The organism is Roseomonas gilardii subsp. gilardii (assembly GCF_023078375.1).
Taxonomy (GTDB): domain Bacteria; phylum Pseudomonadota; class Alphaproteobacteria; order Acetobacterales; family Acetobacteraceae; genus Roseomonas; species Roseomonas gilardii.
On the sequence record NZ_CP095554.1, the window covers coordinates 2,499,433 to 2,685,000 of the forward strand.

Sequence of the window (185,568 nt, forward strand, 5' to 3'; positions counted from 1 at the left end):
TGCTCCACGAGGCGGCGGGCATGGACCGGCAGGGCCTCCAGCCGCCGGACGCAGAGCACCAGCCGGCGCAGCGCCCAGGGATCGGCCAGGGGCACGACCGCCAGCATCATCTCCCGCTGGCATCGCCGTGCCGCGATCTCCGGCAGCACGGCGATGCCCACCCCGGCCTCCACCATGCGCCCCAGGGCGGTGACGCCACGCAGCCGGACCCGGAAGCGCGGCACCCGCCCCAGGCGGGCCGCCTGCTGCGACAGATGCGCCGACAGGGCGCTGCCGGCGGGCAGACCGACGAAATCCTCCTCCAGCACCTCGGCGAAGCGGAGCGTGGACCGGCCCGCCAGCGCATGGCCGGGCGGCAGCAGCAGCACCAGCCGGTCGAGGCGGAAGGGATGGGTCTCCAGCCCGCCGGTCCCCGCCTCCCCGGACAGGATTCCCGCCTCCGCCTGGCCCTGGGCGATGGCGGCGGCGATCTCCTGGCTGGGGCGCTCCTCCAGGCCGAGGTCGATGCCGGGATTGGCCGCCAGCCAGTCCGCCAGGGCGGCGGGCAGGTGCTCCTCGAGGGCGGCGGTGTTGGACAGCAGGCGCACATGGCCACGCAGCCCGCCCCTCGCATGGTCGCGCAGCCCGCCGCGCAGGCGCTCCATCTCCTCCAGCACCCGGCGCGCGTGATGCAGGAGGGTCTGCCCCGCCGGCGTGGGCCGCACCCCGCGCCGGCCGCGTTCCAGCAGGGCCGTGCCGAGCGCCGCCTCCATGCCCCGGACCCTCGTGCTGGCCGAGGCCAGGGCGAGGTTCACCCGTTCCGCGCCGGCGGTGATGCTGCCCGCCTCGGCGGCCGCGACGAAGAGGCGCAGGTCGGTCAGGTCGAAATGCATGGCATCCTGCCTACGCCCTGGACGAAGCCTGACTCAAGAACTCCCGCATTGTGGGGCGGCCACGCAAGGACCAGCCTGCCGCCATGGACCTTTCCTTCTCCATCCCCCTTCTGGCCGGCGTGATGTCGGTCTTCCTTCTGGCCGGCTTCACCAAGGGCGTGACCGGGCTGGGCCTGCCCACGGTCGGGGTGGGGCTGCTCAGCCTGTTCATGGCGCCGGCCCAGGCCGCCGCGCTGGTGATCCTGCCTTCGCTGCTGACAGATCTGTGGCAGATGACAGGCGCGGCCCTGCCGGGGCTGCTGCGGCGCCTCTGGCCGATGCTCGGCGCGATCGTGCTGGGCTGCTGGGCGGGGCGGGGGCTGCTGACGGGCGATTCCGCCTGGATCGGGCAGGAGGCGCTCGGGCTCGTGCTGGTCGCCTATGCGCTGTTCGGCCTGTCGCCGCTGCGGTTGCCCGCTGTCCCGCCCCGGCGGGAGGCATGGCTCGGCCCTCTGGCCGGCCTCTGCACCGGCCTGCTCACCGCCGCCACCGGCGTCTTCGTTCTGCCGGCTGTCCCCTACCTCCAGGCCCTGTCGCTCGAACGCCCGGCCCTGATGCAGGCGCTTGGCCTGTCCTTCACCACCTCCACCCTGGCGCTGGCGGCGGTGCTGGCCGATGGCGGCGCGCTGGACGGTACGGGGGCGATGGGCTCGGCCCTGGCACTGCTGCCGGCTCTGCTGGGGATGCTGCTGGGCCAGTGGCTGCAACAGCGGCTGCGGCCCGCGGTCTTCCGGCGGATCTTCTTCGGCGGCCTGCTGCTGCTCGGCGCCCACCTCCTCCTGCGCGGCCTGCTCGGCTGAGCAGGCCGCGCAGGAGGGATGCGTCAGGCGTCCACCGCCTCGGCATCCAGCTTCGCGGCATTCTCCTGGATGAAGCGGAAGCGGAGTTCCGGCTTGCGCCCCATCAGCGCCTCCAGCAGCTCCGCCGTCTGGGCGCGTTCCTCGGGCGGCAGGACCACCTTGAGCAGGGTCCGCTTGCGCGGGTCCATGGTGGTCTCCTTCAGCGACATGGGCGGCATCTCGCCCAGGCCCTTGAAGCGGCTGACCTCGACCTTCTGGCTCGGCTTGAAGCTCTTCTTCCGCACCCGCTCCAGATCCGCGTCGTCGCGGGCATAGACGGAGACGGCGCCGGATTGCAGGCGATAGAGCGGCGGCTGTGCCAGGAAGACGCGGCCCTGGCGCACCAGCTCCGGCAGCTCCTTGTAGAAGAAGGTCATCAGCAGCGCGGCGATATGGGCACCGTCCACATCGGCATCCGTCATGATGACGACGCGGCCATAGCGCAGGCGATTCATGTCGAACCGCTCCCCCGCACCACAGCCCAGCGCCTCGATCAGGTCCTTCAGCTCCTGGTTGCCGCGCAGCTTGTCGGCGGAGGCCGAGGCGACGTTCAGGATCTTCCCGCGCAGCGGCAGCACGGCCTGGGTCTGGCGGTCGCGCGCCTGCTTGGCGGAACCGCCGGCCGAATCGCCCTCCACCAGGAACAGCTCGGTTGCCGCCGCGTTCTCCAGCGTGCAGTCGGCCAGCTTGCCGGGCAGGCGCAGCCGGCGCGTCGCCGACTTGCGCGGCGTGTCCTTCTGCTCCCGCCGGCGCTGGCGTTCCTCGGCGCGCTCGATCGCCCAGGCGAGGAGGTTGTCCGCATTGCGCGTGTCGCCGGTCAGCCAGTGGTCGAAATGGTCTCGCAGCCCCGCCTCGACCAGCTTCGCGGCCTCCGGCGAGGTCAGCTTGTCCTTGGTCTGCCCCTGGAACTGCGGGTCGCGGACGAAGACCGAGAGCATGCCCGCCAGCCCGCCGAACAGGTCCTCGGCGGTGACGCTGGCGGCGCGCTTCTCCTTCTTCAGCTCGCCATAGGCGCGCAGGCCCTTCACCAGCGCGTTGCGCAGCCCGGCCTCATGCGTGCCGCCCAGCGGCGTGGGAATGGTGTTGGCATAGGCGTTGAGGAAGCCATCCCCCTGCTCCAGCCAGGTCACGGCCCATTCGGCGCGGCCTTGGCCCTCGGGGAAGGAGACCTCGCCCGACCAGGGCGCCGGGACGACCGTGGCGCGGTTCTCCACGGCGGCGGCCAGGAAGTCGGAAAGGCCGCCCGGGAAATGCAGCGTGGCGGTGGCGGGGGTCTCGTCCTTGACCAGTTCCGGATCGCAGGACCAGCGGATCTCCACGCCCTTGTAGAGATAGGCCTTGGAGCGGCAGAGCCGGTACAGGCGGGCGGGGGAGAAAAGCTGCCTGCCGAAGATCTCCACATCCGGCGTGAAGCGGATCGTGGTGCCCCGCCGGTTGTGCACCGGGCCGGCGTTCTTCAGCTTCGTGACCGGCTTGCCGCGCTCATAGGCCTGGGTGAACAAGGTGCGGTCGCGGGCGACCTCCACCTCCATGCGCTCGCTCAGCGCATTCACCACCGAGGAGCCGACGCCATGCAGGCCGCCGGAGGTGTCGTAGGCCTTGCCCGAGAACTTGCCACCCGAATGCAGGGTGGTGAGGATCACCTCCAGCGCCGAGAGCTTCGGGAATTTCGGATGCGGATCGACCGGGATGCCGCGCCCGTTGTCGCGGACGGTCAGGCGGTTGCCCGCCTCCAGCGTGACCTCGATGCGGTCGGCATGGCCGGCCACCGCCTCGTCCATGGAATTGTCGAGAATCTCCGCCGCGAGGTGGTGCAGCGCGTTCTCGTCGGTGCCGCCGATATACATGCCGGGGCGCCGGCGGACGGGCTCCAGCCCTTCCAGCACCTCGATATCCGCCGCGGAATAGCTCTGGTTTGCGGGCCCCTTCTGAGGGCGGCCGCCGAACAAATCGTTCATGTTGTGTTCCGGTCCCCCGCCGGGAAAATAGGCCGTGCGGACTGGAACCGCAAGTTTCGCGGGCACGGGCCGGGCGGAATTCCGCCTGTTGCGGGAAGGGACGCGAAAAACCCCTCGGCCCCGGCCAGGAGCCGGAGCGAGGGGTTCAGGACGAAGGGGCCGGGCGCCGCCGGGAAGCCAGGCCCCCCGGCGGCGGTCCGGTCAGGCGCCGGTCAGTTGCCGTGGCCGTGGAGATGGGCTTCCAGCATCCACAGGTTCTTGTCGATGGCGCGGGACAGCTCCGTCAGCAGGTCCGCCGTGTCGGCATCGCCCGCATCGTCCGTCTCGTCGATGCCGTCGCGCAGCGCCTTGCCGACCTGGGCATAGCGGTCCGCCAGCTCCTTCACATGGCCGATGCTGTCCAGCAGGTCAGCCGGATAGGGCGGCAGGCGGGTGGAACCGGCGATGTTCTGCGACGTGCCATCAGCCACGCCGCCGAGGAGCACCATGCGCTCGGCGAGCATGTCGGTCTGCTCGTTCAGGGCTTCGTAGAACTTCTCCAGCATCTCGTGCAGGCCGATGAAGTTCGTGCCCTTCAGGTTCCAGTGTGCCTGACGGGTGGCGTTGTAGAGGTCGATGGAGTCCGTCAGCAGCGCCTGGAGCGTGGTGAGCGAGACGTTCTTGGCGTTCTCGCCGACGCTGTTCCGGGTCGGCCAGCGGGTGCCCGAATAACCCGTGTCACCCTTGCCGTGAGCCTTGGCCATGGAATCGACTCCTTAGGTGGTCCGATGAAACCTTATCCGAAACGCCCCGGCGTTCCGCTACCGCGCCAGCGCGTGACGAGGATGAAGGTTTCAGGGCTCCAGGCTGAGGAAGCGCCGCGCCAGGGCGGGCTCGCTGCCGCGGTGCAGCGCGGCGGCGCGGGCCAGGATCGCGGCATCCGCATCGGTCATGCGGCCGGCCTCCCGCAGATGCTCCGTCCACGACTCCATGGTCCAGAGCTCCACGAAGCGCTCCGGATGCGCGACATCCTCATAGAGCCGCCAGTTCACCGCCCCGGCCCGCATCCGCACGCCCCGGACCTCGCGCATGGCAGCCAGGAACTCGGCGCGGTCCACCTCCGGCACGAGGTAGCGGACCGACTCCATGACCGGCAGCGCATCGCGTGCCAGGACGGAGGCCAGGCCGGGATCGGGGTTCTCGGGGGCGGGGTGCAGGATATCCGCGCCGGGCGGCGGCGGGGGCGGCGGGTTCTCCATCGGCAGGCGCTGCAGCGCCCAGGCCCCGATGGCGCCGCCGATGCCGAATCCGGCCAGGGTGGCGGGGATGCCGAAAGCCTCCCCCGCCGCGCCGGACAGCACGGAGCCCAACGCCATCGCCCCGAAGGTGGCCACCTGATACAGCCCCATCGCCCGCGCCCGCACCCAGGACGGCGCGGACAGCTGTGCCGAGGCGCCGAAGGTGCTGGCCGCCGAGATCCAGCAGGCGCCATAGACCAGCATGGCCAGGATGGCCGGCAGCCAGTGCCGCGACAGGCCCAGGACCACCAGCGCCGCGCCCATGGCGGCGGTGCCCAGCACCACCAGGGTGGAGAAGCTGATCCGGCTGCGCAGGGACGGGAGCAGGAAGCCGGCGCCCACCGCGCCCGTGCCCATGGCCGCCAGCATCAGCCCATAGGCTTCCGGCCCCATGCCGAGCTGGCGCCGCACCAGCAGGGGCAGCAGCCCCCAGATCGCCGCCCCGGCGAAGAAGGTGACGAGCGAGCGCAGGATGGTGCCGCGGAGTGCCGGGCTCGCCGCCACGAAGCGGACGCCCGTGCGCATGGCGGACAGGAAATGCTCGTTGGGCAGGCGCCCGGCCGGGGCCTGCCGCCGCCACAGGAACAGCGCCACCACCAGCACCAGCACGCAGGCGGCGTTCAGGGCGAAGGTCGCCTGCGGCCCCGCCATCCCCATCAGCAGCCCGCCCAGGGCCGGGCCCAGGGCGCGGGCGAGGTTGAAGCCGATGCCGTTCAGCACGATGGCCTGGGCCAGGTCGGCGCGCGGCACCAGCTCCGGCGTCACGGCGGAAAAGGCGGGGAAGTTGATCGCCGAGCCGATGCCCAGCGCGAAGGTCAGCGCCAGCAGCCCCCAGGGGCCGATCAGCCCCGCCGCCGCCAGCAGGCAGAGCAGCAGCGCCGCGCCGCACATCCAGAGCTGCGCCCCGATCAGGAAGCGCCGCCGGTCGAGGATATCGGCCAGCGCCCCGGCCGGCATGGCCAGCAGGAAGACCGGCAGCAGGCTCGCCGTCTGCACCAGGGCGACCATGCCGGGGCGGCCGTCCAGGATGGTCATCAGCCAGCCTGCGCCGGTGTTCTGCACCCAGAGGCCCATGTTGCTGAACAGGGTCGCGATCCACAGCAGGCGGAAATTCGGATGGCGCAGGGGCTGGAAGGCGGCGGGCAGAGGCATGGGACTCGGAAACCGGCTTCTTCTTCTGGCTTGGACGGAAGACCGGCTTAGCCCGCCGGGCGGGGTGGCGCGACCCGGGCCGGCAGGGACCACACGGAAAGGTTCACGGGCGGTTCCAAAGGGAAAGCCGTGACGAAGAAGACCCACCCGGGAACGGAACACGGCGCGGCGGACGGGGCTGTCATGACACCTATTGCATGCGGCAAGGGGAAGCGTACCATATTTTGATACACGCCACGCATCCCCCAGTAATGGCGTGCGTTCATTGCGTACACCGTTTGTCCACTTTGGCGGACGACAGTCACGGACAAGAAAAGCAACCGCAGCGTGTTCCGCGGCCGTCCTTGAAGACACGGCAATGCAGGGAGAGTGCCAGAACCATGTTCTATGACGCCTATCAGGCGCAGCAGGATATCCTTGCGCCGTTTCAGGGTTTCGCACGCGGAAGCAGCCGGCTCCTCCGCCAGTTCGACGAGGCGATTCCAGGCGTCTTCCCCTTGCGCCACTGGGCGGCGATGTTCGACATCCTGGGCGGGGCCCGGACGACGCATGAGCATCCGCCCTTCGGCTTCACCTCGGTGCAGGTGGAGGGCGAGACCGTCGCCGTGACCGAGGAAGCGGTGCATGCCACGCCCTTCGGCACCCTGCTGCGCTTCCGCAAGGACACCACGCGGAAGCAGACGCCGGTGCTGCTGGTGGCCCCGATGTCCGGCCACTTCGCCACCCTGCTGCGCGGGACCGTGGCGACGATGCTGCCGGACTACGACGTGCACATCACCGACTGGCACAATGCCCGCGATGTCCCCGCCAGCGCGGGCTCCTTCGGCTTCGACGGCTTCGTGGCGCATATCGCCGCCTTCCTGCGGGCGATGGGGCCGGGCGCGCATGTGGTGGCCGTCTGCCAGCCGGCCGTGCCGGTGCTGGCCGCGGCGGCCCTGATGGCGGAGGAACGCGACCCCGCCCGCCCGCGCAGCCTGACGCTGATGGCGGGGCCGATCGACACGCGCGTCAACCCGACCGGCGTGAACGAGCTCGCGACCTCCCGCCCGATCTCCTGGTTCGAGCAGCACCTGATCTCCACCGTCCCCTGGCGCTTCGCCGGGGCCGGGCGCCACGTCTATCCCGGCGTGCTCCAGCTCACCGCCTTCCTGAACATGAACATGGACCGGCATGTGAAGGCTTATGCCGACCAGTTCCGCCATCTCGTCTCGGGGGAGGAGGAGGCGGCCACGGCGCATCGCCGGTTCTATGACGAGTATCTGGCGGTGATGGACCTGCCGGCGGAATTCTACCTGGAAACGGTGAGGATCGTGTTCCAGGACCATTCCCTGCCGCTGGGCAAGCTCACCGTCGGCGGCCGCCTGGTCCGGCCGGACCGGATCACGGACATGTCGATCCTGACGGTCGAGGCCGAGCGGGACGACATCTGCTCCGTGGGCCAGACGGCGGCGGCGCTCGACCTCTGCACCGGCCTGCCGGCGGAGCGGAAGCGCAACCACGTCCAGAAGGGCGTCGGCCATTACGGCGTCTTCAACGGGCGCCGCTGGAACACCGAGATCTATCCGATGGTGCGCGAGACCATCGAATCCGCGAACCGGGCGGCGGACGCCGCCTGATCCGGACCACGATCCGGACCACGCCCCGGGGGCGGCGCCATGCCGCCCCCGGGCGCGTTTCAGCCCGCGCCCATCCAGAACTTCACCGCCGACAGTGCGGCGATCAGCCAGACCGCGCCGGATACCTGCCCGCCCTTGCCGGCCAGGAGCTTGGTGATCGCATAGGTGATGAAGCCGATGCCGATGCCGGAGGCGATCGAGAAGGTCAGCGGCATGGACAGCGCGGTGATGATGGCCGGCGCGTAGTCCGTGATGTCCTCCCAGTCCAGGTCGCGCAGCGACTTAGCCATCAGGCAGGCGACGAAGACCAGCGCGGGCGCCGTGGCATAGCCCGGGATGGAGGTCGCCAGCGGCGCCAGGAAGAGCGTCAGCAGGAACAGCACCGCCACGGTCAGGGCGGTGAGGCCGGTGCGGCCCCCGGCCTGGATGCCCGCCGCGCTTTCGATGTAGCTGGTCGTGGTGGAGGTGCCGAGCACGGAACCGATGATGGCACCGCCGCTATCGGCCAGCAGCGCGCGGCCGAGCCGCGGCACGGAGCCGTCCGGCCGCATCAGCCCGGCGCGGTGGGTGGTGCCGATCAGCGTGCCCGCATTGTCCAGCAGGTCCACGATGAAGAAGGTGAAGACGATCCCCGCCACGCCGAGGCCGATGGCGCCGGGGATGTCGAGCTGCAGGAAGGTCGGCGCCAGGGAGGGCGGCAGCGACACGACGCCATGGAAGGTGGTCAGCCCGAAGGGGACGCCGAGCAGGGCCGTGACGAGGATGCCGATGATGATGCCGCCCGGCACATTGCGGGCGACCATCCCGGCGATCAGCAGGAAGCCGAGGCAGGACAGCAGCACCTTCGTGTCCGCCACATGGCCCAGCCCGACCATGGTGGCCGGGTTCGCCACCACCAGCCCCATGCCCTGCAACCCGATGATGCCCAGGAAGAACCCGATCCCGGCGGCGATGCCGAGCTTCAGCGAAAGCGGGATGGTGTTGATGAGCCATTCCCGGATCCGCAGCACCGAGACCGCGAGGAAGATGAGCCCGGACAGGAAGACGGCGCCCAGCGCCACCTGCCAGGGAATGTGCATGCCGCCCACCACGGCGAAGGCGAAATAGGCATTCAGCCCCATGCCCGGCGCCAGGGCGATGGGATAGTTGGCCAGCAGCCCCATCAGCGCCGAGCCGATGGCGGCGGCGAGGCAGGTGGCGACGAAGGAGGCCCCCTGGTCGATGCCGGCGGCGGCCATGATGTTGGGATTGACCACGACGATATAGACCATCGTCAGAAAGGTGGCGAAGCCCGCCATGATCTCCGTGCGCGGCGTGGTGCCGTGCTCGCGCAGCCGGAAAAGCGATTCCACGGTCCCGATTCCCCCTCGGTGTGATCCGTCATGTTTCCACGGCGGCGAAGGCGGGGGAAGCAAGCGCGATGCCGCTGTCCGCTCCGTCAGCCCGGCGCGTCGGCCGGGGGCGGTCGCGCAGCAGGGCGGCGATGCAGAGCTGGAGGTCGTCGGTGCCATAGGGCTTGCCCAGGACCGTGACGCCCCGGAAACGCTCCGGCAGGATGGTGGCGGCGTCGAAGCCGGTGGTGAACAGGAAAGGGATCCCCCGCTCCGCCAGCACATCCGCCACGGGGAAGACGCTTTCCCCGTCCAGGTCCACATCCAGCAGCGCGGCATCGATCCGCGCCGAGACGGCGAGGCGGATCGCCTGGGCCAGCGCGGCGGCGGGGCCGACCACCACGGCGCCGCCATCCTCCAGCGCGCGGCTCACCTGCATGGCCACCAGGGCCGCGTCCTCCACCACCAGGATACGGCGCCCGGCGATGGTGCCCTGGGCGGAGACGGGCGGACGTGACATGGCGGTGGGCGAGGCGGGCGCCGCGCCCACGAGCTGCTTCAGCGGAATGGTCACCGCGCAGCGCAGCCCCGCCGGATCGAAATTCAGCTTCGCCTGGCCGCCGAGCTCATAGGAAAGGCCGCGCTCCACCACCGTCGAGCCGAAGCCGCGGCGGCGCGGCGGCTGCACCGGCGGCCCGCCGCTCTCCACCCATTGCAGGATGATGCGCTCGCCATCCATGCTCCAGGTGACGAGGACCTGCCCCTCCGGCACCGACAGCCCGCCATATTTCGCGGCATTCGTCGCCAGTTCGTGCAGGGCGAGGCTCAGGGCCAGAGCCGCCTTCGGCTTCAGCCGGACTTCCGGGCCGTCGATGGTGACGCGCTGCCCGCCATCGTTGCGATAGGGGCGGAGTTCCTCCTCCGCCAGGGCGCGCAGGTCGGCCCCCTCCCAGCGCGTGCTGGTCAGCAGGCTGTGCGCCACCGCCATGGCGCGGATGCGCCGGTCGAAGTCGTGGACGAAGCCCTCCAGGTTGCCGGCGCCGCTCTTGGTGTGGCGCACCAGGGCCTGGATATTGGCCAGGGTGTTCTTCACCCGGTGGTCCAGCTCCGCCATCAGCAGGTCCTGCTGCGCCCGGGCGCGCCCCCGTTCCTCGGAGGCATCCTCGATCCGGCGCAGCACCACCTCCAGCAGGCTGAGCTGGAGCGCCTGCGCCGCCTCGATCTCCACCGCCCGCCAGGGCCGGGCGCGGCCATGCACCGTCTCCGTCCAGGTGGCGAAGGAGGCACGCGGCGAAAGCTGCCCGGGACCGGCGCCCGGCTCCACAGGCTTGTCCGGGTTGCCGGCCCAGTGGATGGTCCGCACCATCTCCGGCCGGAACCAGAGGATGTAGTCCTGCGGCGCGCGGCTCACCGAGAGGGCGAGGACGCCGCTGGCGACATCGGCGAAGTCCCGGGCGGGGGGATAGGCTTCCGGCAGGCGGTCCAGCGCCACGATCCGGTCCTCGGCGATGCCGCGCAGCCATTCCACCAGACCGCTGACCTGCTCCTGCGTCGGGGTCCGGCCCGCCGTGACGTATCGCCCGGAGGCCAGCACCGCCACGCCGCCCGCGTCGAGATAGTCCAGCAGGTTCGGCCGCTGGCGGATCAGCCCCTCGCCGAGTTCCTCCTCCTGCGCCATGACCTGTTCCAGATGCTCGTGCACCCGGCGCATGCGGAGGGCGTCCTCGTGGTCCTCGCGCTGCTCCAGCGTTTCGAGCTGCAGCGAGAACATCTGGGCGAAGAGCTCGCAGGCCGCGCGCATGGCGACAGGCAGGTGCCAGGCGGTCCGGTGGTGGCAGGCGATCAGCCCCCAGAGCCGGCCACCCTGCTGGATGGAGAGGGACATGGAGGCCTGCACCCCCATGTTCCGCAGGTATCGCAGATGGATCGGCGAGACCGCGCGCAGCGAGCAGTCGGACATGTCCAGCGGCTCGCCCGTCCTGGGGCTGAGCGCGGGCATGAGCGGCTCCGGAATATAGTTCGCGTCCGGGATCAGCCGCATCCAGTTGCGCAGGTAGAGAGCCCTGGCCTGCCGCGGGATGTCCGAGGCCGGGAAATGCAGGCCGAGATAGGAGCCGATCCCCTCCGCCTTCGCTTCCGCCAGGACGCGGCCGGTGTCGTCGGGCTCGAACCGATAGACCATGACGCGGTCGAAGCCGGTCATGTCGCGGATCGTCGCGGCCGCCGCCTCGCAATACTGGCTGGGGGTCGTGGCGCCCTGGAGGCTGCCGATCATGCTCTGCACCAGAGCGAGCGTGTCGTCCTGCCGCACCGGGCCAGGCACGCCCCGGGGCTCGATCTCCACGATGATGCCGGCGGCGCTGTCGCGGCCCTGCAGGTCGAAGAAGCGGCCCGGCCGCAGCTCCACCGAGCTCAGCAGGCGGGAGCCCGCCTGGGGGCGGGGGCCGGCGGAATCCGATGAGGCCGGGGCGCGGAGGAGCCGGATGACATCCGGTGGCAGAAGCAGCTTCGCCTCCGCTCCCAGCGCCTCGTCCAGCGGAACGCCCAGGAGGTGCTGCATGTCCCCGGCGGCCTGCAGGATGCGCAGCGTGCCCGGGTCCAGCACCAGCAGCAGCCCATGGGGCTGGATGGAGGCCGGGATATGGATCGGCTCGCGGTCGCAGTTGGTCGGGTCCGGGCGGCCGGGCAGGGCGCGGAGGTCGGGCAGGGGCAGGAAGGGCGGGGTCGTGGTCACGCCGTCGCCCCGGCCGGCATGGCCAGCCCGGATTCCGCCGCGGCTTCGGGGCGGGACAGGCTGGAGGAAAGCCAGGATTCCAGGCGGTGGAAGGTATCGGCCGCCGCGCCGCAGGCTGCCCCGGCATCGGCGCAGTGAAGTTCCAGCGCCTGCCGGAAGCGGCGCCAGCTCTCGCCGGCCGGCCGGCCCAGGCTGGCATGGAAGGAGGCACCGCGCTCCGGTCCCAGGCCCAGCGCGGCCTCCGCGCGGCGCAGGATCACCTGCCCGCCAAGGGCGGAGCCTTCCAGCACATAGAGCGCGCCGAAGGCGGCGTCCCGGGTGGCGGGAAGAGGCGGGGGAGGGGCGAAGGGCAGCGCGGCCAGGTCCCGTGGCATCAGGCCCAGGGCCAGGAGGTCGTTCCGCAAAAGGGGCGTGCGCCAGCGTGCCGTGTCAGGCGGAAGGCCAGCGGCCTGCCAGTCGAAGCGGTCCAGCATCGCCTCCAGCGGTGCCACGATGCCCAGCATGGCCGACAGGAGGCGGGCATAGGCCGCGGGCGAGGCCAGGTGGCGGTCCAGGTCGATCCCGGTGTCGAGACGGGCGTGCAGGGCGGAGGTGGCGTCGCGCAACGCCGTCAGGACGTGGGGTGAGGTCAAGCAGCCGTTTCCGGAGTCACGATGCTTCCTTCACCGCGGCGTTGCACAGGAGACTGAAAATAGAGGCCCGTGGCCGCCATGCAAGGAGCGGCCGGGTTCCGCACCCGACAAGAAGGGGAGAGGGAAAAGCACGAAGGGCGCCTCACGGCGCCCTTCGCAGGTCTTCCGGCCCGGAAACGGGGGATCAGGCGGAGTAGTACATCTCGAACTCGACCGGGTGCGGCACGTGCTCGAAGCGGTAGACCTCGTTCCACTTCAGCTCGATGTAGCTCTCGATCTGCTCCTTGGAGAACACGTCGCCGGCCAGCAGGAACTGGTGGTCGGCCTCCAGGGAGGTCAGCGCCTCGCGCAGGGAGCCGCACACCGTCGGGATGTCCTTCAGCTCCTCCGGCGGCAGGTCGTACAGGTCCTTGTCCATCGGCTCGCCCGGATGGATCTTGTTCTTGATCCCGTCCATCGCCGCCATGGTGAGCGCCGCGAAGGACAGATAGGGGTTCGCGGTCGGGTCGGGGAAGCGGACCTCGACGCGCTTGGCCTTCGGGCTGGTGGTGTAGGGGATGCGGCAGGAGGCGGAACGGTTGCGCGCCGAATAGGCGAGCAGCACGGGCGCCTCGAAGCCCGGGATCAGGCGCTTGTAGGAATTGGTGGAGGGGTTGGTGAAGGCGTTGATCGCCTTGGCGTGCTTGATGATGCCGCCGATGGCGAACAGGCACATCTCCGACAGGTCGGCATAGCCGTTGCCCGCGAACATGGGCTTCCCGTCCTTCCAGATGGACAGGTGCGTGTGCATGCCCGAGCCGTTGTCGCCATAGATCGGCTTCGGCATGAAGGTCGCGGTCTTGCCGTAGCTGTGGGCGACGTTGTGGACGCAGTACTTGTAGATCTGCATCTGGTCGGCCATCGTCACCAGCTTGCCGAACCGGGTGCCCAGCTCGTGCTGCGACTGCGCCACCTCGTGGTGGTGCTTCTCGCCCGGCAGGCCCATCTCGATCATGGTCGAGAGCATCTCGGCGCGCAGGTCCATCTCGCTATCGACCGGCGGGACGGGGAAGTAGCCGCCCTTCACCAGCGGGCGGTGGCCCATATTGCCCTCGGGGTAGTCCTTCATGTTGGCCCCGGGGCCCTCGATGCTCTCCAGCCGGTAATGGCCGAAATTGCCGCCGGTGCCGAACTTCACGTCGTCGAACACGAAGAACTCGGCCTCGGCGCCGACCAGCACCGTGTCGCCCACGCCGGAGGACGCCACATAGGCCTCGGCCTTCTTGGCGGTGCCGCGCGGGTCACGGGCATAGGCCTGGCCGGTCGAGGGCTCGATGATGTCGCAGAACAGGATCAGCTGCGGCTTGGCCGAGAAGGGGTCCATGCACGCATTGGCCGTGTCCGGCATCAGGATCATGTCGGACTCGTTGATCGCCTTCCAGCCGGCGATCGAGGAGCCGTCGAACATGATGCCGTCCGTGAAGACCTCTTCCGAGACGGTCGAGACATGCTGGGCCGTGTGCTGCCACTTGCCCTTCGGATCGGTGAAGCGGAAGTCCACGTATTCGACGGAATTCTCCTTGATCATCTCCATGACCTTGGAGACGCCGTCCGGAACCCCCGGGGCTGCTGCGGGCTTCTTCGCCATCGTGTCCTGATCCTGTTCCCTAGAACGTGGCAGTCACTTCGCGGGCCGTCCGGCCCACGTTCCGCCGGCCGCCGGCGCCCGGCGGTTCCTCTCTGGACACCCGCCCCGGCAACCGGTCGCCCGGAATCTCAATCTGTCAGACGGCGTCCTCGCCGCGCTCCCCGGTCCGGATGCGGATCACTTCCTGCACATCGGACACGAAGATCTTGCCGTCGCCGATCCGCCCGGTGCGGGCGGCCGTGGTGATGGCCTCGATGGCGCGTTCCGCCAGGTCGTCGGGGCAGATCACCTCGATCTTCACCTTGGGCAGGAAGTCCACCACGTACTCGGCGCCGCGGTAGAGTTCCGTATGGCCCTTCTGTCGCCCGAAGCCCTTGGCCTCCACGACCGTCAGGCCCTGGAGCCCGATCTCATGGAGGGCGTCCTTCACCTCGTCGAGCTTGAAGGGCTTGATGATGGCCTCGATCTTCTTCATCGGCTCCGCCGTCCCGTTTCCCCGCGCCGCCTGACGGCGCGAGGGCCGTTTCCCCTCGCGATCGCCGGCCTTGTCCTGCCGGCGCTGGCCCGCGACACGGGCGTACCCGGTGTTGCACGGCCCGTGCCGCGCCGGCAATGGCCGTGGCGGGCGGTTTTCACCGCTCGCGCTCCTGGGATGCGCCATCCCAGGCGGCATTCTGCCCATTTTGGCGGCAGATGCCACTCCGGAGATGGTTGCACCGCCTGGGCCGAGGTCCCATGATCCCGGCCGGGCCCGGATACCCCCGCGCGGAAACGCCGGCATGCCGCCGGATGGACCGCCGCTCCGGAGTCGGGCCGCCGCATCCCAGCCCCTCGCGCCAGGGCCCGCCGCCGGGCTTGCCGCCGCGAAGGGCTTCCGAAAGAATCGGGAGCGCCCCGCCGGGGTCCCCATCAGAGACGAAGCCCACCCAGAGATGAAGCCCCCAGGCAGCCCCCAGAACGTCGAATCGCCCCAGGAATCGCCCCAGGAATCGCCCCGGAACGCCCCTTCGGCCGCGCGGCCCCAGAACGCCCTGCTCTCCGCCACCGGCACCACGGTCTTCACCGTCATGTCGGCGCTGGCGGTGCAGCACGGGGCGATCAACCTCGGCCAGGGCTTCCCCGACGAGGAAGGGCCGGCGGATGTGGTGCGGGCCGCGGCGGATGCGCTGCTCGACAACCGCAACCAGTACCCGCCGCTGACCGGCCTGCCGGAACTGCGGGAGGCCGTGGCGGCCGCGAACCGCCGCTTCTACGGGCTGGAGATCGACCCGGCGGCGGAGGTGGTGGTGACCTCCGGCGCCACCGAGGCGATCACCGCCTGCCTGATGGCGCTGCTCGACCCGGGCGACGAGGTGGTGCTGATCGAGCCGCTCTACGACACCTACCTGCCGGTCGTGCGGATGCTGGGCGCGGTGCCCAGGCTGGTGCGCCTCGCCCCGCCGAAATGGGAGCTGCCGCGCGCCGAGCTGGCCGCCGCCTTCGGGCCGAAGACCAAGGCCATCCTGCTCAACAGCCCGATGAACCCCGCCAGCAAGGTCTTCACCGCCGCCGAGCTGGCCTTCATCGCGGAACTGGTGCAGCGCCACGACGCCTATGCCGTCTGCGACGAGGTCTATGAACACCTGACCTTCGACGGCTGGAAGCACATCCCGCTGATGACCCTGCCCGGCATGCGCGGGCGCTGCCTGCGCATCGGCTCGGCCGGCAAGACCTTCAGCCTGACCGGCTGGAAGGTGGGCTACATCACCTGCGACCGCGCCATCGCGCCGAACGTGGCCAAGGCGCACCAGCTCCTGACCTTCACCACCCCGCCGAACCTGCAACGGGCGGTGGCGCTGGGGCTGGGCAAGGAGGATGCGTATTTCGCGGGCCTGTCCTCCGGCCTCCAGGCGAAGCGCGACCACCTCGCGGCGGGGCTGGAGCGGCTGGGCTTCGGCGTGCTGCCCGCCATGGGCTCCTACTTCATCACCGCCGATTTCCGTCCCCTGGGCTTCACCGGCGACGACGTGGCCTTCTGCCGCCACATCACCGAGGCCGCGCGGGTGACGGCGATCCCCGTCAGCGCCTTCTATGCCGGGCCGGACGCGCCGAACCACTACGCCCGCTTCGCCTTCTGCAAGCGGCTGGAGGTGCTGGACGAGGCCCTGGCGCGGCTGGAAGCCTGGAAGGCCGGGCGCGAGGGCAACGGGCAGGCACGGGCGGTCTAGGACGGAGGAAGGGGAGGCGGGGCGCGCCAAACTTCGCGCGCGACCCCCGTTGACGACATCCCGGCCGGGCCTTACACCGCGCCACACCGTGTGGCGGCCTTAGCTCAGTCGGTAGAGCGCCAGGTTGTGGTCTTGGATGTCACGGGTTCGAATCCCGTAGGTCGCCCCACCTTCTCCCTTCCCGGCCCCCTTTCATTCGGCATGGCTTCACCGAGATACCCTCCGTGCCGTTCCGGCCGGGACACGGGCATCCGGCGATCCGGGGGTTAGCGTAAGATGCAGTTCGACGTGGCGATCGTGGGCGGCGGGCCGGTGGGCCTCGCCTTCGCGCGGGAAATGGCGGGCAGCGGGCTGTCGCTCGCCGTGATCGAGACACAGCCCGAGGCGCGGCTGGCCGACCCCGCCTTCGACGGGCGCGAGATCGCCCTCACGCATCTTTCGCAGGACCTGCTGCGCGCCCTGGACGCCTGGGACCGCCTGCCCTCCGGCGCGGCCTCGGCGCTGCGGGAGGCGAAGGTGCTCAACGGCGCCTCGCCCTATGCCCTGCATTTCGACGTCTCCGACCGGGCCGAGGCCGCGCTGGGCCAGCTCGTGCCGAACCACCTGATCCGCCGCGCCCTCTTCGCGGCGACCCGGGGGCAGGCGGGGCTGACCCTCCTGGCCGGCACCAGCGTCACCAGCGCCACGATCACCCGCCAGGGCGCCCGGCTGGCGCTCTCCGACGGGCGGGAGATCGGCGCGAAGCTGGTGGTGGCGGCGGACACACGCTTCTCGCCCTTGCGCAAGGCGCAGCGGATCGAGGCCGATGTGACGGATTTCGGCAAGTCCATGCTGGTCTGCCGCCTGGAGCATGAGGGCGAGCATGGGCATGTCGCGACCGAATGGTTCGACCACGACCAGACCATCGCCATGCTGCCGCTGAACGGCCGCTGTTCCTCCGCGGTGATCACCCTGCCCAAGCCGGAGATCGAGCGGCTGGCCGCCATGGACGGCACCGCCTTCTCCGCGGAGGTGACGCAGCGCTACCGGAACCGCCTCGGCGCGATGCGGCTGGTCAGCAGCCGTCACACCTATCCGCTGGTCACGACCTTCGCCCGCCGCTTCGTGGCGATGCGCTTCGCCCTGATCGGCGACGCGGCGGTGGGGATGCACCCGGTCACGGCGCATGGCTTCAACCTCGGCCTGCGCGGCGCCCATACGCTGGCGGAGGAACTACGCGGCGCCCTGGCGCGCGGCGCGGACCTCGCTCGGGCGGAGGCGCTGGACGCGCCGCTGGCGGCCTATGAGAGCCGGCACCGCCGCGCGACCTGGCCGCTCTATGCCGGGACCAACCTGCTGGCGAAGCTCTACACGGACGAACGCGCCCCGGCGCGCCTCGCCCGCCATGCCGCGCTGCGCCTGGGCAACCGGCTGACCCCCTTCAAGCACATCATCCGCGGCATGCTCATGGAAAGCGACGGGCCGCGCCCCTCCACGCGGGGGTGAGGCAACGCTGCGCCTGCTGCTGATCCGCCACCTGCCCGTGCCGGACGGGGCGGGGCGCTGCTACGGAAGCCTCGACCTCGCGGCACGGGCGGCGGAGCCGGAGGAGATCGCCGCCCTGCTGCGGGAAATCTCCCGGCTGCGGCAGCCCCTGCTCCTGAGCAGCCCGGCCCAGCGCTGCCGCGACCTCGCGCAGCATCTCGGCCCGGCACCGCGCCTGGAGCCCCGGCTGCGGGAGGTGGATTTCGGCGCCTGGGAGGGCCTGCCCTGGGATGCCGTGCCGCGCGCGGCGCTGGATGCCTGGGCGGCCGACCCGTCCGGCTTCACCCCGCCGGGCGGCGAAAGCATGGGCGATCTCCTGGCGCGGCTGGGCGCCCTGGCCGGGGAGCTGCGCCGGGCCGGCCGGGATGCCGTGCTGGTCACCCATGGCGGGCCGATGCGGGTGCTGCCCGCACTGCTGCGGGGGGAGGCACCGGACCTCCTCTCCCCCGCGCCGCGCTTCGGCGGAATGCTGCGCGTGGAACTGCCCGGCGCCTGAGGCGCGGCCGGTTTTCGCCCCGCTCCCCCTTGCCCTCTGGCCGCATCTCGCCTTCGTTCTCCGGCAGAAGAAGAACCTGCCGGAAAACCCCGTCCATGCCCCCGATCCCACGCCGCCTCGCGCTGTGTTCCGCCCTCGCGGCGCTGGCCACGCCACTGGCTCCGCCCGCCTTCGCCCAGGCCCCCTGGCCCGACCGCCCCTTGCGCCTGATCCTTCCCTACACGCCCGGGGGCGGCACGGATTCCGTCGCCCGCGCCCTGGGCGCGCGCCTGCACACGGCGCTGGGACAGGCCGTGGTGGTGGAAAACCGTCCGGGGGCGGGCGGCAACCTCTCGACCGAGCTGGTCGCGACCGCGAAGCCCGATGGCTACACGCTGCTGATGGGCAACCAGGGGCCCATGACGGTGAACCCGACCCTGTTCGGCAAGACGCTGAAGGTCGATCCGCTCACCGCGCTGGACCCGGTGGCGATGGTGGCGGAAACACAGCTCGTCCTGGTGGCCGGCCCCGGCACGAAGGCGGCGGACCTCGCCTCGCTGCTGGAGGAGGCCCGGGCGAAGAAGGGCGAGCTGAACTACGCCTCGCCCGGCAACGGCTCGGCAGGTCATCTGGCCATGGCCCTGCTGTTGCAGCAGGCGGGCGTGGAGGCGGTGCATTTCCCCTTCAAGGGCGCGGCGCCCGGCCTGACCGACGTGGCGGCGGGGCATATGGCGGTGATGATCAGCACGCTGCCCTCCGTGCTGGGGCTGGTGCAGGGCGGGGCGCTGCGGGCCCTGGCGGTGAGCGGCGACCGGCGCTCCCCCGCCTTGCCCGATGTGCCCACCGTGGCCGAGACGCTGCCCGGCTACCGCGCCACCGCCTGGTACGGGATCCTGGTGCCGCATGGCACGCCGGAGCCGGTGCGGGCGCGGCTGGAAAGCGCGATCCTGGGCAGTCTCGACGCGCCGGACCTCGTGGAGAGTCTGCGCAAGGAAGGGGCGGAACCCTATCCGATGCGCGGCGACGCCTTCCGCCATTTCATGGAGGGCGAGAAGGCGCGCTGGGCCAGGGTGATCGAGGCGGCCAGGATCACCGCGGACTGACCGGTCCCCCCAGGGGCGCCGGCCGGAGCGCGTCCAGCGGCACCGCCTCCGCCATGGCGAGGTAGCCGGCCCGGTTCGGGTGCAGGCCGTCGCCCGCACCGCCCACGGTGCTGCCCGGCACCATGCCGGGCCGCAGCCCACCCGTGGCCGGGTCCAGCGTGGCCCGGTCGAAATCCGCCACCGCGTCGAACAGGCCGGCATGCCGGATGGCCTCGTTGACCGCCCGCCGCCGCGCATCCTGCTCCGCGCCGCCATGGGCGGGGTTGGTGCTGGCCAGGGCCGGGGTCAGCGTCGCGCCCACCAGCCGCAGGCCGGGAAGGCCGGCCCGCAGCCGCCGGGCGCCCTCCCGCATCCCCGCCAGCACCGCCTCCGGCGCGACACCGTTGCCCCGCGCCAGGTCGTTGATCCCCAGCGCCCAGATCACCGCGCGCACGCCGGACAGGCGGATCACATCCCGCTCCAGCCGTTCCAGCCCCGGCGGCCCGCCGGGGCCGTGGCCCTCCGGCCCCAGGATGCGGTTGCCGTTGATCCCGGCATTCACCACGGAAACCGGCCCGCCCTGCGCGGCGCCCAGGCGGCGGGCCAGCACATCCGGCCAGCGGTCATCGCCATTCAGCGTGGCGCCCACGCCGTCCGTGATGGAATCGCCCAATGCGACCACCACGGGCAGGCCGGGCGGGGCCTGCATGTCCACCGCGTCGAGGAAGAACCAGGAGGTGGTGGGGAAGGGAAAGCCGCCCTCCTCCTCCCGCTCCCCCAGCGGCCCGCTCCCCGGCGCGGAAAGATAGGAGGTCTGGAGCGCCGTGGCATGCCAGGTCATCGGCCCGCTCGGCCCGGCGATGTGGAAGGACACGGCCAGCTTCCGCCCGTCCAGCAGGGCGGGTGGCGGATCGGCGAAGGGCAGGGGCACCGGATCGGACCAGACCTCCCCGCCCGGCGGGACCGAGACGCGCCGCCCGGCCCCGAAGCGCACCGGCCGGTTGCTGCCGTTCAAGAGCGCCGCACCCCCGGCCTGCACCCCCACCCAGGCATCGCCGATCGCCAGCGCCCGGGTGCCGAAGGCATTCGAGAAGCGCAGCCGCAGGCGCGGCCCCCAGAAACACGGGCGCAGCACCATGCGGAAGCTCTGGTCCCGGGCACCCCCGGCCGGGTCCGGCAGGCTGCTCCCCTGGTCCGGCTGGGCGGAGGTGAAGCCCACGGGATAGGGCCCCTGCGCCGAGGCGGCCCAGGCTGTGGCCCAATCCGTGGACCAACCCGGGGACCAACCCGGCGCAGCCTGCGCGGCAGCGGGCCGGGCCACGGAGGCCAGGGCCATGGCGGGCAGGCTCCGCAACAACCCGCGCCGCCGCGGAGGCGGCAGGGAAAGACGGTCCTGTCCCGGATCGGTCATACCGCAGCCTTCCATCCCGGGCGGCGAGCGGCAAGCCGGGCGGATCAGCCCGCGCGGCCCAGGCAGGCCGCCAGCAGGCTCAACACCAGGGCCTCAGCCAGTTGCTCGCAGGCACCCAGTACATCCCCCGTATGGCCGCCCACCTGCCGGCAGGCCAGCCGCGCCATGCCCAGCGCGGCAAGGCCCGCCAGGAGGACGCCGCCCAGCGCCACCGGCAGCGGCAGCAGCACCAGCCCCGGCAGCGCCGCCAGCGCCCCGCCGCCCGCCAGCAGCCCGGCACCGGGCCGCCCGAGCAGCGCCGCCAGCCCGTCCGGCCGCGCGGGCGGTGCCAGGGCGAGCACGCCCAGGATCGCGCCCCGCCCCAGCGCCCCGCTCACCACGAGCGACGCCGCCAGTGCCCCAGGCCCCGGCATCGCCGCCAGAGCGAGACCCCGGATGCCGAGCGACAGGATCAGGGCCAGCACCCCGTAGCTGCCGATCCGGCTGTCGCGCATGATCTCCAGCTTGCGCGCCCGGTCGCGCCCGCCGCCGAAGCCATCGGCGGTGTCCGCCAGCCCGTCCTCATGCAGCGCCCCGGTCAGCAGCAGCAGCGCCGCCAGCGCCCAGGCCGCCGCGAGCCCGCCCGGCAGCCCCAGCCACAGCCCCAGCGCCCCTGCCAGACCGCCCGGCAGCCCCACCAGCGCGCCGACCACCGGATAGGCCCAGACGCCGCCGGCCAGCCCGCCCGTCCAGCCCTTCCGCGCCAGGGCGCCGACTGGCAGGCGGGTCAGCACCATGGCGGCGCCCACCAGATCGTCCCGCAGCCGCCCGGCGAGGCGGCGGATCACGCCTCGCGGCCCGAGACCCCGGCCTCGGCGAAGGTGGCCATCCCCGCATGGCAGGCGAGGGCGGCGCGCAGCAGCGGCACGGCCAAAGCAGCGCCGGAACCCTCGCCCAGCCGCAGGCCGAGATCAAGCAGTGGCTCCATCCCCAGCGCGGCGAGCAGCGTGGCGCAGCCGGATTCCGCGGAACGGTGCGCCGCCCGGGCATGGTCCAGCCCATCGCCTCGCAGCCGGGCCAGCGGCGCCACGGCGGCGAGGCAGACATAGCCGTCCAGCAGCACCGGCACGCCCCGCTGCCGTGCGGCCAGCGCGGCGCCGAGCATGGCCGCCATCTCCCGCCCGCCCAGCAGCCGGGCCGCGAGCAGTGGGTTCTCCCGCGCCTCCGGGTGGCGGGCCAGGGCGGCATCCACGGCGGCGCGCTTGCGGGCGAGGCCGGCATCGTCCACCCCCGTGCCGCGCCCGGCCCAGCGATGCCCCCCGCCGCCGAACAGCGCGGCGGACAGGGCGGCGGCGGCGGTGGTATTGCCGATGCCCATCTCGCCCAGGCAGAGCAGCTCCGTGCCCGGCCGCAGCGCGGCATGCCCTTTGGCGACGGTGGCGAGGAAATCGCCCTCCTCCATGGCCGGCTCCTCGGTGAAATCCCCCGTCGGCCTGTCGAGCGCCAGCGGCACCACCCGCAACTCCGCCCCGGCCAGCCGCGCGAGCTGGTTGATGGCCGCACCCCCCGCCGCATAGTTCGCCACCATCTGCGCCGTCACCGAGGGCGGATAGGGCGAGACGCCGCGCGCCACCACGCCGTGATTGCCCGCGAAGACCAGAACCTCCACCCGGCCGAGCTCCGGCATGGCGCGCCGCTGCCAGCGCGCCATCCAGGCGGCCAGTTCCTCCAGCCGCCCGAGGCTGCCCGGCGGCTTGGTGAGCTGCGCCTGCCGCGCGGCCACCGCCCCGGCGGCGGCCTCGTCGCCCCCGGGCAGGTCCAGGCAGGCGGCGCGAAGGGAATCCAGGGTCGTGAAACCGGTCATGTCATCCGTCGTCGCGGGCGATGGCGTGGAAGAAGCTGCCGCTGACCCGTCCCCGCCGCGCCCCGGAGGGCGGCAGCGGCTGGCCGAGCCCGTCGGTCAGGCTGGCGAAAGGCGCGTCGGCGCCAGGGTCGTCCACTGTGGCATAGTGGAACTCATGCCCGCGCAGCACCGTCCCGGCGGGGCCGAGCGGCCCATCCGCCAGCAGCCTGGCGCGGCGGTAGCCGAGATTCATCCGCCGCTTCGCGAAGCTGGTGCGGTGCCCGAGCAGCCCCGCCATGGCATGCCACCCGCCCGCCGCATCCCGCAGCGCCTCGCCCAGCACCATGAAGCCGCCGCACTCGCCATGCACGGGATGCGCTTCGGCGAAGCGCCGCAGCCCCTCGCGGAACCGCGTGGCGGCGGCCAGGGCAGGGGCGTGCAGCTCCGGATAGCCCCCCGGCAGCCAGCAGGCGTCGCAATCCCCCGGCGGCGCCTCGTCGGCCAGGGGGAAAAGGGCCGGATCTCCGCCCCCGCCGCCCGCCAGCCGTCGAGCAGATGCGGATAGGCGAAGGAGAAGGCGGCATCCCGCGCCAGGGCGATGCGCTGCCCCGGCGGCGGCAGGGCCGGGGCAACCACCGCCTCCCCGGCGTCCAGCGGCGCGGCCAGCAACAGGATGCCATCGAGGTCCAGCGCCCCGCCCAGCTCCCGCAGCCGCTCCAGCAGCGCCGGCAGCGTGCCCAGCTCCTGCGCCTGGACGAGGCCGAGATGCCGTTCCGGCAGGGCGATCGCGGTCTCCCGCATCAGGCAGCCCAGCACCGGCAGCCCGGTTTCCGTCATCTCCGCCTCCACCCCCGCCCGGTGCCGCGCGCTGGCGACGCGGTTCAGCACCACCCCCGCCACCCGCACTCCCGGCCGGTGCAGGGCGAAGCCCCGCGCCACCGCCGCCGCCGATTGCGACTGCCCCGACACATCCAGCACCAGCAGCACCGGCAGCCCCAGCGCCTCCGCCAGGTCGCCGCCGCTGCCCCGCCGCCCCGGCGGGCTGAGCGGCGAGGGCGCCAGCCCGTCGAACAGCCCCATTGAGGCCTCCACCAGCAGCAGCTCCGCCCCGCGCCCGGCCCGCGCCGCCATCCCCCGCAGCACCGGCGCTGGCATGGCCCAACTGTCCAGGTTGGGCGAAGGCCGCCCCGTCACCGCCTCATGAAAGGCCGGGTCGATATAGTCCGGCCCCGACTTCGCCGCCCGCACCGCCACGCCCCGCGCCCGCCACGCCGCCAGCAACGCCAGCGCCACCGTCGTCTTGCCGGACCCCGAGCGCGGCGCCGCCAGGATCAGGCCCTTCATGGCGAAGAGGCCTGATGATCGGGCCGTTGGACCGGGAGGCTCTGCCTCCCGGACCCTCCGCTCAGGGGCACAGTGTGCCCCCGAGACCCCGCCATGAGCGCTCCGCGAGGAGGGGGTGATGGCCGCCGCCGTACCAATGGCGACCGGTATCCCGATCCCCCTCCTCGCGGAGCGCTCACAGGGTTCCCAGGGACTAACGTCCCTGGGCGGGGTGTCCAGAGGGGCAGAGCCCCTCTGGCCCTGGCCCGAACCAACAGGACCACCGTGCCATGACAGGCACCGGGGCCGGGCCTATGCTGGGGGGTGTGCAGACGGAGCGTCCCTTGCGCCGGGGCTGGACCACGGGGGCCTGTGCCACGGCGGCGGCGAAGGCGGCCTTCACGGCCCTGCGGACCGGCGAATTCCCCGATCCCGTGACCATCCGCCTGCCGCGCGGAGAGGAACCCGGCTTCGCGCTCGCGGAGCAGGCGCTGGGGGAGGGCTGGGCCTCGGCGGGCGTGGTCAAGGATGCGGGCGACGACCCGGACGTGACGCATGGGGCGCTGATCCGCGCCACGGTGCGGCGGGGGGAGGCGGGGAGCGGGCTGCGCTTCCGCGCCGGGCCGGGGGTCGGGGTGGTGACGCGGCCCGGCCTGCCGCTGCCGGTGGGCGAGCCCGCCATCAACCCGGTGCCGCGCCGGATGATCGCCGAGGCGCTGGCGGAAGGGGGCAAGGAGCCCGATCTGGAGGTGGAAATCGCCGTGCCGGGCGGCGAGGCCCTGGCGCAGCGGACGCTGAACCCGCGCCTGGGCATCCTGGGCGGCATCTCGATCCTGGGCACGACCGGGGTGGTGGTGCCCTATTCCTGCTCGGCCTGGATCCATTCCATCCATCGCGGCATCGACGTGGCACGGGCCATGGGGCTGGACCACGTCGCCGGCGCCACCGGCAGCGCCTCCGAGGATGCCGTCCGGCGCCTGCACGGGTTGCCGGAACAGGCGCTGATCGACATGGGCGACTTCGTCGGCGGGATGCTGAAATACCTGCGCGCGCATCCGGTGCCGCGCGTCACCGTGGCGGGCGGCTTGGCGAAGATGACCAAGCTGGCCCAGGGGCGGCTGGACCTGCATTCCAAACGCGGCGCAGCCGATCTGGAGGCGCTCGCCACCCTGGCGCGGGAAGGCGGCGTGCCGGAACCCGTGGCGGCGCGCATCGCCGCGGCCAATACCGTGGCCGAGGGCTTCGCCCTGGCGGCGGAGGCCGGGGTCCCGCTGGGCGAGGCGGTGGCGCTGCGGGCCTGGGAAACAGCGGCGCATGTGCTGCTCGGCGCGCCCTCGATGCTGGAACTCGTGGTCTTCGACCGGGAGGGCCGGCTGCTGGGCCGGGCGCCCTTCCGTCACGTCTCGCCGCCTTCCGCCCCGGTGGCGGCCTGAGGGCCGCCCCCGCCCCGGAAGCGGCGGCGGTAGTCGGGGCTGTAGAGCGCGCTTTCGCGGAACCCCTCCGCGGCCCCGAGGTCGATACCGATGGCCGGGCCGACCAGCACCAGCGCGGTGCGTTCCGCCGGGGCCTCGGCCAGTTGCGCGGCGATGGTGGCCAGCGTGCCGCGCAGGATGCGCTCGTCCGGCCAGCTCGCCCGCACCACCACCGCCACGGGACAGTCCGGGCCATGGAGCGGGGTGAGCGTCTCCACGATCCGCCCGATGGCATGGATGGCGAGGTGGATGGCCAGCGTCGCGCCGGTCGCGCCGAAGGCTTCCAGCGTCTCGCCCGCCGGCATGGCGGAGGCGCGGCCGGAAACGCGGGTCAGGACGACGCTCTGCGCCACCTCCGGCACGGTCAGCTCGCGCCCCAGCGCGGCGGCGGCGGCGGCGAAGGCGGGAACCCCCGGCGTCAGCGTATAGGGGATGCCGCGCGCCTCCAGCCGACGGAGCTGTTCCGCCAGGGCGCTGTAGATCGACAGGTCGCCGGAATGCAGCCGCGCGACATCCTGCCCCGCCGCCTGGGCGGCGACGTATTCGGCTTCGATCTCGTCCAGGCTCATCGGCGCCGTGTCCACCAGGCGGGCGCCGGGCGGGCAGTGCTCCAGCATGGCGGCGGGGACGATGGAGCCGGCATAGAGGCAGACCGGGCAACGGGCGAGGATGTCGCGGCCGCGCAGCGTCAGCAGGTCGGGCGCGCCGGGGCCGGCGCCGATGAAATGGACGGTCATGCGGGTCCTGTCGCAAGGGCGCAGGTGGCGTTGGCGGAGGCGATGCGCGGCAGCACCAGGCGCCCGCCCGGCCCCGCCAGCGCGAGCGCGGCGGCCTCGGCCACGGAGGCCAGCCCCGTCGCGCGCAGGCTGGCCTCGGAACGGGTGGGGCAGCGGCTCTGCCCGGCCTCCAGCGCCACGCGCGGGATGAGGTGGAGCGGCAGGCCGAGGCGCCCGGCGGCCTCGCGCGGCCCATCCGCCCCGGCGCGGAAATCCGGGATGGCGAGCCGCATGGCCCGGCACCCGGCCAGCGCCTCGGCCCGGCGCAGCAGCGCCTCGATCTCCTCCGCCGCACAGAGCGGGCGGCAGCCGATGCCGGCGACGACCGCCGTCATGGCTTCTCCGCCACCCATTGGGTGACGGTCATGGCGGGGCGGAAGCCGTGCATCCCCCCCAGCCGGTCCAGCCGCTCGACACCGAGCCGGATCAGCCTGCCGCCCCACCGGCCCAGCGCGGCGGCGAGGGCGGACTCGCCCTCCAGCGTCACCGCATTGGCCACGATCCGCCCGCCGGGGCGCAGCGCCTCCCAGGCGGCGCCGAGCAGGCCCGGATGGCTCACCCCGCCGCCGATGAAGACGGCATCCGGCGTGGGCTGTCCCGCCAGCACCTCCGGGGCGCGGCCCTCCACGATCCGCAGGCCCGGCACGCCAAACAGCGCGGCATTGCCCGCGGCGCGGGCGGCGCGTTCGGGCCGGGCCTCGAAGCCGATGGCGCGGTTGGCCGGGTGGCGCAGCATCCACTCGATGCCGACGGAACCGGAACCGGCCCCGATATCCCAGAGCATCTCCCCCTGGCGCGGCGCGAGGCTGGACAGGGTGACGGCGCGGATCTCGCGCTTGGTGATCTGCCCGTCATGCCCGAAGCATTCGTCCGGCAGCCCGCCGGCGAGCGGCAGGACACGGGCATCCGGACCGGCCACGACCTCCAGCGCCAGGAGGTTCAGCGGGTCGATCGCCCCGGGCAGGGGCTCATCGGCGCGGAAGCTCCGCTGGCGCTCGCGCGGGCCGCCCAGCGCTTCCAGCAGGTGCATCCGGGTGGAGCCGAAACCGTGCCGGCACAGGAATCCGGCCACCGCCCCGGGTGTGGCGGCATCGGCGGACAGGACCAGCACCCGCGCCCCCGGCTGCAGCGCCGGACGCAGCGTTTCCAACGGGCGGCCGCAAAGGGACATGGTGGTGGCATCCTGCATCGCCCAGCCGAGCCGGGCGCAGGCCAGGGCCAGCGAGGACGGCGCCGGCAGGGCCAGGAACTCCTCCGGCGGAACCTGCCGCGCCAGGATGGCACCGACGCCGAACAGGAAGGGATCGCCCGAGGCCAGCACCGCGACGGGCCGCCCGCGCAGGGCCATCAGCTCCGGCCAGCTTTCCGCGAGCGGACTGCGCCAGGGATGCGCCGCACCCCGCATGAGCGGCGCCGCCAGGGCCAGGTGCCGCCGCCCGCCGAAGACATGCGCCGCGCCGGAAAGAAGCGTGCGGGCGGCGGGCGAAAGCCCCTCCACCCCATCCTCGCCGAGGCCGATGATGCTAAGCCAGCGCGCCATGGAAGACCTTTCGCCGACACGCATCCTGCTCCTGGGCGGCAGCACCGAGGCTTCGGCGCTGGCCATCGTGCTGGCGGGCGACGAGCGCTTCGACGTGGTGCTCTCGCTGGCCGGCGCCACGCGCTCCCCCGTCCGCAGCCCGTGCCGGTGCGGCGCGGCGGCTTCGGCGGCGTGGCGGGGCTGGCGGCCTTCCTGCGGGCCGAGGCGGTGGACCTGCTGATCGACGCCACCCATCCCTTCGCGGCGCAGATGTCGCGCCATGCCGTGGAGGCGGCGGAACTGACAGGCGTACCGCTGCTGCGGATCGAGCGCCCGGCCTGGGTCGCCGAAAAGGGCGACCGCTGGACCCCGGTGCCGGACATGGAGGCCGTCACCCGCGCCCTGGGCGCGGCATCGCGCCGCGTGCTGCTCACCGTGGGGCAGAAGGAACTGGCACCCTTCCAGGCCGCGCCCTGGCACCACTACGTGATCCGCAGCATCGACCCGCCGGACCCGGCCAGCCTGCCGCCCCGTGCCACCTTCCTGCCCGGCGCCGGGCCCTTCACCGTGGAGGCCGAGCGCCGCCTGCTGCGCGAACACGGGATCGAGGCGGTCGTCACCAAGAATTCCGGCGGCCTCGCGACGGTGGCCAAGCTGGAAGCGGCGCGGGAACTGGGCATCCCGGTGGTGATGGTGTCGCGGCCCGCTTTGCCCCCCGCCGAAGCCGCCAGGGACAGCGATGGCGCCCTGCGCTGGGTCCTGGCCCATCACGGGGCGCCGCGGGGGCGCTGCGCGGCGCGTAGAGCCAGGGCCGCTCCCCTGGGCGTTCGATCAGCCGCGAAGCCTCGGTGCCGACCAGGACCAGGGTGCGCATATCGGCGCGGCCGGGATCGGCCCGCTCCAGCGGCACGATGTCGATGCGCTCCTCCGGCCGCGTCGCGGCGGTGGCGAAGACCACCGGCACCGTGCCGGGCAGCATGTCGCGCAACAGGTCCAGCGCCTGGCCGAGCTGCCAGGCACGCGCCCGGGAAACCGGGTTGTAGAGGGCGATGGCGAAGCCGGCCTCGACGGCGAGGCGCAGGCGCCGCTCGACCAGCGCCCAGGGCTTGAGGTTGTCGGAGAGCGAGATGGCGCAGAAATCATGCCCCAGCGGCGCGCCGACCCGGGCGGCCACGGCGAACATGGCGGAAATGCCCGGGATCACCGCGATGTCCAGGCCACGCCATTCCGCGGGTCCGCCCTCCAGCGCCTCGAAGACCGCGCTGGCCATGCCGAAGACCCCGGCATCCCCGGCGGACACCACGGCCACGCGGGCGCCCCCGGCGGCGAGGGAGAGGGCGTGGCGGGCACGCTCCAGCTCCACGCGGTTGTCGGTGGCATGGCGGGCGAGGCCGGGACGTTCCGGCACGCGGGCAACATAGGGGCCATAGCCGATCAGGTCGCTCGCCCCCTCCAGGGCGGCGGCGGCCTCCGGCACCAGGAGGTCCGGCGCGCCGGGGCCGAGGCCGATGACGCGCAGCCAGCCGGAACCGCCGCTCATCGCGCCCGCTGCCGGCCCGGGACCAGCACCAGCGAGAAATAGGGGGCGGGGGCGTCGTCGCGCTCGGCGAGGGGGACGATCCGCTCCTCCGCCATGGTGCCGCGCTCGACATAGAGGGCACGGGCGGTCAGGCCCGCCGCCGCCAGCGCAACGCGGATCTTCGGCAGGTTGCGGCCGACCTTCATGATCACCGCCGCGTCGGTGCCGCGCAGCCGCTCCGCCATGCGCTCCCCGTCCAGCGTGCCGGGGAGGACGGTGAGGATGTCGTCGCCATGCACGATCGGCGTCCGGGTCCGGGTCCAGCAGCCGCTCATGGCGGTGATGCCGGGCACGACCTCCTGCCGGAACCCGTCGCGCAGCCGGTCGAAGAGATACATCGAGGAGCCGTAGAAGAAGGGATCGCCCTCGCAGAGCAGGGCGACATCCTGCCCGGCGCGCAGGCGGGCGGCGAGGACCGCGGCGCAATCCTCATAGAATCCCGCGATCCCGGCGGCATAGCGCGGGTCCCCCACCGGGATCTCGGTGGTGTAGGGGTATTCGAAGCGCAGCTCCTCCGCCCCAGGCGGCAGATGCGGCGCGGCGATGGTGCGGGCATTGCCGTCGCGGCCACGCTTGGCGAAATGCGCGAAGACCGGCACCTCGCGCAGGATGCGCGCCGCCTTGAGGGTCAGCAGCTCCGGGTCGCCGGGGCCGAGGCCCAGCGTGTAGAGCGTGCCGGACCCCGGTGGGAAATCGGCAGGGAAGGCGGGCGCCACGCTACTCGGCCTCGCTCGCCAGGGCGTTCACGGCGGCCACGGCCATGGCGCTGCCGCCCAGCCGGCCCTCGGCGATCATCCAGGGGATGTCGTGCCGCGCGGCCAGGGCCTGCTTGGATTCCGCCGCGCCGACGAAGCCCACCGGCAGGCCGATCACCGCCGCCGGGCGCGGCGCCCCGGCATCCAGCAACTCCAGCAGGTGGAACAGCGCCGTGGGGGCATTGCCGATGGCCACCAGCGCCCCCTCCAGCCTCTCGCCCCAGAGATGCAGCGCGGCGGCGGAACGGGTGTTGCCGATCTCCCGCGCCAGTTCCGGCACGCCGGGGTCGCCCAGGGTGCAGACCACCTCGTTCGCGGCGGGCAGGCGCGGGCGGGTGATGCCATGCGCCACCATCTGGGCGTCGCAGAGGACGGGCCGCCCGGCGAGCAGCGCGTTCCGCGCGGCGGTGGTGAAGCCGGGCGAGAAGCGCAGGGCGCGCACCACCTCCACCATGCCGCAGGCATGGATCACGCGCACCGCGACGCGGGCCTCCTCGGCGGAAAGGCCGGACAGGTCGGCCTCGGCCCGGATGGTGGCGAAGGACCGGCGGTAGATCGCCGCGCCGTCGCGGATGTAGTCGTAGGTCATCCTGTCCCCTGGGCCGCCCCTGGGGCGGCCCCGTCCTGTGCGCCGAGCAGCCAGTCTGCCACCTCGGCGATGCTGAGTCCCCGGCGCTCCGGCGCCTCGCGCGCCGTGGCGTCGCGGCGGATGCCGTAGCCTCCCGCCTCGCCCACGAGGGTGACGGCGGCGGGGCCGGGATGGGCACAGCCTTTGGCGCAACCGGAGAGGTGCAGCAAGCCCGCGCGCGGCAGTCCGCGCCCGGCCAGGAGGGTAGTCAAGGCGGCGGCATCGGCCTCCGTGTCCACGCTGGCGCTGGCGCAGCCCCGCAGGCCGGGGCAGGCGCGGATGCGCAGCAGCGGGTCGCCGGCATCGGCGATGCCCCCGGCGCGCGCGACGGCTCCGGCCAGGTGGCTTGCATCCCGCGCCGCGACGCCGGGGATGACAAGCAGGCGCCAGGGCGTCAGGCGCAGCGTCGCATCGCCATGCCGTTCCGCGAGCCCGGCCAGCGCGGCGAGCCGTGGCGCCGTGAGATGACCCAGCGGCAGGCCGAGCAGGAAGGCACCCCGGGCTGCACCCCGGCCCGGGGCCAGCGGCAGGAAGCCAGGGCGGGCGCCGGCGGCGGGGGCGGGCGGTGCGGTGCGGGGCACAAGGCCGGCCTCCCGCAGCAGGGCGGCGGCCCCTTCGCGCCGCACCAGCTCGCGCAGGCGCTTCGGCGCCCCGGCCCCTCCGCAGGCGGCGGCGAAGCGGCGCAGCAGGCGGGCGATGGCGGGCGCGGCCTCCCCCCAGGGACAGAGCGCCGTATCCGCGCCGCCATCGAGGCAGAGGCGCAGCGCCTCCCCCTCGGCGCGGAGCAGAATATCCGCCCGCGACGCATCCAGCGGCAGGACCCCGCCGCCATCCAGGGCGAGGCCGAACTTGCCGGGAAGGGCCTCCAGCGCCGGATCGGCCTGCACCGCCTCCAGCGCCGCGATCAGGCCGGGCAGGCGCGGGTCCAGCGCCGGATCATGCCCCAGCAGCGGCGGGCAGAGCAGGTTGCGGCGCCGCTCCACACCCGGATCGGCATCCGCCAGCCCGGCCCCGGCCAGCGCCCCGGCCAGGGGCGCGAGCCCGGCTTCCGCGATGCCGCGAAGCTGGAGATTGCCCCGGTTGGTCAGCTCGATCCGCCCGTTGCCGTGCCGCTCCGCCAGCCCGGCCACCAGCCGGGCCGCCCCGGCGGTGAGGATGGCCCGGCGCGGCTTGACGCGCACCAGCCAGCCATCGCCCGAGCGCATCGGCTCGTGCAGGGAAGGGCACCAGCCCCGCACCGTGACGTCCGGCGAGGATGGGAGCGGGGACAGGGCTGGGGAGGGCGCCGTCATGCTCCCTCCAGCAGCGTGGCGGCGCTGTTGCGCCGGGGTCGCCAGAGCCCGCGCGCCAGGGCCTCGGCCAGGCGCCGCCGCAGTGCCTCGCGCGCCTCGGGATTGGCACCGCGCAGGAAGCGGTCCACCGCCTCGTCGCCCAGCGTGTGCTCGAAGATCAGGTCGAACTGCGCGTCGAAACGCGCGGGCAGGGTGGCGGCGAAGCCGTGCAGCGCCTCGGCGGCGCGGGCGATCTCGGCGGCGCCCCGGCGGCCATGGCGCATCTGCCCCGCGATCCAGAGCGGGTTGGCGGCCCGGCCCCGCACCACGCGGGCGATCTCCTCCTCCACCGCGCGCAGCCTCGGCGCCTCGGGGCGGCTGGTATCGGCATGGTACAGGCGCGGGCTGGTGCCGAACCCGCAGGCCGCCGCCGCGAAGCCGCCGGCATGGGCGGCGCGGTCCGGGCTGTCGAGCAGGTCGGTCTCGGCATGGTCCTGCACCTGCAGGAAGGCCCCGGCCCCGGCGAGGCGTGCGGCGAAACCCTCCGGATCGGGCCTGCCGTCCAGATCCTGGCCATAGGCATGGCCGGAGGCGGCGAGATAGGCGCGGGCGAGATCCTCCTTCCCCTCCCAGCCGCCCCGGGCCAGCAGGTCCTCCGTCCCGGCGCCGTAATCGCCGGGGGCGGCGCCGAAGATCCGCGCGGTGGCACGCCGCAGCCCGGTTCCGTCGAGCCCCCGCGCACTGGCGGCGACCGGGTTCCACTCCGCCGCCTCGTCCCGCGCCGCCACGGCGCGCACCGCCATGTCGAACAGCGCGATCTGCGCCGGGAAGGCATCGCGGAACAGGCCGGAAATGCGCAGCGTCACATCCACGCGCGGCCGGTCGAGCATGGCCAGCGGCAGCACCTCGATCCCGCTGGCCCGGCCGGATTCCGCGTCCCAGGCCGGGCGCACGCCCATCAGCACCAGGGCCAGGGCCAGCTCCTCCCCGCCCGTGCGCAGCGTGGCGCTGCCCCAGAGGTCGATGACCAGGTGGCGCAGGAAGTCGCCCTGCTCCTGCTGGTGCCGGCGCAGCAATTCCCCCGCCGCCTTCTCCGCCAGCACCAGGGCGGAGCGGGTGGGCACGCTGCGCGGGTCCAGGGCGAAGAGGTTGCGGCCGGTGGGCAGCACATCGGCGCGGCCCCGGCTGGGGGCGCCGGCCGGGCCAGGGGCCACGAAGCGCCCGTCCAGCGCCGCCAGCAGCGCCGCGCGCTCCGCCATGGCGCAGGCATCGAGCCGGGCGGCCAGCACCTCCGCGCCAAGGCCGGGATTCGAGCGGTCCAGGGCCTCCAGCAGCAGCGCGCGCCGCTCCGGCGCGGGGTCCTGGCCGAAGACATGCAGCCCGTCGCGGATCTGCATCTCCTTCACGTCGCACAGATAGGCGTCGAGCCGGGCGAGCGCCTCCTCCTCCGGGGCCTCGCGCGCCACGCCGCTCTCGGCGAGCAGCCCGCAGCTTTCGGCGCGCTCCAGGATCTCGCGCCGGAGCAGGGCGGTGCGGCGGCGATCGAGCCCGTCGGCGGCGGCGTATTCGTCGATCAGCCGCTCCAGCACCACGCCTTCCTCCTGCAGCCCGGCGGGGCGCAGCGGCGGGGTGAGATGCCCGATGGTGACGGCGCCGAGGCGGCGCTTGGCGGCGGCGGCCTCCCCGGGATTGTTGACGATGAAGGGATAGATCACCGGCAGCCCGCCCAGCAGCGCCGCCGGGGCGCAGTCCGGCGACAGCGCCGCCGCCTTGCCCGGCAGCCATTCCAGCGCGCCATGCGTGCCGAGATGCACCAGCGCATGGACCCGCTCCGCCTCCCGCAGCCAGAGATGGAAGGCGATGAAGCCGTGCCGGGGCGGCAGGTCGGGGTCGTGGTAGCTCGCCTTGCGCCGCGCCGGGTCGCCCCGGTCGGGCTGGATGACGAGCAGATGCGGCCCCAGGCGCAGATGCCGCAGCCGGAAGCCGCCCTCCGCCGCGGCGCCCCCCATCAGGGAAGGGTCCGCCTCCGCCCCGCCCCAGGCCGCCTCGACGCGGGCGCGGAACCCCTCGGGCAGCGTAGCGAAGAGCCGGCGATAGTCCTCCAGCCCCAGGACCGGTTCCGGCGCGGCGCGGCAGAGGCGTTCGGCCAGGGCCGCGGCCTCCGGCGGCTCAGGCAGGTCATAGCCCTCCGCGCGCAGCAGGCGGAGGATGGCCTCCAGGCTGGCGAAGCTGTCCAGCCCGACCGCATGGCCCTCCTGCCCCCCCACGCCGGGATAATCGGAGAGCACGATGCCCAGCCGCCGCCCCGCACGCGGCGTGGCGGCGAGCCGCGCCCAGGCGGCGGCGCGATCGGCGGCCAGGGCGATACCGTCCGGGTCCGGCCGCAGCAGCGTGCGGGCGAAGCCCAGACCGGCAATGGCCGCATCCTCGGCCTTGTGCGCGACAGCGGTGGTGAGCAGCCGCCCATCCAGTTCCGGCAGCGCCACCTGCATGGCGAGGTCGCTCTGCGACAAGCCGCGCGCCGAGGCGGCCCAGACCTCGCGCGGGGCGGAGGAGAGCAGCAGTTGCAGCACCGGCACCCCGGGCGCATCGAACGGCGAGCCGCCCTCATCGCGCCGGGCGGAGAAGCCGGTGAGGTTCAGCACCACCGCCGGCTTCCAGGCGCACAGCGTGGCGGCGATGCCCTGGGCGGTGCCGGGGGATTTCAGGCTGTCGGCGAAGAGCGCCCGGGGCCGCAGCCCGCGCGCCGCCAGGGCCCCGGCCAGGGCGGTGACGGGGGCGATGTCCCCGGCCAGGAGATGCGAGCGGTAGAAGGTGATGGCGGCGACGGCCCCCTCCGTTCCCCCGGGCAGGGGATGCTCGCCCCAAGGAGGGAGGGCCTCGGGCAGGGCCTCTGGCGCCGGCGGCGGGGCGGCGGCCGGATCGCGTGCCAGAGCCGCCATGAAGCGCAGCGCCGCCCCGGCATTCCCCGGCCCGCCGGCGGCGAAAGCCGCGTCGAGCCAGCGCCAGGCGGGTTCCGGCAGGGTGGAAAGGGCGCGCAGCCGCGCATCGTCCCGCCCGTCCCCGGGCAGCAGCGCGAGCGCGATCCCCTCCCGCCGCGCCAGCGCGGCCAGTTCCTCCGCGCCATAGCGCCAGTAGTCGAGCCCGCCCAGCAGCCGCGCCACCACGCAGCGCGACGCGGCGAGCGTGTTCTCCAGATAGAGATCGACCGAGAGCGGATGGCGCAGCCGCCCCAGGCTGGCGAGGCGCAGCTCCGGCCGGGGCCCCGGCATCGCCGTCCCCTCCATGTCCAGCCAGGCCGTGGCGGCGGCGCCGAGATCGCTGTCGGAAAAGGAGAGCAGCACCAGCTCCGCGGGCGCCTGGCCGAGATCGACGGCGGCATCCGCCTCGTCCAGGCCGCGCGTCTCGCGGACCAGCAGGTGCATGGTGCGGCCCGCCCCCTCAGCCCATCAGCGCGGCGGCGATGGCGTCGCGGTCCAGCCCGGTCTGGCCGATCACCACGAGCTGCCCCTGCCGCGCCTCGCCCGGCGCCCAGGCGCGGTCGAACTGATGGCTGAAACGGGTGCCGACGCCCTGCACGGCCAGCCGCAGCGGCTTGCCGGCGATGGCGGCGAAGCCCTTCATCCGCAGCACGTCATGCGCCTCCGCCACGGCGCGCAGCCGCTCCACCAGCGCCTCGGGCGAGGCCAGTTCCGGCAGCGGCAGGGCGAAGCTGGTGAAGTCGTCATGCTCATGCGCGCCATCCTCGGCATCGTGGTGCGAGGGGCGGGCGGCGAGGTCGTCCTCGGCGGCGGCGCCGAGGCCCAGCAGGATGGCGGGATCGAGCTTCCCGTCCCGGGCGGGCACGACCTTCACCGCGCGCGGGATGGAGGCCGCGATCCCGGCGCGCAGCCGCGCGGTGGCGGCCTCGTCCAGCAGGTCGGTCTTGTTCAGCACCACGAGATCCGCGGCCAGGAGCTGGTCCTCATAGACCTCCGCCAGCGGGTTGTCGTGGTCCAGCGACGGGTCCTCCGCGCGCTGGGCGGCCACCGCCTCCGGGTCCTCGGCGAAGCGCCCATCGGCCACGGCGGGGCCGTCCACCACCGTCACCACGCCATCCACCGTGACGCGGGAGCGGATGCCGGGCCAGTTGAAGGCCTTGATGAGCGGCTTCGGCAAGGCGAGGCCGGAGGTCTCGATCAGGATGTGCTCCGGCGGGTTCGGGCGGTCGAGCAGGGCCTGCATGGTCGGCAGGAACTCGTCGGCCACGGTGCAGCAGAGGCAGCCATTGGCCAGCTCGACGATGTTCTCCTCCTCGCAGCCCTCGATGCCGCAGCTCCGCAGCGTCTCGCCATCGATGCCCAGCGCGCCGAACTCGTTGACGATGATGGCGATGCGGCGGCCGCGCGCATGGGCCATCAGATGGCGCACCAGCGTGGTCTTCCCGGCGCCGAGGAAGCCGGTGACGATGGTGGCGGGAATTTTGGTCGTGGTGGCGCTCACGCGGCGTTCTCCGGTGCGGTCTGGGGTGTTGCGGCGGGCTCGGGGTCAGGCCCGGGCGCGGCGAAGGGCGGCACGCGGCCGAGCACGACCTGTTTCAGGGAAGCGGGGCGCTTCGAGGGCATGACCACCCCCGTGCGCGAGGCGGCGAACAGCGCGCCGTAATCCAGCAGGTCCCCCGCCTGTTCCGGCAGGAGATGGCCGAGCAGGTACTGCCACTTGCCCGGCGCGGAGAGGGCGGCGGCGCAGCCGCGCTCGCAGGAGGCCATGCAGGTGGCGGGGCGCAGCCGCACCGGGCTGTCCGGCCGCGCCGCCAGTTCCGCCGCCACGGCATCATGCAGCCGCTGCCCCTCGGGCGGGTCGCCCTCGCGCAGATCGAGCCCCGCGCGGCAGGTGACGCAGACATGGAGAGTGACAGGCTCGGCCAAACGGGGCACCCCAGGGGTCAAGACACGCGCATGGGATGCCGACCGCCCCCGATGCCCCGTTCCGCCGGATGGCGCGGATGCATGGGGGCCGATGGCCGCCGGCCACGGGGCCGGGGCGCATCGCCGATGCCGGGGCACCCCGCCCGGCGTCACGATCCATCCCGCCGGGGCGAACCCGGCGGGGATGATGGCAGGTCTCCTGGCTCGCGGATCAGGCGCGGCCTGCCGGCCTTCCCGGCACCCCGCACCGATCCCGGGGCGGGCGCGCCAGTGGCGGATTGGCAGGCCGCTCTCCGCTCACAGTTGCGGGGGCAGCCGCGGATTCGGGCCTCACGACCCTCACCGCATTCCCTTTTCACCCCCGCCCCGGGCATTGCCGGTGGCATCGGCCCATGGCGGGGGACCATCGGCTGCGGGGGTAGTCTTCGCGGCCCGGCCCTGTCAATGGAAAGCCATGGCCGCCGATTCCCCCGACACCCCGATGCTGACCCTGGTCCTGGGCGGCGCCCGTTCCGGCAAGAGCCGCCATGCGGAAGGGCTGCTCGCCGCCCTGCCGGAACCCTGGTCGCCCCCCTGGCTCTACATCGCCACGGCCCAGCCCTTCGACGAGGAGATGCGCGCCCGCATCGCCGGGCACCGCGCCCGGCGCGGCCCGGAATGGGACACGGTGGAAGCGCCGCTCGACCTGCCCGCCGCCCTGCTGCGCGCCCGGCACCGCCCGGTGCTGGTGGACTGCCTGACGCTCTGGCTCAGCAACCTGATCCTGGGCGAGCGCGACCTGGAGGCGGCGGCGGTGGCGCTGGAAACGGCGCTGGCGCAGCGTTCCGCCCCGGCGGTGCTGGTCTCCAACGAGGTCGGCCTCGGCATCGTGCCGGAGAACGCCCTGGCCCGCCGCTTCCGCGACGCGGCGGGCATCCTGCACCAGCGCCTGGCGGAACGGGCGGGGCGCGTCGTCTTCACCGTGGCCGGCATCCCCATGGTGGTGAAGTGAGCGCGGAGGACGACGCCGCCCGCCACCGCGCGAAGATGGCCAGGCGCAAGGCGGTGCAGGATGCCGAGGTCGCCTCGAAGACCATCGAGAAGGGCCTGCTGCTGGTGAACACCGGCCCGGGCAAGGGCAAGTCCACCGCCGCCTTCGGCCTGCTGCTGCGCATGCTAGGCCATGGCCGCCCCTGCGGCGTGGTGCAGTTCATCAAGGGCGCCTGGAGCACCGGCGAGCGCCATGTGCTGGAAGGCTTCGGCCCCTTGGTGGATTGGCACAGCATGGGCGAGGGCTTCACCTGGGAAACGCAGGACCGCGCCCGCGACGTGGCGGCGGCCGAGGCGGCCTGGGCGAAGGCCCTGGCGCTGATGGCGCGGGAGGACCTCGCCCTGCTGGTGCTGGACGAGCTCTGCATCGCGCTGCGCTACGGCTATCTCGACACCGACGCCGTGGTCGCGGCGCTGCGGGCACGGCGGCCCTCGCTGCACGTCGTCGCCACCGGCCGCAACGCCCCGCCGGCCCTGGTCGAGGCGGCGGACCTCGTGACCGAGATGGGGCTGGTGAAGCACCATTTCGCGGCGGGGGTGAAGGCGCAGCAGGGGATCGAGTTCTGATGCCCGCCGCCCTGATGTTCCAGGGCACCGGCTCCTCGGTCGGCAAGTCGCTGCTCGTCGCCGGGCTGGCACGCCTCTTCGCGCGACGCGGGCTGCGGGTGCGCCCCTTCAAGCCGCAGAACATGTCCAACAACGCCGCCGTCACCGCCGATGGCGGGGAGATCGGCCGCGCCCAGGCGCTCCAGGCGCGGGCGGCGGGCGTGGCGCCCAGCGTCCACATGAACCCCGTGCTGCTGAAGCCGCAGAGCGAGACCGGCTCCCAGGTGGTGGTGCAGGGCCGCGTCCTCGCCACCGCGCGGGCGCGCGAATACCAGGCGATGAAGCCCCGGCTGATGCCCCATGTCCTCGACAGCTTCGCGCGGCTGCGGGCGGAGGCCGACCTCGTGCTGGTGGAGGGGGCGGGGAGCGCCTCCGAGATCAACCTGCGCGCGGGCGACATCGCCAATATGGGCTTCGCGCGCGCCACCGGCACGCCGGTCGTGCTGGTGGGCGATATCGACCGGGGCGGGGTGATCGCCAGCCTCGTCGGCACGAAGGCCGTGCTGCCGCCGGAGGATGCGGCGATGATCCGGGGCTTCCTGGTGAACCGGATGCGCGGCGATCCCACCCTCTTCGAGGCGGGGATGCGCGCCATCGCGGAGCGCACCGGCTGGGCGCCGCTGGGGCTGGTGCCCTTCACCGACGCGGCGCGCCGCCTCCCGGCGGAGGACGCGCAGGATCTGGCTGTCCCGCGCAACCCCGGCGCCCCCCTGCGGATCGCCGTCCCGGTGCTGCCCTGCATCAGCAATTTCGACGATCTCGACCCGCTCGCCGCCGAGCCGGGGGTGGAGCTGCTGCTGCTGCGCCGGGGCACGCCCCTGCCGGGCGATTGCGGCCTCGTGGTGCTGCCGGGCTCGAAGGCCACGATCGCCGACCTTGCCGTGCTGCGCGAGGAAGGCTGGGACACCGACATCCTGGCGCACCGACGGCGGGGCGGGCGGGTGCTGGGGCTCTGCGGCGGCTACCAGATGCTCGGCCGGCGGATCGAGGACCCGGAGGGGATCGAGGGACCACCCGGCGGCGTGGCGGGGCTCGGCCTGCTCGAGGTGACGACGGTCCTGACGCGCGAGAAGCGGCTGAGCCCGGCCCATGGCACGACGCTGGCGGAGGGCGCCCCCTTCACCGGCTACGAGATGCATATGGGCCGCACGGAGGGGCCGGACGCGGCGCGCCCGCTGCTGCGCCTCGATGACGGGCGGCTGGACGGCGCCGTCTCGGCGGACGGGCTGGTCTCGGGCACCTATGTCCACGGGCTGTTCGGCGACGACGCGCAGCGGGCGGCCTGGCTGGCGCGCCTGGGCCTCGTCGCCGCGCCGCGCCGGCACGAGGCCGAGGTCGAAGCGGCGCTGGACGCGCTGGCGGCGCATCTGGCGCGGCACGTGGATGTGGAAGGGCTGCTGCGCATCGCCGGGCGGGCGTGAACCCCGGCACGCTGGCGATCTTCTGATCGCGCCGGCGTTGACGCGGGGGGCAGGGCGCGGGAGACGGACATCCCAGGAAGGGCCTTCCACAGCCGAAGGGATGGATCTCCATGGATCGTCGCAGCTTTCTGGCCTCCGCGGCCACCATCGCCCTGGCCGCCGGCACCCAGCGCCCCGGGCAGGCCCTGGCCCAATCGACGGCCCGGCCAACACCCCTGCCGCCCGGCTGGCGCCAGTTCGAGACCGTCACCCGCATCAAGCTGCTGGACGCCCCGGGCGCGGCGCAGCTCTGGCTGCCCCTGGCGCAGACGGCCGGCGGCTACCAGACCGTCCTCGAAACCCGCTGCCAGGGCACGGGCCAGGCGCGGGTGGTGCGCGACGCGCGGTATGGCGCGGAGATCCTGAAGATCAGCTGGGACGCGGGCTCCGACGGCCCGAGGAGCGCCGAGCTGGTCCAGCGCGTGGCCACCCGCGACCGCGACGGCCACGACCCCGCCGTGCCCGTCACCCTGGCCGAGCGCGAGTTCTGGACCCAGCCCACCGAGAGCGTGCAGACGGACGGCATCGTGCGCGACACCGCGCAGCGCATCACCGCCGGGCTGAGCGAGCCGCGCGCCAGGCTGCGGGCGATCTACGACTGGGTGGTGGACCACACGACGCGCGACCCCGAAACGCCGGGCTGCGGCTTCGGCGATGTCCGCGGCATGCTGGAAAGCGGCCGGCTGAGCGGCAAATGCGCCGACATCAACGGGCTCATGACCGGCCTCGCCCGCGCGGCGGGCTTCCCGGCGCGCGACGTGTACGGCATCCGCGTCGCCGGCTCGCGCCAGTTCCGGACGCTGGGCGCCAGCGGCGACGTCTCCAAGGCGCAGCACTGCCGCTCCGAGATCTTCCTGGAGGATGCCGGCTGGTTCCCCGTCGATCCGGCGGATGTGCGCAAGGTGATGCTGGAACACAAGCTGGCCCTGGACAGCGCCGAGATCCGCGCCCTGCGCGAAACCCTCTTCGGCTCCTGGGAGATGAACTGGGTGGGCTACAACAGCGCCACGGACATCATCCTGCCGGGCGCGATGGGCAACCAGAAGCCGAACTTCGCCTTCCTGATGTATCCCTGCGCCTTCACCGCGAACGGCCAGCCCGATTGCCTGGACCCGGTGCATTTCAGCTATGGGATCGAGGCGCGGGAGATCGCCGCCTGACGGCCCCTCAGCCCGCCGCCAGGGCGAGCGCGGCCAGCGCCAGCACCGCCGCGAACTGCACCGCGCAGGCCCGGCGGTAGAGCCCCAGCGCCCGGCGCAGATCCGGGGGCCCCGCCTCCGCGCGGCCGTCGCCCATCCAGTGGTCCTCCACCCGCACGCCGCCATAGACGCGCGGCCCGGCGAGGCGCAGGCCCAGTGCCCCCGCCATGGCGGCCTCCGGCCACCCGGCATTGGGCGAACGGTGGCGCCGGGCATCCCGCCGCACTGCGCACAGGGCGCCCCGCGCGCTGGCCCCGGGCGTGAGCAGCGCGGCAAGGATGAGCCACAGCGCCGAGAGCCGCGAGGCCGGCAGGTTCACCAGATCGTCGAAACGGGCGGCGGCCCAGCCATAGTCGGCGTATCGCGGCGTGCGGTGGCCGATCATGCTGTCGGCGGTATTCGCGGCCTTGTAGCCCGCGATGCCCGGCAGGCCCGCGGCCCCGCACCAGAAGGCCGGCGCCACCACGCCATCGGAAAAATTCTCGGCCAGGCTCTCGATCGCGGCGCGCACCACACCCGCCTCATCCAGCGCGGCGGGATCGCGCCCCACGATCTGCGACACCGCCTCGCGTCCACCCTCCAGCCCGCGCCCCTCCAGCCCCCGGGCCACGGCGCGCACGTGATCGTGCAGGCTGCGCTGCGCGGGCAGGCTGGCGGCCAGCAGCGCCAGCAGGGTAACCGCCAGCCAGAAGGGCAGGAGCCGCAGCAGCAGGATCTGCAGCAGCAGGGCTGGCACCACCACGGCCAGCAGCAGCAGGAGCTGCGCGAGAAGACCGCCGAGCCGCCTTGCCTTATTGGTGCCGGCTTCCCGATTCAGACGGCGTTCCAGCCGGGCGATGAGCCCCCCCATCCAGACCACCGGATGGCGGACCCGGCGGAACAGGGCTTCGGGATAGCCAAGGACGGCTTCCAGCGCGAGGGCGCCGGCCAGGATGAACAAGCTGGGCAAGGGACAGGCCGAATTGCTGACGATGAATGCGGCGGGGGCTAGCATGTCCCGCGATGGCGCGTCAGGCGCCGTGACGGAACATGGCGGCCGGCTGGCCGCGGCGCGGCTGCTCTTTCCCGGCGCGCCGGAGCCTTTCCTGGACCTCTCCACCGGCATCAACCCGGTGCCCTACCGCCTGGCGCGCTTCCCGGCCGATGCCTTCACCCGCCTGCCGGAGCCGGAGGCGCTGTGGGAACTCCAGGCGATCGCCGCCGCCGCCTATGGCGCGGCCTCGCCCGAGATGGTGGCGGCGGCACCGGGCACGCAGATCCTGATCAGCCTCCTGCCACATTTGCTGTCCTGGCGCGACGTGGCGGTGCTGGGCCCGACCTATGCCGAGCACGCCCTGTCCTGGCGGGCGGCCGGGGCGCGTGTGACGGAGACGGACGACCCGGCGGAACTGGCGCGGCACGAGGTGGCGGTGCTCTGCAACCCCAACAATCCGGACGGTCGCCGGCATGGCCGGGCGGCGCTGGCGGAACTGGCCTCCCGGGTGCGGCTGCTGGTGGTGGACGAATCCTTCGCCGATTTCGACGGGCCGGAGCGCAACGCGGCACCGCTCCTGCCGCGCCCGGACCTGCTGGTGCTGCGCTCCTTCGGCAAGAGCTACGGCCTGGCCGGCCTCCGCCTCGGCTTCGCCCTGGCCGAGCCCACCCTGGCGGGGCGGCTGCGCGCGGCGATGGGTCCCTGGGCCGTCTCCGGTCCCGCCCTGGCGGTGGGCATCCCGGCCCTGCGCGACCGGAACTGGCTGATGGAGGCATCGCGCCGCTGCGCCGTGGATGCCCTGCGCCTGGACATGCTGCTGGCCCGGGCGGGCTTCCGCATCCTGGGCGGCACCAGTCTGTTCCGCCTGGCCGCGCATGAGGACGCGCCCGGCTGGTTCGCGCGGCTGGGGTGGGCGGGCATCCTGGTGCGGCAGTTCCGCGAGCAGCCCGGCTGGCTGCGCTTCGGCCTGCCGGGGGACGAGGCGGGCTGGACGCGGCTGGAGGCGGCGCTGCTGCGCTGAGGTGGCCCCGCGCTCAATAGGCGTAGGCGCGGCCCGGATAGGGCGGCACGGCCGGGGCCGGATAACTGTAAGAGGCCGGTGGCCGGGAGGCATCGATCGCCGCCCCCATGGCCGCACCGGCTGCCGCGCCGGCCGCGGCACCCGCCGCCGCGGCGGAACCGGATGCCCCGTAATAGGCATAGGGATCGGGCGCCACGACCTGGACGCAGCCCCCCAGCAGCGGCGCCCCGAGCAGCAGGCCGAGAAGCGAAAGGCGCCAGCCCCTTGCGGTGGGGCGAGCCCGGGCCGGACGCCGGAAGGAAAGCCGCTGGGCCAAGATGCGCATCCGGTCAGGCTGGCCATTCCGGCGGCGGGAGGCAAGCGCCCTCCCGCAACCGTGCTGTCCCCGCCGCTCAGCCCCGGCGGGGCAGGAGCTGTTCCGCCAGCGTGGCGAAATAGGAGGCGCCGACCGGCAGGATCTCGTCGTTGAAGTCATAGAGCGGGTGGTGGACGTTGGGATCGTGCCCCGTCCGCCCACCGCCGAGGAACAGATAGGACCCGTCCTTCGCATTGAGCATGAAGGAGAAATCCTCGCCCCCCATGGTCGGCTTCTCCACCTCGATCACGCGGTTCTCGCCCACCACCTTCGCGGCGGCTCCGGCGGCGAGGCGCGTGCTCTCCGCCTCGTTCACCGTCGCCGGATAGGCGCGCTGGAAATCCACCTCGGCGCTGGCGCCGAAGGCCGACGCGATGCCGGTCGCGATCTCACGCACCTTGCGCTCCAGCAGGTCGCCGATCTCCGGCTTGAACCAGCGCGCCGTGCCCTGCATCCGCACCACCTCCGGGATCACGTTGAAGGTATGGCCGCCGGTGATATGCGCGATGGTGACGACGCCGGCCTCCACCGGCTCGACATTGCGGGCCACGATGGATTGCAGCGCGGAGACGATCTGCGCCGCGATCACGATCGGGTCGTTGCCGTTATGCGGCATGGCGCCATGCGCGCCCTTGCCGGTGACGGTGATGGTGATGTTGGCGACGGCGGCCATGATCGGCCCGGCCTTCCAGCCGAACTACCCGGCCGGCAGGCTGGGCCAGTTGTGGATGCCGAAGACGCGCGTCATGGGAAAGCGCTCGAACAGCCCCTCCTTCACCATCGCGTCGCCGCCGCCGAAATTCTCCTCGGCCGGCTGGAAGATCACATAGGCCGTGCCGGCGAAGTTGCGCGTCTCCGCCAGGTACTTCGCGGCACCCAGCAGCATGGTGGTGTGCCCGTCATGGCCGCAGGCATGCATCTTGCCGGGGATCGTGGAGGCATAGTCGAGCCCCGTCTCCTCCAGGATCGGCAGCGCGTCCATATCGGCGCGGAAGCCGATGCCGTCGCCCGGCTCCTGCCCCCGGATCACCCCCACCACGCCCGTCTTCGCGATGCCGGTCACGACCTCGTCGCAGCCGAACTGCCGCAGCTTCTCCGCGACGATGCCGGAGGTGCGGACCTCCTCATAGGCCAGTTCCGGATGGCGGTGGAAATCCTGCCGCCATGCGGTCATCTCGTCGTGGAACTCGGCGATACGGTTCAGGACAGGCATGACGGCCCTCGCTCTGTGTCTTCACCCGGTGGTTTGGGGCCGGGCCGGAATGGAGGCAAGAGCGCCCGCCTCACCCCCGCCCGAAGGTGCTCGCCAGCCCCGCTTCCAGCGGCCGCGGCTCCACGCCCAGCTCCGCCCGCATCGGCCCGATATCAAACCCCTTGTCCTCCGTCAGCCGCCGCAGCTCGCTCGCCCGCACGGTGGGCAGGAAGGGCAGCAGCCGGGTGAAGGGGGACAGCGCCAGCAGCGGCGCCAGCGGCACGGGCAGGACCGGCGGCACCCGCACCCCGGCGGCACGGCAGACGGCGCGCAGGAAATCGGCATAGCGCAGCGCCTCCGGCCCGGCGATCACCAGCGCCTGTGGCCTCTTCCAGTCCCGCGCCAGGGCGGCGCGCAGGCTGGCGGTGACGTCGTCCTGGTGGATCGGCTGCACCAGCGCCTGGCCGCCACCGGGCAGGGGCGCGACGGGCAGGCGGCGCATCAGCGCGGCCAGCCGCTGCACATTGTCCTCCCCCTGGGCGCCATAGATCATGGTGGGGTGCAGGATCACGCCGTTCCGGCCGCTGGCCAGCAGCGCCGCCTCGCCGGCGCGCACACCGTCGCCATGCGCATCCGCCCAGCGGGAGAAGCGGCGCGTGCTGCCCATCAGCACGATCCGCGCCTCCGGCGGCGCGGCGGCCAGGATCGCCGGGGCATGCCGGGCATGGGCGCCGGACACGATGCGCGTGGCATCCGCCAGCGCGGCGCGCAGGGCGGCGGCATCCTTCAGGTCGGCGGTCCGCGGCGTACCGGGCAGGCCGGTGGCGGCCCAGCGTTCCGCGCTCCGCACCACGGGGATGAAGGGGATGCCGTCACCGGCCAGGGAGCGGCAGAGCGTCGCGCCGGAACGGCCGGAGGCGCCGATCACCGTGACCGGGTCCTCTCCGGGACGCGGCATCGCACCCGCCGGCAGGGCGCTCACCGGCAGGCCCGCCAGGGCCCGCGGTCGAGATGGAAATGGTCGCGGTGCAAGGCGTTGTACTCCGGTCCCAGGACGGCGTCGAAGACACGGCAGGCGCCGTCGCGCGCCGCGTGCAGGAAGGCGCCGCGCGGCCCGGGATCGTCCCAGTCGCGGGCCAGCGACACCTCGCGCCCGTCTGCCAGCACGAAGCCCGCCACATCAAGGGCATTGGCGGTGGCATGCTGGCTGCGCCGGGTGCGGTCCCCGATACCACTCCCGATACCGCCCTGGGGGCCGCCCCGCACCGCGCGGCAGGCATAGGTGCCGAGCTGCCGGATGCGCACGACCTCCTGCCCCAGATGCTCCCGCGCGGCGGGCTGGAGGATGGCGTTGACATAGATGGCCCAGGAGGCCCCCACCGCGCAGGTCGCCATGGGCGCCGCCGGGGCGAGCGGCGGCCCGAAATCCAGCCGCAGGGCATCCAGGACCTCGCACCCCTCGTCCGAAGGCTGGTCCACGACCCGGCGCACGGGGATTCCGGCGGCCTCGAAGGCGGCGAAGCAGCGCTCCGGCTGCCATTTCATCTGCGCCAGCTTGAACCGGCTCATCGGGTTGGGCGCGGCCCGCAGGTCCAGCGGCGCGAAAGGGTCCCAGGCCGGGGGCAGGCGCAGGAATCCCGCCAGCGCCGCCCCCAGCAGGGCGAGCGGCAACAGCAGCAGGAGGAGGGCGCGCTTCACGCGCATGGACATGGCCACGGCCCCGCGTTCCGGCAGCGGGAAAGGGGCCGATTTTGTGGTAACGAAATGCCGCCGGATTTGTGGTATGAAAATACCACATCGAAAAAACCCTGATTTGGCTTGACTTACAGCGCCAGGACGGCGATATGCCGCGCCACTCTTACTGAACCATCTGGATCGCCATGCTCTCGACGCAGACCCGCTCGATCAAGCCGGCGGAGGTCAAGAAGGACTGGGTGCTGATCGACGCGGAGGGCCTCGTGCTCGGCCGCCTCGCCGCCCTGGTCGCCAATCGCCTCCGCGGGAAGCACAAGCCCACCTTCACCCCGCATGTCGATTGCGGCGATCACGTCGTGATCGTCAACGCCGACAAGGTCCGCGTCACCGGCGCCAAGGCCGAGCAGTCCGTGTTCTACTGGCACACCGGCTATGCCGGCGGCATCAAGGGCCGCACGGTGCGTGAGCGCCTCGAGGGTCGTTTCCCCGAGCGCGTGATCGAGAAGGCCGTGGAGCGCATGATCACCCGTGGCCCCCTCGGCCGCCAGCAGATGCGCAACCTCCATGTCTATGCCGGTGGCGAGCACCCGCATGCCGGTCAGACGCCGTCGAAGATCGACATCGCGGCGCTGAACCGCAAGAACAAGGTGGCCTGACCGTGAGCGACACCCAGTCCACGAACACCAGCGCCAACTCCAGCGCCAACTCCCTGGCCGACCTCAAGACCCTCGTCGCCGGCACCCCGGCCGGCGAGGGCACCACGGCCGCCGTGACCCGTGAGCCGAAGCGCGACGCCCAGGGCCGCGCCTACGCGACCGGCCGCCGCAAGAACGCCATCGCCCGCGTCTGGCTGAAGCCCGGCAAGGGCGTGGTCGAGGTCAACGGCAAGGCGCAGGCGAAGTACTTCGCCCGCCCGGTGCTGCGGATGCTGATCGCCCAGCCCTTCCTGGTCGCGGACCGCTACCAGCAGTTCGACGTGATCTGCACGGTGGTCGGCGGTGGCCTCTCCGGCCAGGCCGGCGCGGTGCGCCTCGGCGTCAGCCGCGCGCTCACCCATTACGAGCCCGCCCTGCGCCCGATCCTGAAGAAGGCCGGCTTCCTGACCCGCGACCCGCGCGTGGTCGAGCGCAAGAAGTACGGCAAGGCCAAGGCCCGACGTTCCTTCCAGTTCAGCAAGCGCTGACCGGGGGCGGGCGCCGGTTGGCGCCCGGGCCGTATCTGGTTCCGGAAAAGGGCGGTCCCGCTGGGGCCGCCCTTTTTCACGTTCTTGTCCGTTGTTCCGGCGCGGTGCCTGCGTCATCACCGTGTCCCATCCGAGAGCGAGAGGAGTTCTCCGCATGGCCAAGGGTTCCCTGCCGTCCGTCTTCGTGGACGGCGAGTCCGGCACCACGGGGCTGCAGATCGTCGAGCGCCTGCAGAACCTGCCGGGCGTCGCGCTGCGCTCCCTGCCGGCGGAGCGCCGCAAGGACCCGGAGGCCAAGCGCGCCCTGATGGCCGAGGTGGATGCCGTGGTGCTCTGCCTGCCCGACGACGCGGCGAAGGAAAGCGCCGCCATGGCTGCCTCGCTGGGCGCCGACGCGCCGAAGGTGCTGGACGCCTCGACCGCCCACCGGGTGAACCCGGACTGGGTCTACGGCTTCCCCGAACTCTCGCCGGAACAGGCCACCGCCATCGCCCAGGCCCCGCGCGTGAGCAATCCCGGCTGCTACCCCACCGGCGGCATCGCCCTGCTGCGGCCGCTGGTCGATGCCGGCCTCATCCCGGCGGACCACCCGGTCACGGTGAACGCCGTCTCGGGCTATTCCGGCGGCGGCAAGGCGATGATCGCCGAGCACGAGGGCGGCAAGGCGCCGAATTTCGAGCTCTACGGCCTGGGGCTGGAGCACAAGCACGTGGCGGAGCTGCAGCGCTATTCCGGCCTGACGCGCCGCCCGCTCTTCGTGCCGAGCGTCGGCCATTTCCGGCAGGGCATGCTGGTCTCCATCCCGCTGCACCTCGACACGCTGCCGGGCAGGCCCTCCGTGGCCGACCTGCGCGCGGCGCTGGAGGCGCGCTATGCCGATTCCCCCTGGGTGCGCGTCATGCCCGCCGAGGCGAACGGCAAGCTGGAGGCCGAGGCGCTGAACGACACCAACAACCTGGAACTGCGGGTCTTCGGCAACGATGCCCGGGCGCAGGCGGTGCTGGTGGCGCGGCTGGACAATCTCGGCAAGGGCGCCTCGGGCGCGGCGGTGCAGAATCTCGGCCTGATGCTGGGCCTCGATGTCGAGGCGCGGCTGGGCAGGGCCGCATGAGCGGCCACACCGGCCACATCCTCCCCTTCGAGGGCAAACTCCCCCGCATCCACCCCACCGCCTGGATCGCCCCCACCGCCGTGGTGATCGGCGATGTGGAGATCGGGGAGGGGGCGAGCGTCTGGTACAACTGCGTGCTGCGCGGCGACACCGCCGCGATCACGGTCGGCGCCCGCTCCAATGTGCAGGACGGCACGATCGTGCACCTGAATGCCGGGGAGCCGACGCGGATCGGCGCCGATGTCACGATCGGCCATGCCTGCATCATCCATGCCTGCACGCTGGAGGATGGCGCCTTCGTCGGCATGGGCGCCACGGTGCTGGACCGCGCGGTGATCGAGACGGGCGGCATGATCGGGGCGGGCGGGCTGCTCGCGCCGGGCAAGGTGATCCGCCGCAACGAGCTCTGGCTCGGCGCCCCGGCGCGCCTGGCGCGGCAGCGGACGGAGGAGGATCTGGCGATCTTCGCCCGCACCGCCCCGCATTACGTGGAACTCGCCGCACGGCACCGCCAGAGCCTCGAATGAGGCGCCGCCGCCTGCCGCCGCTGCTCCTGCTCGCCGGCCTCGCCGCCTGCGCCACGGAAAGCAACGCCCCCGCCCTGCCGCGCATCGCCGCGACGGGGCAGGACCCGGCCATCGCCGCGATCTACGGCGCGATGCCGGTCTTCCGCGACACGCGCATCGTGGCGGGCAGGCCGGCCGAGGCCGCCATCGCCGCGATCCGGCTGGAATGGCTGGCGGCGGCGATGCCACACGACCTCGCCTTCACCCACAGCAACCCCATCACCATCCCCGCCATGCTGGCGGCGCGCGACAACCTCCGCGCCGCGCTCGGCATCCAGCCCGGGGCACCGGGGACCGTGGTGATGGCCGGGCTGGCCGATGCGGCGGCGGCGCTGGCCCGGGGCGACGAGGAAGCGGCGCGCAGCGCCCTGCCGCCCCCGGTCTTCGCACCGGACACGCTGCGGCGCCTCGGCCACCTGCCCAGCCTGCCGGAGGCCAACCTCGCCTTGCTGCGGGCCTCGAAGGATCTGGACAGCGGCCCCGGCTCCTGAAACGGCTGAAGCAGCGCGGTTGCCGAGCCGTGCCGGGGATGGGAAGACACCCTATGCAACGACAGATCCTCTTGCTGGCCCTGCTGCCGCTCGCCGCCTGTGCCGAGCTGCGCACGCCGCGCCGGGCGATCCCGCCGCCCCCCGGCCTGCTGACCGGCCCCGACCAGGGGCGGCAGGCGATCCGGGAACTCGACGAATCCTTCCGCAACGGCGCCGCCGCGCTGCGTGGCCATCCGGAGCGGATGGCGCGGGCCGCGGCGATCCTGGAATGGCTCTGCATCGACCTGGCCCACAATCCGCGCTGGAACCCGGTCTCCCCGGGGATCAGGCAGGTCGTCTATACCGCCCGCGAAGAGGTGCGGAACGCCCTGGGCATCCAGCCGGAGGTGACGGGACAGGACGCGGCCGCGGTCATGGCCCAGGTCGCGCAGGATCTGGCCGATGGCCAGGAAGCCCGCGCCCAGTCGCTGCTGGACGACGAGCGGCGCTTCCGCAATGGCGGGGAACGGGTGATCGCCCGGCTGCGCGACCCGGGCCCCCTGCCGAACAGCGAGATCGCGCTCGGCGCCCTGGCGCAGGAGGTGGCGCGTCTGGATTCGGTGAATGGCTGGGTGGTGCAGCCCGCGGCCGATCCCTCGCTGACCGGCACGCGCGGGCTGGAGGACGATTCCTTCCGCCCGACACCGGGTTTCTGAATCGGCCCGGCAGCGGGGGCGGAAGCCCCCGCCGGCGCGCGGATCAATCCTGCGCCATCACCTTCACGTATTCGCCGGGCGCGTCGCACAGGGCCGGCAGCTTCCCGGCGCCCGGCTCGCGGGCGGGCACCATGGCGTTGTCCAGCCCCGTGACCCAGCGCTGCCAGTCCGGCCACCAGGAACCGGCGAGTTCCGTGGCGCCTTCCAGCCACTCGTCCGGATCGGCCGGCAGGGCCTCGTTGGTCCAGTGGCTGTACTTGCCGCTCTCGGGCGGGTTCACCACCCCGGCGATATGGCCCGAGGCGGCGAGCACGAAGCGGATCGGCCCGCCATAGATCTGCGTGGCGCGATAGGTGCTCTTCCACGGCGCGATATGGTCCTCGCGCGTCGAGAGCAGATAGACGGGGATCTTGATCTTCCGCAGGTCGATCGGCACCCCGTCCAGCGTGATCCCGCCCGGCTTCACCAGATCGTTCTGCTGGTACATGCGGCGCAGGTAGAAGCTGTGCATCTTCGCCGGCATGCGGGTGCTGTCGTCGTTCCAGAACAGCAGGTCGAAGGGGAAGGGCTCCTGCCCCAGCAGGTAGTTCTGGACCACGAAGCTCCAGATCAGGTCGTTGGCACGGAGCATGTTGAAGGTGTTGGCCATCTCCCCGCCGGCGAGGAAGCCACGCTCCCCCATCTTCTGCTCGACGGCCTTGAGCTGCACCTCGTCGATGAAGACGCTGATCTCCCCGGCTTCCTCGAAATCCGTCATGGTGGTGAAGAAGGTGGCGCTCTTGATGCGCGTGTCCCGCTTCGCCGCCATATGCGCCAGCGTCGCGGCCAGCAGCGTGCCGCCGAGGCAGTAGCCGATGGCGTTGACGTTGCGCTCGCCCGTGGCCTCCTGGATCGCGTCCAGGGCGGCATAGGGCCCCTCCTTCATGTAGTCCTCGAAATCCTTCTCCGCGAGGCGCTCGTCCGGATTGACCCAGGAGCAGACGAAGACCGTGTGCCCCTGCGACACCGCCCAGCGGATGAGGGAGTTCTTGGGCCGCAGGTCGAGGATGTAGAACTTGTTGATCCAGGGCGGCAGCAGCAGCAGCGGCCGCTTGAGCACCTTCTCGGTGGTCGGCGAGTACTGGATCAGCTCCATCAGCTCGTTGCGGTAGACCACCTTGCCCGGCGTCACCGCGATGTTCTCGCCGATCGCGAACTTGCTGCGGTCGGTCATGCTGATGCGCAGGTTGCCCTTGCCCCGCTCCAGATCGCTCAGGAGATTGGTCAGGCCCTTCAGCAGGTTCTCGCCGCCGGTCTCGGCGGTGCGGCGCAGCACCTGCGGGTTGGTCATCAGGAAGTTCGTGGGGCTCATCGCATCCACGAACTGGCGCGTGTAGAAATCGACCTTCTGGGCGTTCTTCGGGTCGAGCTCGCCCTCCGTGCCCCGCACCACGTTCTGCATGTACCGCGCGGACAGCAGGTAGGACTGCTTGATGAAGTCGAAGACCTCGTTCTCGCGCCAGGCATCGTCCTTGAAGCGCTTGTCCTTGCTGTCCTCGGAGATGACCGGCTTGACCTCGCCCCCCATCATGCGGCGGGCGGTGTTGCCCCAGAGGGTGAGGTAGTCCTGCCAGAAGCCCATCTGGGCCTGCATCAGCCTGGCCGGATTGGCCATCAGCCGGCTGGCCATCTCCATGAAGGCGCCGCCGAGGTTGAAGGGATCGAGCGGCGTGCCGCCCTCCACCTGGGGCGGGCCGCCGGTGCGTCCGGTCAGCTTCTCCGCGGTATCGCCCTGGCGGCGGATGAAATCGGCCACGATGCGCTGGCTGCGCTCCGCGACATCGGCCATGGTTCGGCTCACCAGGGCGGGGTCCGGCAGGCGGAAACCAGGATCAGGCGTCTTGTCACTCTGGCTCATCGGCGTGTTCCCGGTGCTCTCCCCGCCTGCGGCATCGTGGCTTCACGCTTCGCCGGTTCTGCGGCAAACCTCGGTCCGAAGGGTATGGACCGATGGGAATGCCCCGCGGGACCCGGCCGGGCGGGAAGTGCAGATGATCCACAAGCCGATCAAACCTAGGTCGCGGGGGCGGGGGCGGCAAGCAGCCGCGCCGCTTTTGGCGGTGCGGCACGCGCCGCGCCTGCGCGCGCTGCCCCGCCTGGGTGTCCGCATGGGCGTCCTCATGGGCGGCCTGCTGTCCCTGGGCGCCTGCGTCGGCTCGCCGGGCGAGGGGCCCTTCGACTTCGTGCGCGAGATCCGCGGCAACGGCCTGAACGGGCGCGAGGCGCCGCCGGGCCTGGACCAGGGCTTTCCCAACCTGGCCAGCATCCCGCCGCGCCCGGCCCGGGGCGAGGCTTCGGTGCGCGAGCAACTGACCACCGCGCTCGCCGCCAACCGGGCCGCGGCGGCACAGCCCATCGCGCCCGGCGCACCGGTGCCCGAGCCGCCGCCCTCCCCGGGGGCGGACCAGGTGCCGCACAGCCCGCCGCCGCCGCCGCGCCTGGCCTCGGCCCCGGCCATCGGCCCCAGCACCCCCACCTCCACGCTGCGCACCGGCGCGCCCGATCCCGGCAGCGCGCCGCCCGCGGCCCCGCCGCCCGAGATGCTGGCGCCGCCCCCTCCCTCCCTGGCCCCCGCACCCCCGGCACCGCCGCCGGCGGATCTGCTGGCCCCCTCCACCACGCCGAAACCGGCGAATCCCTAGGCGGGAACCGGCCCGCCCCGGGGATGCGGGGCGGCCACGCGGCAGACGCGTCGCGCGATGGCCTCGCGCTGCGGCGCGAGGAGGGCTACCCTGGCCGTTCCGAGGAATTGAGGGCCCGAAGGGCTACACCCATGAGTGACGACTTCCACCGTATCCGCCGCCTTCCCCCCTATGTCTTCGCCGAGGTGAACGGCGCCAAGGCCAAGGCGCGTGCCGCCGCGGAGGACATCGTGGACCTCGGCATGGGCAATCCCGACAGCCCGACGCCGCCGCATATCGTGGCCAAGCTGGTCGAGGCGGTGCAGGATCCGCGTACCCACCGCTATTCCGCCTCCAGGGGCATCCCCGGGCTGCGCAAGGCGCTGGCGAACTACTACGCCCGCCGCTTCAACGTGCAGCTCGACCCGGAGACCGAGGTGGTGGCCACGCTGGGCTCGAAGGAGGGGCTGGCCAATCTCGCCCAGGCCATCACCTCGCCCGGCGACACGATCCTGGTGCCCAACCCGTCCTACCCGATCCACCAGTTCGGCTTCATCATCGCCGGCGCCTCGGTGCGCTCGATCCCGCATACGCCGGATGAGGAGATGCTGCGCGCCATCGACCGCGCCGTGCGCCATTCCGTGCCGGCGCCCACCGCGCTGATCGTGAACTTCCCCTCCAACCCGACGGCCCTGCTGGCGGATCTCGACTTCTACCGGGAGGTCGTGGCCATGGCGAAGCGGCACGGCTTCTACGTGCTCTCCGACCTCGCCTATGCCGAGCTGTATTTCGGCGACAAGATCCCCCCTCGATCCTGGAGGTACCGGGCGCCAAGGACGTGGCCGTGGAGTTCACCTCCATGTCCAAGACCTACAACATGCCCGGCTGGCGCATGGGCTTCGCCGCCGGCAACCGCAAGCTGATCGCCGCGCTGACCCGGGTGAAGTCCTATCTCGACTACGGCGCCTTCACGCCGATCCAGGTGGCCGCCACCGCCGCGCTGAACGGCCCGCAGGACTGCGTGGCCGAGATGCGCACCCTGTACCGGGAGCGCCGCGACCTGCTGGTGAAGGGGCTGAAGCAGGCGGGCTGGGACGTGCCGCTGCCGGAGGGCTCGATGTTCGTCTGGGCCCCGATCCCGGAGCGCTTCGCCCATCTCGGCTCGGTGGAATTCTCCAAGCTGCTGCTGGCCAAGGCCAAGGTGGCCGTCGCGCCGGGCATCGGCTTCGGCGAATACGGCGACGGCCATGTCCGCATCGCCACGGTGGAGAATGCGCAGCGCATCCGTCAGGCGCTGCGTGGCATCCGCTCCTTCCTCGCCGCCGATAACGGTGGACCCGCGCCCGGCTCGGGCGACGGCGGCCCCTCGACCGACTCGTCCGCGGAGCTCGTGCGCGCTTGACCCGTCCTCTTTCCGTCGCCCTGGCCGGTCTCGGCACCGTCGGCGCGGGCACCCTGCAGATCCTGCGCACCAATGCCGGGCTGATCGCCGCCCGCGCCGGCCGCCCCATCGCCGTGACCGCCGTGGCGGCGCGCGACCGTTCGCGCGACCGCGGCATCCCGCTCGACGGGCTGCGCTGGTACGACGACCCGGCCGCGCTGGCCCATGATCCGGCGGTGGATGTGGTGGTCGAGGCGATCGGCGGCTCCGAGGGCGCGGCCCGCGCCACGGTGGAGGCCGCGCTGGCCGCCGGCAAGCCGGTGGTGACGGCGAACAAGGCGCTGCTCGCCGTGCATGGCGCCGCCCTGGCCCATTCGGCGGAGAAGCAGGGCGTGCCGCTGGCCTTCGAGGCAGCGGTGGCCGGCGGCATTCCGGTCATCAAGGCGCTGCGCGAGGGGCTGGCCGCGAACCGCTTCCAGCGTGTCACCGGCATCCTGAACGGCACCTGCAACTACATCCTGACCCAGATGCGCGAGCGCGGGCGGGAATTCGCCGAGGCGCTCGCCGACGCGCAGCGCCTCGGCTATGCCGAGGCCGATCCCTCCTTTGACATCGACGGCGTGGACGCGGCGCACAAGCTGGCGATCCTGGCGGCGCTGGCCTTCGGCCGCCCGGTGGATTTCTCCGCCGTGCATGTCGAGGGCATCCGCAACGTCACCGCCCTCGACATCAAGCTGGCCGAGGAACTCGGCTACCGCATCAAGCTGCTGGGCCTGGCCCGCTGCGGGGAGCGTGGGGTGGAAACGCGGGTGCATCCCTGCATGGTGCCCGCCTCCTTCCCGCTGGCCCGCGTGGACGGCGTCTTCAACGCGGTGGTGGCGGAAGGCGACTTCGTCGGCCGCGTGGTGCTCGAAGGCCGCGGCGCCGGCGCCGGCCCGACCGCCTCGGCCGTGGTCGCGGACCTGATCGACATCGCGCGCAACCGGCACACGCCGGTCTGGGGCGCCGGGCTGGACGACCTCGCCCCGCTGCCCTCCCTGCCGATGGAGGAGCGCACCGGCGCCTATTACCTCCGCCTGATGGTGGTGGACCGCCCCGGCGTGATCGCCGACGTGACCGGCGCGCTGCGCGATTCCGGCATCAGCCTGGAATCCATGCTGCAGCGCGGCCGCGCACCGGGGGAGGCGGTGCCCGTGGTCCTGACCACGCATGATTCGTCGGAACGCGCGATGCGCAAGGCCATCGCGCGGATCGAGGCTTTGGAGACGGTGCTGGAATCCCCGGCGCTGATCCGGATCGAGAGTTTCTGAGGAGAGCGGGAAGCGATGGGCGAGAGCAACATGTCCTTGAAGACGGACCGCAACCTGGTCATGGAACTGGTCCGGGTGACCGAGGCGGCGGCGCTCGCCTGCTCCTCCTGGATCGGGCGGGGCGACAAGAACGCCGCCGACGGCGCGGCGGTGGACGCCATGCGCCGCGCCTTCGATGCAGTCGCCATCTCCGGCACCGTGGTGATCGGCGAGGGCGAGATGGATGAGGCGCCGATGCTCTATATCGGCGAGAAGGTGGGCCTCGGCGGGCCGGAGATGGACATCGCCGTGGACCCGCTGGAGGGCACGAACATCTGCGCCACCGGCGGGCCGAACTCCATCGCCACGCTCGCCGTGGCGGAGAAGGGCGGCTTCCTGCACGCGCCCGACATCTACATGGACAAGATCGCGGTCGGCCCCGACCTGCCGCCGGGCATCGTCGATCTCGACGCCTCGCCGGAGGAGAACCTGCGCGAACTAGCCAGGGCCAGGAAGGTCTCGATCAACGACCTGATGGTCTGCACCCTGGGCCGCGACCGCCACAAGCCGCTGATCGAGGCCTGCCGCCGCGCCGGCGCCCGAATCACCCTGATCCCCGATGGCGACGTGGCCGGCGTGGTCGCCTGCGCCCAGCCGGAGGCGGGCATCGACATCTACATGGGCTCCGGCGGCGCGCCGGAGGGCGTGCTCGCGGCCGCGGCGCTGCGCTGCATCGGCGGCCAGATGCAGGGGCGCCTGCTCTATGAGGACGACGCCCAGATCGCCCGCGCCAAGGAGATGGGCATCGCCGATCCGCACCGGAAGTTCCTGGTGGAGGACATGGCCAAGGGCGATGTGATGTTCGCCGCCACCGGCGTGACCTCGGGCGCCTTCCTGCGCGGCGTGCGCCGCACCAAGGGCGGCGCGGTGACGCATTCCATCATCATGCGCTCCAAGACCGGCACCGTCCGCTACATCGAGGGACACCACAACTCCCAGCGCAAGCCCGGCAGCTTCTTTGCCTGAGGGCCTGGGAAGCATCCCCGCCGCGCCGCCCCCGAACCCGTTCTGGGGGTGGCGCGGAGCGTCACCGGCCGGCGCTGGCTCTGGCGCGGCGGCGACGAGCGGCTGGGCCTCGCCATCGCGCAGCGGCTGGAACTCCCCGAGATCGTCGGCCGCCTGCTCGCCGGGCGCGGCGTGACGCCGGAAACGGCGCCGGATTTCCTCGACCCGACGCTGCGCGCGCTGCTGCCCGATCCCTCCTGCCTGAAGGACATGGAGGTGGCGGCGGAGCGTCTCGCCGGCGCCGTCCGCCAGGGGGAGCGGGTGGCCGTCTATGGAGACTACGACGTGGACGGCGCCTGCGCCGGCGCGCTGACCGTGCGCGTGCTGCGGGCGCTGGGCTGCGAGGTCACGCATTACGTCCCCGACCGCATCCGCGAAGGCTACGGCCCCAACGCCCCCGCGATCGCCGGGCTCTGCGACCAGGGCGCGACGCTGATCGTCTGCGTCGATTGCGGCATCGCGGCGCAGGAGGCGCTGGAGGCGGCGCGCGGCCGCGCGGATGTGGTGATCCTGGACCACCACAAGTCGGAAGGGCCGGTGCCCCCGGTGGCGGCGGTGGTGAACCCGAACCGCCTCGACTGCCCCTCCGGCCTGCGCCACCTCTGCGCCGCGGCCGTCTGCTTCCTGACGGCGGTGGCCCTCCAGCGCATCCTGCGCCGCACCGGCTTCTTCGCCCACCGGGCGGAGCCGCGCCTGCTGGACCTGCTGGATCTCGTGGCCCTGGCCACGGTCTGCGACGTGATGCCGCTGGTCGGGCTGAACCGTGCGCTGGTGGCGCAGGGGCTGAAGGTCATGGCCCGGCGCGAGCATGCCGGCATCGCCGCCCTGCTGGAAATGGCGGCGGTGAAGGAGGCCCCCACCGCCCACACGCTGGGCTTCGTGCTCGGGCCGCGCATCAACGCCTCCGGCCGCATCGGCGAGCCCGACCTGGCGCTGCGCCTGCTGCTGCTGGACGATCCGGTCGAGGCCCGCGCCATCGCCGCGCGGCTCGACGAGGTGAACCGCCGGCGGCAGGAGGTCGAGGCCGATGTCCTGACCGGCGCCTTCGCGGAGGCGGAGAAGCAGGCCGGGGCGGGCAGTCCCGTCCTGATGATCTGCGGCGAGGGCTGGCACCCCGGCGTGGTCGGCATCGTGGCCGGCCGGGTCAAGGAACGCTTCAACCGACCGACCCTCGTGGCCTCCCTGGCCGAGGGCCTGGCGCGCGGCTCGGGCCGCTCGGTGCCGGGGGTGGATCTCGGCGCGGCGGTGATCGCGGCGCGCCAGTCCGGGCTGATGCTGACCGGCGGCGGCCACGCCATGGCGGCCGGCTTCTCCTTCGAGGCCGGCCGGATCGAGGAGGTCCGCGCCTTCCTCCACGAGCGCCTCGGCCATGCCAACACGCTGCCCGCCGCCGCCGACCTGGCGGTGGAAGGCACGATCACCGTCCAGGCGGCGACAGCGGGCTTCGCGGCGGAGGTCGGGCGGCTGGCCCCCTTCGGCGCCGGCAACGAGGAACCGGTCTTCGCCATCCGCCGCGCCCGCATCGTCCGCGCCGACCGGGTGGGGCGGGAGGGCGGCACCATCCGCGCCTTCCTGGAAGGCGAGGGGGAGGGCGGCTGAAGGCGGTCTGCTTCCGCGCGAAGGAAGGTCCGCTGGCGCATCTCCTGCTCAATTCCGGCGGGGTGCCGCTGCATCTCTGCGGCACGCTGCGGGCGGAAAGCTGGAACGGCACCGTCTCCGCCTCCCTGCATGTGCAGGACGCGGCGCCCGCGCTGGAAGGCTGACGCGCAGGTGAGGGGCGGCGCGGGTTGAAACCCCGCGCCTCCGCCCCCCATTCAGGCACCGGCCCCCGGCACTCCCGCCACGGGGCCCCGTGACGGAGCCTGCCGATGCGCCTCTACACCCTGCCGAAAACCGGTGCGATCGAGGATCTGACCCTGACGGAGCGCGAGGTGCCGCGCCCCGGCCGCCGGCAGGTGCTGGTGCGGATGCGGGCGGCCTCGCTGAACTACCGCGACCTGCTGGTGGCCACGGGCCGCTATGGCAGGGCAGGGGTCCAGCCGGGGCTGGTGCCCCTCTCCGACGGGGCGGGCGAGGTCGCGGCGGTGGGGCCGGACGTGACCCGGGTGAAGGAAGGGGACCGGGTGGCCGGCATCTTCATGCAGGGCTGGATCGCCGGCCCGCCCGACGAATCCTACCGCGCCACCGCCCTGGGCGGCTCCATCGACGGGGTGCTGGCGGAATACGTGCTCTTCGAGGAGGAAGGGCTGGTCCACCTGCCGGAGCACCTGTCCTTCGAGGAAGGTGCCTGCCTGCCCTGCGCCGGGGTGACGGCCTGGAACGCCCTGACCGCGCTGCGCCCGGTGGGGCCGGAACAGACCGTGCTGCTGCTGGGCACGGGCGGCGTCTCGATCCTCGCCCTGCAATTCGCCCATGCCGCCGGGGCGCGGGTGATCCTGACCTCCTCCTCCGACACGAAGCTGGAGCGGGCGAAGGCTCTGGGCGCCGATGCTGGCGTGAACTACCGCACCCATCCGGACTGGGAGAAGGAGGTCTGGACCCTCACCGGCAGGCGCGGCGTGGACCATGTGGTGGAAGTCGGCGGAGCGGGGACCCTGCCGAAATCCATCGCCGCCACCCGCGTGGGCGGCGCCGTCCACCTGATCGGCGTGCTGACCGGCGGGCAGATCGACCCCCTGCCGGTCATGCAGAAGGCCATCGACCTGCGCGGGGTCTTTGTCGGCTCGCGCGAGATGTTCGAGGCGATGAACCGCGCCGTCGCCTTCCACCGCATCCACCCGGTGATCGACCGGGTCTTCCCCTTCGAGGAAGCCCAGGCGGCCTATCGCCACCTGGAAAGCCAGGCGCATCTCGGCAAGGTGGTGATCCGCCTGGACTGAGCGGACGGCGCCTCCCCCGGCGGGCCGGGGGACGGGCGGTCCCGCCCCCTCCGCCGCCTCAGCCCGCGAGCTTCGCCGCGATCTTCGCCACATGCTCGCCCTGGAAGCGGGCCAGCTCCAGCTCGTTCGCGGAAGGCTGCCGCTGGCCCTGCCCACCCGCGATGGTGGAGGCGCCATAGGGCGTGCCGCCCGTGACCTCGTCCAGCACCACCAGCCCCGGCGCCGAATAGGGCAGGCCGACCAGCACCATGCCATGGTGGAACAGCATGGTGTGGATGCCCATCAGCGTCGTCTCCTGCCCGCCATGCTGGCTGGCGGTGGAGGTGAAGGCGGAGCCGACCTTGCCGATCAGCGCGCCCTTCGCCCAGAGGCCGCCGGTCTGGTCCCAGAACTGCGCCATCTGCGAGGAGATGCGGCCATAGCGGGTCGGCGCACCGACGATGATGGCGTCATAGTCGGCCAGTTCCTGCGGGCTGGCGACGGGGGCCGCCTGGTTCGCCTTGCCGCCGGCCTTGGCGAAGGCTTCAGGGTCCATGATCTCGGCGACGCGCTTGACCGTCACCTCGGCCCCGGCGCCGCGCGCACCCTCGGCCACGGCCTGCGCCATGGTCTCGATATGGCCGTACATCGAGTAATAAAGGACCAGAACCTTGGCCATGCCGTATCTCCTTCGGGGAAAAAGCCTGACCGCAGACTTGGACCGGGGGAGGGAGCCCCGCCACCGGGGGCGCGATCATATCTCGTAATGGCGGCCATGGAGCCTCCGGATCACCCGGCCGCCCCCATTGGCCTGTGGCGCGCCGGGGCACTTCCTGGCATTCGGCTCCGATGCGTCTGCACATCCAGAATCCCCCCGCCTCCGACCTCAGCATCACTCCCACCCAGTGGGCGTCGGCGGTCGCGCGCCACCCGGACATGGCCCATCTCGCCATGACGATGGCGGAAGACCCCCAGGGGCTGGAGGACGGGCTGCGGGAGGCCGAGGTGCTGGTGACCTGGACCGGCCTGCCGGGGGACCCCCTGCGCGCGGGGCCGCTGCGGCAACGCGCCCCGCATCTGCGCATCCTGTCCTTCACCTCGGCCGGGGTGGACCGGATGGCGCCCTTCGACTGGCTGCCGGACGGCGTGGCGATGCTCAACAACCGCGGCACGCATGGGGACAAGGCGGGCGAGTTCGCCATCATGGCCCTGCTGATGCTGCGCAACCACATCCCCTTCTTCGCGGAATGCCAGCGGGAGGGCCGCTGGGCGCCTCGCCTCGCCCCCAGCCTGGCCGGCGCCACGCTGGGCGTGCTCGGCCTGGGCGCGCTGGGCGGCGCCACGGCCCGCCGGGCGCGGCAGTTCGGCATGCGGGTGCTGGGCATCCGCAACGGCAGCGAGCCCCACCCGGATTGCGACGAGACCTTCCCGCAGGAGGCGCTCGATTCGGTCCTCCCGCGCTGCGACATGCTGGTCCTGGCCTGCCCGCTCACCCCGCGGACGCGCGGTATCCTGTCGCGTGAAAGGCTCTCGCTTCTGCCGCGCGGGGCAGGGGTGGTGAACATCGCCCGTGGCCCCGTCTGGGATCAGGACGCCGCCTGCGACCTGCTGGAAAGCGGCCATCTCTCCGCCTGCCTGACCGATGTGGCGGTGCCGGAGCCGCTGCCGCCGGAAAGCCGGCTCTGGCGCACGCCGGGCCTGTTCGTGACGCCCCACATGTCGGCCGACGACCCGCTGGTCTACAACGACCGCACGCTGGACATCCTGTTCGAGAACCTGCGGGCGGAGCGCGAGGGACGCCCCCTGCCGAACCTGGTCGACCCCCGGCGCGGCTACTGAAAAGAGGCCGTGGGGCGAAATGCCCCCCACCGGCATGGGCGGCACGCACCGGACGGGTTTCCCTGTCCGGCACGCACCGCACCAGCCGAAACGGGGAAAGGAAAGTCCCCCCGGACCGGGCTCCGATCCATGCCGGACCGTAACCCTGCTCCCTTCCACGCCCGGTATGGGCATCCGGGATGCCGCCCGGTGGCGCCGTGGCGCCCTCCATGGCCGACCGGATGCACGAGACATTCAAGCCATGACCGGCCCCCGCTCGGGCAGGGGCCAGGGCCAGATGCGAATTCCTCGCAGGATAACGGATGAAGAGTGTCCCGCAAGAGACCGTAACACGCGGTCGGATTCCCGCAATATCCGAACATCGGTCGAGGCGCGGGAAGACCGGATCAAAGGCAAGGGGCCGTGGCGGTCATCCCGCCACGGCCCCCTTCACATCTGCTTCCGCTCTCCCCGGCGAGGGGGATCAGGCAGCTTCCAGCGCCTTCACGCCCGGGAGGGTCTTGCCCTCCAGCCATTCCAGGAAGGCACCGCCGGCGGTGGAAACATAAGTCATGCGGTCGATCACCCCCGCATGCTTCAGCGCCGAGACCGTGTCGCCGCCGCCGCCGATGGACTTCAGCCCCGCCGAGGCCCCCAGCGCGGCCACGGTCTGCGCCACCGCCACCGTGGCCGTGTCGAAGGGCGGCGTCTCGAAGGCGCCCAGCGGCCCGTTCCACACCAGGGTGGAGGCGGTGCGCAGCTTGTCCTCGATCAGCTCCACCGTCTTCGGCCCGACATCCAGCGCCATCATGTCCTCCGGCACCGCATCCACCGGCACCGTCCGCGTGGCCACATTCGCCTCGAAGCGCGGCGCCACCACCAGATCGACCGGCAGCACGATCTCGCAGCCCGTCTTCGCCGCCTCCGCCATGATCTGGCGGGCGGTGTCGTGCATCTCCGCCTCCTGCAGCGACTTGCCGACCGGATGCCCCTGCGCCGCCAGGAAGGTGTTCGCCATGGCGCCGCCGATCACCAGCACATCCACCTTCTTCGACAGGTTGCCGAGCAGGTCGAGCTTGGTGGAAACCTTTGAACCGCCGACGATCGCCACGACCGGCCGCGACGGGTTGCCCAGCGCCGCGTCCAGCGCTTCCAGCTCGCCCTGCATCAGCCGCCCGGCATAGGCGGGCAGCAGCTTCGCCACGCCCTCAGTGGAGGCATGGGCGCGGTGCGCGGCGGAAAAGGCGTCGTTCACATACACATCCGCGAGCTTCGCCAGCCCCTGCGCCAGGGCCGGGTCATTCTTCTCCTCGCCCGCATGGAAGCGCGTGTTCTCCAGCAGCAGCACCTCGCCATCCGCCAGCTTCGCCACCGCCGCCTCGGCCTCCGGGCCGATGCAGTCGCCCGTGAAAGCCACCGGCTTGCCCAGCGCCTTGCTCAGCGCCTCCGCCATCGGCTTCAGCGACATCTCCGGCACGACCTTGCCCTTGGGCCGGTCGAAATGGGAGCACAGGATCACCTTCGCCCCCTTCTCCGCCAGCTCCTTGACCGTCGGCACCAGGCGCTCGATCCGCGTCATGTCCGTGATCTTCCCGTCCCGCACCGGGAGGTTCAGATCGGCCCGGAGCAGGACGCGCTTGCCCTTGGGATCGAGCGTGTCGAGGGTGCGGAAGGCTGGCATCGGAAGGTCCTGATCCTGGGGAAGGGCTGACTGAGACAGCGGCCGCCTTCCTAGCATCGGCAGGAAAGCCGATCCAGTTGCCCATCCCCGGTGGCAGACTCTCGGCCACATCCGGCCCTCTTGATTTTGCGCGCCGGTTGGAGCATAGGAATAAAATCAAATTCGCTCACCGGCCGTTTCCCGCCGCCGCACCAGCCGCAGCGCCTCCACCAGCACGTCCCGCGTGATCCCCTGCTCGCCGAACAGCGCCTCCGCCTCCTCCAGCGTGGCGGACAGTGCGGGCCGCAGCATCAGCACCCCCCTTCCATCCAGCATTCCAGATGCCTGGGGTTCCCGAGCGCCTCGCGCACCCCGCGCCGCAACGTCACCTGCCCCTGGGGCGAGACCTTGAGCAGAACCCTCTTGCCAGCCATGGCGAAGCCCTCCATCCGTCCGGAGGGATAAAGGACTAAAATCCTAAATCAGTAAAGAAAAAAGGCCGGGGAAGCGAACCTCCCCGGCCCCCGACAGCCTCAGAGCTTGCCGAGATAGGCGGCCGTGTCGCTCATCCGGTTCGAGAAGCCCCACTCGTTGTCGTACCAGGACATCACCCGCACCAGCCCGCCATCGACCACCTGCGTCTGCGTCGCGTCGAAGGTGGAGGAGTGCGGATCGTGGTTGAAATCCACCGACACCAGCTTCTCGGTGTTGTAGCCGAGGATGCCCTTCAGCTCGCCCTCGGACGCCGCCTTCAGCGCCGCGTTGATGGCGTCCTTGGTCAGCCCCTCGGTCTTCTCCGGCACGAAGTCCAGGCTGACCAGCGAGACGTTCGGCGTCGGGATGCGGATGGCGGTGCCGTCCAGCTTGCCCTTCAGCTCCGGCAGCACCAGGCCCACGGCCTTCGCCGCGCCGGTCGAGGTCGGGATGGCGGAAACCGCCGCCGCGCGGGCGCGGTGCAGGTCCTTGTGCAGCGTGTCCACCGTGTTCTGGTCACCCGTATAGGCGTGGATGGTGACCATGTAGCCGCGCAGGATGCCGAACTTCTCGTGCAGCACCTTGGCGACCGGCGCCAGGCAGTTGGTGGTGCAGGAGGCGTTGGACACGATCTTGTCCTCGGCCGTCAGCGTCTTGTGGTTCACGCCATAGACGATGGTCTTGTCCGCGCCCTCGCCGGGGGCGGAGATCAGCACCTTCCGGGCGCCGGTGCCGAGCAGGACCTGCGCCTTCTCGCGCGCCGTGAAGATGCCCGTGCACTCGGCGGCGATGTCCACGCCGTCCCACTTCAGCTTGGTCGGGTCGCGCTCGGCCGTCACCTTGATCGGGCCCCAGGTCTTGCCATGGGCCTTGATGGTGATGCTGTCGCCCTCGACGATCACCTCGCCGGGGAAGCGGCCATGCACGCTGTCATAGCGGAAGAGATGGGCATTCGCCTCGACGGAGCCGAGGTCATTGATGGCGACGAACTCGACATCGTCGCGCGCGCTCTCGCAGGCGGCACGCAGCACGAGACGCCCGATGCGGCCGAAGCCGTTGATGGCGACCTTAACAGCCATGAGACGAACCCCTTCTTCCTACCTGTGGTTACGACAGTTTCTTCCGGACGGCGGCCGCGATGGCCTCCGCCGTGATGCCGAAATGGGGATACAGGTGTTCCGCCGGCGCGCTAGCGCCGAACCCGTGCATCCCGATGAAAACTCCGTCAGTGCCGGTCCAGCGCTCCCAGCCGAAGCCCAGCGCCGCCTCGATGCCGACGCGCAGGCCCTTGCCCAGCACCGCGTCCTGGTGCTGCGCGTCCTGCAGGGCGAAGATCTCCCAGCAGGGCAGGGAAACGACGGCGGTGGGGATGCCCTCCGCCTCCAGCGCCTCGCGCGCCGCCATGGCGATATGGACTTCGGAGCCGGTGGCGACCAGGGTGGCCTTCCGCTCGCCCGAGGCTTCCGCCAGCACATAGCCGCCGCGGGCGCAGCGGTTCTCGCCCGCCTCACCGCGCAGGGCCGGCAGGTTCTGGCGCGACAGTGCCAGCACGCTCGGCCCGTCGGCCCGGCGCAGCGCCAGCTCCCAGCACTCCGCCGTCTCCAGCGCATCCGCCGGGCGGAAGACGAAGAGGTTGGGCATGGCGCGCAGCGAGGCCAGCGTCTCTACCGGCTGGTGCGTCGGCCCGTCCTCGCCGAGCCCGATGCTGTCATGCGTCAGCACATGCACGACACGCTGCTTCATCAGCGCGGCGAGGCGCAGCGAAGGGCGCAGATAGTCGGCGAAGACCAGGAAGGTGCCGGAATAGGGGATCAGCCCCCCATGCAGCGCCATCCCGTTCATCGCCGCGGCCATGCCGTGCTCGCGGATGCCGTAATGGATGTAGCGGCCGGAGAAATTGTCCGGCGTGACCGAGGGGATACCCTTGACGTTGGTGTTGTTGGACCCCGTCAGGTCGGCCGAGCCGCCGATCATCTCGGCGATGGCCGGCACCAGCACCTCCAGCGCGCGCTGGGAGGCGATGCGCGTGGCGATCTTCGGCCTGTCCTCCGCCACCTTGGCCTTGTAGGCGGAGAAGACCTCCGCCCAGTCGTCCGGCAGGCGGCCCGCCATGGCGCGCTCGAACTCGGCGCGCTGCGGATGCTTGGCCAGCCGCTTGAGCCAGGAACGGCGCGTGCCCCCGGCGCGGCGCCCGGCCACCTCCCATTCGCCCTTGATCCCCTCGGGGATCTCGAAGGGCGCATGGTTCCAGCCCAGCGCCGACTTCGCCGCCGTGGCCTCGTCCGGCCCCAGCGCCGCGCCGTGGCTGGCGGCGGTGCCGGCCTTCCTGGGCGCGGAGAAGCCGATGATGGTGCGGCAGGCGATGATCACCGGCTTGCGCGACTTCTGCGCCCAGGTGAGAGCCGCCGCGATCTCCTCATGGTCGTGGCCGTTGATCCGCCGTGTCGCCCAGCCATAGGCGCGATAGCGGGCCAGCACGTCCTCCGAGAAGGAGATCGCTGTGTCGCCGTCGATCGAGATGTGGTTGTCGTCCCACAGCACGCAGAGCTTGTTCAGCTTCAGGTGCCCGGCCAGCGACGAGGCCTCGTGGCTGATGCCTTCCTGCAGATCGCCGTCGGAGGCGATCACCCAGGTGCGGTGGTCCACCAGCGACTTGCCGAAGCGGGCAGCGAGCAGCCGTTCCGCCATGGCGAAGCCGACGGCGGTGGAGATGCCCTGGCCCAGCGGGCCGGTGGTCATCTCGATGCCGGGATGCTCGCCATATTCCGGATGGCCGGCGGCGGGGGAGTGGAGCTGGCGGAAGCGCTTCAGCTCCTCGATGCCCATACCCGCCTGCCCGGTGAGGTGCAGCAGGGCGTAAAGCAGCATCGAGCCGTGCCCGGCGGACAGGACGAACCGGTCACGGTCCGCCCAGCGCGGGTCGTCGGCATCGTTCTTCAGGAAGCGGGTCCAGAGGACCGTGGCCACGTCGGCCATGCCCATGGGCATGCCGGGATGGCCGGATTTCGCTTTCTCGACGGCATCGATCGCCAGCACCCGGATGGCATCGGCCATCCGGCGCAGCGGCGTCGCCGGTTGCGCCAGGATCGCGGCCTGGGCGGCGAGGGCAGGGTTGGGCGGCGCGGGCGCCTGGGAATCTGGTTCGGTCGTGGCCAAGGCGTGATCTCCGAAGCGTGAGTTCATAGAGGGGGGCGCCCGATCCGCCAACCCTGGCGCGGTGCCGCGATGCAGCACGATAACCCCGCAAAAGCGTCTCATCCGCAGAATTCATAGGAAATTCAAAAAGATGAAGGGAATTTTTCTGGCCGATCGGAGGTGTGGTCCGCCACTCTGACGGCCATGGATACACTCGTCTTGTCCGATGACGGCCTCCCCGTCCCACCGCCCGGCCCATCCCCGCCGGAGGCGCACGCCACCTCCTCCCCGCTGGTGCGGGACCTCGTGATCGGCACGGCGGATGGGCTGACGGTGCCCTTCGCCCTGGCGGCGGGCCTGTCGGGCGCGGTGGCGGCCAATCCGCTGATCGTCACCGCTGGCCTGGCCGAGATCGCGGCGGGCTGTATCGCCATGGGCCTGGGCGGCTATCTCGCGGCGCGCAGCGAGGCCGACCGCTACGCCACCGAGTACCGGCGCGAATGGGCCGAGACGGACGAATATCCGGAGCGCGAGCGCTGGGAAGTGGCCGCGATCCTGCACCGCTACGGGCTGCGCGGGGAAACGCTGCGCAAGGCGACCGCCGCGATCTGCGCGGACCGGACGCGCTGGGTCGATTTCATGATGCGCGCCGAACTGGAACTGAACGAGCCGGAGGCGGGCGAAGCACCGCGCTCGGCGCTGCGGATCGGCGGCTCCTATGTGATGGGCGGGCTGGTGCCGCTGCTGCCCTATATGCTGCTCGACGACACGCGGGCATCGCTGGCCGTGTCCTGCGCCGTCACGGGCCTGGCGTTGCTGGCCTTCGGCTGGCTCAAGGCACGGGCAACGGGGATGCCGCGGCTGAGCGGCGCCGTGCAGACGGCGGCGATCGGCGCGGCGGCGGCGGGCGCGGCCTTCGGGATCGCGCGGCTGGCCGGGGGGTAATCGCGCGGGTGATCGCGCGGCTGATCGGCGACCGGTCCCGCGCGCCTCTTGCCGTCCGCCGCGGACGGGGCGAGGCTCCGCCCCGACTGTCAGCCAGGGAGCCGGGTGGCGATGGCCCATGAATTCCAGACCGGTGGCGGCGCGCCCGTCATCCTCCGCAACGCGGCGCTCGATTCGGAGGCGATCCTGGAAGCGCGCCGCGATCTCGCCGCCTGTTTCCGCATGGCGGCGCGGCTGGGGCTGCAGGAGGGCATCTGCAACCATTTCTCCGCCCTGGTGCCGGGGCATGACGGGCTGATGCTGGTGAACCCCTATGGCTGGGCCTTCGAGGAAATCACCGCCTCCCGCCTGCTGGTCTGCGACTTCCAGGGGAATGTGCTGGCGGGGGAGGGCAAGCCGGAGGCGACGGCCTTCTACATCCATGCGCGGCTGCACATGCGCCACCCCCGCGCCGTGGCGGCCTTCCACACGCATATGCCCAACGCGACCGCCCTTGCGATGACCGAGGGGCCGCCGCTGCTCTTCGCCGGGCAGACGGCATTGAAGTTCCACGGCCGCGTCGCGGTGGACGAGGACTACAACGGCCTCGCGCTGGATGAGCGGGAAGGGGACCGGCTCGCGGCGGCGATGGGCGAGGCCGATATCGGCTTCCTGAAGAACCACGGGGTGATGGTGGTGGGGCCGACCATCGCCGAGGCCTGGGACGACCTCTACTACCTGGAGCGTGCCGCCGAGGCCCAGCGCCTGGCCCTGTCCACCGGCCGGCCCCTGAAGATCGTGCCGGAGCCGGTGGCGCGCGAGGCGGCGGCGCGGATGCGGGAAGGCGACCCGGAAAGCGCGCGGCTGCACCTCGCCAGCATCCGCCGCATCCTGGACCGGGAGGTCCCGGAATACGCTGGGTGACACCGGAGCGCGAAAGCCGCTGAGAGGCAGGCCGCACCATGCACAGCGACCCCGTCTGGTCCGACATCGCCCTCCGCCTGGTGCTGGCGGCGCTGGCCGGGGCCGCCTTCGGCATCGACCGCGGGGTCAAGGGGCGCGCCGCCGGGCTGCGCACGACCATGCTGGTCTGCCTGGCCGCGGCCCTGGCGATGCTGCTGGCCGATATCCTGACGACCAGCGCCCGCCGTCCCGACCACAGCGTCATCACCATGGATGTGATGCGCATGCCCCTCGGGATCCTGACCGGGGTGGGCTTCATCGGCGGCGGCGCCATCCTGCGCCAGGGTGGGACCGTGACCGGCGTCACCACTGCGGCGACGCTGTGGTTCGTGACGGTGGCCGGGCTCTGCTTCGGGGCCGGGACGATCGGGTTGGGCGTCGCCGGCGTGCTGCTGGGCCTGGCGGTGGTCTGGGCGCTGAAATGGGCCGAGGGGCGGCTGCACCAGATCCATACCGGGACGCTGCTCCTGGCGGGCGACAGCGCCGCGATGCGGGATCTGGGGATGGAGGCCCGCCTCGCGGCCCTGGGCTACGAGACGGTGCGGCAGGCGGTCGCCTATCGCGATGGCGGCAGGGCCTGCACGCGGCGCTACCAGTTGCGCTGGCGCGGGCGGTACAGCAGCCGGCGGCATGTCCCGCCCTTCCTGGAGGAGCTCGCCACCCTGCCCGGCATGCGCGAGGTCCGCTGGTCGCCATGAGCCATCACGGCGGCAGCCAAGAAAGGAGAAGGACATGATCGACCGGCTGGATCATCTGGTGCTGACGGTGCGCGACATCGCGCGGACGCGGGATTTCTATGTGCGTGGCCTGGGGATGCGGGAGGAGGTCTTCGGCAACGGCCGGGTGGCGCTCTGCTTCGGGCGGCAGAAATTCAACCTGCACGAGGCGGCGGGGGCGCCGGTCCTGCCGCGTGCCGCGACTCCCACGCCAGGAAGCGCGGATGTCTGCCTGATCGCCGACCGGCCGCTGGAGGCGGTGATGGCCCTGCTGGAGGAACGCGGTCTGGCGATCGAGCTCGGCCCGGTGGACCGCACCGGCGCCACCGGGCCGATCCGCTCCGTCTATCTGCGCGATCCGGACGGCAATCTGGTGGAGATCTCGGAATACCGCTGACAGGTCCGACGCGCGGCCACCACCCCTGCCGGGCCGATGGACAGCGGCGCCGCCCGGCGGCATGGTCCGCGCCTTCATGACCCACTCCGACATTCCCCAGATCCGCCTGCTGCCCGGCCGCGAGCGCCGGGCCAAGGCGGGCCATCCCTGGATCTTCTCCAACGAGGTCGCCACCGGCACGGCCACCAAGGCGCTCCCGCCCGGCGGGCTGGTGCGGGTGGAAGGCGACGATGGCAGCCGCCTTGGCCTGTACCAGTACAACCCGCATTCCCTGATCGCCGGCCGGCGGCTCAGCCGCGCTCCGGAGGCGTCGGCCGGCCCCGGCTTCTGGCACGAAAGGCTGGCCTCGGCCCTGGCGCTGCGCGAAAGGCTGCGCGACGGGCCCTATTACCGCCTCGCCCATGCCGAGGCCGACGGCCTGCCGGGGCTGGTGCTGGACCGCTATGGCGACGTGCTGGCGCTCCAGGCCAACACCGCCGGCATGGAACTGGCCACGCCGGACATCCTTTCGGCACTGCGCGACCTGCTGCCGCTCCGCGCCGTAGTGGCGCGCAACGATGCCTCGGTACGCGGGCTGGAAGGGCTGCCGCAGGAGGTCCGCCTCCTGGCCGGCGAGGATGCGCGCGCCACGGTGGAGGAAGGCGGCGTGGCCTTCTCGGTGGACCCTCTGGGCGGGCAGAAGACCGGCTGGTTCTACGACCAGCGGGACAACCGCGCCCGGGTGGCGGCCCTGTCGCGTGGGCAGACGGTGCTGGATGCCTTCTGCCACACGGGCGGCTTCGGGTTGCAGGCGGCGAAGGCCGGGGCCAGCGAGGTGACGCTGCTCGACCGATCCGAGCATGCCCTGGCCACGGCGCGGGACACGGCGGAGCGCAATGGCCTCGCCGACCGCGTCGCCTATCGCCGCGGGGAGGCGATGGAAAGCCTGGAGGCCATGGCGGCCGAGGGGCGGGAGTTCGGCGTCGTCGTGTCCGACCCGCCGGCCTTCGCCAAGACGCGCAAGGACCATGGGCCGGCGCTGCGGGCCTATGCGCGGCTGGCGCGGCTTTCCGCCCGGCTGGTGGCGCCGGGCGGCATCCTCTTCATCGCCTCCTGCTCCCACCATGTTGGCACGGGCGAGTTCACCGACGCGGTGGTGGAGGGGCTGGGCCGGGCCCGGCGGGATGGGCGGATTCTCGGCATCTTCGGGGCCGGGCCGGACCACCCGGTGCATCCCGCCCTGCCGGAAAGCGCCTATCTGAAGGGTGTCCTGCTGCACCTGTCGTGACGGGCGGGGCGGTGCCGGCGCACCTGCGGGGCGCCTATCGCCGTGCCCTCTACGAGGCCGCCGGGGTGCCGGTCCGCATCGGCCGCCGCAGCCGCCGGGTGGACGCGCTGCTCGCCCGGCTGTGCGGCTCCGCGGGCGCCTGTTCCGGTGGGCTGATCACGGCCTGGAACCCGCTGGGCCGGCGCCTGTCCGGGAGGGAGAACCGGCGGCGGCAGAAACGCCTGGAGCACGCCGCCCGGTCTCTGCCCAGCCTCCCCGCGCACAGCGGCGAAGGGCGCTGGCGCGAGGAGCAGCGCCTGGTCCTGGCGCCGCCGCGCCGGCTGGCCGTGCTGGGGCGCCGCTTCCGGCAGAACGCGGTGGTCCTCCTGGCGCGGGGGCGGCCGGCCCGCCTGCTCTGGCTGAGATAGGCGGCGAGGCTAAGCCCGCTCCGGAAGCGGTTGCCGGAAGACATCCAGCCCATCCGGCCCCACGGCGGTTTCCGCCAGATGCCAGCCGCGCCCGTCATAGAAGCCGCGCAGCGCCGGCCGGGCACAGAGATGGACCGCCGTGAAGCCGAGGCGCGCCGCGAGTCCCGCCCCCGCCGCCAGCAGCCGTGTGGCGTGGCCCCGCCCGCGCTGCTCCGGCTCCACCCAGAGCGCGGCCAGCCAGGGCGTCAGCGCCGGGCGTTCGGCGAGGTCGTTTCCGATGAGCAGGACATGGCCGAGATAGTGCCCGCCCAGATGCGCCACCAGGGCCTGGGGCAGGGTATCGCCATGCAGGCCCTGCCGCAGCCGGGCGGCGACGGGGCCGGGGTCCGGCTCTTCCTCCTGCCACCAGGCGCGCCAGATCCGCTCCGCCACGGTGCCGAGGAAGCCCGGCACCGTCCGGAGCGGGCTGACGCCCCCTTCCGTCACAGGAAGCGTGCCCGCAGGTCCACCCCGTTCTCCTGGCCGAGCGCGCCCGTCCCGTCGCGCAGCCAGCGTTCCGCCGCATCCCGCCCATGGCGCTTGAGCGCCGCCAGGAACTCGCCCTCCCCATTGTACTTGCTGGAGACACCGAAGTTCCGCAGCAGCTCCTCGTCCTCAATCATGTGGATGTAGAGCGCGCCGTAGCGCGGGTCGTTCAGCGTGCCGCTGGCGAGCAGCCGCTGCACGAAGGCGACGGCGCGCATCTCGTACATCAGCGAGGCGTTGAAGCCGATCTCCTGCATCCGGGTCATGATGTCGGAGGCGGTGTAGGGGATGTCCGGCCGGGTCAGCGGGTTGATCTGCACCAGCACGATATCGGGCGGCGACCCCCGGCCATAGAGCGGCCAGAGCGGTGGATTGCCCAGAAAGCCCCCATCCCAGAACGCCTCGCCGTCGATCTCCACCGCCTTGAAGATTTGCGGCAGGCAGGCGGAGGCGAGCAGGGCCTCCACGCCGATCTCCGGCCGCTCGAAGACCCGCGCCTTGCCGGTGCGGACATTGGTGGCGGACACGAAGAGCTTCGGCCCGCCCGGGTCGCGGCGCAGGACGATCGGGTCCAGCACCTCGGCCAGGGCCTCGCGCAGCGGGTTCAGGTCGAGCGGCGTGGGATTGATCTGATAGGGCGAGAAGACGCGGGTCAGCGTATCGAAGGTCTGCCAGGCGAGGCTGTAGCTGAGGTCGTAGCCCCAGAAGGCCTTCTCCAGCGGCGTGTTGCGCAGCGGGCTGAAGGAGAGCCGCTGTGCCAGCCCCCACCAGAAGCGGTCCAGCAGGGCCTTCGCCCGCCCGGGGCCGCCTTCCGCCAGCCCCTGGGTGACGAGAGCGCCGTTGATCGCCCCGGCGCTGGTGCCGGAAATGGCGGCGATCTCCAGCCATTCCTCCTCCAGCAGTCGGTCCAGCACCCCCCAGGTGAAGGCACCATGCGTGCCGCCGCCCTGGAGGGCGAGGTTCACCGCCCGCCTCGCCCGGCCTTCCTCCCGGCTTTCCAGCCCAGGGCCGGCGAGGGCCAGGCCTGGCGAGGAGGCGGGGGGAACACTGCCTTCCATCAGGCGGCGGTCCAGCCGCCATCCAGGCTGAGGATCTCGCCGGTCAGGGAATCGGTGTGCGGGCCGCAGATATAGAGGGCCATCTGCGCCACCTCCTCGACCTCCACCCAGCGGCGGGAGGCCATGGGGCGCAGCAGGTGCTCGGTCAGTGCCACCTCGGCGGAAACGCCCTCGCGCTTCGCGATCGGCTCGACCTGGGCCTCCGCCAGCGGGGTGCGGACGAAGCCGGGGCAGATGGCGTTGCAGGTGACGCCGGTGCCGCGCGCCGTTTCCAGCGCCACCACCTTGGTCATGCCGACGATGCCGTGCTTGGCGGCGACATAGGCGACCTTGTTCGGCGAGGCGACGAGCCCGTGGGCAGAGGCGATGTTGATGATGCGGCCCCAGCCCGCCTTCTTCATGCCGGGCAGCAGGGCGGCGGTGGCGTGGAAGGCGGAGGAGAGGTTGATCGCGATGATCTGGTCCCACTTCTCCTCGGGGAACTCGTCCACCGGGCTGGTGAACTGGATGCCGGCATTGTTCACCAGGATATCGACATGGCCGAGGACCTCCTCCGCCTGGGCGCACATCTTGCGGACCTCCCGCGCATCCGACAGGTCGGCGGCGGAATAGGCGACCTCGCCGCCGGTGACCTCGGCCAGCTCGGCGCGGACCCTGTCCACCTGCCCCGGCGCGCCCAGCCCGTGCAGCAGGATCTTCGCCCCTGCCCGGGCGAAGGCGAGGGCGATGCCGCGCCCGATCCCGCTGGTGGAGCCGGTGACCAGGGCCGTACGACCCTCCAGGCTGCGTTCCATGGAGTCTCTCCTCTTCATTCCGTTCCGCTGTGGCACTGGCAGCCTGCGCGGTGCGGCCGCAGCCGCATCGTCAAGGCAGACGCCCGAGCAGTGACACGAGTTTCCGCAGCATGGGCCGGTCCAGCTCCGGCGCAAGCCTGTCCAGCGCCGCCAGGCGCAGGGCCGGCCCCAGGGAAGGGAGGGGAAGGGGCAGGGCGGCGAGGTCGCGCAACGGACGGCCCAGCAGCAGGGCCAGGGCCCCGGCAAGCTCCCGTGGCGCGGCGATGCCCGGCGCCAGGACGGCGGCGCCGAGCAGCCTGTCCCGCCGGTCCAGCACCAGCCGCACCAGCCCCGCCGACCGGCCCTCGGCGACCAGCCGGCCATTCTCGGTGAAGCCGCGCCGCTGCACCCGGACGCCATGCCCCGCCGCCTCCGCCTCGGCGGCGGTCAGGCCGACCTGCAGCAACTCGGGATCGGTGCGGACCAGGCGGGTGGCCGGCGGCGCGGAGGGCCGGCACGGGATGCGCAGGAACAGGGAGCGCAGCAGCACCGCCGCGTGCTCCTCCGCCCTGTCGGAACATGGGCCGGAATCCGCGACATCGGCGATGCTGCCCGCCGCCCAGACGCGGCGGTTGCCCTGAGTGCGAAGGCCGGGGCCAGTGGCGATGCCGTCCGCGGTCGCGGCGATGCCGGCGGCGGCGAGGTCCAGCGGCGCCAGGCGGGGCCGGGGCGGGGTGGCCAGCAGGAGATGGGTGCCGGTGATCCGCCGGCCATCCTCCAGCAGCAGCTCCAGCCCCGCGGGATGGCGCTCCACCCGCACCGCCGGATGGCCTTCGCAAAGGGTGACACCCTCCGCCCGGAGCGATTCGCGCAGCAGGTCCACCATCTCCGGCTCCAGCCCGGGCAGGATCGGGCCCTCCGCGACGACGGTGGCCAGGCAGCCCAGGCGCTGATGGGCCTGGGCCAGTTCCAGCGCCTCCGCGCCATGGCCCAGGATCAGCAGGTGCCCGGGCGGTGCGTCCAGGTCGAGGCCGCTCTGCCCGTCGAGATAGGGGATGTCGGCCAGACCCTCGATGGCCGGCAGGAGCGGCGCGGTGCCCGCCGCCACCACGGCCTGGCGGAAGCGCCAGTTGCGGCCCGCGGCCTCCAGGCAGTCGGGGGCCAGGAAATGCGCCGAGGAGCCGGTGACGAGCTCGACCCCCATGCCGCGCAGCCGGGCTTCCGAGGATTCGGGCTCCAGCGCCTCCGTCGCGCGGCGGAGATGGGCGCGGACCCCCTCCCAGTCGATGGCCAGGTCCGCGGCGCGGAGCCCGATTCGCCCCCCTTGCCGCAGGGCCTGCGCGGTGCGCGCGGCGGCGAGCAGCGCATCCAGGGGCAGTCGCTGCCGCAGCCGCCGCCCGCCGGGCGCGTCGCGCTCGAAGAGGGTGACACGCCGGCCCAGCAGGGTTGCGAGGGTGGCGGTGGAAAGGCCGGCGGAGCCGGCGCCGATCACGGCGATGTCGGTCTCAGGCATGCGCCGCCCCTTATGGCCGCAGCCGCGCCCCGCGTCAGGAGGGGATCGCACCGGTGGGACGGGATTGCCGGTGATGGGATGCGGGAAAATGGGGCCGGCCGCGCGCCGATCCCGCGCGTTGAGTGGTTGACGGGTCCGATACCCTCTCCCTATACAGCGCCAACCGCGCCGGACCCGTCGCCTTGTGCACCGGGGCCGGCGTTGCCTGTCGTGCCTGTCTCCCTGCCCTCGGGGAGGGGACGGAGACGGGCACGGCCGGGAGGACCCGCAACGGGGGTCGGTCCCGGCAGATCCAGCCACTTTCTTCGGAACGGAGCCACGTGCCGTGAAGCGTACCTATCAGCCCTCCAAGCTCGTCCGGAAGCGCCGGCACGGCTTCCGCGCCCGCATGGAGACGGTGGGCGGCCGCAGGGTCGTCGCCAACCGCCGCTCCAAGGGCCGCAAGCGCCTGTCCGCCTGAGCGGACGGCGCGCGGTTCCCGCACCCCATGGCCCTGCCGCGCCTGAAGCGGCGGCGCGAGTTCCTTCGCGTCGCGGGCAAGGGTAAGCGAGCGGCACGGCCCAGTGTGCTGCTGCAGGCTCTTCCGGAAACGGAAGGGCCTCTTCGCGTCGGATTCACGGCGACGAAGAAGCTCGGCAATGCCGTGGTGCGTAACCGCGCCAAGCGCCGGCTGCGCGCCGCCGCCCATGAACTGCTGCACGCAGCTCCGCCGCCGGGCTGCGATCTGCGTGGCTGGGACCTCGTGCTCGTGGCCCGCGACGGGGTGATGACGCGCGACTGGCCCACGCTGCTCGGCGACCTGCGCGGTGCTCTTCGCCAGACAGGCGTCCTTGTGCGGCCCGCAGCCGATCCGGCACCAGCCTGTGCCGCGGAAGCCGGCCCCGTGGCCGCACCGGGGCAGGGGGCATGACCCCCGCTGCCGGTGCGCTGACCGTCGCGGTGCATGCCTACCGCTATGGGCTGCGCCCCATCATCGGCAGCCACTGCCGCTTCCACCCGCATTGCAGCGACTACGCGCTCGAAGCCCTGGCCAGCCATGGCGCCGCGCGCGGCACCTGGCTGACGGCCCGGCGATCCTGCGCTGCCACCCCTGGAACCCGGGCGGATGGGACCCTGTCCCGCCCGCGCCATGCCCCTCCGGGACATTTCCCTCCGGGGCACCCTCCGCCCGCGAGAACGGTTGAATCGATGGACAATAAGCGACTGCTCGTCGCGATCGCGATCTCGATCGCCATCCTTCTGGGCTTCGAGCTGTGGAACCGCCCGACGGTGCAGCAGCAGGTGCAGAGCCAGCAGCAGGCCCGCCAGGCGCCGACCGAGCCCCTGCCGCCCGGCATCGGCTCCCCCGCCCCGACCCAGGGCGCGGTGCCGCCGGAGCGCGTCGCCTCCGAGCACCTGCCGATCGAGACGCCGCGCCTTGCCGGCAGCCTCAACCTGCGGGGCGCGAAGCTCGACGACCTGGTGCTGAAGAACTACCGCGAGACGGTCGCGCCGAACTCGCCGCTGGTGCGCATGTTCGCGCCGCGCGGGGAGGCCGCGCCCTATTTCGCCCAGTGGGGCTGGAGCGCCGCCGACGGCCGCACGCCGGTGCCGGGGCCCGACACCGACTGGACGGTGGCGGACAAGGCGCCGCTGACGCCGCAGCACCCGGTGACCCTGCGCTGGGACAACGGCGCCGGCCAGATCTTCGAGATCGTGGTGTCGGTGGACGACAACTTCATGTTCTCGGCGCAGCAGCGGGTGATCAACAACGGCAGCGAGCCGGTGCAGGTGCTGCCCTGGACCCGCGTGCGGCGCGAGCACACGCCGCAGCTCGCGAACTACTACATCCTGCATGAAGGCTTCGTCGGCGTGCTCGGCGGGCACCTGCAGGAGCTGAAGTACTCGGCGGCCAAGGATGCCGCGAACAAGGCGCAGGGCCTGGCCTTCCAGGAGGACAGCACCGGCGGCTGGGCGGGCTTCACGGACAAGTACTGGCTGGCCGCCGTCACCGCGATGACGCCGCAGGAGCAGATCCGTGCCGCCTTCCGCCACACGCAGGAGCAGCCGGGCCCCGAGGGCGACCGCTGGCAGGTGGACTTCTCCGCGCCGCAGCCGGTGAGCGTGGCGCCGGGCGCGACGGCGGATTTCGGCACGCGCGTCTTCGCCGGCGCCAAGGAGGTCCGCACCCTCGACGCCTATCGCGACAATCTGGGGATCACCGATTTCGACAAGGCGGTGGACTTCGGCTGGTTCTACTTCCTGACCAAGCCGTTCTTCTACGCGCTGGACTGGCTGTACCACATCGTCGGCAACTTCGGCATCGCCATCATGATCTTCACGGTGGCACTGAAGGCGCTGTTCTTCCCGCTGGCCAACAAGTCCTACAAGTCCATGGCGCGGATGCGGGCGCTGACCCCGCGGATGAACGAGATCCGGGAGAAGTTCAAGGACGACCCGGCGAAGATGCAGCAGGAGATGATGGGCCTGTACAAGACGGAGAAGGTGAACCCCGCCTCCGGCTGCCTGCCCATCCTGATCCAGATCCCGGTCTTCTTCTCGCTCTACAAGGTGCTGTTCGTCACCATCGAGATGCGGCACGCGCCGTTCTTCGGCTGGATCCGGGACCTTTCGGCACCCGACCCGACCAACCTGTTCACCCTGTTCGGGCTGATCCCCTGGGATCCGCCGCACATGCTGCACATGCCGGTCTGGGCGATCATCATGGGCTTCACCATGTGGGCGCAGCAGCGGCTGAACCCGCAGCCGCCCGACCCGATCCAGGCCAAGCTCTTCGCCTGGATGCCGGTGATCTTCACCTTCATGCTGGCGAGCTTCCCGGCCGGTCTGGTGATCTACTGGAGCTGGAACAACACGCTCTCCGTGCTCCAGCAGGCCTGGATCACCCGGCGCGAGCGGGCGGAGCGCCGCGAGCAGAAGAAGCTGGCGCGGACATGAGCAAGGCACCGGAGCACAAGCCGGAGGCCGGTGCCCCGGCCGCTCCGGTGGATGAGCGCGAGGCCGAGCGCCTCGCGGCGCTGGAGGCCGGGCGGCTGCTCTTCGCCCGGCCCTGCCGCTTCGTCTTCGCCTCCCAGCGGCTGGACCAACTGCCCGAGGCGAGGCTGCCGGAGGTGGCCTTCTGCGGCCGCTCCAATGTGGGCAAGTCCTCGCTGGTGAACGCGCTGACGGGGCAGAAGACCCTGGCCCGCGTGTCCAACACCCCCGGGCGCACCAAGCAGTTGAACTTCTTCGAGCTGGGCGAGGAGGGTCAGGCGCGCCTGACCCTCGTGGACATGCCGGGCTACGGCTATGCCCAGGCGGCCAAGGCGGTGAAGGAGGACTGGCAGGGGCTGATGTTCGACTACCTGCGGGGGCGGACGACCCTGCGGCGGGTCATCCTGCTCCTCGACGCGCGGGTGGAGACCAAGGACTCGGACCGGGCGGCGATGGACCTGCTCGGCAAGGCGGCGGTGCCCTTCCAGATCGTGCTGACCAAGGCCGACGACACGCCGCCGGCGCGGCTGGCGAAGCGGCAGCAGGAGGCGGAGCGCCTGGTGGCGAAGCAGGCCGCGGCGCATCCCCTGGTCATCACCACCAGCAGCGAGAAGGGCCTGGGCATTCCCGAATTGCGGGCGGAACTTGCGGCCCTGGCCCTGATCCAGCCCTGATCCCCGGCACGAACTGAGGCTTTGTGGCCACAGTGCGGCATAATGGCCGCAGTTCAACCTTTGCGTGCTTCTCCCGAATCCCCTGACGACCCTAAGACAGGGAAACCCCAGGGAGGGTTCGGTGAGACGCGTGGTCCTTGCGCTCTGTGTTGCCTTGCTGGCCCCGGCCGTCCAGGCCGCGACGCCCGACCGCTGCCCGGTCGACACGAGGCCGGAGTTGCGCCGCATCATCGGGGAGCCGGCTCATCTCCGACCGCTCCTCGATGTGACGCAGAGCTCCCCCCGCATCGGCCTGTCCCGGCCGGACTCTTCCTGTGGCTTCCCCCGGTGCGCCGGATTTCCCGCCCGCGCACCGGCTGATCGGCGCGGCGAGGAGCGGGAGCGCCCGGGCTGACCCCACCAGTCCGGATGCATACCCCGCCCGCTCCTTGCCGCCCGAGAGGCCCGTACCGATCCGGGCCAGGACCTCGCGGGGGCTCTTGACCCTGTGCTGCGGTGCCCGCAAGAGGCGAACGGCGCCTCCCGCCGCGACCCATCGGAGCCGATGCCATGACCGAGACCGTGCGCGACAACATCGCGCTCCTTTCCGGCGCGCTGCCTTTCCTGAAGCGTTATGACGACGCCGTCGTGGTCGTGAAGTATGGCGGCCATGCCATGGGGGAGGAGGAGACGGCCTTCCGCTTCGGCCAGGACATCGCGCTGCTGGAACAGGTCGGCATCAATCCGGTGGTGGTGCATGGCGGCGGGCCGCAGATCAACGCCATGCTGAAGCAGCTGAACGTGCAGTCCGAATTCATCCAGGGGCTGCGCGTCACCGATGCGAAGACGGTGGACATCGTGGAGATGGTTCTCGCCGGATCGGTGAACAAGCAGGTGGCCGAGGCGATCACCCGCGCCGGGGCCATCGCCGTCGGCATCAGCGGCAAGGACGGCAACCTGATCACCGCGCGCAAGACGCTGAAGACGGTCACGGACCCGCGGACCGGCGAACTGAAGGTGCTGGACCTGGGCTTCGTGGGGGAGCCGGAGAAGGTCGATACCCGCGTCCTGGAACTGCTGATCGGCGCTGACATCGTGCCGGTGGTGGCGCCGGTGGGGGTGGATGCGAAGGGCCAGACCCTGAACATCAACGCCGACACGGTGGCCGGGGCGGTGGCCGGGGCGCTGAAGGCGGCGCGGCTGCTGATGCTGACCGACGTGCCCGGCGTGCTGGACGGGAACAAGCGCCTGATCCCCGAGATGACGGTGGCCGAGGTCCGGGCCGGGATCGAGAGCGGCATGATCTCCGGCGGGATGATCCCCAAGGTCGAGACCTGCATCGAGGCGGTGGAGCAGGGCGTCGAGGGCGCCGTGATCCTCGACGGCCGGGTGCAGCATGCGGTGCTGGCCGAGCTCTTCACCGATGCCGGGCCGGGGACGCTGATCCGGCCCTGATGGCACCCGCCGCCCCGCGTCATGGCGGGGCGGCCTATCCCAGGAAGGCCCGCAGCAGCGCGTTGAACTCCGCCGCGCGCTCGAAATAGGGCGAATGGCCGCATTCCGGCAGGATGACCGCCGGGCGCCCGGCCATCCCGCCCAGGGCACGCGCCGCGGCGGGCGGGAAGACGATGTCCTCCTCCCCGGCCACAAAGAGCGTGGGCATGGCGAGGTTGCGGACCGTGTCCGCCGGCCTCGTGCGCCCGGCCACTAGGCGGGGGCGCAGCGCGGCCTTGTCGGCCTCCGCGCTCTCGTCGATCCCCCGATAGAGAAGATGGAGCGCCGGCTGTTCCCGCGCCGCACGCTCGCCCATGGCGGGATGGATGCCGAGTTCGGCGCAGCGCGCGGCGGCCCGGGCGGCGCGGTCCGGCCAGTCGCCGAGATCGGCGGCGCCGCGCGGGTCGATGGTGCCAGAGGTGGCTGACATCACCAGCGCCCGGACACGCCCGGGTGCCCGCAGCGCCACTTCCAGGCAGCTCCAGCCACCCATGGACTGCCCGACCAGAACCACATCGGGCAGGTCCAGATGGTCCAGCAGCCCGAGCAGATCCTCGGCGAAGCCGTCCAGGCCCAGCGGCGGCGTCGCGTCCGTGGAGGGACGGAAGCCGCGATGGGCGAAGGTGACGCAGCGGAAGTCGCGCGCGAGATCGGGCACCTGCTGCCACCAGGACAGGTGGCTGCCGCCCAGGCCATGGGCGAAGACGATGGCCGGGCCCTCGCCGGTCACTTCATAGGCGATCTCGCCGCCCGCCCGCGCGAAACGCCCGCGCTGCCGCGGCAGGCTCCGTTCCCCGATCCTCAGCATGGGCTTCCGTGCTCCGAATCCTGTCGCCGGAGGCGATCCTGGCACGGGTCGAAGGGGTGTTGCGAAGCCCGCAATGGGCGGGAGGGGCGATTCCTCCGAAAGCGGCGCGTTGACACGCCTGCTGGTGCGCGCGAGAGGGTCACGCCAAACGCATCCGCCACACCTATCGGGATCATCGGGACCATGGACCTGTCCAGCCTGCAGAAGACCATCGAGGCGCTCTGGGAGCGCCGCGCCGAGGTCACCCCCACCACCCAGGGCGCCGACCGCCAGGCCGTGGCGGATGCGCTGGGCCTGCTGGACAGCGGCCGGCAGCGCGTCGCCTCCGTCTCCGCCAATGGCGAATGGACGGTGCACCAGTGGCTGAAGCAGGCGGTGCTGCTGAGCTTCCGGCTGGAGGACAACACCTTCCGCCGGGAGGAAGGCGCCGGGGCCTGGGACAAGGTGCCGCTGAAGTGGGAGGGCTGGAGCGAGACCCAGTTCCGCGAGGCCGGCTTCCGCGCCGTGCCGGGCGCGGTGGCCCGCCGCCCGGCCTATATCGCGCCGAACGTGGTGCTGATGCCCTCCTTCGTGAATGTCGGCGCCTATGTCGATTCCGGCACCATGGTGGATACCTGGACGACGGTCGGCTCCTGCGCCCAGATCGGGAAGAACTGCCACCTTTCCGGCGGCGTCGGCATCGGCGGCGTGCTGGAGCCGCTGCAGGCCAATCCGGTGATCATCGAGGATGATTGCTTCATCGGCGCCCGCTCCGAGGTGGCCGAGGGCGTGATCGTCGGCCGCGGCTCCGTGCTGTCGATGGGCGTCTTCCTGTCCGCCTCCACCAAGATCATCGACCGCGCCACGGGCGAGGTCTTCGTGGGCCGCGTGCCCGCCTATTCCGTGGTGGTGCCCGGCAACCTGCCCGGCAGGCCGCTGCCGGACGGCTCGCAGGGGCCGTCACTCTACTGCGCCGTGATCGTGAAGCGGGTGGATGCCCGCACGCGGGAGAAGACCTCGATCAACGAACTGCTGCGCGATTGAGCCGCCCTTGACCGGAACCCGGGCCGTGGCCGCCATCGCCGACCCCTTGCCGATCGCGCAGGCGCTGATCCGCTGCCGTTCCGTCACGCCCCGGGATGACGGGGCGATGGCGGTGCTGGAGGGCATCCTGGAGCCCCTGGGCTTCCGCTGCACCCGGCTGCGCTTCGGCGAGACGGAGAACCTCTTCGCCCGGCGGGGCGGGGAGGGGCCGCATCTCTGCCTGGCCGGGCATGTGGACGTGGTGCCGCCCGGCGAGGGCTGGAGCCACGATCCCTTCGCGGCGGAGGTCGTGGGGGAGGTGCTCTACGGCCGCGGGGCCACGGACATGAAGGGCGGGGTGGCGGCCATGCTCGCCGCCGCCCATGCGCCGCAGCCACGCGGCAGCCTCTCCTTCCTGATCACCGGGGATGAGGAAGGCGACGCCCATGACGGCACGGTGCGCGTGCTGGAATGGATGGCGGCGAACGGGCAGGTGCCGGACATGTGCCTGGTGGGCGAGCCGACCTCCAAGGCCCGGTTGGGCGACACGATCAAGATCGGCCGGCGGGGCAGCCTGACCGCCTATCTGTCGGTGCAGGGCACGCAGGGGCATGTCGCCTATCCGGCGCGCTGCGACAATCCGGTGCACCGGCTGGTGCGGGCGCTGAACCGGCTGGTCGCGGCGCCGCTGGACGAGGGCACGGAGTGGTTCGAGGCGTCCTCGATCCAGGTCACCACTTTCGATGTCGGCAATCCCACGACCAACCTCGTGCCGGCCGAGGCGAAGGCCACGCTGAACATCCGCTTCAACAACCTGCACAGCGCCGCCAGCCTGGAGCGCTGGATCCGCGATGCGCTGGAGGCCGAGGCGCCGCGGCACGAGGCGCACTTCTCCTGCTCCGGCGAGGCCTTCCTGACCCAGCCGGGCCCCTTCGTGGAGGCGCTGCGGCGCGCCGTGACGCGGGTGACGGGGGAGGAGGCGGCGCTCGACACGGGCGGCGGCACCTCGGATGCGCGCTTCGTCACCCGCTACTGCCCCGTGGCCGAGCTGGGCGCCGTGGGGGCCACCATGCACAAGGTGGACGAATGCACGCCGGTCGCGGAGCTGCGCGCCCTGGCCGCGCTCTATGGCGCCGTGATCGCGGAGTGTCTCGGCTGAGCGCCCCCCGGCAGTCCTCCGCCGTGCCGCCGGCCCTGCCGGTGCAGATCGTGGCGGGCCTGCGCGGTGCCTTCCTGCTGGCGCGCGGGAAGGCTGCGGGGATCGCCTTCACCTGCCTGTCGCCGGAAGGGGCGGCGCGCTCCTTCTGGGCGGCGCTCTTCTGCCTGCCCGCCTTCCTCCTGCTGCGCCTCCTCGGCGGGCCGGAGGGCGAGGTCGATACCGACCCGCTGCGCTTCCTGGTGGCGGAGCTCTCGGGCTTCGCCTGCTCCTGGGCCGGTTATGCCCTGGCCTCCTACTGGCTGGCGGCCCGGGCGGGGCTGCTGGCGCGCTGGCCGCGTTTCATCGCCGCCTGGAACTGGGCGAACATCGTCCAGTACGCCGTGATCCTGGTGCTGCTGCCGGTGCCGCCGGGCATGGTGGCGACCTGGCTGGGCATCGCCGCCTTCGGCTATGCGATCTGGCTGGAATGGTTCGTGGCGCGGGAGGCCCTGGGCGTGAACGCCTTCCAGGCGGCGACCTTCGTGGCGCTGGATCTGGCGATCAGCATCTTCCTGGCCGGGGCGGTGCAGGCCGTCGCCATGGTGGACTGACGGAAGGCCACCCCCGCTCACGGGAGTTTTCGCCCTGTGGTGGAAGGGATGGCCTTTTGTTGCCTATCGGTGGTTGTTAACTTATTCCTGCATTTCCTGGGAGACGTGTGGGATGGTCCTTGATACCGCGGTGCTGACGGATGCGTGCCACCTGGCATCCGGGTCCCGGCCGGTATGACGGACATCCAGCCCGAGGGCACCGCCTTCTGCATCTATGGCCAGTTGCGGGACGAGGACCTGACCTTTCCCGAGACGGCCCGCATCGCGGCGGAGAGCGGGGCGCGCGTCTTTCTCAGCACCTGGCGGCGGCGCGGCGCCAAGACCGGTGGGGCCACCAACCTTTCACAGTTCTTACGCATGTTCGGGCGCGAGGCCGGCTTCGCGCTGCCGCGCCGCCTGGGCTACCGCTTCAGCGAGAGCTTCCCCGATTTCGCCGCCCGCGCCACCGCCGGGGCGGGGGAGATCGAGCCGGAGCGCCTGCGCGGCTGGTTCCCGGGCGTGGCGCTGGATATCGAGGACGAAGCCCTCGACCTCGATTTCGCCGGCAGCCAGAGCGACAACAACAGCCTGCGCATGCTCTACAAGCTGTGGCGCGCGGTGGGGCTCAAGCGGGCGGAGGAGAAGCGGCGCGGACGGCGCTTCGCCGCGGTCGTGCTGTTCCGGCCGGATGTGCTGCCGCCGGAGCAAGGACAGATGCCGCCGCCGGCCGCCCTGCCGGAGGCCATCTTCCTGCCGCCGGGCGGCTGGGGACCGCGCCATGCGCATGACGTGCTGATCGTCTGCTCCTCGGAAACGGCGGATGCCATCGCCGCCCTGTTCGGCCGCGCGGTGCTGGAGCGGGTGTCCGGCTGGGACGGCATCCATCCCCAGTTGCACGACCACCTCGCCTCCCTGGGCAAGGAGATCCGCAGCGTACCCGTGCCTCTGGCCCTGCGCGAGCGGGCGGAGCAGCACCAGCCGCGCAACCGCGCCCTGCTCCGCGAGCTGCTGGAGACCGGCAACTGGGATGCGCAGGGCTGGAGCGGACCCAAGCCGCAACTGGGCCAAGCCCTGGCCGGTCTGCTGCGTGCGGTGGAGGAACTCCTGGACGGGAAGCCCGAGGCGGCGGTGGAGCGGCTGCGCGCCCTTCTGGACCAGGACCCGCCGCTGCCGGTGCTGGAAGGCGTCGCCTCCTTGGCCGCCGATGCGCTGCTGGCCCAGGGGCGGAAGCGGGACGCCTATGCACTGCTGCTGATGCGCGTCCTGGCCGCACTGGTGCCGGAGCCCGGCTGGCTGGAGGATGGGGAGTTCCATCGCAACCTGACCCGGCTGAGCGAAGCCGGCGGGCCGCTCACCGGCCAGCAGACGAGTTGCGCCGCGATCGAGGCGCTGCTGGACGAGACGCCGATGGCACCCGTGGTGCGGGAAGTCTGGACGGCGCTGCTGCGCCTGCTGCCCTGGGACCGCCTCTCGGCAGAGGCGACGCGGGTGGCGGAGTTCTTCGGCCAGGACATCGCGGTGATGAGCCGCCGCTTCTGGCAGTTGCTGAACGCCAACCGGCTCGACGAGGCAGCGGCGCTGGCGGCGCGGATGCGGCAGGCGGCGCCGGGCGACTGGCGCGGCACGGACCATCTCGGCCATGTGCATTCCCGCAGGGGGAGATCCGGGCCGCGCTGGACTGCGCCACCGCCGCCCTGGCCATGGAGCCGGAGAACTGGGGCCTGCTGGCCCGGGTCGGCAAGCTGCACGAGCAACTGGGGCAGCTTCCGCAGGCGCGGCGCCACCTGGAGGCCGCGCTGGCCCGCAATGCCGACCACCACGTGCGCGCGGGCTATGCCCATCTCCTGGCCCGGATGGGCGAGACCGAGGAGATGCGGCGCTTCGTGTCCCGCTGCCTCGCCGAGGCGCCAGAGGATGCCTGGCTGCGGGATGCGCTGGGGCCGCTCGTACCCCAGGCCGCCTGACCGCCCCCACGCCGGGCGGGCGTCAGCGCCAGTCCGGCTCGGGGTCGTAGCGGACGAAGGTGAAGCAGAGGCCGGTGGGCGGGGCGGTCTGGCCGGCCTTGCGCCGGTCCCGGCCCTCCAGCAGGGCACGCGGCCAGCTCGCCGGACGGCGGTCCATCCCGACCTCGTAGAGCGTGCCGACGAGGTTGCGGATCTGGTGGTGCAGGAAGGAGCGCGCCTCCGCCACGACCAGGATCTCGTCGCCCTGCCGCATCACGTCGAGGCGGTCCAGGGTCCGGATCGCGTCCTTCGCCTGGCAGGAACTGGCACGGAAGGCGGAGAAGTCGTGCCGGCCCAGCAGGCCCTGCGCCGCGGCGTGCATCGCCTCCGCATCCAGGCGCCGGGGGACGTGCCAGACGCGGTTCTCCTCCAGGGCCGGGCGCGCCGGGCGGTTCAGGATGCGGTAGCGATAGCCGCGGTGCCGGGCGCAGAAGCGGGCGTTCCAGTCCTCCGCCACCCGGGCGGCGGCGATCACCGCCACCGGATGCGGGCGGGAATGGAAGTTGATCGCCTCCCGCACCCGCTCGGGCGCCAGATCGGCGGCGAGGTGCAGGCTGACGACCTGGCCCGCGGCATGCACGCCGGAATCGGTGCGTCCGGCGCATTGGGCCGTGACCGGCGAGCCGCCGTTCAGGGAGAGAGCCGCTTCCTCGATCACCTGCTGCACGCTGGGCAGTCCGTCCTGGCGCTGCCAGCCGGCAAAGGGGGTACCGTCATACTCGACCCGGAGTGCGTAGTTCGGCACGGTTCAGGCGTCCGGCGGGAGGGGCAGCACCGTGCCGGGCGGGAGGGTATAGCCGCGCAGGAAGGCACCGGCCTCCATCGGTGCCCGGCCGGGGCGTTGCAGCCGCAGCAGGCGCAGCGCGGTGCCGCCGCCGCAGGCGATGCGGGGCAAGGCGTCGAGCACCGTGCCGGGCGGGGCATCGGCGGTGCCGGCGGGCTCCGCCGCCAGCACGCGGATCGTGTCGCCCCCGGCCTCCCCCCGGCCTCCCTCCCCTGGGCCTCGAACTGCGTACCGGGCCAGGGCGTCATGGCCCGCACCCGCCGGTCCAGCACCGCCGCATCCTCGCGCCAGTCGAGCCGCGAATCGGCCTTCGTCAGCTTCGGGGCATAGGTCATGCCCTCCTCCGGCTGCGGCACCGGAGCAGGGCTCTCCGCCAGCGCCCGGAGGACCAGCCGGGCGCCCATCTCCGCCAGCCGGTCGTGCAGGTCGGCGGTGGTGTCGCGCGGGCCGATCGGCGTGGCCTCGCGCAGCAGCATGGCGCCGGTGTCCAGCCCTTCGTCCATCTGCATGATGGTGATGCCGGTCTCGGCATCGCCCGCCAGCACGGCGGCATGGATTGGCGCCGCCCCGCGCCAGCGCGGCAGCAGCGAGGCATGGATGTTCAGGCAGCCGCGCCGGGGAGCCTCCAGGATCGGCCCCGGCAGGATCAGCCCATAGGCGGCGACCACGGCGGCATCGAGCTCCAGCGCACGGAAGGCGTCGTGTTCCGCCGTGTCGCGCCGCAGCCGGACGGGGTTGCGCACCGGCAGGCCGAGTTCCAGCGCCGCGCGGTGGACGGGGCAGGGCGTTTCCTTCTGCCCGCGTCCGGAGGGGCGGGGCGGCTGGGTATAGACCGCCGCCACCTCATGGCCCGCCGCGACCAGGGCACGCAGGGCCGGCATGGCGAAATCCGGACTGCCCATGAAGGCGAGGCGCATCGGCGGGGCCATGGGGCTCAGTCCTCGCGCTGCTTGTTCTTCTGCTCCTTGTTGAAGCGCCGCAGCAGCATGTTGCGCTTCAGGGGGGAGAGGTGGTCGATGAAGAGCACGCCGTTCAGGTGGTCGATCTCGTGCTGGAGGCAGGCGGCCATCAGCCCCTCCGCGGTGATCTCCCGGCGGGCGCCCTCCAGGTCCTGCCAGCGCACCTTCACCACCGCCGGGCGCTCCACCTCGGCATACTGGTTCGGGATGGACAGGCAGCCTTCCTCCCGCAGCGCGGTCTCGCGGCTGGCCTCCACGATCTCGGGATTCACCATCACATAGGGCTGCCGCGTGTCGTCGGGCTGCAGGTCCAGCACGATCAGGCGCAGGTTCTCGCCGACCTGCGGCGCCGCCAGGCCGATGCCCGGCGCCTTGTACATGGCGTCGAGCATGCGGTCGGAGAGGTCGCGGACCTTGCCGGCGTCGGCCGGCCCGACCGGGCGGGTCCTGGCACGCAGCCGAGGATCGGGGATCAGGAGGATGGGCAGGGGAGGGGCGTCGTTCGCCATGATGCCCGGCATCTAGCCATGCGGCGCCGGTGGCGCAACGTCCGCCGGCCGCGGGTCTCCCCGGCGCCTGCCTCCCGGGTGGATGGGGCCATCTCCGCGGCCCGTCTTGCAAGCGGGGTGCGGAGGCACGACATTGTGCATCGCGGACCGGTGCTTCGGGCCGGTTCCGCGCGTCTCGCTCATCCACGAGGAGGCACCAGACCGTGTCCCGTTCGTCCGTCTTCGGATCGCCACTGTTTCTCGGCTTCGACCATCTCGAGCAGATGCTCGACCGGGTGCAGAAGAACGCCGAGGGCTATCCCCCCTACAACATCGAGCAGACCGCCGCCGAAAGGCTGCGGATCACCCTGGCCGTGGCCGGCTTCTCCATGGAGGATCTCCAGATCACCCAGGAGGACAACCAGCTCGTCATCCGGGGCCGCCAGAAGGACGAGGGGGAGGGGCGTATCTTCCTCCATCGCGGCATCGCATCCCGCCAGTTCCAGCGTGCCTTCGTGCTGGCCGAGGGGATCGAGGTCGAGGGCGCCTGGCTCGACAACGGGTTGCTCCATGTCGATCTGCGCCGCCCGCAACCGGAAACCCGGGTGAGGACGATCCGCATCAACGGCGCCGGTCGGCCAGTGGTGTCCGATCAGGACTGATCCCGCGGAACCCCGGGACGTGTCTGACAACGGCCTGCAGCGATGTGCTGAACCCTCGCAGCCCCGCTGCGTTGGGAGAACAGGCCACCAGCAAAGGGCTGCTTCGCCAAGGGATTGCCGGGAAGCGCCCAGGAGTGTCGCCATGAATGAATCTCGCGAAGCCCGCGAAACCACGGTCCTGAAGGGCCTGTCCCCCGCCGACTGGGCCAGCTTCGGCCGCGAACAGATCGCCTATATCCGACCCGTCGTGGTGGATGGGGTGAAGGCGGTGGCCATCCATTCCGCCGACGGCACGCCGATCGGCGCGGCCCCGAACGCCGATCTCGCGATCGCCGCCATCATCCAGAACGAGATGGAACCGGTCCTGGTCCATTGAGGCTGGCTCACCGGGCCTGACCCGCCGGGCCTATCCTGCCGCAGGGCAGGCGCGGCGGGCGATCCGTCGGTACTCGGTACTCGTTGTGAAGGCGGGGCGCTTCCGGCGCTCCGCCTTTCTGCGTCCGCGCGTTATCGGCCTTCGGCACGCCGCGCAAAAATAGGGGCTTCCGAAGAAGCCCCGTCTGAACGCTTGTCTATGCGATTGTTTTTGTCGGATGTGATCTGGCGCTCAGACGAGCGCGACGACATCCGTGGCGCCGGGCTCCGGTTTGCGCTCCACCGCCTGGCAACGCGCATGTTCGTTCACGCGGCGGCGATGGCGGCGCAGGCGTTTGGCGACCTTGGTGGCGGCATCCTGGAAGGCGCGATGGGCATCCGTGCCCTCGCCCTCGGCCTGCACGGAAAGGCCACGGCCGGCGTGGAGGTTGATGTCGCAGACGAAGAAGCTGCGATCCTTGCTGAAGGTGACATTCGCCTCAAGGGCGCGGTCGAAGTACTTGCGGGCGATGACTTCCAGACCCTCGGCCACATGGACCTTCAGGGCATCCCCGGTTTCGACCTGCTTCCCAGAAACCATGATGTGCATTTCGGAGCAAACCTCCTCTGCTTGTCGCAGGAGGACCCGTCCCGGTGCGTTCAGAAAGCCAGGACTGCCTTTTCCCGCTTGCGTTGCACTGAACTGGGTATGCGCAACGCGTCCCGGTATTTGGCCACGGTTCTGCGGGCGATGTCCACCCCTTCCGCGCGCAGCCGGTCCACGATTGCGTCATCGGAGAGGATATCCTCCGGACGCTCCGCATCGATCATGCCGCGGATACGGTGGCGGATCGCCTCGGCGGAAAAGGTTTCGCCGGCGGTGCCGGCGATCGCCGTGGTGAAGAAGAATTTCAGCTCGAAGCTGCCGCGCGGCGTCGCGATATACTTGTTGGCGGTGACGCGGGAGACGGTGCTTTCATGCATCTCCACAGCCTCCGCCACATCCCTCAGGATCAGCGGGCGGAGATGGGTGATGCCGTGGCGGAAGAAGGCGTCCTGCCGCCGCACGATCTCGGCCGCGACCTTCAGGATGGTGTTCGCCCGCTGTTCCAGCGACTTCACCAGCCAGTTGGCGCTCTGCAGCCGCTCGGCCAGATAGGCGCGCTCATCCCGGCTGCGGGCGGCGGTATGGGCCTTGGCATGGAAGCCGCGGTTGACCAGGATGCGCGGCATGGTCTCGGGATTCAGCTCCAGCACCCAGCCCTCGTCCGGGGCGCGGCGCATCAGGACATCCGGCACCAGGGTCGGGGCCGGGGTGTCGTCATAGGCAGCGCCGGGCTTCGGATCGAGGCGCCGGATTTCCGCGACCATGTCGGCGAGGTCGGCGGCATCGACGCCACAGATCCGGGTCAGCGCGCCCAGGTCGCGCCGCGCCAGCAGTTCCAGATGGTCCAGCAGCGCCTGCATCGCGGGATCGAGCCGGTTCTTCTCCGCGAGCTGCACCGCGAGGCATTCCGCAAGGCTGTGGCTGAAAAGGCCGACCGGTTCGAAACGCTGCATGCGGCGGCGCACCATGGCGACCGTTTCCTCGGCGCAGCCCAGCGCGGCGGCGATGGCCGCATCGGTGGCCAGCATCCGCCCGGCGGGGTCGAGCAGCGCGATCAACTGCCCGGCGATCATCCGCTCCGCCGCGTCGCCGAAGGTCAGCCGCGCCTGTTCCGCCAGTTCCTCCCGCAGGGAGCGCGGATGCTCGCGCGCCAGTTCGTCGATGCCGCGCTCATCATCCTCGAAGCCGGAGGCCGGGCCACGCGCCGACACGGGCAGTTCGGTGGCCTCGTAGAGATTCTGCGTGTCGTGCAGATCGAGATGCATGTCCGGCGTGGCGGAGGGGAAATCCGCCGGCGGCACCGCCACCTCGGGTTCCGGCGCCGGCGCGGCTTCCGCCTCCTCCCGCTCCAGCAGCGGATTGCGTTCCAGCTCCTCCTCGACGAAGGCCACGACCTCGAGATTGGAGGACTGCAGCAGCTTGATCGCCTGGCGAAGCTGCGGCGTCATCACCAGGGACTGGGAGTGCCGCAGGTCCAGACGTGGGCCCAGGGAGAAGCTCATCAGAGGCTGAAGCGCTCTCCGAGATAGACGCGGCGCACGCCCTCATGCTCGACGATGTCGCGCGGGCTGCCCTCCATCAACACCTGCCCGTCATGGAGGATGTAGGCGCGGTCGATGATCTCCAGCGTCTCGCGCACATTGTGGTCGGTGATCAGCACTCCGATCCCGCGATCCTTCAGGTGCTTCACGAGGTCGCGGATCTCGCCGACCGCGATCGGATCGATGCCGGCCAGGGGCTCGTCCAGCAGGATGTAGTCGGGATGCGTGGCCAGCGCGCGGGCGATCTCGCAGCGCCGTCGCTCACCGCCCGACAGCGCCAGGGCAGGGGCGCGGCGGAGATGGGAAATGCCGAATTCCGCCAGCAGCGCATCGAGCATCTCCTCGCGCCGGTCGCGCTTGGGCTCCACCACCTCCAGCGCCGCGCGGATATTGTCCTCCACCGACAGGCCGCGGAAGATCGAGGCCTCCTGCGGCAGGTATCCCAGGCCCAGCCGCGCGCGCCGATACATCGGCAGCAGCGTCACGTCATGGCCGTCGAGGAAGACCTGCCCCTCATCCGGCCGGACCAACCCGGTCATCATGTAGAAGGTCGTGGTCTTGCCGGCGCCGTTCGGCCCCAGCAGCCCCACCGCCTCGCCACGCTTGAGGTTGATCGAGACGCCGCGCACCACGGGCCGCTTCTTGTAGCGTTTGCCCAGGCCCTTCGCGACCAGCCCACCCTGATCCGGCACCAGTCGCAATCCCTCGCTGTTGTCCATCCGCGCCGCGCTCACCGTCCCCGCCCCTGCGGCTGTCCGGCCGTATGGCCCGGCGCCGGATTAGCACCGGAAGGGTTACCATTCCGTCCTGGTTGCGCAGCCCCCGGCTGATCGCCGGACTGGGGAACGACGAGGCCCTGGACGCGGGTGCCGGGCGCGGAAACGAGACGGGCGAGGCCGCTGCGCATGTCCACGATCGCTTCCGACCCGTTCAACTGGTTCTGTCCGCGCGTGATGCGGACATTGCCCAGGATGCGGGCGATGCCGGTGACCGGGCTGTACACGCCGCGGTCGCCGCGCACGACCTCCTGCTCCGTGCGGATCTCGACATTGCCGAAGACCTCCACCCGGTCGAGCTTCGAGCCCTCGCCCGGCGCCCGGCGCGGCTGGGCGGCGCCCTGGCCCCCGGCCGGCGCCGCGCTGCGGACCGGCTGGGCCGGGGCGGCGGGAGCCTGTTCCAGGAAGTAGCCGACCAGCGTGTCGGCGGCGATGCGGCGGTTGTCGCTGGTCACCACGCTGGCCGCGCCACGCGCCACCGCCATGCGCTTCTGCGGCCAGTATTCCAGGCTGTCGCGGGCGGTGATGGTGTCGTCCGTCGTGGTCAGGCGCAGGTTGCGGCCGGTGAGGACCATGACCGCCTGGTCCATGTCATAGACGCCGCGGTCGCCCTGGGCATGGTCGGTGTCCGTGTTGATATGGACGTTGCCCTCGGCCTCCAGCCGCCAGATCTCGCCGTTGGAGACCGGGCTGTCGCCGCCGGGCTCCGCCGAGGGGGCGGGAGCGGAGGCGGCGGCGCCGTCCCCGCCAGCCTGTCCCGCGCGGTTACGGTAGCGGGCGATCAGCCGGTCCGCCGTGAGCGTCACGCCGTCGCGCACCGCCTTCGCGTTGCCGGTGGCGATGACGACCTGCTCCGCCTGCCGCCACTCGATTCCGTTGGTGGAGGTGACCTCGACCGGGCCGCCCCGGGTCATGTCCACCGGCTGCGCCCGTGCTGCCGAGGGGGCCAGGGCCCAGCCCGCTCCGAGCAGGGCGGCGAAGGCGAGGGATGACATCAGCCCGGCCCGGTGCGTACGGGGGCGCATGGCGTCGGGAGGCAGGGGGGTCACTGGTTGCCCTCCAGCATGGCGTGGGTGTTGCCGGTGAAGGTGATGTCCGCCCCCTTGTCCTTGAGGATGAAACCCTCGCCGGTCAGCGTGCCGAAGGAGCCCTGCGCCGCCACGGGGCGGTCTCCCTCGGCCTCGCCGAGCTTGATCTGGATATGCGCGACCTCGGTCTTCAGGGTCGTGCCGTTGTCGTTCCAGAGAGTCACGTTCCCCCAGAGGTCCAGAAGGTCCTTGGCCTTGTCGTAGCGGCCGCTGTCGGATTCGAGCAGCACCCAGCCGCCGCCGCTCATCATCAGGTCGGCGCGCGGCTTCTCCAGCATGATCGGCGCGTCCTGCGCGGTCTGCGTGGCGACGGCGGCGGTGACGTTGAAGGGCCGGCCCTGCAATCGATCCCCTGGTAGCGCGGCTGCACCACGCGGATCGTGTCGGCGGCGTTCTGGGCGATGCGGCGGAAGGAAAGGCGCGCCTGATCGGTGGTGCGGTCGATCTCCGGCCACAGGGCGATGGCCGCCAGCAGCGACAGCGCGCCGAGCGGCAGCAGGAACTTCGCCGCCCGCACCGACCAGCGCCGGCGCAGCATGGCGCCGCGCGAATAATGCCGCCGGGCGCGGGAAGGCAGCAGCATCTCGTGCGCCTCCCGTTCCCCCACCTCCGGGACGGGCGGCGGGGCTTGCGGCTTTCCGGCGGCGCCGCTCAAGCGACCCCCAGCCGCAGCAGGTCATGGATATGCAGGATGCCGCTGGGGCTGCCATCCGGCTCCACCACGAAGAGGCTGGTGATGCTGCGCTCGTTCATGATCCGCAGCGCCTCGGCCGCCAGCGCGTCCGGGCCGATGGTGCGCGGGCCGCGGGTCATCACCTCGGCGGCGGGGCGGTTCAGCAGGCCGCCCGGGCTGGCGTCATCCGCCTCGGCATCCAGGGCGCGGCGCAGGTCGCCATCGGTGATGATCCCGACCAGGCGGCCCTCCTCGACGATGCCCAGGCAGCCGAACCGCTTGGCGGTCATGTCCACCAGCGCCTGCCGCATCGGCAGGCCGGGCGGGGCCAGCGGCATGTCGCGGTGCATCACCTCCCGGACCCGCCGCAACTGGGCGCCCAGCTTGCCGCCCGGGTGGAAGACGCGGAAATCGGCGGCGGTGAAGCCGCGCCGCTCCAGCAGCGCCACGGCGAGCGCATCGCCCAGGGCGAGCTGCAGCGTGGTGGAGGTGGTGGGGGCGAGGCCGAGCGGGCAGGCTTCCGGCACCTGGGGCAGGACCAGGGCGACATCGGCGGTCCTGGCCAGGGTGCTCCCGGCCCGGCCGGTGATGGCGATCAGCGGCAGGTCGAAGCGGCGGCTATGGGCCAGCACGTCGGACAGCTCGGCCGTCTCGCCGCCATTGGAGATGGCGAGCACCGAATCCCCGGCCACGATCATGCCGAGATCCCCGTGCGAGGCCTCGCCGGGGTGCACGAACTGGCTGGGCGTCCCGGTGGAGGCGAAGGTCGCGGCGATCTTGCGCCCGACATGGCCGGACTTGCCCATGCCCGTCACCACCACCCGCCCGGTGGTCCGGGCGAGCAGGGCGACGGCGTCACGGAAACGTTGATCGAGCGACGAGGCGAGGGCGGAAAGGCCCGCCGCCTCGATCTCCAGCACGCGGCGGCCCGCGGCGAGGTCCGGATCTTGGAAAGGGGCGTTCACCGGCCCGTTATGGTGCGCCGGGGCCAAGCGGTCAACGCGGAGTCACTTTCCGCATCAAGAATCGTGCCAGTCCTTGTCGCGGGTTTGGGCGCCGGGGCTCAATGCGCGAAGATATCGGGCTCCGCATAGCCCATGAGGTCCAGCCGCCCACGGGTGGGCAGGAAGCGGAAACAGGCCTCGGCGAGGTCCAGGCGCCCCTCGCGGATCAGCAGGGCCTCCAGCCGCGCCCACAGGGCATGCAGGTACAGCACGTCCGAGGCAGCGTACTGCAACTGTTCCGTGCTGAGCTCCGCCGCGCCCCAGTCGCTGGACTGCTGCTGCTTCGAGATCTCGACCCCGAGCAGTTCCCGGCAAAGCTCCTTGAGCCCGTGGCGGTCGGTGTAGGTGCGGACGAGGCGGGAGGCGATCTTGGTGCAGCGTACCGGCGCCACCTCCACCCCCAGTGCGGCCTGGAGGATGGCGACGTCGAAGCGGGCGAAGTGGAACAGCTTGATTCGCGCCGGGTCGGCCAGGAGGGCGCGCAGATTGGGGCAGTCGCCGCCCCGGCCGCCGAGGGCTTCGGGGATGATCTGCACGCAATGGGCCGATCCGTCGCCGGCGGAAAGCTGCACCAGGCAGAGGCGGTCGCGGCGGGGGTCGAGGCCCATTGTCTCGGTATCCACCGCCACCACGGGCCCGAGGTCAAGATCGGGCGGCAGGTCCTGCCGGTGCAGGTGGATCCGGCGGTCGGACATGAAGATCGTGTTTCCCATGGATGCGGGCCTCGGGGGGAGCGTTCGGTTTCCGGCCGGGATGGGCAGGCAGCCTGAAGGAAGGGGCTGCCGCTGGCGAGCTAAACCTCCGGCACTCAAGGCCAGGGCGGGCGCCGCCGCTTCGTCATGGGAAGATGGGGAAGGGTTTGGGCGGGTGACGTGGTGCCCAGGAAAGGACTCGAACCTTCACAACCTTGCGGTCACTGGCACCTGAAGCCAGCGCGTCTACCAATTCCGCCACCTGGGCAGGTGACCACGATCCTCTCAGTTTCCCCACCGGAACCGGATCAGCGATCCGGCGGGTCAGCAACCATGGTGCCCAGGAAAGGACTCGAACCTTCACAACCTTGCGGTCACTGGCACCTGAAGCCAGCGCGTCTACCAATTCCGCCACCTGGGCAATTCGGTGCGGTGTGGCGCCGCTCTTACGGTCCCGTGACCATGCCGTCAAGCGGGGGGAAGGCGCTTTCGCCGCGTTCATGGGAGCCTGCCGCCCGGGGTGCCATCTTGCCTCCGCCGGGGGCGTTCCATCTCTCCAGATGGAAGCGCGGACGGGAAGGAGCGGGCATGATGACGCGACGGGTGGCCACGGTGTTCGGCGGGGCGGGTTTCATCGGGCGGCATGTCGTCCAGCGTTTGGCGCAACTCGACTATGTGGTGCGGATTCCCAGCCGGCACCCCGACCGCGCCCGCCGGCAGATGGTGCAGGGCCGGGTAGGGCAGATCGTGCCCCTGGCGGTGTCGTTGACCGACGAGGCGGCGCTGGCCCGCGCCGTCGCGGGGGCGGAGGTGGTGGTGAACCTCATCGGCATCCTGGCGGAGCGCAGGGCCGGTGATTTCCGGCGCGTGCACGCGGAGGCGGCGGGGCGGATCGCGCGGCTGAGCGCCGAGGCTGGCGTGTCGCGGCTGGTGCAGGTCTCGGCCATCGGCGCGGACCCCAACAGCCCCAGCGCCTATGCCCGGTCCAAGGCAGAAGGGGAGGCGGCGGTGCGGGCGGCCTTCCCACAGGCGACCATCCTGCGGCCCTCGATCGTCTTCGGGGCGGAGGACGCCTTCTTCAACCGCTTCGCCGCGATGAGCCGGCTGCTGCCCGTCCTCCCCATCGTGGGGGCGCGGACGCGGTTCCAGCCTGTCTATGTCGGCGATGTGGCGGCGGCCGTGGAGGCGGCGGTGACGCGGCCCGAGGCGCCCGGGCAGATCTATGAGCTGGGCGGTCCGCGCGTGGCCAGCTTCCAGGCCCTGATGGAGCAGATGCTGGAGGTGCTGAGCCGCCGCCGCCGGGTGGTGGAGATCCCGGCCGGGATCGCGAAACTGCAGGCGAAGCTCCTGGGCCGCCTGCCCAATCCGCCCCTGACGGAGGACCAGCTGCTGCTGCTGCGGCACGACAACGTCGTTTCGGGACATCACCCGGGCTTGGCGGAGCTGGGCGTGGTGCCGCACCCGCTGGAAGCGATCCTGCCCTCCTACCTCGCCCGCTACCGCAAGAAGGGCTGATTCCACGAAAGGTCCGAAATGGACCTTATTTGGAGCGTTTTAGGCGATTGATAATCATTTTCAATAAAAAACCCTGGATTTTAGGTCAGCTATATTGACTTAAACGCCTTTTTTGCGCTCGCAATGATGCGAGGAGCGTGCCATAGGCTTGCCAAACCTCCTTTAATGATCCGGTCCGACGCCCGGCCGCTTGCAGAGGGATCAACCATGGCCGAACGCATGCTCCAGTTCGTGCGCCTGCAGCAACGGCAGCCCGAGAAGCGCGATGCCGCCGAACGCCGACAGGATTTCGGCGAGATCTACGCGGATTTCGAGCCTGAGCGCGCCTCCCAGCAGGCCAGCCGCTGTTCCCAGTGCGGCGTGCCCTTCTGTTCCGTGCACTGCCCGCTGAACAACAACATCCCCGACTGGCTGAAGCTGACGGCGGAGAACCGGCTGGAGGAGGCCTATGAGGTTTCCGCCGCCACCAACACCTTCCCCGAGGTCTGCGGCCGCGTCTGCCCGCAGGACCGGCTCTGCGAAGGCAACTGCGTCATCGAGAAGGGCTTCGAATCCGTCACGATCGGCGCGGTGGAGCGCTACATCACCGACACGGCCTGGGAGAAGGGCTGGGTGAAGCCGCCCGTTCCCCTGCGGGAAACGGAGCGCTCGGTCGGCATCGTCGGCGCCGGCCCGGCCGGCCTCGCGGCCGCGGAGCGGATGCGCCGCCGCGGCTGGCAGGTCACCGTCTATGACCGGCATGACCGGGTCGGCGGGCTGATGATCTACGGCATCCCGAACTTCAAGCTGGAGAAGGAGGTCATCCTCCGCCGCTGGAAGCTGTTCGAGGAGGCCGGCATCCGCTTCGAGCTGGGCTTCGAGATCGGCCGCGACGCCTCGCTGGCGGAACTGCGCGACCGCCACGACGCGGTCCTGATCGCCACCGGCGTGTACCGGGCGCGCGACGTGGAGGTGCCCGGCAACGAATTGGACGGCGTCGTCCCGGCGCTGGACTTCCTGATCGCCTCCAACCGCCAGGGGCTGGGCGATGCGGTGCCGGCCTTCGACAGCGGGGCGCTCAACGCCGCCGGCAAGCGGGTGGTGGTGATCGGCGGCGGCGACACCGCCATGGACTGCGTGCGCACCTCGGTCCGCCAGGGCGCGGCCTCGGTCACCTGCCTCTATCGCCGCGACAAGGCGAACATGCCGGGATCGATGCGCGAGGTGAAGAATGCTGAGGAGGAGGGCGTCCGCTTCTCCTGGCTCGCCGCGCCCAAGTTCTTCATGGGGGAGGCCGGCAAGGTGACCGGCGTCCAGGCGGTGCGGATGCATCTGGGCCTGCCCGAGGCCACCGGCCGCCAGCAGGTCGAGCCCATCCCGGGCAGCGAGTACACCGAGCCGGCGGACCTGGTGATCAAGGCGCTGGGCTTCGATCCGGAGAACCTGCCGGAGATGTTCGGCGAGCCCGGCCTTCGCGTGTCCCGCTGGGGCACGCTGCAGGTGGACCACCGCACGATGATGACCAGCATCCCCGGCGTCTTCGCCGCGGGCGACATCGTGCGCGGCGCCAGCCTCGTGGTCTGGGGCATCCGGGACGGGCGCGACGCGGCCGACCGGATCGAGCACTGGCACGAGCAGCAGGGCGCGGTCGCCCAGGCCGCCGAGTGACGCAGGCGAAAGGACTGAGACGATGAACCAGAAGACGAGCGAGACCGGTTCCGCCTTCGCCGCCGCCTATCCGCAGGAGGCCGCGCGCCTGACGCGGGAGGCGCAGATCGACGTCACCGAGCACGATGCCTGCGGCGTCGGCATGGTGGCCGCGCTGGACGGCGTGGCGCGGCGGGAGGTGGTGCAGGCCGGCATCGACGCGCTGCGCGCCGTCTGGCACCGCGGCGCGGTGGATGCGGACGGCAAGACCGGCGACGGCGCCGGGATCCATATCGAGATCCCGCAGGACTTCTTCGCCGAGGCGGTGGAGCGTGGCGGGGACCGGCGCCGCCCCGGCCCGATCGGCGTCGGCATGGTCTTCCTGCCCAAGACCGATTTCGGCGCGCAGGAGCGCTGCCGCCAGATCGTCGAGGTCGAGATCCTCAACGCCGGCTACAACATCTATGGCTGGCGGCAGGTGCCGATCGACGTCTCCTGCATCGGCGAGAAGGCCAATGCGACCCGGCCGGAGATCGAGCAGATCCTGATCTGGGATCCGGAGAACCGCGAGCCCGCGCTGATGGAGCGCGACCTCTACGTGATCCGCCGCCGCATCGAGAAGCAGGCCATCGCGGCGCAGGTGCCGGAGCTGTACCTCTGCTCGCTCTCCTGCCGCTCGCTGATCTACAAGGGCATGTTCCTGGCGGAGAGCCTGACGCAGTTCTATCCGGACCTGCTGGACGAACGCTTCGTCTCGCGCTTCGCCATCTTCCACCAGCGCTACTCGACCAACACCTTCCCGACCTGGCGGCTGGCGCAGCCCTTCCGCATGATCGCGCATAACGGCGAGATCAACACGGTCCACGGCAACATCAACTGGATGAAGAGCCACGAGACGCGGCTCGCCCATCCGCTGCTCGACCCCTTCATGGAGGACATCAAGCCGGTCGTGCAGGCCGGCGGCTCCGACACGGCGACGCTCGACAATGTGTTCGAGCTGCTGGTCCGCGCCGGGCGCGACGCGCCGATGGTGAAGTCCATGCTGATCCCGGAGAGCGTCAGCAGCAACGCCACCATGCCGGCGGCACATCGCGACCTCTTCCTCTACTGCAACGCGGTGATGGAGCCCTGGGACGGGCCGGCCGCGGTCTGCGGCACGGACGGGCGCTGGGTGGTGGCCGGGCTGGACCGGAACGGGCTGCGCCCGCTGCGCTACACGGTGACGGCGGACAAGCTGCTCTTCGTCGGTTCCGAGACGGGCATGGTGAAGATCCCCGACGACCAGGTGATGGCCAAGGGCCGGGTCGGCCCGGGCCAGTGCATCGGCGTCGATCTCGACCAGCCGCGGTTCTTCAGCGATGCCGAGCTGAAGGACATGCTGGCCGCCCGCAAGCCCTATGGCGACTGGGTCCACCGCACCACGCGCATCGACGGCATCGTGCGCGCCGACCAGCACGAGCCCGAGGCGCCGCCGGTGGAGTCGCTGCGCCGCCGCCAGCTTTCCGTCGGCTACACGCTGGAGGAACTGGAGCAGATCCTGCACCCGATGGTGGAGGATGCCGCCGAGGCGATCGGCTCCATGGGCGACGACACGCCCGTGGCGGTGCTGTCGCAGCAGTATCGCGGGCTGCACCACTACTTCCGGCAGACCTTCTCGCAGGTCACCAACCCGCCGATCGACAGCCTGCGCGAGACGCGGGTGATGACGATCAAGACGCGCCTCGGCAACCTGGGCAACATCCTCGACGAGGACCCGGCCCAGCTCGACATGCTGATGCTGGACAGCCCCGTGCTGTCCAATGCCGAGTTCGACGCGATGCGGGCCTATATGGGCTCCAGCGCCACCTCGGTGGACTGCACCTTCCCGGCGGCGGAGGGCGAGGCGGGCCTGCGCCACGCCATCGACCGCATCCGGCGCGAGGCGGAGGAGGGCGTGCGCTCCGGCTGCGCCCATGTGATCCTGACCGACGAGGCCCAGGGCCCCGAGCGCTGCGTGATCCCGATGATCCTGGCGGTCGGCGCGGTGCACACGCACCTGGTGCGCAACTCGCTGCGGACCTTCTGCTCGCTCAACGTGCGCTCCGCGGAATGCGTGGACGTGCACAACTTCGCCGTGCTGATCGGCGCCGGCGCCACCACGGTGAACGCCTATCTGGCGCAGGACAGCATCGCCGACCGGCACCGCCGCGGGCTGCTGGGCGACCTCAGCCTGACGGACTGCGTGGCGCGCTACCGCAAGGCGGTGGACAAGGGCCTGCTGAAGATCATGTCCAAGATGGGCATCGGCGTGCTCTCCTCCTATCGTGGCGGCATGAACTTCGAGGCCATCGGCCTGTCGCGCTCGCTGGTGGCGGAGTTCTTCCCCGGCATGCAGTCGCGCATCTCGGGCATCGGCCTCTCCGGCATCGCCCGGCGCATCCTGGCCCTGCACAGGACCGCCTGGAACGCCGATGCTGTGACGCTGCCGGTGGGCGGCCTCTACAAGCTGCGCCGCCGGGGCGAGGCGCATGCCTTCGACGGCTCGCTGATCCACACGCTGCAGAAGGCGGTGGACACGGAGAACTACCAGACCTTCAAGCGCTACAGCGAGGCGGTGCGGCGCCTGCCTCCCGTGGCGCTGCGCGACCTGCTGGACTTCCGCACCGAGGTCGCGAAGCCGATCGCGCTGGAGGAGGTCGAGAGCGTCACCGAGATCCGCAAGCGCCTGCTGGCGCCCGGTATCTCGCTCGGCGCGCTGAGCCTGGAGGCGCATGAGACGCTCTCCATCGCCATGAACCGCATCGGGGCACGCTCCGACAGCGGGGAGGGCGGCGAGGACGCCTCCCGCGCCAAGCCGCGCGCCAATGGCGACAACGCCTCCTCGGCGATCAAGCAGGTGGCCTCCGGCCGCTTCGGCGTCACGGCGGAATACCTGAACAACTGCCGCGAGATCGAGATCAAGGTGGCCCAGGGCGCCAAGCCGGGGGAGGGCGGGCAGCTTCCGGGCTTCAAGGTGACGGAGCTGATCGGCAGGCTGCGGCATTCCACGCCGGGCGTGACGCTGATCTCCCCGCCGCCGCACCACGACATCTACTCGATCGAGGATCTGGCGCAGCTCATCTACGACCTGAAGCAGATCAACCCGGATGCCTCCGTCTGCGTGAAGCTGGTGGCGCGTTCGGGCATCGGCACCATCGCGGCGGGCGTGGCCAAGGCCAAGGCGGATGCGATCCTGGTCTCCGGCCATTCCGGCGGCACCGGCGCCTCGCCGGTCACCTCGATCAAGTATGCCGGCCTGCCCTGGGAGATGGGGCTGACCGAGACGCACCAGGTGCTCCAGCTCAACCGGCTGCGCCACCGGGTGAAGCTGCGCACCGATGGCGGGCTCAAGACCGGGCGCGACGTGGTGATGGCCGCCATGCTGGGCGCCGAGGAGTTCGGCATCGGCACGGCGAGCCTCGTGGCCATGGGCTGCATCATGGTGCGGCAATGCCACAGCAACACCTGCCCGGTCGGCGTCTGCACGCAGGACGAGGCGCTGCGGGAGAAGTTCACCGGCACGCCGGAGAAGGTCATCAACCTCTTCTCCTTCATCGCGGAGGAGGTGCGCGAGATCCTGGCCTCGCTCGGCTTCCGCAAGCTGGAGGAGGTGATCGGCCGCACCGACCTGCTGAAGCAGGTCTCGCGTGGCGCGGAGGACCTCGACGACCTCGACCTGAACCCGCTTCTGGTGAAGGCCGATTCCGGTGGCGAGAAGCCCTACTGCACCATCGAGGGCCGCAACGAGGTGCCGGAGACGCTGGACGCGGACATGATCCGCGACGCCATGCCGCTCTTCGAGCGCGGCGAGAAGATGCAGCTCCAGTACAACATCCGGAACACGCACCGCGCCATCGGCACCAAGACCTCCTCGCGCATCGTGCGGCAGTTCGGCATGACCGGGCTGCAGCCGGGGCATCTGACGGTGCGGCTGCGCGGCTCGGCCGGCCAGTCGCTCGGCGCCTTCGCGGTGCAGGGGCTGAAGCTGGAGGTGCGCGGCGACGCCAACGACTATGTCGGCAAGGGGCTGTCCGGCGGCACCATCGTCGTGCGCCCCGGCAACAACGTGAACCTCGTCTGGCACGAGAACAGCATCGTCGGGAACACCTGCCTCTACGGCGCCACGGCGGGCGAGCTCTATGCCGCGGGGCAGGCGGGTGAGCGGTTCGCCGTCCGCAACTCCGGCGCCACGGCGGTGGTCGAGGGCGTGGGCGCCAATGGCTGCGAGTACATGACCGGCGGCACGGTGGTGATCCTCGGGCCCGTGGGCGACAATTTCGGCGCGGGCTTCACCGGCGGCATGGCCTTCGTCTGGGACGCGGACGCCACCTTCGAGCGCCGCCTGAACCCCGAGACGCTGCTCTGGGGCCGCCTGGAGTCGGCGCACTGGGAGGGTGTGCTGCGCGAGACCATCGCGCGCCATGCCAAGGAGACCGGCTCGCGCCTCGCCGCGCGGCTGCTCAACGACTGGGCGGTGGAGCGGAACGCCTTCTGGCACATCGTGCCGAAGGATTACGCGAAGCTGCTCTCACGCCCGATGCGGGAGGTCGCGGCGGCGGCCGAGTAGGTCGCCGGAACGGTTCCCGGGCTTCTGGCGGGGCGGATCATGTCCGCCCCGTCATGCCGCCTTCATGCCCTGGTCGCGAGTGGGAAGGCGGCGTGAATCAACCACCGCAAAACTCGGTTTAGACGGTTGGCGCCGCCGCCCTCCTGCCGTAATGGCAGCGTCGTGCGCGTCCTGTATCACCTTCCCCTCTCGCCCCATTGCCGCAAGGTCCGACTGGCCCTGGCGGAGAAGCGGATTCCCTTCGAGCTGCGGCTTGAGCGCGTCTGGGAGCGCCGGCCGGAGTTCCTCGATCTCAACCCCGCCGGGATGGTGCCGGTGCTGGAGGAGGAGAACGGGCTGGTCCTCGCGGACTCCTATGTGATCTGCGAGTATCTGGACGAAGCCTATCCCGAGAACCCGCTGCTCGGCCGCACCCACGCCGAGCGTGCCGAGGTGCGCCGCCTGGTCGCCTGGTTCGACGGCAAGTTCAACGACGAGGTGACGCGCAACCTGCTCTACGAGAAGCAGTTCAAGCGCATGCTCCAGCGGGGCAACCCGGACGGTCCCGCCCTGCGGGCCGGCTATGCCAATATCAAGGGCCACCTGGAATATCTCGGCTGGCTGGCGGAGACGCGGAGCTGGCTGGCGGGCAGCAGCCTGTCGCTGGCGGACCTGGTGGCGGCCGCTCATCTCTCGGCGCTCGACTATATCGGCGATGTGGACTGGACGCTGTCCGACGCAGCCAAGGACTGGTACGCGCGCATCAAGTCGCGCCCGTCCTTCCGCCCGATCCTGGCCGAGCGGGTCAGCGGTGTGTCACCGCCGGAACATTACGACGACCTGGATTTCTGAGCGCCCGCTGAAAACCCCGTGACGCCAACGGCGGAACGGGCAACCGCTCCCGCCGCCGGACGTCTTGCCTTCCGCACGAGGAAGGCGACGGGACGATGGAACTCGGGATCAAGGGCCGCGTCGCGGTCGTCACCGGCGGTGATTCCGGCATCGGGCTGGAAACGGCGTGCTTCCTGCTTCGCGACGGAGCGAAGGTGGTGCTCTCCGACAAGGAGGCCGGCCCGCTGGAGAAGGCGGCGGCGGGACTGACCGGCGAAGTCCTCGCCATCGCCGCCGACCTGACGAAGCCGGATCAGGTCGAGGCGCTGGCCCGGCGCGCGCGGGAGCGTTTCGGCGCCGTGGACATCCTGGTGAACGCCGCCGGCATCACCGGCCCGACCGGTCCCTTCCATGAACTGGAGGACGAGGACTGGCGCCTGGCCCTGGAGGTGGACTTCATGGCGGCGGTGCGGGTCTGCCGCGCCTTCATCCCGGCCATGGCCGGACGGGGCTGGGGCCGGGTGGTGCTGATCGGCTCCGAGGATGCGGTGCAGCCCTATGCCGACGAACTGCCCTATTGCGCGGCGAAGGCGGCGATCCTGAACCTCACCAAGGGCCTCTCGAAGACCTATGCGAGGCAGGGCGTCCTCGTGAACAGCGTCTCCCCCGCCTATATCGAGACGCCGATGACCGATGCGATGATGGAGAAACGGGCCAGGGAGAACGGCACCTCCTTCGAGGAGGCCGTGCGGAGCTTCCTGAAGGAGGAGCGCCCGACCCTGGAACTCGCCCGCCGCGGCAGGCCGGAGGAGGTCGCGGCCGCCATCGCCTTCCTCTGCTCCGAACTCGCCAGTTTCGTGAACGGCGCCAACTACCGGGTGGATGGCGGCTCCGTCGCCACGGTCTCGGCCTGAGCGGGGCAGGGCCTAACGCCGCTTCGGCCCCGCCTCGCTGAGCGCCAGGTTCTGCTGCGCCAGATCGGCGACCGCGCTTTCCGGGTCGGACTGGATCACGCTTTCCCAGTCCTCCCGCGCTCCTTCCAGATCCCCGTTCAACTGGCGCAGGATGCCGCGTTCCAGCAGGGCCTCGGCATTGTCGGACTCGATGGTCAGCGCCCGGTCGATGGCGTGCAGGGCCTCCTGCGGCCGGTCGAGATGGCGCAGGGCGGCCGCGCGGAAGACCCAGGCATCCGGGCGGTCCGGGTCCAGCTCCGTCGCCCGCGTGGCATCGGCCAGGGAGTCCGCATAGCGCCCGAGACTGCCGGAGGCGAGGGCGCGGTCCACCAGCAGGTCGGCGTTGTCCGGTGACAGGGACAGGCCCAGGGTCGTGGCGGCATAGGCACGGCTGGCATCGCCGATGGCCATCCAGGCCTGTCCCGCCTGGCCATAGAGCACGGCGCGGGCGGTGTTGTTGAACTCGGTCTGCGCGGCCAGCGCCTCCAGCCGGGGGGCGGCCCTTTCACCATCGCCCAGGGCCAGCAGGGCCAGGGCCTGGCAATGGCGGGACCCGTTGCTGCTTCCGGCACGGTCCTGCCAGGCCTCGGCGAAGGCCAGCGCCCCCTGCGGATCGTCGGGGATCTGGTCCAGGCAGCGGAGATATTCCGGGCTGTCGTCCAGGCGCGGCGATTCGGGTGGCAGGGGCAGCACCTCCTCCGCCACGGGCACGGGCGGGCGGCGCAGGAATTGCCAGGCCCCTCCGGCCAGGGCGGCCAGGAGGGCAGCGGCGAAGGCGCCCATCAGCACGGGTCGGAGGGAGAGGCTCATCCCCTCCATCCTAGAGCAGATGGCGGGAAGGCGGCATCGCCTGAAAGCGTGAATCTGCCACCTCATCTCCCTGGCCGGAAACGGATGGCGGGGCGGCCCTAGCCAGCGCCGGCGAGTCGCGCCACATGCCCTTCCCGATGGCATTCGACGCTTCTCCAAATCTGCTGATCCTGGGCCTGGGCTATGCCGGCGAGGCCATCGCGCGCGCCGCGCTGGCACGGGGCTTCGCCGTCCGGGGCACCCATCGCCAGCCGGGGCAGGGGGCGGAAGCGGGGCCCGTACCGGCGATCCCCTTCGAGGCCGCCGGGCCGGCGATCGCGGCCGCAACGCATCTCGTGGTCACCATCCCCCCCGGCGAGGATGGGGACCCGGTGCTGGCGCGGCATGGCGAGGCGATCCGGGCCGGGCTGGGGGCGCGGCTGCGCTGGGTGGGCTACCTCTCCACCACGGGCGTCTATGGCGACCGTGGCGGGGCCTGGGTGGATGAGACGACCCCTGCGGCGCCGGGGCAGCCGCGTTCCCTGCGGCGGCGCCAAGCGGAACTGGCCTGGGAGGCGGCGCTGGCCGGACGTGCCTGGCTCGACCTCTTCCGCACCGGCGGGATCTACGGCCCCGGACGCAGCGCGCTGGACGAGGTCCGTGCCGGAAAGGCGCGGCGGGTGATCCGGCCGGGCCATGCCTTTGGGCGCATCCACCGCGACGACATCGCACGGGCGGTGGCGGCGGCCGCGGCCCAGGCCCCCCAGGACCAGGTCCCGGCACGCCCGGCTCCGGTGGGCGCCATGCCCAGGGTGCTGCATCTCGTGGATGACGAACCGGCGGAACCGGCGCTGGTGGTGGAGGAGGCGGCGCGGCTGCTCGGCCTGCCGCCACCGCCTGCCTTGCCCTTCGAGGCGGCCTGGGCGGAAATGTCGCCCATGGCGCGCTCCTTCTGGTCGGAGCGCCGCCTCGTGGCCAATGCCCGGACCAGGGCGGCGCTCGGCCTGGAATGGCGCTATCCCAGCTATCGCGAAGGGCTGCGGCAGATCGCCGCGGAGCAGGCCGGCCACCGGGAGGCGTGAACGCCGGCTACGGCCCCCCGCCGGCGGTGCCTAGCCGCCCTCCTGGCGGAGCAGGCCGTTCAGGCTGCGCCAGAGCAGAGCGAGGTCGGCGGGGCGCGACAGGCGGTGGTCGCCATCCTTCACCAGGGTGAGCGAGACCGCCGGGCTTTCCAGCGCCTCCACGATCCGCAGTGCATGCCGCCAGGGCACCTCGGCATCCCGCATGCCCTGGAGGAGCTTCACCGGGTTGGTGTAGCTCAGGGGACGGTCCAGCAGCAGGTTGCTCCGGCCGTCCTCCAGCAGGGCGGCGGTGAAGGGCATCGGCTCCCCATAGTCGGAGGGGCGGTAGGTCACGCCGTCCTGGTCCAGGGCGAGGCGGTCCTCCTCCGTCAGTTCCTGCGGGATCAGCGCCTCGGTGAAATCGGGCGCGGCGGCGATGCCTAGCACGCCATGCACGCGCTCCTCGCCCCACAGCCGGGCCAGCAGCAGCGCGATCCACCCGCCCATGGAGGAACCCACCAGGATCAGCGGCTCCTCCGGCGCGCGGGCATCGATCACCGCCGCGGCGTCGCGGGTCCACTGGCTGATGGTGCCGTCCTCGAATCGCCCGCCGCTGCTGCCATGGCCGGAATAGTCCAGGCGCAGGAAGGCCTGCCCACGCTCGGAGCAGCGCTCGCGGAGATAGAGCGCCTTGGTGCCCTCCATGTCGGAGCGGTAGCCGCCCAGGAAGACCACCGTCGGTCCCGTGCCCTGCAAGGCGGCCCAGGCCAGTTCCACCCCGTCGCCGCGATCCAGGCGGCCGAATTCTTCCATCATGATGCGGTCCTTGGCAGGCCTCGGGCGGCCAGGGAACGGAACAGGGCCCCGGCGCCGAAGCGCCAGGGCGGGCATTCATCCGTCCGCGCCACCTGGTTGCACAACGCGCCAAGACGCCCGGAGGCGATGCGCACTTTGTCGCCCGGAGCATGGGTGAAGCCGCCGCCGGGGGTGGAGCGGTCCTTGGTGGGGGAGAAGGGCGTGCCGAGGAAAAGCACGAATCCGTCCGGATACTGGTGATGGGCGTTGGCTGCCTGGGCCACCAGACCGGCCGGGTCGCGGCTGATCGCGCCGACCTCGCCGGTCTCGTCCAGTACGAAGCCGTCCTCCCCCTCGATTCGCAGCGTGATCCCGGCGCGGCGGACATCCTCCAGCGTGAAGCCGGCATCGAAGAGGCGGATCGCCGGGCCCAGGGCCGTGGCGGCGTTGTTGTCCTTGGCCCGGCCGAGCAGCAGGGCGGAGCGGCCCTCGATGTCGCGCAGGTTCACGTCGTTGCCGAGGCAGGCGCCCAGGATCTCACCCCGCGCGTTGACGCAGAGCACCGCCTCGGGCTCCGGATTCGACCAGGCGGAGGAGGGGTGTACGCCGATCGGCGCGGCGGGGCCGACCGCCGCCATGGGCTGGCACTTGGTGAAGACCTCGGCATCCGGCCCGATGCCGACCTCCAGGTACTGGCTCCACCAGCCCTTGGCGACCAGCGCCTCCTTGAGCCGCATGGCCTCCTCGCTGCCCGGCACCAGGGCGGCGAGGTCGTCGCCGATGATGCCGCGCACCTCCACCCGCACCGCCTCGGCGCGGGAGGCGTCGCCGCGGCAGCGCTCCTCGATCACCCGTTCCAGCATGGAGCGCACATAGGTCACGCCGCAGGCCTTGATCGCCTGCAGGTCCACCGGGGCGAGGAAGCGCCCCCCGGCCAGCGCCGCCTCCGGGTCCAGCGCCAGGGGCGTGCCGCGTGCCTCGATCGCCGCCAGCGGGTCGGCCTCGTTCAGCCAGGCGCTGACCGTGCCGAAGGCGGGGGTCATGTCATAGGCCCGGCCCTGGCGCAGGGCGATGGCGACAGGCCCCTCCGGCGTGTCGAGCCGCAGGGCGAAATGGCCGTCGCGCCAGTCCTGCGGCAAGGTTGCCCGCATGGGGGGCGCCTGCATGGTGGCTGCCTGCATGGGTGCGGTCCTCTCCTGGCTTTTCAAGACTGTAGAGGCGGGGCCGGGGGCCGCCAAGCGGGCGGGGCGGCGCCGGATGGTTCCAAGCCCGCCGATTAGGCATTACAGCGGCGGCACGATGCCCGCTCCTCCCGCCATCCTCCAGGTCCTTCCCGCGCTGCATTCCGGCGGCGTGGAACGCGGCACGGTGGAGATCGCCCAGGCCATCGCGCGGGCCGGCTACCGCGCCCTGGTCGCCTCCGCCGGCGGCGCGATGGCGCGGGAGGTGGAGGCCGTGGGCGGGCGTCACGTCACCCTGCCGCTGGACCGGAAATCCCCCGCCGCGCTGGCCGCCAATGCCGGGGCGCTGGCGCGGCTGATCCGGGCGGAGGGAGTGCGGATCGTGCATGCGCGCTCGCGCTTCCCGGCCTGGTCGGCCTTCTGGGCGGCGCGGCGGACGGGGGCGCGTTTCGTCACCACCTATCACGGCGTGTACAGCGAGGATTTCCCGGGCAAGCGCCTCTACAACTCGGTCATGGTGCGCGGCGACCGGGTGATCGCCATCAGCGAGCATGTGGCGGAGGTGATCCGGCAGCGCCACGGCATCGGGCCGGACCGGCTGCGGCTGATCCCGCGCGGGGTGGATGTCTCTGCCTTCGCCCCCGATGCCATCCCGGCGGAACGCGTCGCCGCGCTGCGTCATGCCTGGGAAGTGCCGGAAGGGCGCCCGGTGGTGATGCTGCCCGGCCGGCTGAGCCGCTGGAAAGGGCAGGGGGTCTTCCTCCAGGCGCTGTCGCGGCTCGGCGGGGCGGGGCCGACCGGCATCCTGGTCGGAGAGGGCAACCACCGCGCCGAGCTGGAGCGCGACGCCGCCGCGCTGGGGCTGGACGGGCGCCTGCTGCTGCCCGGCATCACCCGCGACATGCCGGCGGCGCTGATGCTGGCCGATCTCGCGGTGCATGCCAGCACCAAGCCGGAACCCTTCGGCCGCACGGTGATCGAGGCCCAGGCCATGCGGGTGCCGGTGATCGCCGCCGATCTCGGCGCCCCGCGCGAGACGGTGGAGGAAGGCGTCACCGGCTGGCGCGTGCCGCCCGGCGATCCGGAGGCGCTGGCCGGGGCGATCCGCCGCGCCCTGGCCCTGCCGGCGGCGGAGCGCGCGGCGATCGGCGCGGCGGCCCGGGCGGCCGTGCTGGCGCGCTACACCACCGCCGCGATGCAGGCGGCGACGCTGGACGTGTATCGGGAGCTGCTGTGAGGATCCTGGTCATCAAGCTTTCGGCCCTGGGCGACATCGTCCTGGGTTTCGGCCCCTTCGCGGCGATCCGCGCGCATCATCCGGATGCCCATATCACCCTGCTGACCACGAAGCCCTTCCTCGACTTCACCCGGCACATGCCCTGGTTCGACGAGGTCTGGCAGGACGAACGGCCGAGCGGGCCGGGCGGGCTGCTGCGCCTGGCGCGCCGGCTGCGGGCCGGGCATTTCGACCGGGTCTACGACCTGCAGACCTCCGGGCGCTCCTCGCGCTACCGCCTGCTGATCGGCCGCCGCCCGGAATGGTCGGGCATCGCGCGCGGCGCCAGCCACCCGCACAGCAACCCGCTGCGGGACTTCATGCACACGCTGGAGCGGCAGCGGGAACAGCTGGAAATGGCCGGCATCCGCGACTTCCCGGCCCCGGATCTCGGCTGGCTGGAGGCCGACCTGTCGCATCTCGGCCTGCCGGAGCGCTTCGCCGCGCTGGTGCCGGGGGCCAGCCCGAGCCGCCCGGCCAAGCGGTGGCCGCATTTCCCGGCGCTGGCGGCGCTGCTGCCCCTGCCGCCCGTGGTGGTGGGCGGCCCCGCCGAGGCGCCGCTGGCCGGGGCCATCCGCGCGCGGCGGCCCGATGCCATCGACCTGACCGGCCGGACATCGCTCTTCGAGCTGGCGGCGGTGCTCCGCCGCGCCGCCTTCACCGTGGGCAACGACACCGGCCCGACGCATCTGGCGGCGGCAGTGGGCAGCCCGACGCTGACCCTGTTCGGCGCGGACAGCGATCCCGCGCTCACCGCCCCGCGCGGGCCGCGGGCGGCGGCGTTGCAACGCCTGCCGCTGGACAGCCTGGACCCCGCTGCCGTCATGACAGCCCTGCGCGGCCTGGACGTGCTGCCGGCATCGTCCCCACCTGCGCCACCTTGACGTGTTGCGGGCGCGGTCCCAAAGGTCGCGCCTTGTTTCACACCCCTCTCCACGCAAGGATCGGCCCGCGCCCATGCCCGTGATCACTCTGCCCGACGGATCCACCCGTGCTTTCGACGGGGCGGTGACGGGCACGACGGTCGCGGCCGCCATCGGCCCCGGCCTCGCCAAGGCGGCGCTCGCCATGGAGCTGGACGGGAAGCTGGTGGACCTCGCCACCCCGATCGAGGCGGATTCCAGCCTCCGCTTCGTCACCCGCAAGGACCCGGAGGCGCTGGAGCTGATCCGGCACGACGCGGCGCATGTGCTGGCCGAGGCGGTGCAGGAGCTGTTCCCCGGCACCCAGGTCACCATCGGCCCGGCGATCGAGGACGGCTTCTACTACGACTTCGCGCGCAACGAACCCTTCAGGCCCGAGGACTTCCCGGCGATCGAGGCGAAGATGCGCGAGATCATCGCGCGCAACGCCGGCTTCGTCCGCGAGGTCTGGCCGCGCGAGGAAGCGATCCGCTTCTTCGAGGAGAAGGGCGAGCGCTACAAGGCCGAGCTGATCCGCGACCTGCCGGCGGATATGCCGATCAGCATCTATCGCCAGGGCGAATGGCTCGACCTCTGCCGCGGGCCGCATATGCGCTCGACCGGCGATATCGGCGGCGCCTTCAAGCTGATGAAGGTGGCGGGGGCCTATTGGCGCGGCGACCACCGCAACGCCATGCTCTCCCGCATCTACGCCACCGCCTGGCGCGACCAGAAGGAGCTGGATGCCTATCTCCTCCGGCTGGAGGAGGCGGAGCGCCGCGACCACCGCAAGATCGGCAAGGAGATGGACCTCTTCCACCTTCAGGAGGAGGCGGTCGGCTCCATCTTCTGGCACCCGAAGGGCTGGAAGCTCTACCGGGCGCTGGAGGACTACATGCGCCGCCGGCTGGACGAGGCGGACTACCAGGAGGTCCGCACCCCGCAGCTCGTGGACCGCAAGCTCTGGGTGGCCTCCGGCCACTGGGAGAAGTTCCGCGAGAACATGTTCATCGCCACGGTCGAGGACGAGACCGAGAAGGACCGCGTCCTGGCCCTGAAGCCGATGAACTGCCCCTGCCACGTGCAGATCTTCAACCAGGGCCTGCGCAGCTACCGCGAGCTGCCGCTGCGCATGGCCGAGTTCGGCGCCTGCCACCGCTACGAGCCCTCGGGCGCGCTGCACGGCATCATGCGGGTGCGTTCCTTCACCCAGGACGACGCGCACATCTTCTGCACCGAGGAGCAGATCGCCGGCGAGACGGTGAAGTTCGTGGCGCTGCTCTCCTCCATCTACCGCGACCTGGGCTTCGAGGGATTCCGCGTGAAGTTCTCCGACCGGCCGGAAAAGCGGGCCGGGACGGACGAGGTCTGGGACCATGCCGAGGGCGCGCTGCACGAGGCCTGCCGCATCGCCAATGTGGCATACGAGATGAACCCCGGGGAGGGCGCCTTCTATGGCCCCAAGCTGGAATTCGTGCTCCGCGACGCGATCGGCCGTGACTGGCAGTGCGGCACGCTGCAGGTGGATTTCGTGCTGCCGGAGCGTCTGGACGCCGAATACGTGGCCGAGGACGGCACCCGCAAGCGCCCGGTCATGCTGCACCGCGCCATCCTGGGCAGCTTCGAGCGCTTCATCGGCATCCTGATCGAGCAGCATGCCGGCCGCTTCCCGCTCTGGCTCTCGCCGGTGCAGGTGGTGGTGGCGACCATCGTCAGCGACGCCGACGCCTATGCCGAGCAGGTCGGCCAGGCGCTGCGCGCCGCCGGGCTCCGGGTGGAGCTCGACACGCGCAACGAGAAGATCAACCGCAAGGTGGCGGACCATATCGCGGGCCGCGTGCCGCTGATGGTGGTGATCGGGCGGCGCGAGGCCGAGGAAGGGAAGATCGTGCTGCGCCGCCTGCCCGGGCGCGAGCAGGAGACCCTGGCCCTGGACGAGGCCGTGGCGAGGCTGGTGGCGGAAGCCGCCCCGCCCGATGCCAAGAGCGAGAACATGGTTGCAGCGGCCTGAGCCGCGCACCATAAAACCCATTCCTACGAAACCGTAACAGGAGCGAACCCTGGCCCGAGGCCCTATTCCGAACCAGCTTCCCACCCGCGATGGTCCGCGGGTGAATGAGGATATCCGCGTCCCGCAGGTCCGCCTGATCGACCAGGACGGCGAGATGATCGGCGTGATGAGCGCGCGCGAGGCCCTGCTGCGCGCCTATGATGTCGGGATGGATCTCCTGGAGATCAGCCCCAACGCCGATCCGCCGGTCTGCAAGATCACCGACTACGGCAAGTACAAGTACGAGCAGCAGAAGAAGGCCAACGAGGCCCGCAAGAAGCAGAAGGTCGTCGAGATCAAGGAGATCAAGGTACGGCCGAACATCGATGACCACGACTACGAGGTGAAGATGCGCGCCGCGCGCTCCTTCATCGAGGAAGGCGACAAGGTCAAGGTGACGCTGCGCTTCCGCGGCCGCGAGATGGCGCACCAGGATCTGGGCGCGAAGGTGCTGGAGCGGATCCGGACCGAGCTGGGCGACACCGTGAAGGTGGAATCCATGCCGCGTCTGGAAAACCGCCAGATGATCATGGTGCTGGCGCCGAAGTAAGGCGCCGCCCCGCCGCTCCGGAAGGTTGCTTCCGGCAGGGGCGATCCGCAGAGGGCGATCCGGTTCCGGCTCGCCCGTTCCGACCGGCGGCAGGCCCTGGGCCTTGCCGCCCGGCCGCGCATGCGCCCGTTCCACCGGCCTCCGGCGCCCTCCATCGGAAACTTCGAAAAAACCGGGCCACCGGGGTCAGCCGGAGCCGGGATGCGGCGTTCCCGCCCTGATCGGCCGGCATGTCCCCCCGGGCTTGCGGGCCATCGCCGGCTGGCTGACTTTGTGCCGGCAAGGGTGAGGGAGCCGCATGCAATTCATCCGCCTCTACGCCAGGGTGCTGGGCCTCCTGGCACCGGACAAATGGGTCGCGATCGGCCTCGCCTTCTCCGCCCTGGCCCTGGCCGGGCTGCAATTCCTGGAGCCGGTCCTGTTCGGGCGGGTGGTGGATGTCCTGTCCGCCTCCGGCCGCCTGCCCGCCAGCGAGATCTGGCGCCAGGCCATGGCCCTGCTGGTGGTCTGGGGGGCGGTGGGCGTCACCGGAATCGCGGCGAATGTCGCGACCTCGCTGCTGGCGGACCGGATGTCGCACCGCAACCGGCTGGTCTCGATGCACCGCTTCTTCCAGCACGTGCTGGCGCTGCCGCTCTCCTTCCATGGGGATACGCAGTCCGGCCGGATCATGAAGATCATGCTCTCCGGTTCGGACAAGCTCTTCTCCCTGTGGCTGGGCTTCTTCCGCGAGCATCTGATGACCTTCCTCTCGGCCATCGTGCTCCTGCCCCTGACGCTGTTCCTGAACTGGCGGCTGGGCCTGCTCCTCATGGCCCTGGTGGTGATCTTCGTCACCATCTCGGTCTTCGTGATCAAGCGCACCCAGGCGGCGCAGGAGCATGTGGAGCGGCTGCATTCCGGCCTGGCGGGCAATGTCCAGGACGCGCTCTCCAACGTGACGGTGGTGCAGGCTTTCACCCGGATCAGCGCCGAGACCCGGATGTTCGGGGACACCATCCAGCAGGTGCTGGCGCATCAGTTCCCGGTGCTGAACTGGTGGGCGGTGGTGACGGTGATGACCCGTGCCTGCTCCACCATCTGCATCATCCTGATCTTCCTGCTGGGCACCTGGCTGCACATGCGGGGGCAGGCGACGGTGGGCGAGATCGTCTCCTTCATGGGCTTCGCCAACATGCTGATCTCCCGCATGGAGGGGGCGGTGGCCTTCGCCTCGCAGACCGTGCTGCAGATGCCGGCCCTGGCGGAGATGTTCTCGGTGCTCGACGCCCGCTCCTCCGTGCCGGAAAAGCCGAACGCCGTGGATATCGGCCAGGCGAAGGGCGAGGTGCGCTTCGAGAACGTGGCCTTCGGCTATCCGGGCGGTCCGCTGATCCTGAAGGATGTCTCCTTCACCGCGCCGCAGGGGCGGACCATGGCCCTGGTCGGCCAGACCGGTGCCGGCAAGTCCACCGCCATGTCCCTGCTCCAGCGGCTCTGGGACCCGGTCTCGGGCCGGATCACGCTGGACGGGCATGACCTGCGCGACATCTCGCTGACCTCGCTGCGGCGCAATATCGGCGTGGTGTTCCAGGATTCGATGCTGTTCAACCGCACGATCCGGGAGAACCTGCTGGTCGGCCGGCCGGATGCGACGCAGGAGCAGATCGAGCATGCCTGCCGCATGGCCGAGGCGCACGACTTCATCATGCGCCAGCCCAACGGCTACGACACCATGATCGGGGAGCGCGGCAGCACGCTCTCCGGCGGCCAGAAGCAGCGGCTCTCCATCGCCCGCGCGCTGCTGAAGGACCCGCCGGTGCTGATCCTGGACGAGGCCACGAGCGCGCTCGACACCGCCACCGAGGCCCGGGTGCAGAAGGCGCTGAAGGCCCTGATGGCGGGGCGCACCACCTTCATCATCGCCCACCGTCTGTCCACCGTGCGGGACGCGGACGAGATCATGGTGTTCGATGCCGGCTACGTCGCCGAGCGTGGCACCTTCGACGAGCTGGTGGCACTGAACGGCCGCTTCGCCGAGCTGGTGAAGACCCAGCTTGCCGGCACCGCCACGGTGAGCCAGCCGACCCCCGTCCACGCCTGAGGGCACCGCGCCGCCCCGGTGGGCACGGGGTGGCGACCAGGGCACGAGAAAAGCCGCCACGACCCCGTGGCGGCTTTTCCGATGGCCCTGCCGGTGTGGCGGGGGCGCCCGGCTCCCGGAGGCTACTGAGCCAGGCGGAGCGAGCCGTCAGGCGCGCGTTCATAAACGCCGCCACCACCGAGATAGGCGCCGTTGTCGGCACTGTTCCGGGGCGTGCGGGCACGGTTGCGGAGATGCGCCGGCCCGGTGCCGGGGCCACCCTCCACGGCCGAGGAGCCCGCGCCGCTGACATCCCGCGGCGTCGCGCCCGGCGTGGCATAGGAGGTGCCGGTCCGATTCATCACCGGTGTGTTCACGCGGGAGGAACCGGCACTGCTGGTGTCACGGGGCGTCGAACCGAAGCCAGGGCGGCTCGTCGCCGGGTTGTTCATGATCGGCGTATCGACGCTGGAGGAGCCGGCGCCGCTGTTGTCGCGCGGCGTGGCACCCGGCATGGCCTGGGTGGTCGGCATCTGCTGGGCCGAGGCAATGCCCCCCGCCCCGAGGGCCAGAGCCAGGGTGCAGGCCGCGAACAAGTTCCTGTTCATTGTGAATCTCCTTGAGCGGACCCCATGAAGAAGTGATTCTCCCTGGATTCCAGGGGCCTTCTTCTCCTGGCTGGGTCTCGCCGGCTTAACGGAGACTTTGCGGCCAAGTTGCGGTCACGTCTTCGCGCCGCGGGATGAACAGAAAACCTGTTCGAGGACTTGGGCAGGCAAGTTTCCATCGCGGACGAAGGCGCCAGGCCGTGCCGCCCCGTCCATGCCCTCCCGGCCCGGCCTTCCTCAGCCGTGATCCCAGAGCCGGGCGGCGCCGAAGACGCCCGAACTGTCGCCGTGCTTCGCCTGCACGATGTTGATCCGCCGCAGATCCCCGAAGATCCAGGGTTCCATCAGGCGCGGCACCTCGCGGTAGCAGTGCTCCAGGTTCGAGACGCCGCCGCCGAGCACGATCACGTCCGGGTCCAGGATGTTGGTCAGGTTGGCCAGGGCGCGGGCCAGGCGGTCGGCATGGCGCTCCAGCCCGGCGCGGGCGATGAGGTCGCCAGCCGCGGCCTGCTCGCCGATCGCGGAGGCATCGCGATGGCCGGGGCCATAGGTATCGGCGGCGAGGCCGGGGCCGGAAAGATAGGTCTCCAGGCAGTTCGGGTTGCCGCACCAGCAATGGGTGCCCGGCATCTCCTCGGCCCGCATCCAGGGCAGGGGAGTATGCCCCCACTCGCCGGCGATGCGGTTCGGGCCGTTCAGCGGATAGCCGTTGACCACGATCCCCGCGCCGCAGCCGGTGCCCAGGATCACCGCGAACACCACCGGATAGCCACGGCCCGCCCCATCGGCGGCCTCGCTCATCGCCAGGCAGTTCGCGTCGTTCATGACGCGCACCTCGCGGCCGATCGCGCTGGCCAGATCGATGTCGAGCGGGTGCCCGTTCATCTCCTGCGTGTTGGCGTTCCGCACCAGCCCGGTATGGGGGCTGATGCTGCCCGGAATGCCGACGCCGATAGTCGGCGCCCCGTCGGTGCTGCGGAGTTCGGCCTGCGCCTCCGCCACCAGGGCGGCGATGTTGTTCACGATGTCGTCATAAGCGCGGGGTGTCGGCCGGCGCCGGCGCAGGCGCACGCGGCCATCCTCGTCCAGGGCGACGATCTCCGTCTTCGTGCCACCCAGATCCACGCCAAGCTTGATGCGCATGATCAGCCTCGTTCTCCTGGCCCGGAGGCTGCGGCAAGACAGGAAGGCGGGCAAGCGGCGCCGGGCGGGGGGCGTGACGCGGGGCACGGAGCGGGGCAGAGAGATGTGTCATGGGGGCCGCCGCCGGACACAGTCCGGTGACTGGCTCGGCCGGAAGGGGCTGGTGGTTCCGCCGTGCTGGACAGGCTGGCGCTGGAATGATGGAATTGCGACGATGAGCGAGACGGTGCTCGATGTGAAGGGGCTGAGCTGCCCTCTGCCAGTGCTGAAGGCGAACAAGGCCCTTCGATCCCTGCCTGCCGGGGCGCGGCTGACGGTGCTGGCCACGGACCCGGCCAGCGTCAAGGATTTCCAGGCCTATGCCCGGGAGACCGGCCATGCGCTTGTCAGCTTCAGCGAGGGGGCCGGCCTGTACCGCGTCACGCTGCGCAAACGGAAGGACACGGTCGCGCCAGAGGCCGACTGACCCGGCGGGAGGGGGCCGGCTGAAAAAGGGCCGGGGGCAGGGGGACAAGAAAGAAAGTGGATCTTCTGTTGCTGACGCACCGGGCTTGCCTGGGCCATGACATGGGCTTCGAGGCCATGGAACGCCCGGCGCGGCTGCGTGTGGTGCTGGAGGCGCTGGAGGCGCAGTACTTTTCGATGCTGGCGCGGGAGGAGGCGCCCCGGGCGACCCGCGAGCAGTTGATGCGCGTCCATCCGGCCAGCTATGTCGACACCATCCTGGCGACCCGGCCGGAGGGGGACGAGCATGTGGTGATCGACGGCGACACGGCCATGGGCGCGGGCAGCGCCGAGGCCGCGCTGCGCGCCGCCGGGGCCGGCATCGCCGCCGTGGATGCGGTGATGCGCGGCGAGTTCGCCAGGGCCTTCTGCGCCGTACGCCCACCCGGCCACCATGCCGAGCCCACGCGGGCCATGGGCTTCTGCCTCTTCTCGAACATCGCCGTCGCGGCCCGCCATGCCCAGGAGGTGCACGGCGCTGGGCGGGTGGCGATCCTGGATTTCGATGTGCATCACGGCAACGGCACCCAGGCGGTGTTCGAGCGCGATCCCAGCGTCTTCTTCGCCTCCTCCCACCAGATGCCGCTCTATCCCGGCACCGGCGCCGCGCAGGAGCGCGGCATGGGCAACATCCTCAACGCCCCGCTGCCGCCGGGCGCCAAGGGCGAGGAATTCCGCGCCGCCTGGTCGGAGCTGATCCTGCCGGCGGTGGAACGCTTCTCCCCCGGCCTGATCCTGGTCTCGGCCGGCTTCGACGCCCATGCCCGCGACCCGCTCGCCCATCTCCGCCTGACGGAAGCGGATTTCGCCTGGGTGACCGGCGAAATTTGCGCGGTTGCAAGGCGGGTCTGCGGTGGGCGGGTGGTATCCATGCTCGAAGGCGGCTACGACCTGGACGCGCTGGCCCGCTCCGTGGCCGCGCATGTGCGGGCCCTGATGGATGCCTGAGGCATGCAGTCCGGGGACCGGTTTCTGGAAACGAGGTTCATGAACGATACGTCGCCCGCCGTGGAGACGCTTTCCTTCGAGGAGGCGCTGCGTGAGCTCGAGGAGATCGTCCGCAGCCTGGAGCGCGGCGATGCTTCCCTGGAGACGGCGATCGCCAGCTATACCCGCGGCACCGCCCTGCGGGCCCATTGCGAGCGGAAGCTGAACGAGGCCGAGCAGCGCGTGCAGGCGATCGTGCCCGGCCCCGGTGGGCCTTCGCTGCGGGAGATCGAGGAATGAGCGGCCAAACCATGACCGCGTCCCTGTCCACGGCACTCACCGCCGCCCAGGGGGAGATCGAGCAGGCGCTGGACATCCTGCTGCCGCGGGAGGAAGGGCGCGAGGCGCCGCTCTTCGCGGCGATGCGCTATGCCGCGATGGGCGGCGGCAAGCGGATGCGGGGCTTCCTGGTCCTGGAAGGCGCCCGGCAGTTCAACGTGGCCCGCGCCTCCGCGCTGCGCGTCGCCGCGGCGATCGAGATGCTGCACGCCTATTCGCTGGTGCATGACGACCTGCCGGCGATGGACGATGACGACCTGCGCCGCGGCAAGCCCACCGTCCACAAGCAGTGGGACGAGGCCACGGCCATCCTGGTCGGCGACGCCCTGCAGACCCAGGCCTTCGCCGTGCTGGCGGCCCCCGACACGCATCCCGACCCGGCGGTGCGGGCGGATCTCTGCCTGCACCTGGCCCTGGCGTCCGGCGCGCGCGGCATGGTGGGCGGGCAGATGCTCGACATCCTGGCCGAGACCGCCACGGAGCCGATGACCCAGGCCGAGATCGGGCGCCTGCAACTCCTCAAGACCGGCAAGCTGATCGAGTTCTCGGCCGAGGCCGGGGCGATCCTGGGCAAGGCACCCGCCGCCCAGCGCATGGCGCTCTGCTCCTACGGACACGATGTCGGCGCCGCCTTCCAGATCGCGGACGACCTGCTGGATGCCACCGCCACGGCGGAGGAAACGGGCAAGGCCACCGGCAAGGATGCCGGGGCGGGCAAGGCGACCCTGGTCAGCCTGCTCGGCCTCGAACGCGCCCAGGTCCAGGCCGAGCGCCTCGTGGCCCAGGCGAGGCAGCATCTCGACAGCTTCGGGGAGAAGGCGGATCTGTTGCGCCAGCTCGCCGACTACGCGATCCAGCGTAGGAACTGATACCATTCACGCGGCCGGAGGACCCATGTCACGACCCAGCACGCCGCTGCTCGACCGCGTCCGCATCCCGGCGGACATGCGCAATCTCTCGGCCGAACAGCTCCGTCAGCTCGCAAACGAGCTGCGGGCGGAGACCATCGACGCGGTGAGCGGAACCGGGGGGCATCTCGGCGCCTCCCTGGGGGTGATCGAGCTGACGGTGGCCATCCATGCCGTCTTCGACACGCCGGCCGACCGGCTGATCTGGGATGTCGGCCACCAGGCCTATCCTCACAAGATTCTGACCGGACGCCGTGACCGTATCCGCACCCTGCGGCAGCCGGGGGGCCTGTCCGGCTTCACCCGGCGGTCGGAGAGCGAGTACGACCCCTTCGGCGCGGCGCATTCCTCGACCTCGATCTCCGCCGGCCTCGGCATGGCGGTGGCGCGGGACCTGAAGGGCGACACGCGCAACGTCATCGCCGTGATCGGCGACGGCGCGATGAGCGCCGGCATGGCCTACGAGGCCATGAACAATGCCGGCGCCATGAAGTCCCGCCTGATCGTGGTGCTGAACGACAACGACATGTCGATCGCGCCGCCGGTGGGGGCGCTCTCGGCCTATCTGTCGCGCACCATCTCCTCGCGCCCCTTCCTCTCCATCCGGGACGTGATGGGCAAGCTGGCGAAGCGCTTCCCGGCGCCGCTGGCCCGCGCCGCGGAACGGGCGGACGAATACGCGCGCGGGCTGCTGACCGGCGGCACGCTCTTCGAGGAGCTGGGCTTCTACTATGTCGGCCCGATCGACGGCCACGACCTCGACGCGCTGCTGCCGGTGCTGCGGAACCTGCGCGACGCGGATGAGGGGCAGCCGGTCCTGCTGCATGTGGTGACCAAGAAAGGCAAGGGCTACGCCCCGGCGGAATCCTCGCCCGACAAGTACCATGGCGTGCAGAAGTTCAACGTCATCACGGGGGAGCAGCAGAAGGCTCCGCCGGGTCCGCCGGCCTATACCAAGGTCTTCGCCAACGCGCTGATCGCCGAGGCGGAGCGGGACGACCGGATCGTGGCGGTCACCGCCGCCATGCCCTCCGGCACCGGCCTCGACCTCTTCGGCAAGCGCTTCCCCCGCCGCACCTTCGACGTGGGCATCGCCGAGCAGCACGGCGTCACCTTCGCCGCCGGCATGGCGACGGAGGGCATGAAGCCCTTCTGCGTGATCTACTCGACCTTCCTGCAACGCGCCTACGACCAGGTGATGCACGACGTGGCGCTGCAGAACCTGCCGGTGCGCTTCGCCATGGACCGGGCCGGGCTGGTGGGGGCGGATGGCGCCACCCATGCGGGGTCCTTCGACATCGCCTATCTCGGCTGCCTGCCGAACATGGTGCTGATGGCCCCGGCCGATGAGGCGGAGCTGATGCACATGACCGCCACGGCGGCCGCCCATGACGCCGGGCCGATCGCCTTCCGCTATCCGCGCGGGGAGGGGACGGGGCTGGTCGCGCTGCCGCAGCGGGGGGAGGTCCTGCCCATCGGCAAGGGCCGCATCCTGCGAGAAGGGACGGCCGTCGCACTGCTCTCCTACGGCACGCGGCTCGCGGAATGCCTGAAGGCGGCGGACGAGCTGGCGGCGCAGGGGCTTTCCTGCACCGTGGCCGATGCGCGCTTCGCCAAGCCGCTCGACACGGCGCTGGTGGAGCAGCTCGCGCGCCACCACGGCGTGCTGGTGACGATCGAGGAAGGCTCGGTCGGCGGCTTCGGCAGCTTCGTGGCGCAGCATCTCGCCTGGAAGGGGCTGCTGGATGGCGGATTGCGCTTCCGGCCGATGGTACTGCCCGACCGCTACATCGATCACAACAACCCGCGGAAGCAGTATGACGAGGCCGCGCTGAACGCCGCCCATGTGGTGGCGACGGTCCAGGCGGCGCTGGGCTCCGGTGCGGGGGGCGCGGCACTGGCGCCCGCCCGGGCGTGAAGGCGGATCGGAAGGCGGAGCCCGGGGCGGATGCCCCGCGCGCCCCTTCCGGCCCCCCCACGGGGGGGAAGGTCCGCGCCGATCAGGCCCTGGTGGACCGTGGCCTGGCCGAAAGCCGCACCCGTGCCCAGGCGCTGATCCTGGCCGGCAAGGTCTTTTCCGGCGAGGCGCGGGTGGACAAGCCGGGGCAGCCGGTGAAGCCGGACATGCCGCTCCAGGTGCGGGGGCAGGAGCATCCCTGGGTCTCGCGGGGCGGCGTCAAGCTGGCCCATGCCCTGGGGCATTTCGGCCTGACGCCCGACGGGCGCACCTGCATCGATGTCGGCGCCTCCACCGGCGGCTTCACCGACGTGCTCCTGAAGCACGGGGCGACGAAGGTCTATGCCGTGGATGTCGGCCACGGCCAGCTCGCCTGGAGCCTGCGCCAGGACCCGCGTGTGGTGGTGATGGAGCGGACCAACGCCCGCTACCTCGACACCACCCATGTCCCGGAGCCTCTGGATGCGGTGGTCTGCGACGCCTCCTTCATCGGGCTGCGCACCGTCCTGCCGGCGGCGCTCGGCCTCGCGGCGCCGGGCGCCTGGGCTGCCGCGCTGATCAAGCCGCAGTTCGAGGCGGGGCCGGATGCCGTGGGCAAGGGCGGCGTGGTGCGCGACCCGAACGTGCATCGCAGGGTCTGCGGCATGATCCGGGACTGGTGGGCGGGGCTGGAGGGCTGGTCGGTCCTCGGGGTGACGGAAAGTCCGATCACGGGCCCCGAAGGGAACAAGGAATTCCTGATCGCCGCCCGGCGGAACGGGAAGTCCTGACACCGTCCGCCATCGTGGGGCATCCAGGTGGGGAAGGGCGCTGCCTTCCGCGTATCAGGCGGGGGTACCGGCGGAAATGGCTGGGGTGGCGGTCATGGCGTGGCCGCCACTGCCTGCGGAAGTCACCTGGGCACGGAGCTGGGCAAGAAGATTCCAGACGCGATCCGGATCCATTTTGATCTCGGGATCGTTAATGAGACGATCCAACTCCTCGAGTGCGTTCTCGAGCTCGCTATCGGTCATCCGACCTTCCCCGAATTTTGCACTGCAACAGGCCAAGAATGCCCCTCGGGGCAACGGCCTGCAACAATAACATTCATAAAGTCTCAAGGTTTTCCGGATCAGGGCGCGCCGGAGATCAACCGCACGATTCAACCGATGGTAGCAAAGCCGGATTCCGGCCCTGCGGGTGGGAGGGATGGCGGAAGCGCAACTCGCCGCAGGGAGTCGAGTCGGGCGGCGCCATGCCGAACATCTCCATCCGGGAGGCGCAGCTCACCGTGACCACATGGCGCGCCAGGGGGTGGTGAGGAAGCGGCGGACCGCCCCCTCCAGCTCCAGGCTTTCGCGCAGGCTGCGCCATTCCGTCCGGTTCAGATCCTCCAGGAACATGGCGATGATCCCGGGGCGTGTGCCGCTGAACCGGGAAGCGGCCAGGGCGGCACGGCGGCAGACCGCGGCGGCGATGCCGTTCTCCCGCCCGGAACGCGCGGCGAGCACGAGGATGCTGTCGCCGCCGGGGTTCCCGGCCATGGCCAGATGCGTGTCGGGGCCGAACTGGGCCCGCAGCGCCGCCGGCAGCCCGGCCTGCGCCCCGGCGATCAACAGCGGGTCAAGCTTCAGTACCGCCGCCTGATCGGCATCATGCCGCTTGCGGGAGGACAGGAGGGCTGTGATCCGGCGATGCAGCTCGGCGACATGCTCCGGCTCCTGGATGCCGTCCGGCAGCGTCACCTTGAGCACGTAGCGGCCCGGATGCGCCGAGAGCCAGGTGTGCAGGTCGGGATTCACCCGGTCCACCAGGGTGCACCAGCCGCTGTGGTGCAGGGGGCGCCCCTCATCGGCCAGGGCCGTCTCGCAGACGATCTCCGCCTCGGCCTCGTCCCGCCGGATCAGCAGGTCGTGCGGGGTGCCGTCGATCAGCCCGGCGTGATGCACGGTGAAGCCGCGCGAGCGTTGCAGGCTCGCCACCCGCAGCATGTGGAACAGGGGGATGAGGTTGGCCTGTCCGGTCAGCCCGGCGGCCAGCAGGTGGCGCAGCCGGTCGCGCGGCTCCGGCGGCAGAGTGGCGGCCAGTTCCACCGCCTCCCGCGCGAAATCCAGCGCCCGCGCCTCGGTGGCCTCGCTGCCCGGCCGGCCCAGGCTGGCCTGGGCCTCGCCGCCGAAGATGCGGGCCAAAGCGAGTTCGAGGGCATGGCGCTGTTGCAGGGCACGGGCGCTGAAGGAACGGCGGCGGGCGGCCTCGCTGATGTCGGAGAGGCGCTGCAGCCAGGCCTCCTCGCCGGCGAGATCGAGAAAGGCGTCCTTGATGGCGTGATGAGACCCTGCCGCATACGCCATACGGACCAACCCTCCGAAACCGTGCCGCCGCTAAATCCCGAGTTTCGGGATCGGTCAATCAAACGTCTTCGTGAGGCATTCAGTTGCGCGGCAGGCGGGCGCGGCTGGGGGCATCCGGGTTCTGCGCGCGGTGGCGCAGCAGGTGGTCGGCCAGCACGCAGGCCACCATGGCCTCGCCCACCGGCACGGCGCGGATGCCGACACAGGGGTCGTGGCGGCCCTTGGTGACCAGCTCCACATCCTGGCCGAAACGGTCCACTGCCCGGCGCGGCTGCAGGATGGAGGATGTGGGCTTCACCGCGAAACGGGCCACGACGGGCTGCCCGGTGGAGATGCCGCCCAGGATGCCGCCGGCATGGTTGGCGGAGAAGAGCACCTCGCCCTCCGCGCCCATGCGCATCTCGTCCGCGTTCTCCTCGCCGGACAGGGCGGCCGCGGCGAAGCCCTCGCCGATCTCGACGCCCTTCACCGCGTTGATGCTCATCAGCGCGGCGGCGAGGTCGGAATCGAGCTTGCCGTAGAGCGGCGCGCCCAGGCCGGGCGGCACGCCCTCCGCCACCACCTCGATGACGGCGCCGATGCTGCTGCCCGCCTTGCGGATCGCCATCAGCCGCTCCTCCCACCGCGCGGCGGCGGAGGCGTCAGGGCAGAAGAGGGCGTTGCGCTCCACCTCGGCCCAGCTCCAGGAGGAACGGTCCACCCTGTCGCTGCCCAGTGCCACCATGGCGCCCCGGATGCGGATCTCCGGCCCCAGCACCTTGCGCGCCACCGCCCCGGCCGCGACCCGCATCGCGGTCTCCCGCGCCGAGGACCGGCCGCCGCCGCGATAATCGCGCACCCCGTATTTCAGGTGGTAAGCGAGGTCGGCATGGCCCGGGCGGAAGCGGTCGGCGATCTCCCCATAGTCGCGGGAACGCTGGTCCTGGTTGGCGATCTCCAGCGCGATCGGGGTGCCGGTGGTCAGGCCCTCGAAGGTGCCGGACAGGATGCGGACCTCGTCCGGCTCCTGCCGCTGGGTCACGAGCTTCGACTGGCCGGGGCGGCGCTTGTCGAGATAGGGCTGGATATCCGCCTCGGTGAGCGGGAGGCCGGGCGGGCAGCCATCCACGACGCAGCCGATGGCGGGGCCGTGGCTCTCCCCCCAGGTGGTCACGCGGAACAGGTGGCCGAAGCTGTTATGCGACATGGGGGAGGGGGCCTGGGCTTCGGGGGGAGGGGCGCTCAGCCCTTCTCCACCGTGATGTCGGGGGCGTCGGGATTCTTCATGCCGACGGTGTGATAGCCGCAATCCACGTGGTGGACCTCGCCGGTCACGCCGGTCGAGAGGCCGGACAGGAAGTAGAGGCCGGAATTGCCCACTTCCTCCAGCCCGACATTGCGGCGCATCGGCGCGTTGTACTGGTTCCACTTCAGGATGTAGCGGAAGTCGCCGATGCCGGAGGCGGCGAGCGTCTTGATCGGCCCGGCGCTGATCGCGTTCACCCGGATGCCGCGGTCGCCCAGGTCGGCGGCCATGTAGCGCACCGAGGCCTCCAGCGCCGCCTTGGCCACGCCCATGACGTTGTAGTGAGGCATCACCCGCTCGGCGCCCAGATAGGTGAGCGTCAGCAGCGAGCCGCCATCGTTCATCATCGCGGCCGCGTGCTTCGCGACGGAGACGAAGGAGAAGCAGGAGATGTCCATCGCCTGCAGGAAGGCCTCGCGCGGCGTGTCGAGATAGCGCCCGCGGAGGTACTCCTTGTTGGCGAAGCCGATGGCATGGACCAAAAAGTCCAGCTTGCCCCAGCGCTCCCCGAGTGTCTGGAACACCGCCTCCACCGAGGCGTCATCGGTCACGTCGCAGGGCATCACCAGCTCGCTGCCGACGCTGGTGGCCAGGGGGCGGACGCGCTTCTCCAGCGCCTCCCCCTGATAGGTGAAGGCCAGTTCGCCGCCCTGGGCCGCCACCGAGCGGGCGATGGCCCAGGCGATGGATCGGTCGTTGGCGACACCCATGACGAGGCCGCGCTTGCCCGCCATCAGGTTGCCCGTCGGAATCTTGTGTTCTTGCGCGCTGTCGGTCATGCGGTGTGGTCCCGAGGCACCGGTCATGCGACCGGCCGTGATGTTGCGGCGGGGCCGGAGGGGTGGCACATGCCTTCCGACCCGGCAAGAGGGGAAGGGATCATGAACGCCACCCTGGACGCCAATACGGACTTCACCCGGAGCACCGATCCGGTCGCGCTCTTCAGCGAATGGATGCGCGCGGCCGAGGCCAGCGAGCCGAACGACCCGAACGCCATGTGCCTCGCCACGGTGGGGGCGGATGGCCGCCCCGCCGCCCGGATCGTGCTGCTGAAAAGCGTGGATGCGGGGGGATTCATGTTCCACTCGCACTACACGGGCCGGAAGGGGCGGGAACTCGAGGCCCATCCCTGGGCAGCCCTCTGCTTCCACTGGAAGACGCTGCACCGGCAGGTGCGCGTGGAGGGCCGCGTCGAGCGCGCCACCCCGGCGGAATCCGACGCCTACTATGCCTCCCGCGCCCGGATCTCACGCCTCGGCGCCTGGGCCTCGCGCCAGTCGGAGCCGCTGGCCGACCGGGCCGAGCTGGAGGCGCGGCTGCGGGAGGTGGAGCAGCGCTTCCCCGGCGAGGATGTGCCGCGCCCCGGGCACTGGGGCGGCTTCCGCCTGGTGCCCGACCGCATCGAGTTCTGGCAGGACGCACCCTATCGCCTGCATGACCGGGTGCTCTTCACCCGGGACGGCGAGGGCTGGGGACGCCAGCGCCTCTACCCGTGAGCCTTCCGGAGACGCAGCGCGAGACGGGCGCCCTGCTGGCGCGCCTGACCGGGGCGTCCGCGCCGCTGGAAACCCATATCTCCGCCATCTATGTCGGCGTGGACCGCACGCTGAAGCTGAAGAAGGCGGTGGCGCTGAGCTTCCTCGACTTCACCACCCTGGCGGCGCGGGAACGCTTCTGCCGGCGGGAACTGGAGATCAACGCCCCGGCCGCGCCCGGCATCTACCGCGCCGTCCATCCCGTGATCCGCGGCGCCGATGGGTCGCTCCACCTGGATGGAGAAGGAGAGGTGGTGGACTGGGTGCTGGAGATGGCGACCCTGCCCGCCGACGGCTTCCTGAACCTGATCGCGGCGCGCCACGGCGTGGACGGCGCGCTGGCGGACGCACTGGGCGACACGGTGGCGGCGCTGCACGCCGCGCAGCCCGTGGTCGAGGGGCTGGATTCGGAGGCGGAGATGCAGCGCGTCCTCGCGGGCGCCATCGAATCCTGCCGCCTGGCCAGCCTGCCGATGCCGGAGGTGGAGCGGCTGGCCGCCGATCTCGGGGCGGGTTTCGCGGCGCGGCGGGGGCTGCTCAATGCCCGCGCCGCCGCCGGTTATGTGCGGCGCTGCCATGGCGACCTGCATCTCGGCAACCTCGTGCTCTGGCCCAGCGGGCCCTGGGAAGGCCCGTGGCCTTCGACGCGCTGGAATTCGACGAGGCGCTGGCCACGGTGGACACGGGCTACGACCTCGCCTTCCTGCTGATGGACCTGGACCGGCGCGCCGACCGGACGGCCGCCAACCGGACCCTCTCCCGCTATCTCGGCCGCACCGGGGATACCGGGCTGCTCGGCGGGCTGGCGCCCTGGCTCGCCTTGCGCGCCATGGTCCGCTCCTATTGCGAGGTCCTGGCCGGCACGGACGGGATGCCCTACCTCCGCGCGGCGCAGCGCTATCTGGAACCCGTCCCGCCCGTCCTGCTGGCCGTCGGCGGGCTGCCGGGCACCGGCAAGACCTGGCTGGCCCGTGCCCTGGCGCCGGGGATCGGCGTGGCCCCCGGCGCGCTGGTGCTGCGCAGCGATGAGATCCGCAAGCGCCTCGCCGGAGTGGAGCCGGAAACCCGCCTGCCGCCCGAAGCCTATACCCCGGCGCGCAAGGCGGAGACCTATGCCGCCTTCCTGCGGGAGGCGCGCGAGGCCCTGTCCGGCCGCCATTCGGTGATCGCCGACGCCACCTTCCTCGACCCGGCGCAGCGCGCGGGAATCGAGGCCGTGGCGCGGGAAGCCGGCTGCCCCTTCCTGGGCCTCTGGCTGGAGGCGCCGGTCGAGGTGCTACGGAGCCGGATCGCCGGGCGGCGCCACGATGCCTCGGACGCCGACCTCGCCGTGCTGGAGGCCAGCGCGCGCCTCGATCCCGGCTCGCTCACCTGGGAAAGGGTGCGGGCGGATGGCGATCCGGTCGCGGCGGCCAGGACCCTTCTGGAGCGGCCGCGGCCCTTCTGAGCGACTGCCCTGAGCGACTGCCGGTTGCATCCACGCCCCGCTTCGTGATGGCATCCCGCTCGCGCGACTTGCCCCGCCGCCTCCGCGGCGGGACAATCCGGGCCGAGGCCCACCCTCCGGTCAGCGCGGCGCTTCGGGGAGGAACCCTGGACCCGCCGCGTGGCACCGGGCCTATAGGAAGCAGTTCCATGGCTTACCGCCGAATCCTTCTCCCCCTGACCGGTACGGCCGCCGGAGAAGCCGCCCTCCAGACGGCGCTGATGATGGCGCGGATCTGGCACAGCCACGTCCATTGCCTGCATGTCCGCGTCGATGCGCGCGACGTCGCGCCGCTGGCCGGGGAGGGGCTCTCCGGGGCGATGATCGAGGAGATGATGGCCGCCACCGAGCGCGAGAGCGGCGACCGCGCCCATCGCGTGCGCGCCCTCTTCGACCGCTTCGTGGCGAGCAAGGACGTCCAGATCGCCACCAACGCCGCCACCGCCAACAAGGCGAACGCGGCCACCCTGTCCTTCGAGAGCGTGGCGGGGCGGGAGGAGGACCTCGTCGCCCAGCAGTCGCGCCTCTACGACCTGGCGGTCGTGCCGCATCCGGAGGCGGGCGAGGACGTCTCCTCCTCCGACGCGCTGCATGCCGTGCTCTTCGACAGCGGCCGGCCCGTGCTGATCGCGCCGCGCCTGCCGCCCGAGACCATCGGCACGCGGGTCTGCTGCGCCTGGAACGGCACGGCGGAAAGCGCCGCCGCCATCGCCGCCGCGCTGCCCTGGCTGCACCATGCCTCGGCGGTGCAGGTCCTCTATGCCACCGGCTACCAGCGCCGCGGGCCGTCGGTGGACGGGATCCTCTCCTATCTCCGCTGGCACGGCATCGAGGCCGAGGCCAAGGAGTTCCAGCCGGTGAGCAAGGATATCGGCGCCGGGCTCCTGTCCGCCGCCAAGGATTTCGGCTCCGACCTGCTCTGCATGGGCGCCTACAGCCATTCCCGGCTGCGGCAGCTCATCCTGGGCGGCGTGACGCGGCATGTGCTGGAGCACGCGGACATCCCTGTCCTGATGTGCCGCTGAGGCTTCGCGGGGAGGCGCCATGCCTCCCCGCCGTCCTGTCAGTCCGCGCCTCAGTCCCCCCGTCAGTCCGCTGGGCGCACGTCTTGGGCCCGCGTGTACTCGTCCGCGCGGGCATCGATGGTCAGCCCGTGGCGCAGCGCCCAGGCGTTCTTCTGGATGTGGATCGGGATCAGCCCCGTATCCGCCATCGCCATCCGCGTCGCCTCCTGCAGGATCGCCTCCCGCTTCGCGTCGTCGAGCGTGCGCATGGCCTCGTTCAGCTTCGTGTCGAAGGCGGGGTTCGAATAGTGCCCGCGGTTCGAGGCGCCCGTGCCCAGCTCCTTGTCCTGCGTCGCCAGCAGGGCGCGCAGCATGGTGGAGGCCTCGCCGCTGGTGGCCGCGAGGCCCATCAGGTGGACGCTGGTGTCGCCACGGCTGGCGCGGGCGATGAAGGCGGTGAAGGGCTGCGCATCGACCTGGGTGCGCACGCCGATGCGCGTCCACATCTGCCCGACCGCCTGGATGATCCGCGCATCGTTCATGTAGCGGTCGTTGGGGCCGTGGATGGTGATGCGGAAGCCCTGCGGATAGCCCGCCTCGGCCAGCAGCTTCTTCGCCGCCTCCGGATCGGCCTTTGGCGCCGGCAGGTCGGGCACATAGCCGGTGGTGCCTTCCGCCATCACCTGCCCGGTGGGGACGGTCGCATCCTCCATCACCCGTGACGCGATGGCCTGGCGGTCGATGGCGATCGACAGCGCCTTGCGCACCCGCGCGTCGCGCAGCGGGTTGCGGCCCAGCTTCTGCCCGTCCGGCCCGGTGACGAAGGGCGAGTCGCCCTCGTTGCCCTGGTCCATCGCGAGATAGATCAGGCGCAGCCCGACGGTTTCCGCGACCGTGATCCGCTTGTCGCCGCGCAGCCGCTTCAGGTCGCTGGTCGGCACCTGGTCGATCACGTCCACATCGCCCGCCAGCAGCGCCGCGGTGCGCGCGGCATCGCTGGTGATCATGCGGTAATGCACCTTGGACCAGTGCGGCCTGTCGCCCCAGTAGGCGTCGTTGCGCTCCAGCTCGATCCGGTCGCCGCTGCGGTAGGAGACGAGGCGGAAGGGGCCGGTGCCGATCGCCGCCTTGCCGCTGTTGAAGTCCTCGGTCGTCACGCCCTCATGGGTCTCGCGGTCGAGCATCATGACGTTGACGAGGTCGGTCGGCAGCAGCGGATAGGGGGTTTCCGTGTGGAAGCGCACGGTCAGCGGATCGACGATCTCGACGCGCTGGATGGCCCGGACATACTGCGCGAAGGAGGAAGGCGAGTTCGGCACCGTCGGCACGCGCGCGATGGTGAAGGCCACGTCCTCCGCCGTGAAGTCCCGCCCGTTGTGGAACTTCACGCCGGGGCGCAGCTTGAACTCCCAGGTCGTGTCGTCCACCGGGCGCCAGGACAAGGCGAGGCCCGGCTGCGGCCGCACATTGGCATCCGTGGCGACCAGCGTGCCGAAGACCATCCCGGCCACGGCCGAATTGGGCGTGAGGTTGTGGTAGTGCGGGTCCATAGAGGTGACCTGCGCGCCCACGCCCATGGTCAGCTCCTGCGCGCGCCCCTCCGCCGTGGCGAGGGTGAGCGAGAGCGCGGCGATCCCGCCGAGAAGTGCGCGTTTCAGCATGCTGGTCTCCATCCGTGTGTGTGGCCTGTATCGGCTCTGGGCCCCGTTGCGTGTTCATTCCCGGCCAAAGGCGGCAATGGGAACGGGGCGGCGAATCAGGCAGGCATCCGGCGGCCTGCCTGACAGGTCCATGATTGACGCCGCGTGAACGGCGTGGCGCGTTTCAGCCGCGCTGCTGGCGCAGCGGCGGCGGCAGCACCTCGCCCGGGATCGGGCAGGCATAGGGCCGGCCACCGGTGCGCTCGCGCAGCTCCGCCTTGGCGCGGGCGAGCAGCTCCGGGTCGCGGAAGGCATCCAGCGCCGTGGCCGCCATCGCCTTGGCCGCCTGCACCATGCCCTTGTGCGCATGCGGGCTCTTGCCCTGCGCCACGGCCTGCCAGGTGTGGAAGGGCGTGCCGACCGCCCAGGTGGCGCCCCAGCACTGCACGACCGGCACGATCTGGCTGACATCGCCGACATCGGTGGAGCCGTTGCCGGCACGGGAATGCCCGTCGAAGGGCAGCACGCCCTCGTGCAGCGGCTGCGCGCCCACTTCCTCCGGCGCGCCGACGGCGGCGATGCTGTCGGCGATGTCCTCCTCGCTCAGCGAACGGCGCAGATCGGCGGCGAAGCGGCGGTCCGCCTCGTCGAAGCACGGCGGGCCGAGGCGGAGCAGGTTCTCGTGCATCCGCATCTCCAGCGCCGTGTTCGGGATGGTGTCGGAGCAGGCCTTGTCGATCTCCATGCTCATGCGCGTGCCGGTCATGATCGCGGCGCCCTCGGCACAGGCCTTCACCCGGTCGAACAGTGCCCGCGCCTCCTTCACGCGCGGGCCGCGGATCAGGTAGAGCACCTCGGCCTCCGCCTGCACCACGTTGGGCGAGACGCCGCCGCTGTTGGTAATGGCGTAGTGGACGCGGCAGTCCAGCGGCATGTGCTCGCGCAGATAGTTCACGCCGACATTCATCAGCTCCACCGCATCGAGCGCCGAGCGGCCCAGCCAGGGCGAGCCCGCCGCGTGCGAGGCACGGCCATGGAAGCGGAAATAGACCTGGAAATTGGCCAGCGAGCGGGAGGACATCACGCTGCTGACCACGCCCGGATGCCAGGAAACGGCGGCGTCGAGGTCGTCGAAGGCCCCCTCGCGCGCCATGAAGGTCTTGCCGGAGCCACCTTCCTCACCCGGGCAGCCATAATAGCGAACCGTGCCGGACAGGTCGTTCGCCGCCAGCGCGTCGCGCGCCGCCACGGCGGCCAGCATGGCTCCGGCGCCGAGCAGGTTGTGGCCGCAGCCATGGCCCGTGGCGCCAGGGGTGACGGGCTTCGGCTCGGCCACCCCGGCCTCCTGGCTCAGCCCGGCCAGGGCGTCGAACTCGCCCAGGAAGCCCACCACAGGGCCGCCGGACCCGGCCTCGGCCATGAAGGCGGTCGGGATGCCGCCGACATTGCGGGTGATGCGGAAGCCCTCCGCCTCCAGCAGGGCGATCTGCTCCTCGACCGACTGATGCTCCTGGAAGCGCAGCTCGGCATGGCCCCAGATCCGGTCGGCCACGGCGGTGAAGGCGGGGCTCTTGGCCTCGACCTCGGCGGAAAGCCGGTCGAGGGAGATCGGATCGTTGCGCATGCGCTCTCCTCAGGTCTCGCCGGTCCGGGGCCGGCATCGGAAATTTGGGACGGGCTGTAGCATTTCCGCCTCTGGAAGTCCGCTGGCGGGGAGGAATTTTCCACCCCCGGCCGCCCGATCAGCCGGAAACCGGCGTCAGCACCGGCCGGCCGGAAAAATGGGCCTGCAGGTTGTCGATCACCAGCCGTATCGTCGCCTGGACCGCCTCGGGCGACCGGCCCGCGATATGCGGGGTCAGGATCACGTTCTCCAGGCGGGTCAGCCGGGCGGGGATGTCGTCCGGCTCGCCTTCCACCACGTCGAGGCCCGCCCCGGCGATGCGCCCTTGCTCCAGCGCCTCGATCAGCACCTGGGTGTCCACCACGCTGCCGCGGGCGATGTTGACCAGGAAGCCCCCCGGCCCGAGGGCCTGGAGCACCGCCGCATCCACGAGATGGCGCGTTTCCGGCCCGCCCGGCGTGGCAACCACCAGGAAGTCGCACCAGGCCGCCAGGGCGGCGAGGCCGGGCTCATGCCGGAAGGGGAGCCCTCGCGCGGCCTGCGGCTGTGATAGGCGACCTCCATGCCGAAGCCGCCGGCGGCACGCTCGGCGATGCGCTGCCCGATATGGCCCAGGCCGAGCAGGCCCAGCCGCTTGCCGCTGACCCCCGGGCGAAGCTGCCGCGACGCCACCCATTCCCCGCGCCGCGCCGCAGCATCCGCCTGGACCACCCCGCGCACGCTGGCCAGGAGGAGCATCATGGCATGGTCCGCGACGGCCACGTCGTTGGTGCCCGCGCCATTGGTGACGGTGATGCCCCGCGCCGAGGCGGCGGCGAGGTCGATCTTCTCATGGCCGGCGCCCAGCGCGCAGATGATCTCCAGCGCGGGCAGGGCGGCGATCTGCGCGGCGGAAAAGCCCGTGGAGCCGTTGGTCAGCACGGCGCGGATTTCCGCGGCGCGCGCTTCGGATGGCTGGGTCCGGCTGGCGGGGAGGGGCTCGAAGCCTGCCTCCCGCAGTCGCGCCTGGTTCTCGGGCGCCATGTCGATGGCAAGCAGGAGGGGAATGGTCAAGGGCGGCTCCGCAGATCGAGGGCGTGTCCCGGCGCGGGCCATCCTAGGCCGCTCCGGCGCGGCGCGGCATGACGTCTCTGGCATGCGCTCCCCGGCATGGCGCCCTTTGGCGCGCCTATTCCCGCAGCCGGTAGGCGCGCTGGTCGATGTCGTGGCGGCGCAGCTTGTCGTAGAAGGTCTTCCGCGGGATGCCGAGCGCCTCGATCGTGGCGCGCACGTCCCCGTCATGCTCCCGCAGCGCGTCGCGGATCACCATGGCCTCATAGGCATCCACCCGTTCCGGCAGGCTCGCCCGCGCCTCGCCGGGCGGGCCAGCCTCTTCCGACAGGCCCAGTTCCGACAGGCCCAGCGCCACGCGCTCGGCATGGTGGGTCAGCTCCCGCACATTGCCGGGCCAGTCATGCTCCATCAGGTGGCGTCGCAGGGCCGGCGTGACCTCCGGCACCGGGCGCCCGAAGCGTTCCGCCGCGCGGCGCAGGAAATGCGCGAAGAGCAGGGGGATGTCGTCCCGCCGCTGCCGCAGGGCGGGGAGATGCACCGTCACCACATGCAGGCGGTAGTAGAGATCCTCGCGGAACTCGCCGCGCCGGGACAGGTCCAGCAGGTTCGTCTTGGTGGCCGCCACCACCCGCAGGTCCAGCCGGCGGACCTCGTTGGTGCCGAGGGGGGTGATCTCCCGCGTTTCCAGCACCCGCAGCAGCTTGACCTGGAGGGCCAGCGGCATGGCCTCGATCTCGTCGAGGAAGAGCGTGCCGCCATCGGCATGCTCGATGCGCCCGACGCGGCGCTTCTGGGCGCCGGTGAAGGCGCCGGGCTCATGGCCGAAGAGTTCGCTCTCGATCACCGTCTCCGGCAGGGCGCCGCAGTTCAGCGCCACGAAGGGCCGCGCGGCGCGGCGGCTCATGCGGTGCAGCGCATTGGCCACCACGTCCTTGCCGGTGCCGGTCTCGCCCTCGATCAGCACATCCACCCGGGCATCGGCGATCTGCCGCAGCACCTTGCGCAGCCGTACCATCTCCGGCGTGTTGCCGAGCAGCGGGATGTCCGCCTCGGCCGCCGCCACCGCCTGTGCGAGGCGGCGGTTCTCCAGCACCAGCCGCCGCTTCTCCAGCGCATGGCGCACCGCGCCCATCAGCTCCTCGGCCGGATAGGGCTTGGCCAGGAAGTGGTAGGCCCCCTCCCGGATCGCGGCCACCGCCATGGCGATGTCGCCATGGCCCGTGATCAGGATCACCGGCAGGTCCGGGTCCATCTGCCGCAGGCGGCGGAACAGCTCGGTGCCGTCCATGCCCGGCATGCGCAGGTCGGTGACGACGACGCCCGGGAAATCCTCGCCGATCGCCGACAGCGCCTCCTCCGCCGAGGCGAAGCCCCGGGCCTCCAGCCCCGCCAGGGCGGCGCTCTGCAGGTTGGCCTCGCGCAGGAAGGGGTCGTCATCCACGAAGGCGAGGTCGGTCAAGCGGCTTGCTCCAGGGTGATCACGAAGAGGCTGCCCTCCGGGTCGGCCTCCGGGTCGGGAGGGGCTCCGCCTCCAGCGTCCCGCCGAAATCGCTCACGATGTCCCGGCAGATCACGAGGCCCAGCCCCAGCCCCTCCGATTTCGTGGTGGTGAAGGGCATGAACAAGGAGCGCCGGACCTCCGGCGCCAGGCCCGGCCCGTTATCCGAGACGGCGATGCGGATGCGGGGCGGAACATGGCCCGGCTCCAGCCGCGCCATCACCCCGATCCGTCCGCTTGGCCGCCCCTCCGGTCCCCCCTCCGATCCCCCCTCTGGCCGCCCGGCCAGGGCCTCCACCGCATTCTGGATGAGGTTCACCAGCACCTGCTCCAGCCGCACCCGCTCGGCCCGCACCGCCAGCCCCTCCGGCACATCCACCGTCACCGTGATGGCATCCTGGCGCAGCCGGTAGCCGAGCAGGAGCAGCGCCCCCGCCACGGCCTCCGCCACCGGAACGGCCTCCAGTTCCCCGCCCGCGCGCCGGGCGAAGCCGCGCAGCCCCCCGGTGATGGCGCCGATCCGCTCGGTCAGGCCGGCGATGGTGCCCAGGCCCCGGCTGGCCGAGGCGGCGTCGCCCCGTTCCAGGAACAGCCGGGCATTGTCGGCGAAGGAGCGGATCGCCGCCACCGGCTGGTTGATCTCATGCGCCACGCTGGCGGTGATCTGTCCCAGGATGGCGAGCTTGTTGGCCTGCACCAGATCGTCGCGCAGCCGGTGGATGGCGGCCTCGGCTCGCTGCCGTTCCTCGCCCTCCGCCCGCAGGCTGGCATTGGCGCGCTCCAGCTCGGCGGTGCGGAGGCGGACCTCGGCCTCCAGCTCCTCCCGCTGCCGCCGCTGGCGCGCCATGTCCAGGCCCAGGCGGCGGCGGCGGCGCAGCGTCAACCCGGCGAGAAGCAGCGCCAGCAGCCCCGCCAGCAGGGTCAGAAGCCGCGCCGCGGCGGTGGCCAGCTCCACGGGCACGCGGGTCGGCGTCAGGAGATGCAGCGTCCAGTCCATGCTGGGGACGGGGACGCGGGTGAGGAGGAAACTCTCCGTCGCCGCGCCGGGCAGGCGCAGGCGGATGGGGACCTCCGGGGTGGCGGCAGGCAGCGGCAGCGGCTCCAGCGGCGCGTCACCGAACTGGAGGCTCTCGCGGATGCGCCGGCGCTCCTCCTCCGAAAGCGGCACGAGGGCGCGGAAGCGCCAGGCCGGCTCGCTGGCGACCAGCACGATGCCCGCCCGGTCCGTGACCAGCACGGGCTGGTTCAGCGGCCGCCAGCCTTCCTCCACACGGTCGAACAGCGTCTTCACCACGATCACGCCCAGCGCCCGGGGGCCGGCCTCACCGGGGGAAGGCGGCGCGTCGATCCGGCGGGCGAGGTAGAGGCCGGGCTGGCGGCTGGCCGTGCCCAGGGCGAAGTGCTCGGCCGAGCCCCGTTCCATGGACAGCCGGGCATAGGGGCGGAAGCTGTAGTCGTTGCCGACGAAGCTGTCCTCCTGGCGCCAGTTGCTGGCGGCCTGGGTCACGCCCCGCGCGTCGAGCACATAGATCACCCCGGCCCCGGTGCTCCGGCTGAGCGCTTCCAGCTTGACGTCCAGCGCGTGCAGCAGGACGGGATCGCGGGTTTCCAGGGCGCGGCGCAGGTCCGGATCGCTGGCCAGCACCACCGGCAGGCTGCGCTGCTTGTCGATCTCGCTGCGCAGCAGCGCCACGCGCAGCTCCGCCTCGGCCCGGGCACTGGTCCGCAGGTCGGACAGGGCGATGCGCGTGGCGAGGCTATCGGCCGCCCGGTCCAGCAGGAGAAGCAGCAGCAGCGGCAGCAGCAGCCACGCGGTCCGGCGCCAGCGGGAGCGCGGCCGGGCGGGCCGGTGCACCGGAGCGTCCGGGGCGGGGAGGGGCCCGGTCATCCGGCGAGGGGATGTGCGGAAAACCGCACTATCGGGTCCGGCACTGTGTGGCGATCCGCATCCCTCGTCCACCGATACTGCAATGCAGCATGAAATATCTTATAGAAGATGAAGGGGTTAGCTTTTCCCTCCCGTCCTCCGCCCCGCTGGCACGGGCCTTGCCTTTTGCCCCGCGAACGCCGGGCTCCGGCGTGACGTCGGAAACCGGAACGCCGCATCCCGCAGAAGCGGCGGCGCAGCACAGGGGCGAGCATCCAATGGCCATCATCCAACCCACCGCCGTGGCCGTGCCACGCAAGCCGAAGAAGCTCTACCAGCAGCTCTACGTGCAGGTGCTCTTCGCGATCACCGTCGGCAGCCTGCTCGGCCATTTCTACCCGTCCTTCGCCCAGGAGATGAAGCCGCTGGGCGATGCCTTCATCAAGCTGGTGAAGATGATCATCGCTCCCGTGATCTTCCTGACCGTGGTGACCGGCATCGCCGGCATGCGCGACATGGGCAAGGTCGGGCGCGTCGCCGGCAAGGCGATGCTCTACTTCATCACCTTCTCCACCCTGGCGCTGATCATCGGCATGATCGTGGCCAATGTGGTCCGGCCGGGCGCGGGGCTGAACATCGACCCGGCCTCGCTCGATCCCAAGGCCGTGGCCGGCTACGCCGCCAAGGCGCATGAGAGCACCATCACCGGCTTCCTGATGAACATCATCCCGAGCACGCCGGTCAGCGCCTTCGAATCCGGCGACATCCTGCAGGTGCTGTTCTTCTCCGTGCTGCTCGGCATCGCCCTTTCCCTGGTGGGGGAGAAGGCCGACCCGCTGATGAACGTGCTGAACTCGCTCTCCGCGGGCGTCTTCCGGCTGGTGGCGATCCTGATGAAGGCCGCCCCGGTCGGTGCCTTCGGCGCCATGGCCTTCACCATCGGCCGCTACGGCATCGGCTCCATCGCCAACCTGGCGATGCTGATCGCCACCTTCTACCTGACCTCGGTGCTCTTCGTGCTGGTCGTGCTGGGCGCGGTGGCGAAGTACAACGGCTTCTCCATCCTGGCGCTGATCCGCTACATCAAGGAGGAGCTGCTGCTGGTCCTGGGCACCTCCTCCTCCGAGGCGGCGCTGCCCGCCCTGATGGAGAAGATGGAGAAGGCCGGCTGCGCCAAGTCCGTGGTCGGGCTGGTGGTGCCGACGGGCTATTCCTTCAACCTCGACGGCACGAACATCTACATGACCATGGCGGCGCTGTTCATCGCGCAGGCCGTGGGGATCGACCTCAGCATCTGGGACCAGATCCTGCTGCTGCTGGTGGCCATGCTGTCCTCCAAGGGCGCGGCGGGCATCACCGGCGCGGGCTTCATCACCCTGGCGGCGACGCTCTCCGTGGTGCCCTCCGTGCCGGTGGCCGGCATGGCGCTGATCCTGGGCATCGACCGCTTCATGTCCGAATGCCGCGCGCTGACCAACTTCATCGGCAACGCGGTGGCCACGGTGGTGGTGGCCCGCTGGGAGGGTGAGCTGGACCGCGAGAAGCTGAACGCCGCCCTGTCCGGCCAGGCCGAGGAGAAGGTGGTCCTCGCCGTCCCGCTTCCGGCCGCCGAGTAGCCGCCGGGCCGATCCGGCTTCCGGAACACGGGAACGGGGCGCCCCAACGGGCGCCCCGTTTCGTTTGCGCTGCCCGGATGCTGTCAGTCCAGCGCCACCACGAGCTTGCCGAAGTTCCTCCCCGCCAGCAGCCCGGCGAAGGCCTCCGGCGCGTTGCGCAGCCCGTGCACCACATCCTCGCGGTATTTCAGCACCCCCTCGCGCAGCCAGCGCGCACCGGTCTCGCGCCAGATGGGGAACTGCCGGGGGTGGTCGCCCACGATGAAGCCGCGGATGCTCAGCTTGTTCCGCACCGCGCTCATCAGGTTCGGGCCAGGGGTGGGGCTGGCGTCGTTGTACTCCGCGACCATGCCGCACATGGCCACACGGGCGAAGGGGTTCAGCAGCGGCCAGACCGCCCGCTGCACGGCGCCGCCGACATTCTCGAAATAGACGTCGATCCCGCGCGGGCAGGCTTCCGCCAGCGCGGCCGGCAGATCCGCGCCCCGGTGGTCGACGCAGGCGTCGAAGCCCAGCTCCTCCCGCACATAGGCGCATTTCTCCGCGCCGCCGGCGATGCCCACGACCCGCGCCCCCATGCGCCGCGCGATCTGCCCGGCCACCGCGCCCACCGCGCCGGAGGCCGCCGCGACGACGAAGGTCTCGCCCGGCTTGACCGGCGCGATCTCGGTGCAGCCGACCCAGGCGGTGGTGCCGGGCATGCCCAGCACGCCCAGATAGGCGGAGGGCGGGGCGGCCTCCGCATCGACCGGCGTCAGCAGGTGCGGCGGCACGGAGCAGTAGTGCTGCCATCCCCGGCCGCCCAGGACCCAGGTGCCAGGCTCGAAGCCGGGGCCGGACACGACCTGCCCGACGCTCTGCCCCTCCATCACCGCACCGAGCGCGACGGGCGGGGCATAGGATTTCGTGTCGTTCATCCGCCCGCGCATATACGGATCGAGCGACAGGAACCGGTTCCGCACCAGCACCTCGCCCGGGCCGGGCTGGGGGACCGGCGCTTCCTCGTAGACCAGATGCTCGCCGGTCGGGATTCCGGTGGGGCGCTGGGCCAGCCGGATCATCGGGTTCGTCTCGGGCATGGGGCGCGTACACTCCTTCGTGTCTTCGGGGCCGGGGCCGCCCGATTGCGGAACCGCCCGGCATGGGCGCCAAGATGGGGTGCCCCGTCCATGGACGGGAAGGGGGGCGCACGCTTTCGGCCCGGCCCGACATCGGGTAGCGATGGGGCCATGCCGGCCCGTATCGCCCGCAGGAAGCGGGTGGGCCGGGAACGGAGACGGGGAAGGCCACAGGAACGACATGAGCGGACCCAGGCGAATCATCGGGCTGGCGGGCTGGAGCGGCGCGGGCAAGACCACCCTGCTGACCCGGCTGATCCCCAGCCTGAACGCGCGCGGCCTCTCCGTCTCGACCCTCAAGCACGCGCATCACGATTTCGACGTGGACCAGCCGGGCAAGGACAGCCACAGCCACCGGATGGCCGGGGCGCGGCAGGTGCTGGTGTCCTCGGCCCGGCGCTGGGCGCTGATGACCGAACTGCGTGACGCACCGGAGCCCGATCTCGCCTTCCTCCTGTCCCGCCTCTCGCCGGTCGATCTCGTGGTGGTCGAAGGCTTCAAGCGGGACGCGCATCCGAAGCTGGAGGTCTTCCGCGCCGCCAATGGCCGCCCCTGGCTGCATCCGGAGGACCCGGCCATCCGCGCCGTGGCCGCCGACACGCCGCCACCGGGCGGCCTGCCCTGGGCCGGGCTGGACGAGATCGAGCGCCTGGCTGACCTCGTTCTGGAATTCGCCGCCCCTTGGCCCGGCTGAGCAACGACTGCTTCGCCGCCACCGACGGCACACTGACCCTGGCGGAGGCCGAGGCGCTGATCGCCCGGCTGCCTCCCCTGGCGGGCGAGGGGGAGACCGTGCCGCTGCTGGCCGCGCGCGGGCGGATACTGGCCGAGGACATCGCCGCCCCCATCGACCTGCCGCCCTTCGGCAACAGCGCCATGGACGGCTACGCCTTCGCCGGAAGCGCTCTGGGGCGGGAAGGCGGCTGGCTGCCGCTGGCGGGCCGGGTGGCGGCGGGCGAGGCGGCGGCGCCCCTGCCGCCGGGCCATGCCATCCGCATCCTGACGGGCGCGCCGCTGCCGCCCGGCGCGGATACGGTGATGATCCAGGAGGACGCCCGGCTGGGAGTGGGGGCCGAGGCCGGGCGGGTCTTCCTGCCGCCGGGCCTGCCGCCCGGGGCCAATATCCGCCGCGCCGGGGAGGATCTGCCGCGGGGCGCGCTGGCCCTGCCGAAGGGGCGGCTGCTCGCGGCCCCGGAGATCGCCCTGGCGGCGGCGCTGGGCCTGACGGCCCTGCCGGTGACACGGCGCCCGCGCCTGGGCGTCTTCAGCACGGGCAGCGAACTGGTCGCGCCGGGCGGGCGGCTCGGGCCGTCGCAGGCGCATGACAGCAACCGCTTCATGCTGCTCTCCCTGCTCGCGGGCCTGCCGGTGGAGGCGCACGATCTCGGCCTGCTGCCCGACCGGCGCGGGGAAACCGAGGCGGCGCTGCGCAAGGCTGCGCTGTCGCATGACATGTTACTGACATCCGGCGGCGTGAGCATGGGCGACGAGGACCATGTCCGCCGCGCCCTGGAAACGGTGGGCAGCCTCGCCTTCTGGCGCCTCGCAGTGAAGCCGGGGCGCCCGGTGGCGATGGGGGTGGTGGAAGGCCGACCGGTGCTGGGCCTGCCTGGCAATCCGGTCGCGGCGCTGCTCGGCTTCCTGCACCTGGCGCGGCCCCTGGCCCTGCATCTGGCCGGGGCGGTGCCGAAGCCGCTGCCGCGCTTCGAGCTGCGCGCCGGCTTCAGCCACCGCAAGCTGCCGGGGCGGCGCGAATACCTGCGCGTGGCGGTGGAGGCGGGTCCGGAGGGTCCCGTGGCCCGCAAGCCAGGGCGGGCGGGCGCGGGGCAGATCGCCTCGCTGCTCGAAAGCGACGCCTTCGCCGAATTGCCGGAAGACAGGGGCGATGTCGCGCCGGGCGACCGCATCCTGGTGCTGCCCTTTGCCGGGCTGTTCTGACCTACTCCCGCAGGCGCCGCTCGGCCTCCGCCAGCTCCTCCGGCGTATTGGCATTGAAGAACGGATCGCGGGCACCCGCCTCCCAGACGGCCATGGCGCAGCCCCATCGCGCGGCCCAGGCCGCCACCCGCCTTTCCCCGGCCAGCAGGCTGCCCCGGAGTTCGTCGCGCAGCGCGACAGGCCAGAGCGCGACCGGCGGATGGCGGTTCGGGCCTGAGGCCGCGCAGGCGATGGGGGTGCCGGCGGCCTCGCGCGCCGCATGCAGGCGCGCGACGAGATCGGCCGGGGCGAAGGGGTTGTCGCCCGGCAGGGACACCAGCCAGGGCAGGTCCGGGCGGTGTTCCGCCACCCAGTCCATGCCCGCCAGGATGCCCGCCAGCGGGCCGGGGAAACCCGGCACGCCGTCCGCCGCCACGGGCAGGCCCCAGGGGCGGAACCGCGCCGGATCGCCATTCGCGTTCAGCAGGCAGGCGGCGACCTGCGGGCGGAGGGATGCCAGCACATGGTCCAGCATGGTCCGTCCGCCGAGCGGCAGCAGGACCTTGTCGCCGCCGCCCATCCGCCGTGCCAGCCCGCCCGCCAGGACGAGCCCCGCCGTGTCATCCCGCATGGCCTCAGCTCAGCCGGGTCATCACCACGATATAGGCGATGAAGACCAGGCCGAGGCCCCAGACCACGCCACTGATCTCCCGCGCCCGGCCGAGCGACAGGAAAAGCAGGATGTAGCTCAGCGTGCCGATCGCCATGCCGTTGATCAGATTGTTGGTCAGCACCGTCAGCAACAGCGTCAGCGCGACGGGCACGGCATTGGTGAGCTGGCCCAGGTCGATGCGCGTCAGCCCCTGCAGCATCAGCACGCCGACCACCACCAGCGCCGGGGCCGTCGCCTGCGGCGGAATCACGGTGAAGACCGGCCAGACGAAGAGCGCCAGGAAGAACAGCGCCGCGACGGTGATGGAGGTGAGCCCGGTGCGGCCGCCCGCCTGCACGCCGGTGACGGATTCGATATAGGCCGTGACCACGGAGGTGCCGAGGATGGGGCCCACGATCGTCGCCGTCGCATCCGTGGAGAAGGCCGCCGTGGCATTGGGGATGGAGCCGTCCGGCCGCCGCAGGTTCGCCGCCCCCGTGACACCGATCACCGTCGCCAGCGTCGAGAAGAACTCGGCGCAGACGAAGTAGAAGAGGATCGGCAGCACCACGACGAAATTCTGGAACATGTAGGAGAAGTCGAGCTGGCCGAAGGTATTCGAGGGCCAGTGCGGCAGCGCCAGGAAGGCGGAGGGCGTCCTGGTGATGACGGTGCCGTTCGGCAGCGGCACGAAGCAGCCGATGACCGTCAGCACGGCGATGGAAAGGATCAGCGCGCCGGGGATCTGCCGCGCCACCAGCATCGGCGTGACCAGGATGCCGGCCAGCGTCAGCAGCACGGCGGGTTCGCGCAGCGATCCCATGGCGATGAAGGTGCTGGGGTTGGCGACCACGAAGCCCGCGCCACGCAGGGCGATGAAGACGATATAGGCGCCGACCGCCGCGCTGATGCCGACCTTCAGCACCTCCGGCACGTCCTTCGCCACCTTCTCGCGCAGCTTCGTCAGGCTGAGCAGCAGGAAGACCACGCCGGTGAAGCAGACCATGGCGAGCGCGCCCTGCCAGGGCACGCCCATCCCCTTCACCAGGATGAAGGTGAAGACGACGTTGGAGCCCATGGCCGGCGCCACGGCGAGCGGCAGGTTCGCCGTCAGCCCCATCATCACGCTGCCGAAGATGGCGGCCAGCGCGGTGGCGATCACCAGGTCGCCGCGGTCCATACCCGCCTGCGACATGATCGCCGGGTTCACCGCGATGATATAGGCCATGGCGGCGAAGGTGGTCAGGCCGGCGATCATCTCCTGCGGCACGGAGCTGTTGCGCTCGCTCAGCTTGAAGAAGCGGTCGAGCGCGCCTTTCGGCCGCGCATCGTCGACGGGCGCCCCCGCGCCAAGGCTTGCGTTGCTCACGTGGGAAACCCCCTCTTACCAGACGACCGGATGCGTCTCGCCGGTCTGCACGTTGACGAAGCCCAGCGGCGCCTGCTCGCAGGGGGCCACGAGCACCCAGCGCCAGGGCGCGCAGGTGAGGGTGGCGAAGATCAGGCGTTCCGGGAAACCGGGGAACCAGCGGGGGTGGAAGGTGGGCTCGTACATCCACTCCACCTTCGCGCCCTCGTCATAGAGGTGCTGCATCTCCGCGTTCAGCGCCTCCGCCGGGCGGCAGGTCATCAGCCCGCCGACCTCGTAGCGCACGGTGGCGGCCAGCTCGCCCTCCCGCACCAGGGCCCAGCCGCCGCCGATCCCGCGCAGCGCGTTCACGGCCTTCGCCATGGCCGCGTCGCAGGAACCGACGACCCAGATATTGTGCTTGTCATGCGCGACGGAGCAGGCCAGCGCGGTGCCGGGCGTGGCCGGCCCGCAGCCGAGCCAGAACATCCGCGCCGTCCGCCCCTCGCCGGAGAAACGGTCCACGATGGCGAATTTCGTGACGTTGCGCGCCGCGTCGCGCTGCACGGCGCCCCCGGCGACCGGCAGTTCCGTGGTGATGAAGCCGTCATTCCAGTGGAAGGGGCGCAGCAGCGCCGCCTGCATCGTCGCGCGGCCCGGTTCGGCGGCGATGCGGAAATCCTCCGCCACCATCTCGCGCCGGATGTTCACCGTCCGCGTCGCCCAGCCGGGCCAGTCGATACGCGGCACCGGGCCGGTATAGCGCGTGCCCTCGCTCACCGGCTGCCCATCGGCCCAGACCTTGGCGATCTCCAGCGCCGCGACATCGCGCAGCAGCACCACATCGGCGAAGCGGCCGGGGGCGAGGCTGCCGACCCAGGGCGTCAGCCGCATGTGCCGCGCCGGGTTCAGCGTGACGCACTGGATCGCGGTCTCGGGGGCGAGGCCCAGGCGGATCGCGGTGCGGGCATTGTGGTCCGTGGCCCCCAGCCTGATCGTGTCCGAGGCGCTGCGGTCGTCGGTGGTGAAGGCGACCTGCGACCAGTCGGCGAGGCCCTTGTCCAGCAGCCAGGGGATCACCTGGTCCATGGAATAGGGACGGATCTCGGTGAAGATGCCGTGGCGGAGCTTCTCCCACACCTCCTCCGGCGACCAGGCCTCATGGTCCGAGGCGAGGCCGGCGGCGGCGAAGGCGTTGATCTCCGGCAACTCGCGCAGCCCCGCGCCATGGCCCTCCACCACGCCGCGCTGGGCGAAGGTCGCCTGGATCATGCCCCAGAGCCGCTTGTAGGAAGGGTTCTCCGGGTTCCAGACGGCGGGCCAGTCCATCACCTCGTCCAGCCCGGCCACCATCAGGCTCTCGCGCAGGAAGCCCTGCTGCTCGTCATGGCCGAACCAGCCGCCGCCCCATTCATAGGCGGTGGGCGGCACGGCGGAGCCGGGCAGGGGGAAGATCTTCAGCGGCGAGCCCTGGCGGCGCGCGGTGAGCCAGAATTCCAGGTTGTGCGGCCCATCCACGTTGGAGAATTCGTGGCTGGCCTCGCAGGTCCAGGTATTGCCACGCGGCAGTACCAGCGCCGCCTCCCATTCCGGGGTGAGGTGGGAGCTCTCGATATGCTTGTGCACCTCGCCGAAGCCGGGCACGGCGGCGAGGTCCGGCTCATGCACATGCTCCGCCGCCTCGCCGGGCCAGGAGCCGGCGGGGCCGACATAGGCGATCCGGCGGCCCCGGATGACGATCTCGGCATCCTCCATCCAGCTCCGCGTGTGCACGTCCAGCAGCCGCCCGACCCGCAGCACCCGGTCCGCCGGGCGTTTCCCCAGGGCCACCAGTGTCAGCTCCTGACGGATGCTCACCTCGTTCGCGGCATCGATCAGCAGGTCGTCGGGGAGAGGGGAAGGGGTCATGGCATATCCGGCGGGCTGGAGACGGCGGCCACACGGATCGTGATCCCCGGCCACCGGGTCCCGGGGAAAATCTTGCAATTTGAGTGCCATGTACAGGGCCGCCGCGGATCGCCGCCGGCCGGGGGCGTGTCGGGCCGGGGAGCTCAGTTATCCCCAAAATCCGTGGAAGGTTCTGTGGATAACCATCCGGAAATGTGACGGAGCCGAGGCACTTCCTGGACTTTTTCGACCCTGGCGGAAAATGCCTCCGGAGCGGGGGAAAATCGGCCCCGGCCATCCGGGACCGGAACCGGGCCGGAACCGGGGCGGGGGAGGACCCCGCGCCGGAGGCGCCGCCACACCCCGACAATGCGTCCCCGGCGATCCCCCCGGCGACCCCCCGGGGCACAGCCCGGCGTCACTTGGTGCCGAAGAGCCGGTCCCCCGCATCGCCCAGGCCGGGCAGGATATAGGCATGGCCGTTCAGCTCGCGGTCCAGCGAGGCGGTGAAGACCGGCACGTCCGGATGCGCCTCGGCGAAGACGCGCAACCCCTCCGGCGCGGCGAGCAGGCAGACGAAGCTCACCTGCGACGCCCCGGCCTGCTTGATCCGCGACACGGCGGCGGCGGCGGAATGGCCGGTGGCCAGCATCGGGTCCACCGCGATCACCTGCCGGGCGCCGATATCCTCGGGCAGCTTCAGGTAGTATTCCACCGGCACCAGGGTCTGCGGGTCCCGGTACAGGCCGACATGGCCGACGCGGGCGGAGGGGACGAGGTCCAGCATCCCCTGCAGCAGCCCGTCGCCGGCCCGCAGGATGGACACGAAGCAGAGCTTCTTGCCGGACAGGATGGGCGCCTCCATCACCTCCAGCGGCGTCTCGATGCTGGTGGTCTCCAGCGGCAGGTCGCGCGTGACCTCATAGGCCATCAGCAGGCTGATCTCGCGCGCCAGGCGGCGGAACTCCCCGGTGGAGGTCTCCTTGCGGCGCATCAGCGTCAGCTTGTGCTGCACCAGCGGGTGGTCGATCACCTTCAGGGTCGGATAGGCGGCGGGCATGGCGTGGGGCCTTCTTCGTCTCGGCGGGCTGGGAAGCGGCGGGCAGGGTCAGAAGACCGTGCCGTCGCTCCGCACGTTCAGGGGCGGCGTGCCGCCCGGGCGTTTCTCGCGGGCGATGCGGCGGCCGGCGGCCCAGGTGCCGCCCTCCAGCACGCGGGCCAGGGGCATCCCGGCGGCGGTGAGGCCCAGCCGGGCGCGGACGCCCTCCGCCACCCGGTCCAGCAGCGCCACGGTCAGGGCGCGCCATTCCACGATGGCCTCATGCTCCACGGGCAGGGGGCCTTCCGCCAGGGCGGGGTCACGCAGCTCCAGCACGCCGAGATCCAGGAACAACCCGCCATTGCGGTATTCCGGCAGGCCGGTGAGCTCGTCGAGCCCGGTCACGCGCAGCCCGGCCTCCTCCAGCGCCTCGATGAGCGAGTAGCTGAGCCATTGCGACAGCTTGTGGAAGGGCAGCAGGCCGGGCGCGGGCTCCTCCGGCGCGGCGAGGGGGTGGCGCCAGACATCGCCGAGATTCTCGCCGCCCAGGCTGAGCCGCGAGGGCCAGATCGGCGCGAAACCCTCCAGCACCGCCGCCAGCACGGTGCGGGCGGGCAGGGTGCCCTCCTCGGCCCGCGCCGCCAGATGGTCGTAGAGGCGTCCGATCCGCGCCTGCGGGGCGAAGATGTCCGGCCGGGCGCGCAAGGCTTCGCCCAGCGCCCGCATCAGCGCGGCGCGGCCCTCCAGCCCTTCCAGCGGGTTGCCCGGCCCGGCCTGGAAGGCGGCGCCGAGCGCGGCGGCGCTGATCCGCGACAGGCCATCCGCATCGGCGCGCAGGGGATGGGCCGGATCGCCGGAAAAGAGGCCAGCCGAGAAGGCATGCAGGCTGGCCACCGCCAGCCCCTCGGAGCGGGCGATGCGCTGCCCGTCCTCGGTGAAGGCCCAGTCGGGCCCGGCCCCGGCATCCAGCAGCACGCTGACGACGCAGAGGTCGAAGCGGATGCGCGCGACCTCCTCGCCCGACTGGTCCTCCAGCATCCGGGCGAGTTCGCCCCAGCGGTCGCGCCCGCCCGCGGCGAAATGCCGCCAGCGCGCATGATAGGGGATGGCGAGGTCCGGGTAGTTGTCGCGGATCACCGCCGTGACGTAATCCGCCGCCGCCTCCAGCCGCTCCGGATGCAGCCGGAAATGCGGCAGCGCGTCGCGTTCCGCCAGCGCCAGCATGGCATGGGCGCGCCGCCGGATCGTCGCCGGATCGCGCAGCAGGGCGAGCTGGGCGGCGAGGCCGGCCCTGTCCTCCGCCGCGCTCACTCCTGCAGCCCGCGTCCCTTGATGCGCGCCAGCTCGGCGGCATCCGGCACCTTGTCGGTGAAGTATCCGGCGGCCTTCTTGGCGTCCATCTCCACCTGCGCATCGGGCGGGATCAGCTCCTCGGGGATGGGCACGCGCTCCACCACCTCGATGCCGCTGGCGACGATCGGCTCGTATTTCATGTTGCTCATCGAGACGAGCCGGTCGATCCGCGTGATGCCGAGCCAGTGCAGCACATCCGGCATCAGCTCCTGGAAGCGCATGTCGTGCACGCCCGCCACACCCGCCGTGCAGGCGAAATAGCGGTCGGCACGGTCGCCACCCTCCTGCCGCTTGCGCGCATTGTAGACGAGGAACTTCGTCACTTCCCCCAGGGCGCGCCCTTCCTTGCGGTTGTAGACGATGACGCCCACCCCGCCGCGCTGCGCCTGCGCCTCCTCGATGCAGACCTCGATCCCATGCGCCAGATAGGGGCGGCAGGTGCAGATGTCGGAGCCGAACACGTCGGAGCCGTTGCACTCGTCATGGATGCGGCAGGCGATGCGCGTCTCCGGCTGGCCCAGCTTCGCCGGGTCGCCGAAGAGATAGACGGTCATGCCGCCGATCGGCGGCAGGAAGGTCTTGAGGTCGGGCCGCGTCACCAGTTCCGGGAACATGCCGCCGGTCTGCTCGAAGAGGCCACGGCGCAGGTCGTTCTCGGTGATGCCGAAGCGTTCCGCCACCCCCGGCAGCCACCAGACCGGCTCGATGGCAACCTTGGTCACGCGCGCATCGCCGCTGGCGCCGAGGATCTGCCCATCCGGCTCCAGCCGCCCGGCGCGCATCGCGGCGGTCAGCTCCGGCATGTTGATATGCGCCTTGGTGACCGCGATGCTCGGCCGGATGTCGCGCCCCGCGGCGATCTCGGCGCCGAAGGCCTCGGTGGTCATGTGGCCCCAGGGGTCGAGCGAGACGATCCTCGCCGGGTCTCCCCATTGCAGGAAGGGGCCGATCGGTTCGGCCGGGCGGGTGTTGGTCAGGTCCGGCCGGTGCCCGGCGGAAAGCTGCCCGGCGGCGACGGCCAGGGCGCGGTAGAGCGCATAGGACCCCGCATGGGTGCCAATGGCGTTGCGGTTGCCCTCGCCGGGGGTGGCGATCACCGGGCCGCGCCGCTGCGGATCGGCGGCGCCCCACTGCACCGGCGGCGCGATCTGGCCGCCGATCCCGGGATGCGAGGTGAGGATGATGGGCCGCGCCGGCCCGGGCCGGTTGCCGCGGAGGGCCGCCTGCGGCAGCGGCGCGGCGAGCGGGGACGGCACGGTTTCCGGGATCTGGCTCATCGCGCGAAGCTCCCCTGGCGGGCGGTTTCCTTCCAGGGCGGGGCTGGCCGGGGGGAGGGGATCTGCACGACGCGCTGGATCATCCGGAAGGGCTCCATGGCGAGGATGGCCGCTCAAGTCAGGGAGGCTATTGTGACCTTGACCGATCGGTCAACTTGCAAGATGGGCACGGGTCGGCCGCTCTGCGGGGGATCGGAATGGCGAAGCACGCGGAAACGGCAGGAACCGATGCGGGCGAGGGCAGGCCTGCCTCACGCGAAGGCAGGCGCCAGGCGCTGCGGGCGCAGATCCTGCGGGCTGCGGAGCGCGTCTTCGCCGAGGCGGGCTTCGCCGGGGCCAGCATGTCGGCCCTGGCCGAAGCCGCCGGGCTGCCGAAGGCCAACCTGCATTACTATTTCGGCACCAAGGAAGCGCTCTACCGCGCGGTGCTGGACGACATCCTGGCGCTCTGGCTCTCCGCGACCGACGACATCCGCCCCGGCAGCGACCCCGCGACAGCGCTCACCGCCTATATCCGCGCCAAGATGCGGCATTCGCGCCTGCGGCCCCATGCATCCCGCGTCTTCGCCAATGAGGTGCTGCACGGAGCGCCCCAGTTGCACGGCTTCTTCGCCACGGAATTGCGGGATCTCGTGGAACAGAAGGCCAAGGTGATGGAGGGGTGGATCGCCGCCGGGCTGATGCACCCGATCGATCCGCGCCACCTCTTCTTCTCCCTCTGGGCCATGACCCAGACCTATGCGGACTTCGCGGCGCAGATCACCCCGGTGCTGGGCATCCCGGAGATGGACGAACGGAGCTGCGCGGAGGGCGAAGAGACCATCCTCAGGCTCATCCTGGGTGCCTGCCTGCCCCGGCGGGACATGCCACCGTGAAGGCGAAAAGGCCACAGGGCGCGCGAAAAGCCCTGGGGCAGAACAAACGCTTAATACAACCTTTGCGGCACGGTAACGCCGATGATACACCTCGGATGTGACGAAAATCCTTGGGATCCGCCTTGGCGAGCAAGATTACGCGAAGGAAAGCCATCTGGGCGATAGGTTCTTTCGCCGTCTCGCGTAACGCGGTGGCAGCTTCCCTGCATCGTCCATTGTCTGATGATTTCGCGAAGGGCTGGCACGCCTTCGCCCGGCACTTCCTTTCGGCCGAGGGCCGGGTGGTCGATACCGCCAATGGCGGGATCACCCATTCCGAAGGGCAGGGATGGGCGATGCACTTCGCCCTCCGGGCCGGCGACCGGCCCCGCTTCGAGCGAATCGCCGAATGGACACAGGAGAACCTCCGTCTCGGGCCGCATGGCCTGCATGCCTGGCGCGGCACGGCCAGCGACGGCAGCGAGGATCCCAACAACGCCACGGATGGCGACCTGTTCATCGCCTCGGCGCTGATCCTGGCCGGCGAGCAATGGGGGCGGCCGGACTGGCGCGCGAGCGGCCTCGCCACCGCGCAGGACATCCTCCGGATGCTGCCGCGCCGGGTCGGCGGCCGGCTCGTCCTGCTGCCGGGGCTGCAGGGCTTCGAGCGGGGCGGGGAGGTCGTGGTGAACCCGTCCTACTACGCCTTCCCGATGCTGCGCATCCTGGCCCGGGCGCTGCCCGATCCGCTCTGGCTCGACCTGGCCGCGGATGGCCTGGCCCTGCTGCGGGATTCCTGCTTCGGCCCCCACGGCCTGCCCGCCGACTGGGTCGCGGTGTCCCGGACGGATGGGCGCGTGACGCCGGCGGAAGGCTGGCCTGCCCGCTTTTCCTACGATGCCGTCCGGGTGCCGCTCTGGCTCGGCTGGGCCGGCCTGGTGGAGGAGCCGGGCCTGCGCGGCCCGGCGGCCTTCTGGGCCGATGCGCCACGCCCGCCGCCCGCCTGGGTGGATCTGCGCAGCGGGGAAGGCGGGCCGGACCCGGCCCTGCCCGGCATGGTGGCCGTGGCCGATCTGGCGATGCGGCGCGCCGGCCTGTCCTTGGCGGCCAGCCGTCCTGACGGACTCTCCCGCCCGCCCATGCGGGACGACAACTACTATTCGGCGGCGCTGAGCCTTCTCGTCGCCCTGGCGGATCGCCCGGCATGAGCGCGCCGTCCCGCCCCCTCGCTCTTTGCATTGCACATGCCCCCGGCCGGTCGAGAGGCGCCTCGCATGGATGACAAGTCTGATGTGCTGCGCGTGGCGGAAGCCCTGGGCACGACGGGCATGAGGTACCGGAACTTCAGCAACGAGGCCGTGCGCCGCAACCCACCGGTCCGGCCGGCCCCGGTGGAAGCGCCGCCATCCGATGCCGCGCCGGCCGCGCCGGCCCAAGTGGCCACGGCACCCATGCCGCCGATGCCCGCACCGGCCGTGCCGGCAGCGGCACAGTTTCCTGTCCAGCCTCCCGGCCCGCCTTCCGCGCAATGGATTTCCCAGGGCCAGTCCCCGAACCCGGACCCTGCCGGCATGCCCCTCCCGCCGCCCGCTTCCAGCCCGCCGCTGCACGACGCGCCGCCCGTACCGGCATCCTGGCCTCTGCCAGCCATGACTTCCGCAATACCCCCGGCCATGCCTCCGAACGGTTTTCCGGGAACCCCCAGGGAACCCCCCAGGGAAGCCAGCCGGCCTGGCCCGCCTCCGCGCCGCCCCCGCCGGCCGCTGTCTGGGAGGCGCAGCGGGCCCCGCTCCATCCTGCCCCGCTGCCCGCTGTCCCGCCCATGGCTCCACACGCACTCCCCCAGGCGCTCCCCCAGCCGGAACATCCCATGTTCCATCCATCGCAGCCGGTCCCGGCACCGCACCGGCCGCCCGCCGCTCCGGCCAGTGCCGCCGCGTGGCCGCCGGGCCATGGCTATCCGCCGCCCTTCCAGGGCGCGCCTCCCCCCGGTTTTCCCCCCCCCCCGGTTTTCCCCCACCGGGCGCGGGCGCCCATCTCCCTGTGCCACCTCCGGCCCCGCCCTGGCCTCCGGGGGCCGAAGCGGGTTTCGCCGCGCCGCCCCCGGCCATGCCGGGCTGGCCGGACCCCGCCCGCAACCCGCCCGCCGCGTCCTGGCCGCCGCCCCCGGCCATGCCGGCGGGCCCCGCGCCCATGGCGGCCGACAATCCGGCACCCGCGCCGCCGCGTACCGTCGAGGTGGATTTCGCGCTCTTCGCCGCCGTGGACCACGCCATGGCGGATCTGCGCGCCTCGGTGAAGGTGCCGCAGCCGGGCACCGGCAGCCTCTCGGAACTGCTGCGCGGCATCGCCAACGCGACGGCGCCCCATCCCTTCCCCCCGGACCAAAGGTAGGCCGAGCGTGCCGCTGATCTGCATGGCATCGCCGAAGGGCGGGGTGGGCAAGACCACCCTGGCGGCGAACATCGCCCACAACCTTTCCCGGGCCGGACGCCGCGTCCTGGTCATGGATTTCGACCCGCAGAACGCGCTGCGGCTGCATTTCGGCCTGTCCATCGGCGACCAGGCCGGCTGGGCCACGGGCCTGCCCGAGCGGCCCGACTGGCACCGGGCGCTGCGGCAGACGGGCTCGGGCGTCGCGCTCCTGCCCTTCGGCGTGATCGACCTGGCGCGGGCGCTGGCGCTGGACGGGCTGCTCGGCCGCCAGCCGGAACTGCTGCTCGGCCCCATGCGGGCCATGCTGGCCGACGAGACGCTGCTGATCGTGGCGGACCTGCCGCCCGGCCCCTCGCGCAGCCTGGCCCTGCTGGCGCCGCTGGCGAATCTCGTGGTCTGCGTCCTCAAGGCCGAGGCGATGAGCGCCGCCCTGATGCCGGAGGTCGAGAGCGGCCGCTTTTCCGGCATCGGCCTGGGCACCGTCGATACGCACCGGCTGCGGGTGGTGATCAACGAGGTGGACCTGCAGTCGCGCCTGTCCCGGGCGGCAGCGGAGGCGGTGGCGCGGCATGCCGGCTGGCGCCTGCTGGGCGCGGTGAGCCGGGACGAGGCGGTGATGGAAAGCCTCGCCTGCCAGCGCCTCGTGGCCGACCATGCGCCGCAGTCCCGCGCCGCCAACGACCTGCGGGAGGTGGCGGAGGCGATCGCCGCCTGCATCCCCGTCCAGCAGCAGCCCGTGCCCGTCAGCATGTGGGGGGGGCGATGAACCGTCTCGCGCAGTTCTTCGAACGTCTCTCGCGCGGCCGCGCCGGGGTGCTCCTGCTCACGGCGGCGGGGCTGCTGCTCGCCATCCCCTTCGTCGTGGCACCCCTGGAGGCCCAGCAGCAGGCCTGGCTGGCCATCGCCTGCTTCCTCGTCTTCCTGCTGGCCTCGCGGCTCAAGGGACGGGGGGCGAACTTCTTCCTCGTCATGCTCTCGGTGCTGATCTCGGCGCGCTACCTCTACTGGCGCCTGACCGACACGCTCGATTTCTCGGGCTTCTGGGCGCCCTTCCTCGGCACGGGCCTGCTGCTGGCCGAACTCTATGCGGTGATCGCGCTGCTGCTCGCCTATCTCCAGTCGATCTGGCCGCTGGAGCGCAAGCCGGTGCCGCTGCCGGACGATCCGGCGGAATGGCCCGTGCTCGACATCTACATCCCGACCTACAACGAGCCGCTCTCGGTGGTGAAGCCGTCCGTCTTCGGCGCGCTGGCCATGGACTGGCCGAAGGACAAGATGAACGTCTACATCCTCGATGACGGGCGGCGCGAGGAGTTCCGCGCCTTCGCCGAGGATATCGGCTGCGGCTACATGATCCGTCCCGACAACAAGGGTGCCAAGGCCGGCAACATCAACCACGCCCTGACCCGGACGAAGGGCGAGTTCATCCTCATCTTCGACTGCGACCACGTGCCGGTGCGCGCCTTCCCGCAGATGACGCTGGGCTGGATGCTGCGCGACCCGAAGATCGGCATGCTGCAGACGCCGCACCACTTCTACAGCCCCGATCCCTTCGAGCGGAACCTCGCCTCCGGCCTGCGCGTGCCCAACGAGGGCCTGCTCTTCTACGGGCTGATCCAGTCGGGCAACGACCTCTGGAACGCGACCTTCTTCTGCGGCTCCTGCGCCGTGATCCGGCGGACGGCGCTGGAGGAGGTGGGCGGCGTGCCGCACCAGACGGTGACGGAGGACTGCCACTGCTCGCTGAAGATGCAGCGGCGCGGCTGGCGCACCGCCTATCTCCGCCTGCCCCTGGCGGCCGGCCTCGCGACGGAGCGCCTCGCGCTGCATATCGGCCAGCGCATGCGCTGGGCGCGCGGCATGATCCAGATCTTCCGCGTGGACAACCCCTTCCTCGGCGGCGGCAAGCTGAGCTGGACGCAGAAGTTCTGCTACGTCTCCTCGATGTGGCACTTCATGTTCCCGCTGCCACGCTTCGTCTTCCTGACCTCGCCGCTGGCCTTCCTGATCTTCGGGCAGAACCTGATCGCCGCCTCGCCGCTGGCCATCGCCGCCTATGCCGGGCCGCATGTGATCCACGCCGTGGCCACCAACAGCCGCCTGCAGGGCTCCGTGCGGCATTCCTTCTGGTCGGAGATCTACGAGACCGTGCTGACGCTCTGGCTGCTGCCGGTGATGCTGGCGACGCTGCTCGACCCGAAGAAGGGCAAGTTCAATGTCACCGACAAGGGCGGCGTGCTGGAGGAAGGCTTCTTCGACGTGCGCGCCGTCTATCCCAATGCCGTGCTGGCGCTGGTGATGTTCGGCGGCCTGCTCCTCGGCATCTGGGGCCTCCTGAGCAGCGGCACGGGCACGCTGGCCTTCCAGGCCTATGCGCTGAACACGCTCTGGCTGTCGCTGTCGCTCTTCATCGTGCTGGCCGGGATCGCGGTGGGGCGCGAGCGGCGCCAGGTGCGGGAACGCGCCCGCGTCTCGGCCCGGCTCCCGGCCTCGGTGGTGCTGCCGGATGGCCGGGTGCTGGAGGGGCACAGCGTGGACCTCTCGCTGGGCGGCGCCGCGATCGAGGTCGCCGCCCCGGACAACATCGCCCCCGATCAGCCGCTGGTGCTGGACGTGGCGGTGGGGCCGGACCGCGTTTCCCTGCCGGCCCAGGCGCTGCGCTGGCAGAACAACAAGCTCCAGCTCCGCTTCACGCCGCAGAACCTGCGCGACGAGGGCAACATCACCCGCGTCGTGCTCTGCCGCGCCGATAGCTGGCTGCACTGGGACAGCGTGCGCCGCGACCGGCCGATGCGGGCGCTCTACGAGGTGGGCGTCAGCATCCGGGGCCTGTTCCGCGGCGACAGCCAGCTTTCCCTGCGCCGCAACCGCCGCCCGGTGCCGGGTGGCAAGGCCCGCCGCCCGGGCGCGCAGCGTGCCGCCCTGCTGCTCGGCCTGGGCCTGGGCGTGAGCGCGGCGGCGGCACAGCCCGCGCCGCCGCCCCCGCGCCCGGTGACAAGGCAGGCCGCGCCCGCGCCGGCATGGACCTCCCCCGACCTGCCCGCGCCCGCCGAGCCTCCGGCCGCCGCCTCGCAACCGGTCCAGGACGGTGTCCAGGAGCCGGGCCATGGGGGGGGGCAGGGAGCGGTCCAGGGGGCAGTCCAGGGATCGCCCGGCGCGGCGGTCCCGGCCGCCGCGTCCCAGGGCCGGGTCCTGCGCCGCACCCTGCGCGAGCTCGGCCTGCAATCGCCGATGCAGCTCCGGGGCCTGACCGACCTTCAGGGCGTGCTCTTCGGGGTGCGGGAGGACGAGGTGGTGACAGGCGCGCGGCTCGTGCTGCGCGGCGCCACCAGCCCGGCGCTGATCCCGGAACTGTCGCAGATCGCGGTGACGCTGAACGAGCAGTTCATCGGCGCCATCACGCCGGAGCGCGCGCGGCCGAGCTTCGGGCCGCTGGAATTCCCCATCAACCCGGTCTTCTTCGCCGATACCAACCGGCTGAACTTCCGCTTCACCGGCCGCTATGCCGCGGAGTGCAACGACCCGCTCTCGGGGCTGCTCTGGTCCACCATCTCGGACCAGTCCGTGCTGGAGATCACGACCGAGCACCTGGCCATGCCGCGCGACCTGGCGCGGCTGCCAGCGCCCTTCTTCGACCGGGTGCAACTGCGCGCGCCGCTGGTCCTGCCCTTCGTGGTGCCGGCCGAGGCGAGCAACGACCTGGCGCGGGCGGCGCTGATCGCCTCCTCCTGGTTCGCGGTGCAGGCGGACTATCGCGGCGCCAGCTTCCCGGTCTCCAGCGCCCCGCCGACCCGGGGCCATGGCGTGGTGGTGGCGGTGGGCGCGGATTCCGTGCCCGGCGTGGCGCTGCCCCGCTTCGAGGGGCCGACCCTGGCGCTGGTGCCCAACCCCACCGACCCCGAGGCGGCCCTGCTGGTCGTCGGCGGCCGCACCGGGGCTGAGGCCGTCGCCGCCGCCCAGGCGCTGGCCGTGTCCAGCCAGGGGCTGTCGGGGGAGGCCGCGCTGGTCTCGGCCCCCGACATCGCGCCGCGCCAGCCCTATGACGCGCCGCGCTGGATCCGCACCGAACGGCCGGTGCGCTTCGGCGAGCTGGTGGACCCGTCGGAGCTCCAGTCCTACGGCTTCGCACCCGGCAACATCGCCGTGCCGTTCCGCACCGCGCCCGATGTCTATACCTGGCGGCAGCGGCCCATCCCGGTGGACCTGTTCTTCCGCGCGCCGCCGGGCCCCGTGGCGGACCTCCAGGTGTCCCGCCTCGATGTCTCGCTGAACGGCAACTACCTGAAGTCCCTGCCACTGCGGGAAGGCGATCCGGCCTGGCCCTGGAACTGGGTGGCGCGGCAACTGGGCGTGAACTTCGGCGAGGACCGCGGCAGCGGCTCGGCCGGCCTGCCGCCCTACCTGGTCTTCGGCCTGAACAACCTGCAGATGCGCTTCGACATGCGCCCGCTGAACCGGGGCGACTGCACCGCCATCCCGGGCGACATCCGCGCCTCGATCGACCCGGACAGCACGATCGACCTGTCCCGCTCCTACCGCTTCACCACCCTGCCGAACCTCGCCTTCTTCGCGGGCTCCGGCTTCCCCTACACGAAGCTCGCGGATCTTTCCGACACGGCGCTGGTGCTGCCGGACCGGCCGACATCGCTGGAACTCTCCAACGCCATGGGGCTGATCGGCCGGCTGTCGGCCAATACGGGCGTGCCGGCCCTGCGCCTGGCCATCGCCCATTCCGGCAGCCTGGACAGCGTGGCGGACCGCAACCTGCTGGTGGTCGGCGCGCTCAACCGCGTGCCCGGGCTCGCGCGCCTGCTGCGGGACGGCCCGGTCCACCTGGAGGGCAACCGCCTCCAGGTCTCGCTGCCGGGGCCGCTGGAGAATTTCCGCAACATCTTCCTGTCGGATGACCGGCTGCGCGACCGGACGCGGCTGAACGCCGTCGTGTCCGGGCCAGGGGACGGCCAGGGCATCATGATCGGCGCCGAAAGCCCGCTCCAGGCGGGGCGGACGCTGGTGGCGATCACCGGCACCACGCCCCAGGGCGTCGAGGCCATGCTGAACGCGCTGAGCGACCCGGACCAGTTGCCGCGCATCCAGGGCGATGTCGCCTGGCTGGCGGGCGGGCGGATCGAGTCCTACCGCATCAGCCCGACCTATTCGGTGGGCAGCCTGCCGATCTGGCTCTGGCCGCAGCTCTATCTCGGCAACCGCCCCGACGCGGTGCTGCTGCTGGTGGTGGGGGCGGCGCTGCTGCTGGCCATCCCGTCCTACTGGATCATCCGGCGGCGCGTCGCGGCCCGCCTCAGGGCGCAGATCTGATGCCGTCGCGCCGTTCCGGGCCGCATCTCGCGGCGCTGCTCCTCGCCTCCACCGCCCTGCCGGTGCCGGCCCTGGCCCAGACTCAGAGTGGAAATACTCAGAGTGGCAATCCTCAGAGTGGCACCCCGGCTGGCACCCAGGACAGGGCGATCCAGATCCTGCTCGACCAGGCGAACTACTGGCGCGGCCAGGGCAGGCCGGATCAGGTGGTGCGGACGCTGGAACGCGTGCTGGTCGCCGATCCCGAGAATGTCGCGGCCCTCTCCGGCCTCGCCCAGGCCCAGGCGCAGCAGGGCGACCGGGCCGCGGCCGACCGCACCCTGGCGCGGCTGCGGCAGGCCGCGCCGGGCAATGCCGTGGTGGGCAGCACCGAGACCCAGCTCCGGGGCGCCGCCGCCGACCCGGCCCAGGTCGCCGAGGCGAGGCGGCTGGCGCAGTCGGGACAGAACGCGGCGGCGGTGGCGCGCTACCGGCAGATCTTCGGCGGCAACACCCCGCCGGATGTCTTCGCGCAGGAATACTACCAGGCCCTGGCCGGGACGCCCGATGGCTATGCGGAGGGGCGGGACGGGCTGAGGCGCCTGCTGGACCGCAGCCCGGGCAACCGCGCCCTGCAACTCGCCTATGCCCAGACCCTGACCTGGCGCGAGGGCTCGCGCGCGGAGGGCATCCGCCAGCTCCAGCAACTCGCCCAGAGCCCGGACATGGCACAGCAGGCGCGGAACTCCTGGCGTCAGGCCCTGAGCTGGAGCGGTGCCAGCGAAGCGGCCATTCCCGCGCTGGAAGCCTATCTGGCCCGCTATCCGGATGACCAGCAGGTACAGCGGCAACTGGCGGAGGCCCGCAACCCCACCCGCACCCCGCAGGATGAAGCGGGAGCGCAGCGCCAGGCGGGCTTCGAGGCGCTGAACGGCAACCGCATCGCCGCGGCGGAGGCAGCCTTCCAGGCGGTGCTGCAACGATCGCCCGAGGATTCCGATGCGCTCGGCGGGCTGGGGCTCGTGCGGCTGCGCCAGGGCCGCAACAGCGAGGCGAAGACCCTGCTGGCCCGCGCCATCGCGGCCGACCCGCAGGAAGGGCGCCGCAAATGGGGGCAGGCGCTGGACGGCGCCAGCTATGCCGGGGCGGTCAACACCGCGCGGGCGCAGATCGCCCGCGGGCAGGTGCAGCAGGCCGAGGCGACGCTGGAGGCGGCGGTGCGCCAGGGTGGCGCGGAGCAGGCCGATGCCCAGGCGCTGCTGGGCGATATCCTGATGCGGCGCGGCGACGCGGCGGGGGCGGAGAGACGCTACCGCGCCGCCCTGAGCCGCCGGCCCAACCTGCCCGCCGCCCTGTCCGGGCTCTACGAATCCCTGCAATCCCAGGGCCGGCTGGCCGAGGCGGAGGAACTGGCGGCGCGGCAGGGGGGCGCCTTCGCCAACAACCTCGCGGCCTCGCGCGCCGAGCAGTTGCGGGCCGAGGCGCAGCGCAGCACCGATCCGGCGCAGGCGGTGGCCCTGCTCCAGTCGGCCTATGCCTCCAACCCGGAAAACCCCTGGGTCCGGCTCGACCTCGCCCGCGCCATGGCGCGGCAGGGGCGGGGGCGGAAGGCCGCGCGCTGATGCAGGAGCTGGTCCAGCGCAGCGCCAGCGCCGACAACCTCTACGCGGCGGCCCTCTTCGCGCAGGAGGAAGGCCGCGCCAGCGAGGCCGCCTCCCTGGTCGAGCGGATTCCCGCCCGGCTGCGCTCGGCCGATGCCAGCCGCCTGCTCCGTGCCACCGCCGTGCAGAGCGAGGTCGCGGCCGCGGCGGAACCCGCGCGCTACGGGCAGTACGACCTCGCCCGGCAGCGGCTGATGCAGATCGTCGCGCGTCCCGATCCCAGCGGGGAGACCGCCGCCCAGGCGGTGCGCGCGCTGAACGCGGTGGGCGACACGCGCGGCGCCGTGGACCTGGCCCGGATGGCGCTGGCCACCAATGCCAATGCGGCCCCGGCGGGGCGGATCGCCCTGGCGGATGCGCTGCTCGATGCCGGGCAGGGGGCGGAGGCCACCGCCATCGCCGCCAGCCTGACGGCCGATCCGCGCCTCACGGCCCAGGACCGGCAGCGGCTGAGCGGCCTGCAAACGGGGATCGCCATCCGCGAAAGCGACCGGCTCAACGAGGCGGGCGACCAGGCCGCCGCCTATGACCGGCTCGCCCCCGCGCTGAGCGCGAAGCCGCAGGACCCGGATGTGAACCTCGCCCTGGCGCGGCTCTACCAGGGGGCGCAGGACCCCGCCCGGGCGCAGGACATCGCCGAGGCGGTGCTGCGGCGCGACCCGCGCAACGCCGATGCGCGCCTGGCCGCCGCCAGCGCCGCCATCGCGCGCGGGCAGACGCGGCGGGCGGAGGAACTGCTCGCCGAGGGACGCACGCTGACGCCCAACGACCCCCGGGTCGCGGTGGTGGAGGCGCAGCTCGCCCGCTCCTCCGGCGATTACCGGCGGGCGCAGGCGGCGCTGCAACGCGCCGAGGAACTGCGGCAGGCGCAGCTCCGTGGCACCCAGGCGGCGGCCCCGGCCCTGGCGGCGCAGCCGGCCCTGATGCGGAACCAGACGGCGAATCCCTTCCGCCAAGTGGCGCTGGCGGGCGGGGAGCCGGCCATCCTGGCCACGGCGGCGCCGGCCGTGGCCAGCGACCCCCTGCTCGGCGACATCCAGCGCCAGCTTGCCGAGGTGCGGGAAGAAGCCGCGCCGCGCGTCGGGCCGAATTTCGCCGGGCGCTTCCGTTCCGGCAGCGGCGGCCTCGACCGGTTGCAGGAATATTCCGGCGGGGCCGAGGCCTCGGCGGCGATGCCGGGGATCGGCGGGCGGATCGCCGCCCGCGCCCAGCTCTACAGCATCGATTCCGGCACGCTGGACCAGAGCACGGGCAACCTGCGCCGCTTCGGCACGAACCCGCTGATGCTGCCGGGGGCCAGCGAGAGCATCTCCGCCGCCACCGCGTCCCGGCTGGTGCCAAAGGACACCACGGCCTCCGGCGCCACCTTCGGCCTCGGCTATACGCGGGGCGAGAGCCTGTCGCTCGATCTCGGCACCACGCCGATCGGCTACCGTGTGCAGAACATGGTGGGCGGGCTGGAACTCGCCCCGTCGCTGAACGGCAACCTGCGCCTGCGCCTGACCGGAGAGCGCCGGGCCGTCACCGACAGCCTGCTGGCCTGGGCCGGGCAGCGCGATCCGGTCACCAGCCGGGTCTGGGGCGGCGTGGTGCGCAACACCGGGCGCGGCCAGTTCGAATGGAGCGCGGGGCGGGCGAATTTCTACGCCGGCGGCGGCTACTCCCAGTTCGAGGGCAAGGGGGTCGCGGACAACAGCCGGATCGAGGCCGGCGCCGGCATGAGCTACGCCTTCTTCCGGCGGCCGGACGAGGAGCTGACCAGCGGGCTCGACCTCGTCTACCTCTCCTACGACAAGAACCTGCGCTTCTTCACCCTGGGCCAGGGCGGCTATTTCAGCCCGCAGAACTATGTCGCGGCGAATATCCCGATCGATTACCGCGCCCGGATCGGGAACCTTTCCTACCACCTCGGCGGCCAGATCGGCCTCGCGCATTTCAAGGAGGACCGCTCCCCGCTCTTCCCCAACGACCCGGCCCTGCAGGCCCAGGCCGAGTCGCGGGCGGCGGCGGATTCCACGCAGAGCGCCTTCTACAGCGGCCAGACCCAGACCAGCCTGGTCGGTGGCGTGCGGGCGGATGCGGAATATGCCGTCACGCCGCAGTTCAAGGTCGGCGGCCTGCTCCGCTACGACCGCGCGGCGGACTGGAACGAGGTGCGTGCCATGCTCTTCGCGCGCTACCGCTTCGACTGACCGGATGGCTGCTCGGATAATCCGGGGCTCAGCGCTTCCGGGTGCCGGGCGCCGCCTCGCCCAGGCCACGTTCCTCGGTGCCCAGCGCCTCGGCCAGCCGGACCGTGGCGCTGCCGGGCCGAGCGGGCTGCTGCTGGCTCGGCGCCGGGGCCCAGCCCGTCAGTGTCAGGAGGCGGAGGGTGACGGGCACCGGCTCGTCCGGCGCTCCCGCCGCCAGCCGCGCCAGGGCCGCCGGGAACAGGGCGCGCGGCGCCGGGCGCGGGTCCCGGGCCAGGATCGCGTTGCTTTCCCCCGCCGCGCGCAGGTCACGCAGCAGCGCGAGCGGCGAGCGGTAGGCGAGGCGGAGCGTTTCGGTATCCGCCACCGGCAGGGCGAAGCCCGCCCGTTGCAGCAGGGCCGCGCCATCCGACACCTCCGGAAAGGGCGAGACACGTGGCGAGACACCGCCGCGCAGTGCCTCCTCCTCGCTGGCCAGGGCCTCGCGCAGATTCTGCAGGGTGCCCAGCGCCGGCAGGCTGGCCAGGAACAGCCCATCCGGGCGCAGCGCGCGGCGGATCTGCACGAGGGCACCGGGGAGGTCGTTCACCCAGTGCAGCGACAGGCTGGCCACCACGAGATCGAAACTGCTCTCGGCGAAGGGCAGCCATTCCTCGTCCCCGGCGACGGCCAGCCCGCCGGCCTGCCGCGCCAGGGCCGTGGACAGGTCCATGGACACCACCTGCCCGATGCCCCGGTCCCGCAGCCGCGGCGCCACCACGCCCCGCCCGCCGAGGTCGAGGGCGCGGCCGAAGCGCAGGGTGATGTCGTCCAGCCGGTCCAGCAGCCGGTCGGCGGCTTCCTCCAGGATGGGGGCGACCTGTCCCTGGCTCGCGGCGGAGCGGTCGCGGCGGAGTCGGTGGAGGCGGCGGTCGAAGATCTGATGCGGCGCGGACATGCAGCGGCAGATGGCGCGAAGCGGGCCGCGGCGCCAGAGGGATATGTCATGGGGATACGTCATGGGGATACGTCATGGGGATACGTCATGGGGATACGTCACGGCGGAGCATGATGCGGCGCGGCCCCCGGGCCGGGCGCGGCGGCCGTTGATCGGGATGGAGCCGGCCCCCGCCGCCGTGGCCGGCCGCTGGCGGGGCTGGGGCCGCCTCGCGGGGCGGGTGGGGGAGGGGCTGCTGGATGCGCTGCTGCCGCCCACCTGCCTCACCTGCCGGGAGCCGGTGATGCGCCATGGCGCCTTCTGCCCCGACTGCTTCCGGGAGTTGCAACGGATCGGCGATCCGCTCTGCGATGGCTGCGGCCTGCCCTTCCTGCACGCGGAACAGGGCATGACGGTCGAGGGCATGGCGGACGGGGGCATGACGGACGGGGGCCGCCTCTTCTGCGCGCCCTGCGCGGAACGGCCCTTTCCCTTCGCCCGCGCCCGCGCGGCCTTCGTCTATGGGGAGGTGCCGAAGCGCCTGATCCTGCCCTTCAAGCATGGCGACCGCCCCGACCTGGCCCGCCCCATCGCGCGCGCCATGGCCCTGGCGGGAAAGGATCTGCTGGCGGAGGCCGGCATCCTGGTCCCGGTGCCGCTGCACTGGCGGCGCCTGTTGCGGCGCCGCTACAACCAGTCGGCCCTGCTGGCCCGGCACCTGGGGCGGCTCTCGGGGCGGCCCTGGCTGCCCGATGGGCTGCGCCGCGTCCGGGGCACGGCTTCCCTGGGCGGCCTCGGCATGGTCGGGCGGCTTCAGGAAGTGGAGGGAGCCTTCCGGGTGACGCCACGGGGGGGCAGGGCCATCGCCGGACAGCGGGTGCTGCTGGTGGACGACGTGCTCACCAGTGGCGCCACCGCCGCCGCCTGTGCCCGCGCCCTGCTGGCGGCCGGGGCGCGGGAGGTCGATGTGCTGGCGGTGGCCCGCGTCCTGCCCAGGGGATCATCGGAGAGCATGGATGGGTGGGGGTGACGGCTTGACCCGGAGGTCCGGCGGAACGAATTGAGGGGGCATGGCCAAGGTCGAGATCTTCACCACCCCCTTCTGCCCTTATTGCGCGCGCGCGAAGACGCTGCTGACGCGCAAGGGCGCCAGTTTCGAGGAATTCGATGCACCGCATGGTTCCGCGGCCCGCGAGGAAGCGGTCCGCCGCTCCGGCGGCCGCACCACGGTGCCGCAGATCTTCATCGACGGGCAGGCGATCGGGGGTTGCGACGACCTTTTCGCGCTGGACCGCGCGGGCAAGCTGGACAGCCTGCTGGCGGCCTGACCCGCCGCGCCCGGTGTGGCGGGCCGGCCCTGGCCGCTAAGCCGCACGGGTCCCTGCACGGGTCCCTGCACTGGCACTTGGCGGGGCCGGATGCCAAATACGGGTCTGGACAAGCGTATGGGCCCGCGGGTCCGGAATGCCGGTGCCCGGATGGAACGGGGCCGGCGCGGAGCTGACGGGGCCAAGAACGGGACAAGGATGATCCACTACCAGCTTCGTTGCGAAGGCGGCCATGAATTCGATGGCTGGTTCAAGGACAGTGCCGGTTTCGACAAGCTGGCCAAGGCTGGCCTCGTGGAATGTCCGGTCTGCGGCGGGACGCAGGTCAGACGCGCGCTGATGGCGCCATCGATCGCGAAGTCGCGGCCGGAAGCCATCCCCGTCCCGGACCAGGCCATCCCCGCCGCGCCCGTGCCGTCGCCGCCCGTCCCCGCCGCACCAAACGCCGCCTCCGGCCCCGCGACCCCGCCCGTGGCGGCGGGGCCCATGCCCGCCCAGGTCATGGCGCTGCTGCAACGCATCCGCGCCGAGGTCGAGCGCAACTGCGACTATGTGGGACGCGACTTCAGCGAGGAAGCGCGGCGGATGCAGGCGGGCGAGAGCGAGCGCCGCGGCATCTATGGCGAGGCCACGGAGGCCGAGGCCGAGGCCCTGCGCGACGAGGGCATCGAGATCGCCCGCATCCCCTGGGTCCCCCGGTCGGATGGCTGATATCCCGCCCTGGGACGAGGGCCGCGTCGCGGCACCCGGCTGATGGACATGCTGGATCGCTGGGGGCGGGACACCGGCTCCGCCCTGGTCGGCGACTTTCCCGATCCCGGCCTGCCTTTCCTGGCCGCCGCCGGCCATAGCCAGGCCGCCATGGTGCTGACCGATCCGTCGCGCCCGGACAATCCGATCGTCTTCGCCAACGCCGCCTTTCTCCAGATGACCGGCTATGCCGCCTGGGAGGTGCTGGGCCGGAACTGCCGCTTCCTCCAGGGGCCCGGCACGGACCGTGGCACGGTGGCCGCCCTGCGGGACGCGGTGCATGAGGCGCGGGACATCACCGTCGAGCTGCTGAACTACCGCCGGGACGGCACGCCCTTCCGCAACGAGGTCCATGTCGGCCCGCTGCGGGACGCGCAGGGCCACGTCCGCTACTTCCTGGCCACCCAGCACGACGTGACCGTGGCGCGCGACGTCGTCCGGGTCGAGCGGGCGCTGCGCGTCAGCGAGGCGAGCGCGCGCCTCGCGGTGGAGGCGAGCGGCCTCGGCACCTGGGACCTCGATGTCGCCCGCGGGGTGCTGCACTGGAATGCCGCCTGCCGGACCCTGTTCGGCCTGCCCCCGGATGACGGGCGGCCGCTGACCTATGAGGACAGCTTCCTCGCCGCCCTGCATCCCCGCATGCGCCCTCGGGTCCGGAAGGAGATGGAGAACGCCTTCTCCCCCGCCGGCAACGGCCGGCTGGCGACGGAGTTCCGGGTCATCGGGCTGGTGGACCGGCGCGAACGATGGCTGTCGCTGACCGGGCAGAGCTTCTTCGAGGACGGGCGCTGCGTCCGCTTCGTCGGCGTGGTCGGCGACACCACCGCGCGGAAGCGCGAGGAGGAGGCGCTGCTCCGCTCGCACGAGAAGCTGGAGGCCAGGGCCGAGCGCAGCAGCCGGGACCTGGACCGCATCTGGCAGCATTCCCGGGACATCATGGTGGTGATCCGCCAGGGGGCGCTGACGGCGGAGGCGGTGAACCCGGCCTGGGAGCGCGTCCTGGGCTGGCCCGCCGAGACGCCTTCCGGAGCCGGCATCCTGGCCTTCGTCCATCCGCAGGACATGGCGCGGACCCGGGCCCAGTTGGCGCGCCTGGCCGACGGCCAGGGGGTGGAGCATTTCGAGAACCGCATCCGGCACCGGGATGGCTCCTATCGCCGGATCTCCTGGAATGTCGTGCCGGACAGCGATTTCCTGCATGCCGTGGGCCGCGACGTGACGGCCGAGCGGCGGCAGGAGGAAACCCTGCGCCGGACCGAGGCCCAGCTCCGCCAGTCCCAGAAGATGGAGGCGATCGGCCAGCTCACCGGCGGCGTGGCGCACGACTTCAACAACCTCCTCCAGGTCGTGCTGGGCAATCTGGACATCCTGCAGCGCAGCCTGCCGGCCGAGGCGGGCCGGCTGCGGCGTTCGGCCGAGAACGCCGCCAGCGGCGCCCGGCGCGCGGCGGTGCTGACGCAGCGCCTCCTGGCCTTCTCGCGCCGCCAGCCCCTGGCGCCGCGCGCCCTGCGGGTGAACGGGCTGGTGGAGGGGATGTCGGACCTGCTGGCCCGCACCCTGGGCGAGACCATCTCCATCCGCACCGCCCTGGCGCCCGATCTCTGGCAGGTGGAGGCCGATCCGGGGCAGCTGGAGAACGCGCTGCTGAACCTCGCGGTGAACGCGCGCGACGCCATGTCCGGCGGCGGCCGGCTGGCGATCGAGACGGAGAACCTGACCCTTTCGGAAGCCATCACCCTCCGCGGCGAGGAACTGGGGCCGGGGCAGTATGTGGTGATCAGCGTGACCGACACCGGCACGGGCATGGACCAGGAGGTGATCGGCCGGGTCTTCGAACCCTTCTTCACCACCAAGCCGGTGGGGCAGGGGACGGGGCTGGGCCTGTCCATGACCTATGGCTTCGTCCGCCAGTCCGGTGGCCATGTGCGGATCTATTCCGAGCCCGGACTCGGCACCACGGTGCGGATCTACCTGCCGCGCCTGCTGTCGGCGAGCGAGGAAGCGGCACCGGAGGCGGAGTCCCCGCCCGCCGCCCGCGCCCGGCAGGAATGCATCCTGGTGGTCGAGGACGATGCCGATGTCCGGAGCTACTCGGTGGAGGTGCTGTCGGAGCTCGGCTACCAGGTGATCGAGGCGGAGGACGGGCCGGGCACGCTGCGGCTGCTGGAGGACTCGCCCTCCCTGATGCCGGACCTCCTCTTCTCCGACGTGGTCCTGCCCAACGGCATGAACGGGGCGGAGCTGGCAGCGCAAGCCCGCCTGCTGCGGCCGGCGATGAAGGTCCTCTTCACCAGCGGCTATGCCCGCGACGCGCTGACGCATCACGGCCGGCTGGACCCGGGCGTGGAGGTGATCGGCAAGCCCTTCACCTTCGCCGAGCTGGCGGCGCGGGTGCGCGGGGTGCTGGACGGGCCGCCGGGCCGTTGAGGGCCGGCCTTGCCGGGAACGGCCGGTGGCGGGAAGCTGCCGGACGGACACGGATGGGAACCGGCATGAAGGTCTCGGCATGAAGGTCTTTTGGGACGACCGGCAACTGGCGCATGCGCCGCGCTTCTTCCTGCAGCGGGGGCGGCTGCGGCCGCATTTCGAGGTCCCGGCCCGGGCGGAGGCGCTGCTGGCGGCCTGCCGGCGCATGGGGCTGGAGATCGCCGCCCCGGGGGAGACAGATGCCACCGCGCTCGGCACGGTGCATGCCCCGGACTACCTGGACTTCCTGCGCGGCGCGCTGACGGAATGGGAGGCCATGCCGGGCCATGGGGAGGAGGCGGTGCCCAACATGCACCCCTCGCCCGAGATGCTGGCCCAGGGCGCGCGCCGTTCCGCCACGATCATCGGCAAGACCGGCTGGTACACCGCCGACACCTCCTGCCCGATCGGGCCGGGGACCTGGGAGGCCTCCATGCTGGCGGCGGCCGGCGCCCTGGCCGCCGCCGAGGTGGCGGCGGAGGGCGGGGCCGCCTATGCGCTGGCGCGGCCGCCCGGGCACCATGCCTATGCCGCCCGGGCCGGCGGCCACTGCTACCTGAACAACGCGGCCCTGGCGGCGGAACGGCTGCGCGCGAAGGGCGCCGGCAAGGTCGCCGTGCTCGACATCGACAGCCACCACGGCAACGGCACCCAGGGGATCTTCTGGGAGCGGGACGACGTGCTCTTCGTGTCCGTCCATGGCGATCCGGACCGCTACTACCCCTGGTATGTCGGCCATGCCGACGAGCGCGGCGCCGGCCAGGGCGCGGGTTTCAACCTGAACCTGCCGCTGGCCCTGGGCAGCGGCGACCCGGAATGGCTGGAGGCGATCGGCACCGGCCTGGGCGCCATCCGGGACTTCGGCGCGGAGGCGCTGGTCATCAGCCTGGGCTTCGACGCCTCGAAGGACGAGCCGCTGAACGCGCTCTCCGTCACGGAGGACGGCTTCGCCCGGGCCGGCGAGGCCATCGGCGGCCTGCGCCTGCCCACCGCCATCGTGCAGGAGGGCGGCTATGCCGTGGAGGTGATCGGCGGGCTGCTGGAACGCTTCCTGACCAGCTTCGGGCGCTGAGGCCCGATGGGGAGGACCCGATGGGGAGAACCCGGCGGGGAGGCCCAATGGGGAGGCTCAGTCCTTCCCCGCCATCAGGATGTAGTTCACCCCGACATCCCGCGTGGCCTTCCAGCGGCGGCCGAGCGGATCGAAGCCCATCCCGGAAATATCCTCCACCCGCAGCCCGGCCTCGCGCAGCCCGGCCCCCAGCTCAGCCGGGGTGATGAAGAGCTTCCAGTCATGGGTGCCGCGCGGCAGCAGCCGGAGCATGTACTCCGCCCCCAGCTTCGCCATCAGGAAGGCGCGCGGCGTGCGGTTCAGCGTGGACAGGAAGACGGCGCCGCCGGGGCGTGTGGCGCGGGACAGGGCGGCCAGGAAGGCTAGCCGCTCCTCCGGCGCCACATGCTCGATGACCTCCAGCGAGACCACCGCATCCCATTCGCCGGAGAGTTCCTCGGGCCGGGCGGCGCGGTAGTCGATCTCCAGGCCGGACCGGGCGGCATGGGCCCGCGCGGCTTCCAGCGCGGCACCGGCCGCGTCGATGCCGGTGACGCGGGCGCCCCGCCGCGCCAGCGCCTCGCTGGCCAGCCCGGCGCCGCAGCCGACATCCAGCACCCGCAGGCCGGACAGGTCCTCGCCCGAACCTTTCCCCTGATGGCCGAGGCGCCGCGCCAGCCGCTCCGCCACCCAGCCGCAGCGGAGCGGGTTCATGGCATGGAGGGGCGCCATGGGGCCGCGCGGGTCCCACCAGCGCTCCGCCAGCGCATCGAATTTCGCGATCTCCTCCGCCCTCGCCGTGCCGGACATGCGATTCTCCCCAGGGTGCTGTGATGGTGCCGTGATGGTGTCGTGGCGCGGACGAGGTTGCAGCCATCCGCCGCGCCCGGTATCTGTCCCGACCCTTCGCGGCGCGCAACCGCCGCCGCTCCTTAGCAGAACCGGAAAACGCCCGGCGCCATGGCCCGTATCGTGATGAAGTTCGGCGGCACCTCCGTCGCCGACCTGGACCGTATCCGCAATGTCGCCCGCCGCGTGAAGCGCGAGGTCGAGGCCGGCAACGAGGTCGCCGTGGTGGTCTCCGCCATGTCGGGCGTGACCAACCAGCTGGTGAAATACTGCACCGACCTGTCGCCGCTGCACGATGCGCGGGAATACGACGTGGTCGTCGCGACCGGCGAGCAGGTGACGACCGGCCTCACCGCCATCGCCCTCCAGGCGGAGGGGGTGGACGCCCGCTCCTGGCAGGGCTGGCAGGTGCCGATCCGCACCGATGGCGCGCATGGCAAGGCGCGGGTCGAGGAGATCGACGGCTCGGCGCTGATCGAGCGGATGAAGGCCGGGCAGGTGCCGGTGATCGCGGGCTTCCAGGGCATCGGCCCGCGGGAGCGCATCACCACCCTGGGCCGCGGCGGCTCCGACCTCTCGGCCGTGGCCGTGGCGGCGGCGGTGAAGGCCGACCGCTGCGACATCTACACCGATGTGGACGGCATCTACACGACCGATCCCCGCATCGTGCCGCGCGCCCGCAAGCTGGAGCGCGTGAGCTTCGAGGAGATGCTGGAACTGGCCTCCGTGGGGGCCAAGGTGTTGCAGACCCGCTCGGTCGAGCTGGCGATGAAGCAGAAGGTGCGGGTGCAGGTTCTGTCCTCCTTCGAGGACAAGCCGGGCTCCCTGGTGGTGGACGAGGACGAGATCGTGGAACAGCCCGTTGTGACCGGCGTCGCCTATTCGCGCGACGAGGCGAAGATCACCCTGCGCCGCCTGCCGGACAAGCCCGGCATCGCGGCCCATGTGTTCGGCCCGCTCTCGGCGGCCAATGTGAACGTGGACATGATCGTCCAGAACCTGGGTGCTGACGGCACCACGGACATGACCTTCACCGTGGGCAAGACCGACCTGCCCCGCGCGCGGGAGACGCTGGAGAACGCCCGTTCCTCCATCGGCTTCGACGCCATCCTGACCGATCCGGAGGTCGCCAAGATCTCCATCGTCGGCATCGGCATGCGCTCCCATGCCGGCGTGGCGGCCACGATGTTCAACACGCTGGCCGAGAAGGGGATCAACATCCAGGTCATCTCGACCTCGGAGATCAAGACCTCGGTGCTGATCGGCGTGGAATACACCGAGCTGGCGGTGCGCGCCCTGCACACGGCCTACGGGCTCGACGCGCCGGCCGAGAAGGCGCGGGCCTGATGCTCGCCCCGTCCCCCACCGTTCCGCCGGCCGAAGGGGGCACCGATTCCACGGTGCCCGCCGGGGCCTTCGCCGAACTCGACCGGCTGATGGCGCGGGGGGCGGGCTTCCTGGGCTCCCGCTGGGCGATCCTGGGCGGCGCCATGTCCTGGGTCAGCGAGCGCAACCTGGTGGCGGCACTGAGCGAGGCCGGGGCCTTCGGCGTGCTGGCCTGCGGCGCCATGGAGCCGCCGCGGCTGGCCGAGGAGATCGCCGCGACCCAGGCCCTGACGGACAAGCCTTTCGGCGTGAACCTGATCACCATGCATCCCCGGCTGGAGGAGCTGGTGCAGGTCTGCCTGGACGCGAAGGTGGGCCATATCGTCTTCGCCGGCGGCATCCCGCCCGGCCCCGCGATCCGCAAGGCCAAGGATGCCGGCGCCCGGGTGATCTGCTTCGCCCCGGCCCTGGCCCTGGCGAAGAAGCTGGTCCGCTCCGGCGCCGATGCGCTGGTGATCGAGGGCTCCGAGGCCGGGGGGCATATCGGCCCGGTCTCCCTGAACGTGCTGGCGCAGGAGATCCTGCCGCATATCCGGGACGTGCCGGTCTTCGTGGCCGGCGGCATCGGGCGGGGGGAGGCGATCCTGTCCTATCTGGAGATGGGCGCCGCCGGGGCGCAGATCGGCACCCGATTCGTCTGCGCGACGGAATGCGTGGCGCATCCGAACTTCAAGCGCGCCTTCATCCGCGGCGCGGCACGTGACGCCCTGCCGACCGTGCAACTCGACGAGAGCTTCCCCGTGATCCCCGTGCGGGCCCTGCAGAACGCGGGCACCAGGCGGTTCCTGGAGCATCAGGCGGAGGTGATCCGCCGCTTCCGGGCCGGGGAGCTGAGCAAGGAGGCCGCACAGCTCGACATCGAGCATTTCTGGGCCGGCGCGCTGCGCCGGGCGGTGGTCGATGGCGATGTGGAGAACGGCTCCCTGATGGCCGGCCAGTCGGTCGGCATGGTGGCGCGGGAGGAGCCGGTGGCGGCCATCCTGGCCGAGATCATGGCCCAGGCGGCGGCGGCGATCGCCGCGCGGGGGCCCGCCCGCCCGTGAAACCGGGGCTGGGCCGGGGGGTTTGCTCCGCCGCAAGCTGCGGGATAGGGTCGTTTCTTGCCCGATGACATGACGCCTATGGCCAGAACAGTGGAACCGACCGCCCTCGACACCTCCGGGGTGGGAGCAGAGCTTCGCGACGCCCGCCTGGCGATCGGCGCGACGATCGAGGACATGTCCGAGCATCTCCGCATCAGCCGCCGCTATCTGTCGGCGCTGGAGGAGGGACGGACGCGGGATCTTCCGGGGCCGACCTACGCGCTCGGCTTCGTGCGGTCCTATGCCCAGTCCCTGGGCCTGGACGCGGAGGAGCTGACCCGGCGCTTCCGCGACGGGGCCGGGGCGGCGGCGAAGCAGCGCACCGACCTCGTCTTCCCGGAACCCGTGCCCAAGCGCGGCGTGCCCGCCGGCGCGGTGATCCTGATCGGCGCCGTGCTGGCGATCGGCAGCTACGTGGCGTGGTGGCAGTGGAGCGGCTCCGGCGACCGGAGCGTGGATCAGGTCCAGCCACCGCCGCGCCAGTTGGAGGAAGCCGCCGGGACGGCGCCCCACCCCGCCGCGCCCGTGCTGCCGCCGACCCTGGGGCAGGTGGTGCCGGCCACGCCTCCCGCCGGCGGGCATAATCCGGGCCAGACCCCGAATCCCGCGACCGGACAGCCTGCCCCGGCGGCAGCGCCGGCCCCGGTCCCGGGGCCGGCCGCCTCCACGGCCACGCCCCCCGCCCGGACGGGCACCCCGATCCCGGCCCAGGCGCCCATGGCCGCCCAGCCGGGAACGGTCCCCGGAACCGCGCCCGGCACGCTGGCGCAGCAGGCCCCGGCCTCCGCGCCCCGTCCGGGCGTGCCTCCGGCCCCGCAGCCTTCCCAGCCCGCGACCGCCGAGGCGCCCGCCGCCCCGGCTCCGCCTCCGCTGGCCGCGCCGGTCACCCCCACCACACCCAACCAGGCCGATGGCCAGGGCCGCATCGTGCTGCGCGCCGCGCCTGGACCAGGAGAGGGCTCCTGGGTTCAGATCCGGGCGAAGGGGGCCAGCCGCCCGCTGCTCAGCCGCCTGCTCCGGCCGGGCGAGACCTATACCGTGCCGGCGGGCGAGGGGATGACCCTGACCACCGGCAAGGCCGACGCGCTGGAGATCATCGTGGACGGACAGCCGAGCCCCTTCCTGGCGGGCCGGACCAATGTGGTGCGGGATATCCCGCTGGACCCCGACCGGCTCCGCAATCCCGCCCCGGCGGGCGGCTGACCCGCCGCCCGGCCTCCCCGGGGGCCGGAGAGGGGCGTGACATTCCGGTGAAAGTCGCGCGCCTCCCCCGCCGGTCATGGCCGCCCCGGCCCCCGCGCGCCCCGCCAAGGCTTGGCCCCCGCCCTGGCTCCTGCCATATCTTGGCCGTCCGAACAGTCTGAACCGACTATTCCCTGCCGGCCGCACAGGAATTTCCATGTCCTACCGTCCCTACCAGCAGATCCTGCGTCGCAAGTCCCGCCAGATCCGCGTGGGCAACGTGCTGGTGGGCGGGGATGCGCCGATCTCCGTCCAGACCATGACCAACACCCCCACCGAGGATGCCGAGGCGACCATCGCCCAGATCCGCCGGGCGGAGGTCGCGGGGGTGGACATCGTCCGCGTCTCCTGCCCGACGCCGGAAGCCACGGCGGCGCTGCGCGAGATCACCCGCGAGGTGAACGTGCCGGTCGTGGCGGACATCCACTTCCACTACAAGCGCGCCATCGAGGCGGCGCAGAACGGCGCTGCCTGCCTGCGCATCAACCCGGGCAATATCGGTTCGCCGGAGCGGGTGAAGGAGGTCATCAAGGCCGCCCGCGACCATGGCTGCTCCATCCGCATCGGCGTGAATGCGGGCAGCCTGGAGAAGCACCTGCTGGAGAAGTATGGCGAGCCGAACCCGGAGGCGCTGGTGGAAAGCGCCCTGTGGCACGCCGACCACCTGCTGCAGAACGGCTTCGACGAGTTCAAGATCAGCGTGAAGGCGTCCGACGTCTTCCTGGCGGTGGCGGCCTATACCGCCCTGGCGGAGGCCTGCGACCACCCGCTGCATGTCGGCATCACCGAGGCGGGCGGCAAGCGCGCCGGCACCGTGAAGTCCTCGATCGGCATCGGCAACCTGCTCTGGGCGGGGATCGGCGACACGATCCGCGTCTCCCTCTCCGCCGAGCCGGAGGAGGAGGTGCATGTCGGCTGGGAGATGCTGAAGACCCTGGGCCTGCGGCACCGTGGCGTGAAGATCATCTCCTGCCCCTCCTGCGCCCGCCAGGGCTTCAACGTGATCCAGACCGTGGCCACGCTGGAGGAACGCCTCGCCCATATCGAGGTGCCGATGAGCCTCTCGATCATCGGCTGCGTGGTGAACGGGCCGGGCGAGGCGCTGATGACCGACCTGGGCGTCACCGGCGGCGGCAATGGCCGCCACATGGTCTATGCCGCCGGCAAGACCGACCACACGGTCGAGAATGGCGACATGATCGAGCACATCGTCGGGCTGGTGGAGGCCAAGGCCGCACAGCTCCTGGCCGAGAAGAAGGCCGAGGCCGAGCGAAACGGGCAGGAGAACGCCCAAGGGAACGAACGCGGCCACGAAGCGCCCCAGGCGGCGGAATAGGCCGCCCTCGCGGTCCGCGGGAAAAGCCCAGGCGCCAATTTATGCTGGATTCTCAACCGCGTATCGGATAACTTCCGCGCATCGGGGGGATCGCCGCGCGCCTGCCCCCACCGATGGCCTTAAAGCGGTAAAACCGTAAAATCCTTAAAGCGATAAAAACCGGCCTCTCCCGCCTCCGGTGCGCGATCACCGCGTCCTGGCGGGGAGGAGGCCCGGCGCGCAGCCCGTTCATGCCCCACTCGCAGAGGGTGTCCGTCACCGCGGAATCCCCCTTCCGGGCCGGCAGGCCAGGGGCCGCGCGGGCGGGGCGGGAAGCGTCCCGCGCACCATCTCTCGCCCTCTGCCGCGAGCGGTGGTAACTGCGCCGGATCATGGCCTCCCAGCTTCAGCCCGCCCGCGGCACGCGCGACCTCATCGGCGAGGATTTCGCCCGGCACCACCATGTCATCGCCACGGCGCGCCGCGTCGCGTCGCTCTACGGCTTCGAGGAATGGGCGACGCCCGTCTTCGAGGACACGCGGGTCTTCTCGCGCTCGCTGGGCGAGACCTCGGATGTCGTCTCCAAGGAGATGTACACCTTCCCCGACCGGGGCGGGGAAAGCCTGACGCTGCGGCCCGAGGGCACGGCGGGCGTCTGCCGCGCCCTGGTCTCCAACGGGCTGACGCAGGGCAACCTGCCGCGCAAGGTCTTCTATGCCGGGCCGATGTTCCGCTACGAGCGGCCGCAGAAGGGCCGCTACCGGCAGTTCCACCAGATCGGCATCGAGATCCTGGGCGCGGCCGAGCCGCTCTCGGATGCCGAGGCCATCGCCTGCGGCTGGCACATCCAGCAGGAACTGGGCATCGCCGAGGGCACGGTGCTGGAGATCAATACGCTGGGCGACACGCCGTCGCGCGAGGCGCACCGGGCGGCGCTGGTGGCCTATTTCACCGGGCACAAGGACAGGCTCTCCGCCGACAGCCTGGTGCGGCTGGAGAAGAACCCGCTCCGCATCCTCGACAGCAAGGACCCGGGCGACAAGGCGCTGGTGGGTGATGCCCCTTCGATCCACGACCACCTGACCGAGGCGGCGCGGACGCATTACGACGCGGTGCGGCGCTATCTGGACGGGTTCGGCGTGCCCTACCGGGTCAACCCCAACATCGTGCGGGGCCTGGACTACTACAGCCACACCGCCTTCGAGTTCGTGACCGAGCGGCTGGGTGCCCAGGGCACGGTGATGGCCGGCGGCCGCTATGACGGGCTGGTCGAGGAAATGGGTGGGCCGCACACCCCCTCGGTCGGCTGGGCGGCGGGGATCGAGCGGCTGTCCATGCTGATGGAAGGCACCCCCGAGGCACCGCGCCCGGTGGCCGTGATCCCCGTGGGCGAGGCGGCCGAGGCGGCGGCGATCGCCGCGATCCAGGCGCTGCGCCGGGCCGGGCTGGTGGCCGAGATCGCCTACAAGGGCAACACCAAGCGCCGCATGGAACGGGCCAACAAGCTGAAGGCCCGCGCCGCCGTGCTGATCGGCGAGGAGGAGCTGGCGCGCGGCGTGGCGCAGGTGAAGGACCTCGATGCCGGCACGCAGCGGGAGGTGCCGCTGGACGCGCTGGCCGCCGCCCTGCTGGAGATGGGCGAGGGCTGACCGTGGCGCTGCCGGAGAAGCTGGACCGCCTCCTGCTCCGTGCCGAGGAGATCCGCCACGCGCTGAACACGGCGGATGGCGGGCAGATCGGCGCCCTGACCCGGGAATTGTCGGAGCTCGACCCGCTGGTGGAGAAGGTGACCGCCCTGCGGAGCGCCGAGCGCGCGCGGGATGAGGCCGAGGCGCTGCTGGCCGATCCGGAGATGCGCGAGCTGGCCGAGGCGGAGTACCAGGCACAGCGGGAGGCGGTGCCCGTGCTGGAGCATGAGATCCGCCTCATGCTGCTGCCGAAGGATGCGGCCGACGAGCGTTCCGCCATCCTGGAGATCCGCCCCGCCGCGGGAGGGGACGAGGCCGGTCTCTTCGCCGCCGAGCTGTTCCGCGCCTATCAGCGCTATGCCGAGTCGCGCCGCTGGCGCTTCGAGGTGCTGGACTATGACGAAAACGAACTCGGCGGGGTGAAGGGCGCCAGCGCCGAGATCGCGGGGCAGGGGGTCTTCGCCCGGCTGAAGTTCGAATCCGGTGTCCACCGCGTCCAGCGCGTGCCGGCCACCGAAACCCAGGGCCGCATCCATACCTCGACCGTCACGGTGGCCGTGCTGCCGGAAGCGGAGGAGGTGGATGTGCAGATCGACGAGAAGGACCTGCGGATCGACACCTACCGCGCCTCGGGCGCCGGCGGGCAGCATGTGAACAAGACGGACAGCGCCGTCCGCATCACCCACCTGCCCACGGGCGTCGTGGTGGCGATGCAGGAGGAGCGCTCGCAGCACAAGAACCGCGCCAAGGCGATGAAGGTGCTGCGCGCCCGGCTCTATGACGCGCAGCGCACCAGCCTCGACGCCACCCGCACCGATGCGCGCCGGGCCCAGGTCGGCACCGGCGACCGCAGCGAGCGCATCCGCACCTACAACTTCCCCCAGGGGCGGGTGACGGACCACCGGATCGGCCTGACCCTGCACAAGATCGACCGGGTGATGCTGGGCGAGTTCGACGAGATCATCGATGCCCTGATCGCCGAGGACCAGGCGGCCCGCCTGGCGGCCCAAGGGGAATAGGTGGCGAGTGGCCGGGGCATGAGCGCTTCCTGCGCCGATCCGGAAGGCTCGGTCGGTGCCTTCCTGTGCCGGGCGGGGCAGCATCTGCGCGCCGCCGCCATCCCCCAGCCGCGGATGGAGGCCCGGATGCTGCTGGCCCATGCCATGGGGGCGACGCAGGATGCCCTGCTGCGCGATCCCCGCGCGCCCGTGCCGGAGGAGGCCGCCCTGCGGTTCGCGGAGATGCTGCGGCGCCGCCTGGACGGGGCGCCGATGGCCTACCTCACCGGCCACCAGGGTTTCTGGACGCTGGACCTCGCGACCTCCCCGGACACGCTCATCCCCCGCGCCGATACGGAAACGCTGATCGAGGCGGCGCTGGAGCTGTTCCCGCAGCGCGGGGCGGTGCGGCGGGTCCTTGATCTCGGCACCGGCACCGGGGCGATCCTGCTGGCGGCGCTGGCGGAGTTTCCGGACGCTTTCGGGGTGGGGGTCGATCTCGTGCCCGGGGCCGCGTCGCTGGCCGCGCGGAATGCCCATCGCAACGCGCTCGGGGAGCGCTGCGCCTTCCTGGCCGGGTCCTGGGCGGAGGCGCTGTCGGGGCGCTTCGACCTGATCCTGTCCAACCCGCCCTATATCGAAAGCGCGGCCATCGCCGGGCTGATGCCCGAGGTGGCGCGGCACGAACCGCTCTCGGCCCTGGATGGCGGTCCCGACGGGCTGGTGGCCTATCGTGCCCTGGCCACCTGCCTGCCACGCCTCCTGGCGCCGGAGGGCCGGGCTGTGCTCGAACTCGGCCAGGGGCAGGAGCCGGCGGTCGCCGCGCTGATGCGCGATGCGGGGCTGCGGGTGCCGGGGGCGAAGCAGGATCTGGGCGGCATCGCCCGCGCCCTGGTGGTGGCCCCCTGATCTCACCCCTGGAAAAGCGGGGCGCGGCCTCCCACCTGCGCACCAACCGGCATCGTTTCCCGCGCGGCGCATGGCACCCTTGCCATGGCAGCTGCCGGTTGCCCGTCATGGCCCCGAAAAAAGGGTTGGCGGGACCGGGCGCCGCCGTTAGGTTGCCCTGGCGGACCCTGCGGACCTCAAGAGGCGTAAGCAGGTTGTCACGTTCGGTGCTCCAGGTGGCAAATCCACCAGCCGGCGTGCCGCGTGGGAAGAGAACCACCATCGCTAGTCCAGCCGGCGGAGCACGCAGATGCCCCCGGCCGGCTGCAGCATGAGAGTGCGAACACGACACCCATGAATATGAAGCGCATGCGCGGCCGTGGCGGCCACCGTCACAGCGGCGGCGGCCAGGGCGGAGGCGGGGGCGGCGGCAATTTCCGCCACAGCGGCCAGCAGCCGATGAACCGGAACCATGTGTTCGACTCTTCCGGACCGGATATGCGGATGCGGGGCACCGCCCAGCAGCTTTTCGAGAAGTATCTCCAGCTCGGCCGCGACGCGACCGGCTCCGGCGACCGCGTGATGGCGGAAAGCTATTTCCAGCACGCCGAGCATTACTTCCGCATCCTGAACGCCATGACCCAGGCGCAGCAGCAGAACCAGCCGGGCGACCGGCAGGGCGGCGATCGCCAGAATGGTGACCGTCAGAATGGCGACCGCAATGGCGACCGGCGCCGCTGGCAGAACAATGCCGGTGCCGACGACCAGGGTGGTGAGCCGGGCGAGGGCGCCGAACAGGGCCTCAACGGCCATTCCGACAGCGACGACGCCTCGGATGAGCCGCGCCATCCCATCCAGTGACGCTAGGCCGGGCCATCCGATGGGAGGCCCGGCGACGCGGGGCGGCTGACCCCGCTTCCTGATCCCTTCCGCCTTTCCCTGGCTCGCCCGTTCCGCCGGGCAGGGCTCCCGAGGGGCATGACGGTCAGGTGATGACAGCCACCTCGACATGGCCGCGCCGGCCCAGCACGTTCAGCGACACGCTGCCATCGGTGCCGTGGCGACGCAGCCGGACATCGACGCTGGCATCGTTCAGCGTCAGGTTGTCGATGCGCAGCTCCTCCAGCCAGGGCGGCAGGACCGGATGCAGGAAGCGGATCACCCGCAGCTCCGGCCGGAAGGAGATCCCCAGCATGGCGCCGATCACCGCGAAAGCGCTGGCGGCGGCCCAGGCCTGCGGCAGGCAAGCGACCGGGTAGGCGGTCGGCCCCTCGGCATCGATGCGCGGGAAGCCACAGAAGAGTTCCGGCAGGCGCTTCATGTCCACGGCAAGCGCCGTGTCGAAGAGGCCGCTGGCAAGCCGTTCCAGGGCCTCGTTCATGCCATAGCGCTTCAGCCCCATGGCGATCAGCGCGTTGTCGTGCGGCCAGACGCTGCCGTTGTGGTAGGACATCGGGTTATAGCGGGCCTCGCCTTCCGCGATGGTCCGGATGCCCCAGCCGCAGAAGGATTTCGGATCCAGCAGGGTCTCGGCGAGTTGCGCCGCCCGTTCGGGCAGGGCGAGGCCGGTCAGCAGGGCATGGCCCGCATTGCTGTTGCGGACGCGGCAGGGGCGGTTCTCCCCATCCAGTGCCAGGGCATAGGTGCCGAGATCCTCGCACCAGAAGAGACGGTCCACCGTGTCCCGCAGCGCATCCGCCCGCGCCAGCCAGCCCCGCGCGGCATCCTGCTCCACGCCCAGCAGGCCAGCCAGGCTGGCCGCCCCCGCCACGCGGCCTCGGCATAGGCCTGCACCTCGATCAGCGCGATCGGCGCGTCGGCGAGGCGGCCATCCGCGTGGAAGACGCTGTCGAAACTGTCCTTCCAGCCCTGGTTGACCAGCCCGTTCACCGAACGGCGGTCATAGCGCAGCAGCCCGTCATCGCCCGCCCCGCCATGAGCCGCCATCCAGCCCAGCGCCTTGACGATGGCTGGCCAGATCTCGCGGATCGTCGCGAGGTCGCCGGTGCGCTCCGCATAGGCGGTGGCGAGCACCACGAAGAGCGGCGTCGAATCGACCGAGCCGTAATACTGGCCGAAGGGGACTTCCCCCAGTGCCGCCATCTCGCCACGCCGCATCTCGTGCAGGATCTTGCCCGGCTCCGCATCCCGCTTCGGGTCCAGCGTTTCCGCCTGATGCGCGGCCAGGAAGCGCAGCGTCCCGCGGGCCAGGAAAGGGTCCGCCCAGAGGCATTGCAGCGCCGAGATCAGGCTGTCCCGCCCGAAGGGGCAGGAGAACCAGGGGATGCCGGCATAGGGGAAGGGGCCCTGGGGCATGCTGGTGGTGAGCATGGCCAGGTCGGCCTGGGAGCGGTGAACCCAGTCGTTGAAGGCGGCATTGGAAGTGTGGACCATGGCCCGTTCCTCCACCCGGCGCATGGTCCAGCGCCGCAGACTGTCCAGCAGCGTCTCGAAATCCGGTACCGGCTCCGGCACGCGGTCGTCGCGGAGGCAGCGGATGGTCACGCCGAGATGCCAGGATTCACCGGGCTCCAGCGCCAGCTGCCAGATGCTCTCGCGGCCCTGGTTGTGGGTCGGCCGGGGCTCGAAGATCAGGTCGGTGTTGCGGGTGACGCCGTCCAGGCCAGTATAGCCGAGGCGGATCCCGGCCTCGGTCTCGGCCACGGGATGCCTTTCGCCGCGCCGGGCGCGCTTCATGCCTCGCACCTCGAAGATGTCGGCGAAATCCGCGGAATGCGTGAGCGAGATCTCGAAGCGCAGCGGCTTGTCACCGAAATTCTCGATCTCCAGCTGCTCCTGCACCACCCCTGAGCCCAGCACCATCTTCCGCTGCAGGTGCAGAGTGTCCCGCTTCAGCACCGTCCCGTCGGTCAGGTGCAGGTCGGGGTTGGTCATGTTGATGGACAGCAGCGCGTTGTCCTGGCTGACCGCCGAGGAAAGCAGCAGCGGCCGGATGCCGCACAGCCGCAGCGACATGCGCGACAGGTGGCGGGCATCGTCGTGGAACAGGCCCTCCGCCGTGTTCCCGATCGCCTGGGCATCGCCGTAATGGTCCAGGACCAGGAAGGTATCGCCGCATTTCAGCGTCCGGGGCCGGTAGAGGCTCAGGGCCGTGGCGGCGGTGGCGGCGATCGCCCATTCCCCTTCCGTGTTGACGACGGATGGCGCCGGCGAGTCGTTCATGCTGTCTCTGCCCCTGTTGCATTCTGCGGAAGCGCCATTCCTGGATCATGCCCGATGGGATGGACCGTAGGCTTCCCCCGGCCAGGAGCCGGGGGAGGGACCGGAAAGGAACGGGAAAAGGCAGCCCGGCCCCACCCGGACTGCCTCAACTTCCACTTGCAGGGTACAGTTTCCCGGAAGCAGCCGGCGCCTGTCCAGGGGGACGTGCGCCGCGCCACATTCCGTTTCAGAAGCGCTGCTCAGACGGCCCGGAGGACCGCCGGGCGCTGCTGCGCGATCATGCCGTGATAAAGGGCGAGATGGTCCTCGGCCATGCGGCGGGCGGTGAAGCGTTCCTCGAAGCAGGCGCGCACCTTGCGGCGGTCCAGTTCCCCCAGGCGCTTCACGGCGGCCACGGCGTTCACCTCGTCATGGACGATGAAGCCGGAACGGCCGGGATCGATCACCTCCGGCACGGAACCGTGGCTGAAGGCGATGACCGGCGTGCCGCAGGACATCGCCTCGATCATCACCAGGCCGAAAGGCTCGGGCCAGCAGATCGGCATCAGCAGGGCGCGGGCCTTGCCCAGGAAGGCAGCCTTCTCCTGCTCGTTGATCTCGCCGATGAACTCCACCCCGGGGCCATCCAGCATCGGCTTGATGACCTCGTCGAAATAATCCCTGTCGGCGCGGTCTACCTTGGCGGCGATCTTCAGCGGGATGCCGGCCGCGCGGGCGATGCGGATCGCCGCGTCCGGGCCCTTCTCCGGCGAGATGCGGCCGAGGAAGGCGAGGTAGCCGCCCTCGCCCTCGCCATAGGGTAGCAGGTCCCTGGGCAGGCCGTGCAGGATGGTGCCCGCCCAGTTCACATTCTTCAGCGGACGGCGCTGCGAGTCGGAGATCGAGATGAAGGGCGCCCGGGGATAGGCATCCACCAGCGGCTGCAGTTCCTTGAGGTCGAGGCGGCCGTGGAAGGTGGTGACATAGGGCGTGTCCCGCTCCCGCATCACGGGGAGCTGGAAGTGGTCGATGTGGAAATGCACGATGTCGAACTGGTCGAGCATGTCCACTACACGCGTCACCGCGAGCACATGCGGCGAGACGGGGTCACGCGATTCCGGGTCCAGCCGCAGCGCCATGGGCACAACGGCTTCCAGGTTGGCGCTGGTGATGCTGTCGCCGGAGGCGAAGAGGGTCACGTCATGCCCCATCGCGACCAGTTCTTCCGTCAGGTAGGAGACGATACGCTCGGTTCCCCCGTACAGCTTGGGGGGCACGGCCTCAGCGAGCGGGGCCACCTGGGCGATTCGCATTCTCGAAGTCTCTCCTCGATACGGTCCGATGCAGGACAGGTCCGCTGGCGAGGCTCGGAAGCCGCCCCGGGCCGGGTGGCCTCAGACTCCGGGCGGTCATTTCGCATAAGCGAAGAACCGCCCGCCGGGTTTCGTCCCGCACGATGGTGCCGTGCAACAGGACACAGTTGCGCCTCGTCTCTGGACGCCATCAGGGCCGCATTGCGGCGTTTTCGTGGCGGCCCGGGAACGGATCGGTCCCGGGGCCTATCCGTGAAGCGTCAGTCGAAGCCGGCGATCCCGTCAGGAGAGGCCATGGACCGGGGCAGGACTTGCCGGCCGGAACCGGCACCGCAGCCCATCCCCTTGATCCATATGGGTTCGCGTTGCGGCATCCGGCAAGGGAGGAGGAAGTCAGACCGGCTCCAGGGAATCGCCCACCGCCACACGGCCGCCTTCCAGCACGGCGGCATGCACGCCCAGATCCGCATGGCCGAAATGCTCCCGGAGCAGGCGCGGCACGTCGCAGTCCCGCTCGCCGGTCTCCAGATCCACCTGGGTCGCCGGGCAGCGGACCGTGCGCTTGAAGACCTCCAGCCGAGCGCCGCCGAGCAGGACTTCCTGCCCCAGCCAGGCGAACTCGGCCCAGGCGGGCAGGCCGGAGAAATAGATGTTGGCGCGGAAGCGGAGCGGATCGAGTCGGCGGCCGATGGCGTCCTCCAGCGCCCGCAGGCTGGCCAGGTTGAGCAGGGAGACGCCCTTGCGCTTCTGGTCGGTGAAGGCGTGGCCCGGTGCCTCGACGAATCGGAGCTGGCCACGCGCCTCCGCGCCCAGGAAGCGGGTCACGAAGTCGGAGAGCGTGGCGCGGCCCTCGGCGGTGCGGGTGGATGCCGCGACCCGGTCCTCGCCGGGGCCCCGGATCACCAGGATACCGGAGCGGGAATCGAAGGCGCTGTGCAGCAGGGCCACCCGGGCATTCGCCATCAGGCAGGCGAAGTTCTGCTTGGGCAGGAAGCGCGGCGCGGCCTCGTCGAAGGGCGCATCGCCCTGCGCCAGGGCGAAGCGGCGATCATGCGGGATGACCTCGCCTTCCGCCAGCGTCACTTCCTCCAGGCTCTCGGCACTTAGCCCTTTGACCGGGTAGCGATAGAGATGTTCGATGCGCATGACGGCTAACCTCTTGAACTCCCTCTTCGAGCGTTACCACATCGGAGGCATCAACGGCGCCCCCATTGCCTGATCAGGGGTGAGAGGTGCCGGTCGCCTCAAAGGAGGGGCCATAACAGATGGATATCGAGAAGCTTACCGAACGCGCGCGTGGATTCCTCCAGGCCGCGCAGACCATCGCGATCCGCGAATTCCACCAGCAGATCACCCCGCAGCACCTGCTCAAGGCCCTGCTGGACGACGAGGAGGGCGCGGCTGCCGGGCTGATCCGGGCCGCCGGCGCCGATCCCGTCGCCGCCAAGCGGGAGGTGGATGCCGAGGTGGCGCGCCTGCCCGTGGTGAAGGGCAGTGGCGCCGGGCAGCCGCAGGTGACGCCGGAACTGGTGCGGGTGCTCGACACCGCGCAGCAGCAGGCGACCAAGGCGGGTGATGCCTATGTGGCGCAGGACCGGCTGCTGGTCGCCCTGGCCGGCAGCGACACCGCTGCCGGGCGGGCGCTGAAGCAGGCCGGCGTGACCACCAAGGCGCTGGAGGCCGCGGTGACGCAACTCCGCAAGGGCCGCACCGTGGACAGCCCGAGCGCCGAGCAGAATTTCGACGCGCTGAAGAAATATGCCCGCGACCTGACCGCCGCGGCGCGGGAAGGCAAGCTCGACCCGGTGATCGGGCGCGACGAGGAGATCCGCCGCTCGATCCAGGTGCTTGCCCGGCGCACCAAGAACAATCCGGTGCTGATCGGCGAGCCCGGCGTCGGCAAGACGGCGATCGTCGAGGGGCTGGCACTGCGCATCGTCAATGGCGACGTGCCGGAGGCGCTGAAGAACAAGCAGGTTCTGGCGCTCGACCTCGGCGCGCTGGTGGCCGGTGCCAAGTACCGTGGCGAGTTCGAGGAGCGGCTGAAGGCCGTGCTCTCGGAGATCGAGGCCGCGGCGGGCGAGGTCATCCTCTTCATCGATGAGATGCACACCCTGATGGGCGCGGGCAAGGCGGATGGCGCGATGGACGCGGCCAACCTGCTGAAGCCTGCCCTGGCGCGCGGCGAGTTGCACTGCATCGGCGCGACCACCCTGGATGAGTACCGGAAGTATGTGGAGAAGGACGCGGCCCTGGCCCGTCGCTTCCAGCCGGTCTTCGTGGGCGAGCCGAGCGTGGAGGACACCATCTCCATCCTGCGCGGCATCCGGGAGAAGTACGAGCTGCACCATGGCGTCCGTATCGCGGACTCGGCCCTGGTGGCGGCGGCGACGCTCTCGAACCGCTACATCACCGACCGATTCCTGCCGGACAAGGCGATCGACCTGGTGGACGAGGCGGCCTCCCGCCTGCGGATGCAGGTGGACAGCAAGCCGGAGGAACTGGATGAGCTCGACCGCCGCCTGATGCAGTTGCGCATCGAGCGCGAGGCGCTGAAGCGCGAGACAGACACGGCCTCCCGCGACCGGCTGGAGAAGCTGGAGCGCGAGATCGCCGATCTGGAGGAGCGCTCCAACACCCTGACCCAGCGCTGGCAGGAGGAGAAGGACAAGCTCAACAGCGCCCAGAAGGCCAAGGAGGAACTGGACCGCGCCCGGACCGAGGTGGAACTGGCGCAGCGCAAGGGCGATTATGCCCGGGCCGGCGAGCTGATGTACGGCGTGATCCCCAAGCTGGAGGCGCAGATCGCTCAGGCGGGCGATGGCGGCCAGTTGGTGAACGAAGCCGTGACCGAGGAAAGCATCGCCCAGGTGGTGAGCCGCTGGACCGGCATCCCGGTGGACCGGATGCTGGAGGGCGAGCGGGCCAAGCTTCTCCGTATGGAGGACGAGCTGCGCAAGCGGGTCGTCGGCCAGGAGGAGGCGCTGGAGGCGGTGTCCAAGGCGGTGCGGCGTGCCCGCGCCGGGTTGCAGGACCCGAACCGGCCGATC

160 protein-coding genes, 3 tRNA genes, 9 pseudogenes and 1 riboswitch (2 of these 173 cut by a window edge) are annotated in these 185,568 nt (G+C 71.7%); of the genes and pseudogenes, 90 read left to right on the forward strand and 82 right to left on the reverse strand.

Annotated elements, in window-relative coordinates; translation table 11 throughout:
* Window positions 1–872 carry the 5' portion of a LysR family transcriptional regulator gene (locus MVG78_RS11350; protein WP_247551552.1) on the reverse strand. 37 nt of this gene lie to the left of the window's left edge, so 872 of the gene's 909 nt are visible here — the first part of the coding sequence; it begins with the start codon at window positions 870–872; its stop codon lies beyond the left edge, outside the window.
* Between the two features lie 83 nt (window positions 873–955).
* Here MVG78_RS11350 and MVG78_RS11355 point away from each other — a divergent pair, with 83 nt between their 5' ends.
* Window positions 956–1,711, forward strand: a complete 756-nt coding sequence (locus MVG78_RS11355) for a sulfite exporter TauE/SafE family protein (protein ID WP_247551554.1) — start codon at window positions 956–958, stop codon at window positions 1,709–1,711.
* Window positions 1,712–1,734: 23 nt separating this feature from the next.
* Here the strand turns inward: MVG78_RS11355 and parE are convergent, their stop codons facing one another.
* From parE to MVG78_RS11370, 3 genes are all read right to left on the reverse strand, one after another.
* Complete coding sequence (gene parE / locus MVG78_RS11360; protein ID WP_247551555.1) at window positions 1,735–3,708, reverse strand: DNA topoisomerase IV subunit B; 1,974 nt, start codon at window positions 3,706–3,708, stop codon at window positions 1,735–1,737.
* A 212-nt stretch (window positions 3,709–3,920) separates the two neighbouring features.
* On the reverse strand, window positions 3,921–4,451 hold the full coding sequence (dps, locus tag MVG78_RS11365) for a DNA starvation/stationary phase protection protein Dps (RefSeq protein WP_247551556.1): 531 nt from the start codon (window positions 4,449–4,451) through the stop codon (window positions 3,921–3,923).
* Window positions 4,452–4,541: 90 nt separating this feature from the next.
* Window positions 4,542–6,137: an MFS transporter gene (locus MVG78_RS11370; protein WP_247551557.1), complete on the reverse strand. Its 1,596-nt coding sequence runs from the start codon at window positions 6,135–6,137 to the stop codon at window positions 4,542–4,544.
* 380 nt (window positions 6,138–6,517) lie between these two features.
* Between MVG78_RS11370 and MVG78_RS11375 the strand changes: the two genes are divergently transcribed.
* Entirely contained in the window at window positions 6,518–7,753 is a 1,236-nt protein-coding gene (locus MVG78_RS11375) for a polyhydroxyalkanoate depolymerase (RefSeq protein WP_247551559.1), read from the forward strand.
* A gap of 59 nt (window positions 7,754–7,812) precedes the next feature.
* Here MVG78_RS11375 and MVG78_RS11380 read toward each other — a convergent pair whose 3' ends face one another.
* The 5 genes from MVG78_RS11380 to MVG78_RS11400 all read right to left on the reverse strand — a co-directional run bounded on the left by MVG78_RS11380 (window position 7,813) and on the right by MVG78_RS11400 (window position 14,552).
* On the reverse strand, window positions 7,813–9,105 hold the full coding sequence (locus tag MVG78_RS11380; RefSeq protein WP_247551561.1) for an NCS2 family permease: 1,293 nt from the start codon (window positions 9,103–9,105) through the stop codon (window positions 7,813–7,815).
* A 28-nt stretch (window positions 9,106–9,133) separates the two neighbouring features.
* Window positions 9,134–11,818: an HWE histidine kinase domain-containing protein gene (locus tag MVG78_RS11385; protein WP_247551563.1), complete on the reverse strand. Its 2,685-nt coding sequence runs from the start codon at window positions 11,816–11,818 to the stop codon at window positions 9,134–9,136.
* Complete coding sequence (locus MVG78_RS11390; protein ID WP_247551565.1) at window positions 11,815–12,450, reverse strand: biliverdin-producing heme oxygenase; 636 nt, start codon at window positions 12,448–12,450, stop codon at window positions 11,815–11,817. The genes MVG78_RS11385 and MVG78_RS11390 overlap by 4 nt, the downstream gene beginning before the upstream one ends.
* A gap of 184 nt (window positions 12,451–12,634) precedes the next feature.
* Window positions 12,635–14,077, reverse strand: a complete 1,443-nt coding sequence (gene glnA / locus MVG78_RS11395; protein WP_247551567.1) for a type I glutamate--ammonia ligase — start codon at window positions 14,075–14,077, stop codon at window positions 12,635–12,637.
* 136 nt (window positions 14,078–14,213) lie between these two features.
* Window positions 14,214–14,552, reverse strand: a complete 339-nt coding sequence (locus MVG78_RS11400; protein WP_019462713.1) for a P-II family nitrogen regulator — start codon at window positions 14,550–14,552, stop codon at window positions 14,214–14,216.
* Between the two features lie 592 nt (window positions 14,553–15,144).
* On the opposite strand from MVG78_RS11400, the gene MVG78_RS11405 reads away from it, so the two are divergent.
* From MVG78_RS11405 to MVG78_RS11425, 5 genes are all read left to right on the forward strand, one after another.
* Window positions 15,145–16,284, forward strand: coding sequence for an aminotransferase (locus MVG78_RS11405; protein ID WP_247560410.1), 1,140 nt, complete (start codon window positions 15,145–15,147; stop codon window positions 16,282–16,284).
* A gap of 93 nt (window positions 16,285–16,377) precedes the next feature.
* A tRNA-His gene (locus MVG78_RS11410) sits at window positions 16,378–16,453 on the forward strand.
* Window positions 16,454–16,560: 107 nt separating this feature from the next.
* Window positions 16,561–17,769, forward strand: a complete 1,209-nt coding sequence (gene ubiM / locus MVG78_RS11415; RefSeq protein ID WP_247551569.1) for a 5-demethoxyubiquinol-8 5-hydroxylase UbiM — start codon at window positions 16,561–16,563, stop codon at window positions 17,767–17,769.
* A gap of 37 nt (window positions 17,770–17,806) precedes the next feature.
* Window positions 17,807–18,304: a histidine phosphatase family protein gene (locus MVG78_RS11420; RefSeq protein ID WP_247551571.1), complete on the forward strand. Its 498-nt coding sequence runs from the start codon at window positions 17,807–17,809 to the stop codon at window positions 18,302–18,304.
* 95 nt (window positions 18,305–18,399) lie between these two features.
* Entirely contained in the window at window positions 18,400–19,386 is a 987-nt protein-coding gene (locus MVG78_RS11425) for a Bug family tripartite tricarboxylate transporter substrate binding protein (protein ID WP_247551573.1), read from the forward strand.
* Here the strand turns inward: MVG78_RS11425 and MVG78_RS11430 are convergent.
* The 4 genes and pseudogenes from MVG78_RS11430 to MVG78_RS11445 form a co-directional block, all read right to left on the reverse strand.
* Window positions 19,373–20,776 carry a GDSL-type esterase/lipase family protein gene (locus MVG78_RS11430; protein ID WP_247551575.1) on the reverse strand — a complete coding sequence of 468 codons (1,404 nt, stop codon included), beginning with the start codon at window positions 20,774–20,776 and terminating at the stop codon, window positions 19,373–19,375. The genes MVG78_RS11425 and MVG78_RS11430 overlap by 14 nt on opposite strands.
* A 44-nt stretch (window positions 20,777–20,820) precedes the next feature.
* The gene (locus MVG78_RS11435; RefSeq protein WP_247551577.1) at window positions 20,821–21,603 is read right to left on the reverse strand and encodes an adenosylcobinamide-GDP ribazoletransferase; all 783 of its coding nucleotides are present in this window, start codon (window positions 21,601–21,603) and stop codon (window positions 20,821–20,823) included.
* Window positions 21,600–22,619, reverse strand: coding sequence for a nicotinate-nucleotide--dimethylbenzimidazole phosphoribosyltransferase (gene cobT, locus MVG78_RS11440; RefSeq protein WP_247551579.1), 1,020 nt, complete (start codon window positions 22,617–22,619; stop codon window positions 21,600–21,602). Before cobT ends, MVG78_RS11435 begins: the two co-directional genes overlap by 4 nt.
* 1 nt (window position 22,620) lies before the next feature.
* Window positions 22,621–23,942 (reverse strand): annotated as a pseudogene (locus MVG78_RS11445) (cobyrinic acid a,c-diamide synthase CobB).
* 269 nt (window positions 23,943–24,211) lie between these two features.
* Here MVG78_RS11445 and MVG78_RS11450 point away from each other — a divergent pair.
* Entirely contained in the window at window positions 24,212–25,354 is a 1,143-nt protein-coding gene (locus tag MVG78_RS11450) for a cobalt-precorrin-5B (C(1))-methyltransferase (protein ID WP_247551581.1), read from the forward strand.
* Here the strand turns inward: MVG78_RS11450 and cobM are convergent.
* From cobM to cbiE, 3 genes are read right to left on the reverse strand one after another with little or no spacing between them, the layout of a single operon-like run.
* Complete coding sequence (gene cobM / locus MVG78_RS11455) at window positions 25,318–26,130, reverse strand: precorrin-4 C(11)-methyltransferase (protein WP_247551583.1); 813 nt, start codon at window positions 26,128–26,130, stop codon at window positions 25,318–25,320. The two genes, MVG78_RS11450 and cobM, sit on opposite strands and share 37 nt — an antisense overlap.
* Window positions 26,127–26,504, reverse strand: coding sequence for a cobalamin biosynthesis protein (locus MVG78_RS11460; protein WP_247551585.1), 378 nt, complete (start codon window positions 26,502–26,504; stop codon window positions 26,127–26,129). The genes cobM and MVG78_RS11460 overlap by 4 nt, the downstream gene beginning before the upstream one ends.
* On the reverse strand, window positions 26,501–27,709 hold the full coding sequence (gene cbiE, locus MVG78_RS11465) for a precorrin-6y C5,15-methyltransferase (decarboxylating) subunit CbiE (RefSeq protein ID WP_247551587.1): 1,209 nt from the start codon (window positions 27,707–27,709) through the stop codon (window positions 26,501–26,503). The genes MVG78_RS11460 and cbiE overlap by 4 nt, the downstream gene beginning before the upstream one ends.
* Here cbiE and MVG78_RS11470 point away from each other — a divergent pair.
* Together MVG78_RS11470 and MVG78_RS11475 are read left to right on the forward strand one after the other, a co-directional pair.
* A complete protein-coding gene (locus MVG78_RS11470) occupies window positions 27,708–27,929 on the forward strand; it encodes a hypothetical protein (RefSeq protein WP_247551589.1) in 222 nt (73 codons plus the stop codon). The genes cbiE and MVG78_RS11470 overlap by 2 nt on opposite strands.
* Window positions 27,857–28,393: pseudogene (locus MVG78_RS11475) on the forward strand (cobalt-precorrin-6A reductase); the annotation flags it as partial. The gene MVG78_RS11470 and the pseudogene MVG78_RS11475, both read left to right, overlap by 73 nt.
* A gap of 70 nt (window positions 28,394–28,463) precedes the next feature.
* Here the strand turns inward: MVG78_RS11475 and cobJ are convergent.
* The 7 genes and pseudogenes from cobJ to MVG78_RS11510 all read right to left on the reverse strand — a co-directional run.
* Window positions 28,464–29,228 (reverse strand): annotated as a pseudogene (gene cobJ, locus MVG78_RS11480) (precorrin-3B C(17)-methyltransferase); the annotation flags it as partial.
* Window positions 29,225–29,983: a precorrin-2 C(20)-methyltransferase gene (locus tag MVG78_RS11485; RefSeq protein WP_247551591.1), complete on the reverse strand. Its 759-nt coding sequence runs from the start codon at window positions 29,981–29,983 to the stop codon at window positions 29,225–29,227. The pseudogene cobJ and the gene MVG78_RS11485, both read right to left, overlap by 4 nt.
* 1 nt (window position 29,984) lies before the next feature.
* Window positions 29,985–30,611, reverse strand: coding sequence for a precorrin-8X methylmutase (locus MVG78_RS11490; RefSeq protein WP_247551593.1), 627 nt, complete (start codon window positions 30,609–30,611; stop codon window positions 29,985–29,987).
* Complete coding sequence (gene cobG / locus MVG78_RS11495; RefSeq protein WP_247551595.1) at window positions 30,608–31,942, reverse strand: precorrin-3B synthase; 1,335 nt, start codon at window positions 31,940–31,942, stop codon at window positions 30,608–30,610. The genes MVG78_RS11490 and cobG overlap by 4 nt, the downstream gene beginning before the upstream one ends.
* Window positions 31,939–35,346 carry a cobaltochelatase subunit CobN gene (gene cobN, locus MVG78_RS11500; protein ID WP_247551596.1) on the reverse strand — a complete coding sequence of 1,136 codons (3,408 nt, stop codon included), beginning with the start codon at window positions 35,344–35,346 and terminating at the stop codon, window positions 31,939–31,941. Before cobN ends, cobG begins: the two co-directional genes overlap by 4 nt.
* A 16-nt stretch (window positions 35,347–35,362) precedes the next feature.
* Window positions 35,363–36,403 (reverse strand): cobalamin biosynthesis protein CobW, encoded by a 1,041-nt coding sequence (gene cobW / locus MVG78_RS11505; protein WP_247551598.1) that lies wholly within the window; start codon window positions 36,401–36,403, stop codon window positions 35,363–35,365.
* The gene (locus MVG78_RS11510) at window positions 36,400–36,837 is read right to left on the reverse strand and encodes a DUF1636 family protein (protein ID WP_345892823.1); all 438 of its coding nucleotides are present in this window, start codon (window positions 36,835–36,837) and stop codon (window positions 36,400–36,402) included. Before MVG78_RS11510 ends, cobW begins: the two co-directional genes overlap by 4 nt.
* A 163-nt stretch (window positions 36,838–37,000) precedes the next feature.
* Window positions 37,001–37,251, reverse strand: a riboswitch (cobalamin riboswitch).
* A gap of 31 nt (window positions 37,252–37,282) precedes the next feature.
* Here MVG78_RS11510 and cobU point away from each other — a divergent pair.
* The 4 genes from cobU to MVG78_RS11530 all read left to right on the forward strand — a co-directional run bounded on the left by cobU (window position 37,283) and on the right by MVG78_RS11530 (window position 41,083).
* Window positions 37,283–37,819, forward strand: a complete 537-nt coding sequence (cobU, locus tag MVG78_RS11515; RefSeq protein ID WP_247551602.1) for a bifunctional adenosylcobinamide kinase/adenosylcobinamide-phosphate guanylyltransferase — start codon at window positions 37,283–37,285, stop codon at window positions 37,817–37,819.
* Between the two features lie 35 nt (window positions 37,820–37,854).
* Complete coding sequence (cobO, locus tag MVG78_RS11520) at window positions 37,855–38,424, forward strand: cob(I)yrinic acid a,c-diamide adenosyltransferase (protein WP_247560411.1); 570 nt, start codon at window positions 37,855–37,857, stop codon at window positions 38,422–38,424.
* Window positions 38,424–39,884, forward strand: coding sequence for a cobyric acid synthase (locus MVG78_RS11525; RefSeq protein ID WP_247551604.1), 1,461 nt, complete (start codon window positions 38,424–38,426; stop codon window positions 39,882–39,884). The genes cobO and MVG78_RS11525 overlap by 1 nt, the downstream gene beginning before the upstream one ends.
* A 110-nt stretch (window positions 39,885–39,994) precedes the next feature.
* The gene (locus tag MVG78_RS11530) at window positions 39,995–41,083 is read left to right on the forward strand and encodes a transglutaminase-like domain-containing protein (RefSeq protein ID WP_247551606.1); all 1,089 of its coding nucleotides are present in this window, start codon (window positions 39,995–39,997) and stop codon (window positions 41,081–41,083) included.
* A 7-nt stretch (window positions 41,084–41,090) separates the two neighbouring features.
* On the opposite strand, the gene cbiB is transcribed toward MVG78_RS11530, so the two are convergent.
* A complete protein-coding gene (gene cbiB, locus MVG78_RS11535; protein ID WP_247551608.1) occupies window positions 41,091–42,071 on the reverse strand; it encodes an adenosylcobinamide-phosphate synthase CbiB in 981 nt (326 codons plus the stop codon).
* Here cbiB and cobD point away from each other — a divergent pair.
* Window positions 42,055–43,116: a threonine-phosphate decarboxylase CobD gene (gene cobD, locus MVG78_RS11540; protein ID WP_247551611.1), complete on the forward strand. Its 1,062-nt coding sequence runs from the start codon at window positions 42,055–42,057 to the stop codon at window positions 43,114–43,116. The two genes, cbiB and cobD, sit on opposite strands and share 17 nt — an antisense overlap.
* A gap of 13 nt (window positions 43,117–43,129) precedes the next feature.
* Here the strand turns inward: cobD and MVG78_RS11545 are convergent, their stop codons facing one another.
* The 4 genes and pseudogenes from MVG78_RS11545 to MVG78_RS11560 all read right to left on the reverse strand — a co-directional run bounded on the left by MVG78_RS11545 (window position 43,130) and on the right by MVG78_RS11560 (window position 46,373).
* The gene (locus MVG78_RS11545) at window positions 43,130–43,432 is read right to left on the reverse strand and encodes a hypothetical protein (RefSeq protein WP_247551612.1); all 303 of its coding nucleotides are present in this window, start codon (window positions 43,430–43,432) and stop codon (window positions 43,130–43,132) included.
* Between the two features lie 76 nt (window positions 43,433–43,508).
* Window positions 43,509–44,684 (reverse strand): annotated as a pseudogene (locus MVG78_RS11550) (M20 aminoacylase family protein).
* 70 nt (window positions 44,685–44,754) lie between these two features.
* Window positions 44,755–45,621, reverse strand: coding sequence for an SDR family oxidoreductase (locus tag MVG78_RS11555; protein WP_247551614.1), 867 nt, complete (start codon window positions 45,619–45,621; stop codon window positions 44,755–44,757).
* A 20-nt stretch (window positions 45,622–45,641) separates the two neighbouring features.
* Entirely contained in the window at window positions 45,642–46,373 is a 732-nt protein-coding gene (locus tag MVG78_RS11560; protein WP_247560413.1) for an extensin-like domain-containing protein, read from the reverse strand.
* Window positions 46,374–46,543: 170 nt separating this feature from the next.
* Here MVG78_RS11560 and rplM point away from each other — a divergent pair, with 170 nt between their 5' ends.
* The 6 genes from rplM (at window position 46,544) to MVG78_RS11590 (ending at window position 50,404) form a co-directional block, all read left to right on the forward strand.
* Window positions 46,544–47,014: a 50S ribosomal protein L13 gene (gene rplM / locus MVG78_RS11565; protein ID WP_037224486.1), complete on the forward strand. Its 471-nt coding sequence runs from the start codon at window positions 46,544–46,546 to the stop codon at window positions 47,012–47,014.
* A gap of 2 nt (window positions 47,015–47,016) precedes the next feature.
* Window positions 47,017–47,541, forward strand: a complete 525-nt coding sequence (rpsI, locus tag MVG78_RS11570) for a 30S ribosomal protein S9 (protein WP_247551616.1) — start codon at window positions 47,017–47,019, stop codon at window positions 47,539–47,541.
* A 154-nt stretch (window positions 47,542–47,695) separates the two neighbouring features.
* On the forward strand, window positions 47,696–48,652 hold the full coding sequence (gene argC, locus MVG78_RS11575; protein ID WP_247551618.1) for an N-acetyl-gamma-glutamyl-phosphate reductase: 957 nt from the start codon (window positions 47,696–47,698) through the stop codon (window positions 48,650–48,652).
* Entirely contained in the window at window positions 48,649–49,179 is a 531-nt protein-coding gene (locus MVG78_RS11580; RefSeq protein ID WP_247551620.1) for a gamma carbonic anhydrase family protein, read from the forward strand. Before argC ends, MVG78_RS11580 begins: the two co-directional genes overlap by 4 nt.
* Complete coding sequence (locus tag MVG78_RS11585) at window positions 49,176–49,709, forward strand: hypothetical protein (protein ID WP_247551622.1); 534 nt, start codon at window positions 49,176–49,178, stop codon at window positions 49,707–49,709. Before MVG78_RS11580 ends, MVG78_RS11585 begins: the two co-directional genes overlap by 4 nt.
* A 53-nt stretch (window positions 49,710–49,762) precedes the next feature.
* Window positions 49,763–50,404 carry a hypothetical protein gene (locus MVG78_RS11590; RefSeq protein ID WP_247551624.1) on the forward strand — a complete coding sequence of 214 codons (642 nt, stop codon included), beginning with the start codon at window positions 49,763–49,765 and terminating at the stop codon, window positions 50,402–50,404.
* Between the two features lie 43 nt (window positions 50,405–50,447).
* On the opposite strand, the gene MVG78_RS11595 is transcribed toward MVG78_RS11590, so the two are convergent.
* Window positions 50,448–52,301 (reverse strand): PHA/PHB synthase family protein, encoded by a 1,854-nt coding sequence (locus tag MVG78_RS11595; RefSeq protein ID WP_247551626.1) that lies wholly within the window; start codon window positions 52,299–52,301, stop codon window positions 50,448–50,450.
* Window positions 52,302–52,551: 250 nt separating this feature from the next.
* Here MVG78_RS11595 and MVG78_RS11600 point away from each other — a divergent pair, with 250 nt between their 5' ends.
* The 6 genes and pseudogenes from MVG78_RS11600 (at window position 52,552) to MVG78_RS11625 (ending at window position 59,678) form a co-directional block, all read left to right on the forward strand.
* Window positions 52,552–53,085: a hypothetical protein gene (locus tag MVG78_RS11600; protein ID WP_247551628.1), complete on the forward strand. Its 534-nt coding sequence runs from the start codon at window positions 52,552–52,554 to the stop codon at window positions 53,083–53,085.
* 131 nt (window positions 53,086–53,216) lie between these two features.
* Window positions 53,217–54,466, forward strand: a pseudogene (locus tag MVG78_RS11605) (LL-diaminopimelate aminotransferase).
* Window positions 54,463–55,755, forward strand: a complete 1,293-nt coding sequence (locus MVG78_RS11610) for a homoserine dehydrogenase (RefSeq protein WP_247551630.1) — start codon at window positions 54,463–54,465, stop codon at window positions 55,753–55,755. The pseudogene MVG78_RS11605 and the gene MVG78_RS11610 overlap by 4 nt, the downstream one beginning before the upstream one ends.
* A gap of 30 nt (window positions 55,756–55,785) precedes the next feature.
* A complete protein-coding gene (gene glpX / locus MVG78_RS11615; protein WP_247551632.1) occupies window positions 55,786–56,760 on the forward strand; it encodes a class II fructose-bisphosphatase in 975 nt (324 codons plus the stop codon).
* Between the two features lie 42 nt (window positions 56,761–56,802).
* A pseudogene (gene recJ / locus MVG78_RS11620) lies at window positions 56,803–58,562 on the forward strand (single-stranded-DNA-specific exonuclease RecJ).
* Between the two features lie 105 nt (window positions 58,563–58,667).
* Window positions 58,668–59,678 (forward strand): zinc-dependent alcohol dehydrogenase family protein, encoded by a 1,011-nt coding sequence (locus MVG78_RS11625; RefSeq protein ID WP_247551633.1) that lies wholly within the window; start codon window positions 58,668–58,670, stop codon window positions 59,676–59,678.
* 58 nt (window positions 59,679–59,736) lie between these two features.
* Here MVG78_RS11625 and wrbA read toward each other — a convergent pair whose 3' ends face one another.
* Window positions 59,737–60,336 (reverse strand): NAD(P)H:quinone oxidoreductase, encoded by a 600-nt coding sequence (gene wrbA, locus MVG78_RS11630; protein WP_247551635.1) that lies wholly within the window; start codon window positions 60,334–60,336, stop codon window positions 59,737–59,739.
* 170 nt (window positions 60,337–60,506) lie between these two features.
* On the opposite strand from wrbA, the gene MVG78_RS11635 reads away from it, so the two are divergent.
* Window positions 60,507–61,496: an NAD(P)-dependent oxidoreductase gene (locus tag MVG78_RS11635; protein WP_247551637.1), complete on the forward strand. Its 990-nt coding sequence runs from the start codon at window positions 60,507–60,509 to the stop codon at window positions 61,494–61,496.
* Between the two features lie 463 nt (window positions 61,497–61,959).
* Here MVG78_RS11635 and MVG78_RS11640 read toward each other — a convergent pair whose 3' ends face one another.
* The 5 genes from MVG78_RS11640 to tkt form a co-directional block, all read right to left on the reverse strand.
* A complete protein-coding gene (locus tag MVG78_RS11640) occupies window positions 61,960–63,156 on the reverse strand; it encodes a phosphoglycerate kinase (RefSeq protein WP_247551639.1) in 1,197 nt (398 codons plus the stop codon).
* A 156-nt stretch (window positions 63,157–63,312) separates the two neighbouring features.
* A complete protein-coding gene (locus MVG78_RS21565) occupies window positions 63,313–63,447 on the reverse strand; it encodes a hypothetical protein (protein ID WP_282615012.1) in 135 nt (44 codons plus the stop codon).
* Window positions 63,447–63,569, reverse strand: coding sequence for a hypothetical protein (locus MVG78_RS21570; RefSeq protein ID WP_282615013.1), 123 nt, complete (start codon window positions 63,567–63,569; stop codon window positions 63,447–63,449). The genes MVG78_RS21565 and MVG78_RS21570 overlap by 1 nt, the downstream gene beginning before the upstream one ends.
* 99 nt (window positions 63,570–63,668) lie before the next feature.
* Complete coding sequence (gene gap, locus MVG78_RS11645) at window positions 63,669–64,688, reverse strand: type I glyceraldehyde-3-phosphate dehydrogenase (protein WP_247551641.1); 1,020 nt, start codon at window positions 64,686–64,688, stop codon at window positions 63,669–63,671.
* A gap of 28 nt (window positions 64,689–64,716) precedes the next feature.
* The gene (gene tkt / locus MVG78_RS11650) at window positions 64,717–66,663 is read right to left on the reverse strand and encodes a transketolase (protein WP_247560415.1); all 1,947 of its coding nucleotides are present in this window, start codon (window positions 66,661–66,663) and stop codon (window positions 64,717–64,719) included.
* 300 nt (window positions 66,664–66,963) lie between these two features.
* On the opposite strand from tkt, the gene MVG78_RS11655 reads away from it, so the two are divergent.
* From MVG78_RS11655 to MVG78_RS11680, 6 genes are all read left to right on the forward strand, one after another.
* Window positions 66,964–67,689, forward strand: coding sequence for a VIT1/CCC1 transporter family protein (locus tag MVG78_RS11655; protein ID WP_247551643.1), 726 nt, complete (start codon window positions 66,964–66,966; stop codon window positions 67,687–67,689).
* A gap of 111 nt (window positions 67,690–67,800) precedes the next feature.
* Entirely contained in the window at window positions 67,801–68,592 is a 792-nt protein-coding gene (locus tag MVG78_RS11660; RefSeq protein ID WP_247551644.1) for an aldolase, read from the forward strand.
* A gap of 38 nt (window positions 68,593–68,630) precedes the next feature.
* The gene (locus MVG78_RS11665) at window positions 68,631–69,329 is read left to right on the forward strand and encodes an MgtC/SapB family protein (protein WP_247551646.1); all 699 of its coding nucleotides are present in this window, start codon (window positions 68,631–68,633) and stop codon (window positions 69,327–69,329) included.
* Window positions 69,330–69,363: 34 nt separating this feature from the next.
* Window positions 69,364–69,744: a VOC family protein gene (locus MVG78_RS11670; RefSeq protein ID WP_247551648.1), complete on the forward strand. Its 381-nt coding sequence runs from the start codon at window positions 69,364–69,366 to the stop codon at window positions 69,742–69,744.
* Window positions 69,745–69,820: 76 nt separating this feature from the next.
* On the forward strand, window positions 69,821–71,011 hold the full coding sequence (locus MVG78_RS11675; RefSeq protein ID WP_247551650.1) for a class I SAM-dependent rRNA methyltransferase: 1,191 nt from the start codon (window positions 69,821–69,823) through the stop codon (window positions 71,009–71,011).
* Window positions 71,012–71,022: 11 nt separating this feature from the next.
* Window positions 71,023–71,418, forward strand: coding sequence for a DUF3293 domain-containing protein (locus tag MVG78_RS11680; protein WP_247551652.1), 396 nt, complete (start codon window positions 71,023–71,025; stop codon window positions 71,416–71,418).
* A 9-nt stretch (window positions 71,419–71,427) separates the two neighbouring features.
* On the opposite strand, the gene MVG78_RS11685 is transcribed toward MVG78_RS11680, so the two are convergent.
* The 4 genes from MVG78_RS11685 to MVG78_RS11700 all read right to left on the reverse strand — a co-directional run bounded on the left by MVG78_RS11685 (window position 71,428) and on the right by MVG78_RS11700 (window position 75,287).
* Window positions 71,428–71,904 carry a GNAT family N-acetyltransferase gene (locus tag MVG78_RS11685; RefSeq protein WP_247551653.1) on the reverse strand — a complete coding sequence of 159 codons (477 nt, stop codon included), beginning with the start codon at window positions 71,902–71,904 and terminating at the stop codon, window positions 71,428–71,430.
* The gene (locus tag MVG78_RS11690; protein ID WP_247551655.1) at window positions 71,901–73,001 is read right to left on the reverse strand and encodes a patatin-like phospholipase family protein; all 1,101 of its coding nucleotides are present in this window, start codon (window positions 72,999–73,001) and stop codon (window positions 71,901–71,903) included. The genes MVG78_RS11685 and MVG78_RS11690 overlap by 4 nt, the downstream gene beginning before the upstream one ends.
* Window positions 73,001–73,795, reverse strand: coding sequence for a 3-hydroxybutyrate dehydrogenase (locus MVG78_RS11695; RefSeq protein WP_247551657.1), 795 nt, complete (start codon window positions 73,793–73,795; stop codon window positions 73,001–73,003). The genes MVG78_RS11690 and MVG78_RS11695 overlap by 1 nt, the downstream gene beginning before the upstream one ends.
* A gap of 70 nt (window positions 73,796–73,865) precedes the next feature.
* A complete protein-coding gene (locus MVG78_RS11700; RefSeq protein WP_247551659.1) occupies window positions 73,866–75,287 on the reverse strand; it encodes an FAD-dependent oxidoreductase in 1,422 nt (473 codons plus the stop codon).
* A 325-nt stretch (window positions 75,288–75,612) separates the two neighbouring features.
* Here MVG78_RS11700 and rpmH point away from each other — a divergent pair, with 325 nt between their 5' ends.
* The 5 genes from rpmH to argB all read left to right on the forward strand — a co-directional run bounded on the left by rpmH (window position 75,613) and on the right by argB (window position 80,368).
* The gene (gene rpmH, locus MVG78_RS11705) at window positions 75,613–75,747 is read left to right on the forward strand and encodes a 50S ribosomal protein L34 (RefSeq protein WP_019461403.1); all 135 of its coding nucleotides are present in this window, start codon (window positions 75,613–75,615) and stop codon (window positions 75,745–75,747) included.
* Between the two features lie 27 nt (window positions 75,748–75,774).
* Complete coding sequence (gene rnpA / locus MVG78_RS11710) at window positions 75,775–76,197, forward strand: ribonuclease P protein component (protein ID WP_247551661.1); 423 nt, start codon at window positions 75,775–75,777, stop codon at window positions 76,195–76,197.
* On the forward strand, window positions 76,194–78,224 hold the full coding sequence (gene yidC / locus MVG78_RS11715; RefSeq protein ID WP_247551663.1) for a membrane protein insertase YidC: 2,031 nt from the start codon (window positions 76,194–76,196) through the stop codon (window positions 78,222–78,224). Before rnpA ends, yidC begins: the two co-directional genes overlap by 4 nt.
* Window positions 78,221–78,934, forward strand: a complete 714-nt coding sequence (yihA, locus tag MVG78_RS11720) for a ribosome biogenesis GTP-binding protein YihA/YsxC (protein ID WP_247551665.1) — start codon at window positions 78,221–78,223, stop codon at window positions 78,932–78,934. The genes yidC and yihA overlap by 4 nt, the downstream gene beginning before the upstream one ends.
* A 549-nt stretch (window positions 78,935–79,483) precedes the next feature.
* Window positions 79,484–80,368, forward strand: coding sequence for an acetylglutamate kinase (gene argB / locus MVG78_RS11725; protein ID WP_247551667.1), 885 nt, complete (start codon window positions 79,484–79,486; stop codon window positions 80,366–80,368).
* A 34-nt stretch (window positions 80,369–80,402) separates the two neighbouring features.
* Here argB and MVG78_RS11730 read toward each other — a convergent pair whose 3' ends face one another.
* Window positions 80,403–81,215: an alpha/beta fold hydrolase gene (locus MVG78_RS11730; protein WP_247551669.1), complete on the reverse strand. Its 813-nt coding sequence runs from the start codon at window positions 81,213–81,215 to the stop codon at window positions 80,403–80,405.
* A 183-nt stretch (window positions 81,216–81,398) separates the two neighbouring features.
* On the opposite strand from MVG78_RS11730, the gene dapD reads away from it, so the two are divergent.
* From dapD to MVG78_RS11745, 3 genes are read left to right on the forward strand one after another with little or no spacing between them, the layout of a single operon-like run.
* On the forward strand, window positions 81,399–82,238 hold the full coding sequence (dapD, locus tag MVG78_RS11735; protein ID WP_247551671.1) for a 2,3,4,5-tetrahydropyridine-2,6-dicarboxylate N-succinyltransferase: 840 nt from the start codon (window positions 81,399–81,401) through the stop codon (window positions 82,236–82,238).
* 25 nt (window positions 82,239–82,263) lie between these two features.
* Window positions 82,264–83,376 (forward strand): succinyl-diaminopimelate desuccinylase, encoded by a 1,113-nt coding sequence (gene dapE, locus MVG78_RS11740; protein WP_428480809.1) that lies wholly within the window; start codon window positions 82,264–82,266, stop codon window positions 83,374–83,376.
* Window positions 83,364–83,966 carry a hypothetical protein gene (locus MVG78_RS11745; protein WP_247551675.1) on the forward strand — a complete coding sequence of 201 codons (603 nt, stop codon included), beginning with the start codon at window positions 83,364–83,366 and terminating at the stop codon, window positions 83,964–83,966. The genes dapE and MVG78_RS11745 overlap by 13 nt, the downstream gene beginning before the upstream one ends.
* A 351-nt stretch (window positions 83,967–84,317) precedes the next feature.
* Here MVG78_RS11745 and MVG78_RS11750 read toward each other — a convergent pair whose 3' ends face one another.
* Window positions 84,318–85,586 (reverse strand): hypothetical protein, encoded by a 1,269-nt coding sequence (locus MVG78_RS11750; protein WP_247551677.1) that lies wholly within the window; start codon window positions 85,584–85,586, stop codon window positions 84,318–84,320.
* Window positions 85,587–85,645: 59 nt separating this feature from the next.
* Here MVG78_RS11750 and MVG78_RS11755 point away from each other — a divergent pair, with 59 nt between their 5' ends.
* Window positions 85,646–85,909, forward strand: coding sequence for a hypothetical protein (locus tag MVG78_RS11755; protein ID WP_247551679.1), 264 nt, complete (start codon window positions 85,646–85,648; stop codon window positions 85,907–85,909).
* 22 nt (window positions 85,910–85,931) lie between these two features.
* Here MVG78_RS11755 and truA read toward each other — a convergent pair whose 3' ends face one another.
* From truA to def, 3 genes and pseudogenes are all read right to left on the reverse strand, one after another.
* On the reverse strand, window positions 85,932–86,693 hold the full coding sequence (truA, locus tag MVG78_RS11760) for a tRNA pseudouridine(38-40) synthase TruA (RefSeq protein WP_247551681.1): 762 nt from the start codon (window positions 86,691–86,693) through the stop codon (window positions 85,932–85,934).
* A gap of 3 nt (window positions 86,694–86,696) precedes the next feature.
* A pseudogene (gene fmt / locus MVG78_RS11765) lies at window positions 86,697–87,649 on the reverse strand (methionyl-tRNA formyltransferase).
* A 17-nt stretch (window positions 87,650–87,666) separates the two neighbouring features.
* On the reverse strand, window positions 87,667–88,200 hold the full coding sequence (gene def / locus MVG78_RS11770; RefSeq protein WP_247551683.1) for a peptide deformylase: 534 nt from the start codon (window positions 88,198–88,200) through the stop codon (window positions 87,667–87,669).
* A gap of 203 nt (window positions 88,201–88,403) precedes the next feature.
* Here def and MVG78_RS11775 point away from each other — a divergent pair, with 203 nt between their 5' ends.
* Both MVG78_RS11775 and MVG78_RS11780 read left to right on the forward strand, forming a co-directional pair.
* Window positions 88,404–88,841 (forward strand): Hsp20 family protein, encoded by a 438-nt coding sequence (locus MVG78_RS11775; protein ID WP_237183235.1) that lies wholly within the window; start codon window positions 88,404–88,406, stop codon window positions 88,839–88,841.
* 142 nt (window positions 88,842–88,983) lie between these two features.
* A complete protein-coding gene (locus MVG78_RS11780) occupies window positions 88,984–89,217 on the forward strand; it encodes a DUF1150 family protein (protein WP_019461417.1) in 234 nt (77 codons plus the stop codon).
* 231 nt (window positions 89,218–89,448) lie between these two features.
* Here MVG78_RS11780 and hpf read toward each other — a convergent pair whose 3' ends face one another.
* From hpf to MVG78_RS11830, 10 genes are all read right to left on the reverse strand, one after another.
* Window positions 89,449–89,796: a ribosome hibernation-promoting factor, HPF/YfiA family gene (gene hpf, locus MVG78_RS11785; protein WP_247551685.1), complete on the reverse strand. Its 348-nt coding sequence runs from the start codon at window positions 89,794–89,796 to the stop codon at window positions 89,449–89,451.
* Between the two features lie 59 nt (window positions 89,797–89,855).
* Window positions 89,856–91,304 (reverse strand): RNA polymerase factor sigma-54, encoded by a 1,449-nt coding sequence (gene rpoN, locus MVG78_RS11790; protein WP_247551687.1) that lies wholly within the window; start codon window positions 91,302–91,304, stop codon window positions 89,856–89,858.
* Window positions 91,304–92,062 (reverse strand): LPS export ABC transporter ATP-binding protein, encoded by a 759-nt coding sequence (gene lptB, locus MVG78_RS11795; RefSeq protein ID WP_037250745.1) that lies wholly within the window; start codon window positions 92,060–92,062, stop codon window positions 91,304–91,306. Before lptB ends, rpoN begins: the two co-directional genes overlap by 1 nt.
* 11 nt (window positions 92,063–92,073) lie before the next feature.
* Window positions 92,074–93,168, reverse strand: coding sequence for an LptA/OstA family protein (locus MVG78_RS11800; protein ID WP_247551689.1), 1,095 nt, complete (start codon window positions 93,166–93,168; stop codon window positions 92,074–92,076).
* Complete coding sequence (lptC, locus tag MVG78_RS11805) at window positions 93,165–93,485, reverse strand: LPS export ABC transporter periplasmic protein LptC (protein WP_247551691.1); 321 nt, start codon at window positions 93,483–93,485, stop codon at window positions 93,165–93,167. The genes MVG78_RS11800 and lptC overlap by 4 nt, the downstream gene beginning before the upstream one ends.
* Window positions 93,458–93,790 (reverse strand): hypothetical protein, encoded by a 333-nt coding sequence (locus tag MVG78_RS11810; RefSeq protein WP_247551694.1) that lies wholly within the window; start codon window positions 93,788–93,790, stop codon window positions 93,458–93,460. The genes lptC and MVG78_RS11810 overlap by 28 nt, the downstream gene beginning before the upstream one ends.
* 68 nt (window positions 93,791–93,858) lie before the next feature.
* Window positions 93,859–94,845: a KpsF/GutQ family sugar-phosphate isomerase gene (locus MVG78_RS11815; RefSeq protein ID WP_247551696.1), complete on the reverse strand. Its 987-nt coding sequence runs from the start codon at window positions 94,843–94,845 to the stop codon at window positions 93,859–93,861.
* 98 nt (window positions 94,846–94,943) lie between these two features.
* The gene (locus tag MVG78_RS11820) at window positions 94,944–95,597 is read right to left on the reverse strand and encodes a ribonuclease D (protein ID WP_247551698.1); all 654 of its coding nucleotides are present in this window, start codon (window positions 95,595–95,597) and stop codon (window positions 94,944–94,946) included.
* Between the two features lie 160 nt (window positions 95,598–95,757).
* Window positions 95,758–95,844: transfer RNA gene (locus MVG78_RS11825), tRNA-Leu, on the reverse strand.
* A gap of 66 nt (window positions 95,845–95,910) precedes the next feature.
* A tRNA-Leu gene (locus tag MVG78_RS11830) sits at window positions 95,911–95,997 on the reverse strand.
* A 167-nt stretch (window positions 95,998–96,164) separates the two neighbouring features.
* Between MVG78_RS11830 and MVG78_RS11835 the strand changes: the two genes are divergently transcribed.
* From MVG78_RS11835 to MVG78_RS11855, 5 genes are all read left to right on the forward strand, one after another.
* Window positions 96,165–97,091: a complex I NDUFA9 subunit family protein gene (locus MVG78_RS11835; protein ID WP_247551700.1), complete on the forward strand. Its 927-nt coding sequence runs from the start codon at window positions 96,165–96,167 to the stop codon at window positions 97,089–97,091.
* Window positions 97,092–97,298: 207 nt separating this feature from the next.
* Window positions 97,299–98,738: an NAD(P)-dependent oxidoreductase gene (locus MVG78_RS11840; RefSeq protein ID WP_247551702.1), complete on the forward strand. Its 1,440-nt coding sequence runs from the start codon at window positions 97,299–97,301 to the stop codon at window positions 98,736–98,738.
* A gap of 22 nt (window positions 98,739–98,760) precedes the next feature.
* On the forward strand, window positions 98,761–103,302 hold the full coding sequence (gltB, locus tag MVG78_RS11845) for a glutamate synthase large subunit (protein ID WP_247551704.1): 4,542 nt from the start codon (window positions 98,761–98,763) through the stop codon (window positions 103,300–103,302).
* Between the two features lie 162 nt (window positions 103,303–103,464).
* Window positions 103,465–104,133 (forward strand): FtsZ-binding protein FzlA, encoded by a 669-nt coding sequence (gene fzlA / locus MVG78_RS11850; RefSeq protein WP_247551706.1) that lies wholly within the window; start codon window positions 103,465–103,467, stop codon window positions 104,131–104,133.
* Between the two features lie 95 nt (window positions 104,134–104,228).
* Window positions 104,229–105,026 carry an SDR family NAD(P)-dependent oxidoreductase gene (locus tag MVG78_RS11855; RefSeq protein WP_247551708.1) on the forward strand — a complete coding sequence of 266 codons (798 nt, stop codon included), beginning with the start codon at window positions 104,229–104,231 and terminating at the stop codon, window positions 105,024–105,026.
* Between the two features lie 12 nt (window positions 105,027–105,038).
* Here MVG78_RS11855 and MVG78_RS11860 read toward each other — a convergent pair whose 3' ends face one another.
* On the reverse strand, window positions 105,039–105,875 hold the full coding sequence (locus MVG78_RS11860) for a tetratricopeptide repeat protein (protein WP_247551709.1): 837 nt from the start codon (window positions 105,873–105,875) through the stop codon (window positions 105,039–105,041).
* A gap of 137 nt (window positions 105,876–106,012) precedes the next feature.
* Here MVG78_RS11860 and MVG78_RS11865 point away from each other — a divergent pair, with 137 nt between their 5' ends.
* Window positions 106,013–106,936, forward strand: a complete 924-nt coding sequence (locus MVG78_RS11865; RefSeq protein WP_247551711.1) for a Rossmann-fold NAD(P)-binding domain-containing protein — start codon at window positions 106,013–106,015, stop codon at window positions 106,934–106,936.
* Between the two features lie 30 nt (window positions 106,937–106,966).
* Here MVG78_RS11865 and MVG78_RS11870 read toward each other — a convergent pair whose 3' ends face one another.
* The gene (locus tag MVG78_RS11870; protein ID WP_247551712.1) at window positions 106,967–107,731 is read right to left on the reverse strand and encodes an alpha/beta hydrolase; all 765 of its coding nucleotides are present in this window, start codon (window positions 107,729–107,731) and stop codon (window positions 106,967–106,969) included.
* Window positions 107,728–108,891 (reverse strand): fumarylacetoacetate hydrolase family protein, encoded by a 1,164-nt coding sequence (locus tag MVG78_RS11875; protein WP_247551714.1) that lies wholly within the window; start codon window positions 108,889–108,891, stop codon window positions 107,728–107,730. Before MVG78_RS11875 ends, MVG78_RS11870 begins: the two co-directional genes overlap by 4 nt.
* Before the next feature lie 118 nt (window positions 108,892–109,009).
* Between MVG78_RS11875 and MVG78_RS11880 the strand changes: the two genes are divergently transcribed.
* The 5 genes from MVG78_RS11880 to MVG78_RS11900 all read left to right on the forward strand — a co-directional run bounded on the left by MVG78_RS11880 (window position 109,010) and on the right by MVG78_RS11900 (window position 115,752).
* Complete coding sequence (locus tag MVG78_RS11880) at window positions 109,010–110,128, forward strand: glycosyltransferase family 4 protein (protein WP_247551716.1); 1,119 nt, start codon at window positions 109,010–109,012, stop codon at window positions 110,126–110,128.
* Window positions 110,125–111,051, forward strand: coding sequence for a glycosyltransferase family 9 protein (locus tag MVG78_RS11885; protein ID WP_247551718.1), 927 nt, complete (start codon window positions 110,125–110,127; stop codon window positions 111,049–111,051). Before MVG78_RS11880 ends, MVG78_RS11885 begins: the two co-directional genes overlap by 4 nt.
* Window positions 111,052–111,124: 73 nt before the next feature.
* Window positions 111,125–113,080 carry a threonine--tRNA ligase gene (gene thrS, locus MVG78_RS11890; protein WP_247551720.1) on the forward strand — a complete coding sequence of 652 codons (1,956 nt, stop codon included), beginning with the start codon at window positions 111,125–111,127 and terminating at the stop codon, window positions 113,078–113,080.
* A 64-nt stretch (window positions 113,081–113,144) separates the two neighbouring features.
* A complete protein-coding gene (infC, locus tag MVG78_RS11895; protein WP_247560417.1) occupies window positions 113,145–113,669 on the forward strand; it encodes a translation initiation factor IF-3 in 525 nt (174 codons plus the stop codon).
* 298 nt (window positions 113,670–113,967) lie between these two features.
* Entirely contained in the window at window positions 113,968–115,752 is a 1,785-nt protein-coding gene (locus tag MVG78_RS11900) for a glucan ABC transporter ATP-binding protein/ permease (RefSeq protein WP_247551722.1), read from the forward strand.
* A gap of 122 nt (window positions 115,753–115,874) precedes the next feature.
* Here the strand turns inward: MVG78_RS11900 and MVG78_RS11905 are convergent, their stop codons facing one another.
* Together MVG78_RS11905 and MVG78_RS11910 are read right to left on the reverse strand one after the other, a co-directional pair.
* Complete coding sequence (locus MVG78_RS11905; protein ID WP_247551724.1) at window positions 115,875–116,339, reverse strand: hypothetical protein; 465 nt, start codon at window positions 116,337–116,339, stop codon at window positions 115,875–115,877.
* Window positions 116,340–116,576: 237 nt separating this feature from the next.
* Entirely contained in the window at window positions 116,577–117,482 is a 906-nt protein-coding gene (locus MVG78_RS11910) for an ROK family protein (protein WP_247551726.1), read from the reverse strand.
* A gap of 214 nt (window positions 117,483–117,696) precedes the next feature.
* On the opposite strand from MVG78_RS11910, the gene MVG78_RS11915 reads away from it, so the two are divergent.
* The 6 genes from MVG78_RS11915 (at window position 117,697) to MVG78_RS11940 (ending at window position 122,887) form a co-directional block, all read left to right on the forward strand.
* Window positions 117,697–117,948 (forward strand): sulfurtransferase TusA family protein, encoded by a 252-nt coding sequence (locus tag MVG78_RS11915; protein WP_247551727.1) that lies wholly within the window; start codon window positions 117,697–117,699, stop codon window positions 117,946–117,948.
* Between the two features lie 56 nt (window positions 117,949–118,004).
* Window positions 118,005–118,934, forward strand: a complete 930-nt coding sequence (locus MVG78_RS11920) for a histone deacetylase family protein (protein ID WP_247551730.1) — start codon at window positions 118,005–118,007, stop codon at window positions 118,932–118,934.
* A gap of 39 nt (window positions 118,935–118,973) precedes the next feature.
* Window positions 118,974–119,213 (forward strand): exodeoxyribonuclease VII small subunit, encoded by a 240-nt coding sequence (locus tag MVG78_RS11925; RefSeq protein ID WP_247551732.1) that lies wholly within the window; start codon window positions 118,974–118,976, stop codon window positions 119,211–119,213.
* Window positions 119,210–120,121, forward strand: a complete 912-nt coding sequence (locus tag MVG78_RS11930) for a polyprenyl synthetase family protein (RefSeq protein WP_247551734.1) — start codon at window positions 119,210–119,212, stop codon at window positions 120,119–120,121. Before MVG78_RS11925 ends, MVG78_RS11930 begins: the two co-directional genes overlap by 4 nt.
* Window positions 120,122–120,146: 25 nt before the next feature.
* Window positions 120,147–122,078, forward strand: a complete 1,932-nt coding sequence (dxs, locus tag MVG78_RS11935) for a 1-deoxy-D-xylulose-5-phosphate synthase (RefSeq protein ID WP_247551737.1) — start codon at window positions 120,147–120,149, stop codon at window positions 122,076–122,078.
* An 89-nt stretch (window positions 122,079–122,167) separates the two neighbouring features.
* Window positions 122,168–122,887 (forward strand): TlyA family RNA methyltransferase, encoded by a 720-nt coding sequence (locus MVG78_RS11940; RefSeq protein ID WP_247560419.1) that lies wholly within the window; start codon window positions 122,168–122,170, stop codon window positions 122,885–122,887.
* 54 nt (window positions 122,888–122,941) lie between these two features.
* Here MVG78_RS11940 and MVG78_RS11945 read toward each other — a convergent pair whose 3' ends face one another.
* The 4 genes from MVG78_RS11945 to fabI all read right to left on the reverse strand — a co-directional run bounded on the left by MVG78_RS11945 (window position 122,942) and on the right by fabI (window position 126,511).
* Window positions 122,942–123,130, reverse strand: a complete 189-nt coding sequence (locus MVG78_RS11945; protein ID WP_247551739.1) for a peptide chain release factor 1 — start codon at window positions 123,128–123,130, stop codon at window positions 122,942–122,944.
* Window positions 123,131–123,382: 252 nt separating this feature from the next.
* A complete protein-coding gene (locus MVG78_RS11950; RefSeq protein WP_247551741.1) occupies window positions 123,383–124,447 on the reverse strand; it encodes a hypothetical protein in 1,065 nt (354 codons plus the stop codon).
* Window positions 124,448–124,526: 79 nt separating this feature from the next.
* Window positions 124,527–125,633: a chorismate synthase gene (gene aroC / locus MVG78_RS11955; RefSeq protein ID WP_247551743.1), complete on the reverse strand. Its 1,107-nt coding sequence runs from the start codon at window positions 125,631–125,633 to the stop codon at window positions 124,527–124,529.
* 35 nt (window positions 125,634–125,668) lie between these two features.
* On the reverse strand, window positions 125,669–126,511 hold the full coding sequence (gene fabI, locus MVG78_RS11960) for an enoyl-ACP reductase FabI (RefSeq protein WP_247551745.1): 843 nt from the start codon (window positions 126,509–126,511) through the stop codon (window positions 125,669–125,671).
* A 102-nt stretch (window positions 126,512–126,613) separates the two neighbouring features.
* Between fabI and pdxH the strand changes: the two genes are divergently transcribed.
* The 4 genes from pdxH to MVG78_RS11980 all read left to right on the forward strand — a co-directional run bounded on the left by pdxH (window position 126,614) and on the right by MVG78_RS11980 (window position 129,778).
* Window positions 126,614–127,228 carry a pyridoxamine 5'-phosphate oxidase gene (pdxH, locus tag MVG78_RS11965; RefSeq protein ID WP_247551747.1) on the forward strand — a complete coding sequence of 205 codons (615 nt, stop codon included), beginning with the start codon at window positions 126,614–126,616 and terminating at the stop codon, window positions 127,226–127,228.
* Window positions 127,225–127,977 (forward strand): phosphotransferase, encoded by a 753-nt coding sequence (locus MVG78_RS11970; protein WP_247551749.1) that lies wholly within the window; start codon window positions 127,225–127,227, stop codon window positions 127,975–127,977. Before pdxH ends, MVG78_RS11970 begins: the two co-directional genes overlap by 4 nt.
* Window positions 127,902–128,714, forward strand: coding sequence for a P-loop nucleotide/nucleoside kinase family protein (locus MVG78_RS11975; RefSeq protein ID WP_247551751.1), 813 nt, complete (start codon window positions 127,902–127,904; stop codon window positions 128,712–128,714). Before MVG78_RS11970 ends, MVG78_RS11975 begins: the two co-directional genes overlap by 76 nt.
* A 188-nt stretch (window positions 128,715–128,902) precedes the next feature.
* Entirely contained in the window at window positions 128,903–129,778 is an 876-nt protein-coding gene (locus tag MVG78_RS11980) for a universal stress protein (protein WP_247551753.1), read from the forward strand.
* Between the two features lie 62 nt (window positions 129,779–129,840).
* On the opposite strand, the gene MVG78_RS11985 is transcribed toward MVG78_RS11980, so the two are convergent.
* The 6 genes and pseudogenes from MVG78_RS11985 to MVG78_RS12005 form a co-directional block, all read right to left on the reverse strand.
* Entirely contained in the window at window positions 129,841–131,418 is a 1,578-nt protein-coding gene (locus MVG78_RS11985; RefSeq protein WP_247551755.1) for an ABC transporter substrate-binding protein, read from the reverse strand.
* 163 nt (window positions 131,419–131,581) lie between these two features.
* Window positions 131,582–133,021, reverse strand: a complete 1,440-nt coding sequence (locus tag MVG78_RS11990; protein WP_247551757.1) for a M20 family metallopeptidase — start codon at window positions 133,019–133,021, stop codon at window positions 131,582–131,584.
* A 118-nt stretch (window positions 133,022–133,139) separates the two neighbouring features.
* Window positions 133,140–133,697 (reverse strand): NAD(P)-dependent oxidoreductase, encoded by a 558-nt coding sequence (locus tag MVG78_RS21575; RefSeq protein ID WP_282615069.1) that lies wholly within the window; start codon window positions 133,695–133,697, stop codon window positions 133,140–133,142.
* Window positions 133,607–134,302: pseudogene (locus MVG78_RS21750) on the reverse strand (NAD(P)-dependent oxidoreductase); the annotation flags it as partial. The gene MVG78_RS21575 and the pseudogene MVG78_RS21750, both read right to left, overlap by 91 nt.
* A complete protein-coding gene (locus MVG78_RS12000) occupies window positions 134,190–135,533 on the reverse strand; it encodes a sigma-54-dependent transcriptional regulator (protein ID WP_247551759.1) in 1,344 nt (447 codons plus the stop codon). The gene MVG78_RS12000 and the pseudogene MVG78_RS21750, both read right to left, overlap by 113 nt.
* Window positions 135,534–135,552: 19 nt before the next feature.
* Window positions 135,553–137,427, reverse strand: a complete 1,875-nt coding sequence (locus MVG78_RS12005; RefSeq protein ID WP_247551761.1) for a sensor histidine kinase — start codon at window positions 137,425–137,427, stop codon at window positions 135,553–135,555.
* A 290-nt stretch (window positions 137,428–137,717) separates the two neighbouring features.
* Here MVG78_RS12005 and MVG78_RS12010 point away from each other — a divergent pair, with 290 nt between their 5' ends.
* The gene (locus MVG78_RS12010; RefSeq protein WP_247551763.1) at window positions 137,718–139,055 is read left to right on the forward strand and encodes a dicarboxylate/amino acid:cation symporter; all 1,338 of its coding nucleotides are present in this window, start codon (window positions 137,718–137,720) and stop codon (window positions 139,053–139,055) included.
* Window positions 139,056–139,138: 83 nt separating this feature from the next.
* Here the strand turns inward: MVG78_RS12010 and MVG78_RS12015 are convergent, their stop codons facing one another.
* Window positions 139,139–140,134 carry an NADP-dependent oxidoreductase gene (locus MVG78_RS12015; RefSeq protein WP_247551765.1) on the reverse strand — a complete coding sequence of 332 codons (996 nt, stop codon included), beginning with the start codon at window positions 140,132–140,134 and terminating at the stop codon, window positions 139,139–139,141.
* Window positions 140,135–140,354: 220 nt separating this feature from the next.
* Between MVG78_RS12015 and mobB the strand changes: the two genes are divergently transcribed.
* Window positions 140,355–140,867: a molybdopterin-guanine dinucleotide biosynthesis protein B gene (mobB, locus tag MVG78_RS12020; RefSeq protein ID WP_247551767.1), complete on the forward strand. Its 513-nt coding sequence runs from the start codon at window positions 140,355–140,357 to the stop codon at window positions 140,865–140,867.
* Complete coding sequence (locus tag MVG78_RS12025) at window positions 140,855–142,111, forward strand: molybdopterin molybdotransferase MoeA (RefSeq protein WP_247551768.1); 1,257 nt, start codon at window positions 140,855–140,857, stop codon at window positions 142,109–142,111. Before mobB ends, MVG78_RS12025 begins: the two co-directional genes overlap by 13 nt.
* A 1-nt stretch (window position 142,112) precedes the next feature.
* Here MVG78_RS12025 and mobA read toward each other — a convergent pair whose 3' ends face one another.
* The 6 genes from mobA to MVG78_RS12055 form a co-directional block, all read right to left on the reverse strand.
* Complete coding sequence (mobA, locus tag MVG78_RS12030) at window positions 142,113–142,721, reverse strand: molybdenum cofactor guanylyltransferase MobA (RefSeq protein WP_247551770.1); 609 nt, start codon at window positions 142,719–142,721, stop codon at window positions 142,113–142,115.
* Window positions 142,722–142,725: 4 nt separating this feature from the next.
* The gene (locus tag MVG78_RS12035) at window positions 142,726–144,111 is read right to left on the reverse strand and encodes an NCS2 family permease (RefSeq protein WP_247551772.1); all 1,386 of its coding nucleotides are present in this window, start codon (window positions 144,109–144,111) and stop codon (window positions 142,726–142,728) included.
* 15 nt (window positions 144,112–144,126) lie between these two features.
* Window positions 144,127–145,998 carry an adenine deaminase gene (locus tag MVG78_RS12040; protein ID WP_247551774.1) on the reverse strand — a complete coding sequence of 624 codons (1,872 nt, stop codon included), beginning with the start codon at window positions 145,996–145,998 and terminating at the stop codon, window positions 144,127–144,129.
* Window positions 145,999–146,395: 397 nt separating this feature from the next.
* The gene (upp, locus tag MVG78_RS12045; RefSeq protein ID WP_247551776.1) at window positions 146,396–147,037 is read right to left on the reverse strand and encodes a uracil phosphoribosyltransferase; all 642 of its coding nucleotides are present in this window, start codon (window positions 147,035–147,037) and stop codon (window positions 146,396–146,398) included.
* Between the two features lie 48 nt (window positions 147,038–147,085).
* Entirely contained in the window at window positions 147,086–148,327 is a 1,242-nt protein-coding gene (locus MVG78_RS12050) for a URC4/urg3 family protein (protein ID WP_247551778.1), read from the reverse strand.
* On the reverse strand, window positions 148,324–149,646 hold the full coding sequence (locus MVG78_RS12055; protein WP_247551780.1) for a GTP cyclohydrolase II: 1,323 nt from the start codon (window positions 149,644–149,646) through the stop codon (window positions 148,324–148,326). The genes MVG78_RS12050 and MVG78_RS12055 overlap by 4 nt, the downstream gene beginning before the upstream one ends.
* Window positions 149,647–149,843: 197 nt before the next feature.
* Between MVG78_RS12055 and MVG78_RS12060 the strand changes: the two genes are divergently transcribed.
* The 7 genes from MVG78_RS12060 (at window position 149,844) to MVG78_RS12090 (ending at window position 162,087) form a co-directional block, all read left to right on the forward strand.
* Window positions 149,844–150,521, forward strand: a complete 678-nt coding sequence (locus MVG78_RS12060; protein WP_247551782.1) for a TetR/AcrR family transcriptional regulator — start codon at window positions 149,844–149,846, stop codon at window positions 150,519–150,521.
* Between the two features lie 215 nt (window positions 150,522–150,736).
* The gene (locus MVG78_RS12065) at window positions 150,737–151,708 is read left to right on the forward strand and encodes a family 8 glycosyl hydrolase (protein WP_247551784.1); all 972 of its coding nucleotides are present in this window, start codon (window positions 150,737–150,739) and stop codon (window positions 151,706–151,708) included.
* Between the two features lie 985 nt (window positions 151,709–152,693).
* Window positions 152,694–152,894, forward strand: a complete 201-nt coding sequence (locus tag MVG78_RS12070; RefSeq protein ID WP_247551785.1) for a hypothetical protein — start codon at window positions 152,694–152,696, stop codon at window positions 152,892–152,894.
* A 7-nt stretch (window positions 152,895–152,901) separates the two neighbouring features.
* Complete coding sequence (bcsQ, locus tag MVG78_RS12075; protein WP_247551787.1) at window positions 152,902–153,702, forward strand: cellulose biosynthesis protein BcsQ; 801 nt, start codon at window positions 152,902–152,904, stop codon at window positions 153,700–153,702.
* Window positions 153,699–158,255: a UDP-forming cellulose synthase catalytic subunit gene (gene bcsA, locus MVG78_RS12080; protein ID WP_247551789.1), complete on the forward strand. Its 4,557-nt coding sequence runs from the start codon at window positions 153,699–153,701 to the stop codon at window positions 158,253–158,255. Before bcsQ ends, bcsA begins: the two co-directional genes overlap by 4 nt.
* Entirely contained in the window at window positions 158,255–159,856 is a 1,602-nt protein-coding gene (locus MVG78_RS12085) for a tetratricopeptide repeat protein (protein WP_247551791.1), read from the forward strand. Before bcsA ends, MVG78_RS12085 begins: the two co-directional genes overlap by 1 nt.
* Window positions 159,856–162,087, forward strand: coding sequence for a cellulose biosynthesis protein BcsC (locus MVG78_RS12090; RefSeq protein WP_247551793.1), 2,232 nt, complete (start codon window positions 159,856–159,858; stop codon window positions 162,085–162,087). The genes MVG78_RS12085 and MVG78_RS12090 overlap by 1 nt, the downstream gene beginning before the upstream one ends.
* A gap of 28 nt (window positions 162,088–162,115) precedes the next feature.
* On the opposite strand, the gene MVG78_RS12095 is transcribed toward MVG78_RS12090, so the two are convergent.
* Window positions 162,116–163,021 (reverse strand): methyltransferase domain-containing protein, encoded by a 906-nt coding sequence (locus MVG78_RS12095; protein ID WP_247551795.1) that lies wholly within the window; start codon window positions 163,019–163,021, stop codon window positions 162,116–162,118.
* Window positions 163,022–163,178: 157 nt separating this feature from the next.
* On the opposite strand from MVG78_RS12095, the gene MVG78_RS12100 reads away from it, so the two are divergent.
* The 5 genes from MVG78_RS12100 (at window position 163,179) to MVG78_RS12120 (ending at window position 168,616) form a co-directional block, all read left to right on the forward strand.
* Window positions 163,179–164,030: a ComFC family protein gene (locus MVG78_RS12100; RefSeq protein WP_247560421.1), complete on the forward strand. Its 852-nt coding sequence runs from the start codon at window positions 163,179–163,181 to the stop codon at window positions 164,028–164,030.
* A 40-nt stretch (window positions 164,031–164,070) separates the two neighbouring features.
* Window positions 164,071–164,328 carry a glutaredoxin 3 gene (gene grxC / locus MVG78_RS12105; RefSeq protein ID WP_247551797.1) on the forward strand — a complete coding sequence of 86 codons (258 nt, stop codon included), beginning with the start codon at window positions 164,071–164,073 and terminating at the stop codon, window positions 164,326–164,328.
* A gap of 198 nt (window positions 164,329–164,526) precedes the next feature.
* Window positions 164,527–165,039 (forward strand): DUF1178 family protein, encoded by a 513-nt coding sequence (locus MVG78_RS12110; protein WP_247551799.1) that lies wholly within the window; start codon window positions 164,527–164,529, stop codon window positions 165,037–165,039.
* Window positions 165,040–165,081: 42 nt separating this feature from the next.
* Window positions 165,082–167,505, forward strand: coding sequence for a PAS domain S-box protein (locus MVG78_RS12115; RefSeq protein ID WP_247551801.1), 2,424 nt, complete (start codon window positions 165,082–165,084; stop codon window positions 167,503–167,505).
* 79 nt (window positions 167,506–167,584) lie between these two features.
* Window positions 167,585–168,616 carry a histone deacetylase family protein gene (locus MVG78_RS12120; protein ID WP_247551803.1) on the forward strand — a complete coding sequence of 344 codons (1,032 nt, stop codon included), beginning with the start codon at window positions 167,585–167,587 and terminating at the stop codon, window positions 168,614–168,616.
* 57 nt (window positions 168,617–168,673) lie between these two features.
* Here the strand turns inward: MVG78_RS12120 and ubiG are convergent, their stop codons facing one another.
* A complete protein-coding gene (gene ubiG, locus MVG78_RS12125; RefSeq protein WP_247551805.1) occupies window positions 168,674–169,405 on the reverse strand; it encodes a bifunctional 2-polyprenyl-6-hydroxyphenol methylase/3-demethylubiquinol 3-O-methyltransferase UbiG in 732 nt (243 codons plus the stop codon).
* Between the two features lie 150 nt (window positions 169,406–169,555).
* On the opposite strand from ubiG, the gene MVG78_RS12130 reads away from it, so the two are divergent.
* The 8 genes from MVG78_RS12130 to MVG78_RS12165 all read left to right on the forward strand — a co-directional run bounded on the left by MVG78_RS12130 (window position 169,556) and on the right by MVG78_RS12165 (window position 178,904).
* On the forward strand, window positions 169,556–170,791 hold the full coding sequence (locus MVG78_RS12130; protein WP_247551807.1) for an aspartate kinase: 1,236 nt from the start codon (window positions 169,556–169,558) through the stop codon (window positions 170,789–170,791).
* Window positions 170,791–171,873 (forward strand): NAD(P)H-dependent flavin oxidoreductase, encoded by a 1,083-nt coding sequence (locus MVG78_RS12135; RefSeq protein WP_428480647.1) that lies wholly within the window; start codon window positions 170,791–170,793, stop codon window positions 171,871–171,873. Before MVG78_RS12130 ends, MVG78_RS12135 begins: the two co-directional genes overlap by 1 nt.
* A gap of 78 nt (window positions 171,874–171,951) precedes the next feature.
* The gene (locus MVG78_RS12140) at window positions 171,952–173,115 is read left to right on the forward strand and encodes a helix-turn-helix domain-containing protein (protein WP_247551809.1); all 1,164 of its coding nucleotides are present in this window, start codon (window positions 171,952–171,954) and stop codon (window positions 173,113–173,115) included.
* 196 nt (window positions 173,116–173,311) lie between these two features.
* The gene (gene ispG, locus MVG78_RS12145) at window positions 173,312–174,490 is read left to right on the forward strand and encodes a flavodoxin-dependent (E)-4-hydroxy-3-methylbut-2-enyl-diphosphate synthase (RefSeq protein ID WP_247551811.1); all 1,179 of its coding nucleotides are present in this window, start codon (window positions 173,312–173,314) and stop codon (window positions 174,488–174,490) included.
* A 371-nt stretch (window positions 174,491–174,861) separates the two neighbouring features.
* A complete protein-coding gene (gene hisS, locus MVG78_RS12150) occupies window positions 174,862–176,118 on the forward strand; it encodes a histidine--tRNA ligase (RefSeq protein WP_247551813.1) in 1,257 nt (418 codons plus the stop codon).
* Between the two features lie 2 nt (window positions 176,119–176,120).
* Window positions 176,121–177,176, forward strand: a complete 1,056-nt coding sequence (gene prfA / locus MVG78_RS12155) for a peptide chain release factor 1 (RefSeq protein WP_247551815.1) — start codon at window positions 176,121–176,123, stop codon at window positions 177,174–177,176.
* Window positions 177,177–177,194: 18 nt separating this feature from the next.
* Window positions 177,195–178,064, forward strand: coding sequence for a peptide chain release factor N(5)-glutamine methyltransferase (prmC, locus tag MVG78_RS12160; protein WP_247551817.1), 870 nt, complete (start codon window positions 177,195–177,197; stop codon window positions 178,062–178,064).
* A gap of 333 nt (window positions 178,065–178,397) precedes the next feature.
* Window positions 178,398–178,904 carry a DUF4167 domain-containing protein gene (locus MVG78_RS12165; protein WP_247551819.1) on the forward strand — a complete coding sequence of 169 codons (507 nt, stop codon included), beginning with the start codon at window positions 178,398–178,400 and terminating at the stop codon, window positions 178,902–178,904.
* A gap of 124 nt (window positions 178,905–179,028) precedes the next feature.
* Here MVG78_RS12165 and MVG78_RS12170 read toward each other — a convergent pair whose 3' ends face one another.
* From MVG78_RS12170 to MVG78_RS12185, 4 genes and pseudogenes are all read right to left on the reverse strand, one after another.
* Window positions 179,029–179,814 carry an amylo-alpha-1,6-glucosidase gene (locus MVG78_RS12170; protein WP_428480648.1) on the reverse strand — a complete coding sequence of 262 codons (786 nt, stop codon included), beginning with the start codon at window positions 179,812–179,814 and terminating at the stop codon, window positions 179,029–179,031.
* 791 nt (window positions 179,815–180,605) lie between these two features.
* Window positions 180,606–181,226: pseudogene (locus MVG78_RS22070) on the reverse strand (glycogen debranching N-terminal domain-containing protein); the annotation flags it as partial.
* 239 nt (window positions 181,227–181,465) lie between these two features.
* A complete protein-coding gene (locus MVG78_RS12180) occupies window positions 181,466–182,518 on the reverse strand; it encodes a glycosyltransferase family 4 protein (protein WP_247551825.1) in 1,053 nt (350 codons plus the stop codon).
* Window positions 182,519–182,911: 393 nt separating this feature from the next.
* Window positions 182,912–183,664 carry an MOSC domain-containing protein gene (locus MVG78_RS12185; protein WP_247551827.1) on the reverse strand — a complete coding sequence of 251 codons (753 nt, stop codon included), beginning with the start codon at window positions 183,662–183,664 and terminating at the stop codon, window positions 182,912–182,914.
* A 119-nt stretch (window positions 183,665–183,783) separates the two neighbouring features.
* On the opposite strand from MVG78_RS12185, the gene clpB reads away from it, so the two are divergent.
* Window positions 183,784–185,568, forward strand: partial view of an ATP-dependent chaperone ClpB gene (clpB, locus tag MVG78_RS12190; protein ID WP_247551829.1) — the 5' portion only. The gene runs 813 nt beyond the window's last position; 1,785 of the gene's 2,598 nt are visible here — the first part of the coding sequence; the start codon lies at window positions 183,784–183,786; the stop codon falls past the right edge of the window.

Coding starts and splice junctions, on each gene's coding strand:
- MVG78_RS11355 (WP_247551554.1), top strand. CDS start 956: ATGGACCTTTCCTTCTCCATCCCCCTTCTGGCCGGCGTGATGTCGGTC.
- parE (WP_247551555.1), bottom strand. CDS start 3,708: ATGAACGATTTGTTCGGCGGCCGCCCTCAGAAGGGGCCCGCAAACCAG.
- dps (WP_247551556.1), bottom strand. CDS start 4,451: ATGGCCAAGGCTCACGGCAAGGGTGACACGGGTTATTCGGGCACCCGC.
- MVG78_RS11370 (WP_247551557.1), bottom strand. CDS start 6,137: ATGCCTCTGCCCGCCGCCTTCCAGCCCCTGCGCCATCCGAATTTCCGC.
- MVG78_RS11375 (WP_247551559.1), top strand. CDS start 6,518: ATGTTCTATGACGCCTATCAGGCGCAGCAGGATATCCTTGCGCCGTTT.
- glnA (WP_247551567.1), bottom strand. CDS start 14,077: ATGGCGAAGAAGCCCGCAGCAGCCCCGGGGGTTCCGGACGGCGTCTCC.
- MVG78_RS11400 (WP_019462713.1), bottom strand. CDS start 14,552: ATGAAGAAGATCGAGGCCATCATCAAGCCCTTCAAGCTCGACGAGGTG.
- MVG78_RS11405 (WP_247560410.1), top strand. CDS start 15,145: ATGTCGGCGCTGGCGGTGCAGCACGGGGCGATCAACCTCGGCCAGGGC.
- ubiM (WP_247551569.1), top strand. CDS start 16,561: ATGCAGTTCGACGTGGCGATCGTGGGCGGCGGGCCGGTGGGCCTCGCC.
- MVG78_RS11425 (WP_247551573.1), top strand. CDS start 18,400: ATGCCCCCGATCCCACGCCGCCTCGCGCTGTGTTCCGCCCTCGCGGCG.
- MVG78_RS11430 (WP_247551575.1), bottom strand. CDS start 20,776: ATGACCGATCCGGGACAGGACCGTCTTTCCCTGCCGCCTCCGCGGCGG.
- cobT (WP_247551579.1), bottom strand. CDS start 22,619: ATGACCGGTTTCACGACCCTGGATTCCCTTCGCGCCGCCTGCCTGGAC.
- MVG78_RS11450 (WP_247551581.1), top strand. CDS start 24,212: ATGACAGGCACCGGGGCCGGGCCTATGCTGGGGGGTGTGCAGACGGAG.
- cobM (WP_247551583.1), bottom strand. CDS start 26,130: ATGACCGTCCATTTCATCGGCGCCGGCCCCGGCGCGCCCGACCTGCTG.
- MVG78_RS11460 (WP_247551585.1), bottom strand. CDS start 26,504: ATGACGGCGGTCGTCGCCGGCATCGGCTGCCGCCCGCTCTGTGCGGCG.
- MVG78_RS11470 (WP_247551589.1), top strand. CDS start 27,708: ATGGAAGACCTTTCGCCGACACGCATCCTGCTCCTGGGCGGCAGCACC.
- cbiE (WP_247551587.1), bottom strand. CDS start 27,709: ATGGCGCGCTGGCTTAGCATCATCGGCCTCGGCGAGGATGGGGTGGAG.
- MVG78_RS11490 (WP_247551593.1), bottom strand. CDS start 30,611: ATGACCTACGACTACATCCGCGACGGCGCGGCGATCTACCGCCGGTCC.
- cobG (WP_247551595.1), bottom strand. CDS start 31,942: ATGACGGCGCCCTCCCCAGCCCTGTCCCCGCTCCCATCCTCGCCGGAC.
- cobN (WP_247551596.1), bottom strand. CDS start 35,346: ATGCACCTGCTGGTCCGCGAGACGCGCGGCCTGGACGAGGCGGATGCC.
- cobU (WP_247551602.1), top strand. CDS start 37,283: ATGGCCGCCGATTCCCCCGACACCCCGATGCTGACCCTGGTCCTGGGC.
- cobO (WP_247560411.1), top strand. CDS start 37,855: ATGGCCAGGCGCAAGGCGGTGCAGGATGCCGAGGTCGCCTCGAAGACC.
- MVG78_RS11525 (WP_247551604.1), top strand. CDS start 38,424: ATGCCCGCCGCCCTGATGTTCCAGGGCACCGGCTCCTCGGTCGGCAAG.
- MVG78_RS11530 (WP_247551606.1), top strand. CDS start 39,995: ATGGATCGTCGCAGCTTTCTGGCCTCCGCGGCCACCATCGCCCTGGCC.
- cobD (WP_247551611.1), top strand. CDS start 42,055: ATGAACAAGCTGGGCAAGGGACAGGCCGAATTGCTGACGATGAATGCG.
- MVG78_RS11555 (WP_247551614.1), bottom strand. CDS start 45,621: ATGCCGCGTCCCGGAGAGGACCCGGTCACGGTGATCGGCGCCTCCGGC.
- MVG78_RS11560 (WP_247560413.1), bottom strand. CDS start 46,373: ATGTCCATGCGCGTGAAGCGCGCCCTCCTCCTGCTGCTGTTGCCGCTC.
- rplM (WP_037224486.1), top strand. CDS start 46,544: ATGCTCTCGACGCAGACCCGCTCGATCAAGCCGGCGGAGGTCAAGAAG.
- argC (WP_247551618.1), top strand. CDS start 47,696: ATGGCCAAGGGTTCCCTGCCGTCCGTCTTCGTGGACGGCGAGTCCGGC.
- MVG78_RS11580 (WP_247551620.1), top strand. CDS start 48,649: ATGAGCGGCCACACCGGCCACATCCTCCCCTTCGAGGGCAAACTCCCC.
- MVG78_RS11585 (WP_247551622.1), top strand. CDS start 49,176: ATGAGGCGCCGCCGCCTGCCGCCGCTGCTCCTGCTCGCCGGCCTCGCC.
- MVG78_RS11590 (WP_247551624.1), top strand. CDS start 49,763: ATGCAACGACAGATCCTCTTGCTGGCCCTGCTGCCGCTCGCCGCCTGT.
- MVG78_RS11595 (WP_247551626.1), bottom strand. CDS start 52,301: ATGAGCCAGAGTGACAAGACGCCTGATCCTGGTTTCCGCCTGCCGGAC.
- MVG78_RS11600 (WP_247551628.1), top strand. CDS start 52,552: ATGGGCGTCCTCATGGGCGGCCTGCTGTCCCTGGGCGCCTGCGTCGGC.
- glpX (WP_247551632.1), top strand. CDS start 55,786: ATGTCCTTGAAGACGGACCGCAACCTGGTCATGGAACTGGTCCGGGTG.
- MVG78_RS11625 (WP_247551633.1), top strand. CDS start 58,668: ATGCGCCTCTACACCCTGCCGAAAACCGGTGCGATCGAGGATCTGACC.
- wrbA (WP_247551635.1), bottom strand. CDS start 60,336: ATGGCCAAGGTTCTGGTCCTTTATTACTCGATGTACGGCCATATCGAG.
- MVG78_RS11635 (WP_247551637.1), top strand. CDS start 60,507: ATGCGTCTGCACATCCAGAATCCCCCCGCCTCCGACCTCAGCATCACT.
- MVG78_RS11640 (WP_247551639.1), bottom strand. CDS start 63,156: ATGCCAGCCTTCCGCACCCTCGACACGCTCGATCCCAAGGGCAAGCGC.
- MVG78_RS21565 (WP_282615012.1), bottom strand. CDS start 63,447: ATGCTGCGGCCCGCACTGTCCGCCACGCTGGAGGAGGCGGAGGCGCTG.
- MVG78_RS21570 (WP_282615013.1), bottom strand. CDS start 63,569: ATGGCTGGCAAGAGGGTTCTGCTCAAGGTCTCGCCCCAGGGGCAGGTG.
- gap (WP_247551641.1), bottom strand. CDS start 64,688: ATGGCTGTTAAGGTCGCCATCAACGGCTTCGGCCGCATCGGGCGTCTC.
- tkt (WP_247560415.1), bottom strand. CDS start 66,663: ATGGCCGATGCCATCCGGGTGCTGGCGATCGATGCCGTCGAGAAAGCG.
- MVG78_RS11660 (WP_247551644.1), top strand. CDS start 67,801: ATGGCCCATGAATTCCAGACCGGTGGCGGCGCGCCCGTCATCCTCCGC.
- MVG78_RS11665 (WP_247551646.1), top strand. CDS start 68,631: ATGCACAGCGACCCCGTCTGGTCCGACATCGCCCTCCGCCTGGTGCTG.
- MVG78_RS11670 (WP_247551648.1), top strand. CDS start 69,364: ATGATCGACCGGCTGGATCATCTGGTGCTGACGGTGCGCGACATCGCG.
- MVG78_RS11675 (WP_247551650.1), top strand. CDS start 69,821: ATGACCCACTCCGACATTCCCCAGATCCGCCTGCTGCCCGGCCGCGAG.
- MVG78_RS11690 (WP_247551655.1), bottom strand. CDS start 73,001: ATGGAAGGCAGTGTTCCCCCCGCCTCCTCGCCAGGCCTGGCCCTCGCC.
- MVG78_RS11695 (WP_247551657.1), bottom strand. CDS start 73,795: ATGGAACGCAGCCTGGAGGGTCGTACGGCCCTGGTCACCGGCTCCACC.
- MVG78_RS11700 (WP_247551659.1), bottom strand. CDS start 75,287: ATGCCTGAGACCGACATCGCCGTGATCGGCGCCGGCTCCGCCGGCCTT.
- rnpA (WP_247551661.1), top strand. CDS start 75,775: ATGGCCCTGCCGCGCCTGAAGCGGCGGCGCGAGTTCCTTCGCGTCGCG.
- yidC (WP_247551663.1), top strand. CDS start 76,194: ATGACCCCCGCTGCCGGTGCGCTGACCGTCGCGGTGCATGCCTACCGC.
- yihA (WP_247551665.1), top strand. CDS start 78,221: ATGAGCAAGGCACCGGAGCACAAGCCGGAGGCCGGTGCCCCGGCCGCT.
- argB (WP_247551667.1), top strand. CDS start 79,484: ATGACCGAGACCGTGCGCGACAACATCGCGCTCCTTTCCGGCGCGCTG.
- MVG78_RS11730 (WP_247551669.1), bottom strand. CDS start 81,215: ATGCTGAGGATCGGGGAACGGAGCCTGCCGCGGCAGCGCGGGCGTTTC.
- dapD (WP_247551671.1), top strand. CDS start 81,399: ATGGACCTGTCCAGCCTGCAGAAGACCATCGAGGCGCTCTGGGAGCGC.
- MVG78_RS11750 (WP_247551677.1), bottom strand. CDS start 85,586: ATGGCCGAGATGGTCCGTGCCGCGCCAGTCGCCCGGCGCCGCCTGCCG.
- MVG78_RS11755 (WP_247551679.1), top strand. CDS start 85,646: ATGGAGCCGGAGAACTGGGGCCTGCTGGCCCGGGTCGGCAAGCTGCAC.
- def (WP_247551683.1), bottom strand. CDS start 88,200: ATGGCGAACGACGCCCCTCCCCTGCCCATCCTCCTGATCCCCGATCCT.
- MVG78_RS11780 (WP_019461417.1), top strand. CDS start 88,984: ATGAATGAATCTCGCGAAGCCCGCGAAACCACGGTCCTGAAGGGCCTG.
- hpf (WP_247551685.1), bottom strand. CDS start 89,796: ATGGTTTCTGGGAAGCAGGTCGAAACCGGGGATGCCCTGAAGGTCCAT.
- rpoN (WP_247551687.1), bottom strand. CDS start 91,304: ATGAGCTTCTCCCTGGGCCCACGTCTGGACCTGCGGCACTCCCAGTCC.
- lptB (WP_037250745.1), bottom strand. CDS start 92,062: ATGGACAACAGCGAGGGATTGCGACTGGTGCCGGATCAGGGTGGGCTG.
- lptC (WP_247551691.1), bottom strand. CDS start 93,485: ATGCTGGAGAAGCCGCGCGCCGACCTGATGATGAGCGGCGGCGGCTGG.
- MVG78_RS11810 (WP_247551694.1), bottom strand. CDS start 93,790: ATGCTGCTGCCTTCCCGCGCCCGGCGGCATTATTCGCGCGGCGCCATG.
- MVG78_RS11820 (WP_247551698.1), bottom strand. CDS start 95,597: ATGGGAAACACGATCTTCATGTCCGACCGCCGGATCCACCTGCACCGG.
- MVG78_RS11835 (WP_247551700.1), top strand. CDS start 96,165: ATGATGACGCGACGGGTGGCCACGGTGTTCGGCGGGGCGGGTTTCATC.
- MVG78_RS11840 (WP_247551702.1), top strand. CDS start 97,299: ATGGCCGAACGCATGCTCCAGTTCGTGCGCCTGCAGCAACGGCAGCCC.
- gltB (WP_247551704.1), top strand. CDS start 98,761: ATGAACCAGAAGACGAGCGAGACCGGTTCCGCCTTCGCCGCCGCCTAT.
- MVG78_RS11855 (WP_247551708.1), top strand. CDS start 104,229: ATGGAACTCGGGATCAAGGGCCGCGTCGCGGTCGTCACCGGCGGTGAT.
- MVG78_RS11860 (WP_247551709.1), bottom strand. CDS start 105,875: ATGAGCCTCTCCCTCCGACCCGTGCTGATGGGCGCCTTCGCCGCTGCC.
- MVG78_RS11865 (WP_247551711.1), top strand. CDS start 106,013: ATGGCATTCGACGCTTCTCCAAATCTGCTGATCCTGGGCCTGGGCTAT.
- MVG78_RS11870 (WP_247551712.1), bottom strand. CDS start 107,731: ATGATGGAAGAATTCGGCCGCCTGGATCGCGGCGACGGGGTGGAACTG.
- MVG78_RS11875 (WP_247551714.1), bottom strand. CDS start 108,891: ATGCAGGCAGCCACCATGCAGGCGCCCCCCATGCGGGCAACCTTGCCG.
- MVG78_RS11880 (WP_247551716.1), top strand. CDS start 109,010: ATGCCCGCTCCTCCCGCCATCCTCCAGGTCCTTCCCGCGCTGCATTCC.
- thrS (WP_247551720.1), top strand. CDS start 111,125: ATGCCCGTGATCACTCTGCCCGACGGATCCACCCGTGCTTTCGACGGG.
- MVG78_RS11900 (WP_247551722.1), top strand. CDS start 113,968: ATGCAATTCATCCGCCTCTACGCCAGGGTGCTGGGCCTCCTGGCACCG.
- MVG78_RS11905 (WP_247551724.1), bottom strand. CDS start 116,339: ATGAACAGGAACTTGTTCGCGGCCTGCACCCTGGCTCTGGCCCTCGGG.
- MVG78_RS11910 (WP_247551726.1), bottom strand. CDS start 117,482: ATGCGCATCAAGCTTGGCGTGGATCTGGGTGGCACGAAGACGGAGATC.
- MVG78_RS11915 (WP_247551727.1), top strand. CDS start 117,697: ATGAGCGAGACGGTGCTCGATGTGAAGGGGCTGAGCTGCCCTCTGCCA.
- MVG78_RS11925 (WP_247551732.1), top strand. CDS start 118,974: ATGAACGATACGTCGCCCGCCGTGGAGACGCTTTCCTTCGAGGAGGCG.
- MVG78_RS11930 (WP_247551734.1), top strand. CDS start 119,210: ATGAGCGGCCAAACCATGACCGCGTCCCTGTCCACGGCACTCACCGCC.
- dxs (WP_247551737.1), top strand. CDS start 120,147: ATGTCACGACCCAGCACGCCGCTGCTCGACCGCGTCCGCATCCCGGCG.
- MVG78_RS11945 (WP_247551739.1), bottom strand. CDS start 123,130: ATGACCGATAGCGAGCTCGAGAACGCACTCGAGGAGTTGGATCGTCTC.
- MVG78_RS11950 (WP_247551741.1), bottom strand. CDS start 124,447: ATGGCGTATGCGGCAGGGTCTCATCACGCCATCAAGGACGCCTTTCTC.
- aroC (WP_247551743.1), bottom strand. CDS start 125,633: ATGTCGCATAACAGCTTCGGCCACCTGTTCCGCGTGACCACCTGGGGG.
- fabI (WP_247551745.1), bottom strand. CDS start 126,511: ATGACCGACAGCGCGCAAGAACACAAGATTCCGACGGGCAACCTGATG.
- pdxH (WP_247551747.1), top strand. CDS start 126,614: ATGAACGCCACCCTGGACGCCAATACGGACTTCACCCGGAGCACCGAT.
- MVG78_RS11980 (WP_247551753.1), top strand. CDS start 128,903: ATGGCTTACCGCCGAATCCTTCTCCCCCTGACCGGTACGGCCGCCGGA.
- MVG78_RS11985 (WP_247551755.1), bottom strand. CDS start 131,418: ATGCTGAAACGCGCACTTCTCGGCGGGATCGCCGCGCTCTCGCTCACC.
- MVG78_RS11990 (WP_247551757.1), bottom strand. CDS start 133,021: ATGCGCAACGATCCGATCTCCCTCGACCGGCTTTCCGCCGAGGTCGAG.
- MVG78_RS21575 (WP_282615069.1), bottom strand. CDS start 133,697: ATGGGTGGCGTCGCGGCAGCTTCGCCCGGGGGTCAGCGGCAAGCGGCT.
- MVG78_RS12010 (WP_247551763.1), top strand. CDS start 137,718: ATGGCCATCATCCAACCCACCGCCGTGGCCGTGCCACGCAAGCCGAAG.
- MVG78_RS12015 (WP_247551765.1), bottom strand. CDS start 140,134: ATGCCCGAGACGAACCCGATGATCCGGCTGGCCCAGCGCCCCACCGGA.
- mobB (WP_247551767.1), top strand. CDS start 140,355: ATGAGCGGACCCAGGCGAATCATCGGGCTGGCGGGCTGGAGCGGCGCG.
- mobA (WP_247551770.1), bottom strand. CDS start 142,721: ATGCGGGATGACACGGCGGGGCTCGTCCTGGCGGGCGGGCTGGCACGG.
- MVG78_RS12040 (WP_247551774.1), bottom strand. CDS start 145,998: ATGACCCCTTCCCCTCTCCCCGACGACCTGCTGATCGATGCCGCGAAC.
- upp (WP_247551776.1), bottom strand. CDS start 147,037: ATGCCCGCCGCCTATCCGACCCTGAAGGTGATCGACCACCCGCTGGTG.
- MVG78_RS12055 (WP_247551780.1), bottom strand. CDS start 149,646: ATGAGCCAGATCCCGGAAACCGTGCCGTCCCCGCTCGCCGCGCCGCTG.
- MVG78_RS12060 (WP_247551782.1), top strand. CDS start 149,844: ATGGCGAAGCACGCGGAAACGGCAGGAACCGATGCGGGCGAGGGCAGG.
- MVG78_RS12070 (WP_247551785.1), top strand. CDS start 152,694: ATGGCGGCCGACAATCCGGCACCCGCGCCGCCGCGTACCGTCGAGGTG.
- bcsA (WP_247551789.1), top strand. CDS start 153,699: ATGAACCGTCTCGCGCAGTTCTTCGAACGTCTCTCGCGCGGCCGCGCC.
- MVG78_RS12085 (WP_247551791.1), top strand. CDS start 158,255: ATGCCGTCGCGCCGTTCCGGGCCGCATCTCGCGGCGCTGCTCCTCGCC.
- MVG78_RS12090 (WP_247551793.1), top strand. CDS start 159,856: ATGCAGGAGCTGGTCCAGCGCAGCGCCAGCGCCGACAACCTCTACGCG.
- MVG78_RS12095 (WP_247551795.1), bottom strand. CDS start 163,021: ATGTCCGCGCCGCATCAGATCTTCGACCGCCGCCTCCACCGACTCCGC.
- MVG78_RS12100 (WP_247560421.1), top strand. CDS start 163,179: ATGGAGCCGGCCCCCGCCGCCGTGGCCGGCCGCTGGCGGGGCTGGGGC.
- grxC (WP_247551797.1), top strand. CDS start 164,071: ATGGCCAAGGTCGAGATCTTCACCACCCCCTTCTGCCCTTATTGCGCG.
- MVG78_RS12110 (WP_247551799.1), top strand. CDS start 164,527: ATGATCCACTACCAGCTTCGTTGCGAAGGCGGCCATGAATTCGATGGC.
- MVG78_RS12115 (WP_247551801.1), top strand. CDS start 165,082: ATGGACATGCTGGATCGCTGGGGGCGGGACACCGGCTCCGCCCTGGTC.
- MVG78_RS12120 (WP_247551803.1), top strand. CDS start 167,585: ATGAAGGTCTTTTGGGACGACCGGCAACTGGCGCATGCGCCGCGCTTC.
- ubiG (WP_247551805.1), bottom strand. CDS start 169,405: ATGTCCGGCACGGCGAGGGCGGAGGAGATCGCGAAATTCGATGCGCTG.
- MVG78_RS12130 (WP_247551807.1), top strand. CDS start 169,556: ATGGCCCGTATCGTGATGAAGTTCGGCGGCACCTCCGTCGCCGACCTG.
- MVG78_RS12135 (WP_428480647.1), top strand. CDS start 170,791: ATGCTCGCCCCGTCCCCCACCGTTCCGCCGGCCGAAGGGGGCACCGAT.
- MVG78_RS12140 (WP_247551809.1), top strand. CDS start 171,952: ATGGCCAGAACAGTGGAACCGACCGCCCTCGACACCTCCGGGGTGGGA.
- ispG (WP_247551811.1), top strand. CDS start 173,312: ATGTCCTACCGTCCCTACCAGCAGATCCTGCGTCGCAAGTCCCGCCAG.
- hisS (WP_247551813.1), top strand. CDS start 174,862: ATGGCCTCCCAGCTTCAGCCCGCCCGCGGCACGCGCGACCTCATCGGC.
- prmC (WP_247551817.1), top strand. CDS start 177,195: ATGAGCGCTTCCTGCGCCGATCCGGAAGGCTCGGTCGGTGCCTTCCTG.
- MVG78_RS12165 (WP_247551819.1), top strand. CDS start 178,398: ATGAATATGAAGCGCATGCGCGGCCGTGGCGGCCACCGTCACAGCGGC.
- MVG78_RS12180 (WP_247551825.1), bottom strand. CDS start 182,518: ATGCGAATCGCCCAGGTGGCCCCGCTCGCTGAGGCCGTGCCCCCCAAG.
- MVG78_RS12185 (WP_247551827.1), bottom strand. CDS start 183,664: ATGCGCATCGAACATCTCTATCGCTACCCGGTCAAAGGGCTAAGTGCC.